This window comes from Flavobacterium sp. (assembly GCF_027483985.1).
Classification (GTDB): Bacteria; Bacteroidota; Bacteroidia; order Flavobacteriales; family Flavobacteriaceae; genus Flavobacterium.
Window position 1 is genome coordinate 1 of record NZ_JAIXTJ010000042.1, and the last position, 230,686, is coordinate 230,686.

Annotated in this window: 219 protein-coding genes, 2 tRNA genes and 1 pseudogene (1 of these 222 cut by a window edge); 124 read left to right on the top strand and 98 right to left on the bottom strand. The window is 33.3% G+C overall.

Going from position 1 to position 230,686, the window contains the following annotated elements:
• The 16 genes and pseudogenes from Q0050_RS10250 to Q0050_RS10325 all read left to right on the top strand — a co-directional run.
• A pseudogene (locus tag Q0050_RS10250) lies at positions 1-96 on the top strand (cold shock domain-containing protein); the annotation flags it as partial.
• A 202-nt stretch (positions 97-298) separates the two neighbouring features.
• The gene (locus Q0050_RS10255; RefSeq protein WP_298395745.1) at positions 299-664 is read left to right on the top strand and encodes an NADH-quinone oxidoreductase subunit A; all 366 of its coding nucleotides are present in this window, start codon (positions 299-301) and stop codon (positions 662-664) included.
• A 25-nt stretch (positions 665-689) separates the two neighbouring features.
• Positions 690-1,235 carry an NADH-quinone oxidoreductase subunit B gene (locus tag Q0050_RS10260; protein ID WP_298395124.1) on the top strand — a complete coding sequence of 182 codons (546 nt, stop codon included), beginning with the start codon at positions 690-692 and terminating at the stop codon, positions 1,233-1,235.
• 1 nt (position 1,236) lies between these two features.
• Positions 1,237-1,755, top strand: coding sequence for an NADH-quinone oxidoreductase subunit C (locus tag Q0050_RS10265; protein ID WP_298395127.1), 519 nt, complete (start codon positions 1,237-1,239; stop codon positions 1,753-1,755).
• Positions 1,756-1,776: 21 nt separating this feature from the next.
• Complete coding sequence (locus tag Q0050_RS10270) at positions 1,777-3,012, top strand: NADH-quinone oxidoreductase subunit D (protein WP_298395130.1); 1,236 nt, start codon at positions 1,777-1,779, stop codon at positions 3,010-3,012.
• A gap of 79 nt (positions 3,013-3,091) precedes the next feature.
• Complete coding sequence (locus tag Q0050_RS10275; protein WP_298395133.1) at positions 3,092-3,622, top strand: NAD(P)H-dependent oxidoreductase subunit E; 531 nt, start codon at positions 3,092-3,094, stop codon at positions 3,620-3,622.
• 4 nt (positions 3,623-3,626) lie between these two features.
• Positions 3,627-4,994, top strand: coding sequence for an NADH-quinone oxidoreductase subunit NuoF (gene nuoF, locus Q0050_RS10280; protein WP_298395136.1), 1,368 nt, complete (start codon positions 3,627-3,629; stop codon positions 4,992-4,994).
• 84 nt (positions 4,995-5,078) lie between these two features.
• Complete coding sequence (locus Q0050_RS10285) at positions 5,079-6,128, top strand: 2Fe-2S iron-sulfur cluster-binding protein (protein ID WP_298395139.1); 1,050 nt, start codon at positions 5,079-5,081, stop codon at positions 6,126-6,128.
• Entirely contained in the window at positions 6,128-7,159 is a 1,032-nt protein-coding gene (gene nuoH / locus Q0050_RS10290; RefSeq protein ID WP_298395141.1) for an NADH-quinone oxidoreductase subunit NuoH, read from the top strand. The genes Q0050_RS10285 and nuoH overlap by 1 nt, the downstream gene beginning before the upstream one ends.
• 11 nt (positions 7,160-7,170) lie before the next feature.
• The gene (locus Q0050_RS10295) at positions 7,171-7,716 is read left to right on the top strand and encodes an NADH-quinone oxidoreductase subunit I (protein WP_298395144.1); all 546 of its coding nucleotides are present in this window, start codon (positions 7,171-7,173) and stop codon (positions 7,714-7,716) included.
• A gap of 1 nt (position 7,717) precedes the next feature.
• Complete coding sequence (locus Q0050_RS10300; RefSeq protein WP_298395147.1) at positions 7,718-8,239, top strand: NADH-quinone oxidoreductase subunit J; 522 nt, start codon at positions 7,718-7,720, stop codon at positions 8,237-8,239.
• A gap of 1 nt (position 8,240) precedes the next feature.
• Positions 8,241-8,561, top strand: a complete 321-nt coding sequence (gene nuoK / locus Q0050_RS10305) for an NADH-quinone oxidoreductase subunit NuoK (RefSeq protein WP_298395150.1) — start codon at positions 8,241-8,243, stop codon at positions 8,559-8,561.
• A 6-nt stretch (positions 8,562-8,567) separates the two neighbouring features.
• The gene (gene nuoL, locus Q0050_RS10310) at positions 8,568-10,451 is read left to right on the top strand and encodes an NADH-quinone oxidoreductase subunit L (protein WP_298395153.1); all 1,884 of its coding nucleotides are present in this window, start codon (positions 8,568-8,570) and stop codon (positions 10,449-10,451) included.
• Between the two features lie 11 nt (positions 10,452-10,462).
• A complete protein-coding gene (locus tag Q0050_RS10315; RefSeq protein WP_298395156.1) occupies positions 10,463-11,899 on the top strand; it encodes a NuoM family protein in 1,437 nt (478 codons plus the stop codon).
• Between the two features lie 62 nt (positions 11,900-11,961).
• Complete coding sequence (locus tag Q0050_RS10320) at positions 11,962-12,327, top strand: four helix bundle protein (RefSeq protein ID WP_298395159.1); 366 nt, start codon at positions 11,962-11,964, stop codon at positions 12,325-12,327.
• A gap of 56 nt (positions 12,328-12,383) precedes the next feature.
• A complete protein-coding gene (locus tag Q0050_RS10325) occupies positions 12,384-13,763 on the top strand; it encodes an NADH-quinone oxidoreductase subunit N (protein WP_298395162.1) in 1,380 nt (459 codons plus the stop codon).
• 268 nt (positions 13,764-14,031) lie between these two features.
• Here Q0050_RS10325 and Q0050_RS10330 read toward each other — a convergent pair whose 3' ends face one another.
• The 7 genes from Q0050_RS10330 to Q0050_RS10360 all read right to left on the bottom strand — a co-directional run bounded on the left by Q0050_RS10330 (position 14,032) and on the right by Q0050_RS10360 (position 23,869).
• Positions 14,032-15,702, bottom strand: a complete 1,671-nt coding sequence (locus Q0050_RS10330) for a sodium/sugar symporter (RefSeq protein WP_298395165.1) — start codon at positions 15,700-15,702, stop codon at positions 14,032-14,034.
• A gap of 1 nt (position 15,703) precedes the next feature.
• Positions 15,704-16,756 carry a UDP-glucose--hexose-1-phosphate uridylyltransferase gene (locus Q0050_RS10335; RefSeq protein WP_298395168.1) on the bottom strand — a complete coding sequence of 351 codons (1,053 nt, stop codon included), beginning with the start codon at positions 16,754-16,756 and terminating at the stop codon, positions 15,704-15,706.
• A gap of 141 nt (positions 16,757-16,897) precedes the next feature.
• Positions 16,898-18,085: a galactokinase gene (gene galK, locus Q0050_RS10340; RefSeq protein ID WP_298395171.1), complete on the bottom strand. Its 1,188-nt coding sequence runs from the start codon at positions 18,083-18,085 to the stop codon at positions 16,898-16,900.
• Between the two features lie 50 nt (positions 18,086-18,135).
• Entirely contained in the window at positions 18,136-20,562 is a 2,427-nt protein-coding gene (galA, locus tag Q0050_RS10345; RefSeq protein ID WP_298395176.1) for a beta-galactosidase GalA, read from the bottom strand.
• 57 nt (positions 20,563-20,619) lie between these two features.
• Positions 20,620-21,633, bottom strand: coding sequence for a glycosyl hydrolase 53 family protein (locus Q0050_RS10350; protein WP_298395179.1), 1,014 nt, complete (start codon positions 21,631-21,633; stop codon positions 20,620-20,622).
• Positions 21,634-21,635: 2 nt separating this feature from the next.
• Positions 21,636-22,730, bottom strand: a complete 1,095-nt coding sequence (locus Q0050_RS10355) for a glycosyl hydrolase 53 family protein (protein WP_298395181.1) — start codon at positions 22,728-22,730, stop codon at positions 21,636-21,638.
• Between the two features lie 89 nt (positions 22,731-22,819).
• Complete coding sequence (locus tag Q0050_RS10360) at positions 22,820-23,869, bottom strand: aldose epimerase family protein (protein ID WP_298395184.1); 1,050 nt, start codon at positions 23,867-23,869, stop codon at positions 22,820-22,822.
• A gap of 126 nt (positions 23,870-23,995) precedes the next feature.
• Between Q0050_RS10360 and Q0050_RS10365 the strand changes: the two genes are divergently transcribed.
• From Q0050_RS10365 to Q0050_RS10405, 9 genes are all read left to right on the top strand, one after another.
• Positions 23,996-24,994: a GntR family transcriptional regulator gene (locus Q0050_RS10365; RefSeq protein ID WP_298395187.1), complete on the top strand. Its 999-nt coding sequence runs from the start codon at positions 23,996-23,998 to the stop codon at positions 24,992-24,994.
• A 116-nt stretch (positions 24,995-25,110) separates the two neighbouring features.
• On the top strand, positions 25,111-26,769 hold the full coding sequence (locus Q0050_RS10370) for a hypothetical protein (RefSeq protein ID WP_298395190.1): 1,659 nt from the start codon (positions 25,111-25,113) through the stop codon (positions 26,767-26,769).
• A gap of 10 nt (positions 26,770-26,779) precedes the next feature.
• Positions 26,780-27,448, top strand: coding sequence for a response regulator (locus Q0050_RS10375; protein ID WP_298395193.1), 669 nt, complete (start codon positions 26,780-26,782; stop codon positions 27,446-27,448).
• 99 nt (positions 27,449-27,547) lie between these two features.
• A complete protein-coding gene (locus Q0050_RS10380; RefSeq protein ID WP_298395196.1) occupies positions 27,548-27,844 on the top strand; it encodes a DUF6804 family protein in 297 nt (98 codons plus the stop codon).
• A gap of 1 nt (position 27,845) precedes the next feature.
• Complete coding sequence (locus Q0050_RS10385; RefSeq protein WP_298395199.1) at positions 27,846-28,055, top strand: KTSC domain-containing protein; 210 nt, start codon at positions 27,846-27,848, stop codon at positions 28,053-28,055.
• 604 nt (positions 28,056-28,659) lie between these two features.
• On the top strand, positions 28,660-29,502 hold the full coding sequence (locus Q0050_RS10390; RefSeq protein ID WP_298395202.1) for a hypothetical protein: 843 nt from the start codon (positions 28,660-28,662) through the stop codon (positions 29,500-29,502).
• A gap of 244 nt (positions 29,503-29,746) precedes the next feature.
• Complete coding sequence (locus tag Q0050_RS10395) at positions 29,747-30,283, top strand: hypothetical protein (RefSeq protein WP_298395205.1); 537 nt, start codon at positions 29,747-29,749, stop codon at positions 30,281-30,283.
• Between the two features lie 184 nt (positions 30,284-30,467).
• Positions 30,468-31,112, top strand: coding sequence for a porin family protein (locus Q0050_RS10400; RefSeq protein ID WP_298395208.1), 645 nt, complete (start codon positions 30,468-30,470; stop codon positions 31,110-31,112).
• A gap of 21 nt (positions 31,113-31,133) precedes the next feature.
• Positions 31,134-34,364 (top strand): T9SS type B sorting domain-containing protein, encoded by a 3,231-nt coding sequence (locus Q0050_RS10405; RefSeq protein WP_298395211.1) that lies wholly within the window; start codon positions 31,134-31,136, stop codon positions 34,362-34,364.
• A 16-nt stretch (positions 34,365-34,380) separates the two neighbouring features.
• Here the strand turns inward: Q0050_RS10405 and Q0050_RS10410 are convergent, their stop codons facing one another.
• Positions 34,381-35,247: a hypothetical protein gene (locus Q0050_RS10410; RefSeq protein ID WP_298395213.1), complete on the bottom strand. Its 867-nt coding sequence runs from the start codon at positions 35,245-35,247 to the stop codon at positions 34,381-34,383.
• 315 nt (positions 35,248-35,562) lie between these two features.
• Here Q0050_RS10410 and Q0050_RS10415 point away from each other — a divergent pair, with 315 nt between their 5' ends.
• From Q0050_RS10415 to Q0050_RS10510, 20 genes are all read left to right on the top strand, one after another.
• Positions 35,563-35,763, top strand: a complete 201-nt coding sequence (locus Q0050_RS10415; RefSeq protein WP_298395215.1) for a hypothetical protein — start codon at positions 35,563-35,565, stop codon at positions 35,761-35,763.
• 472 nt (positions 35,764-36,235) lie between these two features.
• Positions 36,236-36,451 (top strand): HTH domain-containing protein, encoded by a 216-nt coding sequence (locus Q0050_RS10420; protein ID WP_298395217.1) that lies wholly within the window; start codon positions 36,236-36,238, stop codon positions 36,449-36,451.
• 17 nt (positions 36,452-36,468) lie between these two features.
• The gene (locus Q0050_RS10425) at positions 36,469-37,092 is read left to right on the top strand and encodes a TerD family protein (RefSeq protein ID WP_298395220.1); all 624 of its coding nucleotides are present in this window, start codon (positions 36,469-36,471) and stop codon (positions 37,090-37,092) included.
• A 6-nt stretch (positions 37,093-37,098) separates the two neighbouring features.
• Positions 37,099-37,857 carry a TerD family protein gene (locus Q0050_RS10430; protein ID WP_298395223.1) on the top strand — a complete coding sequence of 253 codons (759 nt, stop codon included), beginning with the start codon at positions 37,099-37,101 and terminating at the stop codon, positions 37,855-37,857.
• Between the two features lie 10 nt (positions 37,858-37,867).
• The gene (locus Q0050_RS10435; protein ID WP_298395226.1) at positions 37,868-38,533 is read left to right on the top strand and encodes an HAD family hydrolase; all 666 of its coding nucleotides are present in this window, start codon (positions 37,868-37,870) and stop codon (positions 38,531-38,533) included.
• Positions 38,534-38,536: 3 nt separating this feature from the next.
• Entirely contained in the window at positions 38,537-39,343 is an 807-nt protein-coding gene (locus tag Q0050_RS10440) for a phosphoribosyltransferase family protein (RefSeq protein WP_298395228.1), read from the top strand.
• 29 nt (positions 39,344-39,372) lie between these two features.
• Positions 39,373-39,927 (top strand): TerD family protein, encoded by a 555-nt coding sequence (locus Q0050_RS10445; protein ID WP_298395231.1) that lies wholly within the window; start codon positions 39,373-39,375, stop codon positions 39,925-39,927.
• Between the two features lie 12 nt (positions 39,928-39,939).
• Positions 39,940-40,551 (top strand): TerD family protein, encoded by a 612-nt coding sequence (locus tag Q0050_RS10450; RefSeq protein ID WP_298395233.1) that lies wholly within the window; start codon positions 39,940-39,942, stop codon positions 40,549-40,551.
• A 1-nt stretch (position 40,552) separates the two neighbouring features.
• Positions 40,553-41,191: a VWA domain-containing protein gene (locus Q0050_RS10455; RefSeq protein ID WP_298395236.1), complete on the top strand. Its 639-nt coding sequence runs from the start codon at positions 40,553-40,555 to the stop codon at positions 41,189-41,191.
• Positions 41,192-41,202: 11 nt separating this feature from the next.
• A complete protein-coding gene (locus Q0050_RS10460) occupies positions 41,203-41,361 on the top strand; it encodes a hypothetical protein (RefSeq protein ID WP_298395238.1) in 159 nt (52 codons plus the stop codon).
• Between the two features lies 1 nt (position 41,362).
• Complete coding sequence (locus Q0050_RS10465) at positions 41,363-41,998, top strand: VWA domain-containing protein (RefSeq protein WP_298395241.1); 636 nt, start codon at positions 41,363-41,365, stop codon at positions 41,996-41,998.
• Between the two features lie 252 nt (positions 41,999-42,250).
• Positions 42,251-43,303 (top strand): TerY-C metal binding domain-containing protein, encoded by a 1,053-nt coding sequence (locus Q0050_RS10470; protein WP_298395243.1) that lies wholly within the window; start codon positions 42,251-42,253, stop codon positions 43,301-43,303.
• A 3-nt stretch (positions 43,304-43,306) separates the two neighbouring features.
• Positions 43,307-44,716: a PP2C family serine/threonine-protein phosphatase gene (locus Q0050_RS10475; RefSeq protein WP_298395246.1), complete on the top strand. Its 1,410-nt coding sequence runs from the start codon at positions 43,307-43,309 to the stop codon at positions 44,714-44,716.
• Between the two features lie 3 nt (positions 44,717-44,719).
• Entirely contained in the window at positions 44,720-46,231 is a 1,512-nt protein-coding gene (locus Q0050_RS10480) for a kinase (RefSeq protein ID WP_298395249.1), read from the top strand.
• 23 nt (positions 46,232-46,254) lie between these two features.
• Positions 46,255-47,247, top strand: a complete 993-nt coding sequence (locus Q0050_RS10485) for a TerC/Alx family metal homeostasis membrane protein (RefSeq protein WP_298395252.1) — start codon at positions 46,255-46,257, stop codon at positions 47,245-47,247.
• A gap of 17 nt (positions 47,248-47,264) precedes the next feature.
• Complete coding sequence (locus Q0050_RS10490) at positions 47,265-48,293, top strand: PrsW family glutamic-type intramembrane protease (RefSeq protein ID WP_298395255.1); 1,029 nt, start codon at positions 47,265-47,267, stop codon at positions 48,291-48,293.
• A 13-nt stretch (positions 48,294-48,306) separates the two neighbouring features.
• Positions 48,307-48,609: a DUF6804 family protein gene (locus tag Q0050_RS10495; protein WP_298395257.1), complete on the top strand. Its 303-nt coding sequence runs from the start codon at positions 48,307-48,309 to the stop codon at positions 48,607-48,609.
• Entirely contained in the window at positions 48,606-49,409 is an 804-nt protein-coding gene (locus Q0050_RS10500) for an endonuclease/exonuclease/phosphatase family protein (RefSeq protein WP_298395261.1), read from the top strand. Before Q0050_RS10495 ends, Q0050_RS10500 begins: the two co-directional genes overlap by 4 nt.
• A 50-nt stretch (positions 49,410-49,459) precedes the next feature.
• Positions 49,460-49,897 carry a hypothetical protein gene (locus tag Q0050_RS10505; protein WP_298395263.1) on the top strand — a complete coding sequence of 146 codons (438 nt, stop codon included), beginning with the start codon at positions 49,460-49,462 and terminating at the stop codon, positions 49,895-49,897.
• 38 nt (positions 49,898-49,935) lie between these two features.
• The gene (locus Q0050_RS10510; protein WP_298395266.1) at positions 49,936-50,148 is read left to right on the top strand and encodes a hypothetical protein; all 213 of its coding nucleotides are present in this window, start codon (positions 49,936-49,938) and stop codon (positions 50,146-50,148) included.
• 387 nt (positions 50,149-50,535) lie between these two features.
• Here the strand turns inward: Q0050_RS10510 and Q0050_RS10515 are convergent, their stop codons facing one another.
• Both Q0050_RS10515 and Q0050_RS10520 read right to left on the bottom strand, forming a co-directional pair.
• The gene (locus tag Q0050_RS10515; RefSeq protein ID WP_298395269.1) at positions 50,536-50,790 is read right to left on the bottom strand and encodes a GIY-YIG nuclease family protein; all 255 of its coding nucleotides are present in this window, start codon (positions 50,788-50,790) and stop codon (positions 50,536-50,538) included.
• A 45-nt stretch (positions 50,791-50,835) separates the two neighbouring features.
• Positions 50,836-50,915 (bottom strand) — tRNA-Leu (locus Q0050_RS10520).
• A gap of 279 nt (positions 50,916-51,194) precedes the next feature.
• Between Q0050_RS10520 and Q0050_RS10525 the strand changes: the two genes are divergently transcribed.
• From Q0050_RS10525 to Q0050_RS10540, 4 genes are all read left to right on the top strand, one after another.
• Entirely contained in the window at positions 51,195-52,136 is a 942-nt protein-coding gene (locus tag Q0050_RS10525) for a ribose-phosphate pyrophosphokinase (RefSeq protein ID WP_298395272.1), read from the top strand.
• 94 nt (positions 52,137-52,230) lie between these two features.
• Positions 52,231-52,839, top strand: a complete 609-nt coding sequence (locus tag Q0050_RS10530) for a 50S ribosomal protein L25/general stress protein Ctc (RefSeq protein ID WP_298395275.1) — start codon at positions 52,231-52,233, stop codon at positions 52,837-52,839.
• A gap of 323 nt (positions 52,840-53,162) precedes the next feature.
• Positions 53,163-53,729 carry an aminoacyl-tRNA hydrolase gene (gene pth / locus Q0050_RS10535; RefSeq protein WP_298395278.1) on the top strand — a complete coding sequence of 189 codons (567 nt, stop codon included), beginning with the start codon at positions 53,163-53,165 and terminating at the stop codon, positions 53,727-53,729.
• A 43-nt stretch (positions 53,730-53,772) separates the two neighbouring features.
• A complete protein-coding gene (locus tag Q0050_RS10540) occupies positions 53,773-54,297 on the top strand; it encodes a hypothetical protein (RefSeq protein ID WP_298395280.1) in 525 nt (174 codons plus the stop codon).
• A gap of 45 nt (positions 54,298-54,342) precedes the next feature.
• On the opposite strand, the gene Q0050_RS10545 is transcribed toward Q0050_RS10540, so the two are convergent.
• The 3 genes from Q0050_RS10545 to Q0050_RS10555 form a co-directional block, all read right to left on the bottom strand.
• A complete protein-coding gene (locus Q0050_RS10545) occupies positions 54,343-56,997 on the bottom strand; it encodes a reprolysin-like metallopeptidase (RefSeq protein WP_298395282.1) in 2,655 nt (884 codons plus the stop codon).
• A gap of 127 nt (positions 56,998-57,124) precedes the next feature.
• Entirely contained in the window at positions 57,125-58,360 is a 1,236-nt protein-coding gene (locus Q0050_RS10550; protein WP_298395284.1) for a M43 family zinc metalloprotease, read from the bottom strand.
• 80 nt (positions 58,361-58,440) lie between these two features.
• Positions 58,441-61,806, bottom strand: coding sequence for a reprolysin-like metallopeptidase (locus tag Q0050_RS10555; protein WP_298395287.1), 3,366 nt, complete (start codon positions 61,804-61,806; stop codon positions 58,441-58,443).
• A gap of 168 nt (positions 61,807-61,974) precedes the next feature.
• Between Q0050_RS10555 and Q0050_RS10560 the strand changes: the two genes are divergently transcribed.
• The 3 genes from Q0050_RS10560 (at position 61,975) to bioB (ending at position 64,612) form a co-directional block, all read left to right on the top strand.
• Positions 61,975-62,898, top strand: coding sequence for a bifunctional riboflavin kinase/FAD synthetase (locus tag Q0050_RS10560; RefSeq protein WP_298395290.1), 924 nt, complete (start codon positions 61,975-61,977; stop codon positions 62,896-62,898).
• 109 nt (positions 62,899-63,007) lie between these two features.
• Positions 63,008-63,457: a hypothetical protein gene (locus Q0050_RS10565; RefSeq protein ID WP_298395293.1), complete on the top strand. Its 450-nt coding sequence runs from the start codon at positions 63,008-63,010 to the stop codon at positions 63,455-63,457.
• A 69-nt stretch (positions 63,458-63,526) separates the two neighbouring features.
• Positions 63,527-64,612, top strand: a complete 1,086-nt coding sequence (gene bioB, locus Q0050_RS10570) for a biotin synthase BioB (protein ID WP_298395296.1) — start codon at positions 63,527-63,529, stop codon at positions 64,610-64,612.
• A 68-nt stretch (positions 64,613-64,680) separates the two neighbouring features.
• Here bioB and Q0050_RS10575 read toward each other — a convergent pair whose 3' ends face one another.
• On the bottom strand, positions 64,681-69,870 hold the full coding sequence (locus Q0050_RS10575; protein WP_298395299.1) for a T9SS sorting signal type C domain-containing protein: 5,190 nt from the start codon (positions 69,868-69,870) through the stop codon (positions 64,681-64,683).
• Positions 69,871-70,043: 173 nt separating this feature from the next.
• Here Q0050_RS10575 and Q0050_RS10580 point away from each other — a divergent pair, with 173 nt between their 5' ends.
• Positions 70,044-70,472, top strand: coding sequence for a regulatory protein RecX (locus Q0050_RS10580; protein WP_298395302.1), 429 nt, complete (start codon positions 70,044-70,046; stop codon positions 70,470-70,472).
• A 68-nt stretch (positions 70,473-70,540) separates the two neighbouring features.
• On the opposite strand, the gene Q0050_RS10585 is transcribed toward Q0050_RS10580, so the two are convergent.
• From Q0050_RS10585 to Q0050_RS10640, 12 genes are all read right to left on the bottom strand, one after another.
• Positions 70,541-71,779 (bottom strand): beta-ketoacyl synthase N-terminal-like domain-containing protein, encoded by a 1,239-nt coding sequence (locus Q0050_RS10585; RefSeq protein WP_298395305.1) that lies wholly within the window; start codon positions 71,777-71,779, stop codon positions 70,541-70,543.
• 318 nt (positions 71,780-72,097) lie between these two features.
• On the bottom strand, positions 72,098-73,369 hold the full coding sequence (gene bioA / locus Q0050_RS10590; protein ID WP_298395308.1) for an adenosylmethionine--8-amino-7-oxononanoate transaminase: 1,272 nt from the start codon (positions 73,367-73,369) through the stop codon (positions 72,098-72,100).
• Positions 73,370-73,486: 117 nt separating this feature from the next.
• Positions 73,487-74,128, bottom strand: coding sequence for a dethiobiotin synthase (bioD, locus tag Q0050_RS10595; RefSeq protein ID WP_298395311.1), 642 nt, complete (start codon positions 74,126-74,128; stop codon positions 73,487-73,489).
• Between the two features lie 37 nt (positions 74,129-74,165).
• Positions 74,166-74,543: a GxxExxY protein gene (locus Q0050_RS10600; RefSeq protein ID WP_367277172.1), complete on the bottom strand. Its 378-nt coding sequence runs from the start codon at positions 74,541-74,543 to the stop codon at positions 74,166-74,168.
• 67 nt (positions 74,544-74,610) lie between these two features.
• Positions 74,611-75,768: a pyridoxal phosphate-dependent aminotransferase family protein gene (locus Q0050_RS10605; RefSeq protein WP_298395314.1), complete on the bottom strand. Its 1,158-nt coding sequence runs from the start codon at positions 75,766-75,768 to the stop codon at positions 74,611-74,613.
• A 281-nt stretch (positions 75,769-76,049) separates the two neighbouring features.
• Positions 76,050-76,331: a F0F1 ATP synthase subunit epsilon gene (locus Q0050_RS10610; protein ID WP_298395317.1), complete on the bottom strand. Its 282-nt coding sequence runs from the start codon at positions 76,329-76,331 to the stop codon at positions 76,050-76,052.
• A gap of 71 nt (positions 76,332-76,402) precedes the next feature.
• Positions 76,403-77,914, bottom strand: a complete 1,512-nt coding sequence (atpD, locus tag Q0050_RS10615) for a F0F1 ATP synthase subunit beta (protein ID WP_298395319.1) — start codon at positions 77,912-77,914, stop codon at positions 76,403-76,405.
• 226 nt (positions 77,915-78,140) lie between these two features.
• The gene (locus Q0050_RS10620; protein WP_298395322.1) at positions 78,141-79,619 is read right to left on the bottom strand and encodes a G-D-S-L family lipolytic protein; all 1,479 of its coding nucleotides are present in this window, start codon (positions 79,617-79,619) and stop codon (positions 78,141-78,143) included.
• Between the two features lie 33 nt (positions 79,620-79,652).
• A complete protein-coding gene (locus Q0050_RS10625; RefSeq protein WP_298395325.1) occupies positions 79,653-82,496 on the bottom strand; it encodes a TonB-dependent receptor in 2,844 nt (947 codons plus the stop codon).
• Positions 82,497-82,772: 276 nt separating this feature from the next.
• Complete coding sequence (gene glmS, locus Q0050_RS10630; RefSeq protein WP_298395329.1) at positions 82,773-84,623, bottom strand: glutamine--fructose-6-phosphate transaminase (isomerizing); 1,851 nt, start codon at positions 84,621-84,623, stop codon at positions 82,773-82,775.
• 19 nt (positions 84,624-84,642) lie between these two features.
• Positions 84,643-86,259, bottom strand: coding sequence for a DUF4270 domain-containing protein (locus Q0050_RS10635; protein WP_298395332.1), 1,617 nt, complete (start codon positions 86,257-86,259; stop codon positions 84,643-84,645).
• Between the two features lie 15 nt (positions 86,260-86,274).
• The gene (locus tag Q0050_RS10640; RefSeq protein WP_298395335.1) at positions 86,275-87,078 is read right to left on the bottom strand and encodes a glycogen/starch synthase; all 804 of its coding nucleotides are present in this window, start codon (positions 87,076-87,078) and stop codon (positions 86,275-86,277) included.
• A gap of 107 nt (positions 87,079-87,185) precedes the next feature.
• Between Q0050_RS10640 and panC the strand changes: the two genes are divergently transcribed.
• The 10 genes from panC (at position 87,186) to Q0050_RS10690 (ending at position 96,692) form a co-directional block, all read left to right on the top strand.
• Complete coding sequence (gene panC / locus Q0050_RS10645; protein WP_298395338.1) at positions 87,186-88,034, top strand: pantoate--beta-alanine ligase; 849 nt, start codon at positions 87,186-87,188, stop codon at positions 88,032-88,034.
• 14 nt (positions 88,035-88,048) lie between these two features.
• A complete protein-coding gene (gene panD, locus Q0050_RS10650; protein ID WP_298395340.1) occupies positions 88,049-88,399 on the top strand; it encodes an aspartate 1-decarboxylase in 351 nt (116 codons plus the stop codon).
• A gap of 5 nt (positions 88,400-88,404) precedes the next feature.
• The gene (locus tag Q0050_RS10655; protein ID WP_298395343.1) at positions 88,405-89,364 is read left to right on the top strand and encodes a lysylphosphatidylglycerol synthase transmembrane domain-containing protein; all 960 of its coding nucleotides are present in this window, start codon (positions 88,405-88,407) and stop codon (positions 89,362-89,364) included.
• A gap of 57 nt (positions 89,365-89,421) precedes the next feature.
• A complete protein-coding gene (locus Q0050_RS10660) occupies positions 89,422-90,576 on the top strand; it encodes an alpha/beta hydrolase-fold protein (RefSeq protein WP_298395346.1) in 1,155 nt (384 codons plus the stop codon).
• 27 nt (positions 90,577-90,603) lie between these two features.
• Positions 90,604-91,962: a DNA repair protein RadA gene (gene radA, locus Q0050_RS10665; RefSeq protein ID WP_298395348.1), complete on the top strand. Its 1,359-nt coding sequence runs from the start codon at positions 90,604-90,606 to the stop codon at positions 91,960-91,962.
• Positions 91,963-92,004: 42 nt separating this feature from the next.
• Complete coding sequence (locus tag Q0050_RS10670) at positions 92,005-92,469, top strand: hypothetical protein (protein WP_298395351.1); 465 nt, start codon at positions 92,005-92,007, stop codon at positions 92,467-92,469.
• Between the two features lie 79 nt (positions 92,470-92,548).
• Positions 92,549-93,304: a hypothetical protein gene (locus tag Q0050_RS10675; protein ID WP_298395353.1), complete on the top strand. Its 756-nt coding sequence runs from the start codon at positions 92,549-92,551 to the stop codon at positions 93,302-93,304.
• A 1-nt stretch (position 93,305) separates the two neighbouring features.
• Entirely contained in the window at positions 93,306-94,949 is a 1,644-nt protein-coding gene (locus Q0050_RS10680; RefSeq protein WP_298395356.1) for a DUF4139 domain-containing protein, read from the top strand.
• A 139-nt stretch (positions 94,950-95,088) separates the two neighbouring features.
• Entirely contained in the window at positions 95,089-96,228 is a 1,140-nt protein-coding gene (locus Q0050_RS10685; protein ID WP_298395359.1) for a leucine-rich repeat domain-containing protein, read from the top strand.
• Positions 96,229-96,308: 80 nt separating this feature from the next.
• The gene (locus tag Q0050_RS10690) at positions 96,309-96,692 is read left to right on the top strand and encodes a hypothetical protein (RefSeq protein ID WP_298395362.1); all 384 of its coding nucleotides are present in this window, start codon (positions 96,309-96,311) and stop codon (positions 96,690-96,692) included.
• Positions 96,693-97,302: 610 nt separating this feature from the next.
• On the opposite strand, the gene Q0050_RS10695 is transcribed toward Q0050_RS10690, so the two are convergent.
• From Q0050_RS10695 to Q0050_RS10725, 7 genes are all read right to left on the bottom strand, one after another.
• Entirely contained in the window at positions 97,303-98,343 is a 1,041-nt protein-coding gene (locus Q0050_RS10695; RefSeq protein WP_298395365.1) for an aldo/keto reductase, read from the bottom strand.
• Positions 98,344-98,467: 124 nt separating this feature from the next.
• Positions 98,468-99,898, bottom strand: a complete 1,431-nt coding sequence (locus Q0050_RS10700; RefSeq protein ID WP_298395368.1) for a TolC family protein — start codon at positions 99,896-99,898, stop codon at positions 98,468-98,470.
• A complete protein-coding gene (locus Q0050_RS10705; RefSeq protein ID WP_298395371.1) occupies positions 99,879-103,055 on the bottom strand; it encodes an efflux RND transporter permease subunit in 3,177 nt (1,058 codons plus the stop codon). Before Q0050_RS10705 ends, Q0050_RS10700 begins: the two co-directional genes overlap by 20 nt.
• A 42-nt stretch (positions 103,056-103,097) precedes the next feature.
• The gene (locus Q0050_RS10710; protein WP_298395374.1) at positions 103,098-104,180 is read right to left on the bottom strand and encodes an efflux RND transporter periplasmic adaptor subunit; all 1,083 of its coding nucleotides are present in this window, start codon (positions 104,178-104,180) and stop codon (positions 103,098-103,100) included.
• 165 nt (positions 104,181-104,345) lie between these two features.
• Complete coding sequence (locus Q0050_RS10715) at positions 104,346-104,729, bottom strand: hypothetical protein (RefSeq protein ID WP_298395375.1); 384 nt, start codon at positions 104,727-104,729, stop codon at positions 104,346-104,348.
• A gap of 190 nt (positions 104,730-104,919) precedes the next feature.
• Positions 104,920-105,885, bottom strand: coding sequence for an OmpA family protein (locus tag Q0050_RS10720; protein WP_298395377.1), 966 nt, complete (start codon positions 105,883-105,885; stop codon positions 104,920-104,922).
• 267 nt (positions 105,886-106,152) lie between these two features.
• Positions 106,153-106,914: an exodeoxyribonuclease III gene (locus Q0050_RS10725; RefSeq protein ID WP_298395379.1), complete on the bottom strand. Its 762-nt coding sequence runs from the start codon at positions 106,912-106,914 to the stop codon at positions 106,153-106,155.
• A 167-nt stretch (positions 106,915-107,081) separates the two neighbouring features.
• Between Q0050_RS10725 and Q0050_RS10730 the strand changes: the two genes are divergently transcribed.
• Positions 107,082-108,884 carry a lysophospholipid acyltransferase family protein gene (locus Q0050_RS10730; protein ID WP_298395382.1) on the top strand — a complete coding sequence of 601 codons (1,803 nt, stop codon included), beginning with the start codon at positions 107,082-107,084 and terminating at the stop codon, positions 108,882-108,884.
• A 302-nt stretch (positions 108,885-109,186) separates the two neighbouring features.
• Positions 109,187-109,501: a GIY-YIG nuclease family protein gene (locus tag Q0050_RS10735; RefSeq protein WP_298395385.1), complete on the top strand. Its 315-nt coding sequence runs from the start codon at positions 109,187-109,189 to the stop codon at positions 109,499-109,501.
• Between the two features lie 398 nt (positions 109,502-109,899).
• Here the strand turns inward: Q0050_RS10735 and Q0050_RS10740 are convergent, their stop codons facing one another.
• The 12 genes from Q0050_RS10740 to serS all read right to left on the bottom strand — a co-directional run bounded on the left by Q0050_RS10740 (position 109,900) and on the right by serS (position 119,574).
• Positions 109,900-110,700: a M48 family metallopeptidase gene (locus tag Q0050_RS10740; protein ID WP_298395388.1), complete on the bottom strand. Its 801-nt coding sequence runs from the start codon at positions 110,698-110,700 to the stop codon at positions 109,900-109,902.
• Positions 110,690-111,130: a hypothetical protein gene (locus Q0050_RS10745; RefSeq protein WP_298395391.1), complete on the bottom strand. Its 441-nt coding sequence runs from the start codon at positions 111,128-111,130 to the stop codon at positions 110,690-110,692. Before Q0050_RS10745 ends, Q0050_RS10740 begins: the two co-directional genes overlap by 11 nt.
• Positions 111,127-111,531 (bottom strand): DUF2752 domain-containing protein, encoded by a 405-nt coding sequence (locus Q0050_RS10750; RefSeq protein WP_298395394.1) that lies wholly within the window; start codon positions 111,529-111,531, stop codon positions 111,127-111,129. The genes Q0050_RS10745 and Q0050_RS10750 overlap by 4 nt, the downstream gene beginning before the upstream one ends.
• Positions 111,532-111,534: 3 nt before the next feature.
• Positions 111,535-111,873, bottom strand: a complete 339-nt coding sequence (locus tag Q0050_RS10755) for a TM2 domain-containing protein (protein ID WP_298395397.1) — start codon at positions 111,871-111,873, stop codon at positions 111,535-111,537.
• A gap of 61 nt (positions 111,874-111,934) precedes the next feature.
• Positions 111,935-112,903, bottom strand: coding sequence for a 2-hydroxyacid dehydrogenase (locus Q0050_RS10760; RefSeq protein WP_298395400.1), 969 nt, complete (start codon positions 112,901-112,903; stop codon positions 111,935-111,937).
• 224 nt (positions 112,904-113,127) lie between these two features.
• Positions 113,128-114,480, bottom strand: coding sequence for a magnesium transporter (gene mgtE / locus Q0050_RS10765; protein WP_298395402.1), 1,353 nt, complete (start codon positions 114,478-114,480; stop codon positions 113,128-113,130).
• Complete coding sequence (gene rsmA, locus Q0050_RS10770) at positions 114,470-115,249, bottom strand: 16S rRNA (adenine(1518)-N(6)/adenine(1519)-N(6))-dimethyltransferase RsmA (protein WP_298395405.1); 780 nt, start codon at positions 115,247-115,249, stop codon at positions 114,470-114,472. The genes mgtE and rsmA overlap by 11 nt, the downstream gene beginning before the upstream one ends.
• A gap of 68 nt (positions 115,250-115,317) precedes the next feature.
• Positions 115,318-115,791: a nucleotidyl transferase AbiEii/AbiGii toxin family protein gene (locus Q0050_RS10775; RefSeq protein WP_298395409.1), complete on the bottom strand. Its 474-nt coding sequence runs from the start codon at positions 115,789-115,791 to the stop codon at positions 115,318-115,320.
• The gene (locus Q0050_RS10780) at positions 115,766-115,981 is read right to left on the bottom strand and encodes a hypothetical protein (RefSeq protein WP_298395412.1); all 216 of its coding nucleotides are present in this window, start codon (positions 115,979-115,981) and stop codon (positions 115,766-115,768) included. Before Q0050_RS10780 ends, Q0050_RS10775 begins: the two co-directional genes overlap by 26 nt.
• Positions 115,982-115,992: 11 nt before the next feature.
• Positions 115,993-116,316 carry a DUF4286 family protein gene (locus tag Q0050_RS10785; RefSeq protein WP_298395415.1) on the bottom strand — a complete coding sequence of 108 codons (324 nt, stop codon included), beginning with the start codon at positions 116,314-116,316 and terminating at the stop codon, positions 115,993-115,995.
• A gap of 135 nt (positions 116,317-116,451) precedes the next feature.
• Positions 116,452-118,224 (bottom strand): tetratricopeptide repeat protein, encoded by a 1,773-nt coding sequence (locus Q0050_RS10790; RefSeq protein WP_298395417.1) that lies wholly within the window; start codon positions 118,222-118,224, stop codon positions 116,452-116,454.
• Between the two features lie 78 nt (positions 118,225-118,302).
• Positions 118,303-119,574 (bottom strand): serine--tRNA ligase, encoded by a 1,272-nt coding sequence (gene serS / locus Q0050_RS10795; RefSeq protein WP_298395420.1) that lies wholly within the window; start codon positions 119,572-119,574, stop codon positions 118,303-118,305.
• Between the two features lie 177 nt (positions 119,575-119,751).
• Between serS and Q0050_RS10800 the strand changes: the two genes are divergently transcribed.
• The 3 genes from Q0050_RS10800 to Q0050_RS10810 all read left to right on the top strand — a co-directional run bounded on the left by Q0050_RS10800 (position 119,752) and on the right by Q0050_RS10810 (position 123,289).
• Positions 119,752-121,671, top strand: a complete 1,920-nt coding sequence (locus Q0050_RS10800; RefSeq protein ID WP_298395423.1) for a M1 family aminopeptidase — start codon at positions 119,752-119,754, stop codon at positions 121,669-121,671.
• Between the two features lie 79 nt (positions 121,672-121,750).
• Entirely contained in the window at positions 121,751-123,097 is a 1,347-nt protein-coding gene (rseP, locus tag Q0050_RS10805) for an RIP metalloprotease RseP (RefSeq protein ID WP_298395426.1), read from the top strand.
• A 118-nt stretch (positions 123,098-123,215) separates the two neighbouring features.
• A tRNA-Asn gene (locus Q0050_RS10810) sits at positions 123,216-123,289 on the top strand.
• A gap of 61 nt (positions 123,290-123,350) precedes the next feature.
• Here the strand turns inward: Q0050_RS10810 and Q0050_RS10815 are convergent.
• Both Q0050_RS10815 and Q0050_RS10820 read right to left on the bottom strand, forming a co-directional pair.
• On the bottom strand, positions 123,351-124,298 hold the full coding sequence (locus Q0050_RS10815) for a PHB depolymerase family esterase (protein ID WP_298395427.1): 948 nt from the start codon (positions 124,296-124,298) through the stop codon (positions 123,351-123,353).
• Between the two features lie 56 nt (positions 124,299-124,354).
• Positions 124,355-125,341 carry a hypothetical protein gene (locus tag Q0050_RS10820; RefSeq protein ID WP_298395428.1) on the bottom strand — a complete coding sequence of 329 codons (987 nt, stop codon included), beginning with the start codon at positions 125,339-125,341 and terminating at the stop codon, positions 124,355-124,357.
• Positions 125,342-125,933: 592 nt separating this feature from the next.
• On the opposite strand from Q0050_RS10820, the gene Q0050_RS10825 reads away from it, so the two are divergent.
• Positions 125,934-126,263: a hypothetical protein gene (locus Q0050_RS10825; RefSeq protein ID WP_298395430.1), complete on the top strand. Its 330-nt coding sequence runs from the start codon at positions 125,934-125,936 to the stop codon at positions 126,261-126,263.
• A gap of 217 nt (positions 126,264-126,480) precedes the next feature.
• Here Q0050_RS10825 and trpA read toward each other — a convergent pair whose 3' ends face one another.
• From trpA to hisG, 15 genes are all read right to left on the bottom strand, one after another.
• Positions 126,481-127,254: a tryptophan synthase subunit alpha gene (gene trpA / locus Q0050_RS10830; protein WP_298395432.1), complete on the bottom strand. Its 774-nt coding sequence runs from the start codon at positions 127,252-127,254 to the stop codon at positions 126,481-126,483.
• Entirely contained in the window at positions 127,244-128,437 is a 1,194-nt protein-coding gene (gene trpB, locus Q0050_RS10835; RefSeq protein WP_298395435.1) for a tryptophan synthase subunit beta, read from the bottom strand. Before trpB ends, trpA begins: the two co-directional genes overlap by 11 nt.
• The gene (locus tag Q0050_RS10840) at positions 128,434-129,060 is read right to left on the bottom strand and encodes a phosphoribosylanthranilate isomerase (protein WP_298395438.1); all 627 of its coding nucleotides are present in this window, start codon (positions 129,058-129,060) and stop codon (positions 128,434-128,436) included. Before Q0050_RS10840 ends, trpB begins: the two co-directional genes overlap by 4 nt.
• Positions 129,057-129,845: an indole-3-glycerol-phosphate synthase gene (locus Q0050_RS10845; protein ID WP_298395441.1), complete on the bottom strand. Its 789-nt coding sequence runs from the start codon at positions 129,843-129,845 to the stop codon at positions 129,057-129,059. The genes Q0050_RS10840 and Q0050_RS10845 overlap by 4 nt, the downstream gene beginning before the upstream one ends.
• On the bottom strand, positions 129,842-130,834 hold the full coding sequence (gene trpD, locus Q0050_RS10850; protein WP_298395444.1) for an anthranilate phosphoribosyltransferase: 993 nt from the start codon (positions 130,832-130,834) through the stop codon (positions 129,842-129,844). The genes Q0050_RS10845 and trpD overlap by 4 nt, the downstream gene beginning before the upstream one ends.
• 2 nt (positions 130,835-130,836) lie before the next feature.
• Complete coding sequence (locus Q0050_RS10855) at positions 130,837-131,397, bottom strand: aminodeoxychorismate/anthranilate synthase component II (RefSeq protein WP_298395446.1); 561 nt, start codon at positions 131,395-131,397, stop codon at positions 130,837-130,839.
• 3 nt (positions 131,398-131,400) lie between these two features.
• Positions 131,401-132,789, bottom strand: a complete 1,389-nt coding sequence (locus tag Q0050_RS10860) for an anthranilate synthase component I family protein (RefSeq protein ID WP_298395449.1) — start codon at positions 132,787-132,789, stop codon at positions 131,401-131,403.
• Positions 132,790-133,020: 231 nt separating this feature from the next.
• The gene (gene hisIE, locus Q0050_RS10865) at positions 133,021-133,614 is read right to left on the bottom strand and encodes a bifunctional phosphoribosyl-AMP cyclohydrolase/phosphoribosyl-ATP diphosphatase HisIE (RefSeq protein WP_298395452.1); all 594 of its coding nucleotides are present in this window, start codon (positions 133,612-133,614) and stop codon (positions 133,021-133,023) included.
• Entirely contained in the window at positions 133,611-134,363 is a 753-nt protein-coding gene (gene hisF, locus Q0050_RS10870) for an imidazole glycerol phosphate synthase subunit HisF (protein WP_298395455.1), read from the bottom strand. The genes hisIE and hisF overlap by 4 nt, the downstream gene beginning before the upstream one ends.
• The gene (gene hisA, locus Q0050_RS10875; RefSeq protein ID WP_298395457.1) at positions 134,357-135,070 is read right to left on the bottom strand and encodes a 1-(5-phosphoribosyl)-5-[(5-phosphoribosylamino)methylideneamino]imidazole-4-carboxamide isomerase; all 714 of its coding nucleotides are present in this window, start codon (positions 135,068-135,070) and stop codon (positions 134,357-134,359) included. Before hisA ends, hisF begins: the two co-directional genes overlap by 7 nt.
• Entirely contained in the window at positions 135,067-135,645 is a 579-nt protein-coding gene (gene hisH / locus Q0050_RS10880; RefSeq protein WP_298395458.1) for an imidazole glycerol phosphate synthase subunit HisH, read from the bottom strand. The genes hisA and hisH overlap by 4 nt, the downstream gene beginning before the upstream one ends.
• Positions 135,642-136,733 carry a bifunctional histidinol-phosphatase/imidazoleglycerol-phosphate dehydratase HisB gene (gene hisB, locus Q0050_RS10885; RefSeq protein WP_298395461.1) on the bottom strand — a complete coding sequence of 364 codons (1,092 nt, stop codon included), beginning with the start codon at positions 136,731-136,733 and terminating at the stop codon, positions 135,642-135,644. Before hisB ends, hisH begins: the two co-directional genes overlap by 4 nt.
• A gap of 11 nt (positions 136,734-136,744) precedes the next feature.
• Positions 136,745-137,770 (bottom strand): histidinol-phosphate transaminase, encoded by a 1,026-nt coding sequence (gene hisC, locus Q0050_RS10890; protein ID WP_298395464.1) that lies wholly within the window; start codon positions 137,768-137,770, stop codon positions 136,745-136,747.
• Positions 137,763-139,052 carry a histidinol dehydrogenase gene (gene hisD / locus Q0050_RS10895; RefSeq protein ID WP_298395466.1) on the bottom strand — a complete coding sequence of 430 codons (1,290 nt, stop codon included), beginning with the start codon at positions 139,050-139,052 and terminating at the stop codon, positions 137,763-137,765. The genes hisC and hisD overlap by 8 nt, the downstream gene beginning before the upstream one ends.
• Positions 139,053-139,068: 16 nt before the next feature.
• Complete coding sequence (gene hisG, locus Q0050_RS10900) at positions 139,069-139,926, bottom strand: ATP phosphoribosyltransferase (protein ID WP_298395469.1); 858 nt, start codon at positions 139,924-139,926, stop codon at positions 139,069-139,071.
• A 343-nt stretch (positions 139,927-140,269) separates the two neighbouring features.
• Between hisG and Q0050_RS10905 the strand changes: the two genes are divergently transcribed.
• Both Q0050_RS10905 and Q0050_RS10910 read left to right on the top strand, forming a co-directional pair.
• Positions 140,270-142,288 carry a M13-type metalloendopeptidase gene (locus Q0050_RS10905; protein ID WP_298395472.1) on the top strand — a complete coding sequence of 673 codons (2,019 nt, stop codon included), beginning with the start codon at positions 140,270-140,272 and terminating at the stop codon, positions 142,286-142,288.
• 133 nt (positions 142,289-142,421) lie between these two features.
• A complete protein-coding gene (locus Q0050_RS10910) occupies positions 142,422-144,524 on the top strand; it encodes a prolyl oligopeptidase family serine peptidase (RefSeq protein WP_298395476.1) in 2,103 nt (700 codons plus the stop codon).
• A gap of 97 nt (positions 144,525-144,621) precedes the next feature.
• Here the strand turns inward: Q0050_RS10910 and Q0050_RS10915 are convergent, their stop codons facing one another.
• The gene (locus Q0050_RS10915; protein WP_298395478.1) at positions 144,622-145,158 is read right to left on the bottom strand and encodes a hypothetical protein; all 537 of its coding nucleotides are present in this window, start codon (positions 145,156-145,158) and stop codon (positions 144,622-144,624) included.
• Between the two features lie 133 nt (positions 145,159-145,291).
• On the opposite strand from Q0050_RS10915, the gene Q0050_RS10920 reads away from it, so the two are divergent.
• The 8 genes from Q0050_RS10920 to Q0050_RS10955 all read left to right on the top strand — a co-directional run bounded on the left by Q0050_RS10920 (position 145,292) and on the right by Q0050_RS10955 (position 155,115).
• A complete protein-coding gene (locus Q0050_RS10920) occupies positions 145,292-146,302 on the top strand; it encodes a hypothetical protein (protein WP_298395481.1) in 1,011 nt (336 codons plus the stop codon).
• A 263-nt stretch (positions 146,303-146,565) separates the two neighbouring features.
• Entirely contained in the window at positions 146,566-149,604 is a 3,039-nt protein-coding gene (locus tag Q0050_RS10925; RefSeq protein WP_298395484.1) for a choice-of-anchor I family protein, read from the top strand.
• Positions 149,605-149,742: 138 nt separating this feature from the next.
• Entirely contained in the window at positions 149,743-149,967 is a 225-nt protein-coding gene (locus tag Q0050_RS10930) for a helix-turn-helix domain-containing protein (RefSeq protein WP_298395487.1), read from the top strand.
• Positions 149,954-151,033 carry a DNA cytosine methyltransferase gene (locus Q0050_RS10935; protein WP_298395489.1) on the top strand — a complete coding sequence of 360 codons (1,080 nt, stop codon included), beginning with the start codon at positions 149,954-149,956 and terminating at the stop codon, positions 151,031-151,033. Before Q0050_RS10930 ends, Q0050_RS10935 begins: the two co-directional genes overlap by 14 nt.
• Complete coding sequence (locus Q0050_RS10940) at positions 151,014-153,140, top strand: ATP-binding protein (RefSeq protein WP_298395492.1); 2,127 nt, start codon at positions 151,014-151,016, stop codon at positions 153,138-153,140. The genes Q0050_RS10935 and Q0050_RS10940 overlap by 20 nt, the downstream gene beginning before the upstream one ends.
• Before the next feature lie 5 nt (positions 153,141-153,145).
• Entirely contained in the window at positions 153,146-153,748 is a 603-nt protein-coding gene (locus Q0050_RS10945; RefSeq protein ID WP_298395496.1) for a response regulator, read from the top strand.
• Entirely contained in the window at positions 153,741-154,352 is a 612-nt protein-coding gene (locus Q0050_RS10950) for a hypothetical protein (RefSeq protein WP_298395499.1), read from the top strand. The genes Q0050_RS10945 and Q0050_RS10950 overlap by 8 nt, the downstream gene beginning before the upstream one ends.
• A complete protein-coding gene (locus tag Q0050_RS10955) occupies positions 154,345-155,115 on the top strand; it encodes an HNH endonuclease (RefSeq protein ID WP_298395502.1) in 771 nt (256 codons plus the stop codon). Before Q0050_RS10950 ends, Q0050_RS10955 begins: the two co-directional genes overlap by 8 nt.
• Position 155,116: 1 nt before the next feature.
• Here Q0050_RS10955 and Q0050_RS10960 read toward each other — a convergent pair whose 3' ends face one another.
• Positions 155,117-155,710 carry a 2OG-Fe(II) oxygenase gene (locus Q0050_RS10960; protein ID WP_298395505.1) on the bottom strand — a complete coding sequence of 198 codons (594 nt, stop codon included), beginning with the start codon at positions 155,708-155,710 and terminating at the stop codon, positions 155,117-155,119.
• A gap of 602 nt (positions 155,711-156,312) precedes the next feature.
• Between Q0050_RS10960 and Q0050_RS10965 the strand changes: the two genes are divergently transcribed.
• The 4 genes from Q0050_RS10965 (at position 156,313) to Q0050_RS10980 (ending at position 159,839) form a co-directional block, all read left to right on the top strand.
• Complete coding sequence (locus Q0050_RS10965; protein WP_298395507.1) at positions 156,313-157,644, top strand: ammonium transporter; 1,332 nt, start codon at positions 156,313-156,315, stop codon at positions 157,642-157,644.
• 573 nt (positions 157,645-158,217) lie between these two features.
• Positions 158,218-158,700 (top strand): nuclear transport factor 2 family protein, encoded by a 483-nt coding sequence (locus Q0050_RS10970; protein ID WP_298395510.1) that lies wholly within the window; start codon positions 158,218-158,220, stop codon positions 158,698-158,700.
• Between the two features lie 97 nt (positions 158,701-158,797).
• On the top strand, positions 158,798-159,223 hold the full coding sequence (locus Q0050_RS10975; RefSeq protein WP_298395513.1) for a hypothetical protein: 426 nt from the start codon (positions 158,798-158,800) through the stop codon (positions 159,221-159,223).
• 22 nt (positions 159,224-159,245) lie between these two features.
• Positions 159,246-159,839, top strand: coding sequence for a hypothetical protein (locus Q0050_RS10980; RefSeq protein ID WP_298395516.1), 594 nt, complete (start codon positions 159,246-159,248; stop codon positions 159,837-159,839).
• 59 nt (positions 159,840-159,898) lie between these two features.
• Here Q0050_RS10980 and Q0050_RS10985 read toward each other — a convergent pair whose 3' ends face one another.
• Positions 159,899-160,846 (bottom strand): L-threonine 3-dehydrogenase, encoded by a 948-nt coding sequence (locus Q0050_RS10985; RefSeq protein ID WP_298395519.1) that lies wholly within the window; start codon positions 160,844-160,846, stop codon positions 159,899-159,901.
• Between the two features lie 158 nt (positions 160,847-161,004).
• Here Q0050_RS10985 and Q0050_RS10990 point away from each other — a divergent pair, with 158 nt between their 5' ends.
• The 4 genes from Q0050_RS10990 to Q0050_RS11005 are packed head-to-tail and all read left to right on the top strand — an operon-like array spanning position 161,005 to position 165,511.
• On the top strand, positions 161,005-161,583 hold the full coding sequence (locus tag Q0050_RS10990; RefSeq protein ID WP_298395521.1) for a hypothetical protein: 579 nt from the start codon (positions 161,005-161,007) through the stop codon (positions 161,581-161,583).
• Between the two features lie 9 nt (positions 161,584-161,592).
• Positions 161,593-164,949 carry a transcription-repair coupling factor gene (mfd, locus tag Q0050_RS10995; RefSeq protein ID WP_298395524.1) on the top strand — a complete coding sequence of 1,119 codons (3,357 nt, stop codon included), beginning with the start codon at positions 161,593-161,595 and terminating at the stop codon, positions 164,947-164,949.
• Between the two features lie 36 nt (positions 164,950-164,985).
• Positions 164,986-165,219, top strand: coding sequence for a hypothetical protein (locus Q0050_RS11000; RefSeq protein ID WP_298395527.1), 234 nt, complete (start codon positions 164,986-164,988; stop codon positions 165,217-165,219).
• Positions 165,209-165,511: a type II toxin-antitoxin system RelE/ParE family toxin gene (locus Q0050_RS11005; protein WP_298395530.1), complete on the top strand. Its 303-nt coding sequence runs from the start codon at positions 165,209-165,211 to the stop codon at positions 165,509-165,511. The genes Q0050_RS11000 and Q0050_RS11005 overlap by 11 nt, the downstream gene beginning before the upstream one ends.
• 122 nt (positions 165,512-165,633) lie before the next feature.
• Here the strand turns inward: Q0050_RS11005 and Q0050_RS11010 are convergent, their stop codons facing one another.
• The 4 genes from Q0050_RS11010 to Q0050_RS11025 all read right to left on the bottom strand — a co-directional run bounded on the left by Q0050_RS11010 (position 165,634) and on the right by Q0050_RS11025 (position 169,965).
• On the bottom strand, positions 165,634-167,844 hold the full coding sequence (locus tag Q0050_RS11010) for a M12 family metallo-peptidase (protein WP_298395532.1): 2,211 nt from the start codon (positions 167,842-167,844) through the stop codon (positions 165,634-165,636).
• A 94-nt stretch (positions 167,845-167,938) separates the two neighbouring features.
• Positions 167,939-168,298 (bottom strand): YraN family protein, encoded by a 360-nt coding sequence (locus Q0050_RS11015; RefSeq protein WP_298395533.1) that lies wholly within the window; start codon positions 168,296-168,298, stop codon positions 167,939-167,941.
• Between the two features lie 76 nt (positions 168,299-168,374).
• Positions 168,375-169,268 (bottom strand): LD-carboxypeptidase, encoded by an 894-nt coding sequence (locus Q0050_RS11020; protein WP_298395536.1) that lies wholly within the window; start codon positions 169,266-169,268, stop codon positions 168,375-168,377.
• Between the two features lie 94 nt (positions 169,269-169,362).
• Positions 169,363-169,965, bottom strand: a complete 603-nt coding sequence (locus Q0050_RS11025; protein WP_298395539.1) for a hypothetical protein — start codon at positions 169,963-169,965, stop codon at positions 169,363-169,365.
• A 147-nt stretch (positions 169,966-170,112) separates the two neighbouring features.
• Here Q0050_RS11025 and metG point away from each other — a divergent pair, with 147 nt between their 5' ends.
• The 4 genes from metG (at position 170,113) to Q0050_RS11045 (ending at position 174,575) form a co-directional block, all read left to right on the top strand.
• Entirely contained in the window at positions 170,113-172,197 is a 2,085-nt protein-coding gene (metG, locus tag Q0050_RS11030) for a methionine--tRNA ligase (protein ID WP_298395542.1), read from the top strand.
• A gap of 78 nt (positions 172,198-172,275) precedes the next feature.
• The gene (locus Q0050_RS11035; RefSeq protein WP_298395545.1) at positions 172,276-172,965 is read left to right on the top strand and encodes an HAD family hydrolase; all 690 of its coding nucleotides are present in this window, start codon (positions 172,276-172,278) and stop codon (positions 172,963-172,965) included.
• 87 nt (positions 172,966-173,052) lie between these two features.
• The gene (locus tag Q0050_RS11040) at positions 173,053-173,676 is read left to right on the top strand and encodes a chloramphenicol acetyltransferase (RefSeq protein ID WP_298395548.1); all 624 of its coding nucleotides are present in this window, start codon (positions 173,053-173,055) and stop codon (positions 173,674-173,676) included.
• Complete coding sequence (locus Q0050_RS11045) at positions 173,676-174,575, top strand: histone deacetylase (protein ID WP_298395551.1); 900 nt, start codon at positions 173,676-173,678, stop codon at positions 174,573-174,575. Before Q0050_RS11040 ends, Q0050_RS11045 begins: the two co-directional genes overlap by 1 nt.
• On the opposite strand, the gene Q0050_RS11050 is transcribed toward Q0050_RS11045, so the two are convergent.
• From Q0050_RS11050 to Q0050_RS11065, 4 genes are all read right to left on the bottom strand, one after another.
• Positions 174,572-175,045 (bottom strand): hypothetical protein, encoded by a 474-nt coding sequence (locus Q0050_RS11050; RefSeq protein ID WP_298395554.1) that lies wholly within the window; start codon positions 175,043-175,045, stop codon positions 174,572-174,574. The two genes, Q0050_RS11045 and Q0050_RS11050, sit on opposite strands and share 4 nt — an antisense overlap.
• Before the next feature lie 189 nt (positions 175,046-175,234).
• Positions 175,235-175,681 (bottom strand): HRDC domain-containing protein, encoded by a 447-nt coding sequence (locus Q0050_RS11055; RefSeq protein ID WP_298395556.1) that lies wholly within the window; start codon positions 175,679-175,681, stop codon positions 175,235-175,237.
• 22 nt (positions 175,682-175,703) lie between these two features.
• Positions 175,704-176,036 (bottom strand): single-stranded DNA-binding protein, encoded by a 333-nt coding sequence (locus Q0050_RS11060; protein WP_298395559.1) that lies wholly within the window; start codon positions 176,034-176,036, stop codon positions 175,704-175,706.
• Between the two features lie 105 nt (positions 176,037-176,141).
• Positions 176,142-176,465: a single-stranded DNA-binding protein gene (locus Q0050_RS11065; protein ID WP_298395562.1), complete on the bottom strand. Its 324-nt coding sequence runs from the start codon at positions 176,463-176,465 to the stop codon at positions 176,142-176,144.
• A gap of 334 nt (positions 176,466-176,799) precedes the next feature.
• On the opposite strand from Q0050_RS11065, the gene Q0050_RS11070 reads away from it, so the two are divergent.
• From Q0050_RS11070 to Q0050_RS11100, 7 genes are all read left to right on the top strand, one after another.
• Entirely contained in the window at positions 176,800-177,339 is a 540-nt protein-coding gene (locus Q0050_RS11070; protein WP_298395564.1) for a hypothetical protein, read from the top strand.
• Between the two features lie 33 nt (positions 177,340-177,372).
• On the top strand, positions 177,373-177,717 hold the full coding sequence (locus tag Q0050_RS11075) for a hypothetical protein (RefSeq protein ID WP_298395567.1): 345 nt from the start codon (positions 177,373-177,375) through the stop codon (positions 177,715-177,717).
• A gap of 91 nt (positions 177,718-177,808) precedes the next feature.
• The gene (locus Q0050_RS11080) at positions 177,809-178,159 is read left to right on the top strand and encodes a hypothetical protein (RefSeq protein WP_298308789.1); all 351 of its coding nucleotides are present in this window, start codon (positions 177,809-177,811) and stop codon (positions 178,157-178,159) included.
• A gap of 101 nt (positions 178,160-178,260) precedes the next feature.
• Positions 178,261-180,684 (top strand): M20/M25/M40 family metallo-hydrolase, encoded by a 2,424-nt coding sequence (locus tag Q0050_RS11085; protein ID WP_298395569.1) that lies wholly within the window; start codon positions 178,261-178,263, stop codon positions 180,682-180,684.
• A gap of 64 nt (positions 180,685-180,748) precedes the next feature.
• A complete protein-coding gene (locus tag Q0050_RS11090; RefSeq protein ID WP_298395572.1) occupies positions 180,749-181,600 on the top strand; it encodes an SDR family oxidoreductase in 852 nt (283 codons plus the stop codon).
• Positions 181,597-181,836, top strand: coding sequence for a hypothetical protein (locus Q0050_RS11095; RefSeq protein WP_298395575.1), 240 nt, complete (start codon positions 181,597-181,599; stop codon positions 181,834-181,836). The genes Q0050_RS11090 and Q0050_RS11095 overlap by 4 nt, the downstream gene beginning before the upstream one ends.
• Positions 181,833-182,399 (top strand): transposase, encoded by a 567-nt coding sequence (locus Q0050_RS11100; protein ID WP_298395578.1) that lies wholly within the window; start codon positions 181,833-181,835, stop codon positions 182,397-182,399. The genes Q0050_RS11095 and Q0050_RS11100 overlap by 4 nt, the downstream gene beginning before the upstream one ends.
• Positions 182,400-182,472: 73 nt before the next feature.
• Here Q0050_RS11100 and Q0050_RS11105 read toward each other — a convergent pair whose 3' ends face one another.
• A complete protein-coding gene (locus Q0050_RS11105; RefSeq protein ID WP_298395581.1) occupies positions 182,473-184,515 on the bottom strand; it encodes a M13 family metallopeptidase in 2,043 nt (680 codons plus the stop codon).
• A gap of 133 nt (positions 184,516-184,648) precedes the next feature.
• On the opposite strand from Q0050_RS11105, the gene Q0050_RS11110 reads away from it, so the two are divergent.
• The 5 genes from Q0050_RS11110 to Q0050_RS11130 all read left to right on the top strand — a co-directional run bounded on the left by Q0050_RS11110 (position 184,649) and on the right by Q0050_RS11130 (position 190,308).
• Entirely contained in the window at positions 184,649-185,344 is a 696-nt protein-coding gene (locus Q0050_RS11110) for an SCO family protein (protein WP_298395584.1), read from the top strand.
• A 129-nt stretch (positions 185,345-185,473) separates the two neighbouring features.
• Complete coding sequence (locus tag Q0050_RS11115) at positions 185,474-185,710, top strand: FeoA family protein (RefSeq protein ID WP_298395587.1); 237 nt, start codon at positions 185,474-185,476, stop codon at positions 185,708-185,710.
• Positions 185,710-187,815 (top strand): ferrous iron transport protein B, encoded by a 2,106-nt coding sequence (gene feoB, locus Q0050_RS11120; protein ID WP_298395590.1) that lies wholly within the window; start codon positions 185,710-185,712, stop codon positions 187,813-187,815. The genes Q0050_RS11115 and feoB overlap by 1 nt, the downstream gene beginning before the upstream one ends.
• Positions 187,816-187,945: 130 nt before the next feature.
• Positions 187,946-190,177, top strand: coding sequence for a TonB-dependent receptor (locus Q0050_RS11125; protein ID WP_298395592.1), 2,232 nt, complete (start codon positions 187,946-187,948; stop codon positions 190,175-190,177).
• 11 nt (positions 190,178-190,188) lie between these two features.
• Positions 190,189-190,308, top strand: coding sequence for a FeoB-associated Cys-rich membrane protein (locus tag Q0050_RS11130; RefSeq protein WP_298395595.1), 120 nt, complete (start codon positions 190,189-190,191; stop codon positions 190,306-190,308).
• Here Q0050_RS11130 and Q0050_RS11135 read toward each other — a convergent pair.
• The 3 genes from Q0050_RS11135 to Q0050_RS11145 form a co-directional block, all read right to left on the bottom strand.
• Positions 190,305-190,691, bottom strand: a complete 387-nt coding sequence (locus Q0050_RS11135) for a hypothetical protein (protein WP_298395598.1) — start codon at positions 190,689-190,691, stop codon at positions 190,305-190,307. The genes Q0050_RS11130 and Q0050_RS11135 overlap by 4 nt on opposite strands.
• Positions 190,692-190,849: 158 nt before the next feature.
• Positions 190,850-191,668 carry a ZIP family metal transporter gene (locus tag Q0050_RS11140; protein WP_298395601.1) on the bottom strand — a complete coding sequence of 273 codons (819 nt, stop codon included), beginning with the start codon at positions 191,666-191,668 and terminating at the stop codon, positions 190,850-190,852.
• A 1-nt stretch (position 191,669) separates the two neighbouring features.
• Complete coding sequence (locus Q0050_RS11145; protein ID WP_298395603.1) at positions 191,670-192,317, bottom strand: metal-dependent transcriptional regulator; 648 nt, start codon at positions 192,315-192,317, stop codon at positions 191,670-191,672.
• A gap of 83 nt (positions 192,318-192,400) precedes the next feature.
• On the opposite strand from Q0050_RS11145, the gene Q0050_RS11150 reads away from it, so the two are divergent.
• Together Q0050_RS11150 and Q0050_RS11155 are read left to right on the top strand one after the other, a co-directional pair.
• Positions 192,401-193,144 (top strand): transporter, encoded by a 744-nt coding sequence (locus Q0050_RS11150; protein WP_298395605.1) that lies wholly within the window; start codon positions 192,401-192,403, stop codon positions 193,142-193,144.
• Positions 193,098-194,306, top strand: coding sequence for a lycopene cyclase family protein (locus tag Q0050_RS11155; RefSeq protein WP_298395607.1), 1,209 nt, complete (start codon positions 193,098-193,100; stop codon positions 194,304-194,306). Before Q0050_RS11150 ends, Q0050_RS11155 begins: the two co-directional genes overlap by 47 nt.
• Positions 194,307-194,354: 48 nt before the next feature.
• Here Q0050_RS11155 and Q0050_RS15300 read toward each other — a convergent pair whose 3' ends face one another.
• Both Q0050_RS15300 and Q0050_RS11160 read right to left on the bottom strand, forming a co-directional pair.
• Positions 194,355-194,549, bottom strand: a complete 195-nt coding sequence (locus Q0050_RS15300) for a PLDc N-terminal domain-containing protein (RefSeq protein ID WP_367277171.1) — start codon at positions 194,547-194,549, stop codon at positions 194,355-194,357.
• Between the two features lie 81 nt (positions 194,550-194,630).
• Positions 194,631-194,999, bottom strand: coding sequence for a hypothetical protein (locus Q0050_RS11160; RefSeq protein WP_298395610.1), 369 nt, complete (start codon positions 194,997-194,999; stop codon positions 194,631-194,633).
• Between the two features lie 127 nt (positions 195,000-195,126).
• On the opposite strand from Q0050_RS11160, the gene Q0050_RS11165 reads away from it, so the two are divergent.
• The 8 genes from Q0050_RS11165 to Q0050_RS11200 all read left to right on the top strand — a co-directional run bounded on the left by Q0050_RS11165 (position 195,127) and on the right by Q0050_RS11200 (position 203,350).
• Positions 195,127-195,537, top strand: a complete 411-nt coding sequence (locus Q0050_RS11165) for a BrxA/BrxB family bacilliredoxin (protein ID WP_035124683.1) — start codon at positions 195,127-195,129, stop codon at positions 195,535-195,537.
• Between the two features lie 266 nt (positions 195,538-195,803).
• Positions 195,804-197,162 carry a rhodanese-related sulfurtransferase gene (locus Q0050_RS11170; protein ID WP_298395615.1) on the top strand — a complete coding sequence of 453 codons (1,359 nt, stop codon included), beginning with the start codon at positions 195,804-195,806 and terminating at the stop codon, positions 197,160-197,162.
• A gap of 160 nt (positions 197,163-197,322) precedes the next feature.
• Positions 197,323-198,696 (top strand): regulatory iron-sulfur-containing complex subunit RicT, encoded by a 1,374-nt coding sequence (locus tag Q0050_RS11175; protein WP_298395618.1) that lies wholly within the window; start codon positions 197,323-197,325, stop codon positions 198,694-198,696.
• A complete protein-coding gene (locus tag Q0050_RS11180; protein WP_298395621.1) occupies positions 198,680-199,165 on the top strand; it encodes a gliding motility lipoprotein GldH in 486 nt (161 codons plus the stop codon). The genes Q0050_RS11175 and Q0050_RS11180 overlap by 17 nt, the downstream gene beginning before the upstream one ends.
• A 6-nt stretch (positions 199,166-199,171) precedes the next feature.
• Positions 199,172-201,493 (top strand): transglycosylase domain-containing protein, encoded by a 2,322-nt coding sequence (locus tag Q0050_RS11185; RefSeq protein ID WP_298395623.1) that lies wholly within the window; start codon positions 199,172-199,174, stop codon positions 201,491-201,493.
• A 30-nt stretch (positions 201,494-201,523) separates the two neighbouring features.
• Complete coding sequence (locus Q0050_RS11190) at positions 201,524-202,225, top strand: CoA transferase subunit A (RefSeq protein ID WP_298395626.1); 702 nt, start codon at positions 201,524-201,526, stop codon at positions 202,223-202,225.
• A 2-nt stretch (positions 202,226-202,227) separates the two neighbouring features.
• Complete coding sequence (locus tag Q0050_RS11195; RefSeq protein WP_298395629.1) at positions 202,228-202,887, top strand: CoA transferase subunit B; 660 nt, start codon at positions 202,228-202,230, stop codon at positions 202,885-202,887.
• 37 nt (positions 202,888-202,924) lie between these two features.
• Positions 202,925-203,350 carry a hypothetical protein gene (locus tag Q0050_RS11200; protein ID WP_298395631.1) on the top strand — a complete coding sequence of 142 codons (426 nt, stop codon included), beginning with the start codon at positions 202,925-202,927 and terminating at the stop codon, positions 203,348-203,350.
• 3 nt (positions 203,351-203,353) lie between these two features.
• Here Q0050_RS11200 and Q0050_RS11205 read toward each other — a convergent pair whose 3' ends face one another.
• The 15 genes from Q0050_RS11205 to hemA form a co-directional block, all read right to left on the bottom strand.
• Entirely contained in the window at positions 203,354-203,746 is a 393-nt protein-coding gene (locus Q0050_RS11205; RefSeq protein WP_298395633.1) for a hypothetical protein, read from the bottom strand.
• 100 nt (positions 203,747-203,846) lie between these two features.
• Entirely contained in the window at positions 203,847-205,448 is a 1,602-nt protein-coding gene (locus Q0050_RS11210) for a fumarate hydratase (protein ID WP_298395638.1), read from the bottom strand.
• Positions 205,449-205,577: 129 nt separating this feature from the next.
• The gene (locus tag Q0050_RS11215) at positions 205,578-206,129 is read right to left on the bottom strand and encodes a transposase (protein ID WP_298395641.1); all 552 of its coding nucleotides are present in this window, start codon (positions 206,127-206,129) and stop codon (positions 205,578-205,580) included.
• Between the two features lie 48 nt (positions 206,130-206,177).
• Positions 206,178-207,617 carry a nucleoside recognition domain-containing protein gene (locus tag Q0050_RS11220; RefSeq protein ID WP_298395643.1) on the bottom strand — a complete coding sequence of 480 codons (1,440 nt, stop codon included), beginning with the start codon at positions 207,615-207,617 and terminating at the stop codon, positions 206,178-206,180.
• A gap of 74 nt (positions 207,618-207,691) precedes the next feature.
• Entirely contained in the window at positions 207,692-208,405 is a 714-nt protein-coding gene (locus Q0050_RS11225; RefSeq protein ID WP_298395646.1) for a 3'-5' exonuclease, read from the bottom strand.
• A gap of 149 nt (positions 208,406-208,554) precedes the next feature.
• On the bottom strand, positions 208,555-209,025 hold the full coding sequence (locus Q0050_RS11230; RefSeq protein ID WP_298395649.1) for a methylated-DNA--[protein]-cysteine S-methyltransferase: 471 nt from the start codon (positions 209,023-209,025) through the stop codon (positions 208,555-208,557).
• A gap of 33 nt (positions 209,026-209,058) precedes the next feature.
• Positions 209,059-209,430: a c-type cytochrome gene (locus tag Q0050_RS11235; RefSeq protein WP_298395652.1), complete on the bottom strand. Its 372-nt coding sequence runs from the start codon at positions 209,428-209,430 to the stop codon at positions 209,059-209,061.
• 130 nt (positions 209,431-209,560) lie between these two features.
• On the bottom strand, positions 209,561-210,571 hold the full coding sequence (hemB, locus tag Q0050_RS11240) for a porphobilinogen synthase (protein ID WP_298395655.1): 1,011 nt from the start codon (positions 210,569-210,571) through the stop codon (positions 209,561-209,563).
• A gap of 26 nt (positions 210,572-210,597) precedes the next feature.
• Entirely contained in the window at positions 210,598-210,960 is a 363-nt protein-coding gene (locus Q0050_RS11245) for a four helix bundle protein (protein ID WP_298395658.1), read from the bottom strand.
• Positions 210,961-210,991: 31 nt separating this feature from the next.
• Positions 210,992-211,894, bottom strand: coding sequence for an oxygen-dependent coproporphyrinogen oxidase (gene hemF / locus Q0050_RS11250; RefSeq protein WP_298395661.1), 903 nt, complete (start codon positions 211,892-211,894; stop codon positions 210,992-210,994).
• A gap of 60 nt (positions 211,895-211,954) precedes the next feature.
• Positions 211,955-212,380 carry a GNAT family N-acetyltransferase gene (locus tag Q0050_RS11255; protein WP_298395664.1) on the bottom strand — a complete coding sequence of 142 codons (426 nt, stop codon included), beginning with the start codon at positions 212,378-212,380 and terminating at the stop codon, positions 211,955-211,957.
• Positions 212,381-212,492: 112 nt separating this feature from the next.
• Complete coding sequence (hemE, locus tag Q0050_RS11260) at positions 212,493-213,518, bottom strand: uroporphyrinogen decarboxylase (RefSeq protein ID WP_298395667.1); 1,026 nt, start codon at positions 213,516-213,518, stop codon at positions 212,493-212,495.
• A 56-nt stretch (positions 213,519-213,574) separates the two neighbouring features.
• Positions 213,575-214,246: a uroporphyrinogen-III synthase gene (locus Q0050_RS11265; protein ID WP_298395670.1), complete on the bottom strand. Its 672-nt coding sequence runs from the start codon at positions 214,244-214,246 to the stop codon at positions 213,575-213,577.
• A gap of 37 nt (positions 214,247-214,283) precedes the next feature.
• A complete protein-coding gene (hemC, locus tag Q0050_RS11270; RefSeq protein WP_298395673.1) occupies positions 214,284-215,210 on the bottom strand; it encodes a hydroxymethylbilane synthase in 927 nt (308 codons plus the stop codon).
• 65 nt (positions 215,211-215,275) lie between these two features.
• Positions 215,276-216,535: a glutamyl-tRNA reductase gene (gene hemA / locus Q0050_RS11275; protein WP_298395675.1), complete on the bottom strand. Its 1,260-nt coding sequence runs from the start codon at positions 216,533-216,535 to the stop codon at positions 215,276-215,278.
• A gap of 228 nt (positions 216,536-216,763) precedes the next feature.
• Here hemA and Q0050_RS11280 point away from each other — a divergent pair, with 228 nt between their 5' ends.
• The 6 genes from Q0050_RS11280 to Q0050_RS11305 all read left to right on the top strand — a co-directional run bounded on the left by Q0050_RS11280 (position 216,764) and on the right by Q0050_RS11305 (position 222,407).
• Positions 216,764-217,633, top strand: a complete 870-nt coding sequence (locus Q0050_RS11280; protein WP_298395678.1) for a helix-turn-helix transcriptional regulator — start codon at positions 216,764-216,766, stop codon at positions 217,631-217,633.
• 97 nt (positions 217,634-217,730) lie between these two features.
• Complete coding sequence (gene hemH, locus Q0050_RS11285; protein ID WP_298395680.1) at positions 217,731-218,747, top strand: ferrochelatase; 1,017 nt, start codon at positions 217,731-217,733, stop codon at positions 218,745-218,747.
• Between the two features lie 7 nt (positions 218,748-218,754).
• Entirely contained in the window at positions 218,755-219,429 is a 675-nt protein-coding gene (locus Q0050_RS11290) for a hypothetical protein (protein ID WP_298395683.1), read from the top strand.
• On the top strand, positions 219,429-219,968 hold the full coding sequence (locus Q0050_RS11295) for a CopD family protein (protein ID WP_298395686.1): 540 nt from the start codon (positions 219,429-219,431) through the stop codon (positions 219,966-219,968). Before Q0050_RS11290 ends, Q0050_RS11295 begins: the two co-directional genes overlap by 1 nt.
• A gap of 114 nt (positions 219,969-220,082) precedes the next feature.
• Complete coding sequence (locus Q0050_RS11300) at positions 220,083-221,498, top strand: ATP-binding protein (protein WP_298395749.1); 1,416 nt, start codon at positions 220,083-220,085, stop codon at positions 221,496-221,498.
• Between the two features lie 126 nt (positions 221,499-221,624).
• Positions 221,625-222,407: an enoyl-CoA hydratase-related protein gene (locus tag Q0050_RS11305; protein WP_298395688.1), complete on the top strand. Its 783-nt coding sequence runs from the start codon at positions 221,625-221,627 to the stop codon at positions 222,405-222,407.
• A gap of 66 nt (positions 222,408-222,473) precedes the next feature.
• On the opposite strand, the gene Q0050_RS11310 is transcribed toward Q0050_RS11305, so the two are convergent.
• The 3 genes from Q0050_RS11310 to Q0050_RS11320 form a co-directional block, all read right to left on the bottom strand.
• Positions 222,474-223,118: an HD domain-containing protein gene (locus tag Q0050_RS11310; protein ID WP_298395690.1), complete on the bottom strand. Its 645-nt coding sequence runs from the start codon at positions 223,116-223,118 to the stop codon at positions 222,474-222,476.
• An 82-nt stretch (positions 223,119-223,200) separates the two neighbouring features.
• Positions 223,201-224,190, bottom strand: coding sequence for an acyl-ACP desaturase (locus Q0050_RS11315; protein WP_298395693.1), 990 nt, complete (start codon positions 224,188-224,190; stop codon positions 223,201-223,203).
• A 46-nt stretch (positions 224,191-224,236) separates the two neighbouring features.
• Positions 224,237-224,971, bottom strand: a complete 735-nt coding sequence (locus tag Q0050_RS11320; RefSeq protein WP_298395696.1) for a 1-acyl-sn-glycerol-3-phosphate acyltransferase — start codon at positions 224,969-224,971, stop codon at positions 224,237-224,239.
• A gap of 134 nt (positions 224,972-225,105) precedes the next feature.
• On the opposite strand from Q0050_RS11320, the gene recA reads away from it, so the two are divergent.
• From recA to Q0050_RS11340, 4 genes are all read left to right on the top strand, one after another.
• Positions 225,106-226,110 carry a recombinase RecA gene (recA, locus tag Q0050_RS11325; RefSeq protein WP_298395699.1) on the top strand — a complete coding sequence of 335 codons (1,005 nt, stop codon included), beginning with the start codon at positions 225,106-225,108 and terminating at the stop codon, positions 226,108-226,110.
• A 93-nt stretch (positions 226,111-226,203) separates the two neighbouring features.
• Complete coding sequence (locus tag Q0050_RS11330) at positions 226,204-226,611, top strand: hypothetical protein (protein ID WP_298395702.1); 408 nt, start codon at positions 226,204-226,206, stop codon at positions 226,609-226,611.
• Between the two features lie 70 nt (positions 226,612-226,681).
• Positions 226,682-227,173 carry an RNA polymerase sigma factor gene (locus Q0050_RS11335; protein ID WP_367277173.1) on the top strand — a complete coding sequence of 164 codons (492 nt, stop codon included), beginning with the start codon at positions 226,682-226,684 and terminating at the stop codon, positions 227,171-227,173.
• A complete protein-coding gene (locus tag Q0050_RS11340; RefSeq protein WP_298395706.1) occupies positions 227,170-228,801 on the top strand; it encodes a hypothetical protein in 1,632 nt (543 codons plus the stop codon). Before Q0050_RS11335 ends, Q0050_RS11340 begins: the two co-directional genes overlap by 4 nt.
• Before the next feature lie 87 nt (positions 228,802-228,888).
• Here the strand turns inward: Q0050_RS11340 and Q0050_RS11345 are convergent, their stop codons facing one another.
• Positions 228,889-229,626, bottom strand: a complete 738-nt coding sequence (locus Q0050_RS11345) for a 1-acyl-sn-glycerol-3-phosphate acyltransferase (RefSeq protein WP_298395708.1) — start codon at positions 229,624-229,626, stop codon at positions 228,889-228,891.
• A gap of 135 nt (positions 229,627-229,761) precedes the next feature.
• Between Q0050_RS11345 and trpS the strand changes: the two genes are divergently transcribed.
• Positions 229,762-230,686, top strand: partial view of a tryptophan--tRNA ligase gene (gene trpS, locus Q0050_RS11350; protein WP_298395710.1) — the 5' portion only. The gene runs 47 nt beyond the window's last position; only the first 925 of its 972 coding nucleotides appear in the window; the start codon lies at positions 229,762-229,764; its stop codon lies beyond the right edge, outside the window.

The window sequence follows — 230,686 nt, forward strand, 5'->3', positions numbered from 1 at the left end:
GCTGAAAACTTAAACGAAGGAGACAAAGTTTCTTACGAAGAAGAAGAAGGAAGAAAAGGTAAAGTAGCTGCTCAAGTAGTAGTTATCGAAGACTAATATATATTATTTTTTGATTGCCTAAATGGTTAAACGCTCTGATTTGTTCAGGGCGTTTTTTTTATTTTAAAAAAATTATTTAGAACAGGTTTAAATAAACGATTTTAACGGATAAATAACAAACGTTTATTCAATGATTTTTGAGAATTAAATAATGCAATGTATATTTGTAGCTATTTTACAAAAATTAATTTTTAAAGATATGCAATCTACCCAAATTGATTATTTACCAATCCTGATGCAAGCAGGTTTAGCTATCGGATTTGTAGTATTGACTATTATAGGTTCTAGTTTTTTAGGACCAAAAAGACACTCGGTAAACAAAGATAAAAACTTTGAGTGCGGAATCGAATCCGTAGGAAATGCTCGTATTCCGTTTTCAGTAAAATATTTTGTAGTAGCAATCTTATTTGTTCTTTTTGATGTTGAGGTTATATTTTTATATCCGTGGGCAGTAAATTTCAGAGAATTAGGTATGGACGGAATGATCAAAATGGTCATTTTTATGTTATTGCTTTTAATAGGTTTCTTCTACATTATCAAAAAGAAAGCATTAGAATGGGAATAGTTTAATTACTAATTACGAAAGATAAATGAGTGATTCTAAAACAAAAATGGTTGCTCCACCAGAAGGAGTAACAGGCGAAGGTTTCTTTGCAACAAAACTAAACGACGTTGTTGGTCTAGCACGTGCCAACTCACTATGGCCTTTACCTTTTGCAACTTCTTGTTGTGGTATTGAGTTTATGGCAACAATGGCATCGCATTACGATTTAGCGCGTTTTGGTTCTGAGCGTGTAAGTTTTTCACCACGTCAAGCGGATATGCTTATGGTAATGGGAACAATTTCTAAAAAAATGGCTCCAATCTTAAGACAAGTTTACGAACAAATGTCTGAACCTCGTTGGGTAATTTCAGTAGGCGCTTGTGCTTGTTCAGGAGGCGTTTTTGATACCTACTCTGTTCTTCAAGGAATTGACAAAGTTATTCCAGTAGACGTTTACGTACCAGGTTGTCCTCCAAGACCAGAACAAATTGTAGATGGCGTAATGCAATTACAAGAATTAGTAAGAAATGAATCGGTTCGCCGAAGAAATTCTCCAGAATATAAAGAATTATTAGCTTCTTATAACCTATAATATGGCTTTAGAAACGGCATACATACAAGAAAAACTTAATGAAAAATTTGGAAATAATGTCCTAAATTTTGAAATGAGTCGTGATATTTTTTCGTTCGAAGCTGCACCTAATTTAATTCGTGAAGTAATTCGATTCTTGAAAGAAGAAGAAACTTTAAATTTCCATTTTCTTACTGATTTAGCGGGAATCCATTTTCCAGATAATGACGAAGAACACCAATTTTCAGTGGTATATCAAATGCACAATTGGATTGAGAATGTGAGAATCAGAATCAAAACATTTCTTCCAGAAAACCCGCAAACGGATACAATAACCGATTTGTTTTTATGTGCAAATTGGATGGAACGTGAAGCTTGGGATTTTTATGGAATTGACTTTAAAGGTCATCCGCAATTGAAACGAATTTTGAACATGAACGAAATGGTTTCTCATCCAATGCGCAAAGAATTCCCAATGGAAGACAGCGGAAGAACAGATAAAGATGATAGATTCTTCGGAAGAACAACAACAAATAGCTAAAAAATAATTCAACATTATACAATGTCAGACTTATTATTACCACCAGAGCATCGATATGCTAAAGTTATAGAACAAACACGCAACGAAGACGGAAGCGAATTGTCTATATTGAATTTAGGACCAACGCATCCTGCAACGCACGGAATTTTTCAAAACATTCTATTAATGGATGGTGAAAAAATCCTTGATGCAGAGCCAACAATTGGTTACATTCATCGTGCCTTTGAAAAAATTGCCGAAAACCGACCTTTTTATCAAATCAACGTATTGACCGATAGAATGAACTACTGTTCGTCGCCTATCAATAATATGGCTTGGTGGATGACTGTTGAAAAATTATTAGAAATCGAAGTTCCAAAACGCGCACAATATTTACGTGTAATTGTTATGGAATTAGCCAGAATAGCAGACCATTTAATCTGTAATTCGATTCTTGGAGTAGATACTGGAGCATACACTGGCTTTCTTTATGTATTTCAATTTAGAGAAAAAATCTACGAAATCTACGAAGAAATTTGTGGAGCTCGTTTAACTACAAATATGGGAAGAATTGGCGGTTTCGAAAGAGATTGGTCGGAAGCAGCTTTCCAAAAATTAAATACCTTCTTAATTGATTTTCCAATCGCTTGGAAGGAATTTGAAAATCTTTTCGAAAGAAACAGGATTTTTATTGATAGAACGGTAAATGTTGGACCAATAACTGCCGAAAAAGCAATGCAATACGGAATGACAGGTCCGAATCTTCGTGCTGCAGGAATTGATTATGATGTTAGAAAAGCCGCTCCTTATTCTTCATATGATGATTTTGAGTTTAACGTTCCAGTAGGACAATCAGGTGACACTTATGACCGTTTTTGTGTTAGAAATGCTGAAGTATGGGAAAGTTTAAGCATTATCAAACAAGCTTTAGCTAAATTACCTAGCGGACCAATTCACGCAGATGTTCCTGATTATTATTTACCTCCAAAAGAAGATGTTTATAATAATATGGAATCCTTGATTTATCACTTCAAAATCGTTATGGGCGAAGTTCCTGTCCCTGTAGCAGAAATCTACCATGCCGTTGAAGGTGGAAATGGTGAATTAGGATTTTATTTAGTAACTGATGGAAGCCGAACTCCTTATAGATTAAAAATGAGAAGACCTTGTTACATCTATTACCAAGCTTATACCGAAATGATCAAAGGCGGAATGTTATCAGATGCTATTGTAATATTATCGAGTTTAAATGTTATCGCTGGAGAATTAGACGCATAAAAAATAAGATTGCAGAATGCAGATTTTAGAAATCAAAATGAAATATCTAAAATCTAAAATTTAATATCTAAAATTAAAAATGGAAAGATCACATATAAAACAAGAGATAAACATAACTGAATCATTGATGAATCGCATCAATGAGTTAATCAGTCATTATCCTGCAGATAGAAAGAAATCGGCTTTACTTCCGGTTTTGCACGAAGTTCAAGATGCGCACAACGATTGGTTGAGTATAGAATTGCAAAATAAAGTAGCCGAAATCTTAGAAATTTTACCAATTGAGGTTTATGAAGTAGTAACATTCTATACAATGTTCAACCAACGACCAATTGGTAAATACATGTTTGAATTCTGTCAAACTTCTCCATGTTGTCAAAACGGTGTAGAAGATTTAATGGATTATACTTGTTCAAAATTAGGTGTAAAAGTAGGCGAACCAACAGCCGACGGATTATTTGAGGTTCGCGGAGTGGAATGCCTTGGCGCTTGCGGATACGCACCAATGATGCAGTTGGGTGATTTCTATCAAGAACATCTTACCAAAGAAAAAATCGATCAACTAGTTGTTGATTGCAAAGAAGGAAAAATCACTTTACACGATAAATAATATCATGGGAAGAAAAATATTATTAGACAAAATTAACGTTCCGGGAATCAAAACCTATGAAGTATATCGTCGTGAAGGCGGATATGCCTCAGTAGAAAAGGCGTTGAAAAAAATGACTCCAGATGAAGTTGTAGAAGAAGTAAAAACTTCAGGACTTCGTGGTCGTGGTGGCGCAGGATTTCCAGCAGGAATGAAATGGAGCTTCATCGATAAAAAATCGGGAAATCCAAGACATCTAGTTTGTAATGCAGACGAATCAGAACCGGGAACTTTCAAGGACCGTTACTTAATGGAGTACATTCCGCACCTTTTGATTGAAGGAATGATTACATCAAGCTATGCTTTAGGAGCAAATCTATCGTACATCTACATTCGTGGCGAGTACATGTGGGTTTATAAAATTTTAGAAAAAGCCATTGCCGAAGCAAAAGCTGCTGGTTGGTTAGGAAAAAACATATTAGGTTCTGGCTACGATTTAGAGCTTTTTGTCCAAATCGGTGGCGGAGCTTATATTTGCGGTGAAGAAACTGCATTAATTGAATCACTAGAAGGAAATCGTGGAAATCCAAGATTAAAACCACCATTCCCAGCGGTAAAAGGTCTTTGGCAAAATCCCACGGTAGTTAATAACGTTGAAACAATTTCGGCTGTGCCTTGGATTGTAAACAATTCAGGCGCTGATTATGCTGGAATCGGAATTGGACGATCAACAGGAACTAAATTAATTTCGGCATCAGGAAATATAAAAAACCAAGGTGTTTATGAAATTGAATTAGGTTTATCAGTTTACGAATTTATGAATTCTGATGAATACCTTGGTGGAATGCAAACCGACCGACCATTAAAAGCATTAGTACCAGGAGGAAGTTCAGTGCCAATTCTGCCAGCCAATTTAATTTACAAAACAGCTGCAGGTGAAGATAGATTGATGAGTTATGAAAGTCTTTCAGACGGTGGTTTTGCAACTGGTTCGATGTTAGGTTCAGGCGGATTTATTGTATATGACGACAGAGCTTGCATTGTGAGAAATACTTGGAATTTTTCACGCTTTTATCACCACGAATCTTGCGGACAATGTACGCCATGTCGTGAAGGAACAGGTTGGTTAGAAAAAGTATTGTGGAGAATCGAAAACGGACAAGGTCGCGAAGAAGACATTGAATTATTATGGAGTATCCAATCTAAAATCGAAGGAAACACCATTTGTCCGTTAGGTGATGCTGCATCTTGGCCTGTTGCTGCGGCAATTCGTCATTTTAGAGATGAATTTGAATACCATATTCGTTTCCCAGAAAAAGTAAAAAATAGAGATCACTTTGTTGCTGAACCATTTGAAAAGGTAAAACATTTAGTAGCAAAACAAGAAGTATAAATTAAAAGTCAAAAGTTAAAAGTTGAAAGTTTATAGCGGAAACCCTTAAACTTTTAAACTTTTAAACTTTTAAACAATTGAAATATGAAAGTAACCATAGACGGTCAAGAAATAGAGGTAGCTCCAGGAACAACCATCCTGCAAGCTGCTCGTATGATTGGTGGAGAATCGGTTCCACCAGCGATGTGTTATTATTCTAAACTAGAAGGAACTGGCGGAAAATGCCGTTGTTGTTTAGTAGACGTTACTAAAGGTAGCGAAGCCGATCCAAGACCAATGCCAAAATTAGTTGCCTCTTGTGTAACGGGTTGTCAAGATGGAATGGAAGTAGCAAGCAAATCTTCTGAAAGAGTAACAGAAGCTCGAAAAGCTGTAACTGAATTTCTTTTGATAAATCATCCACTTGATTGTCCTGTATGTGACCAAGCAGGTGAATGTGATTTACAAAATTTATCATTCGAACACGGAAAATCGGAAACTCGTTTCATAGAACAAAAACGAACATTCGAACCAGAAAATATTGGTGATAAAATACAACTTCATATGAACCGTTGCATCGTATGCCAACGTTGCGTAGAAGTAGCAGATCAATTAACAGACAAACGTGTGCACGGTGTGTTAAATCGTGGAGATCATTCTCAAATTTCAACCTGTATTTCTGCAGCAATCGATAACGAATTTTCTGGAAATATGATTGATGTATGTCCAGTTGGTGCGTTAACAGATAAAACATTCCGATTTAAATCTAGAGTGTGGTTCAACAAACCATTTAATGCCCATAGAGAATGTACGACACCAGGATGTTGTGGTAAAACAACACTTTGGATGTTTGGAAACGAAATCCAAAGAGTTACGGCACGCAAAGATATTTATCACGAAGTTGAAGATTTTATCTGTAACACTTGTAGATTTGATAAAAAAGAAGTTTCAGATTGGACTATTGAAGGTCCAAGAAAATTTGAAAAAGACTCAGTTATCAATCAAAATAACTACACTAGAAAATTAGACAAAGTTGTTATTGAAACAGAAAAAGGAATTTTAATGGGAAGAGATATCGATAGAAAAAAAATCAGTATGTCTGCCATTGATTACAACGAGAAAATTGATGGAAACCCTTTAAAATCTAATCAATAATGGACAGTGCATTTATAATTGAAAAAAGCATTTTTATTGTAGCCATTTTTGCAGTTACAATGTTAATGGCAATGTATTCAACATGGGCAGAGCGTAAAGTAGCTGCTTATCTTCAAGACCGAGTTGGTCCAAACCGCGCTGGTTGGGGTGGATTATTACAACCACTTGCTGACGGTATGAAACTTTTTGCTAAAGAAGAATTCGAACCTAATACACCAAACAAATTTTTATTTTTTGTAGGTCCAGCAATCGCAATGAGTACGGCTTTAATGACAAGTGCGGTAATTCCTTGGGGTGACAAACTTGAAATCTTCGGAACAACCGTAATTTTACAAGCTACAGATATTGATGTATCGTTATTATATGTTTTTGGAGTAGTATCTGTAGGAGTTTATGGTATTATGATTGGTGGTTGGGCATCAAATAATAAGTATTCTTTAATGAGTGCCATTCGTGCTGGATCACAAATGGTATCTTATGAAATCGCGATGGGTTTGTCAATTATTGCTTTATTAATGATGACAGGAACATTAAGCTTGAAAGAAATAGCAGCAATGCAATCAGGATTTGGATGGAATGTAATTTACCAACCAGTTGGATTCTTAATCTTTTTAGTTTGTGCCTTTGCAGAAACTAACAGAACACCTTTCGACTTAGCAGAATGTGAATCGGAATTAATTGGTGGTTATCATACAGAATATTCTTCTATGAAAATGGGATTTTATTTATTTGCTGAATACGCTAACATGTTCATTTCATCAACGTTAATCTCTGTGCTTTATTTTGGAGGATACAATTATCCAGGAATGAGTTGGGCTGTTGAAAATTGGGGTGTTAATATTGCAAATACAATTGGTATATTTGCACTTTTTGCAAAATTATGTTTCTTCATCTTTTTCTTTATGTGGATCAGATGGACCATACCAAGATTTAGATACGATCAATTGATGAATTTGGGTTGGAAAATTTTAATTCCGCTTTCTATTGTCAATATTATAATAACAGGAATTTGCATTTTAGCTTTTAAATAAGAAAAGAAATTATGTCAACATCAATACAAAGTATATCATTATCAGGTAAGAAAAAACAAGTTTCCAATAAGGAAATGACTTTTTTTGAAAGAATGTATTTAATTGCAATTGGAAAAGGTTTGTGGATTACAATCAAACACTTTTTCAAGAAAAAAGCAACCATTCACTATCCTGAACAAGTACGAGAATTCAGTCCGGTTTACCGTGGACAACACATGTTAAAACGCGACGAACAAGGTAGAGAAAACTGTACTGCTTGTGGCTTGTGTGCTCTTTCTTGTCCTGCCGAAGCCATCACAATGAAAGCGGAAGAACGCAAAAAAGGCGAAGAACATTTGTACAGAGAGGAAAAATATGCGTCTATTTACGAAATTAATATGTTGCGTTGTATTTTCTGTGGATTATGCGAAGAAGCTTGTCCAAAAGACGCCATTTATTTAACGATTTCCAAAGAATTAGTTCCTGCACAATACGATAGAGAAAATTTTATTTTCGGTAAAGATAAGTTAGTAATGCCACTTGAAATGGCGATGGCAAATGCTAAAAATTTAAATTAATATGTCTGCAATTCTAATAATATTCTACGTTTTGTCTGCTATCACATTAGCAACAGCGTTCCTAACAATTTATAGTAAAAACCCAATTCATAGTGCCATCTATTTGGTTATTTGCTTCTTTTCTATTGCCGGACATTATTTCCTATTTAATGCACAATTTTTAGCAATCGTACATATCATTGTCTATTCTGGAGCCATTATGATTCTCTTCTTATTTACTATTATGTTAATGAATTTAAATAAAGAGGATGAAGTACATAAACCAAGGATAACAAGACTAGGAGCAATAACAGTATTTGTTTTATTAAGCTCTGCGCTAGTAGTAATCTTTATGTATTCTAAACCATTTGTTGGTGATTACCCAACAACCGGAGAAGACTTTCAATCGATTAAAAAATTAGGAACCGTTTTACTTGATGATAAAGAAGGCTTTATGGTTCCCTTCGAATTTGCTTCTGTTTTACTATTAGTAGCAATGATTGGTGCTGTTTTATTATCTAAAAAAGAAAAATCAACTAAATAATATGGACAATATTTTAAATCAAATTGGTATTGAAAATTACATTTTTCTTTCTGTACTATTATTTTGTATAGGAATATTTGGAGTTTTATACAGAAGAAATGCCATCATCGTTTTCATGTCGATTGAAATAATGTTAAACGCTGTTAACTTATTGTTCGTTGCTTTTTCAACTTATTGGCAAGATGCAAAAGGAGAAGTTTTTGTATTCTTTTCAATGGCAGTAGCAGCAGCAGAAGTTGCTGTAGGTTTGGCAATATTAGTTGCAGTTTTCCGAAATATTGGATCGGTTGACATCTCAAATTTAAAAAACTTAAAAGGATAATCCCTAATGGAGAATAGTTTAGTTTTACTTTTATTATTAACCCCATTTGTTGGGTTTTTATTCAATGTTTTCTTTGGAAAAAAAGCAGGAAAAAATATTTCAGGCGCCATTGGAACCATAGCTGTAGCAGTTTCATTTGTAATGAGCATCTACTTTTTTATGCAATTAAATACTACCAAGACACCAATTCAAATTAAGTTTTTAGATTGGATTCAACTTGGTAACTTAAAAATTGATTTAGGAATTGTCTTAGACCAGTTATCGCTGTTGTGGCTATTATTCGTAACTGGAATTGGTTCTTTAATTCACTTATACTCGATCAGCTATATGCACGATGATGAAAATATGCACAAATTTTTTGCGTATTTAAATCTGTTTATCTTTTTCATGATAACATTAGTAGTCGGAAGCAACTTGTTAGTAATGTTCATTGGTTGGGAAGGCGTTGGTCTATGCTCTTATTTACTTATCGGATTTTGGCATAAAAACCAAGATTATAATGACGCAGCAAAAAAGGCATTCATAATGAACAGAATTGGTGACTTAGGATTCTTAATCGGAATTTTTATTATAGCTTATAATTTCGGCACATTAGATTATGCTATACTAAAAGGATTGATACTTCCATCCAACGAAGCTTCTTCAAGTGTTATGCTTTCTATTGCAGCTTTATGTTTATTCATCGGAGCAACAGGAAAATCTGCTCAATTACCACTTTACACTTGGTTGCCAGACGCTATGGCAGGACCAACACCGGTTTCGGCATTAATCCACGCAGCAACTATGGTAACAGCTGGTATCTTTATGATTACAAGAATGAATTTCTTATTTGATTTAACACATGATGTACAACAAATCATTGCAATTGTTGGAGCGATAACAGCTTTAGTTGCAGCATCAATAGGATTACTTCAAAACGATATTAAAAAAGTCTTAGCTTATTCTACAGTATCTCAATTAGGACTTATGTTTTTAGCATTGGGAATGGGTGCCTATACAATAGCTGTTTTCCACGTAATAACACATGCGTTTTTTAAAGCTTGTTTATTCTTAGGTTCTGGATCTGTAATTCACGCTTTACACGGCGAACAAGATATGCGCAAAATGGGTGGTTTACGAAAAGTAATGCCAATAACTTTTGCAACGATGTTAATTTCAACCTTAGCAATTGCAGGTATTTTTCCTTTCGCAGGATTTTGGTCAAAAGACGAAATTTTAATGGTAGCATTCGAACACAATAAAGTACTATGGATTGTTGGTTCAGTAGCATCAATAATGACGGCGTTCTATATGTTCAGACTAATGTACTTAACCTTCTTCAGAGAGTTTCGAGGTACAGAAGAACAAAAACATCATTTACACGAAAGTCCGAGTTTAATCACTTTACCACTAATTATTTTAGCAGCTTTAGCAACGGTTGGTGGATTAATTAATTTACCAGGAAGCAATTGGTTAAATCATTTCTTAGAACCAATTTTGACAACAAAACAAGAACACCACGCACTTGGAACCCAAGAATATACGTTAATGGCAATTGCTTTAACTGGAGCACTTATCGGTATTATTTTGGCTTACACAAAATACATCAAACAAGGATTCGTACCAAAAGAAGATGCGGCGATTTCAGGTTTCTCTAAAACAATTTACAACAAATATTATGTTGATGAATTTTATACTTCATTAATTGTAAAACCTTTGAACGGACTTTCAAATTTCTTTAGAACTACTTTAGAACCTGCTTTAGGAAAAGTTGTTTACGGATTTGGAACAGTTGCAAATGGAATCGGAACTCAAGGTAAAAAATTGCAAACGGGAAGTATCGGACTGTACTTATTTGCCTTTGTTATCGGAATCTTAGCCATAGTTAGTTATTTATTTTTAGCTCAATAATTTAAAACAAAATGAACGTATCACTTCTATTAATACTACTCTTAATTGGTGCCATCGCTACCTTACTCTCTGGAGATAAACTTGCTTCTAAGGTGGCTTTGTTATTCAGTGTGGCTGCTTTAGTATGCTCTTCAATATTAGTAAACCAATTTTTGAGCGGAATAAACATAAGTTTGTCAAATCCTTGGATTGAACAACCTAATATTTCATTTGCACTTAAGGCCGATGGATTATCATTAGCAATGGTGCTTTTAACGACTTCATTGCTGCCATTAATTGTGCTATCTTCCTTTGGAAATAAATTTAATAATTCTAAAAACTTTTATAGTTTAGTGCTATTTATGGCTTTTGCTATGGTGGGAACATTCTTAGCAAGCGACGGATTATTATACTACATTTTTTGGGAACTTGCTTTAATTCCAATCTACTTCATTGCGCTAGTTTGGGGTAACGGCGATACGGATGAACGTAGAAAAGCTGTCGTGAAATTCTTTATTTACACTTTAGGTGGATCTTTATTTATGTTAATAGCATTTGCTTATTTATATAGCAAAGCCGGAAGTTTCTTAATAGGAGATTTAACAAAACTTGATTTGTCTACAACAGAACAAACTTGGATTTTCTTAGCCTTCTTTTTAGCATATGCTATCAAAATTCCAATCATACCTTTTCACACTTGGCAAGCTAAAGTGTATCAAAAAGCGCCTACTGTTGGTACAATGCTATTATCAGGTATTATGCTAAAAATGGGATTATATAGTGTAATTCGTTGGCAATTACCAATTGCGCCACTAGCGGCAAAAACTTATATGCCAATCTTAATTGGATTAAGTATTGCTGGTGTAATTTATGGCTCTATTGTAGCATTACGTCAAAAAGATTTGAAAAAATTATTAGCATACTCTTCACTTGCTCACGTTGGATTAATAGCAGCAGGATGTTATACTTTGACAGTTGACGGACTTAGTGGAGCGGTTTCTCAAATGATTGCACACGGATTTGTAATTGTAGGATTATTTTTTGCAGCAGAAATAATATCAAGAAGATTTGATACATACAAAATTGATGAAATGGGCGGCATTCGCTCACAAGCATCTAAGTTCACTTCTTTATTTATGATTTTGGTTTTAGCATCTGTTGCTTTGCCAGGAACATTCAACTTTATTGGAGAGTTTACCGTTTTGTATAGTCTATCTCAAGTAAACATCTGGTATGCAGTTCTTGGCGGAACGACCATCATACTTGGAGCTTATTATATGTTAAAGATGTTCCAAAATGTTATGTTAGGCGAAACAAATACTAAATTATTTAAAGACGTTACAAAAAATGAAACAATTGTTTTTGTGGTAATTATTGCCTTTTTACTATTCTACGGATTGTATCCAAAACCAATTGTAGATTTAGTAATGCCAAGCATAAAAGAAACTCTAATTCAAATTAATAGATAGTTTGATTTAGGATTTTAGAATCTAGATTTTGGATTCTTAAAGTATATGTAACATTATTGGTAATGACAAAAGAAGAATTAAAAGCCAGAACGAAAAAATTTGCTGTCGATACGTTTAATTTTTTAATGGAAATCGAAAAAAACAAAGCTGTTGACGTAATTTCATATCAACTTTTTAAATCTTCATCATCTGTTGCGGCAAATTACAGAGCGGTGTGCAGAGGAAAATCAGATGCAGATTTTTTAAACAAATTGAAAGTTGTTGATGAAGAAGCTGACGAAAGTTTGTTTTGGTTAGAGTTTATAAAAGAATTAGAAATTAAATGTAATTCAATCGAATTAGAACGACTTATAAAAGAAGCCGACGAATTGGTATCAATTTTTTCAGCTGGAATAAAAACAATTAAATCAAGAAATAATAAAAAGTAAGATTTAATGGCATTGGCTTAAATCCAAAATCATTAAATCCTAAATCCTCAATAAAAATGAATACATTAATAGCAATATCAGGTTTAGGTGTTTTTTGCCTCATAGCTGAAATCTTTAATTTTAGAAAAGCAATTGTTCCAGTAGTATTACTTGGGTTAATAGCTATTTTGGGAACTACACTTAATCTTTGGTCTTTCGGAGCATTGTTAAACGATCAGTATACTAACATGATTGTGGCAGATAAGTTTTCTAATGCATTTTCATCTTTATTTATTTTGTTAACTATATTTATAGTAGCAATGAGTCACGATGTATATAAAGACCACGAAACTAAAATTTCAGACTACATTGCCATAAAAATATTTCTTTTAGCAGGCGCTGTTGCAATGGTTTCTTTTTCAAATTTATCAATGTACTTTCTAGGAATTGAAACACTTTCTATTGCACTTTACATATTAGCAGGAAGTAGCCGTTTAGACATTAAAAGTAACGAAGCTGGTATGAAGTACTTCTTAATGGGTTCGTTCGCATCTGGATTTATTTTATTTGGTATTTGCCTTATTTATGGCGCAATGGGAAGTTTTGATGTAACTGAAATCAGTGAAATGTCAAGATCGGCTGAATTGCCAATTTGGTTTCCAATCGGAATTTCTTTAGTTACTGTTGGAATGCTTTTCAAAATTGCTGCTGTACCTTTTCATTTTTGGGCACCAGATGTATATGAAGGTTCGCCGTCTATTGTTACTGCTACGATGAGTACTTTAGCAAAAGTAGTTGCTTTTGCAACGCTTTATAAATTATTGCTTGCGATGAATGCTGATATTTCTGATGCTTATCAAAACATCATCATTATTGTTGCAATTGCCTCAATGACCGTTGGAAACATTATGGCATTACGACAAAAAAACGTGAAACGTATGTTAGCATTCTCAGGGATTTCTCACGCGGGATTCATGATGATGACTTTGCTTAGTTTATCTAATTCAAGCGGCAACTTATTATATTATACAGCAGCTTATGCACTTGCAGGAATTGCTTCTTTTGCAGTAATAATTAATGTAACTCGCAACAAAGACAACCAAGACATTAGCAACTTCAACGGTTTAGGAAAGACCAATCCAATAATGGCTGCAGTCTTAACTGCTTCACTGCTATCGATGGCAGGAATTCCAATATTCTCTGGGTTTTTTGCTAAATTTATGTTGTTTACACAAACCATTCAAGCAGGATTTTTAATCATTGTCATTGCAGGTGTTATTAACTCCATCATCAGTGTAGGTTACTATTTTAAATTAATCTTAGCAATGTACACTAAAGAGGCTTCAGAAGAAAAACAAACTACGCCATTTGTTTATTACGCAGTTGGTATAGTTGCGATCCTTCTAAATATCATTATCGGATTATATCCTAATTTGATTACAGATTTAATTAACTAAAAAATAGACTAACATAGCACAAACCATCAAAAGTAATTTTGGTGGTTTTTTTATTTACCTTAATTAGTCCTAGATTGTTTACAAACAGACTAATTAAATATTTGATATATAATAATTTAATAAGAATTTGAAATCAAAGAATACATAGTAAAAAATAACTTCTAATACTATTCCAATCAAAGTCCTAAAACAAAAAAACAACCCATAAAGACAAGGCCTAAAATGGGTTGCGATTTATGTTTTTTAGTAGTACTAACTCTTACAACTATTACCAAAAAACAGTATACAATGCCGCTGTAACTGCAACAATCACAAGCATTCCTACAGTAAAACTTGGTGACATTTTAAACATCGAACGATCAACTTCTAATCCATTAGATTTAACACCTCTCAAAGTTTCATTGATACTAATGAAATACATTCCGATAACGCATATTAAAAACACAAAACCCATTCTATCTATAAACGGAATTTCATAAACACCTTCAGCGTTCGGAACTGCAAATCCAATCGGATTCAAGAAAGATAAATCCACAAATGCCGGCATAAACTTGAAAATGATAGAAAGTATAAACCCACCAATAGTGGCAAATAACGCGGCATTGGAAGTAGTTTTTTTCCAAAAGAAACCTAATATAAACATCGCAAAAACTCCCGGACTTACAAACCCAGTATATTCTTGAATGTATTGAAATCCACCTTTTTTATCTATTCCTAAAAAAGGTGCTACTACCACAGCAATAACCATAGCGGCAATAATCGTTATTTTTCCAACTGAAACCAATTTGGCTTCGCTAGCTTCAGTATTCAGTTTTTCTTTGTATACATCAAGTGTGAAAATAGTCGCAATACTATTCGCTTTTCCTGCTAAAGAAGCAACAATGGCTGCGGTCAATGCCGCAAAAGAAAGTCCTTTTAAACCAACTGGCAATAAGTTTAATAAAATAGGATAAGCTCTATCAGGATTTACAGTACCATCTTGTAACATTTCCGTTTGAAAATGGCCGTTTTGATATAAAACAAAAGCTGCAATTCCTGGTAAAACAACAATAATAGGCATTAATAATTTCAAGAAAGCTGCAAACAAAATACCTCCACGAGCCGTCTTTAAATCCGCACCTAAAGCTCTTTGCGTGATATACTGATTGCAACCCCAATAATTCAAATTGATAATCAACATTCCTCCTATCAAAACCGAAAGCCCAGGCAAATCCATATAATTAGGATTGGATTTATCAAAAATCATATGAAAATGATCGTTAGCTTTATCCCGCATAATGCTAAATCCGTTAAGCACTCCTTCGGAGCCAAACTCTGTCGCTACTAAATTCAAAGCTAAATAAGTCGTAATTAATCCGCCAAGAATCAAGAAAAACACTTGAATAACATCGGTATAACCAATAACCTTCATTCCGCCAAGTGTAATCATTACGGCAAAAACCGCCAAAAAAATCATACACAAAGTAATATCCAAACCTGAAATACTACTTATGGCCAAAGCGCCTAAATATAAAATCGAAGTCAGATTTACCAACACATACAACAACAACCAAAAAACAGCCATAATCATAGCCACATTGCCATTGTACCGCTTTTTTAAATATTGCGGCATCGTAAATATCTTATTTTTGAGATATACTGGCATAAAGAAAACTGCAACGATTACTAAAGTGATGGCTGCCATCCATTCATAGGTTGCAATAGCCAAACCCATTTTGAATCCGCTACCACTCATTCCGATAAATTGCTCGGCACTGATGTTACTTGCAATTAAAGATGCTCCAATAGCCCACCAAGTAAGTGAACCTTCTGCTAAAAAATAATCATTACTACTGGTTTGAGCTTTCTTCTTTCGATTGTAAATCCACAAGCCATAACCTACAATAATTATGAAATAGAGGAAGAAAACTATATAGTCATTAATGGATAATGTTTGCATCTTAATTGGTTTTTGTTTTATAATGTTGGTTAGGTAAATCTCTTAATATTTTGGCACTTTGTTCTGGTGAAATATCACGTTGCGCTTCACCAAGCATTTCATAACCTACCATAAATTTTTTCACAGTTGCACTGCGTAATAATGGCGGATAAAAATGCATGTGAAAGTGCCATTCTGGATGCGCTACTCGATCAGTTGGTGCTTGATGAATTCCAGAAGAATACGGAAAGGAGGTTTCAAATAAATTATCATATTTAACAGTAATTCCTTTAATTATTTCAGCAAATGCTTTGGTTTCTTCCTTACTCATTGCGATAATGTTTCCAAAATGACGCTTACTTATAATCATAGTTTCATAAGGCCAGGTTGCCCAAAACGGAACCAAAACTACAAAATGATCATTCTCAATAACAATTCGTTCTTGCAAATTTAATTCTTGATCTAAATACTCTTTTAGCAAACTAGTTTGGTTTTTATCATAATAAGCACGAAGGTGTTTTTGCGTTTTCTCAACTTGGGATGGCAACGACGATTGTGCCCAAATTTGTCCGTGTGGATGCGGATTGCTGCAACCCATAACACTTCCTTTATTTTCAAAAATTTGAACGTAATTTATGAAATCATAGCTTCCTAATTCAATGTATTGTTCCTTCCATGTTTTAACTACCTTTTCAATTTCTGAAACTTCCATTTCTGGTAAGGTCAAATTGTGTTTTGGTGAAAAACAAATGACTTTATTAATACCTCGTTCTGGTTTTTGTTGAAACAACGATTGGAATTTATTTTCGAATAAAACTTCGTCTTTTAACAACGCTGAAAAATCATTTTCAAATACGTAACAATCGGTATAATCCTCATTTTTGACACCATTGGAACGTACGTTTCCTGAACACAAATAGCAATTTTCATCGTGTTCTGGTCGGTCATCTTCCGTCACTTTTTCGTTTTGACCTTGCCACGGACGCTTGGCGCGATGCGGCGAAACCAAAATCCATTCGTCTAATAACGGATTGTATCTTCTATGTGGGTGTTCGTTAGGATTGAAGTTTTGCATTAAGATGAATATTTAATTTTTTAAATACATAGAAACATAGATTTTTAATTTTCATAGGAGACGTTTCACTTTATTTAAGTTGAACATAGCTATGTGAACCAAGAATTGGTCTTTTCCACCTTTTTTCTATGTTCTATGTGTTTAATTTTTCTTTTTTGAAATAATTTTAATTTCGGATGTTCCTTTGGCTATTTTTACTTTATAGGCTTTTAATTCGATTCCAAATTTAGAACGATAAGCGGCTGAAATATTTTCGATTAACTCATTTTCATATCCTTTTACAACCAAATTTATCGAACAACCGCCAAAACCTCCGCCCATCATTCGCGAACCTAAAACTTTATCGTTTGTGGAAACGGAATCCACAAGAAAATCGAGTTCATCGCAACTGACGTCATATTCTTTAGACAAACCGTGATGGGTTTCGGTCATTAAGTTTCCTAATTGGACGAAATCAGCATTTGATAAAGCCGTAACTGCATCTTGAACTCGTTGGATTTCTTTGACTACAAAATGACATCGTTTAAAAATCGTTTCACCTAATCGTTCTTGTAGGTCAAAAAGCATTGTTTCGGTACAGTTTCTAAAGGTTTTCACCTCTGGAAAATGCTGTTTAATTATCGCTAAACCTTGTTCTACCTCATTTCGTCTATCGTTATAACCGGATGTCAAATGCGTATGCTTAACGGTACTATCTAATAAAAGTAAAGCATATTTTTTGAAATCAGCTTTGTGATATTCATAGTGCAAAGTATTGCAATCTAATTTAATTACGTGGTTTTTCTTTCCGAAAACGGAGGCAAATTGATCCATTATGCCACAATTTACACCAACAAAAGTATGCTCTGATTTTTGTCCGATAAGTGCAATTGTTTCTTTAGATAAATTAAAATTATGCAAAACGTTCATTGCATAAGCAAAACCACACTCAACAGCTGCAGAAGAAGAAAGTCCAGAACCTATCGGAACCGTACTGCTAAAAACAGCGTTGAATCCTTTGTTCAGTGCTTGCTCTTTTTTAAACTGTTGCAAAACACCCAAGATGTAATTAATCCACATCGTTTTACTTGGAACTAATTCATCATTTAAATCAAATTCGATAATTTCATTTAAATCTTTGGCAACGATTTTACATCGAGAATTTTGATTAGAAGAAATGGCAATGCACACATATTTGTTAATCGCAGCCGGCAAAACAAAACCATCATTATAGTCAATATGTTCTCCAATAATATTAATTCTTCCTGGCGACAGAAAGATGTGGTCGGGTTCTTTTTGAAATACTTTTGCAAAATGTCCCGAGGTATTCTTAATTAATTTTTTCTTCATTTTTAGGCTGAACTTGTTACTAATGAATAGATTTCAGTAGCACAGAATCTTTATTTATTTTGACTAATTTCTACAGTTGTTGGAACCAATCCATTGGATGTAACTTCTAATTTAAGAGCGTCAATTGTTTTACCAGCTTGAAGGATAACTTGACATTTTCCGTTAAAAGCACTTCTTTGCCACAAACCTTTTTCGCATTGGTCGGCTTCGTGCGAACTTGGATCTCCATTACCTACTCCAATTATGTTAGCATCACCTTTAAGCGAGAAATAAACCTTATTATTGGCATTGGGTACTTCTCTTCCTTGTTCATCAACTATCGAAATATTGACAACAATACCATCTTTTCCATCGGCTTTAACCGAATTTTTATCGGCTACAGCAATCACTTTTGTGGCATAGCTAGTGGTTTCAACTTTTGACGTTAATTTCCTGCCGTTTTTATATGCAACAGCTTCAATTGTGCCTGGTTCGTAATTCACCTGCCATTGCAAATGACTGTTTCTTGGCATTACTTTTTTTCCTAAACTCTTTCCGTTAAGGAACAACTCAACATCGTCAGCATTGGTATTTACCCAAACGTCGATTGGTTTTCCAACTTTATCGGGCCAATTCCAATGCGGTGAAATGTGAAGAATATCCTCATTCGTCCACCAGCTTTTATAGTAGTAAAAAATGTTTTTTGGAAAACCGCAAACATCCAAAATCCCGAAGTGCGAACTGATATTTGGCCATTTATAAGGTGTTGGTTCTCCGCGATAATCAAATCCTGTCCAAACAAATCCGCCTAACCAATAGTCGTTTTCAGCAGCCAATTTCCACCAAGTTTCCGCTTTGCTCGCCCACCAAGGATGCGTGATGTCTTGATCGGGAACGTAAGCGCGTATTTCGTCTTTTTCATAAACTCCTCTTGTGGTCACAGTACTTCCCATTTCGGTTCCAAGTAAGGGTTGATTGGGATGATCTCTATGATAATCAGCTACAGCATATTCTCTATAATTAAATCCGCGGATTGGAATCACTTCGTTGACACCTTTAAAATCATTAGCCATATCGGCAGCATAAGTCGCCGTTCTACTTGGATCTAATTCTTGTTGAATAGCTAAGAGCGATTTTGCAATTCGCTTGCCATAATCATTTCCTTGAATGTTTTGCTCTTCGTTACCAATTGACCATAAAAAAACAGATGGATGATTTCGATCACGACGCAGAATTCGTTTAAATTGATCGATATATTCTGAACTACTATTTAACAACCGTTGCTCATCAAGAACTAACATTCCTAAACTATCACAAGCAGCAAGCAACTCAGCTGTAGGTGCATTATGACTAGCGCGATAAGCATTCGAGCCCATTTTCTTAAGCAAATTAATACGATAATATTGCATAAAATCGGGCAAAGCACTTCCAATTCCGGCGTGGTCTTGGTGGTTGTTTGTACCTTGAATTTTTATATGTTTTCCGTTTAGAAAAAATCCTTTTTTAGAATCAAAAGCTATAGTTCTGATTCCGAAATTGACTTTCTTTTGTGCTACAATTTGGTTATTTTGCTTGACAACAGCTACTACTTTATATAGATAAGGATTTTCTAACGACCATAATGTAGCATTGCTCACAGCCATTTTTTGCTTAATTGTTGTAGTTCCGTTTACCGAAAGCGAAAATTTTTGTTCAGATGTTTTTGTAATTTGTTTTCCGTTACTATCGGTAATATAAGTATAGACAGTGCCACTAGAAGTAACCAAGTTTTTATTGACAACCTCTGTTTCTACCGTTACTGTTGCCTTTGTTCCGTCAACTTTTGAATGTACAAAAACACCATCAACAGGAATATGAACATTGTTATTAATGTTAAGCCAAACGTGACGATAAATTCCGGCGCCTTCATAAAACCAACCTTCATATTGCGAAGCGTCTACTCGAACTACCAAGACGTTATCGCCTTCAAAATTCATATAATCAGTAATGTCATAAGAATTGCCAACGTAACCGCTAAAATTAGTGCCAACATAAAAACCATTCACCCAAATTTCGGCGTTGCGATAGATGCCATCAAATTGAATTTCGAATCGTTTACCTTCGTCGTTTTTATCTACTGTAAAATGCTTTCGATACCAACCAATACTCGTTTCAGGATACCTACCACCAACAGGTTTGTAGCCGTGACTATCCATTTCTACTTGTTCTGATTTTACAAAAGGTAAACCAACAACCCAATCATGCGGAACATTAATTTTAGACCAAGTGGTATCTATAAATTTTGGATGGACAATAGTGGTAGCAAACACATTAGATTTGTGAAGTAAAGCCGTTTTTCCGTAATCAAAATCTTTAGTTACATCGGCAGCATTCCCAAAATGGAATTTCCAATCTTCGTCTAAATTGATTTTCTTTTGTGAATTACATTGAAATCCAACTAATATAAACAAAAGTAGAAAAGCGAATTTTGCTGAATGATGTATTGAAATTTTAGTCATAGTTTTTATTTTTTTGCCACAGATTTTCACAGAATAAACGGATGTATCGATGACTTTTTATTCTTTAAAGGCATCAAGTGCCGGTGAAGGTTGTCCGTTGGGAAGCCAAGCGCTTAAACTGTAACCACTCCAAGATTTTGCTCCTTGTGGTTCCCAATACATCACGCCCAAACCACGGTTATTTGGCACTTTTTTCACAGCATCAATAGTTGCTTTTAATAATTCGTAGGTGTTTTGAATTTTATCATCTTCGCCACCAACCTCAACAATCATAACGTCTTTATTGTAACGTTGAACCATATCCTTCAAATTGAACTCTAAATCAGCAATGGTTTCAGAATAATCTTTTTTAATCCAAAAAGGATAATAAGACAATCCGATAATGTCATACTTTACCTTTTGCGCCGTAGCGTTATCAAAGAAAGTTCTGAATTTGGCATTATTATTTCCTTCGTCTACGTGAACTATTACTTTTATTTTTTTGTCGACCGCTTTTACAGCGTCATATCCTTTGTTTAATAGTTGTCCCAGTTGGTTCCAATTGTTTGTACTTCCGTCAGGCCACAGCATTCCTCCTGGAATTTCATTGCCAATTTGCACCCATTCTGGTGTAACTCCAGCTGTTTTCAATGCGTTTACAACATCAAATGTGTGATTGTAGACATCATTCAACAATTCAGGAAATGAATGATTTTTCCAAGCTGCTGGTTTATTTTGCTTTGCTGGATCAGCCCAAGAATCGGAATAGTGAAAATCAATCATTACTCGCATTCCCATTTTTTGAGCACGCAACGCCATCACCACAGTTTCCTCTTTACTGCAATGTCCGCTTGCTTTGTCGTTATCTGGGTTTACCCAAACACGCAAACGAACCGAGTTCATTCCTCTATCTTTTAGTAATTGAAGGCATTCTTTTTCGGTGCCATCTTTGTCATAAAACTTGTAACCTGTAGCTTCCATTTGCGGTAACCAACCCACATCAGCGCCTTTTACAAAAGCAGTTGCTGACGGTTTGCAAGCGACAAAGGTCAACGTCAATAGTACCGATAATTTTAATAAAATGTTTTTCATAATTAATTAGGACTAAAAGCCTCCATTACCGGAAGTGAATTGAAATTAAAATCCCATAGCGCTTGGTTTTCCCAAGACGAACCATTGGTTGATTGTGTGCCTCTAAACGCAACCCATTCGCCACCCCAATAGCAAAAACCTTGACCATAAGAATTTTGTTTTACAAGATTTTTTATGGCTAACACAAAATCTTTTTGACCTGAATTTGATGCAGCATAAGTCGTTATCAACTGGTCGTTTTGACCTACTACATTGTTAGTCCAATCGTTCCACGTAAGAGTAAACGGATAAGAGGTTTCGGCAATAATTACTTTTTTATTGTGCGTTTGACCTAAAGAAGTTATGGTTGCATTAACATCAGTTAAATTTTTTCCGTGCCAAATCGGATAATAAGACAATCCGATGTAATCATAATTTATGGCATTCATTTTATTAAAAAACCACGCTGCGCCAGCACCTATTCCGGCATAATGTAACATAATTTTTGTTGTTGGAGCTTGGGTTCTAATTTTAGTACTAATAGCTGCAATTAATTGCAAACTTTGATTTTCATTGTTAATTAAATGACCTTGTGGCCAAAGGAAACCGCTATTGATTTCGTTACCTATTTGGATGATATCCGGATTGATTTCGGTTAAAATGGTGGAAGTATAATTTTCGACTGCTGTTTTTAAATCAGTAAAACTCAAACTTTGCCATTCCACTGGCGTGGTTTGACTGCCTGGATCAGCCCAAGTATCAGAATAATGTACGGAAAGCCAAACTTTAAATCCGGCGTTTTTAGCTCTTGTTGCCAAGGTTTTAACCTCATTAAAAGACGATTGATTGTTGGTTGGATTTTTCCATAATCGGATTCTTACCGTATTGCAACCTGCGTTTTTTAATGTAGTTAATGGATCTTGCGCCAAATTATTGTGTTTATAAACCGTACCTTCACTTTCTATCAACGGAATAAAAGAAACATCGGCAGCACGAATAAAATCAGCCGATGGTGTAGGTGTTGGAGAAGGTGTTGGTGCTGGCGCTCCATCAGCTGAATCACTTGAGGAACAAGCCACAAGCGATAAACTTAAAATTAAAAATAGTATCTTTTTCATCTATGTATAATTTATTTGTTAGAGGTCATTTAGGATATAGCCTTTTATTTATTGGTGTTGCTTACGCAAACTTATTGTTAATGGCGATTTCATAGGTCTAAATTTTCAAATTTAAAGGTTGTTCTATGTTGGTAAGTTTCACCTTTTCTCAAAATAGCATTGGGAAAATGTTTATGATTGGGTGCATCAGGAAAATTTTGGGTTTCAAAACAAATACCACTTAACGGATGATACTCAGCGTTTTCTTTTCCTTTAATTTGATGGAAACAATTACCTCCAACATAAACGTGCACCGCTGGTTGATTGGTGTAAACCGACATTTTTAAATTATTTTTAAAACTATAAAGACTTGCCGAAACCGCAGCGGTATTGTGCAACACAAAAGTAGTATCAATCAATGTTGGACAATCGTGCTCATAAGTATAATCATAAGGCGTTGAAGCTGGTTCTAAAAGTTCACCAGTTGGGATATTTTCAGTAGTAACTTTCAATAATTTTTCGGCATTAACAAATAATTTTTGACTGATGATATCTTCTGAATGACCGTCTAAGTTAAAATAACTGTGCTGTGTTAAATTTACAATAGTATCTTCAGTTGATGTTGCTTTCATTTGTACTTTCAATTCGTTTTTATCAGTAACTGTGTAAGTGATTTCCGTATGCAACTCACCAGGGAAATTTTCTTCGTTATCTCTACTGATATATTGTAAGGTAATAGAAGTGTCGGTTAGAGCAATCACCTTCCAATAAGCCTTACTAAAACCTTCGTTCCCTCCGTGCAGATTATGTTCGCCGTGGTTTTTATTAAGTGAGATTACTTTTGAATTCAATTCAAACTTGGCTTGATTGATTCTGCCTGCATACCTTCCTACTATTGCGCCTAAATATGGTGCGCTTGGCAAATCAAAAGAATTTAAATAATTATCAATGGTTTCAAAACCTAAAACTACATCTACTTTACTTCCATTTTTAAGCGGAATGCGTAACGCGCTAATCGTTGCACCAAAATTAATAACATCACATTCCATACCGGCTGCATTGCTTATGGTATAGCAAAAAACTTCTTCACTACTTGGCAAAAAACCAAAGGATTTACTATTTTTTAAGGTGTCAATTTGTGAAAAATGATTTTTTAACATCTGATTTTTATTAATCTGATATCAAAATTACTTCTTTTTCTATTTATACCATACCACTACCTACCAGTTTATTTGTATCTTGCCACCAGTTATATCGTTTTCGCTAACCATAGTTGATTACCTCCAATGAAAGTCATCACCATTAACAACAATTCATCCGTACCTAAATACAAGCAAATAGTATTAGCTATTGAAATGGCTATTTCTGAAAAGCGCTTGCAAAAAAATGACAAACTGCCTTCGGTTAATAAAGTCAGTTTAGAATTTTCAATTTCTAGAGATACCGTTTTATTAGCTTATGAAGAGCTTAAAAAACGTGGTATTATCTATGCAATATTAGGAAAAGGATATTATGTGAAAAGTGTAGAATTTAGTTTTGAACAACGTTTTTTCTTGCTTTTTGATGAATTGAATAGTTTTAAGGAAGACATCTACAATTCGTTTTTAGAAACCATAAACAATGCAGGACAAATCGAGATTTTCTTTCATCATTTTAATATCGAAATGTTTAAAAAATTGATAAATGAGGCCAACGGAAACTATTCCAAATACATCATTATGCCTACGAATTTGGCTGGTGCTTCTGCGTTGATTAAAACCTTGCCAAAAGAAGATGTTTATGTTTTGGACCAAACCAATTCGGAGTTAAAAGACTATCCATCGATTCATCAAAATTTCATTAAAGATATTTATGAAGCGTTGTTACAAGGCAAGTATTTGATTGAAAAATACCAAAAACTAATCTTAATTTTCCCAGGATTTCGGGAACCACTCGGAATGAAAATTGGTTTTGAGAATTTCTGTTCAGATTTTAATATTAGCTATGAAGTCATCAATGAATTTGAAGACCGAATCATTAACGACAAAGAATTATATATTATTCCAGACGATAGAGATTTGGTGAAGGTAATTGAACAATCTAAGATTCAAAATCTGAAATTAGGTCTTGATTTTGGCATTATTTCCTATAACGAAACACCTTTAAAAAAAGTGGTAGAAAACGGAATATCAACTATTTCAACTGATTTTAAATCAATGGGCAAGCTACTAGCTGAAATGATTCTGCACAATAAAAAAGAACAAATTGAGAATCAAAATAACTTAATCATTAGGAATTCCTTTTAAAAACTAAATCTGTGCATTGGAATGTTTTGGTTAAAGTAAGGCATTTTAACATTGATAAAGCTTCATTTATTTTAGATAAATTTTTCTATTCTAATTTAAATCAATATTTTCGGTCGATGATAGTTAAAAAGTGCCATTTCCCGATTTTTATGCTCACTGTAGTAGCGCTGCTATTGCAGTTTTCGTGTACTAAAAACCCGAATAAAAAAGTTAATCCACAATTTGATAAACTTGTGGGAACAGCATTAGAATTCCATTATAAACAACAATTTGATAGTGCATTAGTTTATTTTTACAAAGCAAAGTTGGCTTGTTCCGATGAAGAGTTAGATCGCATAAGTTATTCACTTTATTATATTGCAGAAATTCAAAAAGCGCAATGTGATTTTTCAGGAAGTGAAGCCACGGTGACCGAAGCTTTGCGTATCAATCCGAAATACAAAAACAATTATAATCTCTATAATGTGCTTGGGCTATCCTATCAAGAGCAATTTGACTTTGATAACGCTAAAAAGTACTATAATTTGTGTTTAAGTACAACAACAAAAGAACTTGAAAAATGTGTTGTCAAAAATAATATTGGTTATGTTTTATTAGAATCCAAAAAATATAAAGAAGCCGCAAAAGTATTTAATGAACTAGTAACCAACGATTCTCTTATTCAATCCAAACCAAATTACGCCAAAGTGCTTGACAATTTGGGATTTGCTTATTTTAAATTAGACAATCCTAAAGCTCTGGGGTATCTAAATCAATCGTTGCAAATTCGCGACAGCATTAAAGACAATTCCGAATTGATTGCTTCTTACATGCACTTAGCGGAATATTATTTGACATCGAATGCGACCGTAGCAAATGATTTTGCTCAAAAAGCCTACGTTGCAGCAACGGCCATTAACAGTCCTGACGACCGAATGGAAGCTATTAAATTTCTTATTGCTTCGTCTACTGCTGACAAAATCAAGTCACTTGCATTAAAACAAATCACTATATCGGACAGCATTAACAAAATAAGGCAAAACTCTAAAACCCAATTTGCTAAAATCAAATACGATTCCAATCTTGCTTTGAAAGAAAGTGATAAGCAAAAAAGTCAAAAGCAACTTTATTTGTCCCTTTTCATTTTTGTGTCCACTTTATCTGTGGTCATCATCAGTTCTATTCGAGCAAAAAATAGAAGAAAACTTCGCAAAGCAACCTATGAAACGGAAACCAGAATTTCTAAAAAACTACACGATGAATTGGCCAACGACGTATTTAATGCTTTGACTTATGCCGAAACTCAAGACCTAAACAATCCTACGAACAAAGAATTTTTACTTGAAAATTTAGATAAAATCTACACCCAATCACGAAATATTTCTAAAGAAAACAGCCCGATTGACACCGGAATCAACTTTGAAGCTATGCTTAAAGCGATGCTTTCAAGTTATAATAGCCCACAAATTAATGTTATTTTAAAAAATAATACCTCATCGAATGATTGGCTAAAACTGCAAAAAGAATCTAAAATTGTGGTCTACCGAACTTTGCAAGAATTGATGGTTAATATGCGCAAACACAGTCAATGCAGCTTGGTCGTAATTGGATTTGACCGCTATAAAAACGGCTTAGAAATTAACTATTCGGATAACGGCATTGGGTGTCCCGAAATGTTAAATTTTAAAAAAGGTTTGCAAAATGTGGAAAACCGTATTTTATCCATAAACGGAACAATTACTTTTGAAACAGAAACTAATAAAGGATTCAAAGCAAAATTGAAACTACCTAAATAAGTACAAGCTTATGTTTAAAAAAGTAATAATAGCCGAAGATTTTGACAGCATCAACTTAGCCGTAATGCAAGTGCTGGGCGAACTTGGTGTAACCGAAATTCACCACGCCAAATATTGTGATGATGCCCAATTAAAAATTAAGAAAGCCCTTCTGGACAATGATCCATTTGATTTACTGATTAGTGATTTATCTTTTAGAGCCGATCATAGAAAAGTGCAATTAGCTAGTGGCGACGATTTAATTCAATGGGTAAGACAAGTGCAACCCGACTTAAAAATAATCGTGCATTCGGTGGAAGACAAAACTTTTCATATAAATTCACTTTTTGAGAATCACAATATTGACGGATTTGTTATCAAAGGTCGCCACAGTATCCGTCAATTAAAAACAGCTATCAATAAGCTTTTTCAAACCGACGAAAAATACATTTCTCCTGAAATGGAAGTGGTGTTGCAAGATAAAACCATTAACGAAATTGACGAATACGACATTGAACTGATCAAGCAACTTTCGCTTGGTGTGCCACAAGAAAAAATGGATATCAAGTTCAAAGAATTGGGCATCTCGCCTTCTAGCAAAAGTACTATTGAAAAACGAGTGGGCAAACTCAAAGACTACTTCAAGGCTAACAACACCGTACATCTTATCTCAATTGCTAAAGATTTAGGCATCGCTTAGAAAAAAAAATACTTTTTTTTACCCAATTACGGTTTCCCGTAAAATACCTATTTTATTTGGTTTTATGTTTGAAAAATTATTTTAAAGACCTTTTCAAATATGAGAATAATATGCATTTTGTGCGGTGCCATCGCAATACTTGCTTGTTTCGATTTACCTTATGGTTATTACACCTTTTTGCGAATTGCCATAACCTTAGGCGCTTTAGCTATACTAACGAGGGAAGTTCAAAAAGACGTAAACCTACTGGGTATAACATTTATTGGGATAGTCGTTCTTTTTAATCCCATTATACCGATACATTTTTTTAAAAAATCACTTTGGATGCCAATTGATATACTAACCGGCATCTTGTTTTTGGTTTATGGTTTCAAAGAAAAAACTTTAAAGGAATAATATGACGAAATATCCAATACACAGCGCCAATATTCTCAAAGTAGGATATGACGAAGTACAACAAGTTCTAGAAATTGAATTCAAACTTACGGTAATTTATCACTATTTTGAAGTGCCGCTCGACGAATTTGTTGCCTTTATGAAAGCAGATGACCTTGAAGCATTTTATTTTGAATTTATCCAATGCAAGTATCATTTTGAGGTTTCCTAGCTTTTTAATTTTTACTTCAAATGCGGAGCAAAAAAGAGCCTAATTTTGAAAATTCAGTGGTGAAATGTAGGTCGGTAGTGAATAAATGAAACTGTACAATTTCTTCCAGTCGATGCCCTAGCAATAAACACCGAAGTCAAAAGTAAAAATGGTAATGAACATAGATTTTTGATTGCATATTTTGCTAAAGTGATGTTAGAAAATACTTAGGTTTAGGTACCACAACCATACCGTTGCTATGGAGTATCTATGAATTATCCATACAGTATCCATATAGTATGTTAATAAATGATTGGTTTGGACTTTATATAATTGGTTCTTATTTGGTTCGTAACTTGTTTGTAATTAGATTAATTTTTTGCGAATGCATTACCTTTAATTAGTAATTTAGGGTACCACAACTACGAACAAAACAAGAACAAAACTAGGATAAAGTATAACCTCTATTACTAAGGTGTGTTATGGCAAAAATTACAGTAGATGGACCATTTCCGAAACGGATTGATGATTATGTTCTTTATAAATTGGACGATCAAATAATAATGCGTGCTACTGGGATTAACTGTAGATGAATTAAAAACAATTAATTATAAACTAATTTATAATGGAAATAAAATTTAGCAAACTATTATTTTTATTTTTTATAATTTGTGTGAATTGCTTCTCGCAAAAAGAGCATAAGCTCGATACAATAACTATAAAAATTGATTATAATAAATATAAGGAAACTGCATATTATCATTATAATAAGTGTTATGATATATCAAAAGAAATTGAAAATTTGACTCTTAAAAACGATTTACTACCAACTTTTTATGCAAAAGATTCTTTAAAATTATCTGTAATTCCTATCTTTAGCATTAATTCATCTTACATACATAATGATAAAACCAATGCCTTACACTTGATTGATTTTAAGCAAAATTTTTTTCATCAAACCGTTTATATAGAAAATTATAAAAATATTATAGTTTCAAATTTTACTCTTTTTGGAGACTCTTTTAGTGCTAATGATTATACCTTGGATCAACCATTTTTTTACTTGTACTTAAATAAGAATTTTAACGAATTTCTTAAAGGAGGTGGCGGTTATGATTATAAAGTAGTAACTCGCAACGATAAAAATTTTGTTAATTTTACAGTAAAAGGTTTTAAGGGTGAATTTGTCATTGAAAAAGGCATTCTTTATTATATTGTTGCTTTTAAAAAAGAGTATGTTACTATGGATGAATTCTCTATTCCTTTGGATGGTTTATCAATTCCTGATTTTTTATATTTTAGAAAAGTTGAATTTTCTAAATACATTAAAAAATGTTTTTGTGAAACAGAGCTTACTGATTTTGTTCAAAAAAGTAGTTTTAATGAAGATGAAGACAAGATGAAGTGTTTAAAAAAAATAAGCAATAAAAATAGTAAAGTAGCGTATTTTTTGAAGGTTAATAATTAATAAAAGATGTACAAAACAATTATCCTGCTCAACAAAGAGCTGGTATGAAAAGTTTCGGAAACGTCATCTGACTTTGAAGAAATAATTATGCCACGCTAACAGGTTTCAATGGGAACTTATGCGGCGTAAAATAATAATTGAGAAATCATTTTGTTAGTTCTATTTTGATTTTTATTGTGGAGACGGATTGCAAATCCGCGCTATCGGGTCTGCCCTGAGGGTTTTGAATATTAAATATTAATTTATGAAAAAAATTATTATTTTCATTTGTTTTTTACAATTATCATGTATTAGTCAGCAAGAAAAAAGAGTAAGTAAAATAAAAGTAAATTTTGTTTCATTGAGTATCAAAACTAAAGGACATATTTATGAAATACTTGAGGCTAACAAGACAGTTGTTAAGAGTAATGAGCAAACAATTTTAATCTATCATTTTTTTAAGGGTGCGAATAAAAACGACACTTTAAAGTTGTATAAAAATGGTGTAATTGAATATAAAAATATTACCTTGAAAAAAGTAGATGAAAAAAAAATAATGAACAAAGGAAAATTAATAAAAGTTCATAAGTTGTATATTTCCAATATAGGAGATATGTCTGTTGATAATTTTTCTGGTCAAATTATTTATTTAGCAAATGATGATATAATTGCAATATTTGGAGTCGTAGGAAATTATGCATCTCTGTACAACCCAGAAATGTTTTCTGAAATCCATAATAAGATTTTATATAACAAAATTGATTTTAAAAGGGATTCAAATGAGTTAGATGGAAGACCATAATAATGAATTATTTATAATGAAAATATAAATTTATAATAACTTACTTAATAGAATGGAGTTACATTCTGAATTTATCCAGCCCAGCTCCGTAAAGAGTTCCTATGAAAAGCTCCGCAAATGTCTCCTGACTTTGCGGAAATAATTTCTTTTTAAACAAAAATTATTAAAATGTAAAAAATAAACAATGAAAAAACTAATTTTATCTATAGTATTACTAGCTGCAATGGCTGTTTGCCAAGCACAAGAAAAAAGCACCAAAAGTGAAGTTACTTTTGGTGCAAAAGCAGGTGTCAACATATCTACAGCCGTCTTTGATGAGAGTATTGAAAACTACGTGCCAAGCGTTTCTAGTGTTGTAGGAGCTAATTTAAGCTTTTTTGTTAATTTACCTATGGGTTCAAAGTTTGCTTTACAACCTGAGATAGTTTATTCTATGCAGGGCTTTGATTATGTTTATGATAATGAATACGCAAGAGCAGATATAAAAACAAGATTAAATTATGTTACCGTACCGTTTAATTTTCAATTCAAATTCATTGAAAAAGCATACATTGAAGCAGGTCCGCAATTCGATTTTTTAGTAGGTGCAAAAGGTGATTATACTTCAAAAGATAAATTTTCTAATCAAGTAACTTCGCTAAATGATAAAGATTTAAAAGATAATTATAAAGCTTTAGTTTTTGGACTTAACTTTGGAGCAGGTTATAAAATTACAGAGGCTATATCAGCAAATGTTAGGTACTGCTTAGGACTTACGCCAGCAAATCAAGGCAATACGCTTTCTTCGAAGAACAGAGTTATACAAATTGGTGCTGCTTATAGTTTTTAATTCAACATTCTAAAATTATTTGTGAAAAGAATAATTATAAATACCATAGTATTATTTTATAGTTTGTTGGCATTTCCACAAGGAGAAGCCAATAATTGGTATTTTGGTTACGGTGCTGGTATAACTTTTAATAGTGGTAGCCCAGTAGCGGTGACTGATGGGCAACTTTATACTTTTGAGGGTTGTACAACAATATCTGATGCAGCTGGTCAATTATTATTTTACACCGATGGTATTACAGTTTACAATCGTAATCATTTAATGATGCTTAATGGTGACAATTTAAATGGTGATCCATCAAGTTCACAATCTGCAACAATTGTTCCAAAACCAGGATCGAACACACTTTTTTATGTTTTTACAGTTGATGCAGAAGCAAGACCAAACGGATTACAATACTCCATTGTAGATATTTCCCTTGATGGAGGATTAGGTGGCGTTACGGCTCAAAAAAATATTTTAATTTATACACCATCATGCGAGAAAATAGGAGTAGTAAAACATGCAAACAATACCGATTTTTGGATAGTATCGCATGGCTGGAATAATAATTCTTTTTATGCCCATTTATTAACAGCTTCAGGTTTAAGCACAACACCTACAACTAGTACTATTGGAGCAATTTACGAACCTAACATTTTAGGAGAAGTATGGAGTTCAACTGGATATTTGCGAATTTCGCCTGACGGTTCAAAGTTAGTTTCTTGCTCTAGTTGGTCAAATGGGACAACACAATTATTCGATTTTAATAATGCTTCAGGAGCAGTTTCAAATCCAATAACCATTCAAATGGGTACAGACCTTTTTTATGGCGCCGAATTTTCAACCAACAACGAAGTATTGTATTTAAGTGCAAGTAATAATCTAAAAATTTACCAATTTGATTTGAATGCTTCCAACTTAGTTTCAAGTGCTACACTAATTTATTCGGGACCAAAAGCACCAGGGGCATTACAATTAGGACCAGACGGTAAAATTTATATTGTGTTTTTTGATAATGGTTATTTGGGTGTCGTTAATAATCCTAACAACTTAGCGTTAGGATGTAATTTAAATGATAATGAAATTTTCTTGCAAAATAGATTATGCGGTGTAGGCTTACCTCCTTTTATTACTTCATTCTTTTATACACCTGCAATTCAATTAGACAACTTATGTCAAAATGAAATGTCAACTTTTGAATTAAATACAAACCAAGTTATATCAAGTGCCTTATGGAATTTTGGTGATGGAGCAACTTCTACAGCTATTCAACCTAATCATGCCTATTCTAATCCAGGTAATTACACAGTATCAGTCTCAGTTGTTGGTCCAAATGGCACAGGAAACAATACAAGAAACATTACAATCTATCCACAACCAACATTACTAACCAATACAGTAAGCTTAAAACAATGCGATGATAACAATGATGGTTATAGTGCCTTTAATTTGAATGAAACCATTCCGTTATTGGTTTCCAATCCAACAGGATTAAGTATTACTTTTCACGAGACTTTAACTCAGGCTCAAGACGAGAGTAGTTCTATTTCAAATTTAAGTGCTTATCCCAACCAAATTATAAATAATGATATAGTCTACGCGAGGATTGAAAATGCAAATGGCTGTTACAAAACGGCTCTAATCAATTTACAAGTTTCAACTACTTTAATCCCGACTTCATTTCAACTCACTTACCACGAATGTGATGATGCACTTTCGGGTTCGATTACTGACGGCATTGCTACTTTCAATTTTAGTGCTGCCGAAAGTCAGGTACGAGCCCTTTATCCATCAGGACAATTGCTTGATGTTACGTTTTACAAGAATTTAGCAGATGCGCTTTCTGAAAGTAATAAAATTACCAGTACCTCCAATTACACCAATATAGGTTCTCCAAATACACAAAATATTTATGTTCGTGTCGACAGTCAAATCAATAATGAATGTTTGGGATTGGGACATCACATTACGTTAAAAGTAGATAGAATTCCTATCGTACAACCTTTGATAATAAAACAATGTGATGATAACCAAGACGGCGTTTTTGCTTTTACTACCGCAAATTTAGAAGCAACCTTATTAAATGGATTGACCAATGTTGTTGTGACTTATGCTGATAGTAGTGGAAATCCAATTGTATTAAGCAATCCTTTTGCTATAACTTCGCAAATTATTACTGTAAAAGTTAAAAACAATTATGGAAAGCAATGCGAATATAACACGACCATTCAATTTATTGTAGATGATTTGCCTGAAGCCTTTGCACTACCAATAAGTGCGACGATCCATTGTGATGATGATGAAACAAGTCCGAGTTTGCAGAACGGACAATTTGCTTTTGATACAACAGGTTTTCAAGCGGCTATTTTGGGTAGCCAAACCGGAATGATTGTAAACTATTACGATCAAAATAATAATCCTTTACCAAGTCCGCTTTCTAATCCGTTCACAACAGCAACTCAAAATGTAAAGGTAGAAGTAATAAATCCTAACAATGCAACATGTAAGGCAACAATGACTATTCCATTTATTGTTAATCCGATACCAAATGTTAGTTTGTTTGGAAACGAATTGGTATGCAGTAACAACCCAACTTTTACCAAAGTTATTGATGCAGGATTAGTAGATAGTACAACTATAAATAATTTTACTTATTCGTGGTATCTCAATAATGTTTTAATTGCTGGAGCCAATCAATATTCCTTAACAGTAAACACAGAAGGTACTTATACTGTGAAGGTCACTAATTCTCTAGGTTGTGACACCACAAGAACCCTTAACGTAACTGCATCTAACATTGCTGCTATAAATGCTATTGAAGTTACCGATTTGGCAGAGATGAATTCTATAACCGTTTATGCATCAGGTGCAGGCGATTATGTTTACAGTATAGATAATACTAACTTTCAAGAAAGCGCAACATTCTCGAATCTTCTACCCGGAATTTACACCGTTTATGTAAAGGATAAGAACGGCTGTGGAATAGCTACAGAAGAGGTAAGCGTACTAGGAATTCCAACCTATTTCACGCCCAATAATGATGGCTACAATGATTATTGGAATATAAAAGGAGTGAATTCTGATTTTTACCAAAATGCAAGCATTCATATTTTTGATAGATTTGGTAAATTACTAAAACAAATCAGTCCTTTAAGTCAAGGATGGGATGGAAAATACAATGGACAAAATGTACCCTCAGAAGATTATTGGTACGTGATTAAACTTCAAGATGATAGAGTTTTGAAAGGGCATTTTGCTTTGAAAAGGTAGTTTATTATTAAAATTATTACTCACAATCTTCAACGTACTTCTCAATAATATACTGTGTTACTTTCCTAAGCTCAGCTCCATTCTCGGGATTTTCTCCATCCATACTAAAAAATTGAATCTCATTATTTTTCTTACTGTACCAAACAATGGGTTTATCTCCATTAAAAAACTTTGTAGTATCGCAAACTGTTAACTCTTTTCGACTAAACTCCATTTCATTGTAAGGCTTTATAATTTTTGCACTTGCAAATTCAACTTGCTCACCTTTGCAATCTACCAATTCATAATGATCTTCTTTCCATTCCATGCATTCTTTTTCTTTGAAAAACATACTTTTCGCACCAAATAATCCGAAAACTACTATTGAGCCAATTCCAACTTTCTTCTTTAAATTACTTTTTGATGCAACAATTACTTCATCTTTAAAAAAAACAGGTTTTTCTTCCTTTTCGATAATACTATTCGATTTATTTTTAGCAACATTCGTTCCTTTCACATCTTCTACAAAATCGTCAGAATTTAACTTAGCAAACTTCTTAAATGGTCTTGGCTCAAAATTCAATAAAATAGCCGACATATTTATCCCTTCAATATCTGCTAAATCACTCTCTCCTTTTAAAAAATTTTCTATTGGTCGAAACCTATCTGTAGCAGCTTGCAATTTATTTTTATTGCCAGACTCAAACGGAAATCCAAAAAAAATCTCAAAGCTTTTTAAATCATCACTACTGTCATTATTCTTAAATCTTTCAATGCAAAGCTGACGAAGTTTCGCTCTAGATGGAACCAACAAAAAACTAGAATATTCCTTGATCTTTTCTTCTTCAAATTTTACTCTGATAGCTTTCTTATAAGCTTCAAGAGCATCTTGTAATGTGGTCATAATAGGAATTTTAGGAATAGCAGGAATTTCAGGAATTCCTTATAAACACTCAAACAAAAACCACATTCCTTTGCCTCAGAATTAGTTCTTGCTCTATTTCGCGATAGGAACAAATGTACAAAACTAGTTCAAAAAAGTGACGCTCTACAGAACTGATTTTTTATTCAGGGAAGTATAACTAAAAGGTTCTGTGGTAGCGCACTTCACTTCCCAAAAAAACAAATTCGAGTACTCTAATCTGAGGCAGGACTACTGCTTCAAAACGCTTTCGAGAACGTCTCGAACAGCCACCACTATTCCAAAATTTAAAACATTATGAAAAAAATATTTTTCGCATCTCTTGTTGCACTAGCAATTACCTTCACTTCTTGCACAGCGGATGTCCTAGAAGAAAACGCAGCAAACGACAATGCTTCCAACTACCACAGTGAACTATTGTTAAATCAAAAACCAGCCGACACCACAGGTGGACAAGGAGGCAACATTCCACCACCGCCACCTCCAGTTGTGCCGTAATCAAACAGAAATGATTGGCCATTAATAATTTCGGGAAACTATACTTACAAAGTGTAGTTTCCTGATTTTTTATATAAAGCTAGTATTTTTTTTCAATTAAAAATAATAATTCAGAATGGTTGCTGGTGTACTTAGTATTCCTAAATATATTGATTATAGATTGACTTGTAAATCTTTATTAAAAAAAATAAAAATATATCTATCTGATTTTAAATTATTTACATAAATTAAAATAACTTTTTTTAGCACTTTACGGTTTCCCGTAAAATACCGATTTTTTTTGGTTATAAGTTTGAACTCTAAAACAAAAAACCATATTACGTAACAAAGTAACCTCTGAATAGTATCGATGATATTTATTTGCTTGAGAAGGAGCTTTTGAAACGGTTGGGTTATATGAAAATTAGTAATTTATCATAATAAATCGCACTGCATTCTGGTTGCAGTGAGGTTTAGTATAATTGTAAATCAATTGGACATTAGAATTATAATAAAACTAGATGAGCTTTTAAAAGCGGAACGAACAGGAAACCCTAAAGAGTTATCTTACAAATTGGGTATTTCGGAACGAACCGTTTTTAATTATATAAGTTTTATGAAAACGGAATTAAATGCACCAATAATTTTTAATACACAACTTAAAAATTATTGTTATGACAGAGATTGTGAGTTGTGTTTTAAAGGGTAAAATATATTAAAATTATTATGGCAATAAATTTACAAAAAGGACAAAAAATTGATATTGGATTATCAAAAATAACGGTAGGACTTGGTTGGGATCCAAATGAGGGAACTGGACATAATTTTGATTTAGATGCTTCAGCAATAATGATAAATTCAGAAAGAAAGTTAGTAAGTGAGAATCATTTTATTTTTTACAACAATTTATGTGGCTTAGGGCATAGTAATCCTAAAGATTGTGAAAAAAATAATTGCCTATCTGGCACTTATGGTCTTATTCATACTGGTGATGATCCAGATGGTAAAAGTAGTGATGGTGATGATGATGAATCAATTGAAATAGATCTCACAAAGGTATCTCAGGATGTAAATGAAATTTTATTTGTTGTTACAATTGCTGATTTTGAAGCTAGAAAACAAAATTTTGGTCAAGTTCGAAACTCTTACATAAGGATTGTAGATAATTCTAATGGTTATGAAATTGCAAAATATGAATTAGATGAAGATTTTTCAATTGAAACAGGAGTTGAATTTGGTAGATTGTATAGACGAAATGGTGAATGGAAATTTGAAGCCTCTGGTATTGGTTACAAAGCAGATCTGGGGTTCTTTTTAGAAAAATATTATTCAGGGCAAATAATTAAATAACAAAATATGGCTATAAATCTTCAGAAAGGTCAAACAATCGACTTGCGTAAAAATGATAAAGGAGAATCCTTTGATTTGTCCCAAGTTACAATCGGTTTAGGATGGGATGTAAAACAAAAAGAAAACGGGTTTTTTGGAAAACTTTTTGGCAGTGGTAAAGATGAGGAGTATGACTTAGATGTAATCGCTTTTTTACTTGACGATAATGGTAAAGTTGCTAATCTAGGGCATAATCTAAATTTTTCAAATGGGAATAAAGTAGGTTTACATGGTGGGGATATTATTTTTTTTAATAGTATGACTTATCCATCAGGAACAGGGACTTCAAATATGCTTTTTCCGGAGGGCACTCCAAAATACAATATTCAACAAAAAATTAACCAACTTTTAGATAAAGGCGAACTTATTGTTCATACAGGAGATAATTTAACTGGTGAAGGCGATGGTGATGATGAACAAATTATTATAAAGCTAGATTCACTACCAAGTAAAATTGAAAAAATAATCTTTTTAGTATGTATCTATCAGGGGATTAGTAAAAATCAACAATTTGGAAAAGTAGAAAATGCTTTTATCCGAGCTTGTGATAAAAATAATAAAGAAATCGCTAAATATACTCTTTCAAACAGTCCAGAATTAGAAAATAAGCATTCTCTTATTTTTGGAGAAACGTATCGAAATAATGGAGGTTGGAAATTTAGAGCTATTGGAGAGCCACTTTATACTGATAATTTTGTAGAAATTCTAAAAAAATATGTAAACTAAAAAATTGAAATTGAAAATAGAATATTCACATTACAACCATCTTTCTTTTGATTTATGGTTAACATTAATAAAGTCGAATCCAGAATTTAAGAAAAAGAGAAATATATTATTTAAAGATTTTTTTGAAGTTGATTTTTCCATTGAGAAAGTTACAGAAATTATAAGGTATTATGATTTATTGTGCAATAATATAAACGAAAAATCAGGACTAAACATTGATACTTTTGAGATTTATTATCTTGTTTTAAACGACCTAAATGTTAATGTATCTGAAATTGAAATTGACAGATTAAGTGAGTTTTATAAAGAAGCAGAAATACTGTTTATGAAATTTAAACCAAATTTAATTTATCCAAAAATTCAATTGTTATTTAAGGAAATTGTTGAACAAGAAAAGACGATAAGCATATTAAGTAACACTGCATTTATAAAAGGATTTACTTTAAGAAAATTATTGTTGCATTACGAATTGGACAACTATTTTTCATTCCAAATTTATTCAGACGAAACTGGATTCTCAAAGCCAAGCAAAGAAATATTTCAGTTGGTTCATAATGAAATTACAAGTTTAAAATCAATAGAAAAAAAGGAAGTCTTACACATTGGTGATAATAAAATAGCAGATTACGATGGGGCGATAAAATATGGTTTTGATGCTTTATTAATTAAAATTTAAAAAGTGAATAATAGTTACAGTTTACATAAAATTATTGATGAAGATATTTGTCCATTTGATGCAAATGAATACAGTTGGTTTAAGTTTGGAGATAAGCAATATGCAGAAAAATTTGCTTCGGAATTATTTGAAGGATTTGTAGAAGAATTTGGCGATTTACTTTTGTCCAACAAGGACATTATTATTTTACCAAGTCCATATTTGTCAATTCCTACGGCTTCAAATTTTTTATGTTATTATTTTAAAATACAATTAAATAGTTTTTTATACAAAAACAATATTAAAGCAAGCGTTGAATCTAAAATATACAGAAATCAAACTTATGTAACCGATTATGGTAATTTAGATTTTGAGGAGAGAATAAAATTAATTTCTAATGATACGTACTATATTGACAAAGACTTCATTAATGATAAGTTGTGCATTTTTGTTGATGATATAAAAATTACAGGTAGTCATGAACATACTGTTTATAAAATACTGAATCATTACGATGTTCAAGGCGATTTTGTTTTTGTTTATTATGCAGAATTAATAAATAAAACAATTCATCCTAAAATCGAGAACCATTATAATTATTTTGCTATAAAAACTGTGCAGGATATTGTTGATTTAGTTAATAGAAGCTTTTTTCAATACAACACAAGAATTGTAAAATTTATCTTAAAATTAGATGAAGTACAATTTAGTTACTTTATAAATAACATTCCGATTGACAAACGTAACGAATTATTTCATTTAGCAATAAGCAATAATTATCATCAAATATCTGAATATCAAATCAATATTGATGTAATAAAAATAGATTAAGTAATTAAATAATTATAAAAACAAAAAAAATGGCAATCAACTTACAAAAGGGACAAAGAGAAAATATTAACGCACCTAAATTTACAATAGGTTTGGGTTGGGATACTAATAGTAGCTCAACAGGATCAAGTTTTGATTTAGATGCTTCTGTTTTTATTTTAGGGGAAAACAAAAAACTTGTTTCTGATTCTCATTTTATCTTCTTTAATAATTTAAAATCACCAGACGATTCAGTTATTCATACAGGAGATAATTTAACAGGAGATGGCGATGGTGATGACGAGCAAATTAAAATAGACTTAACAAAAATAAGCGCAGCTATAAAAGAAATTTGTATAGTTGTTACAATTCACGAAGCGGAAACAAGAAAACAAAATTTTGGTCAAGTTCGTAATTCGTTCATAAGAATTGTTGATGATAGTAATAATACTGAATTAGTGAAATATGAATTAGAAGAAGATTTTTCAATTGAAACAGCTGTCGAATTCGGAAGAATTTATAATAAAGATGGTCAATGGAAATTTGAAGCCATTGGTATGGGACAAAAAGGTGGTTTGGAAGATTTTTTAAATAAATACAACTAAATAAAGATAAAAATGGCAATAAATCTTCAAAAAGGTCAAAGAATAAACCTTGAAAAAAGCAATGGTAGTAAACTACAGAATATTTGTGTTGGTATAAACTGGGGTGCAATCGAGAAAAAAGGTTGGTTTGGCGGTACATCAAAAGAAGCAGTTGATTTAGATGCATCTTGTGCTTTATATGACGACAATAAAAATTTGTTGGAAATAGTCTATTTTGGAAAACTCCGTTCTATTGATGGTTCGATAGCACATAGTGGAGATGATTTAACTGGTGATATGGGAGGTGATGATGGTTTGGATAATGAAATTATTACCGTAGATTTTGCGAGATTGAATCCATCTTGTAGTTATGTAGCTTTTGTTTTAAATAGTTTTCAAGGTCATGATTTTGGTACTATTCCATTTGCTTCAATTCGAATTTATGAAGGAACTCCAAGTAGAGTGAACGAGGTTTTCGCAACATTTGATATTGCAAACGGTTCTAGTTTTGCAGGTCACGTTTCTATGGTGATGGGAGTGTTTTATAAAAAAAATAATGAATGGAAATTTAATGCCATTGGAGAACCTACAAAAGATAGAAAACTAGAACAAACAGTAAGTACAGTAACAAATCAATATTTATAAAATGAGAAGACTACCCGTATATTTATTACTAGACACTTCAGGCTCGATGTCAGGAGAACCAATTGAGGCGGTAAAAAATGGCGTTCAAATTATGATTAGTTCATTACGACAAAATCCACAAGCTATAGAAACAGCTTTTTTAAGTGTAATTACTTTTGATAGCACTGCTCAACAAATTATTCCGTTGACTGATTTAGCATCTTTTCAAATGGTCGATATTAAAGCAACTGGAGTAACTGCTCTTGGAGAAGCGTTAAGATTAGTTGCTCATAAAATTGATACTGAAGTTGCCAAAACTACAACTGAGCAAAAAGGTGACTGGAAACCTTTGGTTTTTATTATGACCGATGGTATACCTACCGATGATTGGCAAAGTGGTTTGAATGAATTCAAAAAATCTAAAGTTGCTTTTACGGTTGCTTGTGCAGCAGGTAGTGGTGCAGATGCTAATATTTTGAAACAAATTACAGACAATGTTGTTAGTTTAGATACTGCCGATAGTGCTAGCATTGGTAAATTCTTTCAATGGGTAACAGCTTCAATCGGTGTGAGTTCTACAAAAGTTGAAGATTCTGGAAAAGAAGTTACAGGATTAAATGAATTGCCACCACCACCATCTGAATTAAATATTGTTGTTTAAATTCTAATAATATGGGAAAGTTTGGATTTTCATTTTCATTAAATAGACTTTTAGGAATTACGTCTGCTAAGCAAAGTTTTGCTAGAAAAACTGGTGTTCCTACTACTAAAGGCGGTGTAGAACGAAAATTAGGCAATTTCATTATTAAATCATTGTTCGGGAAAAAGTAATATGAGAAGACTACCAGTATATTTTTTGTTAGATACATCAGGCTCAATGCGTGGCGAGCCCATTCAAGCATTGAATAATGCTTTGAGTGGAATGGTTAACACATTACGATCAGATGCACAAGCATTAGATTCTCTTTGGATAAGTATTGTAACTTATGATAGAGAAGTGAAAGAAATTGCACCATTAACGGAATTGGTTAGTTTCCAACTTCCAGAGATAACGTGTCCACAAAGCGGCCCTACTAACACAGGTGCGGGATTAGAATATATAATTCAACAAGTGAAAAAAGATGTAATAAAAGGTTCACCTACTCAAAAAGGAGATTGGAAACCTTTGCTTTTTGTTTTTACAGATGGTAAACCATCCGATTTACAATTATATAGAGAAAAAATCACTGAGATTAAGAATCTAAACTTTGGAGCAGTTGTGGGTTGTGCAGCAGGTTTAAAAGCAGATGATGTTATTCTTAAAGAATTAACAGATAACGTAGTTCATCTTGATTCGGCAGATAGTTCAACGCTTAAACAATTCTTCAAATGGGTTTCAGAAACTATTGAACAAGGTAATAAAAGTCAAGGAACTGGCGAAAGTATAACTTTACCGCCTCCACCAAGCGAAATAACAGTTGTAATATGATGAGATTAATCCCGATTATTATAAATATTCTAATTATTGGGTTGTTTTTATATTCAAAATTATTACCGTACAAAGACAAATTGAACCCACAATACAAAAATATTTTCGATTTTTTCAATAGTATTTTTTCTCCAATTTTTAATTTTTTGAAAAATATTGTGAAGCCTTTTCAAGTTGGAATTGGATTGTCTGTTGATATGTCGCAAATTGTGCTTTTAATTATCTTTTTAATGATTTTAAATTTCTTTTAATATGAGAAGATTACCAATATATTTCCTAATAGACATTTCAGAATCAATGGTTGGCGAACCTATTCAACAAGTTGAAGAAGGATTAGCAACCATTATCCAAGCATTAAAAACGGATCCACACGCTCTTGAAACTGTTTTTGTTTCTATAATTGTGTTTGCGGGTCAACCAAAAACATTAGTCCCATTGCAGGAAATAGTTAGTTTCTATCCTCCCAAATTTCCTATCGGAAGCGGAACTTCATTAAGCAAAGGTTTAGGACACTTAATGCACGAATTAAGAACTAATATTGTCAAAACCACTTATGAAGTAAAAGGAGATTGGAAACCAATTGTATTTCTATTTACCGATGGTGTGCCGACGGATGATAGTAAAGCAGCCATAAATGAGTGGAAACAAAATTGGCAAAGAACTGCTAATTTAATTGCAGTTTCCTTTGGAAAAAATACGGATGCACATCTACTTGGTGAATTAACAGATACTGTATTAGAATTCAAAAACACTAATGTGCAATCTTATAAAGAATTTTTCAAATGGGTCACAGATTCTATCAAAACTAGTAGTATAAGTGTTGAAAGTAACTCAACGGGTTTTGAATTAGCAAAATTAGATGGTGTTACTATAGAAAAAATTGACTTAACAAAATCTGAACCTAACCTCCAATTTGTAGATGATAATTTTGTAGTACTGAATGGTAAATGTCAAAATACTAAAAGACCTTACTTAATGAAATACCGCAAAACTATTGCTCCGTCAACTTTTGCTGGCATAGAATTAGGAACTAAAAATTACAGATTGGTTGGAGCTTATCAAGTTGACAATTCTTATTTTGAATTAGCAGACAACACCAATTTTTCTAATAAAGTAAATACTGATGAATTAATTGGTGGTCCAACTTGTCCGTGTTGTGGAAATCAAATTGCATTTGCTGTTTGTAGTTGTAGTAAAATTCATTGTATTGGTGATGAAGAATTGAGTACTTGCCCTTGGTGTGGCAATCAGGGAACTTATGGCAGTGGTGAAGGTGGTTTTGATGTCAACAGAACACAAGGATAATTTATGGAAGAAACTAAAAAATATATTCAGGCTTTTTTATCTCAAAATAAAATAGAAGTTCCACCAAGTAAATTATCACTTTTTGATGATTTTATTGCTAAGGAAGAGAATATTAATTCAGTAAAAATAATTCAAGAAAATCAAAAAATGATTATGGCAAATTGGAAATTAAAAACTCGAATTGAGGATATTCTTTTACAACCAATTTCATTACCAAACGGAACCGTAAATAAAAAGTATGAAACAAAACTTGATTTTATCAAGTTAGGTTGGAATGATGTTATTTATTCTGAAATTAAAGATTTAGACGATTCAGGTCTTGAATTTAATAATGAAGAAGAATTAATTTTTGGTAATCCAATAATAAGTGGGGATTTAAAAATAAAATTATTGTTTAGAATTGAAGGAGAATTAGAAGATTCTATATTAAATGAAAAAATAATAACAATTATTATTAATCCTGACCCTAAATCTTTGTGGAAAGACATTGAAAGTGATAAAAATGATTCGTATTGGAAAGAGGATAATGTTGCTATTTCTAGTGATTTTTTAGATAAAAATATAGTTATAGCTTCAAAACGCGGAAGAAGTCACGCTAATGTGGGGTCTTTTAGAGATGATGATTTTGCATTCAAGAATATCAACGATACAGGTTGGAGTGTTTTAGCAGTGTCAGATGGTGCTGGTTCTGCAAATTTATCAAGACAGGGTTCTAAAATGTCTTGTAATTTAGTACTATCCTATTTTGAAAAAAACTTTACGGTGGAATATTTAAAAGAATTTGATGAGAACCTTTTAAAACATCATAATAATAAAGATGAAGATTCTTCAAAGAAAATAAGTCATTTCGTTTATGACAATCTTTCAAAAGCAGCTTGGTTTGTTCATAAGGAATTAGAGAAGTTTGCGATTAAACTAGAAAGACCATTAAAAGATTTACACGCCACTTTAATTTTTGCCATAGTTAAAAAATATGATTTTGGATATGCAATACTAACTTTCGGTGTTGGGGATTGTCCGATAGGATTATTAAACAAAGATTTAACCGAAATTAAATTAATGAACTGGTTAGATGTTGGAGAATTTGGGGGAGGAACTCGTTTTATTACAATGCCAGAAATATTCCAAAGTGACAAATTTTCAACACGCTTTGGTTTTAAATTGGTAGAGGATTTCTCTTATTTAATGTTAATGACGGACGGTATTTATGACCCGAAATTTGTAGTGGAAGCAAATTTAGAAAAAATAGAAAAGTGGAACGAATTCCTTGAAGATATAAAAGGGAAAAACGAAGATAATTGTAAAGTAGATTTCAATAAGGATAATGCAAAAATAGCAAATCAACTTTCAACTTGGATGGATTTTTGGAATCCAGGCAATCACGATGACAGAACACTTGCAATAATCTATTAGACTATGAGTACAATAACAGTAAAATCAATTAACGATGCCTCAAAAACTTATCAGTTTGTAGATAATGGTGAGCCTATGCGTGGTGGTGTGAAAGATGTTTTTTTTAGTCCCGATAAAAAATATGTGGTAGCCATTTTTAGAGATAAACTAGATTTTAATCAAAAGGAAAGACTTCAAAAAATAACTAATCATTATTTACCTCAAATTCAAAATAAGGAAGCAGGTGATTATTATTTGAATGAAGTATATAGATGGCCAACAGATGTTATTGAACATAATGGGTTAACGGGAATTATTGTACCAATATATAACTCTAAATTTTTCTTTAAAAAAGGCTATGAAACTAGTGATTTGATTCAAGGTAACGAAAAAAATGGTAAATGGTTTGCTGGAGCTAAATTTAGAAATCCACAATTTCCATTAAAAGTTGCGAAATCAGAATTAGGTGATTGGTTAAGCTATTTTCAAGTATGCGTTAATTTAACTCGAGGTGTAAAAAAAATGCACGCTATGGGATTAGCTCATTCTGATTTATCGTATAATAATGTATTAATAGACCCAGTTGAAAAATCAGCCTGTATGATTGATTTGGATGGGCTAGTAGTGCCGGGAATGTTTCCTGCTGAAGTAATAGGTACAGCTGAATTTATTGCTCCAGAAGTACTTTCAACAAAACATTTAAGCAAGACAGATCCTAATAGAAAATTACCAAATAGATTAACGGATTTACATGCTCTTCCAGTGCTTATTTATATGTTTCTTTTGCATAGACACCCACTAAAAGGCGGAAAAGTACACGATTTAGATACTGAAAAAGATGATTTACTTTCAATGGGTGAAAATGCTCTATTTATTGAACATCCAAAAGACGCAACAAATAGACCTAAATTAAATCAGATTTCTAAATGGGATTTGCCTTGGGCAGATATTGCAAAACTTCCTTATTCTATTACTGGTCCGTATTTGAAAGCTTTGTTTGATAAAGTTTTTATTGATGGTTTACACAATCCGATGCAAAGACCAACAGCTGAAGAATGGGAAATAGGTTTACTGAAAACAACCGATTTAATGCAGAAATGTCATAATGTTTCTTGTGAACAAAAATGGTATGTCTTTGATAATACAAATACGCCTAAATGCCCATTTTGTGGTACTGCTCACAAAGGAACATTACCAGTTTTAGATTTATACTTTCAATTTAAAGAATCTGTTTGGAAACCCGAAAATCATAGATTAATGGTTTATGATAATCAATATTTGTTTAAATGGCACGTTAACCGAAATATTACCAGAAACGAAAAAACAACAGCAGAACAGAAAGTTCCTGTCGGATATTTCACTTTTCATAATAATAAATGGGTTTTCGTTAATCAAAAATTAACATCAATGAAAGATGTAACAGAAGATAAACAAATATCAATTGGTTCAATGGTAGAATTAACAGACGGAAAAAAACTGCTATTATCAAAAGAAGATGGTGGAAGAGTAGTAGTAATAACAATGGCAAACAAATAAATATAACTTTTAAATTAAACAATATGAATTTACCAACTTGGCTAATAGCCGTTTTTGCAATAACTGTTTTAGTAATGCTTTTTATTGATTTAGGGATTTTTAATAAAAAAAGCCATTCGGTCACCAATAAAGAAGCTGTAATTTGGTCTTGTGTTTGGATTTCTTTAGCGATGATATTTAGCGGATTAGTCTATAATTTTGCGGGTGCAGCTAAATTTTATGAATTTCAATCAGCTTATTGGATAGAGAAAGCCCTTTCTGTAGATAATTTGTTTGTATTTATTTTAGTGTTTAAATTCTTCGATGTAGCTAATGAAAACAAACATAAAGTATTATTTTGGGGTATTGTAGGAGCATTAGTTTTAAGAGCAATTTTTATCTTTTCAGGTGCTTATTTAATAGAATTGACTTATTTAAACAAACTACTAGGTCTTGCAGGAATTCAAGGTTTCGAATACGATATTAATATAATTATGACTCTCTTCGGATTATTTTTAGTTTATGCAGGATTTAAATCCTGGTCAGCTGGTGATGAAGACGATGATGAAGATTATAATAATACTAGAGGAGCAAAATTAATTAGAAGATTCTTTAGTGTAAGTGATAAATATGTAGGAGATAAATTCTTTACAATTGAAAATGGTAAAAAATTAGCAACTCCTTTGTTAGTAGTTGTGGCTGTAATTGAGTTTACAGATTTACTTTTTGCAGTAGATTCTATACCAGCAATTTTTGCAATATCTAATGATCCTTTTATACTTTACACATCAAATATATTTGCAATACTTGGGTTGAGAGCATTGTTTTTTCTTTTAGATAATTTTATCCATTTGTTCAGTAAACTAACATACGGTTTAGCATTCATACTTTCATTTATTGGAATTAAAATGATAATTTCACCCTTCTATCATATAGATTCAGTTTACTCATTAATGGTCATTGGTGGTATTCTAGTTTTATCTGTGATTGCGTCTATTATGTTTCCTAACAAAGAAGAGGAAGAATTAGCAAAATAATTTTTTCAAGATAGAAGATGCAATATTCAATTGAGCGAAATAATCAAACTTTTGGTCCTTATGAATTAAGTGCAATTAAGACTTATGTATATGAGGGTAAAATATTATTACAAGATAAGGTAGTATCGGCAAATGGTGAGAATATTTCTGTTCGTGATGTATTAAAACGCAATAATATCAAATACAAAATAAAAAGCGGTAATATTTTAAGTCAAATTCAGTCTCTTGGACTGAATTTGCTTTTACCAAAAGATTCTATTTCTTTTAAAACTTTAAAGCAGGATAGTAAACTAATAATTATATCTCTAAGTGGTTTAGCTCCAGCTTTTTTAATAAAAATAACCGGTGCAACCATAGTAACTTTTTATGTAATTGCTTTATATTTTTCACTTATTTGGGGTTTGTTTTTTTATTCAGTTTTCAAAACATTTCAAGTTTCTATAAAAAAAACAGTCTCAATTTTCTTTACAGTACAAATTCTAATATTTTTCAGTGTTTTTGTTTTAGATATTAATCAATTCAATCCTTTTTATAAATTAATTGAAGATGTCAATCCATTTATTAATAGGGTTATTGGTTTCATTTTTGGAGTTGGAATATTTGAAGAATTGATAAAATTAATTCCGGTATATTTTTTTATTAATTATTCTAAAGAACCATTACTTCCTCAAACGGTTGTATTCTATGGTTTAATTTCAGGAATTGGATTCGGTGTTTTTGAAGGTGTCGTTTACCAGATAGGCGTAAATTCAAAATTAGATTACAACACTTCTTTTTTTATGAATATTGCAAGATTAACATCACTTCCATTTCTTCACGCAGTTTGGTCAGGAATTAGCTCATACTTTATAGCTTTCTACTTCTTATATCCAACAAAAAGATATGCAATGTTTTTATTAGCAATCATAATTCCTGCAATTCTTCACGGGTTATATGATGTCTTTACTTGGTCATTAATTGGACTTTTTATTGCTTATTTTGGTGTTGCATTACTTATCATTTATCTCAAAAAAGCAAAAGATTTTCAATCAAAAATTACATTTTAAATAAGAATAAAATATGAATATCAAGCTCTTAAAACTATTCGTATCAATTATTTTACTATTATGCCTTTTTGATATGCCTTATAGTTATTATCAATTTGTCAGATTTGCAACTATAATAGGATTTGCTTATTTAGCTTTTTTAGCCAATAAACAAGCTAATAAGAATAGTGTTTTTATTTATGTCGGATTAGCCTTATTATTTCAACCGTTCTTAAAAATAGCCTTAGGCAGAACCATTTGGAATATAGTGGATTTGGTGGTTGGAGTTGCTCTTTTGTTTTCAATTTTTATAAGTAACGAGAAATTAAACAAATGAAATTTATTTATTTTCTTATATTCTATTTTACTTGGTTTCTTAGCTTTTCCCAAGTAAAACTCCTATCGTGGAATGTAGAAAACTTAGGGAGTTCAAAATCAGACAGTACTATAATTTATATTGCCAATACCATTAAAAACTACGATGTTGTTGCATTGCAAGAAGTTGTAGCTGGTGCTGGTGGTGCGAAAGCGGTAGCCATGTTAGCCGATGAACTTAATAGAAAAGGAGCAAAATGGGAGTATGTGGTTAGTGATCCAACCAGTAGTAGTGCCTACAAAACCGAGCGCTATGCTTTTCTATGGAAAACAGCTAAAGTCAAGAAAATTGGCAAAGCGTGGTTAGAAAAAAAGTACCATCTAGAAATAGATAGAGAACCGTTTTATTGCACTTTTGAATATAGCAAAAAGCAATTTACTCTAGTTAATTTTCACGCTATTACTAAAAGCAAACAACCCGAAACCGAAATAAAATACTTTAAGTTTTTACCAGCGCAATACCCTACTTTAAATTTGTTGTTTGTTGGCGATTTTAATTGTCCGCAGTCGCATACCGTATTTAATCCTTTGAAGAATATGGGTTATCAAAGTGCTTTTCGAAACCAAAAAACTTCCCTAAAAAAAGAATGTAAAGAAGATAACTGCTTGGCTTCTGAATTTGATAACATCTGGTTTAAAACTAGTAAGATTTCGTTAATCAAAGCAGAAGTAATTCATTTTTACAATAGCTTTGAAACCCTTAAAGAAGCAAGGCGCGTTTCAGACCACATTCCAATAACTTTACATTTTACACTAAATTAAGTTACTTTACGGTTTCCCGTAAAATATAAAAAGTCAAAAGTGATACGTTTGTGAAAACAACAGTCACAATGAACGTTTCAACTAAAATTATTATAAGAATAGTTTTCTATCTTTTACTATTGCTACTCATAAACTGTAAAAAAAATCCGAATATAGTAGTAAGCAAGAAAGCGGCACTAAAAGACAATGCCGCACTAAGAGAAAGCACGACTCCACTTGATGCAATCAACTATCATACAGACACAACTTACCAATACGAAAACAGAACTGGCACCTCAGGACAGTATAAGTACAACTACGACGTAAAAGGTTTTGATAGTAAAGGAAACGCGGTAACTGGCAACATTTCAATACAAGGTAAAGAAGGAATTGGTTATCTATTTGATACAAATCAAAATAAAATAAAAGTTACCGTTGAATGGACAGGTCACGGAAAACTGAAAGCTATGGATAATCATAATAATCAATACGAACTTGAAGTAGAATAATACATTATATTTGTTTTACAAAATAAACATATCCTAATATGAAAAAAACACTTTTACTATTGAGTTTGTATTGTTTTACATCGTTTAACGTATTAAAACAGGATGTTTATATTTGTGGTATAAATGGAGCTAAGAAATATCACTTAAAAGAAGATTGTAGAGGTCTAAATGCCTGTAAGCATCAAGTAGTAAAAAAAACCATAAAAGAAGTTAAAGACTTAGGATTAGAACTTTGTGGATGGGAAGATTAGTGGCAAAAGTTAGCTGTTGTACAATTGTAAAATCCAAAACCTAATAGCAGTTCCCCAAGTAACTTTAATTCAAAATAAACCAATAACGAAGAATTGTATTCCGTGCTCCGTTACTAAATGAATCCGTTTCGCGTTGTAATTGCAAAAAAAAATTCTTGAAAAATCAGAAGCTTTTTACGTACCCGGAGCCGGAATCGAATCTACCTGTCGGTAGACAGGCCGGGCGATTTCCCACAGCTGGCGCACAAATCCTTTGAAGTTGTAATAACAAAAATAAAAAAAGCTTCTGAAAAATCAGAAGCTTTTTACGTACCCGGAGCCGGAGTCGAATCTACCTGTCGGTAGACAGGCCGCACGATTTCCCACAGGTGTTTGAAACCAGCGCATCTAACCATTAATCCTATTGTCTCTAATACTTCTTAATTTTTCTCTTCCGATACCACTTTTGAAATATTTTTCTCTTTCTCTAGCTTCACTTCTAGTTTCGTGCATTTCGGAATAAATTAAAACAAAGGGTAAGTAAGGTTTTGTGGTTTTATTTTTACCCGAATTATGCTCAGACAACCTCCTATCAATATCACTTGGTAAACCTATATAAATGTAGTTTCTTGTTAAACTAGAAATAGCATAAGTGTAAAACATAAAACATTCTTAAATTAAAAAAACCTCTGATTTCTCAGAGGTTTGTACCCGGAGCCGGAGTCGAACCGGCACGGTTTCCCACAGGTGTTTGAGACCAGCGCGTCTACCAATTCCGCCATCCGGGCTTAGCAGACAGAAATAACAACAGTCATTTCATCGCATTAAAATTGACTGTAACAACCAATTTGTTTTAACACGTTGCAAATGTAAAAAAATTTAATTCAAATTTTAAAGAAAATAGTTAAAAATATCCTTTCAGACTCGGATTTTATTTATAAATTTGCACCTCGTTAAAACGACACACAACTAACTAACTACATTCGAGGTATTTATGCCAATTTTACTTTATTTAAAACTAAAGTAATTTTTTAAAAATCTACTCCGAATTAAAACAACAAATTACAATGTCACATTTAGAACCAGAAGCAAAAATATTTGCCTGTTCACAAAGTGTTCATTTAGCTGAAGAAATAGCTAAAAACTATGGAATTCCGCTGGGCAAAGTTACGTTCTCAAAATTTAGTGATGGAGAATTCCAACCCTCGTTTGAAGAATCTATAAGAGGATTACGCGTTTTTATTGTTTGCTCGACATTTCCAACAGCAGACAATTTAATGGAGCTTTTGTTAATGATTGATGCTGCTAAAAGAGCATCAGCAAGACACATAACGCCAGTAATTCCGTACTTTGGATACGCTAGACAAGACAGAAAAGACAAACCAAGAGTACCAATTGGAGCAAAACTAATAGCAAAACTACTAGAAACTGCAGGTGCTACTCGAATTATGACCATGGACTTACACGCCGATCAAATTCAAGGTTTCTTTGAAAAACCAGTAGATCATTTATTTGCATCAACTATTTTCTTGCCTTATGTTGAAAGTTTGAATTTAGAAAATTTAACCATTGCATCACCAGATATGGGTGGCTCTAAAAGAGCTTATGCCTATTCTAAATTTTTAGAATCTGATGTAGTAATTTGTTACAAGCAAAGAAAAGCAGCCAACGTCATTGGTTCGATGGAATTAATAGGCGATGTAAAAGGTAGAAACATCATCTTAGTCGATGATATGATTGACACTGGTGGTACCTTGGCAAAAGCGGCCGACCTGATGATAGAAAAAGGAGCGCTGAGTGTAAGAGCCATTTGCACACACGCTATTTTATCGGGTGACGCTTATGAGAAGATTGAAAATTCTAAATTATTAGAATTAATTGTTACCGATTCTATTCCGTTAAAGAAAGAATCTAACAAAATAAAAGTAGTGAGTTGTGCACCACTTTTTGCAGAAGTAATGCAAATGGTACAACACAACAACTCTATAAGCGGTAAGTTTTTGATGTAAAACTGAGAGCTTAAAGCAAATGAAGATTTTGAAATGCTATTTTAAAGTCAACATCAAAATGAATTTTTATAATTATTAACTATATATTTTTACAATGAAATCAATTTCGATTAAAGGATCAGAAAGAGAAAGCGTGGGCAAGGTAGCAACCAAAGCGGTACGTAATGCTGGAATGGTTCCTTGCGTAATTTACGGAGGAAGTCAACCAGTACATTTTCAAGCAGAAGCAAAAGCTTTCAAAAGTTTGGTTTACACTCCAAATGCGCACACAGTTGCCATTGATTTAGGAGGTAAAAAATTTGATGCTATTTTACAAGACATCCAATTTCACCCATTAACAGATGCTATTTTACACATCGATTTCTTCCAATTATCTGAGGATAAAGAAATCATTATGGAAGTGCCTGTTAAAATCACAGGAACATCTCCAGGTGTATTATTAGGTGGAGTTTTAAACTTAAACCAAAGAAGATTAAAAGTGAAAGCTTTACCAAAAGATCTTCCAGATTTTGTTGAAGCTAACATTTCTGAATTACAAATGGGTAACAAATTGTATGTAACTAAATTACCTACAAACAATTTCAAATTGATGCACCCAGACAACACAGTAGTTTGTCAAGTGAAGATTTCACGTGCTGCTATGAAAGCTGCTCAAGAAGCTGCCAAAGCAGAAAAAGCTGCAACAAAAGGAAAGAAAAAATAATTTTTCAATCACTTTATATAAGAAAGCATCAGTATTTTACTGGTGCTTTTTTTATGAAATCTGAATTTTTACCAATTTTAAGAACGAACCGCTTGGGCTTTCTTGCCTACCCTATTCCTGCTGTACATTCCAATAAAAAAATGGTGATTTCGAGAGCCTCAACCACCATTTTTTTATTTCCATTGCCATCAGGGTTAGATAGTAATCTATTAGTATAAAATTAGATTTTCAAAACAATTATAGTATTTTTACAACAGCAACCTGCTTAACTGGCGATAGGTTGGTTTTCAAAAACATTCCATAAAAAAGAAACAAAAGTTCCAATGAAAAAATTTTTAATTGTGGGTTTAGGCAATATTGGTGCCGAATATGTAAACACACGACACAACATCGGATTCAAAATAGTAGATCACTTTGCTAGAAAAGAAGCTATTTCTTTTCAAACCGCCAAACTCGGAGATATCGCAGAATGCAAAATTAAAGGCCGAACCATCTTGCTACTTAAACCTAATACTTATATGAATTTAAGTGGTAAAGCAGTCAAATATTGGATGGAAAAAGAAAACATCGAAAAAGAAAATGTTCTAATTATTACAGACGACCTAAATCTAGCCTTCGGAACCATTAGAATAAAAACCAAAGGCAGCGATGGTGGTCATAACGGATTAAAAAACATTCAATTGTTACTAAACACCACAGAATATCCTAGATTCCGATTCGGAATAAGTGATGAATTTAAAAAAGGACAACAAGTAGATTATGTACTAGGCGACTGGAATGACGAAGAAAAAACAAAGCTTGTGGAGCGATTAGAACTAGCAAGCGAAATCATTACCTCTTTTGCATTGGCTGGACTAAATAACACTATGAACAGCTATAATGGTAAATAATGGTATTCTTTTTGCTAATCTTTAACTATTAAACAGTATACTAATGAAAAAAATACTACTACTACCAGCAGCGGTTCTGTTATCGTTCTGTTGCTCTAATAAAGAACTAGCTAAAGCCGATGGTGCTAAAAATATAAAAATGGAGTCGCAATGCCCATCAGACGGAACTTGCTCTACAGAAGTTTTTAAAAACAAAACCTTAGTAGTAAAAACCGACGCATATGGTTCGATTTACTATCAAATGGAAGATGATGAAAACACCTCTGTAATTGTTTATCAATACAACCGTACTGTTAAAGGTGATTTGCAAGATGCTAATTACAAAGAAGAAGTAGTATTTGAAATCAATAACAACGAAACTGCGCTTTCCTTAGAAAATACTTCGTTACAAAAATCTAAAATGCTCTTCGGCAGAATCTGTTTTTGCAGAGGGCAAACTGGCTATTATAAAGTAGAAGAAGGTCAATTAAACTTAACGAAAAACAACAATTTTATTACGTTTAATTTAGATTTCACAATTACCAAAGTACCGCAGATTATTAAAAATATCAATACCACTATAAACTAAAAAAGTCCCGAGAAATCGGGACTTTTTATTTTATTATCGGAGTAATTATTCTACAACAATTTTCTTCACAATCTTTTTATCTCCGTCTTGAATATTTACAAGGTAGATTCCAGATTGCACATTATCTAATTGAAGTGTTTGTTCAAAAACACCATTGTTTTGATAAGCATTACTAAAAATTGATCTTCCTCTCATATCAAATACTGATACATTAATATCATTTCCTGTAGTAGAGTTAAACTTCACAGTAAAAGTTCCATCATTAGGATTTGGATATAAGGCAAAATTTTCAAATGAGAAACTATCATTACTCAATAGAGCAATAGTTTGACTACAAATTTCTATTGAGAAAGAGTTAATAGTTCCTGTTGTACCTGCAACTAAATCTCTTACTCCAATTTGCCAGTTTCCAGAAGGGTTAAATCCGTTCATTGAATTTAGATCACCAACTGGAACATAAGTTCCTTGTGTTGGACTTGCACACGTTAAAGCACTTCCTTGAGCATCCCAAGTTACATTAATATTTGCTCCACTAGCGCAACCTTGACTGTATAGTACAAATGGTGGTCCAGAAGGCGCACCTGGTCTTACCACAGCAAAATTTAATTGCTGAATGTTAGGATGTGTAGCATTAATATTGATGTTTACATCAGAAATTGTGCTTGTTGATGAAGGAACTGTGATTGATCTAACAGTATAATTTGTAGAACCATCAGCTGGTGAAAACGGTGTTGTAAATGGGTATGTTGTACAATTATTTGTAACTGAGTAACCGATATAAATGTTTTTGCTGTTAACGGCATAATAAATATTTTCTTTAGCTCTTACCATAATTCTTCCGGTTTGAGTAACAACATTAGGAACAGTGATAGTTGCGCTTCCTGAGTTTGGCACTCCAGATGGCGTTAACAACGTAGGGAAAGTAACTCCACCATCGGTAGATAAATAAATATCAACATTTGCTGATAATGTTTCAGCTCCGTTTCTTACCCAAGTAATGGTTTGTGTACTTCCTTGAGCCCAACCTTGAGTTGTGTTTTGAGAACTTACAGAAAATGGTCCGATAGTATTACTTGCAGTAACCACTACATTATCTCTTGTAGTTTGACCACCATTTGGTGCTCTATTATCTCTTACTGTAAGAGCAAAATTATAAGTTCTTCCTGCAGTCGAAACTACTTCCCAAGTACTTGCGATATTTCCTGCTACTACAGTTGCCAAAGCTGGCATATATCTTTCTTGTGTACTCACTGGAGGATTAGATCTAAAAGCCGGACCAGAAGTATTGTTGGCTGCTGGCGGTTGTGCTGCTACAGCATTATCAAACTGTTCCCAGCAATAAGTCAAAGCGTCTCCGTTAGCATCAGTAACCGATTGTGGAAATAAAATAAAAGGAGTTCCTTTAGGGATGGTTCTGTCAACACCTGCATTTACTGCTGGTGGTGTATTTCCATTCAATGCATTTGGCGCACAATTTCCTGTTGAAATAGTAAAAGCCATCATTTGATTTAAACTTACAGTATGAAAGTGAGCGTCAGAATTTGGCTGAACATCTGGTGCACATATTCCTGCATAACCCATAATTGTATTTCCAGAACCTGTTTCTACAGCAGTTGCTGCAGCTCTGTTACAGTCATTATTTTGTGTATGACCTGCTCCGAATTGGTGCCCCATTTCATGAGCAACATAATCAATATCGAAAGGATCTCCAACCGGTGAAGGTGATCCAGTAATACCTCTAGCTTTACTGCCTGTACAAGGAGAATTTAACTGAGCAAGACCTCCACCACCAGTACTAACAGTGTGACCGATATCATAATTTGCGGCACCAATGGCTCCATCAATCACTGTTTGACTTTCATTAATTAAGCTTGTAGCTGTATCATTAGTAAAGTTATCAGAATCTACAAAAATTACTAAATCATTATTAGCAACTAAATTCATACGTAAAGACATGTCTCTTTCGTACAATCCGTTTACACGTGTCATTGTAACATTCATAGCAGATAAAACAGCCGCTTTCTTTTGTGCTAAAGTTCCACCATTTAATCCTGCTTGACCGATATGAAAAGCAGCGTACTCGATGGTACAAGCCATTGCTAATCTATATTGTCTAAATCTACCGTCATTAGCTGCCACAGTAGCTGTTTCTAACAATCTTGGCGCATCTTCTACTTCATTATTTAAACAAGTAAAAGCACTACTTCTTGAAACATTACTTCTGCTGTAAACGATGTAATTCTCTAAATCTTTAGTATACGTATCAATATAATAAGTACCTGCAGAACCTGATAATGACATAACATGTAAACCAAAAAGAGTAGTACTAAAACGAATTGATGCTTTTCCATCGATGCTTACTCCAACGTATGATTTAATATTCGGATATCTGTTAGCTAGGCCTGCCTCCATAATTGGAGCATCATAGATTCTATAACTTGTAAAATCTCCATCTTGATTTGGAAAATCAACAATTACATTCGAACTACCAGTGTTTTCTAAAGGCGCTTGAAGCAATTGTGCCTTTAAAGCAGTAAAGTCAAGAGAAAATAATTGATATTCTCTTGGCATTGTAGCACGATCCATTTTGCTTAAATCTTTTAATCTGTTCTCTGTAGTTTTACTCCACAAGGAACCTTGACCAAAACTTGAAACAAAAATTAAAACCGCACTAAAAGTAAATAGTAAGTTTCTTTTCATAATGTTTTTATTATTAATTGTCAAAAAAAAAAAAAAAAAATGATAATTTCTTAATTTAGAATCAAAAAAAAGAAGCCTCAAATGCTAATTAACATTTGAGGCTTCTGAAATTATAATTAATTTAAAATTATTTTTTGATTATTTTATCCGATTTTAAAAAAGTAGTTCCGTTGTAAATTCTTAAATAGTAAACTCCTGATTCTAAATTTTCGACAGCTACTTTATTGTTTACCTCAGTAAGTTTTTGTGATTTTACTAACTGACCATTTACATTAAAAATTTCAACAAAATCCACTGCTGTATGTGGTGAAGTAATCATAAAGTATTGAGAAACAGGATTAGGATAAACTGCAATGGCTTGAATAGCTCCTGCTTCATCTAATCCTAAAGAAGCACAACCATTAGAAGTTAACAAACTGGCTCTAGGACCATTTAAGGTATTTCGCATAATAGTTTTTTGGCCAGCTGTGAAAAATGCCATACACGCATCGTTAACATAGTCCATATAATTCATAAACATGGAACCATTGGTTGTAGTTGTACATGCATTAGCATTATTAGGAAAAGTTGGGCATCCTGCATAAGGATCATTAGTTGCCGGTGTATCGGTTACACCATCATTATTCGCTGCTGTACCGCAAGCGCTACCATCATCACCCCAAGGATGTAGTAATCCAAAATAATGTCCAATCTCATGCGTTGCCGTTCTACCTTTATTAAATGGTGCTGTTGCTGTTCCTGTATTTCCAAAAAACTGATCGCCTATACACAATCCGTCAAAAGGTTCTCCAGCTGCAGAAGGCAAATAGGCAAATCCTAACAATTGATTATCTGTAAAACGTCCTATCCAAACATTTAAATATTTAGTTGGATCCCAAGCTGTTAAACCTGCACTTAAATAATAACTGTTTTCAAAGACAAACGATGACGGCACTGATTTTCTTTCGATCCCAGTAGTTGCAGCTCCAGCAGGTGTTCTGGTTGCTTTACAAAATAAAATCTCGGCATCAGCACCCAAACCTTGAAAAGCAGCAGGAACTACGGAAGAAAAATCAGCATTGGTTTTTCTAAAATCATTATTCAAAATAGCCAATTGTGAGTTTATCTGTGCATCACTAATATTTTGAATCGAAGTCTTGTATAAAACGTGAAAAACAACCGGGATTGTTACCACAACATTTGTATTCTTATTAGCTTGTGCCGTAGCTGGATTTTGTAAATAATCCATAGTTTCTTGATGATGAATGGCAAAAGATGGATTATTCATCTTAAGTTCATTCATTTTCTCAGTAGTTGCACATGTTCGTTGGGAAAAACCATTTAACGAAACTAAAATCAGTGCACTAAGTACTATCTTTTTCATTGTATATCTTTTATTTAGCCCCAAAAATAAATAAAAAAGGGAAGTAAACACTTCCCTTTAAAAAATATTTAATCAATTGATTATTGAATCACAATTTTTTTAGTAATTTTCTTATCTCCATCTTGAATATTAACAAGATAAACGCCAGATTCTACGTTTTCTAATTGTAATTTTTCGTTGAAGAAACCATTATTTTGGTATGATTTTGCGAAAACTTCTCTACCTCTAATATCGTGCACACCGATTACTATCTCATTGCTTGATGCCGAATTAAATTGAACCGTAAAAGTTCCATTATTCGGATTTGGAGAAAGTACAAAGTTTTCAAATACATTTTGATTCACTGCAAGAGCTTCAGCAATATTACATAGATTCAAACTCCAGCTGTTTATTGAACCACCATCTTGAGCTGCAGCATCAAGAACTCTCAAAGTCCAAGTACCATTCATTGGTTGACCATTTAAAGCTGCTAATGCTTGAGCTGGTATTACAACTCCACCAATTGCTGGATTATTAGCACAAACTAATGGGTTTCCTGAATCATCAAATGTAGTTACAATATTATTCAACGCCGCATTTGTACATGGACGAGATACTAGTTGCACTTGCGTTCCAGAAGGACTAATTAAAGTAAGTACTAAGTCATTTACCCAAGTATGCGTAATGTCTAGAGTAATATTGGCATCAGATATGGTAGTAGTTTGTCCCGTAATATTCAATGTAGAATTAACCGTTGCATTAGCGGTAGTTGGAATTACTAAAGGAACATTAGTTGAATTTCCAGTTACACAAGAAACGATTCCCGTAACAAATTTAAACTCAGAACTAAAATTACCCGTACAGTTAGCACTAACCGGTGCCACTCTCCAAAAATAGGCTACACCTTGTGTTAATCCAGTAACACTGTAAACATTTGTTGTAACATTACCTGAACTTACTATTGAGTTAAATGATGCATCTGTTGCTACTTGTACATTATAAGAACTCGCACTAGCATTCACTGCCCATGTTAAGTTTAAAGTCGTATTTTGAGCTGTTGCATTGTTAGCTGGCGTTGTTAAAACAACATCAGGCAATCCTAAGTATAAGTGAAATGGAACCGTTTTTACAGTAGCTCCAGAAGTTGCTGTTGCTAAAATTGTATAAACACCTGCTGGAGTACTTAGTAAATTATCAATAGTCATTGCCACTGATCCGTTTGAACCACTTAGCGTTGCTGGGTTAAAAATAACATTTGTTCCAGCTGGATTTCCTGTTGCGCTAAACGTTGTTGTACCGTTAAAACCCGCTAATGCTGTATAATCAAAATTATAAGTAACAGATGCCGTTGAACACACCAATCTACTTTGTGAGCTAGATTGTGTTACTGCAAATGTTGTTGGAGCTGTTGTGATAGTAAAATTATTGTTTGAGATATCAAAGAAAATATTTTCAAATCCTTTAACCATAATTCTATTATTTGTACCCACATTATTTGGTACAGTTACAATAGTACTTCCATTATTAGGTACTTTATTTGCCAATTGAATTGGATAGGTTAAACCACCATCGGTAGACAAGAAAACATCTACAAAAGGAGAATTCACTCCGTTACCAGTTGTTCCTGCAACATCCCAAGTAACTGTTTGATTTGATCCAGCAACCCAAGTTACAGCAGTATTTGGTGCATTAACTACAAAAGGTCCTGCTGCTGCATTAACATTAACAACCATATCTGTAAAAGCTGTTTGACCGACTCTCACTGGCGCAGTAGCACTATAAGGTGCGTTATCTCTAACTGTCAATCTAAAATTCAAAGTTCTTGAAACAGAACTTAAAGCCTCTGTCAAAACACCTGGATCTCCTGTAACCGTTGTTGTGGTTGGAGAATTAGCAATTATCGATTGAATATTTGGAAAATATCTTACTGGAGTTGCTGTTGGAAGGTAAGAAATGAAATTTGGTCCTATAGTTTTAGTTTCACTAGCAACACTATTAGCACCTGTTGAAGAACCACCATCATCATTTTGCTCCCAACAATAAGTTAATACATCATTAGCATTAGCATCTGTTGCTGAACTAGTTAAAACAAATGGCGTACTTCTTGGAATGATGTAATTAGCTACTGGCGCAACCACTGGAGTTGCATTAGTTCCAGCCAATGAAGTTGTAATAAGACAAGCTCTTGTTGCTAAATTGTTTTGAATTTGTTGAATGGTTGTTTGATGAAAAATATCTATCGAATGATCAGCCACGTCTTGACCGGTAATTCCTGCATATCCCATAATAGTTATTCCTGAACCTACTTCTTTATTTACACCTGCACCTTCATTTGAATTAGAAAACGTGTGGTTTCCACCCAATTGGTGCCCTATCTCGTGTGCTACATAATCGATATCAAAGTTGTCTCCTTGTGGAACACCGTCAGCAGGAGAAGTAATTCCTCTACCTTTAGTAGCTCCAGTTCCTGCAGCAATACCGTTAACACAAACGCAACCTATACAACCTGCATTTCCTCCACCGCCAGTAGAACCAAACATATGTCCAATATCATAAGCAGCATTGTTTGCTGCTAAACTTGTACCTGTACCTGTTAAAGTAGTATTAAGAGCTTGTTGCAATTGTGTATTCCAATTAGCCATTCCAGTATATGGATCGGTTGCTGGATTGTAATAAATAACATTAGTAGAACTAGCCACTAAATTTAAATGCAATGCTAAATCTTTTTCATAAATACCATTGCAACGAGTTAAGGTTGCATTGAAAGCAGCAAGCACTAATCCTACTTGACTAGCATTAGTTGCACCAAAATAATTAGAATATTCTGCATTACACGACTGTGCTAAACGCATTGTTTTTAATTCTCCTGCATTAGACAAAGCTGTTGTATTAGTAGCTACTCTATGATTTAAATCGTCTACCAATTTATGCTCTTCGGTAGCACATGTCCAAGGTAAACCACCTTTTTGTCTTTGTGATTTAAATACAGCATAAGTTACGTGGTCTTGCGAATAAGCTTCAATAAATTCTGAAGGCTTATCAGCTCTGAAAACCATTGTTTGAATTCCTTGCGGAGAAATACTTAATTTTAAAGTGGCAAATCTATCCGTAATTCCTTTTCCAGAATAAGCTCTGATTTGTGGAAATTGTGCTTGTAAATCGGCTTCAAAATTAGAAGCTTCATTTACTTCAAACTCCTCGATTCCACCATCAGCATTGGGAAGTGAAATGATAGTAGTTCTCGTACTTGCTTGTGGTCCAACTATTGAAAACAATTGTTGTCTTAATGGCGTAATGTTTAAATCAAATAATTTAAACTCTTTTGGAAAAGCTAGCCTTTCAACTGCTTTATCTTTATTAATGATTCGATCATTTGGATTGTGTGAAACCCAAAATCGATTAGATTGTGAATACCCTAAAGTAGTTATTATAAGGGTAATCAAGGTTAGTACTGTAATTTTTTTCATAAATTTAGTTAGTTAATAAGGCCGTAAATATATAAAAGCAAATCAAATAATAAAAACTAAAATTCTAGATTTCACTAATTTATGACTGTCAACCAACAAATTGTAAATTTTTACTTAATTTCTTCAAACGATTTAAATAAATTATCTTTGCGCTCAAATACAATCCTTTTGAAAACCTACACTAATATAAAAGAATATAACAAAGCAAAATCAATTGTAACTATTGGTACTTTTGATGGTGTGCATTTTGGTCACAAGAAAATCCTTGAAAAAATAATTCAAAGTTCTCGTGATTTAAATTGCGAAAGTGTGGTGTTGACCTTCTTTCCTCATCCGAGAATGGTACTTCAAGACAATTCAACCATTCAGTTATTAAACACTGTAGACGAAAAAACAAAACTTTTAGAACAAGCAGGCATTGACAATTTAATCATTCATCCGTTTGATCAAGAATTCTCGCGATTGACTGCCGAAGAATTTGTATCAAAGATTTTAGTAGACCAACTTAATATCCAAAAAATAGTAATCGGTCACGACCACCGTTTTGGCCGAAATAGAACGGCAGACATAAATGATTTGATTGTATTTGGGAATGAATATGGATTTGAAGTAGAACAAATTTCTGCACAAGAAATCAACGAAAACGCAGTTAGTTCGACCAAAATTAGAAATGCGATACTTGAAGGAAACATTATTTTAGCAAATAATTATCTTGGATATAATTATTCGTTCACTGGTACAGTAGTTCAAGGAAAACAATTGGGCCGCACTATTGGATTTCCAACAGCCAATATTTCTATAAAAGAAAACTTCAAATTAATACCAAAAAACGGTGTTTATATTGTGAAAAGCAGTTATGACTCCAAAACCATTTTTGGCGTAATGAACATTGGTACAAGACCAACCGTTGATGGTGGTAATAGAACTATCGAAGTTTATTTTTTAGATTTTGACACTGAAATCTATAATGAAACCCTAACGGTAGAAATTCTGGAGTTTATAAGAGACGAGCAAAAATTTGACTCTTTAGATGCGTTAAAAAACCAAATTCAAATAGACAAAGATAAAGCAATTGCGTTTTTCAAAAAATAAAAACAAACTTAAACAGAACCTTATTATTTGTTAATTTTCAGCAACTTAACATTTTAATTGGTAATTTTAGATGAATTAATCTATTTTACTAACATTAAAAGTTGCAATTATGAAATTATCTAAAGAATTAATAAATGGTTTTGTAATGTTCCTTGGTATTGGAATTTATTTCTTACTGATGGAAGCATTGGGTTTGTCACAATATTACATTTTGAGAATTTTCAACGTGTTAATTGTAATTTATGCCTTAAATAAAACAATCAATTCTAATCTTAAAGAAGGAATTACGGGTTATATGCAAAACATCACCTCTACAGCATTGACTGGATTCATCGGTATTAGCTTGGGAATTATAGGTTTGATTGTTTATTTAAATATTTTCAAAGAAAACACTTACTACATTAACAATTTATCAGAAGCATTTCTTTTTGGTGGTAATCCTACTATTGCCGAATATAGTTTTGGTTTGTTTATTGAAGGAATTGCCTCTGTAATGATGGTGGTTTTTATCAACATGCAATATTGGAGAACCAAAAACGTATTTTTATCAGAGTCTTAATTATTGCTTTTAATTTCTTTTTTTACTTCAAAACAATTTAACTACTTTTGAAGACCAATAAAAAGAACTATGAGTACAACAAAACATAATTGGACAAAAGAAGAAATTATTGCTATTTACAACAAACCTTTAATGGATTTGATGTATGAAGCAGCAACGATACATAGAGCTAATCACGACCCAAATGTGGTTCAAGTTTCTACACTATTATCTATAAAAACTGGAGGTTGCCCTGAAGATTGTGGTTATTGCCCACAAGCAGCAAGATACCATACTGATATTGAAGGCAACGATTTAATGTCTGTTAGCCAAGTTAAAGCACAAGCACTTAGAGCTAAATCCAATGGTTCTTCAAGAGTTTGTATGGGTGCAGCTTGGAGAAATGTAAAAGACGGACCAGAATTTGATCAAGTTTTAGAAATGGTTAGAACCATCAATAAACTTGAAATGGAAGTTTGTTGCACATTGGGAATGTTAACCGAAAATCAAGCACAACGTCTTGCTGAAGCAGGATTGTATGCCTATAATCATAATTTAGATACTTCTGAAGAATACTATAAAGAAGTAATTTCAACACGCGGATTTGAAGATCGTTTGCAAACCATAGATAACGTTAGAAAAACTAATGTTACTGTTTGTAGTGGTGGAATCATCGGAATGGGAGAAAGTATTGAAGACCGAGCTGGAATGTTAGTGGCATTGTCTACTTTAAATCCACAACCTGAATCGGTGCCGATTAATGCTTTGGTAGCTGTTGAAGGAACGCCGATGGAAAACGAAAAACCAGTTGAAATTTGGGAAATGATTCGAATGGTAGCCACAACAAGAATCATTATGCCTGAAACGCAAGTACGTCTTTCAGCAGGTAGAACAGAAATGTCACGTGAAGGTCAGGCTATGTGTTTCTTTGCTGGTGCTAACTCAATATTTGCTGGCGATAAACTTTTGACAACACCTAATCCAGATGTTAATGAAGACATGAAAATGTTTGAAACTTTGGGATTACAAGCTCAAAAACCATTCATCAAGTTAATGCAACCTACAACGGTAGAGGCGGAAGATTCCCAATTTCAATCGTTAGGTGAAAAACCAAGATGGTCAAGACCTGATCATAAAATTGAAAGAAACCTAGAAGCTTCTGGAAAAGAAAAATAATTTATATTGCAACTAAAAAAATCCCAAACTTACTAAGCTTGGGATTTTTTGTATAATCTAATTTGAAATTATAGCACTACTTTTCTGGTAATGATTGTACCATTTGCTAATTTTATCTTTACAATCAACGCTTGATTTCTCGCTGATATAGAATTTAAAACTAGGTCATTTAATTCAATTTTAGTTTTGCTAAGTAGTTGTCTTCCTAAAACATCATAAACAGTTACATCAAGCAACAATTCATTTACTGATTTGATTGCAATTTGACCTTCATTTGCAGCAACAACCACTGAACTATCTATAGTATCAAAATTTTGAGTATTCAATGCTGCTGTGGTATATCTTAAAACAAAACGGTCGTTATACGTTCCAACTGCAGACGTAAAATTATATGGTGCTTGTTTTAAATCGTGTATGATATTCAATACTTTATCTTCTAAATAAATATCTTGATTTTGCAAAAATAGTCCATCAACTGTATTAATGGCAACAGTATGATTTCCTGATTGTACCACATTAATTCCCATTGGAACACGATCTTCAGTATCAAATGGTAGCGCACGACCTTGAATAGCATAAGGCTTGTTATCAATCAAAGAATATAAACTTATCTCAGATTTTGGTCTTGTAAAACAATCATACAAATTATCAACTCCTAAAGTTGCATTGGTGGCATAGCCTAACAATGTTCTATCCATATCGCCCGACGTTGTATTGACGATATCTAACCAAATACGGTGTCTCTCCTCAGGTTGCCCAACAGTAGCATTAGATGGCCTAAAAAAATCGGTATTATCATAAACAGCATCTGATGGACCAGTTCTTAAACCATTAGTAAATGTTATTGTGCTACCGCTAGGATTTGGTACACCTGGCGATAATTCGTCACTCATGTTAATCATGAAACCTTGTCCTGATGCAATTTTACCATTAGTAAACATGGTTGGTTCAGATGACCCCATTGCATTAAATTTTATATAATCATTTGGACTATAATTCAAGGCAAAATTTTGATAAAAAGGACTGACATTAGAAGATGGGTTTATTCCGTGTTTCCAAATCCAAATGGCACCCACCATTTTTACATTGTTGGTTGCGGTATTCAAATTAATAAATTCCATTGCATCAATTGCTGATGGATACGGATTTCCGACTAAATTCCAGTTATCATCGAAAGCAGTAGTAGGCAAATTAGTTGCATTGGTTAAATCAGCATCATAGTCTGCTCCAGTATAATTTCCTCTAAAAATTTGATAATTGAACTGTCCGTTGTGGGGTTTACCCGTAAAAACAGTATTCAATGGTACAGCCGTAGCTGATCCGTTGGAAGCTCTTGCTATGTAACCTCTTCCTTTAGTCATTGTTCCTGCAGCATTCACCCAATTTCCCAATGTTCCGTTGCCATTATTGTTTAAAGTATTCCATTGGTAACGGTAATTATTTGGTAAATTAGATACAGCAAAATTCTCTGTTGGCGAACTCCAATAAACGTAGTCCAAACTTTTTGCTTGTGCGGTTCTAGTCAATTGAAATTTGGTTCCGGTGTAATCACCATCATTATTATCAGCTTCATCTACTTGAATAAGTTGACCATTATTTGCAATTAATATGTCTCCATAATTGGTGAGTTTTTTTCCTGCGATTGTATAATCATTAGAATTAATTGTTAGTATTTTATTAGTTTTTACTTCTAAATTTCCAGTAGCAATTAAATTATTTGACGACGCAGTGTTGAAATCATTGTCTAAAATAACATTATAAAATGTTTCTGTATTTGAATGAACATTAGAATTAACAACCTGAGTTGAGCTTCCTACAAAATTAATAGTTCCATTACCTTCTAAAAAAGCTGTTGTTCCAACATTGTTTGTCCAATTTCCGTATAAAGTAATCAAACCATCAGTTGTAGAAGCATTACTATCGTCCATATCTAAAACGCCTGAAGTATCGATAACTAAATTTTCATGAACTTCTAACTTGTTGAATGGATTTGCTTCTATTTGAACTTTTCTACCAGATATAGTTAAAGCTTTACACTTTGCTACATCCGAAAACCCATCTGAATATGGAGCAGTATAATCGATAACTGCATCTCTAGCCGCAGAAGCTAATATTGAAACATCCGTTAATTCGTCTGGCACAGTTAGTAAAGCCCAATTATTACAATCAAACCAATTTGTACTTATATTTCCTGTCCATCTATTAAAAGGATCAGATGCTGTAATTACAAATGGTGATGTTGCTGGACAAGAACCAAATGCATTAATCCAATTAGTTGTATAATTTAAAATAGAACCTAATAAATATGGTCGATTACCAGTTGTATAAGTTGATGATGAAACATTATAACTAACTTGATAAGTATTTGGAGTTAGATTTCCTTGAATGGATGCACATAACAATTGTGGATGTTTTCTAGATTTTCTAAGATTATTTCCTGTAGTTAATGTTAAATCATCCGTTAAATCATACCACAGTCCACCATCTTGAATTCCTGATAAAACTGTTCCTGAAAAAGTTGATCCTGTAGCTGCATATGAGAAGTTTCCTTGCATCAAAAACATAGAGTCTGGACTTGAAGAAGAAACGTTTACTGTTCCGTGACTTAAATTTGTTGAACCATCAGCACTTTTACAAATAATGGTAAAATCTGTATTTGGAAAAACTGTACCTAAAGGAGAAATTCCAGAAATAGTAGATGTAGTTCCAGCAGAAACGGTTTCGATACAAAAAGTTGACGCTGCTGGAATAACTGAACTACCTATATATGTAAATTCTAAATAGGGAATATTTCCTGTTGGCGCAGTAGTACAATCAAACCATTTGTCTGTTCTAACATTAGCTGCAGGATTACCACCAGTTTCATAAGTTCCATTAGCCCACAGAAATTTAGTTCCAGGATTAATATCTACTAAAGTCAATAATCGAATTGCATCATTAGCACCACTAAAAGTATTATTGTAAGCGATTAAAAATAAATCTCCTGTTTTTAGAACGGTTGGCACAACATTAATTGGAGTTATACTTACTTCTACACCTGAACTCCATTCAGAACCATTTCGCACAAAAATTTCTAAATAATAAGTTACTCCATTGGTTAAACCAGTTATATTAACATAGTTTCCACTTGAATAAAAAACTGGTTGATTAAATGTTGAGAAAACAGTATTTGGAGTGTAAGCTGTTGTAGTATTTCCTGATGGAACAAATGTAATGCCTGAGGTTGCTGTAACTACAACTAACACTTGATCAAAACAAGTAGCAGATGGATTAGACCAAGTAAGTGAACCACTCGTATTTCCTGCAGATGTTGTTGCACTTGAAACGTTAGGCAATCCTTGAGTTTTAGTTCTTGTTATACCTGTTGAATAGGCAGAACTAGAACCGCTATTTTTATAGGCACGTAATTCATAAGTATAAAAAACTCCTGGAGTAAGATTAGTTACCGTTACGGTAGTTGCTGTCCCGATATATAAAACTTTTGATAAAGGAGCTGTACTTCCAAAAGTTGGAGCCAATGTATAATCTAAATTGTTAATTTGTGAAGAAGCAACTAATGCCGTAACAGCATGTGGAGCTAATCCACCTTCTCTTACTACTAAAAAATAACCATCAAACGTTCCAGTCGCTGGAGCAGTCCAAGACAAAACCTGAGTTGTATTAGTTGTACACCCAAGAGTAAGTGATACTGGTGCATTTGGCGGTGAAGCTGAAAAGGTTTGTAATCCACCATTAGTTGTAGAGCCAACTTTAACTCCTGTAGAAAAAACTAAGTTAGTTGTCGCAATTTGATTTAAAGCAATGTTATTTCCTATTACTGCTGTTGCAGAAACATCAGCTGTAATAAAAACGTAACCTGTTGTTGATGCGAGAATAGTCTGAGTTGTAAAACCAGAAAACGATTTTGTACCAGCAACACCAGGATTGGTTAAGGTACTTAAGGTAGCATCGGCAACATCTAGAACATTGTCAACCGAATACCTAACTTTCAAATTAAGAACATCAGTTGAAGCATAAGTTCCAGTAGTTACAACATTCGCAATACCTATAAGATTTGTTGTAACATTAGTAGTCAATTGAAATTTATGAAGAACAACATTAGTAGTTCCTTGCGGAGCATTAGCAGCTGTAACTTGTGTGCCATTATCTGCCAAAGTAATTAATGGATTTATTACTGATAAAATAGCAGTACTTGAAGTAACATTTCCACAAGGAGCAGTTCCTGTGACAAGACATTGATATTGATAACCGTTCATAGCAAAAGTTGCGCCTGTTATCGTTAAAGATGCTGTAGTAGCGGTTGAATAAACACCGCCATTCGCAATAGGTGTAAAACCAGATCCAGTATTTACATACCACTGATAGCCAGAAGCATTTGTTGCCACTACACTTATCGAGGTATTACTACCATTAGAAACAGTGGTATTTGCAGGTTGTGTTGTAATGGATATGGGTTGGTTTATGGTAACGTTGGTTGGTCCAACTGCTGTATTCGACCAACAACCCAAAGTGCTATCGTAAGCTCTTACATAATTTGAACCACTTGTACTAACCGTTAAAGCACTTGATGCTGGATTCGCAAATGAAGTACCAGATGGACTTGTTTGCCAATAATTGACAAAAGTTGCCGAACCAGTTCCTACATAACTTAATGACGTTGAAGTACAAGCCGTTGTTGTTCCTGAAATAGTTCCGCTAGTTGCTGCTGCTGAACACAAAGAAGTAACTGAACCATACAATGTAAAATCATCTAATCTACAGGTTCCAGTACTACTTGCTCCAGAATAAGTCATTACAACTGTAATAGTACCTGTTAATCCTGATATTGGTGTAGAAACATTTGTAACCCCTAACGTAGCTCCTGTAGTTGGAATAGTTCCAGTCCCAACATTTGTCCCATTGACCGTCATAGACCAATTTTGCGCTCCAGTAGTACTTCTAATTCTCCAAAAATCAAATTGCGTAATGGATAATTGATAACCTACTGCAACGTTAAAAGTTAGCGTCATTGTAGGTGTTCCTGATGAATTTGATAAAGATAGACTCTGACTTGGCGCACCTCCATTTCCAGCAAAACCACCAAAACCTGCGGCACTTGTTGTCCAAGACGAACTATTAAGATTTGGATCGAAAACAATTGGCGTATTAACAAAAGGCTTAGTTGTAATCGCAGTTGTTCCAAAATCATTTTGATAAATTGCTTGCCCAAAAGAAAAACAACTAAACAACAACGCAACAATAATTATTTTAAATTTCATAAAAATGAATTTAGTTTTTTTTTAATTTTTTACTAACAATTTGGGACTACAAAATTACTTCTAATTCACACAATTTCAATACTTTTGCGTTATCAAATTATTAACAAATTTCAAGCCTTTTTAACGTTTTGAACTCAAAATCAATTAGTTCTGTAGAAGAAGTTGTACAAAAGATGGAATACTACTGTTCTTATCAGGAACGATGCCATATTGAGGTGTCGGAGAAGTTGCGCAGCTTTATTTTAAATTCTAATGAACGAGACCATATCATCGTGCATTTAATTGAAAGTAATTTCCTAAACGAAGAGCGTTTTGCATCGATTTTTTCCATCAGTAAATTTCATCAGAAAAAATGGGGTAAGATCCGAATCAAAAACGAATTGAAAGCACGAAAAATATCTGATTATTTGGTGACTAAAGCACTGAAAGAAATTCCGGCTGATGAATACGAAACGACATTTGACCACTTGGCCGAAAAACATTGGGAAACTATAACGGAATCAAACGCTTTGAAAAAACGCAAAAAATTCTGCGACTATTTACTTCGCAAAGGTTGGGAAAGCGAACGCGTTTATGAAAAAGTGAAGGAGTTGGAGCAATAGTTGCGGGTTGCGGGTTTCAGGTTGGTTTTTGAAGTTGATTTTTGAAGTTGAAATTGATTTTTGAAGTTTTAGAAATCTTTTGATAACAAAATACTTACGGCATTTCCGCCGAAACCTACCGCATTTATCAATACTTTTTTTATTTCTTTTCTTTGGGTTTGCTTTTCAGCAAATGGCACTTCGATGAATTGATTGTGTTGCATCATCATTAGCGCTAACTCCATATTCAACATACCTGAAGCGCCAAATGTGTGGCCGACCTTCCACTTATTTGTAGTAAGCATTGGTAGATTTTGTTGGAATATTTTTTGAATGGCTTTATATTCGGAAGTGTCGCCTTTTAAAGTTCCGGGCATGTGCATTACAATAGCATCGACTTCTTCTAGTTTGGTGTTTTGCAACGCCATTTTCATTGATTTTTGAAAACAAATAGCTTCATCAGAAATCGAAATATTATGTTCGATATCATCAGTTGCGTAGCCAATTCCTTCGATATAGGCTATCGCGTTATCTTTTTTTCCAATTTCTAAACAAGCCACTGATGCGCCTTCGCCAAGCACCATTGTGTTTTTGGTTTTATTAAAATCAAAAGCTCTACAGGGATAAAAAACGTCTTCGACAGGTTCAGACTGACCTTTGTGCTCTATATTGACAATTGATTTATTATTGTCACACTGAGTTTGTCGAGGTGCTTCTTTGCTATAAATCTTTAAAGCGTGCATTTGTGCGATAGTAAAATTGGTTAACGGTGCTTCACTGCCACCGACTAAAAATTTAGTTGCCATACCCGATTGCAACCAAGCTACGGCATTAAGAACAGAATGCAAAGCAGTCGAACAAGTTATGGAATGCGAAATTTCTGGTCCGTTGTTTTTTAAATCGTGTGCTACCCACGATGAAATATTTCCTAAAGTTGTGGTTGGTGAGGCTAAGGTTGCTGTTTTTCCTGTTTCAAGGAATTCTTTGTGGTATTTTTCAAATAATTGTGTGGCACCACGAGACGAGCCAATGTTGATTCCAAAATCATCACCTTTTTTCCAACCTGCATTTTGTATGGCTTGACGCGAAACTAAAATAGAAAGTAAGACCGTTTCGTCTAAAGCTTTGTATTTGATTTCGCTCTTTTTTAAGACTTCGATTTCGTCTTTAATTTCTTGCGGAATTGTGGCTACAAATTGTGGTTTTCCGTTAAAGTCTTTGGTTGAAATTAGTGTGGTTGATGAAAGATAATTGCGCCAAATAGCCTCAGGATTTTTTCCTAAAGGTGAAATGGACGCTAAAGCAGTAATGGCGATTTTGGTCTTCATATTTAACGGCAAAGTTCGCAAAGTTTACGGCAAAGTTCGCTATGATTTTACTTTTTTTTAAGGAAATGATTTGAAATAATTGACACGAATTTCACGAATTATCACGAATTGAAATTAGCATAAAATAGTTCGCAAAGTTTTTATGTCTTTAACAAATATTCAAATGGTTTACCGTTTAGCCCTGACACTGAAATTGTTTGAGCTCTTTTTTATTGCGTTGCTGCGGCGTTCGACGGCAACGCAATAAAAAAAGCGAGTTTCTGTGGCAGGAATAAGGATTGCTGATAAAGCCCAAGCCATTCGCTCCTAATAAAAAAACTAAACTATATCTAAAGCTTTCTCGATGGTTTGATAGACTTTTTGTAATTGATTTGGAGTAATAATATATGGCGGCAGAATGTAAACTATGTTTCCAACAGGACGTAAAATTACGCCGTTTTCGATGAAAAAATTATAGAGTTTGTTACGCATTGTTCCGTAGTAACTCTCTTGGGTTTCGGTTTTGACCTCGAGTGCAAAAATTACTCCGAGAACTCTAGTGGTTTTTACTTTAGGATGGTTTTTTATCTTCTGTTCAAATTCTATATGCGATTGATGCACTTCTTGAATATTGCTTTGCATTGCCTCGGTTTGCAAAAGTGAAATACTAGCTAAGGCTGCGGCACAACCTGTAGGATTTGCCGTGAATGTATGTCCGTGAAACAAAGCCTTATTAACGTCATCGTCGTAAAAGCCTTCAAAAATTTCTTGCGTAAAGGTAGTAATCGCCATTGGAATTGTACCACCAGTCAAAGCTTTAGAGAGACACATCATGTCAGGCTTGTTTTGCAAATAATCACTCGCAAAGGTTTTTCCTGTTTTACCAAAACCAGTCATTACTTCGTCGGCAATGGTGAATACCTTATACTGGTTGCAAATAGCAATTAATTGATCTAAAACCTCTGGTGAATACATAATCATTCCGGCAGCGCCAAGCACTAATGGTTCAAAAATGAACGCCGCAAATTCGTTGGTTTTCACAAGATTTTCTAGCGCGAATAAGGTTTGTTCTTCATTACCTTCTGTCGGAATCGGGATGCGAACTACTTCTAGAAGTGAACCTTTAAACGCTTCTGTAAAAAAGGTAATTCCGCTTGCTGCCATAGCTCCGAAAGTGTCTCCGTGAAAAGCATCTTCGAAGGCGATGACTTTGGTTCGTTTTTCACCTTTGTTGTAATTGTATTGTAGTGCACATTTTACTGCTATTTCTACAGCAGTGGAACCATTATCAGAATAGAAAATCTTTTGTTGATTGGAAGGCAGAATTTCCATTAATTTTTCGGATAATTCTACGGCTTTATTGTGAGTAAATCCACCAAACAAAACGTGTTCTAAAGTAGTTAATTGCTCATAAATGGCATCGGCAATAATCTTGTTGGAATGTCCAAAAGGATTCACCCACCATGAGGCAATAGCGTCGATGTATTCTTTATCATTTTCGTCCCACAACAAAGCGTCTTTTCCTTTAACTATCGCTGGAAAGTTGGGTGCTGTTTTGTGTTGTGTGTATGGATGCCAGTTGTGTTTTTTATCTCTTTGGGAAAAGTTCATTTTTTTGATAATAGATTATAGAAAATAGATTATAGAAAATAGAGAAAAGAAAAAAGAAAAAAGACTAAATGTATAATTGCTACAAATATGAAGTCAATTTTCTATGTTCTATTTTCTTTATTCTAAATTTAAGAGATTCTCTCTAAATTTATCAGCGTAATATTGAATTACATTTTGATCGAAATAAGGTTCGTTGTCAATTCTTCCGATGCATTTGGCTTTGGTTTTTGAAAGGATAATTTCTTCGGTAGCTTTGTTCTCGTCACCTGAAAAAATGATTCCTGCTACTTTCAAATTTCTGCTTTTTAAGGCTTCGAATGACAATAAAGTATGGTTGATGCTTCCCAAATAATGGCGTGAAACCAAAATTATTTTGTAATCAGGTTGTATTAAATCGATTATTGTATCGTTGTCGTTTAAAGGAACTAGTAATCCGCCTGCGCCTTCTATCACTAAATGATTTTCTGTAGTTGGAACTTTTATCTGCTCTAAATCTACTGTTATTCCGTCAATAGCTGCTGCTAAATGTGGACTTGCAGGTGTGTTAAGTTTGTAGCTGTTTTCGTGAATCACGGTCTTTCGACTGCGCTCAGGATGACAGTCATTTGAAATATAACGTTGGATTTTGTGACTATCAGAATTGTCTAAATCACCTGCTTGAATTGGTTTCCAATAATCGGCTTCTAGTGCTTGGGTTACAATGGCTGATGTTATGGTTTTGCCTACATCGGTGCCGATTCCTGTGATGAATAGTTTCATGTTATTTTGCAACGGATAAAACGGATTGAACCGATTATCACTGATTTTTTAAGTTAATTTTTCTATCGTTTGTATAAATTAATCTTTTAAATTCTGGTTCTTCACCAAAATTTAATAGCATTCCAACTTCTATAGGTGTTGCTTTTAAATAGTTCATAATTTGCGCTATATGAACATTCATAATTAATTCAGTTGCTTTTAATTCTACTATTACTTTATCTTCAACAAGTAAGTCAGAATAATATTCTCCAACTAGTTGTTTCTTGAAATAAACTTTAATTTGTTTTTGTGGTTCAACTTTATACCCTAGAGATTTTAATTCAAAATACATTGCATTTTGATAAACTTTTTCTAGAAAGCCATAACCAAGCTCATTATATACTTCATAATAAACTTTTAGAATTGCATCTGTAATCTATTTGTGTAATAAATTTGTCATCTCCTTATCTGTGTAAATCTGTAAAATCCGTTTTATCCGTGGCTTAAAACACAAAAGTACTCAACAATTTCAATACTTCCGAGATTTCTTTTTCAGAATTGTAGGAATGCAAACAAAAACGTAGTCGTTCTTGACCTTCTGGAACGGTTGGTGACAGGATGGCTTTAACATCAAATCCGTTTTCTTGTAATTGATTGGCGATAGCTTTTACCTTTTCATTTCCAGGAATTATAGCACATTGGATAGCGGATTTACTATAAACAAACAATGGCTTCAAACCCATTTGCAATTTTACTTGGTTGAAGAATTGAATGTTGCTTTTAAGTTTTTGAATGGCTTCTTTTTGGGATTCTAAATGTTGATAGGCTGTTAAAATTGTTGCAACCGAATGGGGAGAAAGTCCGGTTGTGTAAATAAAACTTCGTGCAAAATTTACCAAATAATTTTTCAGTTTATGACTACCTAAAATGGCTGCTCCGTGACAACCTAATCCTTTTCCGAACGTCATGATTCTTGCAAAAATTTTATTTTGCAATCCTTGATATTGAATTAATCCTTCGCCTGAATCTCCGAATACGCCTAGCGCATGTGCTTCATCAATTACCAAATAGCACTTGTGTTTTTCGCAAAGAATAGCTAATTCTTCGAGATTTGGTGCATCGCCATCCATTGAAAAGACAGATTCTGTAACAATGTAAAAAGCATCAGGTTTAGCATTTCGAGCTTCGAGTTGGTTTATAATTAATTTTTCTAAATGATTGTAATCGTTGTGATCGAATTTATACGATTTGGCATTACTCATTTGAATTCCGTCACGGATCGAGGCGTGACATAATTCGTCATAAAGAATGATATCGTTGCGTTGCGGTACTGAACTAAAAAAACCCACATTAGCATCGTAACCCGAATTGAAAATTAGCGCAGTTTCTGATTGATGGAACTTGGCAATATAGTCTTCTGTAATACCATATAAATTATGGTTTCCTGAAATTAATCGCGAACCGGTTGCGCCATTTATTTTGATGTTATTTTCTAGAAGATATTGATGGGTATGATTGAAAATTTCCTCAGAATTTGCAAAACCTAAATAATCATTGGATGCAAAATCGATTAAATTATTGGCAATTGGCAATTTTCGCAAGGCATTGTTTTGCTCACGTAGTTGCAATTTTTGCGTTAATGCTTTTGGGAAGTTTTTCATTTATACAAAGGTACTAAAGAAAACGAAATTTCTAGCCCAGATAGCAGTGGAAAGCATTTTGGTCTAAAAACTTATTTTTTCTTGGTGTAAAAAAGCGACCAACGGAAGCTCTTTTTGCGCCTTAGAAAAATTGTTTTTAGGGCAAAATCTTGGAACGTATAGCTGGAATAGCTACTAAAATTAAACTGACTTTTCCTTTTAATAGAGAATCTAAAACAAGTTCAGATTAAAAAAAAAGCCAAACAAAAATGCTTGGCTTTCCTACTTTATTATAAATTGTATTAGTCGGCTAACACAATTACTTTATTGTCTTTCATTTCGATAGTTCCTGAAGAAATGTCTAAAGTGTAGTTTTGATCGTTTACTTTGGTAAATTTATCTTCTACTTCTTTTTCAAATTTAAAGCTAGTTGCAGTAACTTTTACTGTTCCTTGTTTTAAAATAGAAACTATTGGAGCGTGATTGTTCAATATTTGAAAAGAACCATCTACACCTGGCAAAGAAACCGCAGTAACTTCTCCTTTAAATAATGTAGCTTCTGGTGATACTATTTCTAAAATCATTTTTTTTAGTGATTAGTAATTAGTAATTAGTAATTAGCACTGAATACTGCCAACTGCCAACTGCTAACTGATTATGCTTCTGCTAACATTTTTTGTCCTGCTTCGATAGCGTCTTCAATTGTTCCTTTAAGGTTGAAAGCTGCTTCTGGCAAGTGATCTAATTCACCATCAATGATCATATTAAATCCTTTGATAGTATCTTTAATATCAACTAATACTCCAGGAATACCTGTAAATTGCTCTGCCACGTGGAACGGCTGAGACAAGAAACGTTGTACTCTACGAGCTCTTGATACGGCTAATTTATCTTCTTCAGACAATTCTTCCATACCAAGGATTGCGATGATATCTTGAAGTTGTTTGTATTTTTGAAGAATTTCTTTAACTCTTTGTGCACAGTTGTAGTGCTCATCACCTAAAATAAGTGGTGTTAAGATACGAGAAGTTGAATCTAGTGGATCTACCGCTGGATAAATACCTAACTCAGCAATTTTACGAGATAATACTGTTGTTGCATCTAAGTGAGCAAACGTTGTTGCTGGAGCTGGATCTGTTAAGTCATCCGCAGGAACGTAAACCGCTTGTACTGATGTAATAGATCCTTTTTTAGTAGATGTAATTCTTTCTTGCATCGCACCCATTTCTGTTGCTAATGTTGGTTGGTAACCTACCGCCGATGGCATACGTCCTAAAAGTGCTGACACCTCTGAACCTGCTTGTGTAAAACGGAAGATGTTATCAACGAAGAAAAGTACGTCTTTACCTTGATCTGAACCTGCTCCATCACGGAAGTATTCTGCGATAGACAAACCAGATAAAGCAACACGAGCTCTTGCTCCTGGTGGCTCATTCATTTGTCCGAAAACGAAAGTAGCTTTCGAATCTCTCATTCCCAATTTATCAACTTTAGTTAAATCCCATCCTCCATTTTCCATAGAGTGCATGAATTCTTCACCATACTTGATAATTCCTGACTCTAACATCTCACGAAGTAAGTCATTACCTTCACGTGTTCTTTCTCCTACTCCTGCAAATACAGAAAGACCACCGTGACCTTTTGCAATATTGTTAATCAACTCCTGAATTAATACTGTTTTACCAACTCCAGCACCACCAAACAATCCAATTTTACCACCTTTAGCATAAGGCTCAATTAAATCGATTACTTTGATACCTGTAAATAAAACTTCAGAAGAAGTAGATAAATCTTCAAATCTTGGTGCTTGACGGTGAATAGACAATCCGTTTTCACCTGTTTTTGGTAAGTCTCCTAATCCATCAATTGCATCACCGATTACGTTAAACAAACGTCCGTAAACATCGGCACCGATTGGCATTTGAATTGGATTTCCAGTAGATACTACATCTGTACCTCTACTTAAACCATCGGTAGAATCCATAGAGATTGTACGAACGGTATCTTCTCCGATATGAGATTGTACTTCAAGTACAAGTAAAGTACCATCTTTTTTAGTGATTTCTAATGAATCATAAATTTTTGGTAATTCAGCATCTTTAGTGTTGAATACTACGTCAACTACTGGCCCGATGATTTGAGAAACTTTTCCTATTGCTTTTGACATTGCTTATGTATTTATTTAATAGCGTTTTAGAAATGAAAAAATGATGTCTTTTTTCAGAGTGCAAAGATAAATTTTCTAAATAGAAAATCAATAGCAAAAAGCTATTTTTTTATGCATTTTTTGATTTTTTTTCTAAAGTTTGATTCCGTGACAAAGAAATCCTTACAAAAACAAAAAAACCACCAACCGAAGTTGATGGTTTTTTGATTTACTATTTTAAACTGTTTTAAAAGTTTGCTGGGTTTGCTGGAAATAAGATTCGGTAGTTTCCAAAGTTTACATCTTTGAAATTTGAACCAAACTTACTATTGATTGCTTGTAAAAATTTATTAGCAATTAAAGCATATCCTCTTGGACTTGGGTGAACACCATCAAGAGAAAAACCACCACCTGTAACAAATGCTGATGTAACAGTGAATCCACCATTGCTAATTCCTGCACCAGCCACTTGAACTAAAGCTGCATTTGCGTCAACAAAAGCTAATCCTTTTGCAGTAGCAATCGAAGAAATAGTGGCATTGTAAGCATCAGTTGCTGTTTTTACTTCAGCCGTCTCGCCTTTAGATAATACCCATTTATCTGCTAATGGAAATTGTGTTCCGTTACCCGCTTGTAAATGCGCTTGTGCACTAACTCCACCTGAAGATAACAAAACATAATCTGCTGCAGTAGCTTGTCTATAAGACGGTAAACTTAATCCTGATAAATTTGTTAAGTACTCATCTACAATCACTAAAGCATTTGGACCTGCTGCAAATGTAATGGTTCTTTCTACTCTTTCTTGCTCCGTAATTAAACCTGCATTTTTAGCTAATTGCAAACCACCATTATAAGGTGCATATCCAGAATTAAGTGCTGCGGCTTGAGCTGCTGATAATGTAGCAGCATTAAACTTAACAGTGGTGAAAAAAGGCACAGAAGTAACATAAGGTATATTTGCAACTACACCTTTTGCACCGTTAGCAGTTAAATTAGTAACTAAAGTATTATAAACTCCTGCGAAAGCAGTTGGATCTGTAATATCATTAGCACCATAAGCAGCTACATTAGGATTTCCAGTACGATTCACACCTGTACCGCCTGATGTTGCATACCCTAGAACATCGTTGTTTCCAATCCATAGAGAAAAGAAAGTTGGATTTTGTGCCGTGGCGTCATCAACAACTTTAGCAGTTGCAGAAGAGGCAAATCTAGCATAATAAGGATTAGCTTGTCCAAGTGGAACTCCTGCTGGATTTCCATAACCTGCTGCAAGCAAATGATAACTTTTTGCACCTGGAACACCTAAATTATTGAATGCACCTGTTAATTTTGTTGTTACTTCTGTTGTAGGAGTTCCTGTAACTGGCACTGGAGCTGTTCCGTTAAAATACAATCTTGCGCCTTGAATTTGCATTCCTCCAAAAAGTAATCCGCCAACATTATCATTCATAAATGGGATTTTGAATTCTCCACCTCCAACTTGAGCAAATTGCTGCGCAAGAATGTTAGTGTAAGATCCTTTTTGACCTTCAATAAACAAGGCATTATCACTAAAACCAGCCGTTAATGAATTACCAAGAGCAACATATTTAGTAAAATCAGCAGTACCCGCTGTTAATGGTAATCCGTCAGACGAATTTGGAACCGTAGTCACCTCGTCATCGTTATTACAAGCTACAAAGGTTAATGAAACCAAGAATAGCCATTTGATATTTTTTATCATAATCTTAAAGTATTATAAATTTTTATTAATAAATTATGGTGTAATTGTCCAAGAAGCAAAATATTGTTGACCAATTAAACCTGCTCCAAGAACTTGTTGGTATTCTTGACCACCAATATTTGAAGCACCAAGTTTGATAATAGATTTTAATTTTGGAATACTGTAATTGATTTGTGCATCAATAACGGTTGCAGCATCAATCATCCCATCAGCAAATGTAGATTCCCATTTGTACTCATCATTCCATCTTGCACTTACATTGAAACCAAAGTTTTTGAACAATTTATCATTACTGAAAGAACCTTTTACTCTGTGTTTAGGAGTATTGAAACCTGCTTCAAAACTTGGGTCTAAATTTTGATCAAAGTCAAACTGAGCATAGTTATAGTTTGCACTAACTTCAAAATTTCTTGGTAATTTATAAGATACTCCAGCACCAAAACCAATAGATTTAATTTCGATATTAGTGTTAGTATATAATTGGAATGCTCTAGTATTACCTGTTCTAATTGCATCTACTGACTGAACTCCTGCGTTTGTTGGACCTGCAGCTAAATTAGGTGCATCTTGTGCTGTTCCGTAAGTTGGAGCAACAACAGTAATGTTTCCGATAAAGTCATTATAAATGTTATAGTAACCGTTTAAGTCGAAAGATAATTTTTCAACTTGACCTCTGTATCCTAATTCAAATGCTTTTACTGTTTCTGGTTTAACTAAACCTACATTTGTTCTTTTCAACAAACCTGCAGCTGCTACTGGGTTAGTTCCTGCTAGAGCAGCAAATTGTTGTACAGATGCAGCTGTATAAGAATTATAATAAGCGTTATTACCGTTTATTGTAGTAGTTGTACCTCCAACCACTAACTGCCCTAATGGAGAAGTTACTGGTAAAGTTTCAGAATATCTAATTAAGTTGTCTGGCGCTGAACCAAGTAAAACTGCGTTTCCAACGTTAAAACCGATGTACTGATCTTGTGTAGATGGATTACGGAAACCTGTTTGGAAAGAACCTCTGAAAGTATGAGCTTTTCTCTCACCTGCAGAATAAACCGCTGAAATTCTCGGAGAGAAGTTTCCATCAAAGTTTTTAGCTTTATCGTAACGAACAGAACCTGTTAATTTCAATCTGTCATCCATTAATTTCTTTTGAATTTGAGTGTATGCACCATATTCATTATAATTAATTTGACTTGTATAATCCGTGTAGATTCTTCCGAAAGAGTTTAATTCATATAATCTGAATGAACCTCCAACTTGGATTTCAGCAAACTTCACTACATCTTTAAAGTTATAATTTGCATCAGAATGATACATATATGAGTTGTCTACTAATTTAGAACCTGTTAATACATTAGGATCAGCGATTACTTTATTGAAAGCCGATTTAAAAGCATCAGAACCAGGAACTAATCTACCAGTATCAGCAACACCTCTAGCAAAAGCGTGTGCTTGAGTTGGTGTAGCTCCATTAATAAGTGTAGATTGAATATAAGCACCAGCATATTCTCCAAACCATTGGTTGTCTGATTTCCATTGTCTGTTGATGTTTAAACCTGTAAACAACATATCGTATGAATTTCCACCATCTTCTGTTGTGAAATAACCTCTTACGAAAAAGTTTTTACCTTTTAATTCTAATTTATGCTGTTGCATGAAGAAACCATTCAAATAATATCTGTTAGCACCTTGGTATACGGTGTTTCCAAAACCAAATTTACTTTGAAAGATAATTTCAGTATCATTAGCCCAAGGCTTGAAATGTAAAGAGAAGTCAATTTTAGCGTTTTGAACTTTGTTATCCGTCAAATCTACTTCATTGTATCCTGTTCTACTTACGTTATAGTTCGGCAAAACTGCTGCTTGAGCAGGAGAAATAGCACCTAAAGCAACTAAAGCATTTCCAACACTTCTAATGTTAGTAGTAGCCTCGTCACCATAAACGTTGATACCATTATAGTTGTGGAACGTTCTGTCTAGACCAACATTATTTACTAAATCTTTATCTCTATAATCAGTAGCATACCAATCGGTACCATTCATAAAAGTAAAGTTAGCTTTAGCAGCAAAATGCTTTGTAAAAGCGTGCGCTACTCTAACACCATAATCATAATACAAGTTACTTCCAGCTGCATTTTGGTTAGTCATACCATATTTTGCATAAGCTGTTACTCCTTGTTTGTCAAAAGGACTTTGACTAGTCATGAATAAAATACCGTTAAAAGCATTCGCACCATATAATGCAGAAGATGCTCCAGGTAATAATTCAACACTTTGAACATCGATTTCAGATATACCAATAAGGTTACCCAAAACGAAGTTTAATAATGGAGAAGAGTTGTCCATTCCGTCAACTAATTGCATAAATCTTGTGTTCGCAACCGTTGCAAAACCTCTTGTGTTGATGGATTTAAATGACATACTACTTGTATTCATTTGAACCTCTTTAAGGTTTTCAAGACCATCGTAAAACGTTGGAGATGCTGTTTTTTTAATGTCTCTAATGGTCATCCTTTCAATCGTAACCGGAGATTCTTTAATACGCTCTGGTGCTCTTGAAGCCGCCACAACGATTTCATCCAATTGCGTGTCTTGGTTTTCTAATACCACATCAACTTTTTGGGAAGCTGAAGCAACCTCAACTTTTTGAGTTGCGAAACCGATACTTGAAATTTCAATTGAAAAAGGTGGTTTTTTGGTAACTTTGATAGTAAATTTACCATCACCATCTGTTACTGTTCCTGTTGACTCACCAACAACTTTGATGTTGGCTCCAGGAATTGGTCCGTTTTTACTGTCTTTTACCGAACCTGAAATTGTAGTTTGCGCAAACGAAATGCTACAAAAAAACAACGTCAAAATAAAATAATAAATCTTCATTAGGTTTGATTTTTGTTGGTTTAAGTAGCCAAAATACAAATATTTTTTAGATTATTAAAAAAAGTACCTATTATTTTAAGAATTGTTATTTTTTTTGACTCATTTCGAATATTTCACAATTAAAAATCTTTAAGATTTTATTAACTATTTATGAATATTTCGAAAAAAATAGTATGCATACATAATAATTTTGCAACTATTTTATAAATATAACAAAAATGTAACAAAAAAAAGCGAGAAAAAATTTCTCGCTTCATTTATAAGAATATCGTTCAATTATTCCACTGTAACCGATTTTGCAAGGTTTCGTGGTTGATCAACATTACAACCTCTTAATACCGCAATGTGATAAGATAAAAGTTGTAACGGAATTGTAGTTAATAATGGTGAAAGGGCATCAGACGTTTCAGGAATTTCAATAACGTGATCCGCAAGACCTTTTACTTGAACATCTCCTTTGGTTACTACGGCAATAATTTTACCACTTCTTGACTTAATTTCCTGTATATTACTTACCACTTTGTCATAATGACCTTGCTTAGGTGCAATAACAACTACAGGCATTTTTTCATCAATCAAGGCAATTGGACCATGCTTCATTTCTGCTGCAGGATAACCTTCAGCGTGGATATATGAAATTTCTTTTAATTTCAAAGCTCCTTCTAATGCTACTGGGAAATTATAGCCTCTTCCAAGGTATAAGCAATTAGGCGCGTCTTTATATATAGTTGCAATTTCTTTAGCAATATCATTTGTTGAATTTAATGCTTCTGCCACTTTTTCTGGAATCAGCTCAAGTTCTTGTAAATATCTATGGAAATCAGAATTAGACATCGTTCCTTTGGCTTTAGCAAGACGCAAAGCAATCATTGTTAAAACCGTGATTTGTGTAGTAAACGCTTTAGTAGATGCTACTCCGATTTCTGGTCCTGCATGGGTATAAGCACCCGCATGCGTTTCTCTAGAAATAGATGATCCAACGACATTACATACACCAAATACAAAAGCACCTTTTTCCTTAGCCAACTTTATAGCAGCAAGTGTATCGGCAGTTTCTCCTGATTGGGAAATCGCAATTACAACATCTTTACTTGTAATAATCGGATTTCTATATCTAAATTCTGAAGCATATTCTACTTCAACTGGAATTCTTGCAAACTCTTCAATTACATATTCTGCTACTAAACCTGCGTGCCATGAAGTACCACAAGCAATGATCAAAATTCTATCCGCTTGAAGAAATTTTTCAATATTATCTTCAACACCTGCCATTTGGATGATTCCACTATTAGCGTGTAATCTTCCTCTGTAAGTGTCTTTAATTACATTAGGCTGCTCATAAATTTCTTTTAGCATAAAGTGATCGTAACCACCTTTTTCTATTTGCTCCAGATTCATTTGCAATTCTTGTACATAAGGATCAACTAATGAATCGTCTTTAATTTTTCTAATTTTTAAAGGTTTGTGCAAACGTACGATTGCCATTTCTTCGTCTTCCAAATAGATAGCATTTGAAGTATATTCGATAAATGGTGAAGCATCAGATGCAATAAAAAACTCATCTTCTCCAACACCAATAGCCAAAGGACTTCCTAAACGCGCCACCACAATTTCATCGGGTTTGTTCTTATCAAAAACACAAATCGCATAAGCACCTACCACTTGATTTAAAGCAATTTGAACAGCTTTACCAAGTTTTAAATTATCTTTCTTTTGAACATCTTCAATCAAATTTACCAAAACTTCAGTATCCGTATCCGATTGAAAAGTATAGCCTCTTTTTATTAATTCCTTTTTTAATGGCTCATAATTTTCGATGATTCCATTGTGGATGATGGCTAAATTTCCAGAATTTGACAAATGTGGATGCGAGTTTACATCATTAGGAACTCCATGCGTTGCCCAACGTGTGTGACCCATACCAATCGATCCGTTTGTGGTTATATCTTTAGATGATTTTTCTTCTAAATCAGAAACTTTTCCTTTGGTTTTTGAAACTTTTAAATCTGTTCCGTCAAAAAGCATTACACCAGCACTATCATAGCCACGGTATTCTAAACGCTTTAATCCTTTTATAACAATAGGATATGCCTCACGATATCCGATATATCCAACAATTCCACACATATTATTATAGTTTATTTAGTTAGTCAGGTTTGGTGTAAAAAACTTCTAATTTTAATCTTTGTGCAGCAGGCACACTCGGATTAGATCCAAATAATTTAGTACCTAATGGATTTACAATCGACATAGCAGGCACAAATTTAGTAGTAACATCAGCATTTGTAAATGGTGAAAGCAAATTCACATTTAAAGGATTGGTTATCGCCTCAGTAACTACTAATCCAAGCTTTACATTGGTTGAATCTCTTAAAATTAGATTTCTTACGTGGTTAGTAATTTTAATTTTATAAGTTGTACCTCGCTTACTTGCATCTTTTTTAATTATTCCGCCGTGGATAAACTTGTTGTATTTAGGCGAAGTACTAGAGGTTAAATCCGCAAAATAATCAATTAAAGGTCGCTTGTTATTTAAATCATATAAATAAATACGATTCGGCTCTGGTGAACTGCCCATCGCGTTTTTGTCAATTGTGAATGTTAAATTAGCTTCATTTACAAGCCAATTATTATTTTTAATCTGCTGTAATTTATTGGCACCTGCTGCACCAGGAAACAAATCAATTACTGCCATTGAACCGCCCATTCCGTTTAAATAAAGTGTATTGTCTCCAACGATTGTATTCGGAGATGTTACTGGATTTGTCCAATCGCTTTCAATTAAATTCACACTGTGTCCGCCTAATTTAATGTCTAATGTTCTTCTGATTAAAGTCGTGCTTGTCTCAGAAGAATTATCTCTGTAAGCGATTCTTATATAACCGTTTGCAAAGTTTAATTTGGCTAAAGTTCCTTCATTGGGTGAGGTAGATGCATTATCAACCTTAAAATACAAACCTCTGAAATAATCTTCAAAAATATTGTTATTAAACAAAACATTGGCAGGCGCATTGAATATTTTTTGTCTAAAATAGGCCTTATTCAAACTTAGTAACATTCCTGGAGCCAAACGTTCTTTAACGGCAACATTAGGTGTTCCTATGTTTTTATATATTTTTATTTGTTTATTGCTAAATACAAATTTACTGTTTTGAGAATTATCGGTAACGGTACTGTCTTGTGCATTTCTATTATCAGTGTTTAACAATGTTAACGCTGAAGGATTTGGAAAAAATTCATTTTCTTGGTTGTTATAATAATATTGCGGTTGTTGAAAACCTGTAGCAGGATCGTTATCTCTCAAGAAATAGTTTGACTCATATACCTTTAAATCAATTTCTTTATCTCCAAAAATAGAATCTTTACTCAATTCATAAGTCGAATCGCCAGAAGTTGCATCGGTACTTTTAATAGAGCTAAAGTAAGGCACATAAAGATATACTGAGTCGATAATAATGTTAGAAGCTGGTCTGTAAAATTTAGGACTTGAAGTAACCAATTGCACTTGCGTTACAAAACTTGCTTTGGTTTTACCAAAAGCATCATTTTTATAAAACCCTAACGAATTGATAGGTAAATCACTGGTTCTATAAACACCAATATTTTGGTTGTAAGCCACAACATCAACATCTTCTTTGTTTAAATTGTAGTTATCTTCACCTACTATTTCTGAACCAAGTTCGTTAAAATCTTTATCACATGATGCGAAAAAAACAAGGGTTACAAGGATAGCGAATGATTTGAGAAAAAAATTAAATTTCATGTTTTGTAAATTATATTATAACATCTTTTTGTAAAAAGAAGTGTATGCGTCAGCAAAGGCTTCTTTGGGAGCGAAAGGTAAAAAAGGTTTGCCTGAAGATTCTATAAATTTTGTTAAACTTGGCGAAAGATTTTCAGAAGCAATAATCACTGCATCAGAGTGCAAGATGGATGCTTTTATTAAATTTTCATAATTAGGAAGTTCCAAATCGGCAATAGCGTCATCAGGAACACCATCAAATTTAATTTTGTTAATCATTTCAACATCCAAACTACCGTCGAAAGATTGGCTGTACACCGAACTTACAATTTTAGTTTCAGAAAACAACGCCTCATCTTTATAAAAATGTTTCATATAAACTGGAAGCATTGACGCCATCCAACCGTGCACATGAATAATATCAGGAACCCAATTTAATTTCTTAACCGTTTCTACAACACCTTTGGCAAAGAAAATTGCACGCTCATCATTATCTGGATACAACACACCATCTTCATCGGAAAAGGTTGCTTTTCTTTTGAAATATTCATCGTTGTCGATAAAATAAACTTGAATTCTTTCTTTAGGTATTGAAGCTACTTTAATAATTAAAGGCATATCAACATCGTTTACGACAAGATTCATCCCAGAAAGACGAATTACTTCATGCAATTGATGTCTTCTTTCATTAATATTTCCATATCGAGGCATGAAAATTCTGATTTGTCCGCCTTGATCATTAATCATTTTTGGCACGTCATATGACATTAGAGAAACTTCATTCTCTGCTAAATAAGGCACCACTTCAGATGATACATATAATATCCTCTTATCTTCCATTATGTTATGTATGTATTTATTGGCAATAAAAAACATGCAAAATTACAAAAATTTATGCAGATAATTACTAAAGTAGTAAGTTTGTACCCTATTTAATAAAAAAGCCCATGCCTATTTTCTCTAAAAAGATAGAATTATCTAATTACATTACTGATAATAACCTTGATAAAACAACTATCGGTTTTGTTCCAACAATGGGCGCATTGCACGCTGGACATCTTTCTTTGTTAAAACAATCTATTGAAAATAATGCAATAACTGTTATTAGTATTTTTGTAAATCCGACCCAATTTAACAACCCCGAAGATTTAAAAAAATATCCAAGAACGCTAGATAATGACGTCGAAAAAATTAAAAGTGTTTCTAATGAAATACTAATTTACGCGCCATCGGTAGAAGATATTTATGAAGGGAATACTATTTCACAACAGTATAACTTTGACGGCATAGAACATCAAATGGAAGGCAAATTTAGACCAGGCCATTTTGATGGAGTAGGTACTGTGGTTAAACGTCTTTTTGAAATTGTAAAACCAACCAATGCTTATTTTGGTGAAAAAGATTTTCAACAACTACAAATTGTAAAAAAACTGGTTGAAAAAGAAAAACTAGCTGTAAACATCATAGGTTGTCCGATTTTTAGAGAAGATAATGGACTCGCTATGAGTTCAAGAAACGAACGTCTCACCGAAAACGAGAAAAAGGAAGCCGCTATCATCTACAAAACACTAACCGAAGCTAAAAAACTTTTTGGCACGAAATCTGCTAAAGAGGTAACGGATTATGTTTCAAAAATATTTTTAAATCATCCAATATTTGAATTAGAATATTTTGAAATTGCGGATGAAACCAAGCTGTTGCCTTGTAAAAGAAAAGATAAAAGTAAACAATACAGGGCATTTATTGCAGTTTTTGTCAACAAAATCAGATTGATTGATACTATTTCACTAAATTAATTTAACTTTGCACCATGCAAATTCAAGTTGTAAAATCAAAAATTCATCGCGTTAAAGTAACTGGCGCAGATTTAAATTACATTGGCAGCATCACCATTGATGAGGCCTTAATGGATGCCTCAAACTTAATTGAAGGCGAAAAAGTTGCTATTGTAAACATCAATAATGGTGAGCGTTTTGAAACGTATGCCATAAAAGGTGCAAGAAATTCGGGCGAAATTACGCTTAATGGTCCTGCGGCAAGAAAAGTACATGCTGGTGATATCATCATCATTATTTCTTATGCTACGCTAGATTTTGAAGAAGCAAAGTCGTTCAAACCTTGGCTTGTTTTCCCTAACGAAAACGACAACTCTCTCAAATAATATTGGTGAAAAAAATAATCAGTAAATGGTTGTCAATCATTGTTCCGTTCCTTCTTGGAATTGGAATCATTGTATACCAATACAATTCTTTTACTGACCAACAAATTACAGAAATAAAAAGCTACTTTAAGAATGCCGACTATTTCTATATCTTTTTGTCGCTAGTTATTGCACTGTTCGGCTTTTGGTCAAGAGCGTACCGATGGAAATTTTCTCTAGAACATTTGGGTTATCAAACGCATATTCATAACAATGTAATGGCTGTTTGTATTGCTTATTTAATGAATTTAACCGTTCCAAGATCAGGTGAAGTCTCTAGAGCATTAGTACTAAAAAAATACGAAAATATACCGTTTGACAAAGCTTTTGGAACCATCGTGGCCGAACGTGTAGTTGATTTATTAATCTTTTTCTTGTTCGTGATTATCGGATTTATTTTTCAATTTAATGTATTGAAAGATTACGTTTTAGAGAAAATACCAATCGAAAAACTCCTATTACTTTTTGCCATCGGTACTATCGGTTTTGTAGTAATACTTATAATCTGGTTCTACTCCAATTGGAAAATTGTAAACAAACTAAAAGAAAAATTTTCAGGACTTATTGAAGGCATGACAAGCATCCTAAAAATGAAAAACAAATGGGCTTTCTTGTTCCATTCATTTTTCATTTGGTTCACTTATATTTTAATGTTTTATGTAACCATTTTTGCCTTAAAAGAAACGAGTGACATTAGTTTTGGAGCCGTTGTCATTGCTTTTATCTTTTTAAGTCTCGCTATCGGATTTACTAATAACGGATTTGGTGTTTATCCTTTAATTGTAGCCGAAATTTTTCTTCTTTATGGCGTTTCTAAAACCGCTGGAACAGCCTTCGGATGGTTGGCTTGGACTTCACAAACATTGTTAATGATTGTCCTTGGTGGTTTATCATTTTTATTCCTTCCGATTCTAAATAGAAAATAATTTAGTATCTTGCTTGTTTTTACACTTTCTATTAAGTCAACAAACAACCACTAGATCATGAGAAAAATTATTTTACTTTTAGCACTTTCGTTAAGCTTTAGCGGATTCAGTCAAAAAATAAAAGACAGTATACTTTCTAAAAAATTAGATGCTTACCGTTACTTATCTGTAGGACTTCCGCCATCTTATGATAAAGAAAGTAAAAAAACTTATCCGCTGCTGTTTTTATTAGATGGTGATTATCTTTTTAATCCTTTTCAAGGTGCATTAAGTTATGGAAATTACTGGGATGATTTACCTGAAGTGATTATTGTTGGTCTTACTCAAAATAAAGAAAACGAACGCTATAGCGATTGTACTTTTGATGAAAGCACAGGATTACCAGAAGGAAAAGGTGAGCAGTTCTTCGAATTTATTGGTGGTGAACTAATGCCTTTTCTTCAAAACAAATACAGAATTTCTCCCTTTAAAATCATTGCAGGACACGATGTAACTGCAGGATACATGAACTTATTTTTATATAAAGACAACCCATTATTTAACGCTTATATTTCACTAAGCCCAGAACTAGCCACCGAAATGGAAGTTAGAGTTGCTGATAGATTGGCTTCTTTTAAACAAAACATGTTTTACTACCAATCTTCTGCCGATGGCGATATTAAAAAAATGCGAACTAAAATTGCAACGTTAGACGAAAACATAAAAGCCAAAAGCAATCCAAATCTGAATTATAAATTTGATGATTTTAAAGGCGCTTCACACTATTCCTTAGTACTTTATTCTATTCCAAGCGCATTGTACCAATTCTTTGCTTCTTATCAACCGATTTCAACATCTGAATTTCAAGAAAAAATTGTTAAGCTAGAATCAGGCTATGTGGAGTATTTAAAAAACAAATATGAAACGCTCGAAAAAGCACTCGGAATCAAAATGCCCATTCGTTTAAACGATTTTAAAGCAATCGAAGCTGCTATTATAAAAAACAAAGCCTACGCCGAATTTGAGCAATTAGCACAACTTTCTAGAAAAATGTATCCAAAATCGATGCTTGGTGATTATCATATGGCCGTTTATTATGAGAATACCGGTGATATCAAAAATGCAGTAAAACATTATCAAAATGGTTTTCAAATGCAAGAAATTGGCGATTTAACCAAAGACATGATGCTTGGAAAAGCAGATGAATTAAGAGTGCAAATCAAAAAGAAATAATACAAATTCAGATTCAGAAATTAACTAATGGCTAAGCTTAAAACTTCGTTCTTTTGTCAAAATTGTGGCACGCAATATGCCAAATGGCAAGGACAATGCAATGCGTGTAAAGAATGGAATACTATTGTTGAAGAAGTAATTCAGAAAGAAGAAAAAACCAGCTGGAAACCAACATCAGAAGTAAAAAAAGCGCCGAAACCTTTAAAAATAGCCGAAATTGATTCTTCTGAAGAAATTAGAATGAACACGCTTGATGGCGAATTAAACCGTGTTCTTGGTGGTGGCATAGTTCCTGGTTCACTAACACTTCTTGGTGGCGAACCCGGAATCGGAAAAAGTACGCTGTTGCTTCAAATATCTTTAAAATTACCCTACAAAACTTTGTATGTTTCGGGCGAAGAAAGCCAGAAACAAATAAAAATGCGTGCCGAAAGAATTACACCCAACGGTGATAATTGCTATATCTTAACCGAAACTAAAACCCAAAATATCTTTAGACAAATTCAAGAAATTGAACCCGAAATTGTCATTATTGATTCTATTCAAACGCTTCACACGGATTACATTGAATCGACTGCAGGAAGTATTTCGCAGATTAGAGAATGCACTGCCGAATTGATAAAATTTGCTAAAGAAACCAATGTTCCTGTTATTTTAATCGGACATATCACTAAAGACGGAACCATTGCTGGACCAAAAATATTAGAGCATATGGTAGACACTGTTTTACAATTTGAAGGCGACAGAAATCACGTTTACAGAATATTACGCAGTTTAAAAAACCGTTTTGGCTCGACTGCCGAACTCGGAATTTATGAAATGCAAGGTTCGGGTTTAAGAGAAGTATCAAACCCATCTGAAATTTTACTTTCGCACCGTGAAGAAGAACTTTCTGGAACCGCAATTGCGTCCACACTCGAAGGAATGCGTCCGCTAATGATTGAAATTCAAGCACTAGTTTCAACCGCAGTTTATGGAACACCACAACGAAGCGCAACCGGTTACAACGCTAAACGATTAAACATGTTGTTAGCTGTTTTAGAAAAACGTGCTGGTTTCCGACTCGGAACAAAAGATGTGTTTTTAAATGTTACCGGAGGAATTTCGGTTGATGATCCTGCCATTGATTTAGCAGTTGTGGCGTCAATCTTATCGTCTAATGAGGATATTTCTGTGGGAAAAGATGTTTGTTTTGCTGGCGAAGTAGGTCTTTCGGGAGAAATTCGTCCTGTAAATCGTGTAGAACAACGAATTCAAGAAGCCGAAAAACTTGGCTTTGCAACGATATTTGTTTCCAAATACAACAAACTTGCCACTAAATTTCCAGGCATAAAAGTGGTCTTAGTATCTAAAATAGAAGAAGTTGTAGAACATCTGTTTGGATAATAAATGGATAATTATTCACGTTATCTTACAAACCTATCCTTTATGAAACTAAAAAACATACTTCCTCTTTTTGCTGTTTTACTATTGATTTCTTGTTCCGAAAAAACAACTTATGAAAAATTCATCAAATTACCAGAAGACCACAGATGGCAAAAATCAGAACCTAAAATATTTGAATTTACCATAGATGATGACACAAAAGTATATGATGTTACCTTTGAATTCAGCCATATTGCAGACTATCAATTTGCAAGCGTTCCCATAAAAATTGATGTGAAAAATCCTGCTGACGAAGAAGAATTTCACCTCATTGATTTCAATATTAAAGACAGCAATGGCAAACCATTAGCCGATTGCGGTGGCGATATTTGCGACATGTCAATGAAGGTAATTGAAAAAACAAAACTTATTAAAGGAACGTATAAAATAAAAGTAGGTCACAATTTTAAAGGCAACTACTTGCCCAATGTTATTGGAGTTGGAATCAAAGTCACCGAAGCAAAATAATTTTCCTTGCATCCCAACCTTTTCATAAAAAAAGTACTCTTAAATAGTAACAAGCTTTTGCTTCCTTAAAACTTCCATTATGAAAAAGAAATTTTCGTTAGAAATAAAATCGCCTTGCCAAGAAAATTTTGATAAAATGATACCAAACGCCAATGGATCTTTTTGTAGCTCTTGCGCTAAGAATGTTATCGATTTAAGCAAAAAAACAAAGACAGAAGTAGCGCGTTTTATTGCAGAAAATAAAGATAAATCAATTTGTGCGCGCTTGAAAACTTCACAACTAGAAGAAGAATTTGAAATTAACGAAATTTCTAAAAGCAATAATTTTAAATATGCTATAGCAGTAGCGGCTTCTGTTTTAGTAACTTCTTCGGTAGTCAGTCAAGAAAAACAACCGGTAAAAACGGAGCTAGGATGTTCTGAACCAACAGGTTTTAAATTAGGAAAAATCGCTTATCAAGAAGGTAAAATGGTTTCCTTTGTTTTGAGTGGTAAAATTTTAGAAAAAGCAACCAAAAAGCCCTTATCCAGTAAAAAATATCCTGAGCTACAAATTTTTGTTTCGGGTTCGAATGTTTCTGTAAAAGTTGATCCTAAAACTGGAGCCTATTCCATTCCTGTTGTACTAGACAAAAAAACTACAGAATTACACATCACAATAAACTCGAGTGATTACAGTTCTTCTAAAACTATGAAAATTGATTTATCACAAATCAGAAATAATAGCCTAATTCTAAACCTATCGATTGATTCAGAAAAAGAAATGCAAAACCATCAGATTATGGGCGGTTTAGGCGTAAATTATATCGATACTAAAAAAACAAAAAACTCTTAATATGAAGAAAGCTCTTTTACTTACTTTATTGATTTCGGCACTTTCTTTTGCACAAAAACCTATTTTTACTTCGGCCAAAGTTAAAGCGGCAACGGTTTATTTCAATGCAGCCGAATTACAACAAACTACAACCGTAAATCTTCCGGTTGGCACAAGCGAAATTGTCATTAAAAACGTAGCTGATTATTTGAATGAAAACACTATTCAAATTGGTGCGCCAAGTTCAGTAACAGTTTTGTCAGTACAATTTACGCAAAATTATATTTCAGAATATGAAATTGACGAAAGCAATCCTGCGATAAAAAAAGTACGTGATAGTATTACTTTAGTTCAAAAAGAAATTAAGAAAATTCAAATTGAAACCTATGCACACCAACAAACTATTGGCTTATTAGACAACAACCAAACGGTTGCTGGAGCCAACTCTGGATTGAGTGTAACCGAATTAATAAAATTGGTTGATTATTATAAAGCTAAACGAACCACATTAGACAACGCTGTAGTTTCGTTGCAAGAAAAAGAAGCAAAGTGGAATGTAAAACTAAAAGCTTTAAACGATAAATTAGTCATCAACACCCAAAAAGAAGACAAAACTTCAAAAGGGAAATTAGTGCTTCAGGTGATGAACGAAATTGCTGGAAATGTAACTCTTGACATCAACTACTTAACAAATGCTGCGACATGGAATCCGTTTTATGATTTGCGTGTAGACAACGTAAAAGATCCAATAAACATGATGTACAAAGCACAAGTTTCTCAGAACACAGGCATCGATTGGAAAAAAGTAAAACTAACCTTATCAAGCGGAAATCCAAATCAAAATAATCAACAACCAATTTTAAATTCTTGGTTTTTGAGGTATCAAGATTTAAATCATTTTAAAGGAAATGTTTACAACAAAGAACTTACACAAGCTTCAAATCCAAATGCAATACAATCTATTCAAGAAAGTGACTTTTCCGACACGGTTGTTGCCGCTATGGGAATAAAAAGATATAAATCCTCTGTTACAAATTACACCTCCATCAACGAAAACCAACTAAACGTTTCTTTCGACATTGATATTCCTTATGATATTTTATCTAATGGGAAAGCACATTCTGTGGCGTTGAAAGAAATTAAATTACCTGCAACTTACAAATATTATGCTGCGCCAAGAGTCGATAAAGAAGCGTTTTTATTGGCAGAAATTAATGATTATTCTAAATACAATTTATTGCCAGGCGAAGCTAACATCATCTTTGAAGGTTTGTATGTGGGCAAAACAACTATCAATCCGAATCAAACGACCGATACTTTGAATTTAAGTATGGGAAGAGACAAAAAAATCAATATCAAACGCGAAAAAGTAGTTGACAAAAGCGGTACGAAGTTTTTATCATCCTACAAAGAACAAACGTTTACTTATGATTTAACCGTTAGAAACAATAAAAAAGAAGAGGTTTTTATGTTACTAAAAGATCAATATCCATTGAGTTCCGATAAAGAAGTTACCATAGAATTATTAGAAGACGGAAAAGCAAAAGTAAACTCCGAAACCGGAATTCTAACATGGGAACTGAAGCTCGCACCCAACGAAACCAAGAAAATCAGAATCAGTTATAAAGTAAAATATCCAAAAGATAAAGTGATCGATAATTTATAAATTAAAAATAAAACTAACTCAAGCAGAGAAAAAGCGTAAAGAATGTAAAACTCTTTGCGCTTTTTTGTTTATGTAAAACACTATAAATGAACAACCTTAATTTTTTTTAATTAAATTTACAGAAATAAATCATAGTACTGTGAAAAAGTTTGTTTTACTCTTAGTTTGTTTTAGTTTTAATTTTGGAGTCAGTCAAATAATAAACATTCCAGATCCTACCTTTAAATCCTTACTTGTTAACTCATCAACTAGTATTAATACAGCTTTTGATTGTGTAAATTATAACAATTACAAAATAGATATTAATAATAATGGAGAAATTGAAGAAAGTGAAGCATTATTGGTTTGTACATTATTTATTAATACACCAGGGATTTATGATTTAACTGGTATTGAATTTTTTTCTAATTTAACGTATTTAGGCTGTTTTAATAATAATGTGACTAACCTTGATTTGTCTCAACTTATAAATTTAGAGCAGTTATGGTGTGGTCAAAATAATTTAACAAATCTTGATGTATCACAAAATATTAATTTGCATTTATTAGTTTGTACTAATAATAATTTAACAAATATCAATGTATCACAACTCACTCAACTGACAGGTTTGAATATAAATCAAAACCAACTTACATCATTAGATGTAAGCAATTTACCTAATTTAACTAATTTAAGTTGCCGAAACAATCAAATATCCTCCTTAAATTTTGCAAACAATCCTTTATTAGAAAAAGTTTTTTGTAGTAATAACCTAGTTAGCGACTTGAATTTTAGCAATAATCCTTTGTTTAATGAGCTAGATTGCCAAAACAATCCCAACTTGAGAACCATTAAAATAAATAATGGTACCACACAGCTTTTTGGTCCTCAAACGTTATATAGTCAATGCTGGACAGGTTGCCCCAATCTAAACTACATTTGTGCAGATAGTAATGAGATGAGTGCTTTACAAAATTTTCTAGATAATTGTGGTGTCGATACTTTTGAAATAACATTCGATAGTAATTGTTCGCTTGGTAATGAAGAGTTTGTAAAAAATGAGTTAGTGGTTTATCCTAATCCTTTTAAAAACAGTTTTAAAATAAGTTTAAAAAACTTCACATCTGACAATGTTATTTTTAAAGTATATGATATGTTGGGTAAAACTATAGAGGTTCTAGATTTGTCTTCACAACAATTAGAAAATTTAGAACTCGGTAAAAATTATAAAAGTGGTGTTTATTCTATTTTGGTACAACAAGGTGATACTATACAAACCTTGCGAATTATTAAAGAATAAGAACTAACTCAAGCAGAGAAAAAGCGTAAAGAATTTAAAACTCTTTGCGCTTTTTTGTTATTTTTGATAAACTCTTATTTATGAATCAACCCTTTATCATAACAACAATTACAACAAACGAAAACGGAATTTCTATTTTTTCTGAAACTGATTTTGAAGTACATCAACGTGGCGGAATGTTCTTAACCGAACAAATTGCCTCCAAGAATTTCAGAATTAGAAAAAGCGATGTAGGTTATGAAACCGATTTTCATTTATCTGGCGACCCAACTTTACTAATTATCTTAAAAGGAACTTTAAAAATTGAATTGCAAAACGGAAATTTCAAAACCTTTTCTGCAGGAAACTATTTTATTGCAAAAGACAATTTACCCGAAAATGTACTTTTTGACAACAAAATCCACGGACACAAAGCAAGCGTAATTGGCAACGAAAAGCTTGAAGCAATTCATATTAAGTTGTAATTAATTTTGAGATTCCTTTGGAATGTGACAAACTGAATATGAATTGTTATACTTATTACACAGATTAAAATTATCTAATTTTCTAAAGTTGAAATTTATCTTTTAAACGAAAATCAATTGATTAAGTAGTGTCAAACTGAGCCTGTCGAAGTGGTTTTAGTTACTTTGAAGGTCTTCGACAAGCTCAGACTGACATTGTATATTAAAATTAGCTCTTTTGCAAAATAGAAAATTTATCTTTTAAACGAAAATCAATTGATTAAGTAGTGTCACACTGAGCTTGTCGAAGTGGTTTTAGTTACTTTGAAGGTCTTCGACAAGCTCAGACTGACAACTAGTTTATAATTGGCTCTTTTGCTTAATAGAACTTTATTTTTTCAACAATAATCAATTGACTATGTTTTGTCACACTGAGCCTGTCGAAGTGGTTTTAGTTATTTTGAAGGTCTTCGACAAGCTCAGACTGACATTGTATATTAAAATTAGCTCTTTTGCAAAATAGAAAATTTATCTTTTAAACGAAAATCAATTGATTACGTAGTGTCACACTGAACACTGCAAACTGAACACTGAACACTAAACACTGATAACTGAACACTGCAAACTTAACCTAAGGCGCTGGATTAGGATGAATCTCCTGAATTCTTTCAATTTCAGATAAAATTTCATTAGATAAAACCACATCAAAAGCATCGATATTGTCTTTTAGTTGCTCAATTGATGTTGCTCCAATAATAGTTGACATCACTAATCGTTGTTGGTTAACAAACGCTAAAGCCATTTGCGTAAGCGTTAATCCGTTAGCTTCGGCTAAATCTTTGTATAATTTGGTAGCTTTGTAACAGTTTTCATTAACATATCTAGTGAAATTCGGAAATAATTTCATTCTAGAATTCTCTGGGAAACCATCAAGATATTTACCCGATAAAAACCCAAAAGCTAAAGGTGAATACGCCATCAATCCAACATCAGAACGCATACAAACTTCAGAAAGTCCCACTTCATAAAGTCGATTTAATAACGAATACGGATTTTGAATCGTAGCAATTCTTGGCAAATTGTGCTTCTCACTTTCTTGCAGAAAACGCATCACGCCATAAGGATTCTCGTTAGAAACACCAATATGTTTTATCTTTCCTTGTTTAATCAATCCGTCATAAACCGATAAAACTTCGAAGAAATTATCTTGCCATTGGGTATCTAATTCAGTTATGCCACGTTTTCCAAACATGTTCATTACGCGCTCTGGCCAATGCATTTGATATAAATCAATATAATCCGTTTGAAGATTTTTCAAACTCAACTCTACCGCTTCGTGAATACTTTTCTTCGAAAAATCTAAAGGTTGACGAATGTAATCTAAACCTCGATTTGGACCAGCAATTTTGGTAGCAACAACCAATTTCTCTCTTTCGGAAGTGCCAATTTTGTTAATCCAACTTCCAATATGACGTTCGGTACTTCCAAAAATTTGGGCATTGCCACCAATAGGATACATCTCAGCAGTATCAATAAAATTTATGCCACGTTCCACAGCATAATCTAATTGGGAATGCGCCTCAGCCTCAGAATTTTGATTGCCAAAAGTCATTGTGCCTAAGCAAATTTTACTAATTTTTACATCAGTATTTGGAAGTGTAGTGTAGTTCATTACAGAATATTGTGTTTTGAAATGCAAAAATACGTTTTCAAAATGATTTTGAATACTAACGTTTGTTAAACAATATAAAAAAAGAGCCGATCATTACAACCGACTCTCAAGAATAACTAACTTCTTATTTCCAACCGCCACCAAGATTTCGGTAAATGTGAACTGTGGCGTTTAGTTGTTCTTTCTTGGTCTCAATCAATTCTAGTTTAGATTCCAGCGCATCGCGTTGCGTCATTAATACTTCAAAATAGTCCACACGAGCCGATTTAAACAAATCATTAGAAACATCAATTGATTTATTCAAAGCGTCAACTTGTTTAGATTTTAAATCATAACTGTTTTCCAAATTGCTAATTTTTGACAACTGCGTAGCAACCTCCAAATAAGCGTTTAATACCGTTCGTTCATAATTGTACAACGCTTGAAGCTGACGTGCATTGGCGTTTTTATATTCTGCTTTTATGGCATTTCTGTTAATTAAAGGTGCCGCCAAATCGCCTACCAAAGAATATAATAAAGATTCAGGAAGCTTAAAAAGATAGGATGGTTTAAAAGCTTGCAATCCATAAGAAGCCGAAATGTCTAGCGATGGATAAAACTCAGCGCGAGCCGCTTTTACATCTAACTTAGCCGCTGCAAGTTCCAATTCAGCTTGTTTAATATCAGGACGATTAGCCAATAATTGAGAAGGAATTCCTGAAGTTGCAGCATTAGGCATTAAACTTAAAAAACTAGTTTTATCTCTAGGTATTTCCTGCGGATAACGACCTAGTAAAAAGTTAATTGTGTTTTCGGTTTCTTTAATTCTTTGCAAAATTTCAAACTCCTTACTTTTGGACGAATATACTTCTGCTTGAAATTTCTGTACGGCCAATTCGGTTGCTCTAGCCGCTTCTTTTTGAACTTTTACAATCTCCAAAGCATTAGTCTGCAAATTGATGTTTTGTCTAACAATTTCCAACTGACTGTCTAAAGATAATAACTCATAATACGAATCGGCAACCTCAGCCACAAGATTAGTAATTACAAAGTTTTTACCTTCAACGGTTGCCAGATATCGGCTAATTGTGGCTTTTTTAGAATTGCGCAATTTTTTCCAAATATCAACTTCCCAATGCGCATAAGCAGCCAAAGTGTAATCTTGCAAAGGTTCTGGAAATTCTTTTCCGGGCATAATTTCGGTTGAAGCATCACCAGCACCTTGACTTGTGTATCGTCCTACTTTTTCTACTCCAGCTCCAGCTTTTACTCCAACCATTGGTAATAAAGCGCCTTTTTTTACTCGAATATCATTTCTTGCAATTTCAATTTCTTGCAACGTAATCAGCAACTCTTGATTGTTTTTTAAAGCAACATCGATCAAATCTGCAAGATTTCTATCCTTGTAGAAATTTTTCCAAGGCGTACTTGCAATGGTATTGGTGTCTTTGCTGCTTGCAAAAGTTTCTGGTAGTGCCAGACTAGCTTTTGTAGGTTCAATGGCTGGTGCTTTGCAGCTTATTACTGCCAAACCTGTGGCTAACAATAGTATATATTTATAATTTTTGAACTTCATTGTTATCAATTTCTTCTGTTAATGGATTTTCTTCTTCTTTTTTAACAAGCTTAATTCGCTCCGCAATTCTTGCAAATATGTAGTACAAACCAGGAATTAATAGTACTCCGCAAACTGTTCCTATAAGCATTCCTCCTGCCGCTGCTGTACCAATGGTTCGGTTTCCAATTTTTCCTGGACCAGTAGCAAATGCAAGCGGAAGCAATCCAGCAATAAAGGCGAAAGAGGTCATTAAAATAGGACGTAACCTTGCTTTAGAGCCTTCCATCGCGGCTTCAAGAACCGATTTTCCTGCTGCATGTCGTTGAACTGCAAATTCAACAATAAGTACGGCGTTTTTACCCAGCAAACCAATTAACATTACCATCGCAACCTGAGCATAAATGTTGTTTTCTAAACCTGTCAATTTTAATAATAGAAAAGCTCCAAAAATTCCAGCTGGTAAGGAGAGAATTACCGATAATGGTAATATAAAGCTTTCATATTGAGCAGCTAAAACCAAGTAAACAAATCCCAAACAAATCAAAAACACCCATATTGCTTGATTACCTTGTGCTACTTCATCGGCAGAAATACCAGCCCAATCAATGTCATAACCTCTTGGTAATTTTTTTGCAGCAACTTCTTGAATTACTTTAATTGCAGTACCAGAGCTATAACCAGCAGCTGCTCCACCAGAAATTTCAGTAGAAGTATACATATTATGTCTGGTAATTTCTGAAAGTCCATATACTTTTTCTAATCGCATAAAGGCAGAAAAGGGTACCATTTCATCTCGATTATTTTTTACATAAAGCTTCAAAATATCATCAGGCTGTGCTCTATATTCTGGCGCGGCTTGAACAATTACTTTATAATTAATTCCGTATTTAATAAAACTAATCTCATAATTACTTCCAACAAGTGTAGATAATGTAGTCATAGCGTTTTCAATGGAAACTCCTTTTTGCTGTGCAATATCATTATCTATTTTCATCATATATTGTGGAAAACTTGCACTAAAAAAGCTGAAGACATTGGATAATTCTGGACGCTTACTTAATTCTTCGACAAATTCTTTGTTAACCGTTTCTAATTTTTTGAAATCACTTGTACCCGTTTTATCTAATAACCGAAGTTCAAATCCTCCTGCTGCTCCATATCCTGGTACAGCTGGCGGTTGAAAAAATTCAATATTCGCACCAGGAATTTCTTTTGATTTTTCCTCAAGTTCTTTCATAATCTCTTGAACAGATTCTTTTCGATCATTCCAATCCTCAAGATTTATTAAACAAGTACCCGCATTTGCACCTGTTCCTTCGGTCAAAATTTCATAACCAGCAAGTGATGAAACCGATTTAACGCCTTCAATCTCCTCTGCTTGTTGTTGCAATTTTTCAGCAATATTATTAGTTCTCTCTAATGATGAACCTGGAGGCGTTTGGATAATAGCATAAAACATTCCTTGATCTTCATTTGGAATAAATCCAGAAGGAACTGTACTATTTACAAACCAAGTACCAGCACAAAATACTACAAGTGCAATAATGGTGATTGCTCTACGGTTTATAATTTTACTTAATACATTTTCATATTTTCCTTGTACTAAGTTAAACTTGTTATTAAAGCCGTCAATAAATCTACTTACAGGTGTTCTCTTTTTGGCTTTGCCATGATTGTTTTTCAACATTATTGCACATAATGCTGGTGTTAATGTCAAAGCCACAACTCCAGAAAGTATAATAGCCGTTGCCATAGTAATTGAAAATTGTCTGTAAAAAACGCCCACCGGACCAGACATAAAGGCAACCGGAATGAATACCGCAGCCATCAAGAAGGTAATAGCAATAATTGCTCCTGCAATTTCATGCATAGCTTTTTTAGTAGCTTTCAATGGTGATAAATGCTCTTCCTCCATCTTGGCATGAACGGCTTCAATAACCACGATAGCATCATCGACGACGACTCCAATGGCCAAAACTAACGCAAAAAGAGTAATTAAGTTCAATGAAATATCAAAGAATGTCATGAATGCAAACGTTCCAACCAAGGAAACAGGTACTGCTATTGCTGGAATAAGAGTTGATCGCCAATCTCCAAGAAAAAGAAATACCACTAATCCTACCAAAATAAATGCTTCAATCAAAGTATGAATTACTTTCTCGATAGAAGCATCTAAAAATTTTGAAACATCATAGGAAATTTCATAGTCCATTCCTTTCGGAAATTTTTGCTTCACTTTTTCAAGCTTAGCTTTTACATCTTTGATAACATCATTAGCATTACTTCCAAAAGATTGTTTTAGTACGATTGCCGCTGATGGTTTTCCGTTTAAGTTAGAATAGATGTCATACATTGAACTACCAAATTCGACTTTGGCTATATCTTTCAAGCGCAAAAGTTCACCGTTACTATTGGAACGCACTACAATATTTTCATATTGTTCTTTATTAGTAAAACGTCCAGAATATTTTAAAACATATTCAAATGCTTGGGAACGTTTACCAGAAGCTTCTCCTGTTTTACCAGGTGATGCCTCTAAACTTTGACTTGACAAAGCTTCCATTACTTCTTCGGAAGAAATTTTGTAAGCCAACATACGATCAGGTTTTAACCAAATACGCATAGCATATTCACGTGTTCCTAAAATATCGCCAGAACCAACACCATTTACTCTTTTTAATTCAGACAAGACATTGATATCGGCATAATTGTATAAAAACTTCATGTCGGTATTTTTATCCGTGCTAAAAAGATTTACATACATCAACATACTTGGTACTTCACGAGTGATTTTTACACCTTCTCGAACAACCAATGGTGGCAATTTGTTGGTGACCGACGCAACACGATTTTGGACATTAATTGCGGCTTGATTAGGATCAGTTCCTAAATTAAATACAAGTTGAATACTTGCTTCACCATCATTTCCAGCATCGGAAGTCATGTATTTCATTCCGGGAACACCATTTAAGGCTCTTTCTAAAGGAATAATTACTGACTTTATCATTAATTCTCCGTTAGATCCTGGATAATCTACTTTTACATTTACCATTGGCGGAGAAATGGTCGGGAATTGTGTAATTGGTAAATTTAATACCGATAGAACTCCTAAAAAGACAATTATCAATGATATCACTATTGACAATACTGGTCTTTGTATAAATTTATTAAACATTTGCTTATTTTTTAATGATTAAACCCCACTTGAATAAGAATTCTATTCCGCTTTTAATCTTAATTTATTGATGACTTCTTTAGGTGAAACGTAGTCATACTTAATCTTTTCAGCATCTTTTACTTTCTGCACACCTTCTAATAGAATTTTATCATTCGCACCAACGCCGCTGGTTACAACATATAAATCTGGTATTTCACCTGCCGTCGTAATTTCTTTTGATTCTACAACATTATCTTTATTTACTAAAAAAACATACTTTTTATCTTGAATTTCAAAAGTGGCTTTTTGAGGAATTACAATGGCATTTTTAAGAGGAACTACCATTTGAATGGATCCTGTTTCTCCGTGTTTTAATAACTTACTTGGATTGGGGAAGCGCGCTCTAAAAGCAATATTACCAGTTTCGCTATCAAATTCACTTTCTATAACCTCTACATAACCAGTAGAATTAAATACTTCGTTGTTGGCAAGACGCAAATTCACTTTAGTCTTTGAATGGTTCGGATTGTGGGTTTGATAATCTAAATATTCTGGTTCGGAAACGTTAAAATAAGCGAACATCTCACTGTTATCTGAAAGACTTGTCAGTAACTCTCCTTCTTCTATCAGGCTTCCTAATTTTAGTGGAATTCTATCTATTGTCCCTGAAAATGGTGCTCTTATCTCGGTAAATGATAAATGAAGTTTTGCCAAAGCTACCTCAGCTTTTGCTTGTTCAAGTTTTGCTTGTGCAATATATTGTTCACTCTTGGAAACTACATTCTTATCGGCTAACGTTTTAGCATTTTGTAGTTCAATCTCGGCAGCTTTAGCTTCGGCTTGAGCCTTAAGTAATTCTGCTTCATAAATTTTAGGCATTATTCTAAAAAGAAGTTGACCTTCTTTTACAAACTGACCTTCGTCGACATAAATATTTTGAAGAAATCCCTTCTCTTGGGCTCTAATTTCAATATTTCTAACAGAGCGTATTTGTGAGACATATTCTTTAACAAATGAAGTGTCAATTTTAACTGGATTAGTAACCAGTAACTTGCCAACTTCTTCTTTTTCTTCTTTTTTAGTAGTGCAACTAGATAAGCACAATAAGGCAGTTAAGCCCATGAACATGAGTTTGTTCTTCATAATAAATGAATTTTAAGCGATTGAATTAAGGATAAAAGAGACTATGGCTCTGATAGTTAAATTTAATCAGCGCTAAAAAGCATGAAATATAAAATCAATGAAGTAAACAAAATACATTCACAAACAAAACAAACCATACTTAATGGGCTGATGTGAAGTAAAGCATCATATTATTAAAACACGATGAGCAAGATAAATAGGGCACGATCCAAAATGAGTTTTGGTAAAAAAATTGTGACCTTTACTGTAGTAGTTTGAAATAGTTACAGTTGGATGTAACGAATATAAGTTTTTAAGTAAAAAATATTTACCTAAATAGAAGTCACTTTTATGAACTGTTTTGACACTTTTTTCAGAATGAATTTCTTCCTCAAAATCAACTCCAATATCTTCTATCAATACAAGTGCATGCGTATCATCAGCAAGTTTAACCTGATGCTTTTGTGCAAATTGTTCTATTATACTATTGGTAGTTTCAGCCACAGAGGCATTTCCTTTACCGCCTAGTAAAAGAAAACTTAAATATAGTATAAACGAAACTACTCTCATAAGCCGCCAAATTTAACAAATTTCCAAAAGCAAAAAACAGAGCAAAAGTTAAGAAAACTATAAACTGACGAAAACGTTATTTTTATGTCTATTGAGATCGAACAGCAAAGTGCTCAAAAGAAAAAAGTTCAAAGAAATCTCTGAACTTTTACTTTTTGTTTTTAAAACAATAATACACTTTTATACCATTTTAAAGATCATTCAACATTTTAGAAATTTCATCTAATTTTGGTGTCAAAATAATTTCGATTCTACGGTTTTTTGCTTTTCCTTCTGGTGTGTCGTTGCTCATTAAGGGTGCAAATTCTCCTCTACCAGCTGCAGTCAAATTGTCTTTTTTAACTCCTTTATTTTCTGAAAGAATATTTACGATGGCAGTAGCTCTTTTGGTAGACAAATCCCAGTTGTTTTCAATTCCGCCACCAATATTTCCTAAAATTTTATCATCATCGGTGTGGCCTTCAATCAATACTGATATTTCAGGATTATCTGCAAGCACTTTTCCAACAGCAACAACTGCAGTTTTCCCTTCAGCACCAACAGCCCAACTACCCGTTCCAAAAAGCAATTTATTTTCCATAGAAACATATACTTTTCCGTTGCGTTGCTCAACGGTTAATCCTTTGCCTTCAAAAGCTTTCAAAGATTTAGAAAGTGTTTCTTTCAACTTCTTCATACTAGCATCTTTGGCAGCAATGTAAGCTTCTAATTCGCTCAATCGTTTTGAACTAGCTTCTAATTCGGCTTTTAATTTATTTAATCGTTCTTGCTCAGCAGCCATCGATTTTTCTTTAGCTTCTAACTTTGCCAATAATTCTCTGTTTTTATTGATATTGGCTGTTAGCGCTTCATTACTGTCTTTCTCTAAAGCATTGTAAGACGCTTGAAGTGTTTTCAGATTTTTATCAGTTGCCGTAAAATCAGCTAGAAGTTTGTCGCGTTCTGCTTTTAACTTATCATAATCTGCTTGCAATTTAGACTTATCCAATTCCAATTGATTTTTAGATTTGGTTAAATCTTCGTTAGTATCAGCTAAGGTTCTGTTTTCTTTTTTCAATTCGGCAAACTTGTTTTCCAAGTCATTATAAATCTTTTTAGAAACACAAGAGGTTGAAAGCGCTGCAATCAACAATGCTAGGGAAATTCTTTTAATCATTTTTTTATTATTTATTTTAACAAAAGCATTTTTTTAAACCAATACGAAAGTAAGTTTCATTAAGTCTTAATTTTCTTAAGTAACTCAAAGGTTTAATCATTTGAATCGAATCAAAATTAGAGCATCAAATTGGTTTTTAATCTATAGCTTTTTTTTGTTATTGACATTGTTATTGACAATTTAATTAAGGTATTCGCACATCGACAAGCTCAGTGTAAAGGTTGCGCGTTGAGGAAAATTTTAATTTTTTTTTAACTCGAAACTATTTTAATCAATCTCTACCACAATCGGACAATGGTCAGAATGTTTGGCTTCGGGTAAAATTACAGCTCTTGTCATTCTCTCTTTTAGAGTTTCGGAAACTAAATTGTAATCAATTCTCCATCCTTTGTTATTGCCTCTTGCTCCTGCTCTGTAACTCCACCACGAATAATTGTGTGGCTCTTTGTTGAAATGACGAAAACTATCCACAAATCCTGATTTCATGAAACCATCTAACCATTTTCTTTCTGATGGTAAAAATCCTGAAACGGTTGCATTTCTTATCGGATCGTGAATATCAATAGCTTCGTGACAGATGTTATAATCACCGCAAATAATCAAATTAGGAACTTCTTTTTTCAAATGATTAATGTAATTTTGAAACTCATCCATATACTGAAATTTGAAATCCAATCGTTCAATATTGGTTCCCGATGGCAAATACAAACTCATTATAGATACTTCTTCAAAATCTACTCGAAGATTTCTTCCTTCAAAATCCATGTGCTGAATTCCAGTTCCAAAAACAACATTTTTAGGTTCTGTTTTACACAAAACAGCAACACCCGAATATCCTTTTTTCTCCGCAGGAAAATAATATTGATACGGATAACCTGCCTTTGTAATTTCTTCTGTGGGAATTTGATCTTCGGTTGCTTTTATCTCTTGCAAACAAATAACATCAGGATTAGCTTGTTGCAACCAATCTAAAAAACCTTTGGTTATTGCCGCTCTGATACCATTTACATTATAGGATATGATTCTCATATTTTAATTTTATAGTTTTTCAAAAATAACTAAAAACCACAAATCATTCTATTCAAAATTTGAAATTATAAGTTTTGTTTAACCTTTTTCTGATTTCTACGTTTTTTCAAAAATCCATTCAAATAGAATTACTATCTTTGTTTCTTGCTCAATAAACAAAAAATTGAATGGGTTTAGTTACAGCTAAAGAGGTTGCAAAAGCAATTAATACTGATAAGTACGGTGTTTTCGGTACTTTTTCGGGTTGGTTGTTGATGAAAATATTGAAAATTTCGACATTAAATAAAATTTACGACAGGAATAAGCACATCAAAGAAGTTGATTTTTTAAATGCAATTCTGAGTGATTTAGAAATTAAATTCGAAATTCCCGAAGAAGATTTCAAACGACTTCCAAAAGATGGCGCTTATATTACTATTTCTAATCATCCGCTAGGAGGAATTGATGGTATTTTGTTACTAAAATTGATGTTGGAAAAAGAACCCAATTTCAAAATCATAGCCAATTTTTTATTGCACAGAATTGAGCCAATGAAGCAGTACATAATGCCGGTAAATCCGTTTGAAAACCACAAAGATGCCAAATCAAGCGTTATCGGAATCAAAGAAACATTACGTCATTTAAGCGATGGTAAACCATTAGGAATGTTTCCTGCTGGTGAGGTTTCAACCTATAAAGACGGTAAACTTGTGGTAGATAAAGCTTGGGAAGAAGGCGCTATAAAAGTAATTAGAAAAGCGCAAGTTCCTGTTGTTCCTATCTATTTTCATGCAAAAAACAGCCGATTATTTTATTTTTTATCTAAAATTGGTGGTACACTTCGAACCGCAAAATTACCATCAGAACTTTTTACTCAGAAGCACCGTGTGATTAAAGTGCGTATCGGAAAACCAATTTCGGTTGCAGAGCAAAACGAATATAAATCCATTGAAGAATATTCAGAATTCTTGAGAAAGAAGACTTATATGTTGGCCAATTCGTTCAATGAAGAAAGTAAATTATTGTCGGTTCCGAATTTAAAAAGTCCTAAAAGTCCAAAGAAAATCGTTACACCAGCAAATCAAGAGAAAATGATTGCTGAAATAGAAGAATTGCGTAAAACCGATTCAAGATTTTTTCAAAGTAAGAACTATGAGGTGTTTTTTACCGAGGCTAATAAAATTCCAAATATCCTACACGAAATTGGTCGTTTAAGAGAAATTACGTTCCGAGAAGTGGGTGAAGGAACCAACGAATCTATTGATTTAGACAAATACGACCAATATTATCACCACATGTTTTTGTGGGATGAGGATGCAAAAAAAGTAGCTGGAGCTTATCGAATGGGATTAGGTTCAGAAATTTTTCCTAAATATGGAATGGATGGTTTTTATTTGAATGATTTGTTTCGCTTTGAAACAGAATTGCATGACATGATGAAAAGTTCTATCGAAATGGGACGTGCTTTTATCGTGAAAGAATACCAACAAAAACCAATGCCTTTGTTTTTACTATGGCGAGGCATTATTCATACAACCTTACGTTATCCTGAACATAAATTTTTATTAGGTGGTGTGAGCATCAGCAATCAATTTACCGATTTTTCAAAGTCGTTGATGATTGAATTTATGAAATCCAATTATTACGATCCTTATATTGCGCAATATGTGCATCCTAAAAAGGAATTTAAAGTAAAATTAAAAGATGCCGACAAAGATTTTATCTTCGATGAAGCGGAAGCCGATTTGAATAAATTTGACAAAATCATTGACGAATTAGAACCAGGAAACCTGCGTCTTCCGGTATTAATAAAAAAATACATCAAACAAAATGCGCGTTTGGTAGCCTTCAATGTTGATCCTCTTTTCAACAATGCCATCGACGGATTAATGTACATAAGAATTGCCGATATTCCAGAAAGCACAATGAAGCCAGTAATGGAAGAATTTCAAGCTGAACTAGAACGAAAGCTGAGTGAAAAACAGGAATAGTTTTAGTGTTCAGTGTTCAGTGTTCAGTGTTCAGTGTTCAAAATTATAAAAAAAGCTAAACTTTTATTTTATAGAAGTACTGTCGTTATTGTTTTAAACAAAAATCAATTTACTACGTATTGTCACACTGAGCCTGTTGAAGTGGTTTGTGTTAAATAAAAAATCTTCGACAAGCTCAGACTGACACTGTATATTTATATTGGCTCTTTTACTAAGTAGGAATTTGTATTTTCAACAAAAATCAATTGATTATGTATTGTCACACTGAGCTTGTCGAAGTGATACTATTAAATATAAAATAAATGAAAACATATTTTGTTTATATCCTAAAGTGCAGTGATAATTCATATTATACAGGATTCACCAATAATTTAGAAAGAAGATTTGGCGAACACCAAGCTGGCAAAAACAAAGAAAGTTATACATTTAGTAGAAGACCACTAAAATTAATGTGGTTTGAAACTTTTAATGATGTATTAAATGCCATTGCAATTGAAAAACAAATAAAAGGTTGGAGTAGAATAAAAAAGGAAGCTCTAATAGCCCAAGATTGGGATAGACTGGTCTTGTTTTCTAAAAATTATACCCAATTTGGTAATCCTAACGAATTGGAATAAATAAAATCTTCGACAAGCTCAGACTGACACTGCATACTTTTATTGGCTCTTCTACTAAGTAGGAATTTGTATTATCAACAAAAATCAATTTACTACATATTGTCACACTGAGCCTGTCGAAGTGGTTTGTGTTAAATAAAAAATCTTCGACAAGCTCAGACTGACACTGTATATTTAAATTGGCTCTTTTACTAAATAGAAATTTGTATTTTCAACAAAAACCAATTGACTACGTATTGTCACACTGAGCCTGTCGAAGTGGTTTGAGTTAAGTAAAAGATCTTCGACAAGCTCAGACTGACACTGTATATTTAAATTGGCTCTTTTACTAAGTAAAAATGTGTGTTTTCAACAAAAATCAATTGATTATGTATTGTAACACTGAGCCTGTCGAAGTGCTAATAATTCTTTACCAAAACCTTATAATCATCCCATTCTTTTTGGGTTAAGGTTTGTGTTTTTTTGTATTTCTTTCCTTTTAAATACTCTATAATATACTTGGCTCTTGCTTCAGAATCAGGATGCGTTGAAATCCATTCTAGAGAATTGGGCATATCATTTTCTTGGGCTAACTCATACATAAAATCGGCCATTGGTTCGGGATTGATGTTGGCTTCTAGTAAATAGTTTACACTTTCCATATCAGCTTCTTTTTCTAATGTTCTGTCGTAGGCTGTTGAAGACAACGTATTCAAAATTTCTTTCAAAATTTCACCTCCTTTTCCACCTGTCGCAGCAGAAAGAATTACGGATAATCCTATTTCTTTAGATAATTTTTTCATCACGTGATTGTTTTGAATGTGCGCAATTTCGTGACCTAATACACCTTGCAATGCTTCTTGCTTTTTGCAATCTTCAATCAATCCGGTATAAACTACTAAATGATTATTGGGCAAGGCAAACGCATTTACCTCGTCTTTATCGATAACGTGAACCTTCAACGAATCGCGTTCAATAGCATTAGCTTTGCAAATCGGTAAAATCAATTTATCTAAAGTTTTTACTATCGAATCATTTAAAATTACATCTTCGGTATCTTGAATTTGATTCCATATTAAATCACCAATATTCGTTTCGGCAGAAGCGGTTCTTTTTTCAATCTCAAATAAGGTAACAAAATCAATTCTCGACAACCCAAAAAAGATTCCGAAAAATAAGATTAGAATAACTAAACCTTGAATTAAAACTTTATTTATCATTTGGCTTGCAAATTAAATTAGTTAGACTTCCAAAAAACCATTGTTGCACATGAATGCCTTTTCGTGTTTGAACCGCACTATAAATGGTAGAAACAAACTCCAATAAATTAAAAAGAATTACGGTAAACAAGTAAGCAAAATAATAATTGGTTGGCTTTTTTCCATCAAAGATTACCGAAATGGTCCACCAAAAGCCGAAGCTGTTCATACACAAAAGTGCCATTTGAGAAAATAACGCTTGAAGACAATGCCATCTTACAAAATAAGTGCCTTTTCTGTTGGCCAAATAAAAGAAAAAAGTTGCAAACAAATTGATTATTGGCAACGGCAAACCAGCAACTAAGGCTACTAAAGACATCAAATAACTATTGGATGCTTTTTCGGCTTCGTGCTCTGACGGTTTGTAGGGAAAAGTAGTGTCTTGAATCATAATCCTTTATATATATTCCAAATCCAATTGATAATTACTAAAATAATTAAGGGAATTGCTATCCACTTAGTTCGGATGATTTCTTCTATCTTTTTATACCAAAAATAGAAGGTTTCTTTATTGGTTATAACATCGAATAAAATCCAAACTGGTGCAACCACCATAAGTATAACAACAATTATTCCGAAAGGATTCATTTGAAGTGACGCAGCAAAATCTCCTTGAAGAAAAAGCTGTACCGCACGAGTCGTACCACAAGAAGGACAAGCATAACCTGTCACATTTTTAATAATACAAACTGATAAATGAGAACTTTCGGAATACTTTATTTTATAAAAAAGATAGGCCAAGCCCAAAAAACAAGCTATAAATACAATAGCATATAACTTGTTTTTTTTCATTAATTAGTATAATGAATTTTGGAACGTCTCCATGTTTTTCTCACGAGTTGCACCCATGATTAAGAACCAATCGATAATTGCCCAAATTCCTAATCCACCACAAGTTAATAACTTCCCGATTCCCATTCCTGTATCGCCAATCATAAATCTATCGATTCCTAATTGACCACCAAGTAATGAAACAATGATACTTGTTGTTGGATCTTTAAATTGCATTGTTTGAACCATACCCCATTTTGAATCATCAAGAGTTAATAATTTTTCTCTAACTGCCATTAAATGATGTGCTTCGAAAAATTTTGAATTGGTCATCATGAACATGTCTACTTTACTTGATTCCATAATTTTGTTTTATTGGTTATTGTTATTAGGTTACTAAAATATAATTATTAGACGAATTGTTCTAAAAAATGTTACTTTTTTTATAAAAATTAATGATTTTATCGACGATTACTTGGGCTAACTTTTCGTGACTTTCAAAAGTCCAGCCGGCAATGTGTGGCGTTAATAGCACATTTTCTGCTTGCAATAAATACTCAAAAGCTGCTGGTTTAGCGCTTTCAATAAATAAATTCTCGAACGATAGTTTTTCATATTCCAACACATCTAAACCAGCACCAAGAACTTTTCCGGATTCTAAAGCTGCAACCAAATCGGCTGTAACTACATTGTTTCCTCTTGAAGTATTGAGGAACCAAAACGGTTTAGAAAACGAATTGATGAATTCAGCATTTACCATTTTATCAGTTTCTGGTGTCCACGGAAGGTGTAAACTTAAAACATCGGCTTGCTGTTGAAGTTCTTGCAAAGAAACTTGTGTAGCATTTTCATCGGATACATTCTCGAGAATATCATAACAAAGTACCTTTACATCAAAGCCACGCAGTTTCTTAGCAAACGATTTTCCCATATTTCCGTAGCCAATTATTCCAATGGTTTTACCTTCTAATTCATAACCACGATTGCCTTCGCGAATCCATTTTCCGTCGCGCACTAATTTGTCAGCTCGGTTTAATTTGTTCATTAATGACAAAAGCATTCCAAGTGCGTGTTCGCCAACAGCATTACGATTTCCTTCAGGAGCTGCGATTAAGTGAACGCCTTTCTCAATAGCATAGGCACAATCAATACTTTCTAATCCAGCGCCAACTCGGGCAATAAATTGCAAATTGGTAGCTTTATCAAGAAAAGTTTTATCGATCTTAAATCGCGAGCGAATGACGATGCCGTGATAGTTTTGAATTTTGGCTTCGACTTCTTCTTTGGTGGAAACGAAATCTTCTTCGTTAGTGAAACCTGCTTCTTGAAGTTGGTTCCATAATAACGGATGATTGTTGTCGATGTGGAGGATTTTAATGGTTTCGGGTTTCAAGGTTTCGGGTTTCGAGTTACTATTTTTTGAAGGTTAAATATAAAACTATTTTTTGAAACCATTTAGATATTAAGTTTCATTAAGACGAAATGTCTTTTGAATTATAATTTCACAAAAGACATATACTAACTAGCCCTGATGCAAAGGAAAAACCTTGCCTTTTTTGGCAAGTTTTGGAAAGGCAGCAGGAAAATGGAAACCAAATAAATCCTGAGCCATTCGCTTTAAAACCCTAAAATCAGTTTGGCTATTGAAAAGTAAATTAGGATTCCACAGATGTCGTTACTTGTGGTGATAAACGGACCAGTGGCTAATGCAGGATCAATGCCAAATTTATCAAGAATCAACGGAATGGAAGTACCAATTAATGAGGCAATAATAATTACGGAAACTAAGGCAATGGTCACTATGATTCCGATTTTAGATTCGACTCCTAATAAAAAATGACTTCCTAAAAACAATAAGGTTGCTAAAATCACTCCGTTTAATAAACTTAGCGAAATTTCTTTAAGTAATCGATTAAAAATGGTTCCGCTAATGCTGTGATTGGCCAAACCTTGTACGATAATAGCCGAAGATTGTACGCCAACATTTCCTGCCATAGCGGCAATTAATGGTGTAAAAAAGAATAATTCTTTGTGAAACTGCATCGCACCTTGAAAACCTTCAAGTAAAGTCACACTTATAAATCCGCCGAAAAGGGCTAAAACCAACCAAGGCAAACGTGCTTTGGTCAATTGGATAATGCTATCATCAGCTTCAACGTCTTGTGAGATACCTGCTGCTAATTGGTAATCTTTGTCGGCTTCATCTTTAATTACGTCAACAATATCATCGATGGTAATGCGTCCTACTAATCGTCCCATTTCGTCAATTACCGGAATGGCTTCGAGGTCGTATTTTTGCATAATTCGTGCTACCTCAACATTAGAATCGTTGACACGAACAGAATCGACTTTTTTAATATAAACATCGCTAATCATTGTTTTGGTTGATGTAACCAATAAATCTTTTAACGATAAACGTCCTTTGAGTCGGTTTTCATCATCAACTACATAAATGGAGTGCACTCTAGTTACGTTCTCGGCTTGAATTCGCATTTCTTTTACGCAAGTTAGTACGTTCCAATTTTCATTGACTTTTACTAACTCTTTACCCATTAAACCACCGGCAGTATCTTCGTCATAACGCAATAAATCAACAATATCTTTAGCGTGTTCAACGTCTTCAAGCTCAGAGATTACTTGCTCTTTTTTTCTTTGCGGAAGTTCACTAATGATATCGGCAGCGTCATCAGTATCAAGTTCGTCAATTTCTTCGGCAATTTCTTTGGCAGAAAGTCCGCGGAGGATTTTTTCACGAACATCGTCTTCTAACTCGGTAAGAATTTCGGCAGTGATTTCGCTATCTAATAATTTAAAAATATAAATTGCCTCATCTGACTCTAATTCGTCAAAAATTTCGGCAATATCAGCATGGTGCATATCGTTCAGCAAAATACTTAACTCTTGGTCGTTCTTTTGATGAATTAATTGCTCTATTTGAACTAAAAGTTCCTTGCTGATTTTAAACTGCATTGGCTTCTATTTTTTGGGTAAGTTCAATAAATTGCTCTACTGACAATTGCTCTGGTCGGAGGTCAAAGATAGTGTCTTCTCGTAAATTATCGGACAAATTTAGTGATTTTAAGCTATTGCGCATAGTTTTTCGTCGTTGTTGAAAAGCCATTTTTACAACCGTAAATAATAATTTTTCACTACAAGGCAACGAATAATTTTCTTTTCTACGCATGCGCATCACACCCGATTTTACTTTTGGTGGCGGAATAAAAACATTCTCATCAACCGTAAAAAGATATTCTACATCGTAAAATGCTTGGGCTAAAACCGACAGAATTCCATAAACTTTACTTCCTTTTTTAGAGCAAATTCGCTCGGCAACTTCTTTTTGAAACATTCCGGCAAACTCCGGAATTTGATCTCGGAATTCTAAAGTTCTAAAAACAATTTGTGTTGAAATATTGTAAGGAAAGTTTCCGATGATAGCAAATTGTTTTCCGTCGAAAATTTCATTGATATTGTATTTCAAAAAGTCTTTAGAAATGATTTTATCCTTTAATTTTGGATAATTCTCATCTAAATAAGTAACCGATTCGGTGTCGATTTCGATTACATAAGTATTAATGGGTTTTTCTAATAAATATTTAGTTAAAACACCCATTCCTGGTCCGATTTCTAAAACATCGGTATATCCTTCAAGATTTAAAGTATCGGCAATGGCTTTAGCGATAGATTCGTCTTTTAAGAAATGTTGTCCGAGGTGTTTTTTGGCTTTTACTTTTTCCATATTGTTTGCCACGAAGGCTCTAAGTCGCTAAGGTTATTTATCGCAAGGGCACGTAGGCGCAAAGCAAATTATTTGTTTTTTAAATCTCTTAGTTGCTGGATGTCTAATAAATCTTTGGGCCTATTAGCCTTTATTTTGCTAGTAATTAAATCTTCAAAAGACAACACATTCCATCTCAGAAAAATTTTTTCATTAATAGTCACTTGTTCGCTATCATTAAAAGCTTCTTCAAAAGATTTGTTTACAGAAAAATTAGTGATTAATTCTAAATTTAAATCTAATGGTGAAAATTTTATGGATATATTTTGTTCTCTATTTTTAACTTTTTCAGGGAAATCATTTATTTCGTAACCCATTTCATTGAAAGTTGCGATAAGATTTTTAAAATTTGCTTCTGTAGTTTCAATCCAAAAATCTACATCTGCAGAATGTCTTTGATAACCATGAAAGTTCACCGCACCTCCACCAACCATTAACATTCTTACATTATGTTTGTTAGCTGTAGCAATAAATTCATCAATATTCTTTTCCCAAAGTTTCATTATCTAATTTTGCTTTAAGTTCAATAATAAAATTATCCTTGGTTCGGTCGATTTTATTTTTTATTGGAAATTGACTCATACGCTCCATCAAACGAAAAAAAGCATAAATACGTTCCGCTTTTGATAATTTTAAAAAATCATCATGCTGTTGTTTAGTACTTTCTTTTTTAGTTTGAAATTTTATTTCCATCTGAAAAAACATTAATTCGTCTGAAAAAACTCTGAAACCAATTCTAACTCGGTTCTAAATGCTAACATTTTATCGCCAAAAAGTCTTGCTCCTTCTTCTCTTAATCTTGGCGCATCTTCATTGTAATAGCGTTGTAAGGTTTCCATTGAATCAGTTGTATATTGAACTGCATAAGTTGTTCCACCCATTTCTTCTTCAACCAAAACTTTAACCATTCGTGCTGAAGAAAATTTTCCTGTAGCAAGAACTTCATTTATATGTTTCGTCTGCATCCAATTCAACCATTGGTTGTGCACACTTTCGTGAATATTTACTGTTACGTTATATAATATCATTTAATAATTAATTGCTGTTAATTTATTTTATTAGTTTCTTATACTTACCTTCAAAAAACTCAGTATAAACAAGCTTAGTTAAATAATGATTCCTCAAATTTCTCGAATTTCTTAAATCTGTGTTCCAAAAATTGACTAAATAGAATCACCTCTAAGTTTCCTATATTTCTTTTGCGAGGTCACATAGAAAATACTGTCTTCGTGTTTAGTTATTACTTCTTCATATAAGGGTTTAGCTTTTTCGGAATCGTTCAACTGATTGTAAATTTCAGCTGAATAAAATAAGGCTTCATCAATATAAATACACTCCTTAAAGTTATCTAATATAAGCTGATAATTGGCTAAAGCTGCCGTTAAATCACCTGATTCTTCATAAATTTTACCTATTCTTAAAAGTGTAACAGGTTCAATAGCATCGCCTTTATTTTCTTTCAAAATAGCTTGAAAAGCGGCTAAGGCATCTTGTTTTTTTTCTTGATAAACTAGAAAATCAGCACGAGCAAATTTCTTTAAAGCTACTTGAGTCGAATCTTCAACAGTATTGTCTGAAATTAATAAGAATAAATCCAGTGCATCATTAGCTATAAGCTGTGATGAAGCTGATTTTAAAATCTTAAGTTGATGTTCTGCCCACTTAAAATCGGCTTTGTAATAGCTTGTTTTAGCAGTTTTCAAACTAGCTTCTTGACCAATCGGACTGTTGTTAGCGTCGTTTTCGATTTGAGAATAATAAATTAAGGCCTGATTAAATTTCTCTTCAAACAATAAAATATCTGCTAATTCCATCTTAACCTCAGCCGTTTGATCTCTATTCAAAGGCATTTCTAAAATATTCTTCAAAATGGTTTTGGCCGTTTCAACCTCTTTTAAATTGAAAGCCGAGAAATGAGCTTTGATTTTTAATAACGATAAGGAAAACGGACTAACACCAAATTCTTTAATCAAGTTATCTAACTCTAAATTTATGACGGGATAATCTTTAGCTTGTGCTTTCGCAATTTTCATTTCCATCAAATAAGAATGCGATTGAATTTGCAAATCTAAATCTTTGGTGTTTTCAAGCACAAATCCTAGGATTTCTTGCGCAGCTTCACTATCATTTTCCTCAATAGCCAATTGGCCTAAATTTACGATATTAGAAAAAGACTCTGGATTTCTTTTGTAGATTGCTTTTTCTTGAATAAAGGCTTTACCATATTCTTTCTGCTGCACATAAAACCAACTCAAAAATTCATTCCAAAAAATATCTTGTGTTTTTTGAATTCTTACTAATAAAGCTTTTTTTAAGATTTCATTAAAGGTAACATCAGTTTCTTCAGTTGTAAATCGAGTCAATTGATTTTGAACTACAATCAAATTTTGTGGATTAGTATAAGATTCAGTCAAAAACATATCAATCATTTTCTCTGTTTCACCTTTTTGTCCATAAAGCAAAGCCATTTGAAAATTAAAATTGAATTTTGGCTCTAAGGAAACTGCCGTTTGATAGGCCAATAAAGCATAATCTGTTAAAGATTTTCTATCAAAAACATAGGCTATTTGATAAACCTCACTTGGATTTTTCTTAATCCTGTCGATAGCTTGATCATAATATTTAGTTGCCTTGTCTTGATTTTTTTGCAGTTGATAATTATAACCCAACTCTACCAGAAAATTACCTTGCTTAAACTTATCCAACCGTTCTTGAATAGCTTTCTCTGCTTTTTCAAATTGTTGTAATTGCTGGTAACACTCCACAACTTTTTGAAAATAATTAAAATTATTGGGTTGTGCTTTCAACAACTCTTCATAGCTAATTAATGCTTTTTCAAACTCGCCTCTATCAAAGTAGTTTAGTGCCAATTGTTCGTTTTGAGCTTGAACAAGTAGTGAAACCACAAAGAATACTATAGTTAAAAATTTTTTCATCAAATGCATTTAAAAAACAATGTACTAAAGTAACACATTTTGTGCCAATTTAGTACATTATTGATATAAGATTAACTTTTAGTTGATAATGTCAAATCCTGTGTATTTGCGTAATACTTCAGGAACTACAATACCTTCTGGTGTTTGATAATTTTCTAAAATTCCCGCAAGAACTCTTGGTAAAGCTAGCGAACTTCCGTTTAAAGTGTGTGCTAATTGATTTTTTCCGTCTTTATCTTTAAACCTTAATTTCAAACGATTGGCTTGAAAAGTTTCAAAATTAGATACCGATGAAATTTCTAACCAACGATCTTGAGCGGTTGAAAATACTTCAAAATCATAAGTTAATGCTGAAGCAAAACTCATATCACCACCACACAAACGTAAAATTCTGTAAGGCAATTTCAACTCACGCATAATATCTTTTACGTGTTCTACCATTTCATCTAACGCTTCGTAAGATTTATCAGGATGTTCAACGCGAACGATTTCAACTTTATCAAATTGATGCAAGCGATTTAATCCACGAACGTGAGCGCCATAAGAACCTGCTTCTCTTCGGAAACAAGGTGTGTAACCTGTGCATTTAACTGGTAACTCATTTTCAGATAAAATAACATCCCTAAAAATATTAGTTACTGGAACTTCAGCTGTTGGAATTAAATACAAATTATCCGCAGCATCGTGATACATTTGGCCATCTTTGTCTGGCAACTGTCCGGTTCCATAAGCAGAAGCTTCATTTACTAAATGTGGAACTTGATACTCTAAATAACCTGCATCGGTATTTTTATCAAGAAAATAGGTGATTAAGGCACGTTGCAATTTAGCCCCTTTTCCTTTATAAACAGGAAATCCAGCACCCGTGATTTTGTTTCCTAATTCGAAATCAATAATGTCATATTTTTTTACCAATTCCCAATGAGGCAAAGCACCTTCATGCAATTTTGGAACTTCGCCTTCTTCAAAAACGTTTAGGTTTTCTTCAGGAGTTTTTCCTTCTGGTACAAGATCTGCAGGAAGATTGGGTAATAAATATAATTTATGTGTAATTTCGTTAGCCAAAGTATCTACTTTTTCAGATAATTCTTTACCAAGTTCACGCAATTGAACGGTTTTTTGCTTTAAAATATCCGATTTAGACTTTTCACCATTCTTCATCATCTCACCAATATCTTTAGACAATTTATTGGATTCTGCAAGAGTGTTTTCTAAGTCGGCTTGAGTACTTCTTCTCAATTCGTCTGTTTGAATAATTTCCTCTACAATAGACTTAGCGTCCATGTGTTTTTTGGCTAAAGCTGTAATAACTTTCTCTTGATTTTCTCTAATAAAGGCTATCTGTAACATGACTAAAATTTTATAAGATGGCAAATTTAAGCAATTGCTTTCTATTAATAGAATATTATAAAAAGTTTCTATAAGACATCAAAGCATTCATTATTAATAATTTATCTACTATTTGACAAAACTTTAGGAATTGTAAAACCAAAAAAATAGTATATTCGCAAAAATTAATTGTTTGAGATGAGAAAATCCTACTTATTACTAGCACTTCTTTCCGTTTTCTTTTCATTTGCGCAAAAAGAACAAGAAGAATTAAACGAAATTGTAAATGCTGAAATGAAATCGGCATCCAATTTAATGGCTGTTGCCATAAACCCAAATACCCTAAACTATGATGTTACCTATCATAAATTAGAATTTACTATTGACCCAGCGGAATATTTCATTACGGGCAAAGTGACAACTACTTATACAGCACTTGCTAATATGAATGCTGTAACTTTCGATTTAGCTACTGAGATGACGGTAACTTCAGTAAAAATTGGTACCACAAACTTAACTTTCACTCAAAACACGGCTGACGAATTAGTATTTACGCTTCCTAATACGCAAGCTGTTGGAACTTCAGCAACGATTGAAATTCAATATTCTGGAGCACCACCAAGTGGCGGATTCGGATCATTTGCAGCCACAACTCACAATGGTACTCCGGTACTTTGGACCTTATCTGAACCATTTGGAGCTAGAGATTGGTGGCCATGCAAACAAGATTTAAATGATAAAATAAACTCGATTGATGTTTTTATAACCGCACCTTCGCAATATATTGCAGTAGCGAACGGCGTAGAACAATCTCAAACAGTTAATGGAACTAATAAAACCACCCATTTTCAACACAACTATCCTATTCCTGCTTATTTAATTTGTATTGCAGCAACTAACTATACGGTTTACACCCAAACCTCAGGAACAGGGCCAAACACGTTTCCAATTGTGAACTATATTTATCCCGAAAACTTTACTCCAGCAGTTCAAACGCAATTGAATCAAACACCTTTGATTATGGATTTTTTCAATACTACTTTTGAATTATATCCTTTTCACAATGAAAAATACGGACACGCGCAGTTTGGTTGGGGTGGCGGAATGGAACATACTACTGTTTCCTTTATGAATAACTTTAGCAGAGGTTTAATTGCTCACGAACTAGCACACCAATGGTTTGGAGATAAAATAACCTGCGGAACATGGAAAGATATTTGGCTTAATGAAGGTTTTGCCACTTATCTAGCTTCTTTAGTAATTGAAAACTTTGACGGCAATAATGCATTTATCGCCGATAAAACTGCTATGATTAACAATATCACATCGCAACTTGGAGGCGCCGTTTACTTGACCGATACTGAGGCATCAAATGTCGGGCGTATTTTTAGTTCCAGACTATCTTACAATAAAGGTGCAATGGTGCTGAATATGTTAAGACTAAAAATGGGTGATACCATGTTCTTCCAAGCTTTAAGAAATTATCTAGCCGATACGAATTTAGCCTTTAAATATGCCGTTACAAGTGATTTAAAATCCCATTTGGAAGCAGTTTACGGAAGCAGCTTAACAGAATTCTTCAATGATTGGGTTTTCGGCCAAGGTTATCCAACGTATACTATTACGGCGCAAAATTGGGGTTCTGGTCAAGCCAAAATCAATGTATCTCAAACACAATCACACAGTTCGGTTTCATTTTTCGAAATGCCAATTCCAGTTAGATTGGTAGGCACAAACGGGCAAACATTTGATACGGTTTTAGAAAACACTAATAACAATCAAGAGTTTATAATTTCAGTTCCATTTGCTATTACCAATGTGATTTTTGACCCTGAAAAAGATATTATCTCTAAAAACAATTCAGTAACACTAGGCAATGAAAACTTTAGTTTAGAAAAAGCTATTGTCATCTATCCGAATCCAGTTACTGATAAAATAAACATTCAACTACCAGATACAATCACTTTACAAAAAGTAACTATTCTGAATAGTCTTGGTCAAGTAACCTCCGAAAATAATACAACTGAATTCCCTGTAAACCAATTATCTGAAGGAATATATTTTATCCAAATCCAAACCTCAGAAGGTACATTTCATAAAAAAATTATAAAAAATTAGACTAAAAGAACATAATTAGTAAAAAGTAAGGCGAAAACCTTACTTTTGCTTTTTTTAGAAACATAGATTCACAAGAATAATGATACAAGTTGCACAAATTATTTTTATTTTATCAGTATTAGTAATACTTCACGAATTCGGACACTACATTGCGGCAAAGATTTTTAAAGTTAGAGTGGAAAAATTCTATCTTTTTATGGACGCCGGCTTTTCAATAATAAAGAAAAAAATTGGAGAAACAGAATGGGGAATCGGTTGGTTGCCTATAGGCGGATATGTAAAACTTTCTGGAATGATTGATGAAAGTATGGATACCGAACAAATGAAACAAGAACCTCAGCCTTGGGAATTTCGTTCAAAACCAGCTTGGCAACGTTTAATCATAATGTTAGGCGGAATTATCGTAAATATAATTTTAGCCATTACAATTTACACTATAATGTTTTCAACGGTAGGACAAAAATACATTGCTACCGAAACCATCCAAAAAAACGGATTAAGCTTCACTCCTATCGGAAAAGAAGTTGGATTTCAAAACGGTGATAAAATAATCTCTGTAGATGGTGAACCGGTTCAAAATAAATTCAACAGATTAATTATTGATGTGCTATTAAGTGATAAACTTATCGTGGAAAGAAATGGCCAACAAAAAGAGATAGCATTAACCGACGAAAGTAAAGCAAAGATTCTTGGTACGGAAGGCAAAAACTTTATGATGCCAAGAATTGAAGGATTCAAAATAGATTCTATCCTACCAAAATCTGGAGCTTTTTATGCCGGACTAAAAATAAACGATCAAATTACAGCAGTTAATGGTACTACAATTAAATACTATGACGAATTCACTAACTTGATTGCAAACAAAGCAAATGACTCAATTTCACTGGTTGTTTTAAGAAATAATACACCTGTTAATTTAAAAGCAAAATTAGACAAAGACGGTAAATTAGGTTTTAGACCATCACTAAGCTTAGCTAATGATAAAGAAAAGTTTGAAGTAGTTAACAAATTATCATTCGCACAGGCTTTACCTCAAGCTGTGAAAGAATCATGGCAATTATTAGTGTACAACGTAAAACAATTCAAACTAATTTTAAAACCAAAAACACAAGCTTACAAGCAAGTGAAAAGTCCAATCGGAATTGCAAGAATGCTACCTGATGAATGGAACTGGGAATTTATTTGGAGCTTTACGGCGCTTTTTTCAATCGGATTAGCCTTCATGAATTTGCTACCTATTCCTGGTTTAGATGGTGGTCATGCGCTTTTTACTATCGCAGAAATGATAACTGGAAAAAAATTAAGCGAAAAAAACATGGGGTACGTTCAAACAGCCGGAATGATTATCTTGCTGACTTTAATGGCTTTAACTTTCGGAAAAGATATCTACCAATTAGTAATGGATAAATTTTTCACAAATCATTAAAAAAAAAACGCAAAATAATTTGCAAAAAATAAAAAACACCCTATATTTGCAACCGCTTAACAGATAAACAATCTGTTTTAGAAACGAAAAAGTTCTTACAATATTAAAACATACAGTTTCCTCCTTAGCTCAGTTGGTTAGAGCATCTGACTGTTAATCAGAGGGTCCTTGGTTCGAGCCCAAGAGGGGGAGCAAATGAAAAAGAGGTCTTAATAGACCTCTTTTTTTATGGAATAAATCAAAGCTTAATTTCTTATAGTCTTTTAAATCTTTTGAAAAAAGACCAAATTACTTCACAAGCATTCATATCCTGACTCGTCTTGCCAATAATTAATTCATTTAGATACTGATAACCTTGTGGCCAAGTATGTCCACCATTTGTTATAACATAACTTACTACCTCGCTTCCGTTAGTAGAATTTGAATATACTCTTTGTTTTATTGTTGTGCCATCGTTTGCAATATCAGGTAAATCTATTATTACAGGAGTGCTGGTACAACCATTAATAGTTATCCATTTATCAACTGCTTGAAAATGCGATAAAACCGTTCCTCCTGCAGTTCCACCAGCCGTCATTTGTCCGCCTGTAAAAGGAACAAGAGGGTCGGTAGTTCCGTGAATATAAATTGCAGGGACTGGTCTGCCGGGATTACAACTTGAAGCAATTGTTGTAGCTTCTATTGTCGCAGCATCTACAGCAATTGCCGCAATTCTATTACTTAATTCACAACCCAATCGCGAAGACATAAATCCACCATTTGAGATTCCAGTTGCATATATTTTTGTGCCATCAACAGATAAATTTGCAATTGCATAATCACACATTTGATTGAAAAAACTAACATCATTAATTCCCAGTTGATTTGGAGTAGTTGGTCGCCCATCATTCCAATTATTCTGTATTCCGGCAGGATAAATTAACACTACTTTTTCTCTATCTGAAATAGGTTTGAAATTGGCAATGTTAATCATTCCTTCAGGTGTTCCGCTTCCGCCGTGAATTGCGAAAATTAAAGGCATTTTTCCTGCGTTGTTGTAACCTGTTGGAAGATATACTATAAAACTTCTTGCATTTCCATCAACTGTCAAATTGATTGTTTTTTGTTCACTTGGTTTGTCGGCAGTTGTTGTTGGATTGTCATCTTTGTTACACGAAATAAGTGTAATCAGAATTGACATAAGTAAAACTATTTGTCTCATTTTTATTTTAATTTATTTCGTTTAGCCATTTTATGTGTCGTTTGGTTTAATTGCCACTATTGAAGTCCTTTAAAAAAGTTCCAAACTTCTTCTGCATATTCTATATCTCTATTTTGAACTCCACTTGCAGGTGAAGAATTGGTATAAACTGTCTTACTTGGCACAGCGTGTCCAGCGTTATTTAGAACAAAATAAATCAATGGTTTTGCACCAGCATAAATTCTTTTTTCTACGTTTCCTGCATCTGTTGTGTTCACATTAAAAGTTGATATGGTTGGATTAATATTTTGTAAACCGTTTCTTTGTAACCAATAATTTAAGGTTGCAGTTTGAGATATTACTTTTCCACGATTACAATTGCCACCAATATCTGCAACACAACCACCATTTGCCGGCATTGCAGGGTCGCTTGTTCCATGAGTTATCAAGATTGGCAAAGGTAGATTAGAGCCATTTGTACAAAGTCCGCTTTCAGGAAACTGTGGTAAATTTCCACTTGAAACTGCTATCGCTTTAATAGTTTCAGGAAATTGAAAAGCATAAGAATAGGTCATTAATGCGCCATTACTTGTCCCTGTTAAAAACATTTTGTTTGAATTAATATTTAACTCTGAAATTAATTTTGAATTTAACTGTTTCAAAAAGAAAATGTCGTCACCTTGACTTCCTGATATATCATCACTTCTACAATCATTCCATCCCGGATTTCCTTGAATGTCGAGTGAACCTTCTGGATAGATTACTAAAAACTTTTCATTGTCTGCAATTGTCCGAAAAACGGATAATGGATGAGCACCTAATTCTGAAACTCCAATACCAAGTCCACCGCCACCGTGCAAAACTGTTACAACTGCATTTACAGTTGTCATTCCTGTTGGTCTATAAACTAAATATTTTCTGGTAATGTTGTTAATTGTTATATAATTTGTTGTCAAACCTTCTTGGTATGGAATAACATTAGGATTTGAAGGATTTGGATTGTCGTCATCTTTGTTACAACCAAGGGTAAAAATCACGACAAATAACAAAAATATTCTAATCATATTTTATTTAATTATTATAGTTATACCTTGTTAGATATTATTTTCATTGAAAGGTTTAATCTTGACACGCTTTTTTAAAAAAGTACAGGACTCGTTTATATGTATGACAAAGTCGTACAAAACAAACTCGTTTTGGGTAGATAGGTATTGCTGTCGTCATATATTATTTCAAATATAGCTATTTTAATTAATAATGTTTAAAATACAAAAATTGTATTATTATACTATTTTAAGTTCAATCTCCATAACTTAAATATAAAATCCTGTATCTATACATAATTATACCTTATTGATATTATACAATAAAAACTCTTTAATTAGTAGTAGTTCATTCATATGAATAGGTTTTTAAGATTTTAAAGTGATTTTCTCCGAAGAAGTATGAAGATGATAACTGCGACAAAGAATTATTTGTTAACTCTTTGTTTTTCTGATTATTAAATAAATTACCATCGCATCAAAATTGTAACTTTCTCCAATAGGAGGAGCTTTTTTAAAAATCCAGTTTATTTAGTTAGACTGGATTTTTTTTTGCTAATTTTAGGTCGTGAAATAATCAAATAAAATTCTAACTATGTAAAAAGCTATAACATTGTTTGCGTTTTTAATCACTTCCTTTATTTACGGGCAGGAAAATGTTAGTATTAATTTTTCAAACGATAGTAAAGAGGTTTATCATCTCTCACTTATTATCTACACACCAGACGGAAAAACACAAACTAGAGTGAGCGACCTAACTTCGGGTCAAGTTAAATCTTATTCGCTACCCGTTACTACAGAAATTTATATTGTAAATTTAAAACAAGAGACCTTCGCAATGAAAGGAAACGACATTAAAGCAACAGGTGTGAAACCTTATATCGTACTTAAAGATTCAGATAACGAAATAGTCATTAAGTTAAGTTCAATAAAACAAAACTAAAAAGCAAACCATTAATTTTCTGATAAAACAAGTGCAATCAGAAGATCAAATAGGGAACTTTCACCAATAAAAGAAGATTTTTAAAAATCCAGTTGATTTAATCAAACTGGATTTTTGTTTTTAGGAAGTTCAAATTAAAATACCTTTCATAAAAACTATTGTAGTAAACAAAAAAAGGCACACCTTAAGTATGCCTTTTTTCCGTTTTAAATGATATTTATCCTCTTATTCCGTCTATAAATGTTTGAATAGAATCTTTTGTTGTTCCTTTCGCTTCTAAATGCTTTATAAAGGCACTTCCAATTATAGCGCCTGAACTGTACTTGCATACTTCATCAAAAGAACTTTTATCGTGAATCCCAAAACCTATTAGTTGTGGATTGTTTAATTTCATACTCTTGATGCGTTCAAAATAATTGGTTTGAAAAGTGTTCGCATCAGTACTTCCAGTAATACTATTAGAAGAAACTAAATAAATAAATCCGTTGCTGTTTTCATCTATTTCTTTAATTCTTTGCTGCGAAGTTTCTGGAGTAATCAACAATAGATTGGAAACGTTGTTTTCTTCGCAAATAGCCTTCAAATGGGTTTGATAGTAATTCAAAGGCATATCAGGAATAATAATTCCGTCAACACCCAGTTCATTACACTTTTGAATAAAAGCTTTTTCTCCAAACTGCAATACAGGATTCAAATAACCCATTAATATTATCGGAATTTGCGTTATTGAACGCAACGATTGTAACTGTTCAAACAAAAGATGCAAGGTCATTCCGTTTTCTATAGCTTTTGCACTGCTTTCCTGAATAACAGGTCCATCTGCCAAAGGATCAGAATATGGAAAACCAATCTCAATCATGTCAACATCACTTTCCGCTAAATTTTTTATTATGGTTAGTGTATCATTCAAACTAGGATATCCAGCCGTAAAATAAATAGATAAAATAGTTTCTTTCTTGCTTTCAAATAATTGGTGAATTCTATTGCTCATCTTGCATAAATTTTTTCAATGTTTCTAAATCTTTATCGCCTCTTCCCGATAAATTAATAACCACTACATCATCCGATTTGAACTTCATCTTTGGTAAATAAGCTAAGGCGTGAGCCGATTCTAAGGCCGGAATGATACCTTCCTTTACAGACAAATCAAACGCTGCCTTGATAGCTTCTTCATCGGTAATACTAACAACTTCTGCTTTTTTAGTGTCGTGCAAATAAGAATGAATCGGTCCGATTCCAGGATAATCCAATCCTGCCGAAACCGAATGTGGCTCAACGATTTGTCCATCATCCGTTTGAATTAAATAAGTTTTACTTCCGTGAATGATTCCTTTTTTACCCAAAGCAATCGTTGCCGCAGTTTTACCTGAATTTACTCCTTCACCGCCAGCTTCAATAGCAATTAATTGAGTTATACCATTGTCAATAAAATGATAAAACGCACCAATCGCATTACTGCCACCACCAAGACATGCCAAAACATAATCGGGATTTTCATTACCTGTTTTTTCCTTCAACTGAATTTTGATTTCTTCACTGATAACCGATTGAAATTGTGCCACTAAATCAGGATAAGGATGCGGACCAACAACCGAACCAATGATATAATGCGTACCAACCGGATCGTTAATCCAAGCTCTGATAGCTTCGTTTGTAGCGTCTTTCAAAGTTTTACTTCCGCTGGTTGCTGGTTGTATTTTAGCTCCTAACAATCGCATACGGTCTACATTGGGTTTTTGACGTTCAATATCCACTTCTCCCATATAAATCGTGCAATCCATATTCAATAAAGCGCAAGCAGTAGCGGTAGCAACACCGTGTTGACCTGCACCAGTCTCAGCAATAATTCGCTTTTTATTAAGACGTTTGGCTAACAAAACCTGTCCAATAGCGTTGTTGATTTTGTGCGCACCTGTATGATTCAAATCTTCTCGTTTCAAATAAATTTGAGCACCAAATTCCTCAGATAAGTTTTTTGAAAAATACAAAGGTGTTGGTCGACCCACATAATCTTTGAGCAATAATTTAAATGCTGCTTGAAAATCTTCTTCTTGTATGATTTTTAAATAATTTTCTTGAAGCTCTAACACATTTGGATACAACATTTCGGGCACAAAAGCTCCGCCAAATTCACCATAAAATCCGTTAGCATCGGGTTGTAATTTCGTTTTCATTGTGTTCTTATTTTGTAAATTAATTCGTCTACTTCTTCTGTAATTTTCTTGTAATTGGTATCCTCTAGTTTGCTATTAAAATCCAATCCTTGTAACATTGGGAAATTTAATTTTTGAATAGCTCCTAAACTTTCAAAACTCAATCCTCCACTTAAAAAAAACGGTTTTGAAAGGGTGTACTGTTCTAAAATCTGCCAGTCAAATGCTCTGCCACTTCCGCCATAAGTATCAGTTTTTGTATCAAATAAAAAGTAATCACAAACCGATTCAAAGGCAGTCGTGTCTTCAAAGTTGAAAAAATTATCTACTGAAAATGCTTTGATAATTTTAATTCCTTTTTCCTTAATAACAGCACACGTTTCAACCGATTCTGTTCCGTGTAATTGCACAAAATCAAAAGCATATTGTTTCGCAACTTCTACAACAGTTTCGGGACTTTCATTAACAAAAACAGCTACTTTTTGCACCTTCTCTGGAAGTTTCGCTAATGACTTAAGAGGAAAATTTTCTCCTACAAAACGTTTGGATTTTGGATAAAAAATAAATCCCATAAAATCAGGCTGCAAAGCGCCAACGTCACTGATGTTTTTTGGAAATTTCATTCCACAAATCTTTATCTTCATCCTTTTAACTTTTGAATTAGTTCATAACATTTCAAAGCGGGTTGCGCTTCTTTCATAAAGTACTCTCCTATCAAAAAACCATCAAATCCGTTATTTTTCAAAAGTTGCACTACTTCAAGGGAATGAATACCGCTTTCAGCAATTTTCACACGAGATTCCGGAAGTAATTGCGCCAATTTAATACTGTTCTCAACCGAAACTTCAAACGAATTTAAATTGCGGTTGTTGATTCCAATCAAATCAAAATTCAAATCAAGATTGTCTAAAATTTCAGTCTCATTTTGAGTTTCTAGAAATACTTCTAATCCGAGTTCGTGTGCTAATTGCGTATAAGATTGCAACTGTTTTTTAGTCAATATTTTAGCAATCAACAAAATAACATCAGCACCCATTGCTTTAGATTGAAACAACTGGTATTCATCGACAATAAAATCTTTTCGCAACATCGGAATAGTATTGTTTTGTCGGGCCAATTCAAAATCATTTGGTCTTGCTCCAAAGAACTCGACATCGCTTAAAACCGACAAACCCGATACTAAAGCTTCCGCATATCCTTGGGTAACTTGAACCACATCGGCATCTAAATTAATATTCCCTTTGGCAGGTGATTTTCTTTTGAATTCTGATATAATACCGCCTGTAACCGAACTGGTAATGGCTTTTTTTAAAGAATGTGTTGCTGATTGGAACAAGGGAAACTTTTCTAATTCAGCTACAGAAATTGCCGATTTTAAAACCGCAACTTCCTTTAATTTTTGTGCTTTTATAGTATCTAAAATGGTCATCGAATAGAAGTTAAAATAGTTAATGATTGTTTGGCTTTTTGTTCAAATAAAGATGCTTTGGCCAGTTCAAACGCTTCTTGAAAATTTAAATTTTGACGGTAAGTTTGAATAGCTAAAGCGGCATTAGACAACACCACATTGTTTTGCGAAGCCGTACCTTTTCCGTTGATAATGGTTGTAAAAATTTCGGTAGCTTCGGCAACGGTGTTTCCACCAAATAATTCATTGTAAGTTACTTTTGGCAAGTCTAAATCTGAAGCATCTAAAATTTGCTCGCCATTGTTTTGAATAATTTTGACACTATCCGTCAAAGTGATTTCATCAAAACCATCCAAACCATAAATAATACTGTAATTAGAATTATTATTTTGTAAAATGTAATGATACATTCGAGCCAATTCTAAACTAAAAACACCACTCATTTGCACTTTCGGTTCAGCAGGATTTACTAATGGACCCAACATATTAAAAAAGGTTTTAACGCCGAGTTCCTTTCGGATTGGTCCAACCGTTTTCATTGCTGGATGAAATAATGGCGCGTGTAAAAAAGTGATGTTGGCTTCTTTAATTTGCGTTTCAATAACCGTATTATCAGTGGGAAATACAACACCCAAACTTTCTAAAACATTAGACGAACCTGAAACCGATGACACACCATAATTTCCGTGTTTAGCAACCGGAATTCCAGCTCCAGCAACAACAAAAGAAGTTAAGGTTGAAATGTTAAACGTATTTTTTCCATCGCCACCAGTGCCACAAACATCCATCGGATTGTAAGCTGATAAATCTACCTTGTGACATAATGAAAGTAAAGCTTCTCTAAAACCAATTAATTCGTCAAGAGTGATATTTCGCATTATAAAAACGGTCAAAAAAGAAGCAATTTGTGCCGAATTATATTTTCCTAAAGCTATATTTTCTAAAACCTCTTTGGCTTCTTCTTTAGAAAAGGTCTTGTGTGCGTATAAATAATCTAATATATTTTTCATAGTTAATTTTTTAACCAATTATTTAAAATTTGTGCTCCGTGTTCGGTTAAAACAGATTCTGGATGAAATTGCACACCACGCCAATCAAATTGTTTGTGTTTGATTGCCATAATATTTTGATTGGCATCTTTGGCTAATACTTCAAAATCGGCTGTGCTTGAAGGTTCAACAACCCACGAATGATAATGACCAACCTTGAAGTTTCTTGGAAGATCTTCAAACAAATAATCTTCTTTTTCGATTGAAATGGTTGAAGCAATGCCGTGTAAAGGTTCTGGCAAATTGTGTAAAATTCCACCCGAAAATTCGCCAATGGCTTGATGACCTAAACAAACACCAAGTATTGAAACGGATTGGTTTTGTTCTAAAACTTTCAGCATCTTCCCAGCATTCATCGGAATTCCTGGTCCAGGAGAAAGCAAAATTTTATCATACAAATGCACAGTTTCTAAATTGACTTTGTCGTTTTTAACTACATCAATAGTGGCGTCAACCAAATTATGCATCATACAAACCAAATTGTACACAAACGAATCGTAATTATCTATAACTAATATTTTCATAATTTATAAGGTTTGTGCCAAATCAATGGCTTTTCGCAAAGCCGTTAGCTTGTTATTTACTTCATTAAGTTCTGACTGTGCATCCGATTTTGTTACAATGCCGCATCCTGCTTGATAAGTCAATTCGTTTTTATAACTCAAAAAAGAACGGATAAAAATGGCGTGGTTAAAGGTTTTATCCAATCCAATAATACCAATGGCGCCACCATAAAATCCGCGACTGTCTGGTTCGTTTTCATCAATAATTTGCATCGCTCTGTGTTTTGGTGCACCCGATAAAGTTCCTGCCGGATAAGTATCACCAAGAATTTTAATTGGGTTGAAATCATCATTCAATTGCGCGCTAACTTTTGAAACCATATGAATTACGTGAGAATACAATTCGATTTCTTTAAAACGCTCCACAGTTACCGCAGTACTATTTTTACTTAAATCGTTTCGTGCTAAATCAACCAACATAATGTGTTCTGCATTTTCCTTCGGATCCATTTGCAAGGCTTCCGACAAAACTTTATCATCATCAGAATTTCCTGTTCTTTTAAACGTTCCTGCAATAGGATTAATTACCGCTTTTTGATTACTTATAGTCAATTGTGCCTCGGGCGAGGAACCAAAAATTTTGAAATTACCATAATCAAAATAGAACAAATATGGCGACGGATTAATCGAACGCAAAGCTCTATAAACATTGAATTCATCGCCTTGAAATTGTTGCTTAAATTTTCGTGAAAGTACCACTTGAAAAACATCGCCTTGAAAACAATGTTCTTGACCAATAGCAATTTTTTCAAGAAATGCCTCATCATTAAAATTAGAAGTTTCGTCATTTACTTTCTTAAAATGAAAAGTGGTTACCGCTCGATTGGCAACCAAATCAACTAGTTCTGACAAGTTCGAATCTTGATTAGGCAAAAGATTTTCTAGGATAAATAATTCATTATTAAAATGATTAAAAACAATAGTAAATCGGAACAAATGGTATTGCATCAAGGGCAAATCAAACGACTGATTTTTAAATTCAATGTCTTCAAACAGCGGAATAGCATCATAAGAAGTGTATCCAAATAAGCCGTTAGTTACAAATCCTAAATTCAAATCTTCTGATTGGAACGAAGTTGTGAATTGATTCAATTCAGAAGCAATTTCAATAGCATCAGTGGGTTTCACTTGACTAGTTCCGTCAGGAAAATCAAGTTTAGTAGTATCTTTTTTTACAACAAACGAAGCTATCGGCTGAAAACATAAATAAGAAAAACTATTTTCTTTGCTTTTATAATCAGAACTTTCTAATAAAAAGCTGGTTGGGAATTTATCGCGTAACTTCAAGTACAACTCCACTGGTGTGTGGGTATCACTTAGAGTTTTTTTGAATTTGGTTTGAAAGGAATACATATATAAAATGTTGTTTTTGGAAAATTTAGACATAAAAAAAACCCACTTGGAAAAGCGGGTTTACAAATATTGTAGAAAAATACAAATAGCAATTACCAACCAATTCCAAAAACGGAGTTAGACGTGTGCCACCAATTTGTATTTTGCGTTGTAGTAATCATATTGGTGCAAACGTATAAATTTTTTTAACACCAAATACAGTATTTATTAAATTTTAACATTTGTTTGAATTTATTTAGTTTTCATTCTGCGTTGCAACTCTTGTTCTATGTCGTTTAATTTCAAATTTTTGGCTTGCAATAAAAGCAGGTAATGAAACAACAAATCGGCAGCTTCGCCAATAAATAAATCTTGGTTATCATCTTTAGCCTCAATTACTAATTCGACAGCTTCTTCTCCAACTTTTTGAGCAATTTTGTTGATACCTTTCTTGAAAAGTGACGCTACATAAGACTCTGAAGTAGGATTTGAAATGCGATCTTCAATAGTGCTTTCCAATTGATTTAAAAAAGAAACAGATGGTTCAGTAGCAAAACAAGAAGTCGTTCCGTTGTGACACGTTGGTCCGTTGGGATTGACTTGAATTAGCAAGGCATCGCTATCACAATCTTCTTTTATCGAAACAACGTCCAAAAAATTACCCGAAGTTTCACCTTTAGTCCACAAGCGGTTTTTGCTGCGACTAAAAAAAGTAACTCGATTTTCTGCTTTGGTTTTTTCAAAAGCGGCTTCATCCATATAACCCAACATCAACACTTGCTGCGTTTGATTATCCTGAATAATTACAGGTAGTAATCCATTTGATTTATCGAAATTTAGTATCATCTGATAGGTATATTTTTAGTTTTTAAATAGTTTTTTAAATCGGGTATCGCTACTTCATTATAGTGAAAAATACTTGCTGCTAAGCCAGCACTAGCTTGTGTTTTTTGGAACAATTCGGCAAAATCATCCGCACTTCCAGCACCGCCAGAAGCAATGACCGGAATAGAAATCGCTTCACTAATTTGATTGGTAATTTCCAGAGCAAAACCTTTTTTTTCACCATCGTTATTCATAGAAGTAAGCAAAATTTCGCCTGCGCCAAGTTCGGTTACTTTTTTTGCCCAATCCAAAGCCTTCCAATCGGTTTGTTCGGTGCCACCTTTTACAAATACAAACCAGTCATTGTCAACCAATTTAATATCTATAGCAACCACCACAAATTGACTACCAAACTCTTTAGCCAAATCTGAAATTAAAGCTGGATTTTTAATGGCTGCTGAGTTAATACTTACTTTATCGGCGCCATTTTGCACCATAATCTTAGCATCAGCAACCGAATTGATGCCACCACCAACTGTAAAGGGAATCGAAAGTTTTTTGGCAATTTGGTCCACTAAATCGGCTAAAGTTTTTCGGTTTTCTAAAGTGGCCGAAATATCTAAAAAAACCAATTCATCTGCGCCATTTTCAGAATAAAATTGGGCTAATTCTAAAGGATTTCCAGCATCTTTTAAACCTTCAAATTGAATACCTTTCACAACACGTCCGTTTTTGATATCCAAACACGGTATAATTCTTTTCTTTAACATAACTGCATCAATTCTTTTAAATTTATGGTGTTTTCATAAATGGCTTTACCAATAATAGCACCTTCACATCCCAATTCTCTTAACTTTTGCACATCATCAAGAGTAGTAATACCGCCACTCGCAATCAATTTTACATTTGATTTTTTTAGAATATCAGCATATAATTCTAAGGATGGTCCGTTAAGCATTCCGTCTTTTTCAATATCAGTCGAAATAACATACTGAATACCATTCTTTTCATAGGCTGCAATAAAATCAATCACATCCGTTTCAGAAGTTTCTAACCAACCTTGTGTCGCGATTTTGCGGTTCAAAGCATCGGCACCAAGTATAATTTTATCAGCACCATATTTGGCAATCCATTCTTTAAACAATGTCGGATTCTTTATGGCAATGCTTCCACCTGTTATTTGACTCGCACCATTTTCAAAAGCAATTTCGATATCTTTATCTTGCTTAATGCCGCCACCAAAATCGATTTTCAAACTGGTTTTTGTGGCAATTTCATACAGTACTTTGTAATTGATAATGGTACTTGATTTCGCACCATCCAAATCAACTAAATGCAAAAACTGCACACCTTGATCTTCAAAAAATTTGGCCACTTCCAAAGGGTTTTCATTGTAAGTTTTTTGCGTAGCATAATCGCCTTTGGTCAATCGGACACAAGCTCCGTTGATGATATCTATAGCTGGAATAATTCTCATAATTGTAAAAAATTTAATAAAACTTGTGCGCCAACACTAGACGATTTTTCAGGATGAAATTGGGTGGCATAAAAATTATCCTTTTGCATGGAAGCACTAAACGGCTCAATATAATCACAAACTGAGGTAGTATCTTCACTAATTTCAGCATAATAACTGTGCACAAAATAAAAATCAGAATCTGCTGGAATATCCTTGAAAATTTCAGATTTCACTGCTGAAATAGTATTCCAACCCATATGAGGTACTTTTTCTTTGGCTTCAAATTTTTTCACTTTCGCCTTAAAAATTCCCAAACATTCTGTAGTTCCTTCTTCTGAAAAATCACAAAGCAATTGCTGTCCTAAACAAATTCCTAAAACAGGTTGCTGCAGTTGTTTGATAACCACATCCAACTTTCGTTCTTTTAAATACTTCATTGCCGAACTCGCTTCGCCTACACCAGGAAAAATAACTTTTTCTGCTAGTTTAAGAACCGTTTCATCATCGGTTACTATGCACGGAAATCCCAAACGCTCTACTGCATTTTTCACCGATTGGATGTTGCCTGCATTATATTTTACTATTGCTATCATAATATTCCTTTGGTACTTGGAATGGTAGTTGAACCATCTTTTTTTACTGCAATTTTTAAAGTTCGAGCAAAGGCTTTAAAAATCGATTCTATTTTGTGGTGCTCATTGTCGCCTTCACATTTTATATTCAAATTGGATTTCGAACCATCGCAAAACGATTTGAAAAAGTGTGAAAACATTTCGGTTGGCATTTCACCAATTTTTTCGCGTTTAAATTCGGCATCCCAAACCAACCACGAACGTCCACCAAAATCTAAAGCAACCTGCGCCAAACAATCATCCATCGGAAGTAAAAAGCCGTAACGTTCAATCCCTTTTTTTGAACCTAATGCTTTCGCAAAAACCTCACCCAAAGCAATCCCGACGTCTTCAATAGTGTGGTGCTCATCAACATACAAATCACCTTTTACTTCAACATATAAATCCATCGTTCCGTGCTTGGCAATTTGTTCTAACATATGATCAAAGAAACCTAAACCAGTTTTAATACTGCTTTTTCCGCTTCCGTCAAGGTTTAAATCAATTGTGATTTTGGTTTCATTAGTGTTTCTAACAACAGTAGCAGTTCTAGGTTGTTGTTTCAAAAACTGATAAATATCGCTCCAAGAGGTCGTGCTTAAAGCAGCTTTTTCATTAGCTTCAGCTCCAATAAAAATTGCCTGACTTCCTAAGTTTTCTGCCAATTGTACATCGGTTTGGCGATCACCAATTACAAAAGAATTTTTTAAATCATAAGAGCCTTTTACATAGTGTTGCAACAATCCAATGCCTGGTTTTCTGGTTGGCAAATTTTGCTCAGGAAACGAAACATCAATAAGAATTTCACTAAAGGTAATGCCTTCGTTTTCGAACGCTTGAATGATTTTATTCTGAGCTGGCCAAAAGGTGTTTTCTGGAAACGAATCAGTTCCCATACCATCTTGATTGGTGACCATAACCAACTCATAATCCAATTCGGTAGCAATTCTAGATAAATATTGAAAAACCTTCGGGTAATATTCTAATTTTTCTAAAGAATCCAATTGATAGTCAATGGGCGGTTCAATGACTAATGTGCCATCGCGATCTATAAATAATACTTTTTTCATTTTTAGTGAATTTATTTTAATGTTTCAACTTCTAAAAGTTGCAATACATATAGTAATTGTTGGTTCTCTCGTGGTGTTCCAACGGTGATTCGAATCGTATTTTCGACTACCGAACTTCGGTTGCGTGTAATGATTTGTTGTTCAATCAAACTGTTGTAAATTGCTGTAGCGTTTTCCATTTCAACCAATAAGAAATTGGCATCTGATGGATAAATTTTAGTCACAAAATCTAGTTCTAAAAGTGCTATTTTAAGCAATTCGCGTTCTGATTTAATCAATTGCACATTAGATTTAAAAACAGAATCATCGGCAAGCGATTGAACAGCAGCTTCTTGATTTAACTGACTAACATTATACGGTGGTTTTACTTTATTCATTACTGAAATGATAGTTTCATTGGCATAAGCAATTCCAACGCGAACCGCAGCCAAACCTCGAGCTTTGCTGAACGTTTGAGAAACAATTAGGTTAGGATATTGTTTGATTTTAGCAACCAACGATGGTTGTTCACTAAAGTCAATATAAGCTTCGTCTAGAAAAACAATTCCGTTGAAGTTCGAAATAATATATTCTAAATTTTCTAATGAATTTCCGGTTGGATTATTAGGCGAACACAAATACAATATTTTTGCTTGCTCTGCTAAAATGGCCTCAGTATTCAACTGAAAATCTGCTGTTAACGGAATAGAAACGATTTCAACATTATTAATATTAGCGTATACTTCATACATACCGTAGGTTGGCGGACAAATAATGATTTTATCTTGGTTGGGTTCACAAAAAACACGTTGCACCAAATCAATGATTTCATCACTTCCGTTGCCTACCAAAATATTTTCAATTGCTACTTTCTTTTGACCACTCAAAATTTGTTTCAAGCGCCACTGGTACGGATCAGGATAACGATTTAATTTGCCATACGGATTTTCATTCGCATCCAAAAAGATGCCTTCTGTACTTTTATATTCATCTCTTGCACTAGAATAAGGTTTGAGATTTAAAATGTTTTGTCTGATTAAACTAGTGATATTATCCATTTTGTAGTTTTTTTAATCGAATAGAAACAGCATTTTTGTGAGCTACTAATTGTTCTGCTTCAGCCATTATTTCAATTGTTTTTCCTAAATTTTGTATGCCGAGTTTGGTGATTTTTTGAAACGTAATTTTCTTTACAAAACTATCTAAGGAAACACCGCTGTAATTCCTTGCATAACCATTAGTTGGCAAAGTATGATTGGTTCCACTAGCATAATCACCAGCACTTTCACAACTGTAATTTCCTATAAAAACCGAACCTGCATTTTCAATCTTCATCAACTTATCTTCCGCATCTTCGATAGCTAAAATCAAGTGTTCTGGAGCATAAAAGTTACTGAAAGCAAGAGCCGTTGAAATACTTTCAAAAACTAATGCACGACTGTTTTCTAAAGCTTTTTCTACTACTGAAACTCTAGGTAACTGTGCTTTTTGAACAGCAATGGCTAGCGAAACTTGTTGAACAAGTGCTTCAGATGTAGCTACTAATATTACCTGACTATCGCCACCGTGTTCAGCTTGTGAAAGTAAATCAGAAGCTACAAAATCAGGATCAGAAGTAGCATCGGCAAGAACCAACAATTCACTTGGTCCTGCAGGCATATCAATTGCAATACCAAGTTGTTGTGCATATTGTTTGGCTGCCGTTACATATTGATTTCCAGGTCCGAATAATTTTGAAACTTGCGGCACTGATGCTGTTCCAAAAGTCATTGCTGCAATTGCTTGAATACCACCAATTTTATAAATTTCAGTTACACCAGTCAATTGTGCAGCATACAAAATAGCTGGATTGATAGCCCCATTTTTATCAGGTGGCGAACACAAAATAACATTTTTGCAACCTGCAATTTGAGCCGGAATAGCCAACATCAAAACCGTTGAAAAAAGTGGTGCTGTTCCACCAGGAATATAGATACCAATGGTTTCTATAGCGCGACTTTCTCTCCAACAAAAAACACCAGCCGTAGTTTCAATTTTGGTAGCAATTTCTCTTTGTGATTTGTGAAAGCGTTTAATATTTGCCGCAGCTTCTTGTATAGCAGTTTTCAACTCGTCCGAAACAAGTGCGCTAGCCAATTGTACTTCCTCTTCGGTAACTTTAAAATTAGTTACAGCAACACCGTCAAAAATGGAGGTATATTTTGTGACAGCAGCATCACCATTTTTTTGAACATCCGAGAAAATTCCCTTCACCGTTTCGTTCAAATCGGCAACGGCAAATGTTTTTCTTTGGGCTAAATTTTCCCAATCAGAAAGTGGTGGATTTATGTAGGTTTTCATCTGTAAAAGGATTTATTTATTGTATCATTTTTTCAATCGGAATTATCAAAATTCCTTCGGCACCAAGCGATTTTAGTTGTTCAACAACATCCCAATAATCGTTTTCTTTGACTACAGAGTGCAAACTACTCCAACCTTCTTCTACAAGTGGTAAAATGGTAGGCGATTTCATTCCTGGCAAAATTTTGCAAATCGATGCAATCGCAGTATTGGGCGCATTAAGAAGGATGTATTTATTCTCTTTTCCGTTGCGATAAGATTCAATTCTAAACAACAATTTGTTTAAAATTTGCTGCTTTTCAGCAGATAAATCAGTATTAGAAATCAAAACGGCTTGACTTTTAGAAATCACTTCTACTTCTTTCAAACCATTCATAATTAAAGTGCTACCCGAACTTACAATATCAAAAATAGCATCGGCAAGTCCAATTCCAGTAGCAATCTCAACACTACCACTGAGTTCTTCAATGATTACAGGAATGTTTTTAGATGTAAAAAAATCAGTTAGTATTTTTGGATAACTAGTAGCAATTTTTTTGTTTTCAAAATAACTCAAATCGGTATAAACTTCGTCTTTTGGAATGGCTAAAGAAAGTTTGCACGATGCAAATCCAAGTTGAGAAATAGTAGTTACGTTTTTGTTTTTTTCCCAAACTTCGTTTTCTCCAAGAATACCAATATCGGCAACTCCTTGTTCTACGTATTGCGGAATATCATCATCGCGCAAATACAAAATTTCGATAGGAAAATTACTGGCAACGGCTTTCAGTTTTCGCTCTCCGTTAGAGATTTGAATGCCACAAGATTCTAATAATTGAAGTGATTTTTCACTCAGTCGGCCACTTTTTTGGATGGCAATTTTTAAAGTACTCATTTTTGTTTTGGGATAAAATCTGAGTATAAACGACTGTAATAAAAACAAAAAAAACCGTCAGATATACTCAGACGGTTTTTAAATATGTTTAGCTACAATACATCATTAACTCGCCTGTGTGGTGAGATGATGATGATGCAATTGAGCGTTTGAAAATTTCATTTTTGTTTTTTTGATGCTGCAAATATATAAAGTTTATTTCGGTACAGACTACTATTTTATAATTTTTAACATTTGTCTATTGTTTAATAATGGAACATTGGAGCACCAAAGTGTAACAAAAAACAGCATAAACCTACTAATCTAGAAGTACTTATTTTTACAGAACAAATTATAATAGAATATGAAAAACATCAAAATCTCACTTCTTGCTGCAACAGTACTTTTAGCTTCTTGTAGTAAAAAAGAAGAATTGGCATCAGGTATCACAAAAAAAAATATGGATACCTTAGTAAAACCTGGTGATAATTTCGATCGTTTCGTAAACGGAACTTGGGCAAAAAACAATAAAATACCTGCTGACAAATCCTCTTATGGCGCTTTTGATATGTTATATGACAAATCACAAAAAGACGTCAAAGCAATTATTGAAGAAGCTTCTAAAGGGAGTTTCGCTGAAGGTTCAGACGAACAAAAAATCGGCGACTACTACGGCTCGTTCATGAACCGTAAAGACAGAGATGCTAAAGGTGTTACTCCAATTCAATCGGAATTAAAAGCGATTGATGCTATTGCAAACTATACCGACTTGGCAACCTATTTCGGAAAAGCCAACAGAATCGGAGTTTCCATTCCGTTCTCTGTTTCGGTAACCGAAGATTTTAAAAACCCTAAACAATACACGCTAATGACTTGGCAAGGTGGTTTAGGACTTCCTGAAAGAGAATACTACCTACAAAACGACGCTAAAATGGTAGCGATTCGCAAACAATATGTTGCGCATATTGAAAAAATGTGGCAGTTAGTCGGACTTCAAAATGGTGCTGAAAGTGCTGCTAAAGTAATGGCTTTAGAAACTACTTTGGCTACAAATCACATGAAAAAAGAAGACACTCGTAACACAGCTAAACTCTACAATAAATATGCTTTAACCAATCTTAAGTCGTTAATGCCTGATTTCGATTGGACGGCAATGCTTAAAAATGCTGGTGTAGCTTCTGAAAAAAACATTGTAGTGGCTCAAGTAGAGTACACCAAAAGTTTAAATAACGTGATTAAAAATACGCCAATTGATACTTGGAAAACGTATTTAAAATGGGGATTGATTAATAATGCGGCTAGTTATTTAAATACAGCATTAGACAAACAAAACTTTGAATTTTACGGCAAAACGTTATACGGAACGGAACAACAAGAAGAAGATTGGAAAAGAGCTGTTAGTGCTGTAAATGGCGGTTTGGGAGAAATTGTTGGAAAAGTATATGTAAAAAAACACTTTACTCCTGAGGCTAAAGAACGCATGACAGCTATGGTTAAAAACCTACTTAAAGCTTACGCAGAAAGCATCAAAGGATTAGATTGGATGAGTGCTAATACCAAAAAAGAAGCTTTAGCTAAAGTGGATAAATTCATGATTAAAATTGGATATCCTGATAAATGGAAGGACTACTCTTCGCTAAAAGTAGCTAAAAATGATTTATTCGGAAATGCTACAAGAGCTACCGAATTTGAATACAACAGAATGCTAAACAAACTAGGAAAACCTGTAGATAGAACAGAATGGGGAATGACACCTCAAACAGTCAATGCATATTACAATCCAACCTTAAACGAAATTGTTTTTCCAGCAGCCATCTTGCAACCTCCTTTCTTTAATTTAGCTGCAGATGATGCTGTTAATTATGGTGGAATTGGTGCCGTAATCGGACACGAAATCGGACACGGATTTGACGATCAAGGAAGTACTTTTGATGGTGAAGGTGTGATGAGAAATTGGTGGACACCACAAGATTTAGCAGCCTTCCAATCAAGAACTAAAGCATTAGTTGACCAATATAATAGCTTCAAAGCTTTTCCAGATTTAAACCTTAACGGAAGTTTTACGCTAGGTGAAAACATCGGTGATTTAGGTGGATTAAGCATCGCTCTTAAAGCCTACAAAATGTCACTTAACGGAAAAGAAGCTCCTAAAATGGACGGCTACACCGGAATTCAAAGAGTATTTCTTGGTTGGGGACAAGTATGGTTAGACAAAACTCGTGAAGAAGCCTTGAGAAATCAAATTGCTTCCGACCCACATTCGCCTGCTAAATTTAGAATTAATGGTGTGGTTAGAAACATTCCTGAATTTTATGAGGCGTTTAATGTTAAACCAACTGATTCACTTTACTTAGCTCCAGAAAAAAGAGTTAAAATTTGGTAATACACAGCAAATACATAAACAAACCCAGCAATACTGTTGGGTTTTTTTATTGCTATTACATTTAAAAAATATAAATAACAGAATCAATAATTTCACTATTTTTGTGTAACAAACACTTCAACACCATCAAAAAATGAAAAAATCAATTCTAATAATGGCTTTGGCACTACCAATCACACTTATGAGTCAAAACAAATTGCAATATCCTACTACAAAAAAAGGTCAAGTAACCGATACTTATTTCGATACCAAAGTAGCCGATCCTTATCGCTGGCTTGAAGACGACAGATCTGACGAAACGGGTTCTTGGGTAAAAGAACAAAACCGTTTAACCTACGACTATCTTGGTAAAATTCCTTACCGTGAAGCTTTAAAAGCAAGACTTGAAAAACTTTGGAACTACGAAAAAATAAGTGCGCCTTTCAAAGAAGGTAACTTTACGTATTACTATAAAAACAACGGACTACAAAACCAATCCGTGCTGTATAGAAAAGACGCTAAAGGTGTAGAAAGTGTATTTCTTGATCCTAATACTTTTTCAAAAGATGGAACCTCATCACTTGGTGGCGTAAATTTCTCGGAAGATGGCTCTAAAGTTGCCTACTCGATTTCAGAAGGTGGAAGCGACTGGAGAAAAGTGATCGTTATGGATGCTGTTACCAAAAAAATACTGGAACCAACGCTAGAAGATATCAAATTCAGTGGCGTATCTTGGAAAGGAAACGAAGGCTTTTACTATTCAAGTTACGACAAACCTGAAGGAAGCGAACTATCAGCCAAAACCGACCAACACAAGTTGTATTTTCACAAACTAGGAACACGTCAAAAAGACGATAAAGTGATCTTTGGTCTTGATCAAAAAAGAAGATATGTAGGCGGTTATGTTACAGAAGACAATCATTATTTGGTAATTTCTGCTTCTACATCAACTTATGGAAATGAACTTTACATCCAAGATTTAACCAAACCAAACAGTCCAATTGTAACTATTGTTGATAATTTCAACAGTGATAATTCAATCATCGACAGCCAAGGTTCTAAATTATTTATTGCTACCGATTTAAATGCACCCAATACACGTGTAGTAACCGTAGATGTTAGCAATCCGAAACCTGAAAATTGGAAAGACCTAATTCCTGAAACCGAAAATGTACTTAATGTATCAACAGGAAGTGGCTACATTTTTGCCAATTATATGATTGATGCAGTCAGTGCCATCAAACAATATGATTATACGGGAAAATTAGTACGAAATATCAAACTTCCAGGCATCGGAACTTCAGGTGGTTTTGGTGGTAAAAAAACAGAAAAAATACTTTATTATTCGTTTACTAATTACATAACGCCAGGTTCAACTTATTCGTTTGATCCAAAATCGGGTGATTCTAAAATTTATGAAACACCAAAAATTGATTTCAAGTCAGAAGATTATGAATCAAAACAAGTGTTTTATACTTCTAAAGATGGAACAAAAATCCCAATGATTATTACCCACAAAAAAGGATTGAAATTAGATGGTAAAAACCCAACTATTCTTTATGGATATGGTGGTTTTAATGTGAGTTTAACGCCAAGTTTTAGTATTTCAAATGCCGTTTGGATGGAAAATGGTGGCATTTATGCGGTAGCCAACCTTCGTGGTGGTGGAGAATACGGAAAAAAATGGCACGTTGCCGGAACTAAAATGCAAAAGCAAAATGTATTCAATGATTTTATCGCTGCAGCAGAATACTTAATCGCTGAAAAATATACTTCTTCTGATTTCCTTGCTATTCGTGGTGGATCTAATGGCGGATTATTAGTAGGTGCGACAATGACACAAAGACCCGACTTAATGAAAGTGGCTTTACCAGCAGTTGGAGTAATGGATATGTTGCGCTACCACACTTTCACGGCTGGTGCAGGTTGGGCTTACGATTATGGAACAGCGGAAGACAGTAAAGAAATGTTCGAATACATCAAAGGATATTCTCCGGTGCACAACGTAAAACCAAATACCAAATATCCTGCAACAATGGTAACAACTGGTGACCACGACGATAGAGTAGTTCCAGCACACAGCTTTAAATTTGCTGCCGAATTACAAGAAAAACAAGCAGGAGAAAATCCAACACTAATAAGAATAGACATAAACGCCGGACACGGAGCAGGAAAATCAGTAGCCGCATCCATCCAAGAAAGCGTAGACATCATGGCATTCACATTATACAATATGGGAATAACTAAACTTCCGTAGTCAGTAGGCAGTGCTCAGTCTCAGTATTCAGTATTTTACACATCGAAAACTGAGACTGAAAACTGATCACTGAACACTGAACACTGAACACTAAAACCTACTTCGGCAAAGGCGCACCAACAGCTACAGAACAAACATGACCTTCTTGTCCGTGTGGTGGATTCATTCCCGGAGCCGTTTCTACTGGAGCAGCGATAGTTGCAGGAATGTTATTATTTGTAGTCGTAATCGTAGCACCATTTTTAGTTACCGTTCCAGGAGTTGATCCTGCAGAAGTAATGGTAGCTGATTGTGTTGAAGCTGTTGTAGTTTTAGCTGGAGCCGAATTCAATGGTGCACCAACTGCAACATCACAACGATGTCCTGGTTGTCCGTGTGCCGGATTCATTCCTTTTCCAACCGCTACAGGTTGCGCCGTTGTTGGTGCTACCATACCATTTGGTGTAGTCATCATTGGTGTTCCTGCTTGCGGAGCTGTCGTTGATGGTGTCGTTGGTGCGGCAGTTGGACCTTTAAAATCATCTGAAAACACCGAGGTTTCTGGATTATTTGAAACTACAGTAGCTTCTTCTTCTTTCTTGCAAGAAACAAATCCCAAAGCCAAAAAAACTATACTTAATACTATCTTTTTCATAAAAATTCTTTTTTTTGATAACATCAAATATACAAGTTTTATAAAACAAAACAATAAGACACCGTTCATTTTGAAAAACACCACCCAATTCTCCCACAAAAATCACTATATTTATACCACTAAATAAATCAAAATGTCGATCACCAAACCTATAGTGCTACTTTTATCATTACTTGCCATTACTTCAAGTTGCAACCAATCGCAATCTAAAGAAAACAACCAACCAAAAGTTATAAAAAAGGCGGTCAAAGTAGCCAAAGTCATCACCTTAGATACCGTCGATTTTAAAAAAAGAATGGTAGCATTAAGCAATGGCGATACTACCGGAAAATGGCCCGTAAAAACTGTGCATCCTTTACCTGGAGCACTGCTACCCTACAAACGCATCATTGCTTTTTATGGAAATTTATATTCTAAGCGAATGGGAATACTAGGCGAACTTCCTAAAACCGATATGCTCAACAAACTAAAAGAAGAAGTAGCACTCTGGAAAGCTGCCGATTCAACAGTAGAAACTGTACCGGCTTTGCATTACATTGCAATTACCGCTCAAGGCAAAAATGGTAGCGGTAGCAACTACCGACTCCGCATGCCATTCAAACAAATTGACACCATAATGGCTTGGGCAAAAGAAATTGACGCCTTGGTTTTTCTAGATGTACAAATAGGACACAGCACCGTAAAAGAAGAAATTGCAACACTTACCGATTACTTAAAACTACCCAACGTTCACCTAGGCATTGACCCAGAATTTTCTATGAAAGGTGGCGAAATACCCGGTGCCAAAATCGGAACAATGTCAGCAACCGATATTAATGATGCCATTGATTTTTTAACCACTTTAGTTACAGAAAACAACCTACCACCAAAAGTATTAGTAGTACACCGTTTCACTAAAAAAATGATTACCGATTACAACCAAATAAAACCAACCGCACAAGTACAAGTAGTAATTGACATGGACGGCTTTGGCAGCAAAGAACTAAAAAAAGCCACTTGGATGCGAACCATCTACCCAGAACCAGTGCAATTCACAGGCTTCAAACTCTTCTACAAAAACGACAATGAAGGCAAAGCTGAAATGTACACACCACAAGAATTACTAAAGTTCACACCAAAACCGATTTATATTCAATATCAGTAAACTACAAGTCCCATAAAAAGCTAATGCACTCTACCGTCACTTCGAGTGATTTAATATTTTAAAAACGCCAGTTTTTAGAATGTAAAATTGTATCGAGAACCTATGAAAACCCAACCCCAAATAAACAAATTGTAAACACCACCAACACAACCATAACCTTTCCTAAAGATTCCACTACCATATAGTGACAATTTTTTATTTTTAGATTAATACTACTTTAACACATCCGATGGAGTTTTGTAGCAACATAAAAACTACACAACATGTCAAAAAATTACATTACTAAAACCCTATCTGTTCTAGTACTTTTTGCTGCTTCCTTCTCTTGGGGACAAACAATCGTGCACTACTGGAACTTCAACAACAACGCTTCGGTTGCTGCAATTACTGCGCCAACTCAAACACTTGGTGGCGCTACTTTAAACGCCATTCCTGGCGGAAGTAGTACTATTAACTTTGCTAGCGGAACAGGTCAGAATTTTAATATTCTTAACCTGAATGCGCAAAACGGCGATGCCTCTGGAACCCATTTACGTTTTGATAATCCCATTGGTGGAGCTTTAGAATTTGCACTTCCAACTTCAGGCTTTGAAAACATTATCGTCAAATTTGCCACCCGCCGATCCAACAATGGTGCTGGTTCTCAAACTTGGTCCTATTCTATCGACGGATCAACTTACACTACATTTACAACTGTACTTCCTAATAACGGCGATCCAGCTTTAGTAACTTTAGATTTTTCAACAACTGCTGGAGTGAACAACAATCCAAATTTTAAATTAAAAGTAGAATTCACGCAAGGTTCAGGTGGCATTGAAGGCAACAACCGATTTGATAATTTTACTGCGCAAGGAACAGCATTTGGCGGTGGTGATACTGTTGCTCCAGTGGCTACATTTACCCCAGCAAATGCCGCTACCAATGTTTCGGTTGCAATAAATCCAACCATCGCTTTCAATGAAGCAATCCGATTAATCGATAACTCAGCTATTACAAATACTAATGTTGATGCCGTGGTAGAATTACGTTTGAACAACGCTTCTGGAACCATTGTACCATTTGACGCAACCATTTCTGGAAATACCATTACAATAATTCCAAACGCAACTTTAGCTATTAATCAAACATATTATGTGGCTTTATTACCAAATGTTATAGAAGATGCAAGCAACAATGCGATTGCTACCACAACAACAGCAAGTTTTACAACTGGAAATCCAACGGCGAGTTTGGCATCTAATTTTGTTACCGTTAATGAAGGTGCTGGAACACTTTCATTCACAATCAATTTAACCAATCCTACAACTAGTTCAGTAAATTTAGTGGTGAAAAATGCTCCTTTCAGTACGGCAAATGCAAGCGATTTTACATTGGCTACGCAAACACTAAACTTCACTGCTGCAAGTGCTTTAACACAAACCATCACCATTCCTATTATTGATGATGCAACGGCCGAACAACAAGCAGAATATTTCGTACTAAGCCTTGAAAATCCTGTTGGTTTATCAATTACAGGAACGACAACGGCTACGATTTATATTATCGATAACGATAATGTAGCGCCAACTCCGAACAATCAAATCGAACTAAATTATATCGGAAGTTTTGACCCTTCAGGAACCAACACCAGTACTTGCGAAATTGTAGTACACGATCCAGCGTCGCAACGTTTATTTACTACAAGCGCAGTGGCAGGATTTTTAGACATCATTAATTTCGCTAATCCAACTACTCCAATCGTTATCAATTCTGTTGATATGAATCCTTATGGTGGTGTAACTTCTGTAGCAGTTAAAAACGGAATCGTAGCAGTTGCTTCCCCAAATACCGACGAAACCTTAAACGGATCAGTAGTGTTTTTCGACACTAACGGAACGTTTCTAAATCAAGTTACTGTGGGTGCATTACCTGATATGATTACGTTTTCTCCAGACGGAACAAAAGTGATGACCGCCAACGAAGGACAACCAAATGCCAATTATTCTATCGATCCAGAAGGTTCAGTAAGTGTGATTAATATTGCCGGCGGCATTGCTTCGCTGACACAAGCTAATGTAACTACGTTATTATTCACTGACTACAACACACAAGAAGCAACTTTAATCGCTTCTGGAGTTCGTAAATTGAAAGCTACAAGCACGATGTCACAAGATTTTGAACCAGAATACATCACCATAAGTGCCGATTCTCAAAAAGCGTGGGTAACCTTGCAAGAAAACAATGCTATTGCCGAAATCAATTTGGCAACCACAACCATTGCAGACATTTGGGCATTAGGAACCAAAGACGTGAGCCTACCAGGAAACGGAATGGATATTTCAGACAATAACGGACAAGTATTGATTGCCAACTGGCCAATTCAAGCCTTTTACATTCCTGATGCTATAGCAAATTATAACGTTGCCGGAACCAATTATATCGTAACAGCCAATGAAGGTGACGAAAAAGAATACACAGGTTTTACCGAAAGAACTACAGTTGGAGCAACTACTTACAACCTAGATGCTACCAATTTCCCAAATGCTAGCGTTTTAAAACAGTCTTACAATATGGGACGTTTTAGAGTAACCAACTTAAACGGAAACACCGATGCCGATGCCGAATTTGAAACCATCAATGCAGTAGGAACGCGTTCGTTTTCTATCTTCAATACTACCACAAAACAAATTGTTTTTGATAGTGGCGATGCTTTCGAAAGATTTACAGCGGCCAATTATCCAACCATTTTCAATGCCGATCACGAAAGCAACACGCCCAAAGGAAGAAGTCGTGCCAAAGGTCCTGAGCCAGAAGGCGTAACCGTAGCACAAATCGGAACCGAAACTTTTGCTTTCATTTCCTTAGAACGTGTGGGCGGCGTTATGGTGTACAACATTACCAACCCAAACAATGCCGTATTTGTAGATTACAAAAACAGTCGAAGCACCTCAGCATTCGCAGGCGATCACGGACCAGAAGGCATCACTTATGTTACTGCTGCCAACAGCCCAACAGGAACTCCTTACGTTTTAGTAGCCAACGAAATTAGTGGAACAATAACCATCTTTGAAGTAGACACTAACAGCTTAGCCAACAACGAGTTTACCAACAACACCAAAACATTTAACTTGTTCCCAAACCCAGCCAACGCTGACGGAATAGTTTACTTTAACCGCACAGCCGACATCGAACTATATGACCTTTCAGGAAAACTATTGTTCGCTCAAAAAGACGCACAAACCCTAAACACCAAAACCTTGTCAACCGGAATTTACCTAGTAAAAACCAGCGAAGGCATCGTTAAAAAAGTAGTAGTAAAATAAGTAGTAGTTTTTTTTAGTTGATAAGACCTCTGACGAAAGTTGGAGGTTTTTTTGTTGATTTTATTAAAAATATTCCATTATGGAATACCGAATGTTAATTACGAATATTGCATATTGGAATATTCAAGCCTTTTTTGTATGCAAGATAAAAAAATCAATCAATACATATCTCATCAATTGGTGAAGGCTCGTGAAGAGCTCAATTTAACTCAAAAGAATGTTCAGGAAAAAGGAATAATTAAACAAAGTAATCTTTCCAAAATAGAGAATGGAGTGCAGAATATTAGTGCATCAAAACTTTTTATTCTAGCAAATTTTTATAAAAAACCAATATCATTTTTCTTTCATAATGAAAACCAATAAGAAATATAAAGCAATTGACATTTTCAGTGGAGCTGGCGGAATGAGTATTGGCGCTGCTATGGCAGGAATAAAAGTTGTTGCTGCTGTTGAATATGATAAACACGCTGCTGCAACTTTCAAAGTTAATCATCCTAATGTAGAAATTTTTCCGACAGATATTAGAGAAGTAACCTTATCAGATAAATATAAAAACCCATTTGTTTTATTTGGCGGCCCACCTTGTCAAGGTTTTTCAACTTCTAATACCAAAACAAGAAATTCTGAAAACTCAAATAATTCACTTTTCTGGGAATATATTAGACAAGTTAAAGAACTTTCTCCTGATTGGTTTGTTTTTGAAAATGTTGAAGGTATTAAGTCATTTGATGGAGGAACAGTAATTGATCGACTTGAAGAAGAGTTTAAAAAATTAGGTTATAAGACTAGTTGGAAAGTACTAACTGCTTCTGATTATGGTGTTCCACAAAATAGGAACAGATTTTTTATGATTGGAAATAAGCTAAATATTGATTTTGTATTTCCTGACAAAAAAAAACAAATTGTAACTGTTAAAGATGCACTTGAAGATTTACCTAATCTAAAAAATGGAGATTTGTTTGATGAATTAGAGTATAAACAAGCCTCAGTTAGTCCTTATGCAAAGTTAATGCGTGGAAAAGTAGAAAAAGCATCTCAAAATTATGTCTCAAAAAATAAAGAATATGTAGTTGAAAGATACAAACACATTAAGCCCGGTCAAAATTGGAAAGCAATTCCAGAGGAGTTAATGAAAAACTACACTGACACAAAAAATTGTCACAGTGGAATTTACAAAAGACTTGATCCCAATAGTCCATCAGTTGTTATTGCCAATTACAGAAAAAACATGTTGATTCATCCGTTTGAAAACAGAGGTCTTTCAGTAAGAGAGGCGGCTAGAATACAAAGTTTTCCTGATAATTTTATATTTAGAGGAAATCTATCTTTTCAACAACAACAAATTGGAAATGCTGTTCCGCCTTTATTAGCAAAAGCTATTTTTAAGCAAATAATTAAATTAACCCCTAATGGCAAAAACAAAAAATGAGGAAAACTTTTTAAAGTTTAACTTTGACGTAAGTGCTTTTAGACTTTTAGGAAGAGAATTAATAACTGATAGAATAACTGCATTATTTGAGTTAGTAAAAAATTCTTATGACTCTAATGCTAATGATGTAACGATAGAATTTATAAAAATAAATCCTATTAATGATGAAACTAAAATTATAATCCGTGATGATGGTTTTGGGATGGATTATAGTGACATCAAAAATAGATGGATGGTAATTGGAACAAGCAGTAAACGTAGAGAAAGGAAAACACCTGAGCCCTATAACAGAATTGTATCTGGGAAAAAAGGGATTGGAAGGTTTGCTGTTGATAAACTTGGTGCTAAATTAATTTTAAAAACTAAGAAAAAAGGATCTAATCAATTGTTTTGTTTAGAAACAGATTGGATTAATTATTCAAAAATTGAAAACAACCAAATGTCTCTAAATTTTGGAGATTCTAAAGATTTTTTTACTGATATTAAAAACAGATACTGGCTAGAAAATGCCGATACTGAATTACATGGAACTACTCTTGAAATATCAGGAATTGAAGAAGAATGGTCTGAAAAAGATATTGACCGTGCATACAAAGAACTATCAAAACTTGTTTCTCCTAATAATGATAGTAAACTATACCCATTTCATATAAATATTAAATCAGAATATGAAAAGTATAAGAATGTTTCTATAAAGCCTCAAATAATTGATTTTGCAACTTTAAAATTTGAATTAGCATATAATTTAGAAGAACAAACGCAAGAAATTTTACAGTTTAAAAGCAATCAATTAAATATAATTAATGTACCTATTAGAGATTGTGGACCTTTAAAAAGCACAATTTATTATTTTGACCAAGCTGCAAAGAATAAATATAAAAAACATTTTAACACTGAAATTGATGGTATAAAAATATATAGAGATGGTCTTATAACAACTCCATTTGCTGAGTATGTCGAAACACAAAATGAACAAAAAGACATTTTAGGTCTTGACAAAAGAAGATGGTCTGCTTTTTTTGATAAAATAGGAACTAGAGACCTTCTTGGATACATTGAGATAACAGACAAATTAAATCCTTTTATTATTGAGTCTACAAATAGACAAGGTTTTGTTGATAATAAAGAATTTTATCAGGTCAAGAAATTTGTAATAGAACAAATTCAACAAATTGAAAATTATTTAAAAAACCAAAAGACTTCATCAAGAGAAACTACTAAATCTGGGTTAAGCGGAGCTAGTGACAACATTAAAGATTTAAAAAGCGATATTTCAAGAATTAAAGACACTTCAAGTCCTGAGGTTAAAGAAGTTTTAACAAATATTGAGAAAAACCTTTCTAAATTACAAGGAACTGTAAATAAAAGCATAAATGATTTTAATAAATCAGAAGAAGAGAAAAAACAAATTGAAAATCTTTTATTTAGTTTGGTTTCATTACAGACATTCGCCGCGATGTTTTCCCATATGACAAAACATACAATTGGGCATATAATAACCAGTGCTGAATATTTCAGTAATAATTTTCCAAACCCAAAGCTAGAAGATAGATTTTTAAAAATTTCTAGAAAGATTTATTCTGAAATGATAAAATTAAGAACTGGAGTTGATTTTATGCTTAAATACGCAAAAACAGATAGTAATTTTGAAGAAATAAGTATAAAAGAATTAATAACCAATCTTTTCAATAACATTTATGAAGAAATTTTATTAAAAGAAAAAATACAGACTGAAATAATTTTAGATAAAGATTTAATTTTGAATTATAACAGAAAAGCAATTGAAGATATTTTAGATAATTTAATTTCAAACTCTATTAAAGCGCTTAAAAAACAATCTATTAAAAAAATCAAGTGTAGTGGAATTGTAAACAAGACTGATTTTACTTTAATTTTCTCTGACAATGGTTCAGGTATAGATGAGCAAGATAAATTTAGAATTTTCGACATCTTTTTTACTACAACTGCAGAAGATGGAGGAGCTGGAATGGGGCTTTATATGGCAAAAACTAGAATTGAAGCAATGGGTGGAGAAATTGAAGTTATAGAAAATGAGTTTAAACCAACCGGTGCAACTTTTAAAATTACATTACCTTTTAAAAAATAGGAATTATGGAAGTAACATTTGTCGTTATTGATGATAACATTTCAATTAAAGAACATTCTTTACTCTATACCTTAGAAGACAAAGGTTTTAATGTTTTGTTTTTTTTGAAACCTGAAGAAGGTTTGGACTTTATAACAAATCATTTAGATCTCAATATGGTAGTTCTTTTAGACATTCAATTTTCTGCAACAGATAAAGAAGATGGTCATTCAATATTAAAAAAAATAAATGAAAAATCGGAATTAATTCCAGTAATCCTATGGAGTGGTATAAACGAAGCAGAGGAAACATTTAGCGATTTTATTAATAATAAAGCTTTTGGATTTATTAGTAAAGACGCTAATATTCAAGAATCTTTAATTCCTATCGATAAGGCATTACATTTTCTAAAAACCAATCTAGACAATACAATTGAAGACTGGATAATCCAAAAAAATGAAGATAAAGATATACCAATTTTTATATCTTCTGATGGCAATTCTTTCTCACTAAATGAAATTTTACACGAAATAAGAACCCAAAGCGAAATAGGAAAATCATTTTCAAGAAGATTAAATGAACTTACAATTGATTTATTATTAAGAAAAAAAGAGAATTTAAATGGCTAATACAATAATTGTAGTTGACGAAGCTGATTCAAAACTTGGTCATTTTTTTCAAATATGTATTGAAGATTTGAACATGTTTTTTAATGATATAAATATACATCCAACACTATTAAATAGTGTAAAGCTTAACGACCTATCTGTTCAATTAACTACAGAACCATTTGAATCGTTTGTTTTTGGAGCTTACTCTCATGGAAATAAAAATTGTTTAATTAAATCTAACACATCCTATGTGTCTACAACAATAAATAATACATGCTTCAATAATTCTTTTTTTTATACATTTTCTTGTAGTTCAGGATATGAATTAGGAAATAACTTAATTGAAAATGGTTGTCTATGTTTTATAGGATATAATAAAATAATTTCCATATGGAATACTCATATTAAGCCTTTTGTTATTTGTGCTAATCATGGGCTAAAACTATTTTATCATGGTTTAAGTACTTTTCAAATAGTAACCGAAATGAAAAAGCAATATAATCAAGAGATTGATGATCTTTACACTAAAGATTTTATGATTGCTTCAATTTTAAGAGAAAATAGAGATGCATTAGTAAAACATGGTAATGATATCAACATAATAAATTTGACAAATGCGTAAAAACCTTTGGACGCGCGAAGAACTTATTCTTGCTTTCAATCTCTATTTGAAACTTCCATTTGGAAAAATGCATAAACGCACACCAGAGATTATTGGATTAGCAAATTTGCTTGGTAGAACTCCAAGTTCAATTGGAATGCGTTTGGGTAATTTTGCAAGTGTTGACCCTTTTCATCAAAACCGAGGAATTGGCGGTTTAAAAGGCGGTATGAATCAAGTAAAACCTATTTGGGATGAGTTTTTCAATAATCAAGAAGAATTAGTTTTTTTAAGTGAACAAATTTTAGCACAAAAAGAAAACACATCTATAGAAAACAAATACCAAGAGTTACTTTTTGACATCAAAGATTTAAAAGGAGAAATGGTTACTCGTGAAGTAAAAACAAGGGTAAATCAATCAGTATTTAGAGAAATGGTTCTAGCAAATTACAATACAAAATGCGCCATAACTGGTATTGATATCCCTAAACTATTATTAGCAAGTCATATTGTTCCTTGGTCAAAAAACGAAAAAGAAAGATTAAACCCAGAAAACGGCATTTGCCTGTCAGCATTATACGACAAAGCTTTTGATAAAGGTTTAATCGGAATTGATTTAGATTATAAAATCCTTTTATCTAAAGATTTGAAAACTAAAAAAGATACTCCTTTTTACCAACAACATTTTGCTCCAATAGAAAATAAAAAAATAACAGAGGCTATTAGTTATTTTCCAAGAAAAGATTTTCTACAATATCATTTAGATGTCGTTTTTGAAAAATAACCTAACCCCTCTTCAACCAACCAGTCACACTAAACCTTCTTTCGTTGGTAACTAAAACTTCGTGTTGCAGTTCGTCGCTTTTAAAGAAAACGGTTTTGCCTTGCATTGGTGCAATGGCTTGGTTTTTTGGTTTTTGGTGTATAAAAAGTTCGCCGCCATCTTGGGTTTGCCAATGTGGGTTCAGGTAACTCACCATCGAGAATTGCCGTTTGTTATCGTCTTCAAATTGGTCTAAATGCGGTCGGTAAAAACTCCCAACTTCATAAAGCGAGTAGTGAAACTCATAACTTTTTATATTCGTAAAACAAGTTTCGTTAAGGTACACAATAAACAATTCAATCTTTTCTAAAAATTCCGTTTCGTGGCGGTTGTTGTGGGCTTTGTCCAGCCAATAAATCTTATCGTTTCTTATCAAATCGTCAAAAACCATAATGCCGTCATTACCTACACCAGCCGTAATTAATTGTTGGTCGTTATTCAAAGCCAGCATATTGGCTTTTAAATGATAACACAAATCGTCACTCAAAAAATGGTCAGCAATGCCCACTTTATGTTCCATATAACTAGCAATCAAGGTTTCAAAATTCGCATCCATACCACATTCCCCACACTTGATTAGACAAGATGGTGTAAGGTAAGACTTTAAAATCCAGTAAAGCAGTTATTTAACGTTTAATACAGCAAGTAAAGTTTCACTATTTTAAAAATCCGCGCCAATCCGCGTTGCAAAGCATCCGTCAAATCCGCGTTCCATAAAAGTAACACGAATCCAAAAACCATAAAAAAGTATACTTGTATAACTATAATAGGATTTATTAATTAATCTATATAGTTATTTTAGGACGGGTCACATACTTTTTAGGTCTAATTTTGGTGTATGGATAAGGCATAGATAAAGCATAGATAAAGCATAGATAGTGTATGAAAAATGCAAAAAATGAACTAGTTCCATTAAGTAAAAACAAGTACCACTATCGGACCATTCCAATCCACAAAAAACAATACAATTACATAGCATAAAACATTGATAAAATGAAGCGTAATTATTTCACTAAACATAAAATAATTGCGTTTTATCTAATAATTTAATAAAAATAAAATCTAAACCCTACTTTTTTATTTAAATCAAACCATAAAACTAACTATTTTTATAATTTTACCCTATAATTTTTAGGGTATTGTTTAAAAATATATAAAATGAACTTAGAAAAACGTTGGATATCGGCATTTATAATTATTGCTACAGCAGCAATTACAGGTTTGTTTTGGCAACACCAACCGCCAACAAACAATTTCAACGATGCCAACGCTATCAACTTTGCCGATGTAGCTTGGTTGTTAACCGCTTCGTGTTTAGTCTTATTAATGACACCCGGACTTTCCTTCTTTTATGGCGGAATGGTAGGCAAGAAAAATGTGATTTCAACAATGCTTAAAAGTTTTATTTGCCTTGGCGTAGTAAGCTTGCTTTGGGTAACCATCGGTTTTAGTTTGTCCTTCGGCTCACCCATTGGCATCACAATCAACGAAACCTATTATGGCATCATTGGCAATCCGCTAGAGTTTGCCTTCTTCGATCAAGTCGCACTTTTACCACACAAATCTTTAGGCACTACATTACCTTTTATTCTTTTTGCTCTTTTTCAAATGAAATTTGCTGTAATTACACCAGCAATCATTACAGGCGCTTTGGCCGAGCGCATTCGCTTTATCTCGTTCCTATTGTTTATTTGCTTGTTTACCATTTGCATCTATGCACCGTTATGTCATATGATATGGCATCCACAAGGTCTACTCGGTAGTTATTTTGGCGTAAAAGATTTCGCCGGAGGAACTGTCGTACACATGAGTGCAGGTTTCGCAGCATTAGCCGGAGTAATCGTTTTAGGTAAAAGAAAAAACAGCGAACACATTCCAACCAACATTCCATTCGTACTATTAGGAACAGGATTGCTTTGGTTTGGCTGGTTTGGTTTCAATGCAGGTTCGGCACTTGCCGCCAACGCAACAGCAGCAATGGCATTTGCAACAACAACAATTGCCTCAGCATCGGCAATGATGACTTGGGTATTCTTTGACAGACTTAACGGAAGAAAAGTGTCAGCACTCGGAGCTTGCATTGGAGCAGTTGTTGGTTTAGTGGTCATCACGCCATCGGCTGGTTTTGTATCCATTCCGCAAAGTATTTTCTTCGGATTTATAGGCGCTATAGTTTCCAACAAAATGGTTTATTGGAAAAAGCTAAAGCAAATAGACGACACCTTAGATGTTTTTGCATGTCACGGCGTTGGCGGCATTATGGGAATGATTCTAACAGCCATCTTCGCTCAAGGAGAAAACGCCAGCTTACTTCACGGTGGTTGGAACGTTTTTGGTCACCACATGACGGCGTTAGTTTTAGTTTCCACTTTCACCTTTGGTGGCGCCTATTTGTTGTTCAAACTAACCAACCTAATCATCCCAATCCGAGTAACAGAAGAGTCAGAAGACGTAGGCCTAGACCTATCCCAACACGGTGAAAAGTTTTAGTTTATAAATAAAAAAACAACAACGCAGATTAAAGAAATTTCTCTAATTTCTCCAATCTGTGTTCCAAAAATCTATGCTTTATAATACAAAGCGAAGCGACTTTACCCCAAAAAACAAATCTATGTTTCTATGTGTTTAAAAAACTTTTATTCCTTTTGAAGTAAAACTTTACAGATTCTAAAAATCATTAACAAAAATCTATGCTTTATAATACAAAGCGAAGCGCCTTTACCCCAAAAAACAAATTTATGTTTCTATGTGTTTAAAAAACTTTTGTTCCTTTGAAGTAAAACTTTACAGATTCTAAAAATCATTAGCAAAAATCTATGCTTTATAATACAAAGCAAAGCGCCTTTACCCCAAAAAACAAATCTATGTTTCTATGTGTTTAAAAAACTTTTGTTCCTTTTGAAGTAAAACTTTACAGATTCTAAAAATCATTAACAAAAATCTATGCTTTATAATGCAAAGCGAAGCGCCTTTACCCAGAAAACAAATCTATGTTTCTATGTGTTTAAAAAACTTTTATTCCTTTTGTCTTTAAAAATTCCTATTTTTATCAAAACAAAACTTATGAAAAAACTTCTTCTCACACTATTATTAACAACACAATTGTCTTTAGCCCAAGACAAACAAACTATAAATAATTTACTAGACAATTGGCACAAAGCAGCATCAGAAGCGAACTTCAATGCTTATTTTGATGTGCTACACGATGACTCCATCTACATTGGAACCGATCCAACAGAAAATTGGACCAAACCACAATTCATAGCTTTTGCAAAACCTTATTTCGATAAAGGACGCGCTTGGAGCTTTACCGCTTTAGAAAGAAATATCTATTTTTCCAAAGACGGAAAAACAGCTTGGTTCGACGAACTCCTAAACACTCAAATGAAACTATGTCGTGGCTCAGGAATACTAGTAAAAGAAAAAAACCAATGGAAAATTAAACACTACGTACTTTCAATGACCATTCCTAACGACAATACCACTGAAGTTACTAAAATTAAAGCACCAATAGAAGACGCTTTAATAAAACAACTAGAAAAATAACACTACCTAAGTTCCTTAATTGGAACTTTTTTTTTGCCTAAAAAAAACCAAACCTTTTTTATTCTCGTAAATGATGCTATAACAAATCAAGAACATCATGAAAATTAACAAAAAAGTAAAAATCGTACTATTCAGTATTCTGGGTATTGGGCTATTATTTTTTGCAATATTAGTCTATCACATTGCTAACGCAAGACCAATAGAAAATGCAACCATTCAAATCAGTCGAATTGATTTTGACAAACCATTCGATTCTCTTGGAACAGTTGATATAAAAGAAAAATTACATTCCATCAAAGGTGTTAAAAGCGACATCATTGTTAAAAATAACGTGGTTGTTTATTTTCACGACAACACTATAGCCGACTCTAAAAAAGTGTATAACGAATTAATGAGTAAAGGCGATTATAAAGCAGAACGTTTTGTGTTACCAGCAAGTATGGCCAACCAGCAAGCTTGTCCGGTAATTAAGAAAGACGGTTTGAGTTATAAGTTTACCAAATTAGTACAATCAATTTTTTAATTAATCTTTAAATATAAATTCTATGACTAAATTTTCAAAACTAGCACTATGTGCTTTAGTACTTGGAGGTTCGATGTTCTTCACATCTTGTAATGATGATGATGAAACTCCAGCAGCTCCAGCAAAACCATCAATCTACGCTAGATTAGGTGGAACAACAATGGTAGCTGATCCAGACAACGCAGGACAAATGATTGAACAAGGTCGTTTAAGCTACAGAAAAGTAGTGAATTCAACTGTAGGTTTAATTGTTGCTGACGTACAAAATAATGCTCCTGGTAACTTAGGTGCTCATTTTGCTCCAGTATTAGGAGAAGTAGGTGCTGGAAACACTACTAACTTAGCAATCCTTGTAGATAATTTAACTGATTTCTTTTCTTTCAATACAGGAGGAACAAATCCAGTAAATACTTACTCAGGATTGGATATGGTTAGAGCTCATAATCCTGCACAAAACCCAAGAATGGGTGTAAAATCTACTAATGCAAACTACGACAAATTTGTAGGTTATGTAGGTGCTGCCGCTGTTTCTAACGGTGTACCAGCAAACTCAGAACTATTTACAGATGTAGTAGCTGTATTAGAATCGTTGAGAGCTCCGATTGTTCAACAATAGAGTTTTTTGTTTAGAGTTGAGCGCTACCTTGTTCTTGGGGTAGCGCTTTTTTTATGCTGTTATTTTTGCTTTTTAAGATTGTCTATCATTTCAACCGTCATGTTCTCGATGGTATAATCATTCTTCCAACCCCAATCTTCTCTTGCCGAAGAATCATCTATAGAAGCGGGCCAACTGTCAGCAATCTTCTGACGAAAATCAGGATTATAATCGATAGTAAATTCTGGATAATGCTTTCTAATTTCAGCTGCAATTTCTTTAGGAGTAAAACTCATCGCAGATAAATTATAAGAAGAACGAATTTTTATCTGTTCGCTATCGGCTTGCATAATACTTACGGTTGCCTTAATAGCATCATCCATATACATCATAGGCAAAGCAGTATCTTCAGAAAGAAAAGAGGTAAACGAACCTTTTTCAATGGCTTTATGATAGATATCTACAGCATAATCTGTCGTTCCGCCACCAGGTTCGGTAGTCCAACTAATCAACCCTGGATAACGAATACTTCTTACATCAACACCATACTGATTGTGATAATACTCACACCAGCGCTCACCAGTTTGTTTAGAAATTCCATAAACAGTCGTTGGTTCCATTATAGTATATTGTGGCGTGTTGTCTCTTGGTGTTGTTGGTCCGAAAACGGCAATACTTGAAGGCCAAAATATCTTTTTTATTTTTCCAGCTTTCGCCAAATTCAATACGTGAAAAAGCGAATTCATATTTAAATCCCAAGCAAAAGCAGGATTTTTCTCCGCAGTGGCCGAAAGTAAAGCTGCCATTAAATAAACATCGGTGATTTGATATTGTTCAATTAAATGCTCAATTTGATTATAATCAAGTGCATTTACAACTTCAAAAATTCCGTTGTTTACAATATCATTATTGAGTTTTCTAATATCCGAAGCAATTACGTTGTCATTTCCGTAAATACTTCTAAGTTTGACGGTTAACTCAGTACCTATTTGTCCACAAGCACCGATTATTAAAATTTTAGTAGCCATAGTTTGTTTAGTTTGTGCTACAAAGATAACGTTTTCGCCAGAATGATACCGTACTTACATTTGAAAAACAAATACTCAACATTTATAAAACCTTTCACAAAATCTCTAAAACAAAACTGCTACTTTTGTACTTTTGTAATTAAATCTTATTTCTTCTAATGAAGTTATCCTATATCTATTTAATACTGTTGATTTTATCGCTATCGGCTTGTCAAAACGACAATACCACACTGCTAGTCGAACAACAAAAAGAAGCTAAGAAAAAAGAGGTTGTTTTTAACACCATCAACCGTGGTTGGGTTTTTGACATTATACCAGTTGAACCACTAACACAAAGCCGAATCAATAGTTGGATAGAATGGCGCAATTTTCTAACAGAAATAAACCAAAAACCTAAAAGCACAATTGGTGCCTTTCAGAAAAAAGCAGCCGCACTTTCGCTAAAAGTAATGGACTTAAATAATAATATTCCGGCTGAATTTAATAAACCACAGGTAAAAGCTCGTATCGCGGTAATTACAACCAAAATTAAATCCTTAGATTTATTTATTCATTTAAATCAAATTCCAGCTAATAAAGTAGTAAAACTTGTGGGCGAAGTAAATCTAGAAGTAGAATACCTTCAACTACAAATGGAAGAAATTGTAAAAAGAAGTTTGATTCCAAGAGAAGAAGGCGAACCCGATTTTATTAAAATGCAAGATACCACAAGAGCTATCCCAAATACAGCGATTTAACACTAAGTTTTGAGTAAAAATAACATCCTTTCGGTTTATCAAAAGTCGGCAAAGACCCAACTTTTAACCACTAGTTTAGAACAACGAGATGCCAAAATAAATGCCAAAGGTTTATTAGGATCGGCGTTATCATTTGTGCTTCAAGCAGCTTTTGAAAAAACAGAATTACCTTTTTTGTTACTATTCAATGACAAAGAAGAAGCCGCTTATTACCTCAACGATTTAGAACAACTAATTAATGAAAAAGACGTGTTGTTCTATCCTGGTTCGTACCGTCGTCCTTACCAAATTGATGAAACTGACAACGCTAACATTCTTTTAAGAGCCGAAGTTCTAAACCGCATTAATTCACGAAAAAAACCAGCAATAATTGTTTCTTACGCCGAAGCCATTTTTGAAAAAGTTGTAACCAAAAAAGACCTTGACAAAAACACACTAAAAATTGCTGTCAACGACAAAATTGCCATCGATTTTATTAACGAAGTGTTATTTGAATACAATTTTAAAAGAGTCGATTTTGTAACCGAACCAGGAGAATTCTCTGTGCGAGGCGGAATTATAGATGTGTTTTCGTTTTCTAATGACAATCCGTATAGAATTGAATTTTTTGGTAACGAGGTGGACTCAATCAGGAGTTTTGATGTAGAAACACAATTATCAATCGAAAAACTGAAGAAAATTTCGATCATCCCTAATGTTGAAAATAAATTTTTCGAAGAAAATCGCGAAAGTTTTTTAGAATATATCGATCCAAAAACAGTGCTTTTTATTCAAAATACAGAATTATTGTGCCAACAACTTGACAAACTTTTTGCAAAAGCAACAGAAGTATTTGACAAACTCGATGCAACGATAAAACATCTTGAACCCAAAGATTTATTTTTAAACCAAGAGCAATTTCTTAAAAAAGCCTTGAATTTTTCGGTAGTTGAATTGGGTAATTCACCGGTTTATAAAATTGATAAAACTATAGAATTTCATATCCAACCGCAACCTTCATTTAACAAGCAATTTGATTTGTTACTGAACAATTTGGGAGAAAATCATTTCAACGGAATTAAGAATTACCTGTTTTGTGCCAATGAAAATCAAGCCAATCGTTTTCACGATATTTTTGAAGAAATTGATGAAGAACAAGTGGAAAGCATTCGCAAACAATATAAAACGGTTGTATTTCCATTATTTCAAGGTTTTATTGACCAAGAAAATCAAATTGCTTGCTACACCGATCATCAAATATTTGAACGATATCACAAATTCAATATCAAAAATGGCTATTCTAAAAAGCAAACCATCACATTAAAAGAATTAACTTCTTTAACTGTTGGCGATTATGTTACCCACATCGATCACGGAATAGGAAAATTTGGCGGATTGCAAAAAATTCAGGTTGAAGGAAAAACGCAAGAAGCCATAAAATTGGTGTATGCTGATAACGATATTGTGTATGTTAGCATTCATTCGTTACACAAAATCTCAAAATACAACGGCAAAGAAGGTGCGCCACCAAAGATTTACAAATTAGGAAGCGGCGCTTGGAAAACGTTGAAACAAAAAACCAAAGCACGTGTTAAACACATCGCATTTAACCTAATTCAATTGTATGCAAAGCGAAGATTAGAAAAAGGTTTCGCTTGCGCGCCTGATAGTTATTTGCAAAAAGAGCTCGAGAGTTCCTTCATTTATGAAGATACGCCCGACCAAATTACAGCAACGCAAGACGTAAAAGCCGATATGGAAACCGATAGACCAATGGACCGATTGGTTTGTGGTGATGTTGGTTTTGGAAAGACGGAAGTCGCAATTAGAGCGGCATTCAAAGCCGTTGACAACGGAAAACAGGTTGCTGTTTTAGTTCCAACAACAATCTTAGCTTACCAACATTATAGAACTTTTTCGGAACGATTAAAAGATATGCCAGTATCGGTAAACTATTTAAACCGATTTAGAACCGCTAAAGAACGTACCGAGACCATAAAAAATTTAGGAGAAGGAAGAGTTGATATCATTATTGGAACCCATCAATTGGTTAATAAAGACGTTAAATTTAAAGATTTAGGATTGCTAATTATTGACGAGGAACAAAAATTTGGGGTAAACGTAAAAGACAAATTAAAAACCATCTCAGCTAATATTGATACCTTGACTTTGACTGCAACGCCAATACCAAGAACACTTCAGTTTTCGTTAATGGCTGCGCGAGATTTATCGGTTATTACAACTCCTCCACCCAATAGATATCCTATTGAAACTAATGTGGTTCGTTTTCACGAAGAGTTAATTCGTGATGCTATTTCTTATGAAATTCAGCGAAATGGTCAAGTGTTTTTCATCAATAATCGAATAGAAAATATTAAAGAAGTAGCTGGAATGATCCAACGATTAGTTCCAGATGCAAGAGTTGGCGTTGGACACGGACAAATGGACGGTAAAAAGCTCGAAGAATTAATGTTAGGCTTTATGAATGGCGAGTTTGATGTTTTAGTAGCTACGACGATTATTGAAAGTGGTTTGGATGTACCAAATGCTAATACCATTTTCATCAATAATGCTAATAATTTTGGATTGTCTGATCTGCATCAAATGAGAGGACGCGTTGGCCGAAGTAACAAAAAAGCCTTTTGTTATTTTATAACGCCACCTTATTCTGCGATGACCGACGATGCTAGAAAACGTATTCACGCTCTAGAACAATTTTCAGAATTAGGAAGCGGATTTAATATTGCAATGAAAGATTTAGAAATTCGTGGCGCTGGAGATTTATTGGGTGGCGAACAAAGTGGTTTCATCAACGACATCGGATTTGATACTTATCAAAAGATAATGAATGAAGCTATTGAAGAGTTGAAAGAAAACGAATTCAAAGATTTATATCCAACAGAAAACGATATTGAGACTAAAGAATATGTAAAAGATTTACAAATCGATACTGATTTTGAATTACTATTTCCTGATGATTATATCAACAGTATTACCGAACGTTTAAATTTATACAACGAATTAAGTTTGATTAAAAACGAAGCGGCTTTAGAAAAATACGAACAAAAACTCATCGACCGATTTGGTGCGTTACCAAAAGAAGCCAATGCACTATTAAACAGCATCCGAATAAAATGGAAAGCAACCACTATCGGAATCGAAAAATTGGTAATGAAACAAGGTAAAATGGTAGGCTATTTTGTAGGTGATCAACAAAGCGACTTCTACCAATCTAATCGATTTTTGAAAATGGTGCAATTTGTTCAAATGAACAGTAACCTTTGCAAAATGAAAGAAAAAGAAACTAAAAACGGACTGCGATTGCTGTTAACTTTTGAAAATGTAAAAAGCATCAATAAAGCATTGGAATTGATTAATAGAATATAAATAAAAATCTATATCTTTGCTTGTAAATATATAAAAATGAGCATTCAAACGGAAAAATCGATACTTTTTGATTTACTTCAAAACATTAATGATATTTCGCTTTTAAAAAAAGTGAAGTCGTTTGTCTTAGCTGAGATTGAACCATTAAATCTAACTCAAAACCAAAAAAGTGAGTTAGAAAAAAGATTAGAAAATCACAATCAAAAAAATGATTCTAATAGTGATGCTTTTGAATTCTTAGATAATTTAAAATCAAAATATGAGTTATAAAAAACTCATTATTAAATCTACTGCTGCAATAGAAATTGAAGAAGTAATTGCGTATTATTCTGACATTAATAAATCTATCGCTAAAAAACTTGAAAAAGAAATTCGTAGCTGTTTTATAAAGATTTTCACAAATCCTGAAAGTTTTCAATTTAAATACAAAACAATTCGTGTCATTTGGTTAACAAAATTCCCTTATGGAATTTACTATTTGTTTGACACGAATGAAGTTTATATTATAGCATTTTGGAATTCAAAAGAAGATATTCCAACTAAAATTAAGAATGCTTTTTAAGATTTGTCACAATATGAATAATTTGAACGCATCAATAAAGCACTAGAACTGATCAACAGAATATAAAAACAAAAACCATCTAAAGTCTAGATGGTTTTGTTTTTTTACTTGATAAGCTATTTTTATTTTCTAACTACTTTGAAATTGGCTTCTTTATCACCATCAAACTTCAATTTAAAGAAATAAGTTCCTTGAGCAAATGCTGATATATCAACGTTAGTACTAGTTTCATTCAAATTGTTATCTAACAATAATTGTCCGGTAACATTGTATACTTGAATGTGATTGATAGCTGTTTTCGAATTTATCGTAACCTTTCCATTAGATGGATTTGGATAGTAGCTGAAATCAATATAATTATTACTAGCTGTGTTTAAATTTGGTGAACAAGATATTGTAGCAATGAATCCTGAATCAATAACTCCTTGGTCAGAATAAAACTTAACGGTTAACGAACCATCAGCAGCAGACGAAACAAACGGACCAGGAATGTTGTTACCTGTTGAACCTCCTGGATTCAATAATGTTGCTGCAGTTGAATTTCCATCGTAAACATACAGGTAATCGTAATCTAGCTCTAATGAAAATGCTGAAAACGTAAGTACGATATTATTATTAGCAACATCAGGAATAATAGTTCTTACTACAGTTTCCATATTAGTATAATCACCTGTTGCGCCACCAGAATCTGTGAATACAATTCCATTACAGAAATTAGCTGCAGTTACAAATATTAATTCTCTTCCGCCAATTTCTAAACCTGATGTACAACTCGGACTAATTTCGGCAACGTAATAAGAATTAGGATTTAATCCGTTAACTACATAATTATTTGTTGTAACAGAAATCCAACTTCCTGGAGTTGCTCCAAAAGGATATACTCTAAGTTTCCAAGCAGTAAAAGTTCCAGAATCAATCCAACTAATAGTTGCAGTGTCTGTTCCAATATTATTAATTGATATCGATGAAACTGTATTTATACAAGTGTTAATACAATCTGTACTCAAACAAGGACCGTTATTTACTGCATTCAGGATGGCGTTTTTAGGTTGAGGACCAAATCCGTTACTGAATTTAATTCCAACACCATTTACTAAATGACAATAACTCATTATGGTACCTTTGGCAGTAGAAGAAGGAATTGTTAAAGGAGTTGTTCTGCAAGAATAACCTTCTGCTGATGAACCTTGTGCTTGAGAAGCACAATTATCAATCGCTGTGTTGTTTCCGTTCCACGCACAAGAATGTGTGTGACGTGAACCCAATAAATGTCCGAATTCGTGCGTAATTACTTGAACCGTCCAAGAATAAACTGGAATTGCTGGCGGTGTTGCTCCTGTATAGGCAAAGTTCACATCCGAATAACAAAAATTATTTTGTGAACACAAACCATTAATACCTACGGCTACTCCACCCAAACCTCCTGGATCGATACCTACTAAATGTCCTAAATCGCCATCAAAAATTGGTCTAACCTCGTTAAATTTATATAAATAAGCCGATGAAGACGTTCCGATTCCATCATATGGATCTGGAGTTGTCCAAATAAACATTGATTTCAATGCTATGGTTATACCATCAACTGCATATAAAGACTGTACATTATTAAAAACGGAAGTCATCCAATTGGTTGTTGTAGTGGTATTACTATTATTAGAAGTGAACAAATTGTAATCAACTTCGAAGTACATTGTTACGCATCTAACACTGTTATTGTCTCTATTTCCAACTACTGGTTCATCCGCATGAAGTGATTCGTCATCTTTAAAAGAACATTCGAAACCGCTACCAACTTGCATTTTTGAATCAGAATATACTATATAATCGGTAACATTTCCTACTTTTTCAAATTTACCTACTACAAGGTTATTTAATGCATCATTTGACGCTACTCCATTAAATTCATTAGGAAAGAAATTAAAAGAGGCAACTGAATTGTAATCTCCTTTAACAATGCCTCGATAATGAACGCCAGGATTATACGCAATGTTTTTAGACTTATCAGTATCAATGTGAAAGCCTTCTGCATAAAGGTTTACCTTGTACAAATCCATTTTAACTATCGACCCGTTGTAAGGAATAGATAATTCAATAAATTCATATTTATTGGCAACAATATCATTAACAACAGTAGTTTTAATTGTTGCTAACGTTGCATCTGTTACGATATTATTTAGATTCTCATTTGGTTTTTCTGAAGTGGCTGTTAAAACCGATAATGGTCTAAAAACAACTCGTGATGTTTCTAATTCTTGAATCTTTTTTGCAACTTCATTTTGAGCAAATAAGAAAACAAAACTAAACAATGAGGCGATTGTAAAGATTTTTTTCATAGTCTATTGATAAATTAATGTTGTAAAGTTAATAAAAATGTAATACTTACATAATTTTAGTAAAATAAATGTGTTTTTTTATAAATTGTTTAATTTAAAAATAATAAAACGCATCTTTAAGATGTTCAATTTTTAACGCTTCGTTTTCTTTATAAACCGAAATAATATCAAATCGAACTTCTACATCTAAATCATTGGAAATCACATATTCATTTACGGCTTTGACCAACAATTGGATTTTTTTGGGCTTAACAAAATCTTGCGGCAACCCAAACTCAATTGATGATCTAGTTTTTACTTCAACTATAGCCAAAATACTACCTTTTTGAGCAATTATGTCAATTTCGGCTTTTTGAAACGTCCAATTTTGTTCTAGAATATCATAGTTGTTTTCCTGTAAGTAAGCTACAGCTGTTTCTTCTCCCAGTTTTCCTAAATCATTGTGATCGGCCATAGGATTGTTGATTGTTGATTAACGATTTTTGATTTTAGAATTACTTCAAAAATAAAAAATTGTTAATTTTAATTCGTTATTCAAAAACCACTTTACTTTCTAAATCGTTTACTTCCATTGTAACTTGTTTCCCAAAAATCAAAGCGCGATTATCTGCCAAATGCCCAGCAGGAAAATTATATATAATAGGAATATTGTAGTTTTTAGTAATATCTTGAATAATTTCTAAAGCGTTTTTTCCCCACGGAATTTCATTGTCTTTCATCTTAGTCATTCCACCAACAATAATTCCTTTCAAACTTTCAAGACAACCATTGCGTTTTAAATTGATCATCATTCTGTCAATGTGATATAAATATTCATCTAAATCTTCAATAAAAAGAATTTTATCACTGCAATCAATTGCCGATGGCGAACCAAATAAACTGTATAAAATTGATAAATTACCGCCAACCAATTCACCTTTGGCTGTTCCGTAACGATTCATAGTTTCACACGGAATAGTGTATTCTAAATGTTCACCAAAAAGCGATTTACGCAAGGTTTCTTTAGCTTCTTCCGATGCTTTAGCACTTACAGGCATAATTCCGTGAATCGATGCAAAACCCATAGTATTTAGATGACTGTGCAAAACGGTTACATCGCTAAAACCAATAATCCATTTTGGAGATTGTTTAAATTTTGTGAAATCAAGTAAATCAATCATCCTAACCGTTCCATAACCACCACGAACGCACCAAATGGCTTTGATATTAGGATTATCTAGCTGTGTCTGAAAATCGGCTGCACGTTGCTCATCAGTTCCTGCAAGTTGGTTATGGTCAAGACCAATGGAAGAACCTATTACAACTTCTAAACCCCAATTTTTCAACCACGAAATCGCTGGTTTTAAATTATCTTCAATATTTTTACGCGCTGTTGCAACAATGGCAATAGTATCGCCTTTTTTTAAATTAGGTGGAAATATCATCTTTTTTTGTGCTTGAATATTCGAAACAAATAAAATTGTAACTATTATTATATTACTAAGTTTCTTCATTAAAATTTTAAATCTTTAGGCAAATCTAATAATTTTTATGCCATCCTAATCCAAAAGTAAGTCCTAATCCTACAAATGATGTTTTGGAAATATCACCATAAAACTTAAAACCAATACTGTTTGACAAACTTGTTGGTTTTCCAATCGGAATCAATTCATAAATACGGTATTTTTTTTTACTTGAATTAAACCATTTAATATTCAATTCAAATGGAAAACCAATACTTTGAACGTTGTCATACTTTAAAACTCCATTACTATCATCAACTAAAAACTCTCGATCAATATATGAAATACCTGCAGAAAAACTATACGATAAATTATCTTCAATAATTCGTTTACCGAGCATAAGCGCTTGCTCTTTTAATATTGCAACTTCATCATATACAGGAACAAATAAAATCCTACCTTCTTTTCTCTTTTCAGTAACTTCAAGATATCGATAAGTTAACAAATACTGATTCTTTTGAAAATTTAATGTGCCGCCTTCCGTAAATCCCTTAGAACTTCCATTGGAATAGCCACCCAAAATTTCAGCAAACACTATAGGATTAGTTTTTACTTTTTGAGCAAAACTATTTACTACCATAATTGAGGTAAAAACAAAAAATAATAAAACCTTTTTCATCTGTTTTTTGATCAAAAATAGAAAATTAAACCCAAATTATTTAAGCAAATTAACAAGTAGATAAAAGTCCCTAGTTGTCTCTGCTAAAAAATACTTATTTTTGCACTTATTCTGAACTTGATTCAGAAACAAATTAATAATTTTAAGATGTTAGAAAATCCAAAAAGATATACCATTACTGCAGCGTTGCCTTATACTAATGGTCCAATTCATATAGGTCATTTGGCTGGTGTTTATGTTCCTTCTGATATTTATGCTCGTTATTTGCGTTTGCAAGGAAAAGACGTCGCATTCATTTGCGGAAGCGATGAACACGGCGTAGCAATATCAATGAAAGCCAAAAAAGAAGGCATCACACCACAACAAGTGATTGATAAATACGACGGAATTATCCGCCAATCGTTTATTGATTTTGGAATATCATTTGATAATTATTCAAGAACATCCTCTAAAATTCACCACGATACGGCACAAGAATTTTTTAGAAAACTTTACGATAACAACGATTTTATAGAAGAAGTAACGGAACAATTATATGATGCCAAAGCCGACCAATTTCTTGCAGATAGATTTGTTATAGGAACTTGCCCAAAATGTGGGAACGAAGAAGCTTATGGCGATCAATGCGAAAAATGTGGCTCAACTTTAAATGCAACCGATTTAATCAATCCAAAATCAACAATTACTGGAGAAACACCTGTATTAAAATCGACTAAACATTGGTTTTTACCACTAGACAGATACCAAGCTTTTTTACAAAAGTGGATTTTAGAAGGTCACGCCAAAGATTGGAAAACCAATGTCCTTGGTCAAGTTAAATCGTGGTTAGACGACGGATTAAAACCTCGTGCGGTAACCAGAGATTTAGATTGGGGAATTGACGTTCCGGTTGAAGGTGCAGACGGAAAAAAACTTTATGTGTGGTTCGATGCTCCAATTGGCTACATTTCGGCAACCAAAGAATGGGCTGCAAGAGAAGGAAAAAACTGGGAAGATTATTGGAAAAAAGAAGATACCAAATTGGTTCATTTTATTGGTAAAGACAACATCGTTTTTCATTGCATTATTTTTCCAGCAATGTTAAAAGCTGAAGGAAGTTTTATTCTGCCAGATAATGTTCCTGCCAATGAATTCTTAAATTTAGAAGGAAACAAACTTTCTACGTCTAAAAATTGGGCGGTTTGGTTGCACGAGTATTTACTTGATTTTCCTGACAAACAAGATTCTTTGCGCTACGCATTGACATCAAACGCGCCAGAAACTAAAGACAACGATTTTACATGGAAAGATTTTCAGGCGAGAAATAACAATGAATTGGCTTCAATTTTAGGGAATTTCATTAACCGTGTGGTGGTTTTAACTAATAAATACTACGACGGATTTGTTCCGACGCCAAATGATTTTAGTGAAGTTGATTTACAAACTTTAGCCGAATTAAAAGCTTATCCTGCAGTAATTTCATCGTCAATTGAACGTTTTAGATTTAGAGAAGCGCAAGGTGAATTGATGAATGTTGCTCGTTTAGGAAATAAATATTTAGCCGACGAAGAACCTTGGAAAATGGTAAAAGAAAATCCAGAGCGAGTAAAAACACAAATGTATGTTGCTTTGCAAATTGCAGCGGCTTTGAGAATTTTATCAGAACCATTCTTACCGTTTACTTCTTGCAAATTATCAGGAATTCTAAAAACCGATTTGAATTTGAGTTGGAATGATGTTTCTGAAAGAACCGATTTAATTGCTGCAGGACATCAAATTGGTGCTGCCGAAATTTTATTTGCTCAAATAGAAGATGCCGAAATTCAAAAACAAATAGACAAATTAGAAGCGACAAAAAAAGCCAATGTTATGGAAAATCAAGTTGTAGAACCACAAAAAGAAACGTCAACATTTGAAGATTTCTCCAAATTAGATTTACGTGTTGGAACAATTTTGGAAGCTGAAAAAATGCCAAAAGCCAACAAACTTTTAGTTTTAAAAGTAGATACCGGAATTGATGTGAGAACAATCGTTTCAGGAATTGCAGAACATTTCTCGCCAGAAGAAGTGGTTGGAAAACGTGTAACGGTTTTAGTGAATTTAGCACCAAGAGCATTGCGTGGCGTTGAAAGTCAAGGTATGATTTTGATGACCAACAATGCAGAAGGTAAATTGGTTTTCGTAAACCCAGACACTTCGACATCACCCAGTGCAGGCGCTGATGGAGTTGAAAATGGAGCTTTGATTTCGTAAAAATATCACCGCGAATTCGCAAATTTTATCTGAATTTTGATTAGAGTAATTTGCGACTTTGCGGTCAAATAAAAAATAATGAACCCAAAAATAATCGCTTTCGATGCCGATGATACCCTTTGGCACAACGAACCTTACTTTGACGAAGCGCAAGCCAAATTCTGTGAGCTTTTTGCAGACTATGCTTCTAAACAAGAAGTTTTGCAACTGATTTTAAAGCATCAAGTGAGAAATCTGCCTTTGTATGGATTTGGAATTAAAGCATTTACACTTTCTATGATTGATGCTGCTTTAGAATTGACCAACGAACAGATAACAGGACATAGCATAAAAAAAATCACTGATATTGGTAGAGATTTATTGCAAAAACCGGTAGAGCTTTTGCCCGATGTGGAAGATGTTTTGCAACAATTAAAAGGAAAATACAAACTTGTTGTAGCAACCAAAGGCGATTTAAAAGACCAACATAGAAAATTGCACGATTCTGGAATTGGACATTATTTTCACCATATTGAAGTAATGAGTGATAAAAAAGAAATAGATTATGAAAAAATGCTGCTGCGTTTAGATACCAAACCAGAAGATTTTATAATGATTGGAAATTCTTTAAAATCAGATGTTTTGCCTGTCTTAAATATTGGCGGACACGGTTATCACATTGCCTATCACACTACATGGGAATATGAAAAAATTGATTTTGAAATAGAACATGATAACTTCAAATCACTTGAAAAAATCACCGATGTTTTACCGATTCTTTTAAAATAATTCAGCATTCGTGTAATTAATTAACATACAATTCGTGCTAATGCGTGCAATTCGTGTCTGAAAAATACTGAAATAAATTCAGCATAAATGAAACAAAAACTAAACCTAGAAACCTGGAATCGTAAAGAACATTTTTTGTTTTTTAAACAAATGGAGGAACCGTTTTTTGGAATAACTGTAAATCTAGATTGCACCCAAGCTTATGCAAAAAGCAAAGCGTTAAATGTTTCATTTTTTACCTATTATTTGCACAAAACTTTAGTTGCTGTCAATGCCATCGAACCTTTCAGATATCGAATAATTGATAACGAAGTTTATATTTTTGATAGGATTGATGTATCTTCAACCATCTTGCGAGATGACAAAACCTTCGGATTTTCACAGATAATATTTGATAGTAATCTTGAAATATTTGCCAAAAACACTAAAGAAGAAATCGCCAGAATTCAAACTACAACAGGACTTTTTACAAGAGAATTTTCTGAAAATCTAATTCATTTTTCGGCTTTACCTTGGATTAATTTTACTTCATTTTCACACGCTCGAAGTTTCACTTGGCCCGATAGTTGTCCGAAAATATCTTTTGGAAAAATGATGGATGAAAACGGAAAAAAAACGATGGCAATGTCTGTACACGTGCACCACGGATTGATGGACGGATATCACGTGGGTGAATTTATAGAATTCATTCAAAAAGAACTTAATTCCTAATGTTTCCTATTGCGTTTCATCCCATTTTTAAGCACCCTTTACCTGATGGTCATCGATTTCCTATGGAAAAATATGATCTTTTACCTCAGCAACTTTTGCACGAGGCAACGGCTTCACCCGAAGATTTTTTTGAACCAGAAATTTGTGACTTAGAACACGTTTTAAAAGTTCATACCGTTGACTATGTAAATGATTTATTAAACTTAACTCTTGACCCAAGAGCAGCAAGAAAAATAGGATTTCCACTTTCTAAAGAATTAGTTGAACGAGAATTAAGAATTGCAAACGGAACGATAATAGGTTGCGAAAAAGCATTCGAAAAAAGAGTTGCTTTCAATATTGCTGGTGGCACGCATCACGCTTTCTCTAATCGTGGTGAAGCCTTTTGTTTACTAAATGATCAAGCTATTGCAGCACACTATTTACTCCATAAAAATTTAGCTAAAAAAATATTAATTATTGATTTAGATGTACATCAAGGAAATGGAACTGCCGAAATTTTTTCAAATAATGATTCGGTTTATACATTTTCTACGCACGGCAAAACAAATTATCCGTTTAAAAAAGAGATATCTGACTTAGACATAGCTTTTGAAGATGGAACCACTGATGCTGAATATTTAAACATAATTTCGAAAACGATTCCTGAATTAATTGATAAAGTAAAACCCGATTTCATATTTTATTTGGCAGGTGTCGATATCTTAGAAACTGATAAACTAGGAAAATTAAGCTGCACTTTAAAAGGATGCAAAACTAGAGACGAAATTGTTTTTAGCAACTGCGAAAAATATCAAATTCCTGTGCAAGTAAGTATGGGCGGCGGTTATTCTCCTGAAATCAAAACAATAATTGAAGCACACGCCAATACCTATCGTGTTGCAAATTATATTTTCTAGAAAAAATAAGTCCAATTCTGACCATCACTAATAACAATCACTGTTTTTAGTAAAGAATTGGGTGGCATATTTAATGGTGAAGCAGTCAATGTACTCGAATCTTTGGCAAAAAAGTTTCCACCAAAGGAATATATTTGAGCGGTTACTGAGTTTGAAATATTACGTAACACATATATTCGTCCTGGAACATTTGCAGCATTAGGCAATATAAATTGTTGACTTCCAGAATTTGGTGTTAGTGAGATATAAACACCATCATTTATTGGTGTTGCGCTTCCTGCTGGACCACCATTGAAGATAGCTGAACCTGCAACATTTGAATTAATAATTCCTATTTCCTTTACGTTCAAATTTCCGTTAATATCAAGCGTACTTAATGGAGTCGTGGTATTAATTCCAACTTGGGATAATCCGCTGTGGAAATAAAATCCAAACACCAATAAAAAAAGAATTTGCTTGTTAGGAAACATTGCTGTTATAAAAGATTAATGATTATTTAATAAAGATATTAAAAAAACATAATGTTACTAATTTATATCCTATCGAAAACGTTTTCGTGTTAAAAACTTATGGCTTTTTGTAGCATTGCATCTACATAAATTAAAAAAAGCGACAGAGTTTTTACTTCCATCGCTTTGTTTAAAGTTCAATTAATTTTCTCAAAAAGCATTCAATACCGATAAGATATCATCTCCATAATTTAAGGTTCTCGATGCTCCAAAACCTTTTACTGTTTTAAGTTCGTCTAAATTTTGTGGTTTCGATTTAATAATAGAAATCAAATGTGAATTGTGACAAATTCTAAAAGACGACCAACCTAATTTTTGAGCTAAATCATTGCGCCATTCTTTCAAGGCTGTGAAGATTTCGTTCTCTTGTGCATTAAGTTCTATAACTTCAGTAGGTTTTGCATCGCTTGTAGCTTTTGAATCACCTTTTTTCAGTTCATAGAAAACTACTGCCGACCAAAAATCTGTTGTTCCTGTGGTTACAAAATTGGTTGAAGTAAGCTTTACCTCTACCGAATCTAAAAACGCATTCATACGTGTTTGATCCTGCTGGCAATTTTCTTTATCTAAACGAATATTAAATACTTTGATGTTCATCGTGACACTTTTTTACGTTAGACTATTTACCTAAAAGCAATAACTCGTTGGCAACAATTTCAGTGATGTAACGCTTGTTTCCTTCTTTGTCGTCATAACTTCTGTGCGTTAGTTTTCCCTCAATAGCGATTTCTTTACCTTTGATAACATATTTCTCAATAATGTCAGCTACTTTTCCCCAAGCGGTAATTCTATGCCATTCGGTATTCTCGACCATTTCACCTTTAGTATTAGTGTAACTCTCGTTGGTAGCAATAGTGATATTAGCTACTTTCTTTCCTCCATCAAAGGTTTTGATTTCTGGTTCTTGTCCTACGTGTCCGATTAATTGTACTTTGTTTTTAATTGCATTCATGGCGTGTAAATTTTTAATTGTTTTTGTTATTTGAAAATTATTCTGGATTTGAAATTGTAATTGCTTTTTTGAAATTGATATTGCAATTGAATTTTGATATTGAAACTATTTGCTCATTAAAACAAGTTCGTTTACCATTACTTCTGTTATGTAACGCTTGTTTCCGTCTTTATCGTCATAGCTTCTGTGGGTAAGTTTACCTTCAATGGCGATTTCCTTTCCTTTAGTTACATACTTTTCGATTATGTCGGCTGTTTTTCCCCAAGCACTTACTCGGTGCCATTCGGTGTTTTCAACTTTATCACCGTTTTCTTTGTAATAAACTTCATTAGTAGCGATGGTAAGGTTGGCTACTTTTTTTCCTCCTTCAAAAGTTTTGATTTCTGGTTCTTGACCTACATTTCCGATTAATTGTACTTTGTTTCTCATGGCGTGTAAAATTTAAATTGTTATTATTTATTAAGTTATCTGTTGTCGGTTGTGAGTTATCAGTTTCTCATTTCGACGATGCAAAGTTGTGGCGGCTTGCAAACTTTATTCGGTTGATTACCATTTAAAATCGGTTGTAAATATTTGTAAACGTTTGTAAACGGAAATTTTTTATTATATTTGACTGATTTTAAAAGAATTAATATCAAATAATGAACAACGATAAAATAATTAGAAAAAACCCACTTTTTGAGTTTTATGTTGAAAATAATTATGTGATAGTTGCTAATACAGATTTTATCAAAGTTATGTGCAACCAAATAAACTCATTAATATGAAGAAATTTTATATAATCTTAGTAATCACTATTTTTCTTACAAACTGTCAGAGAAAAGAAGAAGGAAAAGTTATTCAAAGAAAATTCTCATCAGATAGTTTGAAAAAATATAATATTAAATTTCTGCATACCGATTATGAATTTGAATTGTCAAATAGAAAGTTTAAAATAGATTTCTATAAATTCTCAGATACGATTAAGCTAAGTAAATCAGAAGAAAATGAAATTACCAGTATACTATTTAAAAATTTTATCGACACTTTAAAAGGAGACTACTTCGTTTCTGAATCAGATAAACCGGTCATAATGCCAAGTTTTGGCGACTCATTTTATATTTATCATAACGGTGTTAAAAAATCTTTTTTTATAATATTGAATGGAGAATACAAATCTCTAGACAACTTAAATCAACAGGAAAAAAATATTTTATTATTTAGAAATGATTTAATGTTGGTTTTGAAAAAGAACCCAGATTTTAAAAGATGTTTGGACACTTTAAAAGCTGCTAAAAAATATGACAAAAGAGTATTTTTGTAAATTGACTGATTTTAAAAGAATTAATATCAAAAAATGAACGACGATAAAATAATTAGAAAAAAACCACTTTTTGAATTTTATGTTGAAAATAGACATCTTGTAATTAGAAATGAGGATTACATTAAAGATAATTGCGTGGTAAAATTAAACTCAATAGTACATTTGGAATTGATTAGAAGTTTGTCTCTTTTTGATAAAATTGTTGAAGTTATCATTGGGTTTTGGCAAGATTCAAAATCGGATGTATTGAGAATAAATTTTAAAAATGGTTTTAAAGATATTGTTCTTACAAACTGTGACATAAAGAAAACGGAATTAATTATTTACAAAATAAATCGTTTAATTCTTGAACAAGAAAACAATACAAAACCAATCTAGCCCTGATTGCAGTGGCACGAAGTAGAACGAAAAGCAGGAAAATGGAAACCAAAAATGCTCGAGCCATTCGCTCCTTAAAACATTTAAAACTATGAGTAAAAACTGTTTAGAATGTAACGAAAAAATTGTTGGTCGTGAGGACAAAAAGTTCTGCAGCGATGGTTGCCGAAATGCATACAACAACAAAATTAACAAAGACAGCAACAATTACATGCGCAATGTAAACAACAAATTGCGTAAAAATTACCGCATCTTAAGTGAAGCTAATACCGAAGGAAAATCAAAAATTACGAAGACCAAATTGTTGAGTAAAGGATTTGACTTTGATTATTTTACGAATATTTTAAATACCAACACCGGAAATACCTATTACTTTGTGTACGATCAAGGTTACCGTTTCTTGGAAAATGATTTTTATATGTTGGTGAAGAAGGAATATTAAAAAGTTGCGCACTTCACTTCGATAAACTCAGCGCAAGCTAGCTCAAGTGTGACAGTTGCGAGTTTCGGGTTAAAAAAATATTAAAAATAAGTTCAGTGTAAATGAAAAAAAACTACTCTTCTCTATATATAATGTTAGTGCTTGTGGCGTTATTGTTTGGCATTTTTTATTTTATGATGCCTCAAAGTTATGACACAACCGAAGCACCACTTTCGGAATTTTCGACCAAACGTGCTTTGGTAAAAGTGAAAGAAATGACTACTAAACCACATTATGTGGGTTCACAAAATCACGAAGTAGTTGCGCAATACTTGGTCAAAGAATTACAAAATTTAGGATTGCAAACATCGCTTCAAGAAGGTTTTACAATGACCGAAAAAGGTACTTTGGTAAAATCTAAAAATATATTAGCGCGAATTAAAAGCACTTCGTCCATCGACGGCGCTCAGGATGACACGCTTAGTGTGACAGAAAAATCGAAGGCATTGTTGTTACTTTCTCATTATGATTCGGCGCCACATTCTTATTCTCACGGCGCAAGTGATGATGCATCTGGTGTAGCGACTATTCTTGAAAGTGTTCGTGCTTTTTTACACACAAAAACAAAACATAAAAACGACATCATCATTTTATTTTCTGACGCTGAGGAATTGGGATTGAATGGCGCAGCACTTTTTGTAACGCAACATCAATGGGCGAAAGAAGTAGGTTTGGTGTTGAATTTTGAAGCTCGTGGCAGTGGCGGACCAAGTTATATGCTTATGGAAACCAACGAAGGAAATGCCAAAATGGTAGATGGTTTTTCTGATGGAAAATTGCGCTATCCGGTTTCGAATTCGTTGATGTATAGCATTTATAAAATGTTGCCCAATGATACCGATTTAACGGTTTTTAGAGAAAGTGGTAAAATTCAAGGATTTAATTTTGCCTTTATTGACGATCATTTTGATTATCATACTTCGCAAGATAAATACGAACATTTAGATCCAAAAACCTTAGCACATCAAGGAACGTATTTGTTTCCGTTGTTGAAACATTTTTCTAATACTGATTTGACCAACTTAAATTCTAAAAACGATAAAGTTTATTTTTCTATTCCATTTTCATTTGTGAGTTATCCTTTTGAATGGATTTTGCCGATGTTGATTATTGCATTTGGACTGTTTTTAATCTTCATTTTTATAGGTTTAGGAAAACAACTTTTACGATTAGATGAAATTATAAAAGGATTTATTCCGCTATTAGGTTCGTTAATTATTAGTGGTGGAATTACTTTTTTGGGATGGCGAATTTTGCTTGCCGTTTATCCACAATACAATGACATTCTTCACGGATTTACTTATAATGGTCACGATTACATCTATGGATTTGTATGTTTGACGTTAGCATTTTGCTTTTTATTTTACGGAAAAACCGCAAAAAAATATTTGGAAATGAATCAGATGATTGCTCCATTATTTATTTGGTTATTATTAAATATTGGAATTTTCTTAAAACTTCAAGGCGCAGGATTTTTAATAATTCCGGTAATTTCTAGCACATTTATGTTGGGTTATTATGTGATTACACAGAAAACAAATTCGGTACTAAATCTAATTTTAGCACTCCCAACTTTGATAATCTTGGCGCCATTTATTCAAATGTTTCCAATTGGTTTGGGATTGAAAATATTGATAGGAAGTTCGGTTTTAACGGTTTTGAGTTTTGTTTTACTATTACCAATTTTTGGTTCGTTTACACAAAAGAAACTCTGGGCAACGTTATTCGTTTTACTAGCATTAGGTTTCTTTATAAAGGCACATCAATCGAGCGGTTATGTTTATGGAAAAGCAAAACCTAATAGTTTGGTTTATGTTTTAAATGCCGATTCTAATAGAGCGAATTGGGCAACTTATGATACCAATTTAGATGAATGGACAAAAGGTTATTTGGGCGAAAACCCGAAAGATGCCAAATCATTAAATACAAATAAATTGTATAGCAAATATGGTTCAGAATTTACTTTTATGAGTGATGCACCATTGAAAAATATTGTAACACCAACTATTGAATTCCTGAAAGATTCTGTAATTGGAACGAAACGTTATTTGAAAATTAAGCTTTCGCCAAATAGAACAGTAAACCGATATGATATTTTCTCCGATACAAAAATCAACAATCTGAGAGCCAATGGAGTAAAATCGATTGATTTAGAAAGTAAAATTTCGGGTAAAATAAGCAATAAGATTTTGAGTTATTATGTGGTTGATAATTTACCTTTGGAATTAGAATTTTCGATTTCGAATAGCGATAAATTGGATATGAATTTTGTAGAAAGTTCATTCGATTTGATGACCAATCCAGCATTCAGTATGGCAAAAAGACGCGATTGGATGATTCCGACGCCATTTGTTTTAACCGATGCAGTTGTGGTAAAAGGAAAAGTAAAAGCGAGTCCGATTTTAGAAGATAATCCGAAACCTTTGCTTAAACGTGTTTATCGAAATATTGCTGTTGATACTTTAAAAAAAACTGCCACAGATTAAACGGATTAAACAGATTTTCACTGACAAAAAACTTTGCGCCTTTGCGCCTTTGCGGCAAATAATTATGAAACAAATTAGTATTTTAGGTTGTGGTTGGTTAGGGTTACCATTAGCAAAATCGTTGATAGAAAAAGGATTTTCAATTAATGGTTCTACAACTTCTGTGGAAAAAATTGCTGTTTTAGAAAAAGCAGGAATTTCACCTTTTCAGATTAATTTATTTGAAGATAGAATTGAAGGAAATCTAGATTTATTTTTATCAAATTCAGAAGTTCTAATTATAGATATTCCTCCAAAATTGAGAGGAAACTTTTCAGAAAACTTTGTTGCTAAAATTCAAAATATAATTCCGTTTATAGAAAAATCATCGGTTGAAAAAGTATTTTTTGTTAGTTCTACTTCGGTTTATGCAGACGACAATTCGATAATTACAGAAGATAAAATTCCAAATCCTGATACTGAAAGCGGAAGACAGTTGCTTGAAGCGGAACAACTTTTGCAAAGCAATAATAATTTTCAAACAACAATTATTCGTTTTGGAGGATTGATTGGTGAAGACAGACATCCAATAAAGTTCTTAGCAGGAAGAAAAAATATCGAAAATCCGGAAGGTCCGATAAATTTAATTCATCAAATAGATTGTATTGGTATTATTGAAGAGATTATTAAAAAAGGACTTCGACAAGCTCAATCTGACAATTGTAATGAAGTATTCAATGCAGTCGCGCCATTTCATCCCACAAGAAAAGAGTATTATACTCAAAAAGCAATCGAGCTGAATTTACCTTTACCAGAATTTGATGACCCGAGCAATAGCGAACAAGCGCAGCAAAGTAAAACTTCTATTGGGAAAACGATTTTGAGTGACAAAATTGAACAGGTTTTAAAATATGATTTTAAAAATAAAACGTTATGAATTTAAATGATTTAATCGGAACCATTGGCGTTGGAATAATCCTTCTAGCCTACTTTCTAAATATGTTTTCGTATATTCAAAATAATGGAAAATTGTTTTATTTACTTAACATTATTGGTGCAAGTATTGCTTGTTTTGCTTCTTATCTTATTAACTATATTCCGTTTGTAATTCTTGAAGGAACTTGGGCTTTGGTTAGTGTAGTTGGATTGGTTAAAAGTTGTAAAAAAATATGACAAAATACGCAGGTAAATACAGAGTAGAATCAACCCGAAAATCAAATTGGGATTATGGTTCTAATGCACCTTATTTTGTAACAATTTGCACAAAAAACAGAGAACATTTTTTTGGAAAAATCGAAAATAATGTAATGAATTTATCTGAAATTGGTAAAGCAGCAAATAATTGTTGGTTATCAATTCCTGAACATTTTCCGTTTGTAGAATTAGGAGAATTTATTGTAATGCCAAATCATGTTCATGGAATTATCATCATAAATAAACCGATTATTGATGCAGAGACGCAAAATTTTGCGTCTCCACAGAATAAAAATCAAAATTTTATATCACATAAGAAAGAGACAAAAAATAAATTTGGTCCACAATCACAAAATTTAGGTTCAATTGTTAGAGGATTTAAAATTGGTGTGACATTATTTTCAAAAAATAATGAATTACCATTTTGTTGGCAACCGCGCTATCATGACATTATAATCAGTAATGAAACGTCATTTAAAACTATTTCAAATTACATTATTAATAATCCGATAAACTGGAAAATTGACAAATTTCATAAATGATTTTTTAAAAATCATTTATGAAAAGAGGCGCAAAATTTTGCGCCTCTACGAATAAACCAAAATATTTTATATTTTACCAAATCTTAACTCGATTTTCTGGTTTAACAAATAATTTATCTGTTTCCTTAATATCAAATGCTTTGTAAAATTCATCAACATTCAACAATGGTACGTAAGCACGATATTGTCCTGGCGAATGCGGATCTGTTTTTACTTGATTTTTGATTGCTTCATCACGCATTTTACTTCTCCAAATGGTTGCCCATGAAATAAATAAACGTTGTTCTGGCGTATAGCCATCGATTAAGCCCGGATTTCCATTTTGTTTTAAATGTATTTGTAATCCGTCATAAGCGGCATTAATTCCACCCAAGTCTCCAATATTTTCTCCAAGTGTGAATTTACCATCAACAAAAGTTCCTGGCAATGGTTCTAATGCGCTGTACTGAGCAGCCAATGCACCACCAAGTCCAGTAAATTGTTTCAAATCGTCTTCTGTCCACCAATTAATAAGATTTCCATCAGCATTATAACGTGAACCTGAATCATCAAAACCATGAGAAATTTCGTGTCCAATAACTGCACCAATTCCACCATAATTTACAGCTTCATCGGCTTTATAGTCATAAAATGGAGGTTGTAAAATTGCTGCTGGAAACACAATTTCGTTATAAGACGCATTATAATACGCATTTACGGTTTGTGGAGACATTCCCCAACGTGTTTTATCAACAGGCTTTTGTAAATCATCGATATTGTTTTGAAAACCCCATTTTGAAACACTTTTCATGTTATCATAGTAGTTTCCGCCTTCTTCAATACTCTTAATTTCTAATTTAGAATAATCTTTCCATTTGTCTGGATATCCAATTTTTACAACTGATTTTCTTAGCTTTTCAATAGCGCCTTTTCTTGTTGCTGGAGTCATCCATGGCAAATTATTAATTCTATTTTCAAACGCTAAGAAAACATTTTCTATCATTTTTTTTGCTTTTTCTTTAGCTTCTGCTGGAAATTTTTGCTCCACATATAGTTTCCCTAATGCTTCACCAACTGTTCCATTTACAACTTGCAAAGCTCTTTCTTCTCTTGGACGTTGTGCTTTTGCTCCTTGTAATGTTTTGCTGTAAAAATCCCAATTTGCTTTTTCTAAATCAGTAGTTAAAACATCTGATGATTTATTTATTAATGACCAACGTAAGTAAGCTTTCCATTCGTCAATTTTATTCTCTTTGAAAATAGTTTCAAGAGTTGTCATGTACTTAGGTTGTGAAACGATAACCGAATCCAATTTTGAAATTCCAACACCTTTAATGTAACTATCCCAATTTACAGATGGCGTTAATTTTTGCAAATCAGCAACCGACATTGGATTATAAGTTTTTCTTCTGTCTCTTCTTTCAACTCTATCTAAACGTGGTGTTGCCATCGCAATTTCTAAAGCCAATACCTTTTTTGCATTTGCTAAAGCAATTTCTGGTTTTTCGCCAACCATTTGAAACATTCTTGCTACGTGAGCAACATATTTTTCTCTTTTTTCTTTAGAGTCAGCATCTTCAGAAACGTAGTAATCTCTATCAGGTAAACCTAAACTTCCCAATCCAATATTTACAACATTTCTGTTACTATTTTTAGCATCTGGACCAACGCCAATTCCATAAAATCCTAAACCGCCTTGAGGTTGCATCTCAATAATTAGCTTATTTAAATCTGCAATAGATTTTACAGCATCAATTTTAGATAGTAATGGTTTTATTGGTTTTATTCCAAGTTTATTTCTTGAAATAGTATCCATATAAGTTTTGTAAACATTAACAGCTTTAGCTTGATCTGATTTTGGATCTAATTTTTTTGACGCAGCATCTTTAAGAATTGCCAAAGCATCTTTATCGGTATTTTGACGTAATTCATCAAAGCTTCCCCAACGCGTTCTATCGGCTGGAATTTCGGTTTTATCAAACCACGAACCATTTACAAATCGAAAGAAGTCGTCGCCTGGTTTTACTGATTTATCCATTAAATCAAGATTGATTCCTGGATTTTTTTGTTGCGCATTGATTTGGCTTAATGAAAGTAAACTTGCGGCAACAAAACAAAATTTAATTTTAGTTTTCATTATTAATTTGATTGTTTCCACAAATCTATTCAATTTTTAATTAATCAAGTGTTAAAAATGACTTAATCAAACGCACTTTAAAGTTTCTTAATCGAACTAAGTAAAAGTTGTTTTGTAAATTTGCAAAAAAAAGATGCTATCAAAGTTAAAGCAATACAAAATCTTCATTGGTTTTTTTATTATTTTTTCGATTATTACAATCACTGCTTTTTATACTGTTTTAAAACCTAAACCAAAACTTCCCATATTTAATCCGAGTGATGTTAATCCTGAATTAGTTGATTCTACCATACAATATGTAGCAATAGATCACGAAATTGCTGACTTTGCTTTTACCAATCAGAATGGTAAAGTTGTTACCCAAAAAGATTATGCTGGAAAGATTTATGTTGCGGATTTTTTCTTTACTACTTGTCCAACAATTTGTCCAAAAATGACCAGTAATATGGTTTGGTTACAAAATAAAATTAAAAATAATCCTAAAGTGATGCTGCTGTCTCATTCGGTTACACCAGATATAGATAGTGTTCCTGTTTTAAAAAAATATGCTCTAAAAAAAGGTGTTATTGATAGCAAATGGAATTTGGTAACCGGTGATAAAAAAGACATCTATTACATTGCTAGAAAATCGTATTTGGCAGTAAAAACTGGAAAACCATCAGAAATGTATGATATGGTTCACACTGAAAATTTTGTCTTAGTAGATTCAAAAAGAAGAGTGCGCGGATTTTATGACGGAACCAATCTTGATGGTCCAACCGAACCCGGAATAAAAAACGTTACACAACTTTTAAAAGATATTGAAATTCTTTGCGAAGAAGAGAAATAAAATTTATCCCAAAAATTATCAGTTGCTTGATAGTAAACAACCCAAAATAAAAACTTAAACTTGTTAAAAATGCTCTTTTTTAAGTTTCAAATTATTACTTTTGTATTTTAATTCAATCTAAATAAAGCAGTGCAAACTACAATTGCCAACTTAAAAAAAGGTCAAAAAGGAATAATATCCGATTTTAATATCGATGAAATTCCATTGAAACTACTCGAAATGGGCTGTCTTCCTGGCAACGCTGTGGAGTTAATTCAAATTGCACCTTTTGGTTGTCCGTTGTATTTTATTGTAAATGATTCGCACGTGGCTATCAGATTGGAAACTGCAAAAGAAATTAATGTAGTCATTGAATCCAAAAATTAATGGCACAAGAAACTATCAAAGTAGCACTGATTGGTAATCCTAATACTGGTAAAACTTCGGTTTTTAATCAGCTTACTGGTTTGCACCAACAAGTTGGAAATTATCCCGGAATCACTGTCGAAAAGAAAATCGGAACTTGTAAACTTTCAGATAATGTAAAAGCTACAATATTAGATTTACCTGGAACTTATAGTTTAAATGCTAGTTCAATTGACGAAAATGTTGTCATTGAATTATTAATGAACAAGAAGGATGAAAATTTTCCAGATGTTGTTGTTGTAGTGACAGAGGTCGAAAATTTGAAAAGAAACTTACTTCTTTTTACTCAAATTAAAGATTTAGAAATTCCAACAATTTTGGTCATCAATATGAGTGATCGAATGAAGTTAAAAGGAATTGATTTGAATATACCTTACCTAGAACAAGAACTAAAGACAAAAATTGCCTTAGTTAGTTCGAGAAAAAATATTGGTATTCAACAAATTAAAACGCTTATTCTTGATTACAAATCGCTTTCTAATGAACCTTGCTTAAATGCTTCAAGTATTGATATTGAATATTTTGACAAATTAAGAAAAGCTTTCCCAAATCAGTTAGTTTACAAACTTTGGTTGGTTATTACTCAAGATGTAAATTTCTTGAATTTAGAGCGAAACGAAATGAAAAGTTCGTTTACAAAATCACACGCTGATTTAAAAAGATTACAGCAAAAAGAAACCATAAAAAGATACCAATTTATTAATGATACTTTAAAAGTTGGTCAAACGATTGATAATTCAAAAGCATCTGATATTAGAGCTAAGCTTGACAGAATTTTGACTCACAAAATTTTTGGTTACATCATTTTCTTTGTCATTCTTTTTGGAATATTTCAATCTATTTTTGATTGGTCGAGTATTCCAATGGATTTTATTGATAGTTCATTTGCAAATTTAGCGTCTTATGCTAAAACACATCTTCCTTCAGGTGAATTTACAAATTTAATAAGCGAAGGAATTATTCCCGGAATTGGAGGAATACTGATCTTCATTCCACAAATCGCTTTTCTATTTTTATTTATATCAGTCCTTGAAGAAAGTGGTTATATGAGTCGTGTTGTTTTTTTAATGGACAAATTAATGCGCCGATACGGACTTTCTGGAAAAAGTGTTGTACCGTTAATTTCGGGAACTGCTTGTGCAATTCCAGCAATCATGGGTGCAAGAAATATTGAAAATTGGAAAGAGCGACTAATCACAATTTTAGTTACGCCTTTCATAACTTGTTCAGCAAGATTGCCTGTTTATGCTATTCTTATTGCATTAATTATTCCTGAAGAACGAGTTTTAGGATTTATAAGTCTACAAGGTTTAACTCTTATGATTTTATATCTCTTAGGTTTTATTGTTGCTATATTTTCAGCTTATATTTTGAACAAAATTTTAAAAATTAGTTCTAAGTCTTATTTTGTTGTTGAAATGCCTAGCTATAAAATTCCGTTGTTTAAAAATGTCGCAATAAACGTTTTAGAAAAAACGAAAGCATTTGTATTTGGAGCCGGAAAAATCATTCTAGCTTTATCTGTTATTTTATGGTTTTTGGGATCACACGGTCCAGGTAAAGATTTTAAAAATGCCGAAAAAATAATCGAACAAGAAGTATATTCGAGTCCAATTCCAATAAATCCATCTGTAATTCCTGATCGTGTTTCTGAATACAAATTAGAGCATTCTTATATTGGTATTATTGGAAAATCAATTGAACCCATTATTAAGCCATTGGGCTACGATTGGAAAATAGGAATAGCAGTTGTAAGCTCATTTGCAGCAAGAGAAGTTTTTGTTGGAACACTTGCAACCATTTATAGCGTTGGAAGTCACAGCGAAGAAGAAGCTACCATTAAGAAAAGAATGGAAGCTGAAATTAAACCCGACGGCACAAAAATTTTCAACTTTGCTACGGGAATTTCGCTTCTTCTTTTTTATGCTTTTGCAATGCAATGTGTAAGTACGTTAGCTATCGTTAAAAAAGAAACTAACTCGTGGAAATGGCCAATAATACAGCTGGTTTTTATGAGTGGATTTGCCTACGTAACTGCATTAATTGCCTACCAATTTTTGAAATAAAAAACTTCAATCGCATTATTCTCGTAACTAATCTAAAATAAACAAAGTTTTGTGTCAAAAAAGTTATTTTTAATTTGTCTAAATAAGAATTAATAGATAATTTTGCAGCATAGAATTAATCTAAATAAAAATGAAATACTTTTTTTCTGCCCTTATCACATTATTAGCTTTTAGCATCCAAGCACAAGAAGATGATTTTGCATCTAATGATACTATCAAAAAACTGCAACCAGTTATCATTACAATTAAACAACAAAGTCCAGAGAGAATGCCAGAAACTAAAGGAAATGTTCTTTTTTCTGGTAAAAAAAATGAGGTTTTAAAACTTGATAACATCAATGGAAACTTTGCTACAAACAACGCCAGAGAAATTTTTTCTAGAGTTCCTGGAGTAACTGTTTGGGAAAACGAAGGTTCTGGAATACAAATAAATGTTGGAGTAAGAGGATTAAGTCCAAACAGAAGTTGGGAATTAAATACTAGACAAAACGGATATGACATTTCATCCGATGTTTTTGGATATCCTGAAGCTTATTACAATCCGCCATTAGAAGCGGTTGAAACGCTAGAATTAATTCGTGGTGGTTCTTCTTTACAATTTGGACCTCAATTTGGTGGAATGTTAAATTATGTTTTAAAAAGAGAAAACAAAAAGAAATTTTCATTTGAAACCCAAAACACTGTTGGAAGTTACGGATTAATGAGTAGTTACAATGCAATTGGTGGAAAATACAAGAAATTTTCATACTACATTTACAACCACTCAAGAAGTGGTGACGGCTGGAGAGAAAACTCGGAATATACTGTTAGAAACACACACGCTTTTATTGAATACCGATTCAATGAAAAAACAAAACTGTCAGCAGAATATACCAATATGGATTATAAAATGCAACAAGCTGGTGGTTTGACCGACGAACAGTTCAATGCCAATTCGCAACAATCGTTAAGAGAACGCAATTGGTTTGGAACACCTTGGAATTTATTTTCAATCAATTTTGATAGTAAAGTAAATGATAGATTTTCAACGAATACTAAATTTTTCGGATTAATTGGAGAACGAAATAGTGTTGGAATCACAACAACTCCAAATACTGCAGACGCAATAAATCCAGCAACTAATAATTATGCTAACAGAAGATTAGACAGAGATTATTACAAAAATTTTGGCGTTGAGAATAGAAACATTCTTAAATATGAACTTGGAAAAATCAAAAGTAATTTGGCATTTGGTGCAAGAATTTATCAAGCTAAAACGCAGCGTTTGCAAGAAGGAAAAGGAACAACAGGTTCAGACTTTGACTTAACTGTTGATGGTCGTTATGCTAGAGATATTGATTTTGTTACTGAAAATGTGGCTTTGTTTGCTGAAAATCAATTTAAGGTTTCAGAAAAATTGAGTGTTACACCAGGAGTTCGATATGAATATATCAAAAATACAGGAGAAGGCAGATTTGGAATTAGCGGAACTACTGATATTGCTTTTCCAAACAAAACCATTTCTAGAAGCAAACCTTTATTTGGAATCGGAATAGAATATAAATTATTAGCTACTAACATTTATGCTAATATCACTCAGGCTTATCGTCCGGTTTTATTTTCAGATTTAACGCCGCCAGCAGTGACAGACGTAATCGATACAAACCTAAAAGACGCAAGCGGATTCAATGCTGATTTCGGATACAGAGGAACTTATAAAAAAATCTTAAACTTTGATGTAAGCTTGTTTTATTTGAGCTACAATAACCGCATTGGTGGTGTAAGACAATTCATTAATAATGATCCAACGCAAGGAACTTTTATTTTCAGAACAAACTTAGGTGAAACCGTAAACAAAGGAATTGAAGGATTTGCTAATTTAAATATAACAGAATTGTTTAATATAGATAAACCAAAAGGTTTCTTAGATGTTTTCGCTACAGTGAGTTTTATTGATAGTCGTTATAAAGATTTTTCAATTTATACCGCTACAGGTACAGCTCCAAATACCACCATTTCTGAAAGTAATTTGTCTGGTAAAAGAGTTGAGAACGCACCTAGATATATTCACAATTTTGGTATTTCTTGGAGTAATAAACATATTTCAGCAACTGCTCAATATAAAATGTCTGGTAAAATTTTTACAGATGCCAACAATACAACAGCAGCATCTGCTAATGGATTGACTGGATTGTTAGATAAATATAATGTATTTGACCTATCTGCAGAATATAAATTTTTAGAAAATTACAATATCCGTGGAGGAATCAATAATCTTTTTGACGAAAATTATGCAACAAGAAGAGCTGGTGGTTATCCTGGACCAGGAATATTGCCGGGTGAAGGAAGAACTTTCTACATTTCAATTGGCGCTAAACTTTAATAAAAAACAAAATGACACAAACGGTTTTAGTATACATAGCACTTGCAATAGCGGTATTTTTTATACTAAAACCGTTATTCATTAAAAAGAAAAAAAGTAACTGTGGTGGTGATAACTGCGGTTGCAACTAATCCTGAAAAACAACTTCGATAAATTTGTTTTTTGACTTAACAACAACTCCTTCTTTAGGATAGGGAACAACTAAAACACGCTTTATCTTCTTAGTATAATAATTTTCAAACCATTTTAGATTTTCTTCCCGATTTTTTGAATTGAAAAGAATGGTTTTTTCTTCAATAAATTTTTTGTCATTATAGACAGCAACAACAACCGAAACTTCTCCTGGCCAAACACAAGTCACATCTTCTGGACATCGAGAATCATTCAATACGTTTACCAACTTTAAATGAAATCCTTTTTTCGGAATGCATTTTTTTGTTGTTATTTTACTAGATTGCTGAGAAAAACTTGCAATACTAAAAGACAACAACAATAAGAATATAATTTTTTTCATATCGTAAAAAAATGATTTGTTAGAGGTCATATAGGAAATTGCCTTTTTATTTATTGGTCTTTATCTCACAAAGATTTTATTTTTCATAGGAGTTTGATGATTTATCAATTGCAAGTAAATTCGTGTTTATGGCGATTTCGCAATCAAATATATTGATTTTATCCTAAGGCAACATCCAAAACCATCATTACAATAAAACCACCGATTAAACCAAGTGCTGCAATATCTGTATTTTTGTCTTGTTGTGTTTCGGGAATTACCTCTTCAACTACAACGAATATCATTGCTCCAGCTGCAAACGCCAAAGCATAAGGCAAAAGTGGTGTGAAAAAAGTCACCGCAACAGCACCCAAAACTCCAGCAATTGGTTCAACTATTGCAGAGGATTGTCCATACATAAAACTTTTCCAACGGCTCATTCCCATTCTTCGTAACGGCATTGAAACTGCAATTCCTTCCGGGAAATTCTGAATTCCAATTCCGATGGCTAAGGTCACAGCTCCAGCAATTGAGGCTTCGGGAATTCCGGCAGCAACTCCTCCAAATAAAACTCCAACAGCTAAACCTTCAGGAATGTTGTGCAAAGTAATTGCCAAAACTAATAAAGTAGTTCGTTGCCAAGGTGATTTTACACCTTCAGTTTCTTTAAAATTGATGTGTAAATGAGGCAGCAATTTATCTAATCCAAAAATAAATAATGCGCCCAACGCAAAACCTACTGCGGCAGGAATCACTTTCGTAAATCCTTCTCCTTTACTCATTTCAATAGCTGGCGCGAGTAAACTCCAAAAACTTGCCGCAATCATAACGCCTCCAGTAAAACCTAGCATTCCATCAAGAACAACTCGATTCATATTCTTAAAAAAGAAAACAAATGAAGCGCCAAATGCTGTCAAAAACCAAGTAAAAAGTGTAGCATACAAAGCAGCTAAAATTGGATCGATACTTTCAAAAAATTCAATTACAGATTGAAACATATTATTTAACGTATAAATTATTAGCAATTTTATTTGATAAAGTCATTATTCTTGAATCGATTTCAACGTGTAAAGTGTCGTCAAAACTTTCTTTTTCAAGGATAATTATTTTTGAACCTAAAGAAATATTCTGTTTGTCTAAATATTGCAAAAACTCAGAAGACGAATCTTTAACTCCAACACACTTATATTCTGTAGTTAAAGATGCATCTGATAAAAGCAATTTATTAACTTTTTTTATCTCTCCATCGGCATTCGGAATTGGATCTCCGTGCGGATCAAAATCTGGAAAATCTAAAAAAGCATCAAGTTTATTGATAAGTGATTCTGATTTAATGTGTTCTAATTCTTCGGCTATTTCGTGTACTTCGTCCCAAGAAAAATTTAATTTCTCTACTAGAAAAACTTCCCATAAACGGTGTTTTCTAACAATCATTTTAGCAGAGTAAAAACCTTTGTCAGTCAAAGTAACTCCTTGGTATTTTTGATAGGAAACCAACTCTTTTTCAGATAATTTCTTTAACATATCCGTTACCGATGATGCTTTGGTATCTAACATTCCTGCAATAGCATTGGTGTTTACACCTTTTGGAGAAACCAATGATAAATGATAAATAACTTTGATATAATTTTCTTCTGAAATGGTCATTTTGAAATCAATATTTTGACAAATATAATACTATTTTCAAATTATTTTAAAATAATTTTTAGCTTTGCCTAAAAATTTAATTTATGAAAACTAAAATTTTATCTCTATTTTTAATCATCTCAACTTCAATTTATTCTCAAAATTCCGAACCCATTCAAGCCGACAGACCAGATCAAACCGAAACTCCAGCCATTGTTCCAAAAGGAATGTTTCAGGTAGAAACCGGATTTACATTTCAGAAAAATGATGCCATTTCTAAATCGTTTACTTTACCTTCAACTTTATGGAAATATGGTGTAAATGAAAATTTCGAGTTACGATTAATAACCGAATTTTTATCGGAAGAATTAACCAAAGAAAAATTAAATGGCTTAGCTCCAATTTATGTTGGTTTCAAAGTAAAATTGGCTGATGAAAAAGGTATCATTCCTAAAACATCTTTTATAGGACATATTTCATTACCAAATGCTGCTTCGAAAGAATTTAAAACAGACTTTTTTGCGCCAGAATTTCGATTTGTAATGCAACACACTTTATCAGAAAAATTTAGTTTGAGTTATAATCTTGGTGCAGAATGGGATGGATTTTCGGCCGCACCAACTTTTATATACACCAATGCTATTGGATATTCTATTTCAAATAATTTGGGAAGTTATATCGAAATTTTTGGATTTATTCCGCAAAAAATGAATTCAAATCACAGTATAGATGGCGGAATTACCTATTTGATAAGCAATAATTTTATGGTAGATTTGTCTTCGGGATTTGGAATCTCTAAAAATGCTCCCGATTATTATTGGGCATTGGGATTTTCATTTAGAATTTAAGATGCAACACTACCACTACATTTTTACAGGTTCAGGATTATCGGCTTTAATGACGGTTTATGAAATGATTTTGTCAGGAAAATTCAATGATAAATCGATTTTATTATTAGACGAAAATACAAAAAAATCTAACGATAGAACTTGGTGTTTTTGGGACGATACTTCACTTTTTAACAAAATAATTTCAAAAGAATGGCCTGTTGCGCTCTATGCCGACGAGCATTTTCAGAGAAATCTAGAGCTGCAACATTATCGATACAAAATGATTCGTGGATTGGATTTTTATAATCTCGTTTTCGATTTAATTTCTAAACAAGAAAATATACATTTTGCAAATCAAAAAGTCATTGATTTTGAAGAATTAGGGAATCATTGCATAGTTAAAACAGAAAATCAAAATTATACTTGCAATAAAATTTTTAATTCGATTTACAATCCAAATCTTGTAAAAAGTCAATCGAATTATCCTTTATTACAACAGCATTTTATTGGTTGGTTCATAAAATCAAAAGAAGCTGTCTTCAATCAAGATGTGGCAACTTTTATGGATTTTTCTGTAGAACAAAGAGGAAATACCCGATTTATGTACGTTCTTCCAACTTCTTCAACCGAAGCTCTATTAGAATATACTTTATTTTCAAAAGATTTATTATCGAAAGAAGAATATGAAAACGAAATTCAAATTTATATCCAAAAATTAGGAATTACAGAATATGAAATAGTCGAAAAAGAACAAGGAAATATCCCAATGTCAAGTTATAAATTTTGGAAAAACAACACCAAAAATATCATAAACATTGGCTCAATTGGCGGTTGGACGAAAGCTAGTACAGGATTTACGTTTAAAAATGTGACAAAAAAATCAAAAGCAGTAGTCAACTTCCTAGCCTCTGAATCTGATACATCGACTGCGCTCAGCAAAAGTTTTACAAAATTTCATAAAATGGATAAATTTTGGATTTATGATTTGCTATTTATTGATGTCTTGTTTAAAAATAATGAGTTAGGTTCGAAAGTGTTTTCATCGCTTTTCAAAAAAGGAAATCCAACTTTAATCTTCAAATTTCTAGACGAAGAAACCACGTTTTGGGAAGATTTACAAGTCATTTGGAAATGCCCAAAAGGGCTTTTTGTAAGAGCATTACTTGGAAGAATCTTCTAGTTTAAAATACAACAAAGTACTTTTGATAAAGATTCTTTTTAAATAATTTTACCTATCTTTTTTTAGAAAATTTAAAAACAATAACGTTCCTACTATTGGAAAGCAAAGTATAATTAAAGTCCACTTCCATTTTTCATTACTTGACAAATTGTTATTATTCATTAGTCCGGAAATGACATGAAAATATTGAAAAAGTAAATAAGCGATAATAATTAATGGTAAAAATGTCAATGTCAAATCCATATTATTAAAAATTTAAATCAAACTTAGTTAATTGTAAAATACTATCAAACTATAATTTGCAAAATTTTATTCGGCAGAATTTTATTCGGCAGAATTTTCTAGCTTAAAATGCTTTATAATTTTAGAAATAATCGCAACCAGAACTAAAAATGTTATAAAAACTAAATCACGAAAAGCTTGAGTAGTTTCAACAAGAGCTTCATTATTTCTTTGCAAATGATATAGTAATCTTTTCTTGTTTTCTAATTCTGAAATATCATTTGGAAATCCTGAAAAAATATGAGGAATTGAAAGCGACAAAAGTAGAATTGCTATCCCATAAGAATACAACACATACTGCAAAGTCAATTTCAAATTGTTTTTTCGATGAATAATTAAATAACCAATTATAAAGATAATTAGAAATCCAATTTTAATATTAAACGTATCAAGTTCGAATAAAAAATTCATACCATCTATTTTAAAAATGTAAACATAACAAATCTTTATGACTTCTTTAAAAGTTACTTTTAGATTTCTCACTATCTTTGCTACGAGTTTAAAATCAAAAATCCTTAATCTTAAATCATAAATAATTATGTATCCAGAAGAAATGGTAAAACCAATGAGAGCAGAACTTTCTGACGCTGGTTTTCAAGATTTATATAATGCAGAAGAAGTAAAAAACGCTATCAAAGCAGAAGGAACAACACTTGTAGTTGTAAATTCAGTTTGTGGTTGCGCAGCTAGAAACGCTCGTCCAGGAGCAAAAATGAGTTTAGACGGAGCAAAAAAACCAGATCATTTAGTAACGGTTTTTGCTGGAGTTGATAAAGAAGCAGTTGATGCTGCAAGAGAAGAAATGTTTCCTTTTCCTCCATCGTCACCAAGTATGGCTTTGTTCAAAAATGGTGAATTGGTTCATATGTTAGAGCGTCACCACATTGAAGGTCGTCCAGCTGAAATGATTGCTGAAAACCTAAAAGATGCTTACGCAGAATTCTGTTAAGCTTGCCACAAAGCCACTAAGTCACTAAGATTTTTACCGCAAATTCACAAATTACTTTCTTCAGAAAAGATAGAAATTTGCGAATTTGCGGTAATTTTTTTAATAATTCTTAGTGAACTTTGCAAAAAACTTTGCGGCTTTGCGGTAAAAAACTAATTTTGTACTCGAATTCTTCCATTTAGAATTCAGTAAAGATGCGATTTATCGCGTCTCATATTTCTATACAAACGCGATTTATCGCGTCTCTAACCTTAAACGTTTATAGCATGCAACTGTATAACACCTTAAGCGCAGAAGAAAGAGCTCAATTAATTGATGAAGCCGGACAACAACGACTTACATTATCTTTCTATGCCTATGCCAAAATTGAAAATCCAACACAATTTCGTAACGATTTATTTTTAGCTTGGAATAAGCTCGATGCTCTTGGTCGCACCTATGTTGCCAAAGAAGGAATCAATGCCCAAATGAGTGTTCCTGCCGAAAACTTCGAAGCTTTTAGAGAAACATTGGAAGCATACGAATTTATGAAAAACATTCGTTTGAATGTTGCTGTCGAACACGACGATCATTCGTTTTTAAAACTTACTGTAAAAGTTCGAGACAAAATTGTTGCCGATGGATTGAACGACGAAACGTTTGATGTAACCAACATTGGAGTACATCTAAAAGCTAAAGAATTCAACGAAATTCTTGATGATCCAAACACCATCATAGTCGATTTTAGAAATCATTACGAAAGTGAAATCGGACATTTTAAAGGCGCAATTACTCCAGATGTAGAAACTTTTAGAGAAAGTCTGCCAATCATCAACGAACAATTAAAAGATTTTAAAGAAGATAAAAATCTGGTAATGTATTGCACAGGAGGAATCCGTTGCGAAAAAGCTTCAGCTTATTTCAAGCACCAAGGTTTTAAAAATGTGTTTCAATTAGAAGGCGGAATCATCAATTATGCCAAACAAATTAAAGAAGAAAATCTTGAAAGTAAATTCATTGGAAAGAACTTTGTTTTTGACCACAGATTAGGCGAAAGAATTACAGATGATATTGTTTCACAATGCCACCAATGCGGCAAACCGTGCGATAATCACACCAACTGTATTAATGATGGCTGTCATTTATTATTCATTCAATGTGATGAATGCAAAGCATCAATGGAAAATTGTTGCTCCACCGAATGTTTAGAAATCACACATTTACCCTTAGCAGAACAAGTAAAACTTCGAAGAGGAAAACAAGTTGGTAACAAGGTCTTCAGAAAAGGAAAATCTGAAAACTTAAAGTTCAAACATTCAGGAGAACTTTCAGACAAACCTCTAGCAAAAGCATTAGAATCTAATGATATTCGTCAGAAAATAAAAATTAAAAAAGTGCTTGTTGGTAAAGCGGAACATTACTATCCAAAACCTCAAGTTGGTCTATTTATCATAGAAAAAAATCAATTAAATAGCGGAGATAAAATTATAATTTCCGGACCAACAACAGGCAATCAAGAAGTAATTATTGAAAAAATGTTAGTAAACGGCAACCAAAATTCGGTTGCAAATCCTGGTGATAAAGTAACATTTGAAGTTCCTTTTAGAATTCGTTTATCCGACAAATTATTTAAGATTTTAGAATAAATAGTTAATTTTCATACTACTAAATCTCAATTTTCATTAGGCTTTAAAGCGATGGATTTTGGGATTTTTTTTATTGGAATTTATTTTATAAAAATACTATCTTTACCAATTAATCGTTTTATAAACTTAAATCGCTTTTTGCGATACTACATATATAATTATGGCATGTACAAGTTGTTCAACTTCTGATGGTGGCGCACCAAAGGGTTGTAAAAATAATGGAACCTGCGGCACTGATAGCTGCAACAAACTAACCGTTTTTGACTGGTTAGGAAATATGAATTTACCAAGTGGCGAAGCACCTTTTGATTGTGTAGAAATACGTTTCAAAAACGGACGCAAAGAATTTTATAGAAATACCGAAAAACTAACGTTAAGCATTGGTGATATTGTAGCTACTGAAGCTTCTCCAGGACACGACGTAGGAATTGTAACTTTAACTGGTGAATTGGTTAAAGTACAAATGAAGAAAAAAGGTACCGACCATACAAGTGCTGAAATACCAAAAATATATAGAAAAGCATCACAAAAAGATATCGATATTTGGAGTGAAGCTCGCGACAAAGAAGAACCAATGAAAGTAAAAGCACGTGAAATTGCTATTGCTTTAAAATTACAAATGAAAATTTCTGATATTGAATTTCAAGGAGATGGTTCGAAAGCGATTTTCTATTACACAGCCGAAGATAGAGTAGATTTTCGTCAATTAATCAAAGAATTTGCTCAAACGTTCAAGACAAGAATTGAGATGAAACAAATTGGATTCCGTCAAGAAGCATCACGCCTTGGAGGAATTGGTTCTTGCGGTCGAGAATTGTGTTGTTCAACTTGGTTAACCGATTTTAGAAGTGTAAATACATCAGCAGCTCGTTACCAACAACTTTCCTTGAATCCGCAAAAATTAGCCGGACAATGCGGAAAATTAAAGTGTTGTTTAAACTATGAACTAGACACCTATCTTGACGCTTTAAAAGATTTTCCTGATTTTGATACCAAACTTTATACAGAAAAAGGTGATGCTATATGTCAAAAACAAGACATCTTTAAAGGTTTAATGTGGTTTGCCTATACTGATAATTTTGCAAATTGGCACGTTTTAAAAATTGATCAAGTAAAAGAAATTGTTACTCAAAATAAACAAAAAATTAGAGTTTCATCTTTAGAAGATTTTGCAATCGAAATTGTTATTGAACAAGAAGCTAATTTTAATAATGCAATGGGTCAAGAAAGTTTAACGCGTTTTGACCAACCTAAAAAAAGCAAGAACAAAAACAATAAAAACAGAAATAAAAACAAAGCTCAAGCTGCCCATCCAAATCAACCTGAAAAAGTAGCTGAGACCAACAAACCTAACCAAGGAAACCCAAATCAAGCTAAATCAAATCAGAATAAACCAATTCACAATAAGCCAAACCAAGGAAAACAAAACCAAGGAAAACCAAATCCAAACGAACCAAAAAAAGCTGAAAATTCAAATCAAAAACCACAAAATAAAAGACCTATAATCATTAAAAAGAATGAAGATAAAAAATAGTTTACTGCTTCTTTTACTAGCGATTCTAATTGTTTCATGTGATAAAAAACGTGTTTTTGACGAGTATAAATCTGTTGGTAATTCTTGGCATAAAGACAGTACTGTAACTTTCAATTTACCCCAATTTGATGCCTTTAAAAAATACAATTTATATGTAAATGTTAGAGGCAACAATGACTATCCATTCAACAACCTATTTTTAATTGTTGCAATGGAACAACCAAATAAAAAAACCGTAGTCGACACTTTAGAATATCAAATGGCAGATCCTGATGGAACGCTTCTTGGTGAAGGTTTTTCTGATGTTAAAGAAAGCAAACTATTCTATAAAGATAAAGAAGAATTTAAATTAAAAGGAACATACAAAATACACATAAAACAAGCCGTTAGACAAACCGGAAAAGTTACTGGCGTCGAAAACTTGAAAGGAATTACAGAAATAGGTTTTAGAGTTGAATCTTTAGACTAAAAAATTATGGCACAAAAAAATAATACACAAAATAAAGGCCAAGTAAAAGATGTAAAATACTACTCCAAAAAGTTTTGGAAACTATTTTTTTATGGTCTTGGTGGACTTTTTCTTTTCTTCTTATTTGCTTCATGGGGACTTTTCGGGAAAATGCCTTCATTTGAAGATTTAGAAAATCCAGATTCTAATCTTGCAACAGAAATTATTTCTTCTGATGGAGTTACATTAGGGAAATTCTACAACGAAAATAGAACAGCAATCAAGTATAAAGATTTACCAAAATCATTAGTTGATGCCTTAGTTTCGACCGAAGATGAACGCTTTTACGAACATTCTGGAATTGATGCAAAACGAACATTTGGTGCAGCTTTAAGACTAGGACAAAATGGAGGTGCGAGTACAATAACCCAACAATTAGCAAAAAATTTATTCCACGGTGAAGGATCAAAATTTCTTCCGTTTAGAATGATTCAAAAAGCGAAAGAATGGATTATTGCCATCCGATTAGAAAGACAATATACCAAACAAGAGATTATTGCATTATATTTAAATCAAGTTGATTTTGTAAATGGTGCGGTTGGAATTCGCTCGGCTTCAAAAGTGTATTTTAGCAAAGAACCTCGTGATTTAAATGTGGAAGAAAGTGCTCTTTTAGTAGGAATGTTAACCAATCCTTCAAGATTTAATCCAAACCGTTTTCCAGAAAGAGCGTTAAAAAGAAGAAATATCGTTTTAGGACAATTGGTTCGTAATAAACATATTGAAGAATCTGCACGAAAAATTTTAGAAAAAAAACCTATAAAACTTGATTTCCATCCTGAGAGTCATCTTGACGGAACGGCAACCTATTTTAGAGAATATCTTCGTGATTACATGAAGAATTGGGTTAAAGAAAACAAAAAAAAACCCGATGGAGAGGAATATGACATCTACGGTGATGGTTTAAAGATTTACACTACAATTGACTCCAAAATTCAAGAACATGCAGAAGAAGCAGTTTTGGCTCATATGAAAAATCTGCAAGAAGAATTTTGGAACCAACAAAAAGGAAACAAAAACGCTCCATTCGTCAATATTACTGATGCTGAAACTGATAAAATTATCAAACAAGCAATGAAAAACTCGGAACGTTGGAGAATTTTAAAAGCCGATGAAAAAACGGATGAAGAAATTATTGCATCGTTTAGCAAAAAAACCAAAATGACCGTTTTCACCTGGAAAGGAGAACGCGATACAGTAATGACACCTTTAGATTCTATAAGGTATTATAAACACTTTTTACAAGCTGGTTTAATGTCTATGGAACCTCAAAGCGGACAAGTTAAAGCTTGGGTTGGTGGAATTGATTATAAATATTTTCAGTATGATCACGTTGGACAAGGTGCTAGACAAGTAGGTTCTACATTTAAACCTTTTGTCTACGCAACAGCTATTGAGCAATTAGGAATGTCACCTTGCGACACCATAATTGACGGACCTTTTATAATTAGAAAAGGACGCCATCACGTAACAGAAGATTGGGAACCGAGAAATTCCGATCAAAAATACCGCGGCATGGTAACCTTGAAAAAAGCTTTAGCAAATTCAATAAACACCATTTCAGCTAAATTAATAGACAAAACCGGACCAGAAGCAGTGGTTGATTTAACCAAAAAATTAGGTGTTACTACCGAAATTCCTGTACAACCAGCAATTGCTCTTGGTGCTGTTGACATTACGGTTCACGATATGGTAGCAGCGTACAGTACTTTTGCTAACCAAGGTGTTTACATCAAACCACAATTTATTTCTAGAATTGAAGATAAAAATGGTGCTATAATTTATGAGCCAGTTCCCGAATCGCACGACGTTTTAAATAAAGACGTTGCTTTTGCCGTAATAAAATTATTAGAAGGAGTTACCGAAGGTGGTTCTGGAGAACGACTTAGAACAGAAGGTGGCGGAAGTGGTGACAACCGCTGGACAGGATATCCTTATATGTTTAAAAATCCTATTGCCGGTAAAACTGGAACTACTCAAAACCAGTCTGATGGTTGGTTTATTGGAATGGTGCCAAATCTTGTAACCGGTGTTTGGGTTGGGTGTGAAGATCGTTCGGCTCGTTTCAAAAGTATCACTTATGGACAAGGTGCAACTGCCGCTTTACCAATTTGGGGTTATTTTATGGAAAAATGTTATGAAGACAAAGACCTTCAAATATCTAAAGATGAGTTTGAACGACCTGATAATTTTTCAATAAAAGTAGATTGTTGGACACCACCAAAAGTATCTGTTGCAACCGATTCAACCGATACCGAAGAACAAAATACTGACGAATTTGGTCTTTAAATTCTAAAAATAAATTTCATAGTTATACTTATGATCAATAAAAAAATTAACTCCGTTCAAGACGCACTTCAAGGAATTGAAGATAATATGACCATCATGCTTGGTGGTTTTGGACTTTGCGGAATTCCAGAAAATTCTATCGAAGAATTAGTGAAAAAAGAAACGACCAATTTGACTTGCATTTCAAATAATGCTGGAGTGGATGATTTTGGTTTGGGATTATTACTCCAAAAAAAACAAATCAAAAAAATGATTTCTTCTTATGTTGGAGAAAATGCAGAATTTGAACGTCAAATGCTTTCAGGTGAACTCGATGTTGAACTTACTCCACAAGGCACATTGGCCGAAAAATGCCGTGCTGCTCAAGCAGGAATTCCAGCTTTCTTCACTCCTGCCGGATTCGGAACTGAAGTTGCTGAAGGAAAAGAAACCAGAGAGTTCAACGGAAAAATGCACGTAATGGAACTTGCCTACCAAGCCGATTATTCTATAGTAAAAGCTTGGAAAGGTGACGAAGCCGGAAATTTAATTTTCAAAGGAACTGCCAGAAATTTCAATGCCGTGATGGCTGGTGCCGCAAAAATAACTATTGCCGAAGTTGAAGAACTTCTTCCAGCAGGAAGTTTAAATCCAAATGAAATTCATATTCCAGGAATTATGATTCAGAGAATCTTTCAAGGTGAAAAATTTGAAAAAAGAATTGAGCAACGAACCACTCGCAAAAGAGCATAGCAATGGCATTAGATAAAAACGATATAGCAAAACGAATAGCTAAAGAGGTAAAAGATGGCTATTATGTAAACTTAGGAATTGGTATTCCAACTTTGGTTGCCAATTATGTTCGCACTGATATTTCAGTAGAATTTCAGAGCGAAAACGGTGTTCTAGGAATGGGACCATTTCCATTTGAGGGTGAAGAAGATGCCGATATCATCAATGCAGGAAAACAGACCATAACCACTTTACCTGGTGCGAGTTTTTTTGATTCAGCTTTCAGCTTTGGAATGATACGCTCTCAAAAAGTAGATTTGACTATTCTTGGCGCAATGGAAGTTTCAGAAAATGGAGACATCGCCAACTGGAAAATCCCGGGAAAAATGGTAAAAGGAATGGGTGGCGCAATGGATTTAGTAGCTTCTGCAGAAAATATTATCGTTGCAATGATGCACGTTAATAAAGCTGGTGAGAGTAAGATTTTAAAAAAATGTAGCTTACCATTAACCGGAGTTGCTTGCGTTAAAAAAGTAGTTACAGAATTAGCTGTTTTAGAAATCACTCCTAACGGGTTCAAATTATTAGAACGCGCACCAGGAGTTTCTGTAGAACACATTATAGCGTCAACCGAAGCAGAATTGATAATTGAAGGAGAAATTCCAGAGATGGTTATTGATTAGTTACTTGTGAACATGGAATTTTCTAGAAGATATAACCATGATAAAACCAGAACAAGAATTGGAAAAGCAGGAATCCGAAGTTAGAAAAAATTTAGCTTATGTTTTTATACCAATTGCTATAGTTCTTGTGACTATATCTATTTATCAAAGCAATTCATTAGACTACAAAAGAGAAAAATATCTGGAAAGCCAAAAAACAGAATTCAACGGAAAGATAACTGATAAAAAAGAAGATGGAGATTACGCAAGAGCTTCTAGATTTATGATTTTGAATGGCTCTTATGAGGTTAGAATTCCAAACAAAATTTATTATCAAATAAATGTTGGCGATTCTGTTTATAAAGAAAATGGAAAAGATTCCGCTTTTTATTACTTGAAAAATGGGGAAATACTAATTGATGATTGTAACAAATATATTAGAGAAGATTACCTAAAATTAAAAAATAAAAAAGCTAAGAATTAACTATTAATGGCTAGCTAAATACTCTAATAAAACTTCGTTGGCGTTTCCAAAAGTTGGAAATTGTTCTACCAAACTCACTGCTCGCTTTTTATTCAATTTGTAGGTCAAATCAAATTCTGTAGTGAATAAAATTGCACTTAAAAAAGGATTATTTATGAATTCTAATAATCTCGGAAAAGCATTTTCTATCGTATAAATTTCAATAATTTCTTCTTGCTGAAACTTAAATTTTAATTCCAATTTCAGAACCGCTTCATCCATTATTGGACGAACGTAAATATTCATCAATTCGGCATTTCCGATGGTTTTTGCTAAAGTTAATTTGGCAAAAGTTCCATCATCTAAACTAAATTTAACTTTGGTATAAAACTCTGAAAAGGATTCTTTAAAAGGCATATTTTTTATATTTAGTCCTGCAAGGTTTTTAAAACCTTGTAGGTATGTATTTGTTAAACCTACAAGGTCAAAAAAGACCTTGCAGGAAAACTATTTTTTTTTACAAATTAGCAAAGAAATCATTTCCTTTATCATCAGTGATAATAAAAGCTGGGAAATCTTTAATAGTAATTTTTCTTACGGCTTCCATTCCTAGTTCTTCGAAATCTACAACCTCAACTTTAAGGATATTATCTTGCGCTAAAATCGCAGCTGGTCCACCAATAGAACCTAAATAGAATCCTCCGTAAGTTTTACAAGCATCCATAACTTCTTTGGTTCTATTTCCTTTGGCAAGCATAATCATACTTCCACCAGCTTTTTGAAATTCTTCTACATAAACATCCATTCTTCCTGCTGTCGTTGGTCCGAAACTTCCTGATGGCATTCCGTCTGGAGTTTTTGCTGGTCCAGCATAATATATTGGATGATTTTTAAAATAGTCTGGCATTGGTTTTCCAGCATCCAATAATTCTTTAATTTTGGCGTGCGCAATATCTCTCGCAACAATTAAAGTTCCATTTAATTTCAAACGAGTTTTGATTGGATATTTAGATAATTCGGCTAAAATTTCAGGCATCGGACGATTTAAATCAACCTCAACAGCTGGTTCTAAATGTGGTGGAGTTGCTGGTAAAAATTGACCAGGATTTACTTCTAATTGTTCTAAGAAAACACCATCTTTTGTTATCTTACCTTTTATATTTCTGTCGGCTGAACACGAAACTCCTAATCCAACAGGACAAGACGCAGCGTGACGTGGCAAACGAATAACTTTAACGTCGTGTGCAAAATACTTTCCTCCAAATTGAGCTCCAATAGCGCTTTCTTGACAAATTTCTAATACTTTTTGTTCCCAAGCTACATCTCTAAACGCTTGACCGGACATATTTCCTGTAGTTGGCAAATGATCAAAATAACCTGCAGAAGCTTTTTTTACTGCCGATAAATTTGCTTCAGCAGATGTTCCACCGATAACTAAAGCTAAATGGTATGGCGGACAAGCAGATGTTCCTAAATCTTTAATTTTTTCTCGGACAAATTCTTCCATTGATTTTTCGTTCAACAAAGACTTTGTTTTTTGATATAAGAAAGTTTTGTTAGCAGAACCACCACCTTTTGTTAAAAACAAAAACTCATACGATGCTCCTTTTTTGGCATAAATATCAATTTGTGCTGGAAGATTCGAACCTGAATTTTTCTCTTCAAACATCGAAATCGGAACAATTTGTGAGTAACGAAGATTTTTATTTTGAAACGTATTAAAAATTCCTTTTGATAACCATTCGGCATCATCAACTCCAGTATAAACATTTTCGCCTTTCTTTGCCATTACAATTGCCGTTCCAGTATCTTGACAAGATGGCAACTGACCTTCAACAGCAACAGAGGCGTTTTGCAATAAATTGTAGGCTACAAATCGATCATTATCTGTCGCTTCTGGATCGGTTAAAATATTGTTTAGCTTTTGTAAATGTGCTGTTCGCAACATAAATGAAACATCGTTCATGGCTTCTTGTGCTAACAATTCTAATCCTTTTGGATCAACAGTAAGAATTTCTCTGTCGCCAAATTGCTCTACTTTTACGTAATCAGAAGTAAGTTTTTTGTATTGTGTATCGTCTTTTAATATCGGATACGGATCTTGATATATAAAGTCCATTGTGAAATATTTTTGAAGTGTAAAGTTACGTATAACCTGCAAGGTTTCCAAAACCTTGTAGGTTTGTTTATTGTTATTTTTAAGATTTATACTAACGCAGTTTTGAAAACCTTGCAAGATTTTAATTGTCTATTCAAAAGTAAATTTTTCTGTTAAAAAATCATTTTTAAAATTATGACAAATGATAAAATTGTCAATGTTGTCAAAGTAACTCAAAACTTCGGTTCTAGCTAACTTGGTTTGATTAGTGGAAATAATTGATTGAAAAGAAGAAAACTTATAAGTTTTATAATCTATATTTAAATGATGTTTCGGATTTAGATGGATATATTGAATAATGTTTCTTACGTAATTTTCATCTTGAATTTTTATCCTTTTAAAATGTTTTTCGAATAAACTACCTGTTCTATTGTTTTGTTTATTAAAAGCTTTTGCATAAGAATTAAAAAAATTTGAAAATGCTTGAGTTACTGCCTTTTCATCATCAACTAATTTGATAAGAAAATGGAAATGATTATCCATTAAACAATAAGCAAAAACTTCTATTTTACCGTCTAAATGTTTTGAAAGTAATTTTAAAAAATAGGATTTATTATCATCGGATAAAAAAATATTTTCACTATTTATTCCTCTATTATAAATGTGGTAGAAATGGTCTCTTTCTAAAACTTCTAATTTCATAGACTTTCATTTATACCTACAAGGTTTTGGAAACCTTGCAGGAAAACACTAAAAAAACCAACTAGCCACAAAAATTGCAGTAATCACACAAATTACATCTACTAAAAGCATTGTTCCTAAAGCGTATCTAGTATTTTTTATATTTACTGAACCAAAATAAACTGCAATCACATAAAACGTACTTTCAGCACTACATTGAAAAATACTACTCAATCTTCCTGTCATTGAATCGGCGCCAAAAGTATTCATCGAATCAATTAAAAATCCTCTTGAACCGGCTGAACTAAAAGGTCTAAGCATCGCTACAGGAAGTGCATCCGTAATTTCTTTTGCCACACCCAAACTAGAAAAACCAAAAGCAATCCAATTGCTTATAATTTCAAATAAACCACTGTTTCTAAACAACGAAATCGCCACTAACATACCCAAAACATAAGGAAAAATAGTCACTCCTGTTTTAACACCATTGTTGGCTCCAACTACAAAAGCTTCATAAACTGTGGTATTAGCTTCGGTAAATTTCTTTTCTTTAACGAAAGATAAAATCAATGTAAAAGCAATAATTACTACCAAAATCAATGCTGACAAATTAGATGTGAAATAATTTTTACCAATTAAATCTAACTGATTTACATACATCAATAATCCAATAATTGCAGCAATTAAAACCATTAATCCTACAATTAGAGAAGCACTTTTAAAATTAATTTTTTGTTTAACACCTACAATTAGAAAAGCAGCAATAGTTCCAATAAAAGAAGTAATTATACAAGGCAACATTACATCGGCTGGATTTACAGCACCGGCAGCTGCTCGATATCCAATTATTGAAGTTGCAATTAATGTAAGTCCTGAAGCGTGCAAACACATAAACATAATTTGCGCATCACTGGCTTTGTCTTTTTCGGGATTTATTTCTTGTAAACTTTCCATTGCTTTTAATCCGAATGGTGTTGCTGCTGAGTCTAATCCTAAGAAATTGGCCGCAAAATTTAATGTCATATAAGAAATGGAAGGATGATTTTTGGGAATACTTGGAAAGACCTTTACAAATACTGGACTCAGTACTTTCGCTAATTTTTCAGATGCGCCGGAAATTATTAAAAGTTCCATCAATCCGCAGAAAAATGCTAGATAGGCCATTAAAGGTAAAATCAAATCTAACAAAGTACTTTTGCAAGTTGGCAACAATCCATCTGATTTTTGTTTTCCACTATAAATTTTTACAACTTTATTAGAAAAAACATAAGTAGAATCGATGTTCAAAGTATCGCGATTGATGACCATTGTTTTTTCTGGAGCCTTTTCAATACTGTCTTTTATAAAAGCAGGTAAATCTTGAAGATATTTCTCAGAAACTAAAATTGGATCGTCTTTTTTTCCGTTTAGCACAAAGTCAATTGTATAGTTATTTCCAGAGAATAAACTAAAAACAACAAAAATAATTGACGAAATAAAAATTACTAACCAAAACCTACTTAAAACCATAACTTATTTATTTTGTGTAAATGTACTTATTCAAAATCAACTTCAATAGTCAATTTTAAAAATCAAATTCAATTTTAAATATGAGTAATTTCCTCTTCAATCAATAGTTCTTCTTTTCTAAAGCGAAGGAACACTTGAGCAACAGCTATAACATCTTTTTCGCAATAAGTCACAATTCGGTCGATGTCTTTTTCTACATAAAAAACGTGTCCGACTTGGCTTCCGTCGATGTCGCCTTTTGGAGAAGGAATTCCTAGTATTTTAGTAAGTAATTTCAAAGAAGTGAAATGCTTATAATCGCCAAATTTCCACAGTTCTAATGTATCCAAATGCTGAATTTCCCACGGTTTTTTTCCAAATAAATTTAATTTGTTTGGAATTGAAACATTATTAATAATCATTCGTCGCGCTATAAACGGAAAGTCAAATTCTTTCGCATTATGACCGCAAAGTATATTTTGAGAACCATCGAAATGATTGGCTAAAAGGTTATTAAAATCTAATAAAATCTTCTTTTCTTCTCCGAAAAATGAAGTCACTCTAAAGTTTCGAATGTCTCCTTTGGTTGTAAAATAACCTACAGAAATACAGACTATTTTACCAAACTCAGCCCAAATTCCGGCTCTGTCATAAAATTCTTCGGCTGTATAATCATCTTTTCGTTGGTATTGTGTTTTTAGTTCCCAAAGATGTTTCATTTCATCGTCAAGTGAATTGAAATTTTCTTCCAGCGGAACGGTTTCTATATCAAGAAATAAGATGTTGTCTAGACGGATTTTTTCTATCATAATTTAGATTTTTTACACAAATTTCACGAATTCTCACGAAACTATAAAAACATAATGATTTCACGAAATTGATTAGAATTTAAAAATACTAAATTATTTGATTTGAAAAATATTATTTGTGATAATTTGAGTAATTCGTGTTCAATTTCTTAAAATAAACTTTGCTGATTGCTAGGTGTTTCGTGTTCGAGTAGCCATTTTTTGCGCCATAATCCACCAGCGTAACCTGTTAATGAACCATCTGTTCCAATAACTCGGTGACACGGAATTACAATCCAAAGTGGGTTTTTCCCGTTGGCTGATGCTACTGCTCGAATGGCTTTGACATCGCCTAATTTTTTAGATAAATCGAGATAAGATATGGTTTTTCCGAAAGGAATATTGAGTAATTCTTGCCACACTTTCTTTTGGAAATCAGTGCCTTTTGGATTCAACTTAATATCAAAATCTTTACGTTTTCCTTCAAAATATTCTTGAAGTTGCGAAACGGCTTCTTGGAGTTCGTTAGGAATTTTTGTGGAAAGTTCACCTTCTGATAAAACAGAAATTACAGAAATTCCATTATCGTCACCTTCAATTTTAGTGATTCCGAGTGGTGATTTTATGAAGGCTATTTGCATTTGATAAAAATACAAATTTTACATAAATGTTTGTTATTTTGAATGACTTAATAAATACAATTCTAATGATTGCAATTCTTCATCGGTCATCATTTTAGTTACCTGAAGGTTAATTTTCATTGATTCATACATTGCCGGATCAACGATAGGTTCGGCTTCTTCTTTTAGAAAAGCAATTAGGTTTCCGTTTTGTTTTTTGTAGATTGTGGCTATTTCTTGAAGACTTGGTCCGATTACTTTTTTGTCGGGTTGATGACAAGCTGCACAATTATTTTCTTGAAACAAAACCAATCCTTTATCTAAAGTTGGAACTTCGGGAACTTGGTTTTCTTCTAATGGTGTATTTGGTTCGTTTTTACAAGATACGAATACAAAAAGTAGAAGAAATAGTATATTGATTTTCATTTTTACTAATTACATTTATTCAATTCATTCACTTTTTAGCCCTGATGCAAGGGAAAAACCTCGCTTTTTTTGCGAGTTTTGGAAAGGCAGCAGGAAATGCCATCACTGATAAATCCCAAGCCATTCGCTCCTATTTATTCAAAATAATGGCAGCTTCTTTAGCAAAATAAGTCGAAATTAAACTTGCACCGGCGCGTTTGATGCACATTAATTGTTCCATCATAATTTTGTCGTGGTCTAACCAACCTCTTTCGGCAGCAGCTTTGATCATTGCATATTCGCCGGAAACGTGAAAAACGGTAACTGGCACATTCACGGCGTTTTTTACTTCGCGAACGATATCAAGATAAGCAATTCCTGGTTTTACCATTACCATATCGGCACCTTCTTCAACATCCATAAGTGCTTCTTTGATGGCTTCTATGCGGTTGGCGTAATCCATTTGGTAGGTTTTTTTGTCTTTTGGTACTTCAACAGGCTCAGCATCGACATCGGCTTCTTTTGGAGCAGAATCTAAAGCATCACGAAATGGTCCGTAAAAAGCTGATGCATATTTTGCAGAATAGCTCATAATTCCAACATTATGGAAACCAGCAGCGTCTAAACCTTGGCGTAAACGCAAAACGCGTCCGTCCATCATATCGCTCGGTGCTACGAAATCGGCTCCAGCTTGTGCGTGAGAAACGGCCATTTTTACTAAGGCATCGTTGGTTGCATCGTTGGCAATATCACCGTTTTCGATGATTCCGTCGTGACCGTAAATGGAATATGGATCTAAGGCAACATCGGGCATAACAATCATTTCTGGACAAGCCGATTTTATTGCTTTGATGGCTCTTTGCATCAATCCGTCAGGATTCCAAGCTTCTTTTCCGGTGTTGTCTTTTAGGCTTTCGTCAACTTTTACGTAGATGTTTACGGCGCGAATTCCTAATGCGAAAAGTTCTTTTACTTCTTCAACAGTTAAATCTATCGAACGACGGTAAATACCAACCATTGAAGGAATTTCAACTTTATAATTTTCGCCTTCTGCAATGAACATTGGAAACATAAAATCGGATGGACTTAATGTGGTTTCGCGAACTAAACTTCTTATGGATTCGTTAACGCGTAATCTTCTGCCTCTTTGTAATGGGAACATATCTTTTAGCTTTTAGCTATCAGCAATTAGCTGTTAGCATTATTTAATTTTGTTATTAATCCGTTAAGCATCTTTTTAAATTCTTCAATTTGAAATAATAGTTTTTGACCATTTTCAATTTGTATAAACTGTAAATCAATGCTCAATATTATTTGATATTCTAATTCATTGGCTGAACCAAATGCAATATATAAAAATCTACAAAAATCCTTATCAGAATTTCTACCACAACCTTCTGCAATATTAGTTGGGATTGAACTTGAAGATCGTTTCATTTGATTGGTTAATGCAAATAATTCGTCTTTAGGAAAATCACGAGTAGTTTTATAAATATCTAAAACTAGCTCATGTGATTTTTGCCAAACAATATATTTTTTATAATCTCTCATCTTTTTGAGCTAACCGCTAATGGCTAATAGCTTACAGCCAGTCTATCGGTTTTTCTAATACTTTGATTAATTTTTCTTCTTCGCTTCCAACTTCTGGATGATGATCGTAAACCCATTGCACATTTGGTGGTAAACTCATCAAAATACTTTCGATTCTTCCGTTGGTTTTTAGTCCGAAAAGTGTGCCTTTATCGTGCACTAAATTGAATTCTACATAACGACCGCGACGGATTTCTTGCCAAGTTCGTTGTGCTTCTGTATAAGGTAAATCTTTTCTTTTTTCTAAAATTGGAACATAGGCTTGAAGAAAACTATTGCCAACTTCGGTTACGAAATTGTACCAATCTTCCATTTTCATTTCTTCGGTTTCTTTGCAATAATCGAAGAATAATCCGCCAAGTCCGCGAGCTTCATTTCTATGTGCGTTCCAAAAATAAGCATCGCATTGTTTTTTATATTTTGGATAAAACTCTGTATTGTGTTTGTCGCAAGCTGTTTTGCAAGTTTGATGAAAATGAATAGCATCTTCTTCAAATAAATAATAAGGTGTTAAATCTTGTCCGCCACCAAACCATGAATTTATAATTTCACCATTTTCGTTATACATTTCAAAATAACGCCAATTTGCGTGAACGGTTGGTGCCATTGGATTTTTGGGATGAATCACTAAACTCAATCCGCAAGCAAAGAAATCGGCTTCGCCAACGTTGAACATTTTTTGCATTGCTTCGGGTAATTTTCCGTGCACTGCTGAAATGTTTACGCCACCTTTTTCGATTACGTTTCCGTTTTCTATAACTCGTGTTCTTCCGCCGCCGCCTTCTGGACGTTCCCAAATGTCTTCGCGGAATTTAGCTTTTCCTTCGACTGCTTCTAATCCGGCAACGATTTGGTCTTGAAGATTTTGTATGTATTGGTAGAATTTATTTTTCATTATTTTAAGCTTAAAGCTAATAGCGTTCTGCCGTTTCACGACAGTTGTCCAAAGTTCTTTTTATTTTTTCTTACAATATATCTTACTGTCTTTAAGTTTAAACCCAACACTTGAATATAAATTTATTGCAGCCAATCTATGGTCTTCAGTAAAAAGAAGTATTTCAGAAAGTTCTTTTTCTTCACCTACTTCAACTAATAAGTTTATTAATTTTCTTCCTATTCCTTTTCCACGTGAAGCTAAGTCTACAACTACATCTTCAATCCAACCCTTGTTTCCAGATATAACTTTGTAAGTACACATTAATGCAATTCCAATTATTTTATTATTATCCTCGCAATATGCAACTGTAATTTGGTTTTTTTTATTCAATATTTCTTCAAGATCCAACTGAATTTTGTTTGGACTTAATTGACGAAATAATTCAGAAACTTGCTCTTTAATGTCTGTATTTAAATCATTTTTGTTTAAAATAGCAGCTTTCATTTCTTTTTAGTGTTTTAAAAAATACAATTTTATTGAGTTATAATTTTATTTCAAATTAAAGTTATAATTTTCTGGGAACACGATAGAATTACTCAAAACTTTCTGCTAACAGCTATTGTTTATACTCCTTAACCGCTTCAATAAAAGCCTTCGCGTGATCTACAGGAATATTTGGTAAAATTCCGTGACCTAGATTTACTATATAATTGTCTTTTCCGAATTCGTCTATCATTTCGTGTACCATTTTCTTGATGGTTGGAATTGGTGATAACAATCTAGATGGATCAAAATTCCCTTGTAATGTGATTTTTCCGCCTGTTAAATAACGTGCGTTTCTTGCTGAACAAGTCCAATCTACACCAAGTGCTGAGGCTTTACTTTTCGCCATATCGTTTAATGCAAACCAACATCCTTTTCCGAAAACAATAACTTTAGTATCTTCAGCTAAAGCGTCTACAATTTGGTTGATGTATTTCCAAGAGAATTCTTGATAATCTACTGGCGATAACATTCCGCCCCAAGAATCAAAAATCTGAACTGCATTTACTCCTGATTTTACTTTTTCTTTTAAATATAGAATCGTTGTATCGGTGATTTTTTGCAATAATGTATGTGCTGCAATAGGATTTGAAAAGCAAAATCCTTTCGCCGTATCAAAACTTTTAGATCCTTTTCCTTCGACGCAATAGCAAAAAATGGTCCAAGGTGAACCTGCAAAACCAATAAGCGGAACCTCATCGTTCAACATTTCTTTGGTCAATTTGATGGCATCAAAAACGTAACCTAATGTTTCATTAACGTCTGGAACAATAACTTGATTTACTTGTTCCATTGTACGAATTGGATTTGGAATAATTGGTCCCAAATTGTCTTTCAATTCAACGTGAATTCCCATTGCGCGCGGCACAACCAAAATATCAGAAAATAAAATCGCTGCATCTGGTTTTACAATTCGTATTGGTTGAACTGTAATTTCTGCTGCTAATTCTGGAGTTTCGCAACGTGTGAAAAAATCGTATTTATCACGTAAAGCTCTAAATTCTGGTAAATACCTTCCGGCTTGACGCATCATCCAAACTGGTGGACGTTCTACGGTTTCATTGTTTAATGCTCTTAAAAATAGGTCGTTTTTAATCATGAGTTTAAAAGTTTATGAGTTTAAAAGTTTAAAAGTTGTTGCCTTTGAAACTTAAACTAATTTTTATAATATTCTGTAACTTCATCAATTACATTTTCAACCGATGGTTTGTCTGCAATTATGATGTTTTTTACTTTTTTATTTTCTAATGCTTCTGCGGTGGTTTCTCCGATGCAAAAGCACATTTCTTCTTTTATAGTATTCAATTTGAAATAACTCTCAACTCCTGATGGACTAAAAAATAATATGCCATCTATCTTTTCTTTAATTTTTTTTGAAGTGATATTGGTTTCATAAACTTCGATTTCGTTGAATGTTATCTCGTTTTCTTTTAGTGTATTTGGTAAAACATCTCTACGTAAATTTCCGCTGAAAAAGGTATAACTTTCTTTTCCATAAATTAACGAAATGATTTCTGCTAAATCAGCGGCATAACCTGTGTAGGCGATAACATTAAATCCGTTTTCCGTCAATAAATCTTTGGTTTTCATTCCAACAGAAAAAACATTTTTGCTTTTTAATTCATTGCATTTTGGATGTTGTAAAACACTTTGAACTGCATTTTGACTGGTAAAAATTAGATTATCATTTACTTTTGAAAGTTCAAAATTCTTGATATTGGTTTCGATAAAATCTTCTTCTATTAGATGAATATTGGCGTCAAGTAACTCTTGCTTTTGATTTGGTAAAAGCTTTTTGGTAGATAGTATGTTGATTTGTTTTGTCATTAATTTTTGGAACAAAGATTTAAGAAATCAGAGAAATTTATTTTTTTAGCGTCTTTTTAATTTCAGCCATTAATTCTGTTCCGCCATTATTTAAAATTTCCTGAGCTGCATTGAAACCAAGTTTTTTCCATTCTGAAATGTCCACTACTTTTTCTATTTGTTGTTTTTGCTTTCCGTCGATAGATAATAAAACTCCTTTGAAACTGATAATATCTTCTTTCTCATTATAGGTTGCAATTGCTCCTATTGGTGCAGTACATCCACCTTCCAATGTTTTTAGAAATTGTCTTTCTATATAAGTACAAATTTCGGTTTCGATATGATTTAGTTGTGAAAGTGCGTCTAAAGTAAATTCATCTTCAGCCATTGCAACAACTAACATTGCGCCTTGTGCTGGCGCGGGAATCATCCAATCTAAATTGATATAATTCTCAGGTTTTAAGTTGATTCTTTCTAAACCTGCAGCAGCAAAAACGGCTCCATTCCAATCATTTTCATCTAATTTTTGCATTCTAGTATTTACATTTCCGCGTAAATCTACTACGTTGTGGTTTGGATATTTGTTCCACCACATTGCTTGACGGCGCAAACTTCCTGTTGCGATTGTTCCATTAGATTCTAAAAAATCTAGGTTTCCTTTGTGAACCAAAATGTCTAAAATATTAGCTCTTTCCAAAACTGCTGCTTGCACAATTCCTATTGGAAGTGCTGTTGGAACATCTTTCATTGAATGCACTGCAATATCAACTTGACCGTTAATCATTGCAATGTCTAATGTTTTGGTGAAAATTCCGGTGATTCCTAATTCGTAAAGTGGTTTGTCAAGAATGATATCACCTTGCGATTTTACGGCTATAATTTCGGTTTTATAACCTAAATCGTTGAGTTGTTTTTGAACGGTGTGTGCTTGCCAAAGTGCTAATTCACTATCACGAGTTCCTATACGTATTGTTTTTTCAGACATTTTATTCTTTTTTGAACCATTAAGGAATTAAGGTTCATTAAGGTTTATTATTGTGAAATTTTATTTTATAAAAATGATTTCTCTTGTTCTAATTGAAATACTTTTTCAATCCATTCAATACCTTCTTCCATTGAGTCACCTTCTTTTAAATGGTTTACAAAGTGGTTCGTGATTTTTTGAATGATTCTATTACTGATTAATTCAGCTTGTTGTTCGTCAAAATTAGATAATTTTTTGCGTTGAAAATTTAATTCTCCATCTTTTATAGAGTTTAATTTTTCTTTTAAGGCGTGAATGGTTGGTGCAAACTTTCTGTTTTTAGACCAAGTAATGAATTCTTCTTTAATTTCTTCAATAATTGCTTCAGCTTGAGGAATATGTAGCTTTCTGTTTTCAAGAGTTTCATCCGTCATTTGTGATAAATGATCCATATGAATCAATGTAACACCTTCAACATCATTTACATTTTCGTTCACATTTTTAGGAATTGACAAATCTAAAATCAATAATGGTTTTTTAAGATTTAAAATCGCTTTATCAACCGTCGGATTTTGTGCACCTGTTGCCACTACAACAACATCGGCTTTTTGCAATTCTAATTGTAAGTCAGCGTAATCTTTTACAATCACATTTAATTTCTGAGCTAATTTTTCAGCTTTATCTTTAGTACGATTTATTAAAGTAATTTGCTCGTGTTTGGTATGTTTTACAAGGTTTTCGCAAGTATTTCTTCCGATTTTTCCGGTTCCAAAAAGTAAGATATTTTTGTTTGCTATATTTTCAACATTTCTAAAAATATATTGAACAGATGCGAAAGAGACCGATGTTGCTCCAGAAGAAATTTCGGTTTCTGTCTTAATTTTTTTGCTTGCTTGAATAACTGAATTTACTAATCTTTCAAGAAATGAATTAACCATTCCATTAGATTTACTTTCGTTGAAAGCGGTTTTTATTTGGCTAATAATTTCAAAATCTCCAAGAATTTGACTGTCTAAACCTGTTCCAACTCGGAACATATGATTAATTGCTTCGTGATTCTTATAGATGTATGCAACTTCTTGAAATTCTTCTACAGAACCTTGACTATTAGCACATAAAAGTTTAATTAATTGATACGGATGTTGTGCAAAACCATAAATTTCAGTTCGATTGCAAGTAGAAGTAACGATTAAAGAATCAATTCCTTCTGCTTCCGCTTGAATAAGTAAAGTTGCTTTTGCTTGTGCGTTTAAACTAAATTTTCCTCTAATTGCTGCATCTGCTTTTTTATAACTCAAGCCCAATGCGTAAAATGAAGTAGATTTTGTAGTGTTAAAATTTTCCATATATGTACTTTACCTAAAAGTGAAACAAAATTATTATTATAGTTATTATAAAAGTAACGCTTGAAGGACTTTTTGTATCGCTGTGCGAATTTTTAAACCTTATTTGCCTTTTTAGCGTTATTTATTATAAATTTGTAATGAAATCAACTCTTTTGAATCTTCTTATGTAGATTAATTCTAAATAAGAGGTTGCAGTAATTTCAGATGTATATACGAAAAAATATCGCTATGGGTTCACAAGAAGAAATAAAAATTGAAAATGATTTTATTTTAATTCGTTTTCAAAATGACGGAAATGAGAATTTTCACATAAAAAAGCCTATTGCTCAAGGACTTATTCAATTTCATTTTGGGATTAAAGGAAAAGCAAAATTTGTATTCAATGAAGGAAATTATGCATTAGATTTGAAAGAAGAGAAGGCACTTTTATTTTACAATCCGCAAAAAGAGTTGCCTTTAAATTTAGAATTAGCTCCAAATTCTTGGATAATTTCTGTTATAATATCTATTCAAAAGTTTCACGGATTGTTTTCAAATGAATCAGAACACATCCCATTTTTAAGCGAAGAAAATAAAGATAAAAAATATTATAAAGAAACCGATATTAGTCCGTCGATGGCAATTGTATTGAGTCAGTTGTTTCATTATAATTTGAATCCGTCTATTAAAAACCTATATTATAAAGGAAAAGGATATGAATTATTAAGTTTGTATTTTAATCGTTCTGAAGATCCAAATGCCGAGCAATGTCCTTTTTTAATAGATGATGAAAAAATCAAAATCAAAAAAGCAAAAGAAATCATCATACATAATATGGCCGAACCACCAGGTTTAGAAGAACTAGCAGAACAAGTTGGATTAAGTTTGAAAAAACTAAAAATTGGCTTCAAGCAAATTTATGGTGATACAGTTTACGGCTTTCTATTTGATTATAAAATGGATTATGCTAGACAACTATTAGATTCTGGTTCTTATAATGTAAATGAAGTTGGATTAAAAATTGGTTACAGCACCGGAAGTCATTTTATAGCCGCATTCAAGAAAAAATTTGCAACGACACCAAAAAAATATTTAATGTCAATAAATCCAAATACATAATAACATCAATTTCGTATATCAAACAATCGATAAATAATTATTAAAAAATAAAGTAAAAGAAAGTAATAATTTACTTTTACAAAAAAAATAACAACCAATGAAAGGAGTATTATTAGTAAATTTAGGTTCACCAGAAAGTCCAACACCAAAAGATGTTAAGCCTTACTTAGACGAATTTTTAATGGATAAATACGTAATTGACGTTCCGTTTTTATTACGTGCTTTGCTAGTTCGTGGAATAATTTTGCAAACAAGACCTAAAAAATCTGCCGAAGCCTATGCTAGAATTTGGACAGACGAAGGTTCACCGTTGATAGTAATTTCTAAAAGAATGCATAAGAAAGTTCAAGCACTAGTTGATGTTCCTGTAGCTTTATCTATGCGTTATGGAACAATGACCATCTTAAAAGGATTACAAGAATTACACGATAAAGGTGTAACGGAAGTAATGTTAATGCCTTTATATCCTCAACACGCAATGGCATCAACAACTACAATTGTGGTTCTAGCCGAAGAACTTCGCGCTAAGCATTTTCCTCAAATGAAATTTACAAATGTTCCAGCATTTTATAATAAACAAGAATACATTCAGGCGCTTGCTAATTCAATGAAAAAACATTTGGAAGGATTTGAATACGATCATTTATTGTTTTCATATCACGGAATTCCAAAACGTCATATTCGTAAAACCGATGTTACCAAATCACATTGTAAAATGGATAGATCTTGTTGTAACACGCCATCGCCTGCTCACGAATTTTGTTACAGTCATCAATGTTATGAAACTACAAAACAAGTTGTGAAGTTGTTAGGAATTCCAGAAGGAAAATACAGTCAAACCTTTCAATCTCGTTTAGCAGGTGACAAATGGTTAACGCCTTATACTGATGTTGAAATCAACAAAATGCCTGAAAAAGGAATCAAGAAATTGGCAGTGGTAACTCCAGCATTCGTGTCTGATTGTTTAGAAACTTTAGAAGAAATTGCAATGGAAGCTAATGAAGAGTTTTTACACCACGGTGGAGAAGAATTTATGGCTATTCCTTGTATGAACGACGATGACGAATGGTGCGGCGTTGTAGCAAAATGGATTGAGGATTTTAAGAAAAGATAGAGATCTTATGAAATTTTACTTTTTAATTTTTTTAAGTTTTATTCTTTTTTCTTGTTCTAAGAAAACAGATTCTGATAGTAAGACATTAGAAAGTAAAACTTTGGATTCAACAACAAAAAAGAGTGCTGAACAGAAAACTTCAGCTAGTGATAGTTATCAAGCAGGATTTAATTTAACACATAATATTGAAGTCGATTCTATTGATGGAAAACCAATGAAATTTTACATTGACAACAAAAATTGTGACTCCTTAGCAATTGCATTTTATTATGGAAAATATCGACCAACAGATGACAATTTAACCGAAAATCTTTTGGCCTTATCCTCTACAAATGATAAAAATCTGAGACCTTTTTATCGATGGATTCTAGATAAAACAATTGAAATATCTGATGGTGCTTTAGCCGAATATCCGGGTGTTCCGGCAAGAAAATATGCTGAAAAATTTCCTGAAGAATTATTTAATTTTTTAGATTCAGATGCCAGTAAAACTAGATATTCAAACTGGACCGATATTATTTCTTATAGTGGATTCTATGAAAATGATGATTATAATAAACCTAAACTAATTAGAACAAAAATGGAAGCTGAAATGATAAAAAACAGCTCTACAAAACTGCAAAACAGAATTGCAAAATTTACATCAGATTGTTTTCCTGATGTTAATAAAATTGACCAATAATGGAACTCTACAACTACATAAAATCACTTCATTTAATATTTGTAATCACTTGGTTTGCAGGATTATTTTATATTGTTCGTCTGTTTGTTTATCAAATTGAAGCCAACCAAAAAACTTCGCCTGAAAGAGAAATATTGTTAAACCAATACAAAATAATGACCTATCGCCTATGGTTTATAATCACTTGGCCAAGCGCAGTTTTAGCAACATTATTTGCAGCTTGGTTATTGTTTTTGATGCCTGCTTGGTTGCAAATGCCTTGGATGCACGTGAAACTCGGATTTGTTTTGGCGTTGTTTTTGTACCATTTAAAATGTCACCAAATTTATAAGCAATTGCAAAATGACAAATTCAACTATTCGTCTAATTATATGCGCCTTTGGAATGAAGGTGCCACAATTATTTTATTTGCTGTAGTTTTTTTAGTAATATTAAAAAATGCTTTCAATTGGATTTATGGCGTAATCGGAATCTTTTTATTCTCGATTTTAATTATGCTCGGATTCAAATTTTATAAAAGAATAAGGGAAAAGAAGTAATTAGTAATTAGTGAAGAGTAAGTAGCTATTCACTAATCACTATTCACTAATCACTACAAAATGAAAAACTTCAAATTTTCAATGCTATCACTTCGAATTAGGATTTTCCTTTCGATGATTGTATTGATTTTGATTGCTTCCATTCTAATGGCTTCGATTTCGGTAATTCAGTTTAAAAATGAAGCTCGAAATTATCATCAAGAACGTCTTGAACGTAAAGAAGATGCTGTAAAAGAACACATCAATTACATTTTATCTAACACCACTTATCCGTTAACGGAAAAAAATCTGCCGTTGATTTTTAAAGACAAAATCCACGAACTTTCAGATATTCATAATGTTGAAATAAACATTTATAGTTTAAATGGAAATCTTTTAAAATCGTCTAAAGCTTCTTTTTCTGTTGATAGTATTTCGCCTCCAATTCAAAAGTACATTATCAAATTGGTGCAATCTTCTATCGAAAAAAGATATGTCGATATAAAAAGCGTCGACGGAATTAAAAACCGTTCGTCTTACACTCAAATCAAAGACGACAAGTTCAAACCACTCGGAATTCTTAACTTACCTTATGTTGACGACGATAGTTTTTATGAAAATGAAATTCAAGAATTCTTAATCCGATTGAGTCAGGTCTATTTTTTTATGTTGATTATTGCTTTTGCCTTGGCTTACTTTTTAGCATCCTACATTACGCAATCGTTAAAAACCATTTCCGATAAAATCAACGAAACCAGTTTAAATCAAAAGAACGAAAAAATTGTAATCGAAGCCAACAGTCGCGAGATTAATTCGTTGATCAAAGCTTATAATGCGATGGTTGACAAATTGGAAGAAAGTGCCACAATGTTAGCACAAAGCGAACGAGAACAAGCTTGGCGTGAAATGGCAAAACAAGTGGCTCACGAGATTAAAAATCCGCTTACGCCAATGCGATTGACGGTTCAAAGTTTTGAAAGAAAATTCAACCCAGAAGATCCTGATTTAAAACAAAAACTGAACGATTATACCAAAACATTAATTCAGCAAATTGATACGATGACTTCGGTTGCTTCGGCTTTTTCAAATTTTGCTTCGATGCCAGCACAACAAAATGAAACTTTAAATGTGGTTGAAGTAGTAGAATTTTCATTAGATATTTTTAATGAAGAATACATCACATTTGAAAGCAAGGAAGAAGAAATTATCACAATAATGGATAGAACGCAGTTGATTAGAATCATAACCAATTTGGTCAAAAATGCCATTCAAGCCATTCCTGATGAACAAACAGAAAAATCAATTTTGGTTGCCGTAAAACGAGAAGAAAATAACGTAAATATTACGGTAAAAGACAACGGAATTGGAATCGAAATTGAAAACATTGAACATATTTTTGAACCAAAATTCACCACCAAAACTAGTGGGATGGGGTTAGGTTTAGGAATTATCAAAAACATTATAGAAAATTACAAAGGAACTATTACATTTGAAACTGAATTCGGAAAAGGAACAACATTTAAGGTTTCGCTTCCAATAATTGAAAAATAAAAATTTAGAGCGAATGGTTCGGGCATTTTAGCAATCCTTTTTCCTGCTTTCATCCCAAAACTTTGCTAAAATGCAAAGGTTTTTCCTTTCAATCAGGGCTAAATAATAAACTTATTACAAAAAATCATGAACTTCGAAAACATTCTTATTACTTCAGAAAACGGAATTGGGCAAATTACAATCAATCGTCCGTCAAAATTAAATGCGCTAAATGTGGCAACCATTCAAGAATTACACAACGCTTTTGAAAAACTAGATGCCGATGCTACTACCAAAGTTATTATTGTAACCGGTGAAGGTGAAAAAGCATTTGTTGCTGGCGCAGATATTTCTGAATTTGCAAATTTTTCTGTAGAAGAAGGAGCACAATTGGCACAACAAGGTCAAGAATTGTTATTCGATTTTGTTGAAAATTTAAAAACTCCTGTTATTGCTGCTGTCAACGGATTTGCACTTGGTGGCGGATTAGAATTAGCAATGGCGTGTCATTTTAGAGTAGCTTCAGACAATGCTAAAATGGGTTTGCCTGAAGTTTCGCTTGGTGTAATACCAGGTTATGGCGGAACGCAGAGATTACCTCAACTAGTAGGAAAAGGTCGCGCTATGGAATTAGTAATGACCGCAGGAATGATAGATGCTGAAACCGCAAAAAACTATGGTTTAGTAAACCACGTTGTTCCTCAAGCTGAATTAATTGAATTTGCAAAAGGAATTGCTTCAAAAATTATGCGTAATTCTCCAGTAGCTATTGGATTGGCAATCAAAGCAATAAACGCTAATTTCAAAGACGGCGTTGATGGTTACAAAACCGAAATAAAAAACTTTGGAAAATGCTTCGGAACAGAAGATTTCAAAGAAGGAACAACCGCTTTTTTAGAAAAAAGAAAAGCCGACTTTAAAGGGAAATAAGATATTTAGTAATCAGTCGCAGTTTTCAGTCGCAATAATTGCCAACTGAAAACTGCGTACTGAACACTATTTTTCCCCATCCCATTCTGCGTAAAACTGAGACAAGAATAGTTCCATAAATTTGTGTCTTTCTTGTGCCAATTGTTTTCCAGTTTTGGTATTCATTTTATCTTTTAACAACAACAATTTTTCATAAAAATGATTGATTGTTGGTGCTTCACTTTTTTTATACTCTTCCTTGCTCATATTGAGTTTAGGAGCGATTTCTGGATTATATAGTTGTCTGTTTTTGAAACCACCGTAATTAAAGGTTCTTGCAATTCCGATTGCTCCAATCGCGTCTAATCTATCGGCATCTTGAACAATTTCTAGTTCAATTGAGTTGAATTTCTTTTCAAAATTCCCTCCTTTGAAAGAGATATTTTCGATAATATTTACAACATGAACAATGATTTCTTCTGATGCTTTTTGAGATTCTAAAAAAACTCTAGCCACTTTTGGTCCAACTGTTTCATCACCATCATTAAACTTACTATCAGCAATATCGTGCAGCAACGCTCCAAGTTTTACAATTTGAATATCACAAACTTCATCTTGCGCTATTAACAAAGCATTTTTGTAAACTCTTTCTATATGAAACCAATCGTGACCAGCTTCAGCATTTTCTAGTTTTTGTTTTACAAATAAAATCGTGTTGTCTATTAAACTCATTTGAATTCTTCTATATTAAAAATGTTGCCTTGAAAGTCTCAAGACAACATCTATTTTCTATATTCTTTTATCTATTTTCTATTTATTTCACCAAAGCAGGTTGTACCCATTTAAAAATATAGTTTTCATCAGGTAAAACCAATCTTTCCGAGATTTTAGCCATTCTTCCTGGTAACTTCATTAAATAATCTCTTGCTTTTTCAGCTTCGTCAGTAAGATTTGCTATTTTATCAATTTGCCATTTATCAATTAATTTTTGCATAATCTCCACATAATCATTAGCTGTATAAACACCTATTTTTTGAGCAGAATTGGAGAATTGCTCAAAAGCAGCTCCTATTTTCTCGCCTGATTCTCTTAAGAAAACTGCTGGCATTGTGATTTTTTGTTTCATCATGTATTGAAAAGCCAACATCATTTCGGACGGATCAACTTTAAAAATTTGATCAACAAATTCGCAATAAGCGTGATGATGACGCATTTCGTCACCTGCAATTAATTTACAAACCTTCGCTAATTTCTTGTCTCCATAATCTTTAGCTATTTGTGAAACTCTATTGTGTGACACATAAGTGGCTAATTCTTGAAAACTTGTATAAACAAAGTTTTTATAAGGATCACGACCTGTTCCAATATCAAATCCGTCAGCAATTAAATGCTGCGTTGTAACCTCAACTTCACGCATGTTTACTCGGCCAGACAGGTATAAATATTTATTCAACAAATCACCGTGACGGTTCTCTTCACTCGTCCATTGGCGAATCCATCTTGACCAACCGTTACGTTCTACATTGTCTATTCCTTCCACATCCATTAACCAAGATTCATAGGTAGGAAGTGCTTCTTCTGTAATTGTATCACCAACCATTGCTACCCAAAAATCATAAGGTAAATCTTTGGCAATTTCTTGAATTTCTTTTACATCTTCAAAGAAAGTATCGCTTTGTGCATCGGGCAAAAAATCAGAAGGTTGCCAAATAGTTTCAATTGGAATTAAAAATTTATCGACAAACTCGTCAACTTTGGTATCTAGAAACTGCATTACTTCTAGACGAACATTTTTTATGGACATTATATATGTATTATAGACTTTAGATTTGAGACAAAATAAAATCTGATTATTTATGTAAGGATTGAACAACAGCTTGTTCTGTTTTTTCGATTAAATCTTCAAATGAAAAATCTGCTACTGCCATTGGTTCGTGGATAATAAATTCTAACCTATTTCCTAAACCCATCGGAAAAGCACCAAATTTAACCATTTTCCATGAATTATTAATAGAAATTGGCACAACATAGGCCGAAGGAGCATATTTGCATAATATTTTTAATCCGCTTTGTGCGAATTCTTTTGGTTTTCCGTCTTTACTTCTAGTTCCTTCCGGAAAAATTACTGCCGATCGATTGTGTTTTTCAATATATTCAGACAAACCTTTTATCGTTGGAATGGCTTGTTTTGGATCTTTTCTATCAATCAAAACAGAACCACCGTGACGCAGATTAAATGAAACACTTGGAATTCCTCTTCCTAATTCTTTTTTACTAACAAACTTGGCGTGAAACTTTCTTAAATACCAAATCATTCCAATGATATCATACATACTTTGGTGATTAGCAACAAAAATAATTGGTGCACCTTTAGGAATTTTATTGATGTTTCTAAAAACAAACCAAGTTCCCAAAAGATTGGTGCATTTTACTAGAAAAAAATTCAAATAATCTACGCTTTTTTTATGTGCTTGATATCCAAAAACATTCAAACAAATCCATTGAATGGGATGAAAAATTACAAGAAACAATCCAAAACACAAATAATAAATTACTGAAATTGGATAAGAAATTAGCTTCTCCATAGTTGAAAAAAATTTGTTGGCTAAAGTAATAAATATATTTTGGATGGAATTGTTTAAAACTCATTTGTATAAACTTCATTTACATTCTTTTTTTATTTATTTTTACAACTTTAAAAGCCAAAAATATAGAAAATATGAGTTCAGAAAAAGATGCAAAATTAAAAGCGTTACAACTTACGCTAGACAAATTAGACAAAACCTACGGAAAAGGAACCGTAATGAAAATGGGCGATAAAGCTATTGAAGAAGTAGAAACTATTTCGTCAGGTTCATTAGGTTTAGATTTAGCTTTAGGTGTAAACGGATATCCAAAAGGAAGAATTATAGAAATATATGGTCCAGAATCTTCAGGTAAAACTACTTTAACGCTTCACGCTATTGCTGAAGCTCAAAAAGCAGGAGGAATTGCAGCATTTATTGATGCAGAACACGCTTTTGATAGAAATTATGCTGAAAAACTGGGCGTTGATATTGAAAATTTAATCATTTCACAACCCGATAATGGTGAACAAGCTTTAGAAATTGCTGAAAACCTTATCCGTTCAGGTGCAATTGACATTGTGGTTATTGACTCGGTTGCTGCTTTAACACCAAAAAGTGAAATTGAAGGAGAAATGGGTGATTCTAAAATGGGATTACATGCTCGTTTAATGTCACAAGCTTTAAGAAAATTAACAGGAACGATTAGTAAAACACATTGTACGGTATTTTTCATCAACCAGTTGAGAGAGAAAATCGGCGTAATGTTTGGAAATCCTGAGACTACAACAGGAGGAAATGCATTGAAATTTTATGCTTCTGTTAGATTAGACATTCGTCGTTCTTCTCAAATTAAAGATGGTGAAAATGTTATCGGTAACAGAACTAAAGTAAAAGTAGTTAAAAACAAAGTGGCACCACCATTTAAAACTGCTGAATTCGACATCATGTATGGAGAAGGTGTTTCAAAAACAGGTGAAATTCTTGATTTAGCGGTCGAATTTGAGGTAGTTAAAAAAGCTGGATCTTGGTTTAGTTATGGCGATACCAAATTAGGTCAAGGCCGTGATGCGGTGAAATCTTTAATTAAAGACAATCCAGAATTAGCTGATGAATTAGAACTTAAAATCAAAGCATTGATTAAAGAAAATAACGCTTAAAAATAAATTATCCGCTTCGGCGGATTTTTTTTTACATTTATACGCAACCTTTTTAACTTTTTTGCATCCTATTAAAAAATCAAAGATTTTGATATGAAAAGAATATTGTTTTTACTGCTGGTTTCTTCGTTGCTTTTCTCTTGTGAGGTAAGTGATGACCAGAATTATAGCTATGAAATAAACCCTGTTTTTCAGGTAATAATGCCTACTGAATTTGCTAAAGATAGTGTGACTAACATCACTGTAAAATACAAACGTCCGTCATCGTGTCATTTATTTAGTAAGTTTTATTTTGAATCGAGTGGTTTCGTAAGAAACGTTGCGGTTGAAAATATAAAAGTAGAACAAGACAATTGTCAAACTGATAATCAAACTGTTTTAGAAATGCCTTTGCCCTTTCTTCCAAAAACTATAGGAACTTATCATTTCAAGTTTTGGACCGGAACCGATGCGCAAGGTGTTGATAATTATTTAGAATATGATGTAGTTGTAGACCATTAAAACAAAGCTCTTGAGTTTAGAACAATTAATACATGATTGTAAAAAAAATGATATCAAAGCACAAGAACAATTGTATAGGCAATATGCACCCAAAATGTTCTCTGTTTGCTTGAAATATTCACGCAATTATGCCGAAGCTCAAGATCATTTACAAGATGGTTTTTTATTGGTTTTTGAAAAAATTACTTCATTTGAATTCAAAGGCTCTTTTGACGGATGGATTAAACGAGTAATGGTCAATCAAGTTCTGCAACAATATAGAAACAAAAGTTTTTTAAGTCCGATAGATGAAGATATTGCTGATGAAGTTGAAGTTGAAATAGAAGAGGATGTATCGATGGAGTTTTTGATGAAAATAATTCAAGAATTGCCAGATAGGTATCGCTTAGTTTTTAATCTTAATGTATTTGAAAACTATTCCCACCAAGAAATTGCCGACGCACTTGGTATTACCGTTGGAACATCAAAATCTAATCTATCAAGAGCTAAAATGATATTGAAAGAAAAAATTGAATCCCGAAATGTCGGTGCGGGCAATGTAAAAATGCCTTCTGTAAAATGAGTGAAAGAAAAAATATAAATAAACTTTTTCAAGAAAAATTTGAAAACCAAGAAGTGATGCCAGAAGAATTCATCTGGGATAACATCGAACTCAAATTAAAGGAAAAGAAGAAAAGAAGAGTCATTCCGTTTTGGTGGAAATTGTCTGGTATTGCAGCTGCTTTAGTACTTGGTTTTTTCGCTTACAACAGTTTTGAAACATCTAATCAAAATGCGATAGTAAATCAGGAGAAAAGTGGAAATGAAAAATCAAATGATGTTGTAAAAGAAAATTCTAACCCAGTTGTTAAGAACGAAACTAAAATCATAAATTCTAATAATTCTAAAACCATTTCATCTGATAGCAACGTAAATAATATTGTTGTAGCAAAAGAATCTAATTTACAATCGAACGAGCAAAGTAAATCAAATTCTAAAAATAATAAAGCTACTATAAAATCAACTATTGAAAGTCAAGTTGCTAATTCTGAAATAAATAAAAAATCATTTGATGAAAGTGATAAAATAAAATCAGCTTCTAATAATCAAATAGCAAACTATAGTTCTAAAAAAGATAAGAAAAGAAAAACATCATTGAAATTGAGTAACACTAATGTTGTTGATGCTGTTGCTTTTGAAAAAAACAACGGTTTAAAAGATAAAAACAAAAGTAACAACTCCACTACAAACGAAGTCTTAGTTCAACAAGATTTGAAAGAAAAGGAAAAAAATAATAGTGTTGTTGATAAAATTGTAAACCCATCAAAAGAAAACAACGCTATTGTAAGGAATACAACATCTGATAAAAAAACATCTGTTTTAAATGATAAAATTGATGAAACCATAATTAAAAAAATTGACTCAACATCAATTGCTAGTGTTGAGCCAAATGCGCTGGAAGAATTGCTAAAAGAAAAAGAAAAGCAAATAGTTACTGAACAAAAAATAAATAGGTGGCAAGTTACCTCTAATGTTGCGCCTATTTATTTTAGTTCAACTAGTGAAGGTTCGCCGCTTGATAACAAGTTGCAAAACAATGACAAACAATACTCTGCTTCTAATATTAGTTACGGAATTGGTGTAAATTATGCCTTAAATAAAAAACTAAAAATAAGAACAGGAGTTAATGTTTTAAGTGTTGATTACGATACCAATGGTATTTTATATTATCAAACGTCAAATGTAAGTAGTCGTTTGAGTGGTTTAAATCCAAATGTTCCTGGTTCACTTTTGGTTATTGAAAGTTTGAGTAATGTGACTCCGTTTTTTAATAGACCTATTCAAAAATTTGAAGGTACTTTAAACCAAAAATTAGGCTACATTGAAATGCCATTAGAGGTCACTTATAAAATTTTGGATAAAAATTTTGGAATCGATTTAATTGGAGGAATGAGTACTTTGGTGCTTAACAGAAACGAAATTTTCCTTCAATCGTCAGAGCTAAATTTAAAAATTGGTGAAGCTAATAACCTGAACAATGTTCACTTTAGTGGTAACTTAGGTTTAGGATTAAAATATGGTTTCTTTAAACGTTTAGAAGCGCGAATTGAACCTGTTTTTAAATATCAAATAAATACTTTTAATAATGATGCAGGGAATTTCAAACCTTTTGTGTTTGGAGTTTATTCAGGATTAAATTTTACATTTTAAGTTAGGTTAGGTTAGATTAAATTAGTTAAGTGATGTTATTGCTTTCGAGTAATAACAGAAAAGAGCGCTTTAGTTAGGCGCTCTTTTTTATTGCTGATACGCTTCTAATTGATTTAAAATTATCGACCTAACCGTATCTTTTATTTCTTTTTTATCTTCTAATGTTTTTCCAGTAGTGTCAACAAAATGATGCACTTTGGCTCTCATAATTCCCGGACTTCCGCTAAGAAACGTATACGACATTCGTTCTTTATTATCGGCAAAAGTTATAGGCACAATCGGAATTTGGTGTTCAATCGCAAGCTTAAAAGCACCATCTTTAAATTCGTCTAGCAAAATCGATTCATCTGGAACGCCACCTTCAGGAAAAATACAAATACTTAATCCTTGATTCAACCTTTTTTGTGCTCTTGCAAAAACCTCCATCCTACTCTTTTGGCTGCTTCTATCAACCAAAATGCAAGTACGCTTATAGAAAAATCCAAAAAGTGGAATCTTAGACAATTCCTTTTTTCCGACAAAAACAAAAGGATTTTGTGCTGTAATTAACATCAACATTATATCAGTCATAGAAGTATGGTTGGCAACCAACATGTAGCTTTTTCCTTTTTCAAAATCTTGTTCTCTTTCGATTTTAGTTCTAAAACCCATTCCTAAAAGTATGCCTCGCGCCCAAATTCGCGCCATAACAAAAAAATAAGGATACCATTCTTCTTTTAAAATAGAAAGTAATAAAAAGGGCAACATTATAATAATGAGCGCACCCATTAAAATGTAAAACCAAACGCGCCAAAGCACCCAAAAAATTATTTTTATCCATCTCATAGTGTCAAAAATAAGTAATAGTATGCAATTTATACCACAAACGTTTAACTTTGCATAAAATAAATTGTGATACTGAAATTCTGAATACCAAAAATAATGCAATGGTAAATGCAGAAGTGAAAAATTATATTAACTATGGCAAAAATACTTACTGGAGTTCAAAGTACTGGAACTCCGCATTTAGGGAACTTATTGGGCGCAATATTACCCGCTATTGAATTATCAAATAATCCTGATAATCAATCGTTTCTTTTTATTGCTGACCTGCATTCGATCACGCAAATAAAAGATGGTGCAACTTTAAGAAGAAACACCTACAGTACTGCTGCAGCTTGGTTAGCTTGTGGCCTAGATATTAATAAAGTTACATTTTATCGCCAAAGTGATGTACCACAAACTGCTGAATTGTCTTGGTACTTGAGTTGCTTTTTTCCGTTTCAACGATTGACTTTAGCACATTCATTTAAAGATAAAGCCGATAGATTAGAAGATGTAAATGCTGGATTATTTACCTATCCAATGTTGATGGCAGCCGATATTTTATTGTATGATGCTAATTTTGTACCTGTTGGAAAAGATCAAATGCAACACATAGAAATCACTCGTGATGTGGCTTCAAGATTCAACCATCAAATGGGTGAAACATTTGTTATTCCTGAAGGAAAAGTGCAAGAAGAAACGATGTACATTCCTGGAACAGATGGCAACAAAATGAGTAAATCACGAGGAAATATTATTGATATTTTTCTAGATGACAAAGCATTACGCAAACAAGTAATGACAATAGAAAGTGATAGTACTCCACTTGAAGAACCTAAAAATCCTGATACTTGCAAGATATTTGCTCTTTATAAATTATTAGCTACAGCTGAGCAAATTGCCGCAATGAAACAAAATTATCTTGGCGGAAATTATGGTTATGGTCACGCCAAACAAGCTTTATTTGAATTAATCTGCGACAGATTCAAAACCGAAAGAGAAAAATACAACTATTATATGACTAACCATGAAATAGTAGACGGTTTGTTAAAACAAGGTGCTCAAAAAGCGCATTTAATAG

Coding starts and splice junctions, on each gene's coding strand:
- Q0050_RS10255 (WP_298395745.1), top strand. CDS start 299: ATGCAATCTACCCAAATTGATTATTTACCAATCCTGATGCAAGCAGGT.
- Q0050_RS10260 (WP_298395124.1), top strand. CDS start 690: ATGAGTGATTCTAAAACAAAAATGGTTGCTCCACCAGAAGGAGTAACA.
- Q0050_RS10265 (WP_298395127.1), top strand. CDS start 1,237: ATGGCTTTAGAAACGGCATACATACAAGAAAAACTTAATGAAAAATTT.
- Q0050_RS10270 (WP_298395130.1), top strand. CDS start 1,777: ATGTCAGACTTATTATTACCACCAGAGCATCGATATGCTAAAGTTATA.
- Q0050_RS10275 (WP_298395133.1), top strand. CDS start 3,092: ATGGAAAGATCACATATAAAACAAGAGATAAACATAACTGAATCATTG.
- nuoF (WP_298395136.1), top strand. CDS start 3,627: ATGGGAAGAAAAATATTATTAGACAAAATTAACGTTCCGGGAATCAAA.
- Q0050_RS10285 (WP_298395139.1), top strand. CDS start 5,079: ATGAAAGTAACCATAGACGGTCAAGAAATAGAGGTAGCTCCAGGAACA.
- nuoH (WP_298395141.1), top strand. CDS start 6,128: ATGGACAGTGCATTTATAATTGAAAAAAGCATTTTTATTGTAGCCATT.
- Q0050_RS10295 (WP_298395144.1), top strand. CDS start 7,171: ATGTCAACATCAATACAAAGTATATCATTATCAGGTAAGAAAAAACAA.
- Q0050_RS10300 (WP_298395147.1), top strand. CDS start 7,718: ATGTCTGCAATTCTAATAATATTCTACGTTTTGTCTGCTATCACATTA.
- nuoK (WP_298395150.1), top strand. CDS start 8,241: ATGGACAATATTTTAAATCAAATTGGTATTGAAAATTACATTTTTCTT.
- nuoL (WP_298395153.1), top strand. CDS start 8,568: ATGGAGAATAGTTTAGTTTTACTTTTATTATTAACCCCATTTGTTGGG.
- Q0050_RS10315 (WP_298395156.1), top strand. CDS start 10,463: ATGAACGTATCACTTCTATTAATACTACTCTTAATTGGTGCCATCGCT.
- Q0050_RS10320 (WP_298395159.1), top strand. CDS start 11,962: ATGACAAAAGAAGAATTAAAAGCCAGAACGAAAAAATTTGCTGTCGAT.
- Q0050_RS10325 (WP_298395162.1), top strand. CDS start 12,384: ATGAATACATTAATAGCAATATCAGGTTTAGGTGTTTTTTGCCTCATA.
- Q0050_RS10330 (WP_298395165.1), bottom strand. CDS start 15,702: ATGCAAACATTATCCATTAATGACTATATAGTTTTCTTCCTCTATTTC.
- Q0050_RS10335 (WP_298395168.1), bottom strand. CDS start 16,756: ATGCAAAACTTCAATCCTAACGAACACCCACATAGAAGATACAATCCG.
- galK (WP_298395171.1), bottom strand. CDS start 18,085: ATGAAGAAAAAATTAATTAAGAATACCTCGGGACATTTTGCAAAAGTA.
- galA (WP_298395176.1), bottom strand. CDS start 20,562: ATGACTAAAATTTCAATACATCATTCAGCAAAATTCGCTTTTCTACTT.
- Q0050_RS10350 (WP_298395179.1), bottom strand. CDS start 21,633: ATGAAAAACATTTTATTAAAATTATCGGTACTATTGACGTTGACCTTT.
- Q0050_RS10355 (WP_298395181.1), bottom strand. CDS start 22,730: ATGAAAAAGATACTATTTTTAATTTTAAGTTTATCGCTTGTGGCTTGT.
- Q0050_RS10360 (WP_298395184.1), bottom strand. CDS start 23,869: ATGTTAAAAAATCATTTTTCACAAATTGACACCTTAAAAAATAGTAAA.
- Q0050_RS10365 (WP_298395187.1), top strand. CDS start 23,996: ATGAAAGTCATCACCATTAACAACAATTCATCCGTACCTAAATACAAG.
- Q0050_RS10370 (WP_298395190.1), top strand. CDS start 25,111: ATGATAGTTAAAAAGTGCCATTTCCCGATTTTTATGCTCACTGTAGTA.
- Q0050_RS10375 (WP_298395193.1), top strand. CDS start 26,780: ATGTTTAAAAAAGTAATAATAGCCGAAGATTTTGACAGCATCAACTTA.
- Q0050_RS10380 (WP_298395196.1), top strand. CDS start 27,548: ATGAGAATAATATGCATTTTGTGCGGTGCCATCGCAATACTTGCTTGT.
- Q0050_RS10385 (WP_298395199.1), top strand. CDS start 27,846: ATGACGAAATATCCAATACACAGCGCCAATATTCTCAAAGTAGGATAT.
- Q0050_RS10390 (WP_298395202.1), top strand. CDS start 28,660: ATGGAAATAAAATTTAGCAAACTATTATTTTTATTTTTTATAATTTGT.
- Q0050_RS10395 (WP_298395205.1), top strand. CDS start 29,747: ATGAAAAAAATTATTATTTTCATTTGTTTTTTACAATTATCATGTATT.
- Q0050_RS10400 (WP_298395208.1), top strand. CDS start 30,468: ATGAAAAAACTAATTTTATCTATAGTATTACTAGCTGCAATGGCTGTT.
- Q0050_RS10410 (WP_298395213.1), bottom strand. CDS start 35,247: ATGACCACATTACAAGATGCTCTTGAAGCTTATAAGAAAGCTATCAGA.
- Q0050_RS10415 (WP_298395215.1), top strand. CDS start 35,563: ATGAAAAAAATATTTTTCGCATCTCTTGTTGCACTAGCAATTACCTTC.
- Q0050_RS10425 (WP_298395220.1), top strand. CDS start 36,469: ATGGCAATAAATTTACAAAAAGGACAAAAAATTGATATTGGATTATCA.
- Q0050_RS10430 (WP_298395223.1), top strand. CDS start 37,099: ATGGCTATAAATCTTCAGAAAGGTCAAACAATCGACTTGCGTAAAAAT.
- Q0050_RS10445 (WP_298395231.1), top strand. CDS start 39,373: ATGGCAATCAACTTACAAAAGGGACAAAGAGAAAATATTAACGCACCT.
- Q0050_RS10450 (WP_298395233.1), top strand. CDS start 39,940: ATGGCAATAAATCTTCAAAAAGGTCAAAGAATAAACCTTGAAAAAAGC.
- Q0050_RS10455 (WP_298395236.1), top strand. CDS start 40,553: ATGAGAAGACTACCCGTATATTTATTACTAGACACTTCAGGCTCGATG.
- Q0050_RS10460 (WP_298395238.1), top strand. CDS start 41,203: ATGGGAAAGTTTGGATTTTCATTTTCATTAAATAGACTTTTAGGAATT.
- Q0050_RS10465 (WP_298395241.1), top strand. CDS start 41,363: ATGAGAAGACTACCAGTATATTTTTTGTTAGATACATCAGGCTCAATG.
- Q0050_RS10470 (WP_298395243.1), top strand. CDS start 42,251: ATGAGAAGATTACCAATATATTTCCTAATAGACATTTCAGAATCAATG.
- Q0050_RS10475 (WP_298395246.1), top strand. CDS start 43,307: ATGGAAGAAACTAAAAAATATATTCAGGCTTTTTTATCTCAAAATAAA.
- Q0050_RS10480 (WP_298395249.1), top strand. CDS start 44,720: ATGAGTACAATAACAGTAAAATCAATTAACGATGCCTCAAAAACTTAT.
- Q0050_RS10485 (WP_298395252.1), top strand. CDS start 46,255: ATGAATTTACCAACTTGGCTAATAGCCGTTTTTGCAATAACTGTTTTA.
- Q0050_RS10490 (WP_298395255.1), top strand. CDS start 47,265: ATGCAATATTCAATTGAGCGAAATAATCAAACTTTTGGTCCTTATGAA.
- Q0050_RS10495 (WP_298395257.1), top strand. CDS start 48,307: ATGAATATCAAGCTCTTAAAACTATTCGTATCAATTATTTTACTATTA.
- Q0050_RS10500 (WP_298395261.1), top strand. CDS start 48,606: ATGAAATTTATTTATTTTCTTATATTCTATTTTACTTGGTTTCTTAGC.
- Q0050_RS10510 (WP_298395266.1), top strand. CDS start 49,936: ATGAAAAAAACACTTTTACTATTGAGTTTGTATTGTTTTACATCGTTT.
- Q0050_RS10515 (WP_298395269.1), bottom strand. CDS start 50,790: ATGTTTTACACTTATGCTATTTCTAGTTTAACAAGAAACTACATTTAT.
- Q0050_RS10525 (WP_298395272.1), top strand. CDS start 51,195: ATGTCACATTTAGAACCAGAAGCAAAAATATTTGCCTGTTCACAAAGT.
- Q0050_RS10530 (WP_298395275.1), top strand. CDS start 52,231: ATGAAATCAATTTCGATTAAAGGATCAGAAAGAGAAAGCGTGGGCAAG.
- pth (WP_298395278.1), top strand. CDS start 53,163: ATGAAAAAATTTTTAATTGTGGGTTTAGGCAATATTGGTGCCGAATAT.
- Q0050_RS10540 (WP_298395280.1), top strand. CDS start 53,773: ATGAAAAAAATACTACTACTACCAGCAGCGGTTCTGTTATCGTTCTGT.
- Q0050_RS10545 (WP_298395282.1), bottom strand. CDS start 56,997: ATGAAAAGAAACTTACTATTTACTTTTAGTGCGGTTTTAATTTTTGTT.
- Q0050_RS10550 (WP_298395284.1), bottom strand. CDS start 58,360: ATGAAAAAGATAGTACTTAGTGCACTGATTTTAGTTTCGTTAAATGGT.
- Q0050_RS10555 (WP_298395287.1), bottom strand. CDS start 61,806: ATGAAAAAAATTACAGTACTAACCTTGATTACCCTTATAATAACTACT.
- Q0050_RS10565 (WP_298395293.1), top strand. CDS start 63,008: ATGAAATTATCTAAAGAATTAATAAATGGTTTTGTAATGTTCCTTGGT.
- bioB (WP_298395296.1), top strand. CDS start 63,527: ATGAGTACAACAAAACATAATTGGACAAAAGAAGAAATTATTGCTATT.
- Q0050_RS10575 (WP_298395299.1), bottom strand. CDS start 69,870: ATGAAATTTAAAATAATTATTGTTGCGTTGTTGTTTAGTTGTTTTTCT.
- Q0050_RS10580 (WP_298395302.1), top strand. CDS start 70,044: ATGGAATACTACTGTTCTTATCAGGAACGATGCCATATTGAGGTGTCG.
- Q0050_RS10585 (WP_298395305.1), bottom strand. CDS start 71,779: ATGAAGACCAAAATCGCCATTACTGCTTTAGCGTCCATTTCACCTTTA.
- bioA (WP_298395308.1), bottom strand. CDS start 73,369: ATGAACTTTTCCCAAAGAGATAAAAAACACAACTGGCATCCATACACA.
- bioD (WP_298395311.1), bottom strand. CDS start 74,128: ATGAAACTATTCATCACAGGAATCGGCACCGATGTAGGCAAAACCATA.
- Q0050_RS10605 (WP_298395314.1), bottom strand. CDS start 75,768: ATGAAAAACTTCCCAAAAGCATTAACGCAAAAATTGCAACTACGTGAG.
- Q0050_RS10610 (WP_298395317.1), bottom strand. CDS start 76,331: ATGATTTTAGAAATAGTATCACCAGAAGCTACATTATTTAAAGGAGAA.
- atpD (WP_298395319.1), bottom strand. CDS start 77,914: ATGTCAAAAGCAATAGGAAAAGTTTCTCAAATCATCGGGCCAGTAGTT.
- Q0050_RS10620 (WP_298395322.1), bottom strand. CDS start 79,619: ATGATAAAAAATATCAAATGGCTATTCTTGGTTTCATTAACCTTTGTA.
- Q0050_RS10625 (WP_298395325.1), bottom strand. CDS start 82,496: ATGAAGATTTATTATTTTATTTTGACGTTGTTTTTTTGTAGCATTTCG.
- glmS (WP_298395329.1), bottom strand. CDS start 84,623: ATGTGTGGAATTGTTGGATATATCGGATATCGTGAGGCATATCCTATT.
- Q0050_RS10635 (WP_298395332.1), bottom strand. CDS start 86,259: ATGAAATTTAATTTTTTTCTCAAATCATTCGCTATCCTTGTAACCCTT.
- Q0050_RS10640 (WP_298395335.1), bottom strand. CDS start 87,078: ATGGAAGATAAGAGGATATTATATGTATCATCTGAAGTGGTGCCTTAT.
- panC (WP_298395338.1), top strand. CDS start 87,186: ATGCCTATTTTCTCTAAAAAGATAGAATTATCTAATTACATTACTGAT.
- panD (WP_298395340.1), top strand. CDS start 88,049: ATGCAAATTCAAGTTGTAAAATCAAAAATTCATCGCGTTAAAGTAACT.
- Q0050_RS10660 (WP_298395346.1), top strand. CDS start 89,422: ATGAGAAAAATTATTTTACTTTTAGCACTTTCGTTAAGCTTTAGCGGA.
- radA (WP_298395348.1), top strand. CDS start 90,604: ATGGCTAAGCTTAAAACTTCGTTCTTTTGTCAAAATTGTGGCACGCAA.
- Q0050_RS10670 (WP_298395351.1), top strand. CDS start 92,005: ATGAAACTAAAAAACATACTTCCTCTTTTTGCTGTTTTACTATTGATT.
- Q0050_RS10675 (WP_298395353.1), top strand. CDS start 92,549: ATGAAAAAGAAATTTTCGTTAGAAATAAAATCGCCTTGCCAAGAAAAT.
- Q0050_RS10680 (WP_298395356.1), top strand. CDS start 93,306: ATGAAGAAAGCTCTTTTACTTACTTTATTGATTTCGGCACTTTCTTTT.
- Q0050_RS10690 (WP_298395362.1), top strand. CDS start 96,309: ATGAATCAACCCTTTATCATAACAACAATTACAACAAACGAAAACGGA.
- Q0050_RS10695 (WP_298395365.1), bottom strand. CDS start 98,343: ATGAACTACACTACACTTCCAAATACTGATGTAAAAATTAGTAAAATT.
- Q0050_RS10700 (WP_298395368.1), bottom strand. CDS start 99,898: ATGAAGTTCAAAAATTATAAATATATACTATTGTTAGCCACAGGTTTG.
- Q0050_RS10705 (WP_298395371.1), bottom strand. CDS start 103,055: ATGTTTAATAAATTTATACAAAGACCAGTATTGTCAATAGTGATATCA.
- Q0050_RS10710 (WP_298395374.1), bottom strand. CDS start 104,180: ATGAAGAACAAACTCATGTTCATGGGCTTAACTGCCTTATTGTGCTTA.
- Q0050_RS10715 (WP_298395375.1), bottom strand. CDS start 104,729: ATGAGAGTAGTTTCGTTTATACTATATTTAAGTTTTCTTTTACTAGGC.
- Q0050_RS10720 (WP_298395377.1), bottom strand. CDS start 105,885: ATGATTAAAAGAATTTCCCTAGCATTGTTGATTGCAGCGCTTTCAACC.
- Q0050_RS10725 (WP_298395379.1), bottom strand. CDS start 106,914: ATGAGAATCATATCCTATAATGTAAATGGTATCAGAGCGGCAATAACC.
- Q0050_RS10730 (WP_298395382.1), top strand. CDS start 107,082: ATGGGTTTAGTTACAGCTAAAGAGGTTGCAAAAGCAATTAATACTGAT.
- Q0050_RS10735 (WP_298395385.1), top strand. CDS start 109,187: ATGAAAACATATTTTGTTTATATCCTAAAGTGCAGTGATAATTCATAT.
- Q0050_RS10740 (WP_298395388.1), bottom strand. CDS start 110,700: ATGATAAATAAAGTTTTAATTCAAGGTTTAGTTATTCTAATCTTATTT.
- Q0050_RS10745 (WP_298395391.1), bottom strand. CDS start 111,130: ATGATTCAAGACACTACTTTTCCCTACAAACCGTCAGAGCACGAAGCC.
- Q0050_RS10750 (WP_298395394.1), bottom strand. CDS start 111,531: ATGAAAAAAAACAAGTTATATGCTATTGTATTTATAGCTTGTTTTTTG.
- Q0050_RS10755 (WP_298395397.1), bottom strand. CDS start 111,873: ATGGAATCAAGTAAAGTAGACATGTTCATGATGACCAATTCAAAATTT.
- mgtE (WP_298395402.1), bottom strand. CDS start 114,480: ATGCAGTTTAAAATCAGCAAGGAACTTTTAGTTCAAATAGAGCAATTA.
- rsmA (WP_298395405.1), bottom strand. CDS start 115,249: ATGGAAAAAGTAAAAGCCAAAAAACACCTCGGACAACATTTCTTAAAA.
- Q0050_RS10775 (WP_298395409.1), bottom strand. CDS start 115,791: ATGAAACTTTGGGAAAAGAATATTGATGAATTTATTGCTACAGCTAAC.
- Q0050_RS10780 (WP_298395412.1), bottom strand. CDS start 115,981: ATGGAAATAAAATTTCAAACTAAAAAAGAAAGTACTAAACAACAGCAT.
- Q0050_RS10785 (WP_298395415.1), bottom strand. CDS start 116,316: ATGATATTATATAACGTAACAGTAAATATTCACGAAAGTGTGCACAAC.
- Q0050_RS10790 (WP_298395417.1), bottom strand. CDS start 118,224: ATGAAAAAATTTTTAACTATAGTATTCTTTGTGGTTTCACTACTTGTT.
- serS (WP_298395420.1), bottom strand. CDS start 119,574: ATGTTACAGATAGCCTTTATTAGAGAAAATCAAGAGAAAGTTATTACA.
- Q0050_RS10800 (WP_298395423.1), top strand. CDS start 119,752: ATGAGAAAATCCTACTTATTACTAGCACTTCTTTCCGTTTTCTTTTCA.
- rseP (WP_298395426.1), top strand. CDS start 121,751: ATGATACAAGTTGCACAAATTATTTTTATTTTATCAGTATTAGTAATA.
- Q0050_RS10815 (WP_298395427.1), bottom strand. CDS start 124,298: ATGAGACAAATAGTTTTACTTATGTCAATTCTGATTACACTTATTTCG.
- Q0050_RS10820 (WP_298395428.1), bottom strand. CDS start 125,341: ATGATTAGAATATTTTTGTTATTTGTCGTGATTTTTACCCTTGGTTGT.
- trpA (WP_298395432.1), bottom strand. CDS start 127,254: ATGAGCAATAGAATTCACCAATTATTTGAAAGCAAGAAAGAAACTATT.
- trpB (WP_298395435.1), bottom strand. CDS start 128,437: ATGAAAACGAAATTACAACCCGATGCTAACGGATTTTATGGTGAATTT.
- Q0050_RS10840 (WP_298395438.1), bottom strand. CDS start 129,060: ATGAAGATAAAGATTTGTGGAATGAAATTTCCAAAAAACATCAGTGAC.
- Q0050_RS10845 (WP_298395441.1), bottom strand. CDS start 129,845: ATGACCATTTTAGATACTATAAAAGCACAAAAATTAAAGGAAGTTGCG.
- trpD (WP_298395444.1), bottom strand. CDS start 130,834: ATGAAAAATATATTAGATTATTTATACGCACACAAGACCTTTTCTAAA.
- Q0050_RS10855 (WP_298395446.1), bottom strand. CDS start 131,397: ATGAAAATATTAGTTATAGATAATTACGATTCGTTTGTGTACAATTTG.
- Q0050_RS10860 (WP_298395449.1), bottom strand. CDS start 132,789: ATGTATTCCTTTCAAACCAAATTCAAAAAAACTCTAAGTGATACCCAC.
- hisIE (WP_298395452.1), bottom strand. CDS start 133,614: ATGATACTAAATTTCGATAAATCAAATGGATTACTACCTGTAATTATT.
- hisF (WP_298395455.1), bottom strand. CDS start 134,363: ATGTTAAAGAAAAGAATTATACCGTGTTTGGATATCAAAAACGGACGT.
- hisA (WP_298395457.1), bottom strand. CDS start 135,070: ATGAGAATTATTCCAGCTATAGATATCATCAACGGAGCTTGTGTCCGA.
- hisH (WP_298395458.1), bottom strand. CDS start 135,645: ATGATAGCAATAGTAAAATATAATGCAGGCAACATCCAATCGGTGAAA.
- hisB (WP_298395461.1), bottom strand. CDS start 136,733: ATGAAAAAAGTATTATTTATAGATCGCGATGGCACATTAGTCATTGAA.
- hisC (WP_298395464.1), bottom strand. CDS start 137,770: ATGGATAATATCACTAGTTTAATCAGACAAAACATTTTAAATCTCAAA.
- hisD (WP_298395466.1), bottom strand. CDS start 139,052: ATGAAAACCTACATAAATCCACCACTTTCTGATTGGGAAAATTTAGCC.
- hisG (WP_298395469.1), bottom strand. CDS start 139,926: ATGAGTACTTTAAAAATTGCCATCCAAAAAAGTGGCCGACTGAGTGAA.
- Q0050_RS10905 (WP_298395472.1), top strand. CDS start 140,270: ATGAAAAACATCAAAATCTCACTTCTTGCTGCAACAGTACTTTTAGCT.
- Q0050_RS10910 (WP_298395476.1), top strand. CDS start 142,422: ATGAAAAAATCAATTCTAATAATGGCTTTGGCACTACCAATCACACTT.
- Q0050_RS10915 (WP_298395478.1), bottom strand. CDS start 145,158: ATGAAAAAGATAGTATTAAGTATAGTTTTTTTGGCTTTGGGATTTGTT.
- Q0050_RS10920 (WP_298395481.1), top strand. CDS start 145,292: ATGTCGATCACCAAACCTATAGTGCTACTTTTATCATTACTTGCCATT.
- Q0050_RS10925 (WP_298395484.1), top strand. CDS start 146,566: ATGTCAAAAAATTACATTACTAAAACCCTATCTGTTCTAGTACTTTTT.
- Q0050_RS10930 (WP_298395487.1), top strand. CDS start 149,743: ATGCAAGATAAAAAAATCAATCAATACATATCTCATCAATTGGTGAAG.
- Q0050_RS10935 (WP_298395489.1), top strand. CDS start 149,954: ATGAAAACCAATAAGAAATATAAAGCAATTGACATTTTCAGTGGAGCT.
- Q0050_RS10940 (WP_298395492.1), top strand. CDS start 151,014: ATGGCAAAAACAAAAAATGAGGAAAACTTTTTAAAGTTTAACTTTGAC.
- Q0050_RS10945 (WP_298395496.1), top strand. CDS start 153,146: ATGGAAGTAACATTTGTCGTTATTGATGATAACATTTCAATTAAAGAA.
- Q0050_RS10950 (WP_298395499.1), top strand. CDS start 153,741: ATGGCTAATACAATAATTGTAGTTGACGAAGCTGATTCAAAACTTGGT.
- Q0050_RS10955 (WP_298395502.1), top strand. CDS start 154,345: ATGCGTAAAAACCTTTGGACGCGCGAAGAACTTATTCTTGCTTTCAAT.
- Q0050_RS10960 (WP_298395505.1), bottom strand. CDS start 155,710: ATGGATGCGAATTTTGAAACCTTGATTGCTAGTTATATGGAACATAAA.
- Q0050_RS10965 (WP_298395507.1), top strand. CDS start 156,313: ATGAACTTAGAAAAACGTTGGATATCGGCATTTATAATTATTGCTACA.
- Q0050_RS10970 (WP_298395510.1), top strand. CDS start 158,218: ATGAAAAAACTTCTTCTCACACTATTATTAACAACACAATTGTCTTTA.
- Q0050_RS10975 (WP_298395513.1), top strand. CDS start 158,798: ATGAAAATTAACAAAAAAGTAAAAATCGTACTATTCAGTATTCTGGGT.
- Q0050_RS10980 (WP_298395516.1), top strand. CDS start 159,246: ATGACTAAATTTTCAAAACTAGCACTATGTGCTTTAGTACTTGGAGGT.
- Q0050_RS10985 (WP_298395519.1), bottom strand. CDS start 160,846: ATGGCTACTAAAATTTTAATAATCGGTGCTTGTGGACAAATAGGTACT.
- Q0050_RS10990 (WP_298395521.1), top strand. CDS start 161,005: ATGAAGTTATCCTATATCTATTTAATACTGTTGATTTTATCGCTATCG.
- Q0050_RS11000 (WP_298395527.1), top strand. CDS start 164,986: ATGAGCATTCAAACGGAAAAATCGATACTTTTTGATTTACTTCAAAAC.
- Q0050_RS11005 (WP_298395530.1), top strand. CDS start 165,209: ATGAGTTATAAAAAACTCATTATTAAATCTACTGCTGCAATAGAAATT.
- Q0050_RS11010 (WP_298395532.1), bottom strand. CDS start 167,844: ATGAAAAAAATCTTTACAATCGCCTCATTGTTTAGTTTTGTTTTCTTA.
- Q0050_RS11015 (WP_298395533.1), bottom strand. CDS start 168,298: ATGGCCGATCACAATGATTTAGGAAAACTGGGAGAAGAAACAGCTGTA.
- Q0050_RS11020 (WP_298395536.1), bottom strand. CDS start 169,268: ATGATATTTCCACCTAATTTAAAAAAAGGCGATACTATTGCCATTGTT.
- Q0050_RS11025 (WP_298395539.1), bottom strand. CDS start 169,965: ATGAAAAAGGTTTTATTATTTTTTGTTTTTACCTCAATTATGGTAGTA.
- metG (WP_298395542.1), top strand. CDS start 170,113: ATGTTAGAAAATCCAAAAAGATATACCATTACTGCAGCGTTGCCTTAT.
- Q0050_RS11035 (WP_298395545.1), top strand. CDS start 172,276: ATGAACCCAAAAATAATCGCTTTCGATGCCGATGATACCCTTTGGCAC.
- Q0050_RS11040 (WP_298395548.1), top strand. CDS start 173,053: ATGAAACAAAAACTAAACCTAGAAACCTGGAATCGTAAAGAACATTTT.
- Q0050_RS11045 (WP_298395551.1), top strand. CDS start 173,676: ATGTTTCCTATTGCGTTTCATCCCATTTTTAAGCACCCTTTACCTGAT.
- Q0050_RS11050 (WP_298395554.1), bottom strand. CDS start 175,045: ATGTTTCCTAACAAGCAAATTCTTTTTTTATTGGTGTTTGGATTTTAT.
- Q0050_RS11055 (WP_298395556.1), bottom strand. CDS start 175,681: ATGAACATCAAAGTATTTAATATTCGTTTAGATAAAGAAAATTGCCAG.
- Q0050_RS11060 (WP_298395559.1), bottom strand. CDS start 176,036: ATGAATGCAATTAAAAACAAAGTACAATTAATCGGACACGTAGGACAA.
- Q0050_RS11065 (WP_298395562.1), bottom strand. CDS start 176,465: ATGAGAAACAAAGTACAATTAATCGGAAATGTAGGTCAAGAACCAGAA.
- Q0050_RS11070 (WP_298395564.1), top strand. CDS start 176,800: ATGAAGAAATTTTATATAATCTTAGTAATCACTATTTTTCTTACAAAC.
- Q0050_RS11075 (WP_298395567.1), top strand. CDS start 177,373: ATGAACGACGATAAAATAATTAGAAAAAAACCACTTTTTGAATTTTAT.
- Q0050_RS11080 (WP_298308789.1), top strand. CDS start 177,809: ATGAGTAAAAACTGTTTAGAATGTAACGAAAAAATTGTTGGTCGTGAG.
- Q0050_RS11085 (WP_298395569.1), top strand. CDS start 178,261: ATGAAAAAAAACTACTCTTCTCTATATATAATGTTAGTGCTTGTGGCG.
- Q0050_RS11090 (WP_298395572.1), top strand. CDS start 180,749: ATGAAACAAATTAGTATTTTAGGTTGTGGTTGGTTAGGGTTACCATTA.
- Q0050_RS11095 (WP_298395575.1), top strand. CDS start 181,597: ATGAATTTAAATGATTTAATCGGAACCATTGGCGTTGGAATAATCCTT.
- Q0050_RS11100 (WP_298395578.1), top strand. CDS start 181,833: ATGACAAAATACGCAGGTAAATACAGAGTAGAATCAACCCGAAAATCA.
- Q0050_RS11105 (WP_298395581.1), bottom strand. CDS start 184,515: ATGAAAACTAAAATTAAATTTTGTTTTGTTGCCGCAAGTTTACTTTCA.
- Q0050_RS11110 (WP_298395584.1), top strand. CDS start 184,649: ATGCTATCAAAGTTAAAGCAATACAAAATCTTCATTGGTTTTTTTATT.
- feoB (WP_298395590.1), top strand. CDS start 185,710: ATGGCACAAGAAACTATCAAAGTAGCACTGATTGGTAATCCTAATACT.
- Q0050_RS11125 (WP_298395592.1), top strand. CDS start 187,946: ATGAAATACTTTTTTTCTGCCCTTATCACATTATTAGCTTTTAGCATC.
- Q0050_RS11130 (WP_298395595.1), top strand. CDS start 190,189: ATGACACAAACGGTTTTAGTATACATAGCACTTGCAATAGCGGTATTT.
- Q0050_RS11135 (WP_298395598.1), bottom strand. CDS start 190,691: ATGAAAAAAATTATATTCTTATTGTTGTTGTCTTTTAGTATTGCAAGT.
- Q0050_RS11140 (WP_298395601.1), bottom strand. CDS start 191,668: ATGTTTCAATCTGTAATTGAATTTTTTGAAAGTATCGATCCAATTTTA.
- Q0050_RS11145 (WP_298395603.1), bottom strand. CDS start 192,317: ATGACCATTTCAGAAGAAAATTATATCAAAGTTATTTATCATTTATCA.
- Q0050_RS11150 (WP_298395605.1), top strand. CDS start 192,401: ATGAAAACTAAAATTTTATCTCTATTTTTAATCATCTCAACTTCAATT.
- Q0050_RS11155 (WP_298395607.1), top strand. CDS start 193,098: ATGCTCCCGATTATTATTGGGCATTGGGATTTTCATTTAGAATTTAAG.
- Q0050_RS15300 (WP_367277171.1), bottom strand. CDS start 194,549: ATGGATTTGACATTGACATTTTTACCATTAATTATTATCGCTTATTTA.
- Q0050_RS11160 (WP_298395610.1), bottom strand. CDS start 194,999: ATGAATTTTTTATTCGAACTTGATACGTTTAATATTAAAATTGGATTT.
- Q0050_RS11165 (WP_035124683.1), top strand. CDS start 195,127: ATGTATCCAGAAGAAATGGTAAAACCAATGAGAGCAGAACTTTCTGAC.
- Q0050_RS11170 (WP_298395615.1), top strand. CDS start 195,804: ATGCAACTGTATAACACCTTAAGCGCAGAAGAAAGAGCTCAATTAATT.
- Q0050_RS11175 (WP_298395618.1), top strand. CDS start 197,323: ATGGCATGTACAAGTTGTTCAACTTCTGATGGTGGCGCACCAAAGGGT.
- Q0050_RS11180 (WP_298395621.1), top strand. CDS start 198,680: ATGAAGATAAAAAATAGTTTACTGCTTCTTTTACTAGCGATTCTAATT.
- Q0050_RS11185 (WP_298395623.1), top strand. CDS start 199,172: ATGGCACAAAAAAATAATACACAAAATAAAGGCCAAGTAAAAGATGTA.
- Q0050_RS11190 (WP_298395626.1), top strand. CDS start 201,524: ATGATCAATAAAAAAATTAACTCCGTTCAAGACGCACTTCAAGGAATT.
- Q0050_RS11195 (WP_298395629.1), top strand. CDS start 202,228: ATGGCATTAGATAAAAACGATATAGCAAAACGAATAGCTAAAGAGGTA.
- Q0050_RS11200 (WP_298395631.1), top strand. CDS start 202,925: ATGATAAAACCAGAACAAGAATTGGAAAAGCAGGAATCCGAAGTTAGA.
- Q0050_RS11205 (WP_298395633.1), bottom strand. CDS start 203,746: ATGCCTTTTAAAGAATCCTTTTCAGAGTTTTATACCAAAGTTAAATTT.
- Q0050_RS11210 (WP_298395638.1), bottom strand. CDS start 205,448: ATGGACTTTATATATCAAGATCCGTATCCGATATTAAAAGACGATACA.
- Q0050_RS11215 (WP_298395641.1), bottom strand. CDS start 206,129: ATGAAATTAGAAGTTTTAGAAAGAGACCATTTCTACCACATTTATAAT.
- Q0050_RS11220 (WP_298395643.1), bottom strand. CDS start 207,617: ATGGTTTTAAGTAGGTTTTGGTTAGTAATTTTTATTTCGTCAATTATT.
- Q0050_RS11225 (WP_298395646.1), bottom strand. CDS start 208,405: ATGATAGAAAAAATCCGTCTAGACAACATCTTATTTCTTGATATAGAA.
- Q0050_RS11230 (WP_298395649.1), bottom strand. CDS start 209,025: ATGCAAATAGCCTTCATAAAATCACCACTCGGAATCACTAAAATTGAA.
- Q0050_RS11235 (WP_298395652.1), bottom strand. CDS start 209,430: ATGAAAATCAATATACTATTTCTTCTACTTTTTGTATTCGTATCTTGT.
- hemB (WP_298395655.1), bottom strand. CDS start 210,571: ATGTTCCCATTACAAAGAGGCAGAAGATTACGCGTTAACGAATCCATA.
- Q0050_RS11245 (WP_298395658.1), bottom strand. CDS start 210,960: ATGAGAGATTATAAAAAATATATTGTTTGGCAAAAATCACATGAGCTA.
- hemF (WP_298395661.1), bottom strand. CDS start 211,894: ATGAAAAATAAATTCTACCAATACATACAAAATCTTCAAGACCAAATC.
- Q0050_RS11255 (WP_298395664.1), bottom strand. CDS start 212,380: ATGAAAGCTGCTATTTTAAACAAAAATGATTTAAATACAGACATTAAA.
- hemE (WP_298395667.1), bottom strand. CDS start 213,518: ATGATTAAAAACGACCTATTTTTAAGAGCATTAAACAATGAAACCGTA.
- Q0050_RS11265 (WP_298395670.1), bottom strand. CDS start 214,246: ATGACAAAACAAATCAACATACTATCTACCAAAAAGCTTTTACCAAAT.
- hemC (WP_298395673.1), bottom strand. CDS start 215,210: ATGTCTGAAAAAACAATACGTATAGGAACTCGTGATAGTGAATTAGCA.
- hemA (WP_298395675.1), bottom strand. CDS start 216,535: ATGGAAAATTTTAACACTACAAAATCTACTTCATTTTACGCATTGGGC.
- Q0050_RS11280 (WP_298395678.1), top strand. CDS start 216,764: ATGGGTTCACAAGAAGAAATAAAAATTGAAAATGATTTTATTTTAATT.
- hemH (WP_298395680.1), top strand. CDS start 217,731: ATGAAAGGAGTATTATTAGTAAATTTAGGTTCACCAGAAAGTCCAACA.
- Q0050_RS11290 (WP_298395683.1), top strand. CDS start 218,755: ATGAAATTTTACTTTTTAATTTTTTTAAGTTTTATTCTTTTTTCTTGT.
- Q0050_RS11295 (WP_298395686.1), top strand. CDS start 219,429: ATGGAACTCTACAACTACATAAAATCACTTCATTTAATATTTGTAATC.
- Q0050_RS11300 (WP_298395749.1), top strand. CDS start 220,083: ATGATTGTATTGATTTTGATTGCTTCCATTCTAATGGCTTCGATTTCG.
- Q0050_RS11305 (WP_298395688.1), top strand. CDS start 221,625: ATGAACTTCGAAAACATTCTTATTACTTCAGAAAACGGAATTGGGCAA.
- Q0050_RS11310 (WP_298395690.1), bottom strand. CDS start 223,118: ATGAGTTTAATAGACAACACGATTTTATTTGTAAAACAAAAACTAGAA.
- Q0050_RS11315 (WP_298395693.1), bottom strand. CDS start 224,190: ATGTCCATAAAAAATGTTCGTCTAGAAGTAATGCAGTTTCTAGATACC.
- Q0050_RS11320 (WP_298395696.1), bottom strand. CDS start 224,971: ATGGAGAAGCTAATTTCTTATCCAATTTCAGTAATTTATTATTTGTGT.
- recA (WP_298395699.1), top strand. CDS start 225,106: ATGAGTTCAGAAAAAGATGCAAAATTAAAAGCGTTACAACTTACGCTA.
- Q0050_RS11330 (WP_298395702.1), top strand. CDS start 226,204: ATGAAAAGAATATTGTTTTTACTGCTGGTTTCTTCGTTGCTTTTCTCT.
- Q0050_RS11340 (WP_298395706.1), top strand. CDS start 227,170: ATGAGTGAAAGAAAAAATATAAATAAACTTTTTCAAGAAAAATTTGAA.
- Q0050_RS11345 (WP_298395708.1), bottom strand. CDS start 229,626: ATGAGATGGATAAAAATAATTTTTTGGGTGCTTTGGCGCGTTTGGTTT.